This is a genomic window from Mesorhizobium kamtschaticum, from assembly GCF_056174585.1.
The window spans coordinates 7,063,676-7,255,188 of record NZ_CM149691.1 but is presented as its reverse complement, the minus strand read 5'-3'; the positions used below and the strand labels follow the sequence as shown (position 1 = coordinate 7,255,188).

The 191,513-nt window shown below is 62.5% G+C and carries 161 protein-coding genes, 3 tRNA genes, 11 pseudogenes and 1 riboswitch (1 of these 176 cut by a window edge); of the genes and pseudogenes, 92 read left to right on the top strand and 83 right to left on the bottom strand.

Annotation, left to right across the window (positions count from 1 at the left end; genetic code table 11):
- Positions 1-856: 856 nt before the first annotated feature.
- The 4 genes and pseudogenes from rpsT to AC0V7N_RS35595 form a co-directional block, all read right to left on the bottom strand.
- Complete coding sequence (gene rpsT / locus AC0V7N_RS35610) at positions 857-1,123, bottom strand: 30S ribosomal protein S20 (protein ID WP_475453619.1); 267 nt, start codon at positions 1,121-1,123, stop codon at positions 857-859.
- 180 nt (positions 1,124-1,303) lie between these two features.
- Positions 1,304-2,076: pseudogene (locus tag AC0V7N_RS35605) on the bottom strand (enoyl-CoA hydratase).
- Positions 2,077-2,170: 94 nt separating this feature from the next.
- A complete protein-coding gene (mutM, locus tag AC0V7N_RS35600) occupies positions 2,171-3,061 on the bottom strand; it encodes a bifunctional DNA-formamidopyrimidine glycosylase/DNA-(apurinic or apyrimidinic site) lyase (protein WP_475453615.1) in 891 nt (296 codons plus the stop codon).
- Entirely contained in the window at positions 3,054-4,295 is a 1,242-nt protein-coding gene (locus tag AC0V7N_RS35595) for a phosphopentomutase (protein WP_475453614.1), read from the bottom strand. The genes mutM and AC0V7N_RS35595 overlap by 8 nt, the downstream gene beginning before the upstream one ends.
- A gap of 130 nt (positions 4,296-4,425) precedes the next feature.
- Here AC0V7N_RS35595 and AC0V7N_RS35590 point away from each other — a divergent pair, with 130 nt between their 5' ends.
- Positions 4,426-5,349 carry a phosphate/phosphite/phosphonate ABC transporter substrate-binding protein gene (locus tag AC0V7N_RS35590; RefSeq protein WP_475453612.1) on the top strand — a complete coding sequence of 308 codons (924 nt, stop codon included), beginning with the start codon at positions 4,426-4,428 and terminating at the stop codon, positions 5,347-5,349.
- Positions 5,350-5,354: 5 nt separating this feature from the next.
- On the opposite strand, the gene AC0V7N_RS35585 is transcribed toward AC0V7N_RS35590, so the two are convergent.
- From AC0V7N_RS35585 to AC0V7N_RS35575, 3 genes are all read right to left on the bottom strand, one after another.
- Positions 5,355-5,978, bottom strand: a complete 624-nt coding sequence (locus AC0V7N_RS35585; protein WP_475453610.1) for a TadE/TadG family type IV pilus assembly protein — start codon at positions 5,976-5,978, stop codon at positions 5,355-5,357.
- 34 nt (positions 5,979-6,012) lie between these two features.
- Complete coding sequence (locus AC0V7N_RS35580; RefSeq protein ID WP_475460671.1) at positions 6,013-6,603, bottom strand: TadE/TadG family type IV pilus assembly protein; 591 nt, start codon at positions 6,601-6,603, stop codon at positions 6,013-6,015.
- A gap of 139 nt (positions 6,604-6,742) precedes the next feature.
- Positions 6,743-7,165: a pilus assembly protein N-terminal domain-containing protein gene (locus AC0V7N_RS35575; RefSeq protein ID WP_027043513.1), complete on the bottom strand. Its 423-nt coding sequence runs from the start codon at positions 7,163-7,165 to the stop codon at positions 6,743-6,745.
- A gap of 355 nt (positions 7,166-7,520) precedes the next feature.
- Between AC0V7N_RS35575 and AC0V7N_RS35570 the strand changes: the two genes are divergently transcribed.
- The 9 genes from AC0V7N_RS35570 to AC0V7N_RS35530 all read left to right on the top strand — a co-directional run bounded on the left by AC0V7N_RS35570 (position 7,521) and on the right by AC0V7N_RS35530 (position 16,641).
- Positions 7,521-7,697, top strand: coding sequence for a Flp family type IVb pilin (locus AC0V7N_RS35570; protein WP_027043512.1), 177 nt, complete (start codon positions 7,521-7,523; stop codon positions 7,695-7,697).
- A gap of 183 nt (positions 7,698-7,880) precedes the next feature.
- Positions 7,881-8,399 (top strand): A24 family peptidase, encoded by a 519-nt coding sequence (locus AC0V7N_RS35565; protein ID WP_475453607.1) that lies wholly within the window; start codon positions 7,881-7,883, stop codon positions 8,397-8,399.
- A 217-nt stretch (positions 8,400-8,616) separates the two neighbouring features.
- Positions 8,617-9,429: a Flp pilus assembly protein CpaB gene (gene cpaB / locus AC0V7N_RS35560; protein ID WP_475453606.1), complete on the top strand. Its 813-nt coding sequence runs from the start codon at positions 8,617-8,619 to the stop codon at positions 9,427-9,429.
- Complete coding sequence (locus tag AC0V7N_RS35555) at positions 9,426-10,952, top strand: type II and III secretion system protein family protein (protein WP_475453604.1); 1,527 nt, start codon at positions 9,426-9,428, stop codon at positions 10,950-10,952. The genes cpaB and AC0V7N_RS35555 overlap by 4 nt, the downstream gene beginning before the upstream one ends.
- 14 nt (positions 10,953-10,966) lie before the next feature.
- Positions 10,967-11,704 (top strand): CpaD family pilus assembly protein, encoded by a 738-nt coding sequence (locus AC0V7N_RS35550; protein WP_475453602.1) that lies wholly within the window; start codon positions 10,967-10,969, stop codon positions 11,702-11,704.
- 37 nt (positions 11,705-11,741) lie between these two features.
- A complete protein-coding gene (locus tag AC0V7N_RS35545) occupies positions 11,742-13,031 on the top strand; it encodes a CpaE/TadZ family protein (RefSeq protein WP_475453600.1) in 1,290 nt (429 codons plus the stop codon).
- Positions 13,032-13,054: 23 nt separating this feature from the next.
- Complete coding sequence (locus AC0V7N_RS35540) at positions 13,055-14,563, top strand: TadA family conjugal transfer-associated ATPase (protein WP_475453598.1); 1,509 nt, start codon at positions 13,055-13,057, stop codon at positions 14,561-14,563.
- A gap of 29 nt (positions 14,564-14,592) precedes the next feature.
- Entirely contained in the window at positions 14,593-15,606 is a 1,014-nt protein-coding gene (locus AC0V7N_RS35535) for a type II secretion system F family protein (RefSeq protein ID WP_475453596.1), read from the top strand.
- 9 nt (positions 15,607-15,615) lie between these two features.
- Positions 15,616-16,641 (top strand): type II secretion system F family protein, encoded by a 1,026-nt coding sequence (locus tag AC0V7N_RS35530; protein WP_475453594.1) that lies wholly within the window; start codon positions 15,616-15,618, stop codon positions 16,639-16,641.
- A gap of 79 nt (positions 16,642-16,720) precedes the next feature.
- Here the strand turns inward: AC0V7N_RS35530 and AC0V7N_RS35525 are convergent, their stop codons facing one another.
- Positions 16,721-17,542 carry a tetratricopeptide repeat protein gene (locus tag AC0V7N_RS35525; RefSeq protein ID WP_475453592.1) on the bottom strand — a complete coding sequence of 274 codons (822 nt, stop codon included), beginning with the start codon at positions 17,540-17,542 and terminating at the stop codon, positions 16,721-16,723.
- Positions 17,543-17,672: 130 nt separating this feature from the next.
- Between AC0V7N_RS35525 and AC0V7N_RS35520 the strand changes: the two genes are divergently transcribed.
- The 5 genes from AC0V7N_RS35520 to pdeM all read left to right on the top strand — a co-directional run bounded on the left by AC0V7N_RS35520 (position 17,673) and on the right by pdeM (position 23,897).
- The gene (locus AC0V7N_RS35520; protein ID WP_475453590.1) at positions 17,673-19,037 is read left to right on the top strand and encodes a leucyl aminopeptidase family protein; all 1,365 of its coding nucleotides are present in this window, start codon (positions 17,673-17,675) and stop codon (positions 19,035-19,037) included.
- Between the two features lie 77 nt (positions 19,038-19,114).
- Complete coding sequence (locus tag AC0V7N_RS35515) at positions 19,115-19,465, top strand: MarR family winged helix-turn-helix transcriptional regulator (protein WP_010913361.1); 351 nt, start codon at positions 19,115-19,117, stop codon at positions 19,463-19,465.
- A 29-nt stretch (positions 19,466-19,494) separates the two neighbouring features.
- Entirely contained in the window at positions 19,495-20,355 is an 861-nt protein-coding gene (locus AC0V7N_RS35510; RefSeq protein WP_475453588.1) for a C40 family peptidase, read from the top strand.
- 279 nt (positions 20,356-20,634) lie between these two features.
- On the top strand, positions 20,635-23,184 hold the full coding sequence (locus tag AC0V7N_RS35505) for a ligase-associated DNA damage response DEXH box helicase (protein WP_475453586.1): 2,550 nt from the start codon (positions 20,635-20,637) through the stop codon (positions 23,182-23,184).
- Positions 23,181-23,897, top strand: a complete 717-nt coding sequence (gene pdeM, locus AC0V7N_RS35500; protein ID WP_475453584.1) for a ligase-associated DNA damage response endonuclease PdeM — start codon at positions 23,181-23,183, stop codon at positions 23,895-23,897. Before AC0V7N_RS35505 ends, pdeM begins: the two co-directional genes overlap by 4 nt.
- 7 nt (positions 23,898-23,904) lie before the next feature.
- Here pdeM and AC0V7N_RS35495 read toward each other — a convergent pair.
- From AC0V7N_RS35495 to AC0V7N_RS35485, 3 genes and pseudogenes are all read right to left on the bottom strand, one after another.
- Positions 23,905-24,839: pseudogene (locus AC0V7N_RS35495) on the bottom strand (dimethyl sulfoxide reductase anchor subunit family protein).
- Between the two features lie 3 nt (positions 24,840-24,842).
- Positions 24,843-25,577: a 4Fe-4S dicluster domain-containing protein gene (locus tag AC0V7N_RS35490; protein ID WP_475453580.1), complete on the bottom strand. Its 735-nt coding sequence runs from the start codon at positions 25,575-25,577 to the stop codon at positions 24,843-24,845.
- Positions 25,574-28,504, bottom strand: coding sequence for a molybdopterin oxidoreductase family protein (locus tag AC0V7N_RS35485; protein ID WP_475453579.1), 2,931 nt, complete (start codon positions 28,502-28,504; stop codon positions 25,574-25,576). Before AC0V7N_RS35485 ends, AC0V7N_RS35490 begins: the two co-directional genes overlap by 4 nt.
- Positions 28,505-28,782: 278 nt before the next feature.
- Here AC0V7N_RS35485 and AC0V7N_RS35480 point away from each other — a divergent pair, with 278 nt between their 5' ends.
- Positions 28,783-29,685 carry a LysR substrate-binding domain-containing protein gene (locus AC0V7N_RS35480; RefSeq protein ID WP_475453577.1) on the top strand — a complete coding sequence of 301 codons (903 nt, stop codon included), beginning with the start codon at positions 28,783-28,785 and terminating at the stop codon, positions 29,683-29,685.
- On the opposite strand, the gene AC0V7N_RS35475 is transcribed toward AC0V7N_RS35480, so the two are convergent.
- From AC0V7N_RS35475 to AC0V7N_RS35460, 4 genes are all read right to left on the bottom strand, one after another.
- On the bottom strand, positions 29,686-30,942 hold the full coding sequence (locus AC0V7N_RS35475) for an Hsp70 family protein (RefSeq protein WP_475453575.1): 1,257 nt from the start codon (positions 30,940-30,942) through the stop codon (positions 29,686-29,688).
- Positions 30,943-31,114: 172 nt separating this feature from the next.
- Positions 31,115-31,906: a TIGR02186 family protein gene (locus AC0V7N_RS35470; protein WP_475453573.1), complete on the bottom strand. Its 792-nt coding sequence runs from the start codon at positions 31,904-31,906 to the stop codon at positions 31,115-31,117.
- Positions 31,906-32,829 carry a sulfite exporter TauE/SafE family protein gene (locus tag AC0V7N_RS35465; RefSeq protein WP_027060984.1) on the bottom strand — a complete coding sequence of 308 codons (924 nt, stop codon included), beginning with the start codon at positions 32,827-32,829 and terminating at the stop codon, positions 31,906-31,908. The genes AC0V7N_RS35470 and AC0V7N_RS35465 overlap by 1 nt, the downstream gene beginning before the upstream one ends.
- 193 nt (positions 32,830-33,022) lie before the next feature.
- Positions 33,023-37,141 carry a peptidoglycan-binding protein gene (locus AC0V7N_RS35460; RefSeq protein ID WP_475453571.1) on the bottom strand — a complete coding sequence of 1,373 codons (4,119 nt, stop codon included), beginning with the start codon at positions 37,139-37,141 and terminating at the stop codon, positions 33,023-33,025.
- Positions 37,142-37,599: 458 nt separating this feature from the next.
- Between AC0V7N_RS35460 and AC0V7N_RS35455 the strand changes: the two genes are divergently transcribed.
- The gene (locus AC0V7N_RS35455; RefSeq protein ID WP_172234990.1) at positions 37,600-38,061 is read left to right on the top strand and encodes a MerR family transcriptional regulator; all 462 of its coding nucleotides are present in this window, start codon (positions 37,600-37,602) and stop codon (positions 38,059-38,061) included.
- Between the two features lie 92 nt (positions 38,062-38,153).
- Here AC0V7N_RS35455 and AC0V7N_RS35450 read toward each other — a convergent pair whose 3' ends face one another.
- Positions 38,154-38,705 carry a hypothetical protein gene (locus AC0V7N_RS35450; protein ID WP_496627631.1) on the bottom strand — a complete coding sequence of 184 codons (552 nt, stop codon included), beginning with the start codon at positions 38,703-38,705 and terminating at the stop codon, positions 38,154-38,156.
- Between the two features lie 202 nt (positions 38,706-38,907).
- Here AC0V7N_RS35450 and AC0V7N_RS35445 point away from each other — a divergent pair, with 202 nt between their 5' ends.
- The 8 genes from AC0V7N_RS35445 (at position 38,908) to AC0V7N_RS35410 (ending at position 48,019) form a co-directional block, all read left to right on the top strand.
- Positions 38,908-40,698, top strand: a complete 1,791-nt coding sequence (locus AC0V7N_RS35445) for an acyl-CoA dehydrogenase C-terminal domain-containing protein (protein ID WP_496627630.1) — start codon at positions 38,908-38,910, stop codon at positions 40,696-40,698.
- A gap of 51 nt (positions 40,699-40,749) precedes the next feature.
- Positions 40,750-41,922, top strand: a complete 1,173-nt coding sequence (locus AC0V7N_RS35440; RefSeq protein WP_475453565.1) for an acyl-CoA dehydrogenase family protein — start codon at positions 40,750-40,752, stop codon at positions 41,920-41,922.
- Positions 41,923-41,953: 31 nt separating this feature from the next.
- Entirely contained in the window at positions 41,954-43,162 is a 1,209-nt protein-coding gene (locus tag AC0V7N_RS35435; RefSeq protein ID WP_475453563.1) for an acetyl-CoA C-acetyltransferase, read from the top strand.
- 14 nt (positions 43,163-43,176) lie between these two features.
- The gene (locus AC0V7N_RS35430; protein ID WP_475453562.1) at positions 43,177-45,396 is read left to right on the top strand and encodes a 3-hydroxyacyl-CoA dehydrogenase NAD-binding domain-containing protein; all 2,220 of its coding nucleotides are present in this window, start codon (positions 43,177-43,179) and stop codon (positions 45,394-45,396) included.
- Between the two features lie 9 nt (positions 45,397-45,405).
- Positions 45,406-45,951: a thioesterase family protein gene (locus AC0V7N_RS35425; protein ID WP_475453560.1), complete on the top strand. Its 546-nt coding sequence runs from the start codon at positions 45,406-45,408 to the stop codon at positions 45,949-45,951.
- A 98-nt stretch (positions 45,952-46,049) separates the two neighbouring features.
- Positions 46,050-46,355 carry a hypothetical protein gene (locus AC0V7N_RS35420; RefSeq protein WP_475453558.1) on the top strand — a complete coding sequence of 102 codons (306 nt, stop codon included), beginning with the start codon at positions 46,050-46,052 and terminating at the stop codon, positions 46,353-46,355.
- Positions 46,356-46,522: 167 nt separating this feature from the next.
- Positions 46,523-47,161, top strand: coding sequence for a S24 family peptidase (locus AC0V7N_RS35415; protein WP_475453556.1), 639 nt, complete (start codon positions 46,523-46,525; stop codon positions 47,159-47,161).
- Positions 47,162-48,019, top strand: coding sequence for a thermonuclease family protein (locus AC0V7N_RS35410; protein ID WP_475453554.1), 858 nt, complete (start codon positions 47,162-47,164; stop codon positions 48,017-48,019).
- On the opposite strand, the gene AC0V7N_RS35405 is transcribed toward AC0V7N_RS35410, so the two are convergent.
- The gene (locus AC0V7N_RS35405) at positions 47,985-49,631 is read right to left on the bottom strand and encodes a lysine--tRNA ligase (protein ID WP_475453552.1); all 1,647 of its coding nucleotides are present in this window, start codon (positions 49,629-49,631) and stop codon (positions 47,985-47,987) included. The two genes, AC0V7N_RS35410 and AC0V7N_RS35405, sit on opposite strands and share 35 nt — an antisense overlap.
- A 169-nt stretch (positions 49,632-49,800) precedes the next feature.
- Between AC0V7N_RS35405 and AC0V7N_RS35400 the strand changes: the two genes are divergently transcribed.
- Positions 49,801-50,214, top strand: a complete 414-nt coding sequence (locus AC0V7N_RS35400; RefSeq protein WP_475453550.1) for a tellurite resistance TerB family protein — start codon at positions 49,801-49,803, stop codon at positions 50,212-50,214.
- A gap of 21 nt (positions 50,215-50,235) precedes the next feature.
- Here AC0V7N_RS35400 and AC0V7N_RS35395 read toward each other — a convergent pair whose 3' ends face one another.
- Positions 50,236-51,084 (bottom strand): ABC transporter substrate-binding protein, encoded by an 849-nt coding sequence (locus AC0V7N_RS35395; protein WP_475453548.1) that lies wholly within the window; start codon positions 51,082-51,084, stop codon positions 50,236-50,238.
- Positions 51,085-51,344: 260 nt separating this feature from the next.
- Between AC0V7N_RS35395 and AC0V7N_RS35390 the strand changes: the two genes are divergently transcribed.
- From AC0V7N_RS35390 to AC0V7N_RS35380, 3 genes are all read left to right on the top strand, one after another.
- Entirely contained in the window at positions 51,345-52,076 is a 732-nt protein-coding gene (locus AC0V7N_RS35390) for a helix-turn-helix transcriptional regulator (protein ID WP_475453546.1), read from the top strand.
- A gap of 98 nt (positions 52,077-52,174) precedes the next feature.
- A complete protein-coding gene (locus tag AC0V7N_RS35385; RefSeq protein WP_027043478.1) occupies positions 52,175-52,813 on the top strand; it encodes an acyl-homoserine-lactone synthase in 639 nt (212 codons plus the stop codon).
- A gap of 8 nt (positions 52,814-52,821) precedes the next feature.
- Positions 52,822-53,568, top strand: coding sequence for an enoyl-CoA hydratase-related protein (locus tag AC0V7N_RS35380; RefSeq protein ID WP_475460668.1), 747 nt, complete (start codon positions 52,822-52,824; stop codon positions 53,566-53,568).
- A gap of 53 nt (positions 53,569-53,621) precedes the next feature.
- Here the strand turns inward: AC0V7N_RS35380 and ppk2 are convergent.
- Positions 53,622-54,531 (bottom strand): annotated as a pseudogene (gene ppk2, locus AC0V7N_RS35375) (polyphosphate kinase 2).
- 223 nt (positions 54,532-54,754) lie between these two features.
- Between ppk2 and AC0V7N_RS35370 the strand changes: the two are divergent.
- From AC0V7N_RS35370 to AC0V7N_RS35360, 3 genes are all read left to right on the top strand, one after another.
- Positions 54,755-56,020, top strand: coding sequence for an ATP-binding protein (locus AC0V7N_RS35370; protein ID WP_475453542.1), 1,266 nt, complete (start codon positions 54,755-54,757; stop codon positions 56,018-56,020).
- A 113-nt stretch (positions 56,021-56,133) separates the two neighbouring features.
- Positions 56,134-56,859, top strand: a complete 726-nt coding sequence (gene phoU / locus AC0V7N_RS35365) for a phosphate signaling complex protein PhoU (RefSeq protein ID WP_475453541.1) — start codon at positions 56,134-56,136, stop codon at positions 56,857-56,859.
- Between the two features lie 94 nt (positions 56,860-56,953).
- Complete coding sequence (locus tag AC0V7N_RS35360) at positions 56,954-57,961, top strand: magnesium and cobalt transport protein CorA (RefSeq protein ID WP_475453539.1); 1,008 nt, start codon at positions 56,954-56,956, stop codon at positions 57,959-57,961.
- Between the two features lie 112 nt (positions 57,962-58,073).
- On the opposite strand, the gene AC0V7N_RS35355 is transcribed toward AC0V7N_RS35360, so the two are convergent.
- A complete protein-coding gene (locus AC0V7N_RS35355; RefSeq protein WP_027043472.1) occupies positions 58,074-58,595 on the bottom strand; it encodes a GcrA family cell cycle regulator in 522 nt (173 codons plus the stop codon).
- A gap of 356 nt (positions 58,596-58,951) precedes the next feature.
- Here AC0V7N_RS35355 and AC0V7N_RS35350 point away from each other — a divergent pair, with 356 nt between their 5' ends.
- The 3 genes from AC0V7N_RS35350 to AC0V7N_RS35340 all read left to right on the top strand — a co-directional run bounded on the left by AC0V7N_RS35350 (position 58,952) and on the right by AC0V7N_RS35340 (position 62,257).
- Entirely contained in the window at positions 58,952-60,151 is a 1,200-nt protein-coding gene (locus tag AC0V7N_RS35350; protein WP_475453537.1) for an aspartate aminotransferase family protein, read from the top strand.
- Positions 60,152-60,167: 16 nt separating this feature from the next.
- A complete protein-coding gene (gene argF, locus AC0V7N_RS35345) occupies positions 60,168-61,079 on the top strand; it encodes an ornithine carbamoyltransferase (protein ID WP_475453535.1) in 912 nt (303 codons plus the stop codon).
- Positions 61,080-61,225: 146 nt separating this feature from the next.
- A complete protein-coding gene (locus tag AC0V7N_RS35340) occupies positions 61,226-62,257 on the top strand; it encodes an Hsp33 family molecular chaperone (RefSeq protein WP_475453533.1) in 1,032 nt (343 codons plus the stop codon).
- 282 nt (positions 62,258-62,539) lie between these two features.
- On the opposite strand, the gene apaG is transcribed toward AC0V7N_RS35340, so the two are convergent.
- Positions 62,540-62,932 carry a Co2+/Mg2+ efflux facilitator ApaG/CorD gene (gene apaG, locus AC0V7N_RS35335; protein ID WP_475453531.1) on the bottom strand — a complete coding sequence of 131 codons (393 nt, stop codon included), beginning with the start codon at positions 62,930-62,932 and terminating at the stop codon, positions 62,540-62,542.
- Positions 62,933-63,153: 221 nt separating this feature from the next.
- Between apaG and AC0V7N_RS35330 the strand changes: the two genes are divergently transcribed.
- The gene (locus tag AC0V7N_RS35330; protein WP_475453529.1) at positions 63,154-64,305 is read left to right on the top strand and encodes a ceramide glucosyltransferase; all 1,152 of its coding nucleotides are present in this window, start codon (positions 63,154-63,156) and stop codon (positions 64,303-64,305) included.
- Between the two features lie 32 nt (positions 64,306-64,337).
- Here the strand turns inward: AC0V7N_RS35330 and AC0V7N_RS35325 are convergent, their stop codons facing one another.
- Positions 64,338-65,528, bottom strand: a complete 1,191-nt coding sequence (locus tag AC0V7N_RS35325) for an O-succinylhomoserine sulfhydrylase (protein WP_475453527.1) — start codon at positions 65,526-65,528, stop codon at positions 64,338-64,340.
- Positions 65,529-65,583: 55 nt separating this feature from the next.
- Positions 65,584-65,661: riboswitch (SAM riboswitch) on the bottom strand.
- Between the two features lie 78 nt (positions 65,662-65,739).
- Here AC0V7N_RS35325 and AC0V7N_RS35320 point away from each other — a divergent pair.
- Together AC0V7N_RS35320 and AC0V7N_RS35315 are read left to right on the top strand one after the other, a co-directional pair.
- Positions 65,740-66,834, top strand: coding sequence for a 2'-deoxycytidine 5'-triphosphate deaminase (locus tag AC0V7N_RS35320; protein WP_475453525.1), 1,095 nt, complete (start codon positions 65,740-65,742; stop codon positions 66,832-66,834).
- A gap of 66 nt (positions 66,835-66,900) precedes the next feature.
- Positions 66,901-67,104, top strand: a complete 204-nt coding sequence (locus tag AC0V7N_RS35315) for a hypothetical protein (RefSeq protein ID WP_496627629.1) — start codon at positions 66,901-66,903, stop codon at positions 67,102-67,104.
- Positions 67,105-67,338: 234 nt separating this feature from the next.
- On the opposite strand, the gene araD1 is transcribed toward AC0V7N_RS35315, so the two are convergent.
- From araD1 to chvE, 4 genes and pseudogenes are all read right to left on the bottom strand, one after another.
- Positions 67,339-68,331 (bottom strand): AraD1 family protein, encoded by a 993-nt coding sequence (gene araD1 / locus AC0V7N_RS35310; protein WP_475453521.1) that lies wholly within the window; start codon positions 68,329-68,331, stop codon positions 67,339-67,341.
- A 287-nt stretch (positions 68,332-68,618) separates the two neighbouring features.
- Complete coding sequence (gene mmsB, locus AC0V7N_RS35305) at positions 68,619-69,905, bottom strand: multiple monosaccharide ABC transporter permease (RefSeq protein WP_475453520.1); 1,287 nt, start codon at positions 69,903-69,905, stop codon at positions 68,619-68,621.
- Complete coding sequence (gene mmsA, locus AC0V7N_RS35300; protein ID WP_475460666.1) at positions 69,902-71,434, bottom strand: multiple monosaccharide ABC transporter ATP-binding protein; 1,533 nt, start codon at positions 71,432-71,434, stop codon at positions 69,902-69,904. Before mmsA ends, mmsB begins: the two co-directional genes overlap by 4 nt.
- Before the next feature lie 97 nt (positions 71,435-71,531).
- Positions 71,532-72,601, bottom strand: a pseudogene (gene chvE, locus AC0V7N_RS35295) (multiple monosaccharide ABC transporter substrate-binding protein).
- A gap of 314 nt (positions 72,602-72,915) precedes the next feature.
- Between chvE and AC0V7N_RS35290 the strand changes: the two are divergent.
- Positions 72,916-73,905 (top strand): LysR family transcriptional regulator, encoded by a 990-nt coding sequence (locus tag AC0V7N_RS35290; protein ID WP_475453516.1) that lies wholly within the window; start codon positions 72,916-72,918, stop codon positions 73,903-73,905.
- A gap of 85 nt (positions 73,906-73,990) precedes the next feature.
- Here the strand turns inward: AC0V7N_RS35290 and AC0V7N_RS35285 are convergent, their stop codons facing one another.
- Positions 73,991-74,245, bottom strand: a complete 255-nt coding sequence (locus tag AC0V7N_RS35285; protein ID WP_475453515.1) for a hypothetical protein — start codon at positions 74,243-74,245, stop codon at positions 73,991-73,993.
- Positions 74,246-74,647: 402 nt separating this feature from the next.
- Between AC0V7N_RS35285 and AC0V7N_RS35280 the strand changes: the two genes are divergently transcribed.
- Positions 74,648-75,409 (top strand): Stf0 family sulfotransferase, encoded by a 762-nt coding sequence (locus AC0V7N_RS35280; protein ID WP_475453513.1) that lies wholly within the window; start codon positions 74,648-74,650, stop codon positions 75,407-75,409.
- 125 nt (positions 75,410-75,534) lie between these two features.
- On the opposite strand, the gene AC0V7N_RS35275 is transcribed toward AC0V7N_RS35280, so the two are convergent.
- The 9 genes and pseudogenes from AC0V7N_RS35275 to AC0V7N_RS35235 all read right to left on the bottom strand — a co-directional run bounded on the left by AC0V7N_RS35275 (position 75,535) and on the right by AC0V7N_RS35235 (position 84,283).
- Positions 75,535-75,608: transfer RNA gene (locus AC0V7N_RS35275), tRNA-Gly, on the bottom strand.
- Positions 75,609-75,705: 97 nt separating this feature from the next.
- A complete protein-coding gene (locus AC0V7N_RS35270; RefSeq protein ID WP_475453511.1) occupies positions 75,706-77,592 on the bottom strand; it encodes an acyltransferase family protein in 1,887 nt (628 codons plus the stop codon).
- A gap of 205 nt (positions 77,593-77,797) precedes the next feature.
- Positions 77,798-79,287, bottom strand: a pseudogene (locus AC0V7N_RS35265) (hypothetical protein).
- Positions 79,284-79,739, bottom strand: coding sequence for a GtrA family protein (locus AC0V7N_RS35260; RefSeq protein WP_475453508.1), 456 nt, complete (start codon positions 79,737-79,739; stop codon positions 79,284-79,286). Before AC0V7N_RS35260 ends, AC0V7N_RS35265 begins: the two are co-directional and overlap by 4 nt.
- Before the next feature lie 32 nt (positions 79,740-79,771).
- Positions 79,772-80,797, bottom strand: a complete 1,026-nt coding sequence (locus AC0V7N_RS35255) for a glycosyltransferase family 2 protein (protein WP_475453506.1) — start codon at positions 80,795-80,797, stop codon at positions 79,772-79,774.
- 110 nt (positions 80,798-80,907) lie between these two features.
- A complete protein-coding gene (locus tag AC0V7N_RS35250; protein ID WP_475453505.1) occupies positions 80,908-82,335 on the bottom strand; it encodes a sensor histidine kinase in 1,428 nt (475 codons plus the stop codon).
- Positions 82,332-83,006: a response regulator transcription factor gene (locus AC0V7N_RS35245; protein WP_475453503.1), complete on the bottom strand. Its 675-nt coding sequence runs from the start codon at positions 83,004-83,006 to the stop codon at positions 82,332-82,334. The genes AC0V7N_RS35250 and AC0V7N_RS35245 overlap by 4 nt, the downstream gene beginning before the upstream one ends.
- A gap of 48 nt (positions 83,007-83,054) precedes the next feature.
- Positions 83,055-83,474: a hypothetical protein gene (locus tag AC0V7N_RS35240; RefSeq protein WP_496627628.1), complete on the bottom strand. Its 420-nt coding sequence runs from the start codon at positions 83,472-83,474 to the stop codon at positions 83,055-83,057.
- 191 nt (positions 83,475-83,665) lie between these two features.
- On the bottom strand, positions 83,666-84,283 hold the full coding sequence (locus tag AC0V7N_RS35235) for an outer membrane protein (protein ID WP_475453500.1): 618 nt from the start codon (positions 84,281-84,283) through the stop codon (positions 83,666-83,668).
- Positions 84,284-84,745: 462 nt separating this feature from the next.
- On the opposite strand from AC0V7N_RS35235, the gene AC0V7N_RS35230 reads away from it, so the two are divergent.
- The 4 genes from AC0V7N_RS35230 to AC0V7N_RS35215 all read left to right on the top strand — a co-directional run bounded on the left by AC0V7N_RS35230 (position 84,746) and on the right by AC0V7N_RS35215 (position 88,826).
- Entirely contained in the window at positions 84,746-85,684 is a 939-nt protein-coding gene (locus AC0V7N_RS35230; protein WP_475453498.1) for a hypothetical protein, read from the top strand.
- A gap of 5 nt (positions 85,685-85,689) precedes the next feature.
- Complete coding sequence (locus AC0V7N_RS35225) at positions 85,690-86,523, top strand: hypothetical protein (RefSeq protein WP_475453496.1); 834 nt, start codon at positions 85,690-85,692, stop codon at positions 86,521-86,523.
- Between the two features lie 117 nt (positions 86,524-86,640).
- A complete protein-coding gene (locus tag AC0V7N_RS35220; RefSeq protein WP_172234501.1) occupies positions 86,641-86,904 on the top strand; it encodes a DUF6460 domain-containing protein in 264 nt (87 codons plus the stop codon).
- Positions 86,905-87,395: 491 nt separating this feature from the next.
- Positions 87,396-88,826: a Dyp-type peroxidase gene (locus AC0V7N_RS35215; protein ID WP_496627627.1), complete on the top strand. Its 1,431-nt coding sequence runs from the start codon at positions 87,396-87,398 to the stop codon at positions 88,824-88,826.
- A 29-nt stretch (positions 88,827-88,855) separates the two neighbouring features.
- Here the strand turns inward: AC0V7N_RS35215 and AC0V7N_RS35210 are convergent, their stop codons facing one another.
- A complete protein-coding gene (locus tag AC0V7N_RS35210) occupies positions 88,856-89,758 on the bottom strand; it encodes a histone deacetylase family protein (RefSeq protein WP_475453493.1) in 903 nt (300 codons plus the stop codon).
- A 131-nt stretch (positions 89,759-89,889) separates the two neighbouring features.
- Here AC0V7N_RS35210 and AC0V7N_RS35205 point away from each other — a divergent pair, with 131 nt between their 5' ends.
- On the top strand, positions 89,890-91,227 hold the full coding sequence (locus AC0V7N_RS35205; RefSeq protein ID WP_475453491.1) for an MATE family efflux transporter: 1,338 nt from the start codon (positions 89,890-89,892) through the stop codon (positions 91,225-91,227).
- Between the two features lie 682 nt (positions 91,228-91,909).
- On the opposite strand, the gene AC0V7N_RS35200 is transcribed toward AC0V7N_RS35205, so the two are convergent.
- Both AC0V7N_RS35200 and AC0V7N_RS35195 read right to left on the bottom strand, forming a co-directional pair.
- On the bottom strand, positions 91,910-92,986 hold the full coding sequence (locus AC0V7N_RS35200) for a quinone-dependent dihydroorotate dehydrogenase (protein ID WP_475453489.1): 1,077 nt from the start codon (positions 92,984-92,986) through the stop codon (positions 91,910-91,912).
- Positions 92,983-93,333, bottom strand: coding sequence for a DUF952 domain-containing protein (locus AC0V7N_RS35195; RefSeq protein ID WP_475453488.1), 351 nt, complete (start codon positions 93,331-93,333; stop codon positions 92,983-92,985). The genes AC0V7N_RS35200 and AC0V7N_RS35195 overlap by 4 nt, the downstream gene beginning before the upstream one ends.
- Positions 93,334-93,440: 107 nt before the next feature.
- On the opposite strand from AC0V7N_RS35195, the gene AC0V7N_RS35190 reads away from it, so the two are divergent.
- Both AC0V7N_RS35190 and AC0V7N_RS35185 read left to right on the top strand, forming a co-directional pair.
- Complete coding sequence (locus AC0V7N_RS35190; protein ID WP_475453486.1) at positions 93,441-93,875, top strand: hypothetical protein; 435 nt, start codon at positions 93,441-93,443, stop codon at positions 93,873-93,875.
- 126 nt (positions 93,876-94,001) lie between these two features.
- Positions 94,002-94,661 carry a response regulator transcription factor gene (locus AC0V7N_RS35185; RefSeq protein ID WP_475453484.1) on the top strand — a complete coding sequence of 220 codons (660 nt, stop codon included), beginning with the start codon at positions 94,002-94,004 and terminating at the stop codon, positions 94,659-94,661.
- A gap of 16 nt (positions 94,662-94,677) precedes the next feature.
- Here the strand turns inward: AC0V7N_RS35185 and AC0V7N_RS35180 are convergent.
- Positions 94,678-96,188 (bottom strand): annotated as a pseudogene (locus AC0V7N_RS35180) (MFS transporter).
- Positions 96,189-96,333: 145 nt separating this feature from the next.
- Between AC0V7N_RS35180 and AC0V7N_RS35175 the strand changes: the two are divergent.
- Positions 96,334-97,242, top strand: a complete 909-nt coding sequence (locus AC0V7N_RS35175) for a LysR family transcriptional regulator (RefSeq protein WP_475453483.1) — start codon at positions 96,334-96,336, stop codon at positions 97,240-97,242.
- A gap of 42 nt (positions 97,243-97,284) precedes the next feature.
- On the opposite strand, the gene AC0V7N_RS35170 is transcribed toward AC0V7N_RS35175, so the two are convergent.
- Both AC0V7N_RS35170 and AC0V7N_RS35165 read right to left on the bottom strand, forming a co-directional pair.
- Positions 97,285-98,553, bottom strand: coding sequence for an MFS transporter (locus AC0V7N_RS35170; protein WP_496627626.1), 1,269 nt, complete (start codon positions 98,551-98,553; stop codon positions 97,285-97,287).
- A 106-nt stretch (positions 98,554-98,659) separates the two neighbouring features.
- Positions 98,660-99,316 (bottom strand): O-methyltransferase, encoded by a 657-nt coding sequence (locus AC0V7N_RS35165; protein ID WP_475453479.1) that lies wholly within the window; start codon positions 99,314-99,316, stop codon positions 98,660-98,662.
- Between the two features lie 94 nt (positions 99,317-99,410).
- On the opposite strand from AC0V7N_RS35165, the gene AC0V7N_RS35160 reads away from it, so the two are divergent.
- The gene (locus tag AC0V7N_RS35160; RefSeq protein ID WP_475460664.1) at positions 99,411-100,043 is read left to right on the top strand and encodes a TetR/AcrR family transcriptional regulator; all 633 of its coding nucleotides are present in this window, start codon (positions 99,411-99,413) and stop codon (positions 100,041-100,043) included.
- A gap of 19 nt (positions 100,044-100,062) precedes the next feature.
- Here AC0V7N_RS35160 and AC0V7N_RS35155 read toward each other — a convergent pair whose 3' ends face one another.
- On the bottom strand, positions 100,063-103,551 hold the full coding sequence (locus tag AC0V7N_RS35155; RefSeq protein WP_475453478.1) for a PAS domain-containing hybrid sensor histidine kinase/response regulator: 3,489 nt from the start codon (positions 103,549-103,551) through the stop codon (positions 100,063-100,065).
- Positions 103,552-103,817: 266 nt separating this feature from the next.
- Between AC0V7N_RS35155 and mscL the strand changes: the two genes are divergently transcribed.
- The gene (gene mscL, locus AC0V7N_RS35150) at positions 103,818-104,240 is read left to right on the top strand and encodes a large conductance mechanosensitive channel protein MscL (protein ID WP_475453476.1); all 423 of its coding nucleotides are present in this window, start codon (positions 103,818-103,820) and stop codon (positions 104,238-104,240) included.
- Between the two features lie 105 nt (positions 104,241-104,345).
- Complete coding sequence (locus AC0V7N_RS35145) at positions 104,346-105,512, top strand: pyridoxal phosphate-dependent aminotransferase (RefSeq protein ID WP_475453474.1); 1,167 nt, start codon at positions 104,346-104,348, stop codon at positions 105,510-105,512.
- Positions 105,513-105,754: 242 nt separating this feature from the next.
- Here the strand turns inward: AC0V7N_RS35145 and AC0V7N_RS35140 are convergent, their stop codons facing one another.
- The gene (locus tag AC0V7N_RS35140) at positions 105,755-106,705 is read right to left on the bottom strand and encodes an IS481 family transposase (protein ID WP_475457272.1); all 951 of its coding nucleotides are present in this window, start codon (positions 106,703-106,705) and stop codon (positions 105,755-105,757) included.
- Between the two features lie 149 nt (positions 106,706-106,854).
- A complete protein-coding gene (gene hemA, locus AC0V7N_RS35135; protein WP_496627625.1) occupies positions 106,855-108,132 on the bottom strand; it encodes a 5-aminolevulinate synthase in 1,278 nt (425 codons plus the stop codon).
- Between the two features lie 278 nt (positions 108,133-108,410).
- Between hemA and galE the strand changes: the two genes are divergently transcribed.
- The 3 genes and pseudogenes from galE to AC0V7N_RS35120 all read left to right on the top strand — a co-directional run bounded on the left by galE (position 108,411) and on the right by AC0V7N_RS35120 (position 112,950).
- A complete protein-coding gene (gene galE / locus AC0V7N_RS35130; RefSeq protein WP_475453471.1) occupies positions 108,411-109,406 on the top strand; it encodes a UDP-glucose 4-epimerase GalE in 996 nt (331 codons plus the stop codon).
- A 105-nt stretch (positions 109,407-109,511) separates the two neighbouring features.
- Positions 109,512-110,761: pseudogene (locus tag AC0V7N_RS35125) on the top strand (D-amino acid dehydrogenase).
- 362 nt (positions 110,762-111,123) lie between these two features.
- A complete protein-coding gene (locus AC0V7N_RS35120) occupies positions 111,124-112,950 on the top strand; it encodes an alanine racemase (RefSeq protein WP_496627624.1) in 1,827 nt (608 codons plus the stop codon).
- Here AC0V7N_RS35120 and AC0V7N_RS35115 read toward each other — a convergent pair.
- The 7 genes and pseudogenes from AC0V7N_RS35115 to AC0V7N_RS35085 all read right to left on the bottom strand — a co-directional run bounded on the left by AC0V7N_RS35115 (position 112,951) and on the right by AC0V7N_RS35085 (position 120,086).
- A pseudogene (locus tag AC0V7N_RS35115) lies at positions 112,951-114,326 on the bottom strand (FGGY-family carbohydrate kinase). It abuts the gene before it with no gap.
- Positions 114,323-114,640: an L-rhamnose mutarotase gene (gene rhaM / locus AC0V7N_RS35110; protein ID WP_475453465.1), complete on the bottom strand. Its 318-nt coding sequence runs from the start codon at positions 114,638-114,640 to the stop codon at positions 114,323-114,325. The pseudogene AC0V7N_RS35115 and the gene rhaM overlap by 4 nt, the downstream one beginning before the upstream one ends.
- Positions 114,640-115,635: an ABC transporter permease gene (locus tag AC0V7N_RS35105; RefSeq protein ID WP_475453463.1), complete on the bottom strand. Its 996-nt coding sequence runs from the start codon at positions 115,633-115,635 to the stop codon at positions 114,640-114,642. The genes rhaM and AC0V7N_RS35105 overlap by 1 nt, the downstream gene beginning before the upstream one ends.
- Positions 115,632-116,609: an ABC transporter permease gene (locus AC0V7N_RS35100; RefSeq protein ID WP_475453461.1), complete on the bottom strand. Its 978-nt coding sequence runs from the start codon at positions 116,607-116,609 to the stop codon at positions 115,632-115,634. Before AC0V7N_RS35100 ends, AC0V7N_RS35105 begins: the two co-directional genes overlap by 4 nt.
- Positions 116,606-118,146, bottom strand: a pseudogene (locus tag AC0V7N_RS35095) (sugar ABC transporter ATP-binding protein). Before AC0V7N_RS35095 ends, AC0V7N_RS35100 begins: the two are co-directional and overlap by 4 nt.
- An 85-nt stretch (positions 118,147-118,231) precedes the next feature.
- Entirely contained in the window at positions 118,232-119,227 is a 996-nt protein-coding gene (gene rhaS, locus AC0V7N_RS35090) for a rhamnose ABC transporter substrate-binding protein (protein WP_183456234.1), read from the bottom strand.
- 55 nt (positions 119,228-119,282) lie between these two features.
- Positions 119,283-120,086 carry a DeoR family transcriptional regulator gene (locus AC0V7N_RS35085; protein WP_496627623.1) on the bottom strand — a complete coding sequence of 268 codons (804 nt, stop codon included), beginning with the start codon at positions 120,084-120,086 and terminating at the stop codon, positions 119,283-119,285.
- Between the two features lie 184 nt (positions 120,087-120,270).
- On the opposite strand from AC0V7N_RS35085, the gene AC0V7N_RS35080 reads away from it, so the two are divergent.
- From AC0V7N_RS35080 to ggt, 3 genes are all read left to right on the top strand, one after another.
- Complete coding sequence (locus AC0V7N_RS35080) at positions 120,271-122,373, top strand: bifunctional rhamnulose-1-phosphate aldolase/short-chain dehydrogenase (protein ID WP_475453458.1); 2,103 nt, start codon at positions 120,271-120,273, stop codon at positions 122,371-122,373.
- 93 nt (positions 122,374-122,466) lie between these two features.
- Positions 122,467-123,759 carry an L-rhamnose catabolism isomerase gene (rhaI, locus tag AC0V7N_RS35075; RefSeq protein ID WP_475453456.1) on the top strand — a complete coding sequence of 431 codons (1,293 nt, stop codon included), beginning with the start codon at positions 122,467-122,469 and terminating at the stop codon, positions 123,757-123,759.
- A gap of 236 nt (positions 123,760-123,995) precedes the next feature.
- Positions 123,996-125,735, top strand: coding sequence for a gamma-glutamyltransferase (gene ggt / locus AC0V7N_RS35070; protein ID WP_475453455.1), 1,740 nt, complete (start codon positions 123,996-123,998; stop codon positions 125,733-125,735).
- A 51-nt stretch (positions 125,736-125,786) separates the two neighbouring features.
- Here the strand turns inward: ggt and AC0V7N_RS35065 are convergent, their stop codons facing one another.
- Positions 125,787-126,128, bottom strand: a complete 342-nt coding sequence (locus AC0V7N_RS35065; RefSeq protein ID WP_475453453.1) for a hypothetical protein — start codon at positions 126,126-126,128, stop codon at positions 125,787-125,789.
- Between the two features lie 397 nt (positions 126,129-126,525).
- Here AC0V7N_RS35065 and AC0V7N_RS35060 point away from each other — a divergent pair, with 397 nt between their 5' ends.
- The 4 genes from AC0V7N_RS35060 to AC0V7N_RS35045 all read left to right on the top strand — a co-directional run bounded on the left by AC0V7N_RS35060 (position 126,526) and on the right by AC0V7N_RS35045 (position 130,413).
- Positions 126,526-127,017 carry an ABC transporter substrate-binding protein gene (locus AC0V7N_RS35060; RefSeq protein WP_475453451.1) on the top strand — a complete coding sequence of 164 codons (492 nt, stop codon included), beginning with the start codon at positions 126,526-126,528 and terminating at the stop codon, positions 127,015-127,017.
- Positions 127,014-127,454, top strand: a complete 441-nt coding sequence (locus AC0V7N_RS35055) for a TroA family protein (protein WP_475460662.1) — start codon at positions 127,014-127,016, stop codon at positions 127,452-127,454. The genes AC0V7N_RS35060 and AC0V7N_RS35055 overlap by 4 nt, the downstream gene beginning before the upstream one ends.
- 79 nt (positions 127,455-127,533) lie before the next feature.
- The gene (gene fhuB, locus AC0V7N_RS35050) at positions 127,534-129,495 is read left to right on the top strand and encodes a Fe(3+)-hydroxamate ABC transporter permease FhuB (RefSeq protein ID WP_475453450.1); all 1,962 of its coding nucleotides are present in this window, start codon (positions 127,534-127,536) and stop codon (positions 129,493-129,495) included.
- Between the two features lie 21 nt (positions 129,496-129,516).
- Positions 129,517-130,413 carry an alpha/beta hydrolase-fold protein gene (locus tag AC0V7N_RS35045; RefSeq protein ID WP_496627622.1) on the top strand — a complete coding sequence of 299 codons (897 nt, stop codon included), beginning with the start codon at positions 129,517-129,519 and terminating at the stop codon, positions 130,411-130,413.
- On the opposite strand, the gene AC0V7N_RS35040 is transcribed toward AC0V7N_RS35045, so the two are convergent.
- Positions 130,394-131,518 carry a DUF4432 family protein gene (locus tag AC0V7N_RS35040; protein ID WP_496627621.1) on the bottom strand — a complete coding sequence of 375 codons (1,125 nt, stop codon included), beginning with the start codon at positions 131,516-131,518 and terminating at the stop codon, positions 130,394-130,396. The two genes, AC0V7N_RS35045 and AC0V7N_RS35040, sit on opposite strands and share 20 nt — an antisense overlap.
- Before the next feature lie 288 nt (positions 131,519-131,806).
- On the opposite strand from AC0V7N_RS35040, the gene AC0V7N_RS35035 reads away from it, so the two are divergent.
- Positions 131,807-132,550 (top strand): sulfotransferase family protein, encoded by a 744-nt coding sequence (locus AC0V7N_RS35035; RefSeq protein ID WP_475453446.1) that lies wholly within the window; start codon positions 131,807-131,809, stop codon positions 132,548-132,550.
- Positions 132,551-132,569: 19 nt separating this feature from the next.
- Here AC0V7N_RS35035 and AC0V7N_RS35030 read toward each other — a convergent pair whose 3' ends face one another.
- The 6 genes from AC0V7N_RS35030 to AC0V7N_RS35005 all read right to left on the bottom strand — a co-directional run bounded on the left by AC0V7N_RS35030 (position 132,570) and on the right by AC0V7N_RS35005 (position 135,787).
- Entirely contained in the window at positions 132,570-133,082 is a 513-nt protein-coding gene (locus AC0V7N_RS35030) for a hypothetical protein (protein ID WP_475453445.1), read from the bottom strand.
- 277 nt (positions 133,083-133,359) lie between these two features.
- Complete coding sequence (locus tag AC0V7N_RS35025; RefSeq protein ID WP_475453443.1) at positions 133,360-133,800, bottom strand: hypothetical protein; 441 nt, start codon at positions 133,798-133,800, stop codon at positions 133,360-133,362.
- 181 nt (positions 133,801-133,981) lie between these two features.
- Positions 133,982-134,155 (bottom strand): hypothetical protein, encoded by a 174-nt coding sequence (locus AC0V7N_RS35020; protein ID WP_475453441.1) that lies wholly within the window; start codon positions 134,153-134,155, stop codon positions 133,982-133,984.
- On the bottom strand, positions 134,152-134,370 hold the full coding sequence (locus AC0V7N_RS35015; protein ID WP_475453440.1) for a hypothetical protein: 219 nt from the start codon (positions 134,368-134,370) through the stop codon (positions 134,152-134,154). The genes AC0V7N_RS35020 and AC0V7N_RS35015 overlap by 4 nt, the downstream gene beginning before the upstream one ends.
- A 142-nt stretch (positions 134,371-134,512) precedes the next feature.
- Positions 134,513-134,588: transfer RNA gene (locus tag AC0V7N_RS35010), tRNA-Phe, on the bottom strand.
- Between the two features lie 326 nt (positions 134,589-134,914).
- Positions 134,915-135,787: a helix-turn-helix domain-containing protein gene (locus AC0V7N_RS35005; RefSeq protein ID WP_027043409.1), complete on the bottom strand. Its 873-nt coding sequence runs from the start codon at positions 135,785-135,787 to the stop codon at positions 134,915-134,917.
- Positions 135,788-135,891: 104 nt separating this feature from the next.
- Here AC0V7N_RS35005 and AC0V7N_RS35000 point away from each other — a divergent pair, with 104 nt between their 5' ends.
- The 5 genes from AC0V7N_RS35000 (at position 135,892) to AC0V7N_RS34980 (ending at position 142,139) form a co-directional block, all read left to right on the top strand.
- A complete protein-coding gene (locus AC0V7N_RS35000) occupies positions 135,892-137,160 on the top strand; it encodes an ABC transporter substrate-binding protein (protein WP_475453438.1) in 1,269 nt (422 codons plus the stop codon).
- Between the two features lie 133 nt (positions 137,161-137,293).
- Positions 137,294-138,154, top strand: a complete 861-nt coding sequence (locus tag AC0V7N_RS34995; protein ID WP_475453436.1) for a carbohydrate ABC transporter permease — start codon at positions 137,294-137,296, stop codon at positions 138,152-138,154.
- Positions 138,151-138,987 (top strand): carbohydrate ABC transporter permease, encoded by an 837-nt coding sequence (locus tag AC0V7N_RS34990; protein WP_172233994.1) that lies wholly within the window; start codon positions 138,151-138,153, stop codon positions 138,985-138,987. Before AC0V7N_RS34995 ends, AC0V7N_RS34990 begins: the two co-directional genes overlap by 4 nt.
- An 8-nt stretch (positions 138,988-138,995) precedes the next feature.
- Positions 138,996-140,075 carry an ABC transporter ATP-binding protein gene (locus AC0V7N_RS34985; protein ID WP_475453435.1) on the top strand — a complete coding sequence of 360 codons (1,080 nt, stop codon included), beginning with the start codon at positions 138,996-138,998 and terminating at the stop codon, positions 140,073-140,075.
- A gap of 36 nt (positions 140,076-140,111) precedes the next feature.
- Positions 140,112-142,139, top strand: coding sequence for an aldo/keto reductase (locus AC0V7N_RS34980; protein ID WP_475453433.1), 2,028 nt, complete (start codon positions 140,112-140,114; stop codon positions 142,137-142,139).
- 22 nt (positions 142,140-142,161) lie between these two features.
- Here the strand turns inward: AC0V7N_RS34980 and AC0V7N_RS34975 are convergent, their stop codons facing one another.
- On the bottom strand, positions 142,162-143,217 hold the full coding sequence (locus AC0V7N_RS34975; protein ID WP_475453431.1) for an AraC family ligand binding domain-containing protein: 1,056 nt from the start codon (positions 143,215-143,217) through the stop codon (positions 142,162-142,164).
- A 66-nt stretch (positions 143,218-143,283) separates the two neighbouring features.
- On the opposite strand from AC0V7N_RS34975, the gene AC0V7N_RS34970 reads away from it, so the two are divergent.
- From AC0V7N_RS34970 to AC0V7N_RS34945, 6 genes are all read left to right on the top strand, one after another.
- Positions 143,284-144,750, top strand: a complete 1,467-nt coding sequence (locus tag AC0V7N_RS34970) for an alpha-galactosidase (protein WP_496627620.1) — start codon at positions 143,284-143,286, stop codon at positions 144,748-144,750.
- Positions 144,751-144,852: 102 nt separating this feature from the next.
- Positions 144,853-146,934: an ABC transporter substrate-binding protein gene (locus AC0V7N_RS34965; protein WP_496627619.1), complete on the top strand. Its 2,082-nt coding sequence runs from the start codon at positions 144,853-144,855 to the stop codon at positions 146,932-146,934.
- 114 nt (positions 146,935-147,048) lie between these two features.
- The gene (locus AC0V7N_RS34960; protein ID WP_475453428.1) at positions 147,049-148,056 is read left to right on the top strand and encodes an ABC transporter permease; all 1,008 of its coding nucleotides are present in this window, start codon (positions 147,049-147,051) and stop codon (positions 148,054-148,056) included.
- Positions 148,057-149,196, top strand: a complete 1,140-nt coding sequence (locus tag AC0V7N_RS34955) for an ABC transporter permease (protein WP_475453426.1) — start codon at positions 148,057-148,059, stop codon at positions 149,194-149,196. It begins immediately after the preceding gene.
- 10 nt (positions 149,197-149,206) lie between these two features.
- A complete protein-coding gene (locus AC0V7N_RS34950; RefSeq protein WP_496627618.1) occupies positions 149,207-150,874 on the top strand; it encodes a dipeptide ABC transporter ATP-binding protein in 1,668 nt (555 codons plus the stop codon).
- Between the two features lie 19 nt (positions 150,875-150,893).
- Positions 150,894-152,264 (top strand): alpha-glucosidase/alpha-galactosidase, encoded by a 1,371-nt coding sequence (locus tag AC0V7N_RS34945; RefSeq protein WP_475453423.1) that lies wholly within the window; start codon positions 150,894-150,896, stop codon positions 152,262-152,264.
- Positions 152,265-152,286: 22 nt separating this feature from the next.
- Here the strand turns inward: AC0V7N_RS34945 and AC0V7N_RS34940 are convergent, their stop codons facing one another.
- The 4 genes from AC0V7N_RS34940 to AC0V7N_RS34925 all read right to left on the bottom strand — a co-directional run bounded on the left by AC0V7N_RS34940 (position 152,287) and on the right by AC0V7N_RS34925 (position 156,330).
- Positions 152,287-153,288: an ABC transporter permease gene (locus AC0V7N_RS34940; protein WP_475453422.1), complete on the bottom strand. Its 1,002-nt coding sequence runs from the start codon at positions 153,286-153,288 to the stop codon at positions 152,287-152,289.
- A gap of 19 nt (positions 153,289-153,307) precedes the next feature.
- Entirely contained in the window at positions 153,308-154,096 is a 789-nt protein-coding gene (locus AC0V7N_RS34935; RefSeq protein WP_475453420.1) for an ATP-binding cassette domain-containing protein, read from the bottom strand.
- Positions 154,096-155,049, bottom strand: coding sequence for a sugar ABC transporter substrate-binding protein (locus AC0V7N_RS34930; protein ID WP_475453418.1), 954 nt, complete (start codon positions 155,047-155,049; stop codon positions 154,096-154,098). The genes AC0V7N_RS34935 and AC0V7N_RS34930 overlap by 1 nt, the downstream gene beginning before the upstream one ends.
- A gap of 111 nt (positions 155,050-155,160) precedes the next feature.
- Positions 155,161-156,330 carry a GDSL-type esterase/lipase family protein gene (locus tag AC0V7N_RS34925; protein ID WP_496627617.1) on the bottom strand — a complete coding sequence of 390 codons (1,170 nt, stop codon included), beginning with the start codon at positions 156,328-156,330 and terminating at the stop codon, positions 155,161-155,163.
- A 72-nt stretch (positions 156,331-156,402) separates the two neighbouring features.
- Between AC0V7N_RS34925 and AC0V7N_RS34920 the strand changes: the two genes are divergently transcribed.
- The gene (locus AC0V7N_RS34920) at positions 156,403-157,707 is read left to right on the top strand and encodes an ROK family protein (RefSeq protein WP_496627616.1); all 1,305 of its coding nucleotides are present in this window, start codon (positions 156,403-156,405) and stop codon (positions 157,705-157,707) included.
- Between the two features lie 10 nt (positions 157,708-157,717).
- On the opposite strand, the gene yacG is transcribed toward AC0V7N_RS34920, so the two are convergent.
- From yacG to AC0V7N_RS34875, 9 genes and pseudogenes are all read right to left on the bottom strand, one after another.
- Entirely contained in the window at positions 157,718-157,915 is a 198-nt protein-coding gene (yacG, locus tag AC0V7N_RS34915; RefSeq protein ID WP_475453413.1) for a DNA gyrase inhibitor YacG, read from the bottom strand.
- On the bottom strand, positions 157,912-158,538 hold the full coding sequence (locus tag AC0V7N_RS34910; protein WP_475453412.1) for a Maf-like protein: 627 nt from the start codon (positions 158,536-158,538) through the stop codon (positions 157,912-157,914). The genes yacG and AC0V7N_RS34910 overlap by 4 nt, the downstream gene beginning before the upstream one ends.
- 23 nt (positions 158,539-158,561) lie before the next feature.
- Positions 158,562-158,780, bottom strand: coding sequence for a translation initiation factor IF-1 (gene infA, locus AC0V7N_RS34905; RefSeq protein ID WP_006200926.1), 219 nt, complete (start codon positions 158,778-158,780; stop codon positions 158,562-158,564).
- Between the two features lie 86 nt (positions 158,781-158,866).
- Positions 158,867-159,277: an arsenate-mycothiol transferase ArsC gene (locus AC0V7N_RS34900; protein WP_475453410.1), complete on the bottom strand. Its 411-nt coding sequence runs from the start codon at positions 159,275-159,277 to the stop codon at positions 158,867-158,869.
- Positions 159,278-159,318: 41 nt separating this feature from the next.
- On the bottom strand, positions 159,319-159,804 hold the full coding sequence (locus AC0V7N_RS34895) for a UPF0262 family protein (protein WP_172233972.1): 486 nt from the start codon (positions 159,802-159,804) through the stop codon (positions 159,319-159,321).
- A gap of 6 nt (positions 159,805-159,810) precedes the next feature.
- Positions 159,811-161,103 (bottom strand): histidinol dehydrogenase, encoded by a 1,293-nt coding sequence (hisD, locus tag AC0V7N_RS34890; protein ID WP_475453408.1) that lies wholly within the window; start codon positions 161,101-161,103, stop codon positions 159,811-159,813.
- Positions 161,104-161,110: 7 nt separating this feature from the next.
- Positions 161,111-161,542 (bottom strand): DUF2948 family protein, encoded by a 432-nt coding sequence (locus AC0V7N_RS34885; RefSeq protein ID WP_095198254.1) that lies wholly within the window; start codon positions 161,540-161,542, stop codon positions 161,111-161,113.
- 275 nt (positions 161,543-161,817) lie between these two features.
- Positions 161,818-163,109, bottom strand: a pseudogene (gene murA / locus AC0V7N_RS34880) (UDP-N-acetylglucosamine 1-carboxyvinyltransferase).
- Positions 163,110-163,237: 128 nt separating this feature from the next.
- The gene (locus AC0V7N_RS34875) at positions 163,238-163,414 is read right to left on the bottom strand and encodes a hypothetical protein (RefSeq protein WP_475453404.1); all 177 of its coding nucleotides are present in this window, start codon (positions 163,412-163,414) and stop codon (positions 163,238-163,240) included.
- 160 nt (positions 163,415-163,574) lie between these two features.
- Between AC0V7N_RS34875 and AC0V7N_RS34870 the strand changes: the two genes are divergently transcribed.
- From AC0V7N_RS34870 to AC0V7N_RS34825, 10 genes and pseudogenes are all read left to right on the top strand, one after another.
- Positions 163,575-163,649, top strand: a tRNA-Thr gene (locus AC0V7N_RS34870).
- Between the two features lie 83 nt (positions 163,650-163,732).
- Complete coding sequence (locus AC0V7N_RS34865; protein ID WP_496627615.1) at positions 163,733-165,076, top strand: DUF6538 domain-containing protein; 1,344 nt, start codon at positions 163,733-163,735, stop codon at positions 165,074-165,076.
- 473 nt (positions 165,077-165,549) lie between these two features.
- Positions 165,550-165,981: an XRE family transcriptional regulator gene (locus AC0V7N_RS34860; protein ID WP_475453400.1), complete on the top strand. Its 432-nt coding sequence runs from the start codon at positions 165,550-165,552 to the stop codon at positions 165,979-165,981.
- Positions 165,982-166,540: 559 nt separating this feature from the next.
- Complete coding sequence (locus tag AC0V7N_RS34855; protein ID WP_496627614.1) at positions 166,541-167,452, top strand: LysR substrate-binding domain-containing protein; 912 nt, start codon at positions 166,541-166,543, stop codon at positions 167,450-167,452.
- 191 nt (positions 167,453-167,643) lie between these two features.
- Positions 167,644-169,098 carry a purine-cytosine permease family protein gene (locus tag AC0V7N_RS34850; protein ID WP_475453396.1) on the top strand — a complete coding sequence of 485 codons (1,455 nt, stop codon included), beginning with the start codon at positions 167,644-167,646 and terminating at the stop codon, positions 169,096-169,098.
- Between the two features lie 118 nt (positions 169,099-169,216).
- The gene (locus tag AC0V7N_RS34845; protein ID WP_496627613.1) at positions 169,217-170,137 is read left to right on the top strand and encodes an amidohydrolase family protein; all 921 of its coding nucleotides are present in this window, start codon (positions 169,217-169,219) and stop codon (positions 170,135-170,137) included.
- A complete protein-coding gene (locus AC0V7N_RS34840) occupies positions 170,134-170,592 on the top strand; it encodes an amidohydrolase family protein (protein ID WP_496627612.1) in 459 nt (152 codons plus the stop codon). The genes AC0V7N_RS34845 and AC0V7N_RS34840 overlap by 4 nt, the downstream gene beginning before the upstream one ends.
- A 1-nt stretch (position 170,593) precedes the next feature.
- Positions 170,594-171,373, top strand: coding sequence for an aspartate/glutamate racemase family protein (locus AC0V7N_RS34835; protein WP_475453393.1), 780 nt, complete (start codon positions 170,594-170,596; stop codon positions 171,371-171,373).
- Positions 171,370-172,170, top strand: a pseudogene (gene alc / locus AC0V7N_RS34830) (allantoicase); the annotation flags it as partial. The gene AC0V7N_RS34835 and the pseudogene alc, both read left to right, overlap by 4 nt.
- The gene (locus tag AC0V7N_RS34825; protein ID WP_496628044.1) at positions 172,080-172,709 is read left to right on the top strand and encodes a hypothetical protein; all 630 of its coding nucleotides are present in this window, start codon (positions 172,080-172,082) and stop codon (positions 172,707-172,709) included. The pseudogene alc and the gene AC0V7N_RS34825, both read left to right, overlap by 91 nt.
- Before the next feature lie 1,434 nt (positions 172,710-174,143).
- Here AC0V7N_RS34825 and AC0V7N_RS34820 read toward each other — a convergent pair.
- From AC0V7N_RS34820 to mgtE, 8 genes are all read right to left on the bottom strand, one after another.
- Positions 174,144-174,536 (bottom strand): hypothetical protein, encoded by a 393-nt coding sequence (locus tag AC0V7N_RS34820; protein WP_496627611.1) that lies wholly within the window; start codon positions 174,534-174,536, stop codon positions 174,144-174,146.
- Between the two features lie 108 nt (positions 174,537-174,644).
- Complete coding sequence (gene dmeF / locus AC0V7N_RS34815; RefSeq protein WP_475453387.1) at positions 174,645-175,871, bottom strand: CDF family Co(II)/Ni(II) efflux transporter DmeF; 1,227 nt, start codon at positions 175,869-175,871, stop codon at positions 174,645-174,647.
- Positions 175,872-175,879: 8 nt separating this feature from the next.
- The gene (locus AC0V7N_RS34810) at positions 175,880-176,158 is read right to left on the bottom strand and encodes a metal/formaldehyde-sensitive transcriptional repressor (protein WP_475453385.1); all 279 of its coding nucleotides are present in this window, start codon (positions 176,156-176,158) and stop codon (positions 175,880-175,882) included.
- 352 nt (positions 176,159-176,510) lie between these two features.
- On the bottom strand, positions 176,511-177,830 hold the full coding sequence (locus tag AC0V7N_RS34805; protein ID WP_475453383.1) for an ABC transporter ATP-binding protein: 1,320 nt from the start codon (positions 177,828-177,830) through the stop codon (positions 176,511-176,513).
- A gap of 41 nt (positions 177,831-177,871) precedes the next feature.
- The gene (locus AC0V7N_RS34800) at positions 177,872-179,626 is read right to left on the bottom strand and encodes an ABC transporter permease (RefSeq protein ID WP_475453381.1); all 1,755 of its coding nucleotides are present in this window, start codon (positions 179,624-179,626) and stop codon (positions 177,872-177,874) included.
- 633 nt (positions 179,627-180,259) lie between these two features.
- Positions 180,260-180,889 (bottom strand): response regulator transcription factor, encoded by a 630-nt coding sequence (locus tag AC0V7N_RS34795; protein WP_475453380.1) that lies wholly within the window; start codon positions 180,887-180,889, stop codon positions 180,260-180,262.
- 81 nt (positions 180,890-180,970) lie between these two features.
- A complete protein-coding gene (locus tag AC0V7N_RS34790; protein WP_475453378.1) occupies positions 180,971-181,999 on the bottom strand; it encodes a sensor histidine kinase in 1,029 nt (342 codons plus the stop codon).
- 95 nt (positions 182,000-182,094) lie between these two features.
- Entirely contained in the window at positions 182,095-183,465 is a 1,371-nt protein-coding gene (mgtE, locus tag AC0V7N_RS34785; RefSeq protein WP_475453376.1) for a magnesium transporter, read from the bottom strand.
- Positions 183,466-183,811: 346 nt separating this feature from the next.
- Between mgtE and AC0V7N_RS34780 the strand changes: the two genes are divergently transcribed.
- The 5 genes from AC0V7N_RS34780 (at position 183,812) to AC0V7N_RS34760 (ending at position 187,644) form a co-directional block, all read left to right on the top strand.
- On the top strand, positions 183,812-185,101 hold the full coding sequence (locus AC0V7N_RS34780; protein WP_475453374.1) for an Nramp family divalent metal transporter: 1,290 nt from the start codon (positions 183,812-183,814) through the stop codon (positions 185,099-185,101).
- Positions 185,102-185,387: 286 nt separating this feature from the next.
- Positions 185,388-185,879, top strand: coding sequence for an HNH endonuclease family protein (locus AC0V7N_RS34775; protein WP_475453372.1), 492 nt, complete (start codon positions 185,388-185,390; stop codon positions 185,877-185,879).
- A gap of 779 nt (positions 185,880-186,658) precedes the next feature.
- Positions 186,659-186,820, top strand: a complete 162-nt coding sequence (locus tag AC0V7N_RS34770; protein WP_475453370.1) for a hypothetical protein — start codon at positions 186,659-186,661, stop codon at positions 186,818-186,820.
- A 148-nt stretch (positions 186,821-186,968) separates the two neighbouring features.
- On the top strand, positions 186,969-187,148 hold the full coding sequence (locus AC0V7N_RS34765) for a hypothetical protein (protein ID WP_475453368.1): 180 nt from the start codon (positions 186,969-186,971) through the stop codon (positions 187,146-187,148).
- The gene (locus tag AC0V7N_RS34760) at positions 187,117-187,644 is read left to right on the top strand and encodes a hypothetical protein (RefSeq protein WP_475453366.1); all 528 of its coding nucleotides are present in this window, start codon (positions 187,117-187,119) and stop codon (positions 187,642-187,644) included. Before AC0V7N_RS34765 ends, AC0V7N_RS34760 begins: the two co-directional genes overlap by 32 nt.
- Before the next feature lie 164 nt (positions 187,645-187,808).
- Here AC0V7N_RS34760 and AC0V7N_RS34755 read toward each other — a convergent pair whose 3' ends face one another.
- Positions 187,809-188,246: a hypothetical protein gene (locus AC0V7N_RS34755; RefSeq protein ID WP_475453364.1), complete on the bottom strand. Its 438-nt coding sequence runs from the start codon at positions 188,244-188,246 to the stop codon at positions 187,809-187,811.
- Between the two features lie 478 nt (positions 188,247-188,724).
- On the opposite strand from AC0V7N_RS34755, the gene AC0V7N_RS34750 reads away from it, so the two are divergent.
- The 3 genes from AC0V7N_RS34750 to AC0V7N_RS34740 all read left to right on the top strand — a co-directional run.
- The gene (locus AC0V7N_RS34750) at positions 188,725-189,465 is read left to right on the top strand and encodes a reverse transcriptase domain-containing protein (protein WP_475453362.1); all 741 of its coding nucleotides are present in this window, start codon (positions 188,725-188,727) and stop codon (positions 189,463-189,465) included.
- Positions 189,466-189,504: 39 nt separating this feature from the next.
- Positions 189,505-190,293 carry a hypothetical protein gene (locus AC0V7N_RS34745; protein WP_475453360.1) on the top strand — a complete coding sequence of 263 codons (789 nt, stop codon included), beginning with the start codon at positions 189,505-189,507 and terminating at the stop codon, positions 190,291-190,293.
- Between the two features lie 347 nt (positions 190,294-190,640).
- Positions 190,641-191,513: the 5' portion of a chloride channel protein gene (locus AC0V7N_RS34740; RefSeq protein WP_475453358.1), read on the top strand. 471 nt of this gene lie beyond the right edge of the window; only the first 873 of its 1,344 coding nucleotides appear in the window; its start codon is at positions 190,641-190,643; its stop codon lies off the right edge, out of view.

Genomic DNA, 191,513 nt, shown 5'->3' with positions numbered 1-191,513 from the left:
GATCGAGTTCCTTGCTTTTCTGTACCTGTTTTCCGCTGGGGATGCGCCTCCTGCATCCGTTTTCCAGCGACTGTGTCTTCGCTACGATGCCCGTTGCCGCCGCCGGCAATGAACGTCGCCCACTATTCGAGGGGAACCGGTGCCGGCCCATGGAAGCCAGTCCGCGTTGGGTATGTCAGGGCAATACAACACCGTCCGGCGAAAGAGCGCCGGCACGCCGTCTACCTGCCATGTCTAGTTACGCCAGTCCCCTACCGTATCGAAAAAGAGCAAACCGTACCCGTTCACGGACTTGATCCGCGTCGCAAATCCCGCCAATTTAAGCTGGCCGCGTCAGGCTGGGTTAAGGGCCAGAGCCCGTCCCTTTCGATGGATCGACATTACCGAAATCGCTGTGGATAGGGCAAGGCCACGTCTAACGGATTTTTAAGGAATCTGGTTACCTCGGGCGCGCCGGAGCGCCATGCCGCAACGGCATATTTTGACAAAGCCATTGTGATTCAAACCCTTTTCCGGCGAATATGAAAAAGCCGGGCCGGCGCGAAATATTCTGAAATAATTCGCTTGACAGCCAGTTGTCCTCCCGTCCCTTTGGGGTGCTGTGGACAAGCTGTGGACGACCATGGCTAAGTATCTGAAAAATATAGCTTATTTTTGATAGCTAAGAATTTTAAAGCCGCCATTTTTCAAGCATGTCAACCATCAGCAGGCAGGCATGTGCCGGCAAAGCATTTCGAAGACTGGAATCCACTTTGGGGGCCGTTTCAGAGCAATCTTTTTAAGTACTTGCCGGCAAACGAAAAAAACCCGGCACGATCGGCCGGGTTTTAAAGAAGCTTAGTCTGTAAAGGCGATGTCAGGCCGACAGCACCTTGAGGCGCGCGGCCAGACGCGACACCTTGCGGGACGCGGTATTCTTGTGGATCACGCCCTTGGTCGCGGCACGCATCAATTCCGGCTCGGCGACCTTGAAGGCGGCCTGTGCGGCAACCTTGTCACCGGAGGCGAGTGCCTCCTCGACCTGGCGGACGTAGGTGCGCACGCGCGAGCGGCGGTTCTTGTTGATCGCCGCGCGACGGACGATCTTGCGCGTTGCCTTTTTGGCCGAGGATGTGTTGGCCATGATGCCTCTCTTCTGATCTGGTCGGCGCACGCGGCATGCCGCAGGGCGCAAAAACAAACGGGCAGCCACAGGGCCGCCTCGGTTGGTGCGGCTTATAGTTCAGCTTTTCCGGCGCGTCAACGCTGCTTGGCGTTCTTTTTGGCCGACGCCACAGGGTTTCGATAGCGGGCCGGCAACGCTCTACCGATTGGTGAAATTCGGCTTCCGCTTTTCGGCGAAGGCCGCCATGCCTTCCTTCTGGTCTTCGAGCGCGAAAAGCGAGTGGAATAGGCGGCGTTCGAACCGCAATCCCTCGGCCAGCGTCGTCTCATAGGAACGGTTGACGGCTTCCTTCGCCATCATCACCGACGGCAGCGAGAAATCGGCGATCTTGGCCGCCGCCTTGACTGCCTCCTCGACAAGCTCGGCCGCGGGCACCACCCGCGACACCAGGCCTGAGCGCTCGGCTTCCGCTGCATCCATCATCCGTCCGGTCAGGCACATGTCCATCGCCTTCGACTTGCCGACGAACCGGGTCAGGCGTTGCGACCCGCCCATGCCAGGAATGACGCCGAGCGTGATTTCGGGCTGGCCGAATTTGGCGGTGTCGGCGGCAATGATGAAGTCGCACATCATTGCCAGCTCGCATCCGCCGCCGAGCGCATAGCCGGCCACTGCCGCAATGATCGGCTTTCGCGTCCGGGTGAACTCTTCCCAGCCGACGAAGAAGTCCTGGCTGTAGGCGTCCACATAGGAGATCGCCTGCATCTCCTTGATGTCGGCACCAGCGGCAAAGGCCTTGTCGGAACCGGTAAGACCATGGCGCCGATGCCGGGATCGGCGCCGAAACCGTTCAAGGCTGCGACGAGTTCAGCAAGGATCTGGGAATTCAGCGCATTGAGCGCCTTTGGCCGGTTCAATGTGATCAGTGCGACCTTGCCGCGCGTCTCGGTGAGGATCGTTTCGTAGGCCATGGTTGCTTCTCCTCGCTAGACCCCGGTCCATCTTTTTGTTCTGACGCAATTCCGGACGGAAAACCGTTCACACTTTTCCTGGAATTGCTCTAACTCAGCTCTGACACGTCCGGCAATAGAAGGTCGAGCGTCCGCTCTGCACGATGCGCTCGATGTGGCCGCCGCAGCCGGGCTTCGGGCAAGGCTCACCCTCGCGGTCGTAGACGGCGAAGGAATGCTGGAAATAGCCCAGCGACCCGTCGGTGTGCACATAATCGCGCAACGACGACCCGCCGGCGGCGATGGCATCCGATATGACCGAGCGGATCGCCTCGGCCAGGCGTTCGCTTTGTTCCCTGGCCTTCTTGCCCGGCTTGGCGATGGTGCCCGCCTCGCGCAAGGGCGACAGTCCGGCACGCCAGAGCGCCTCCGAGACGTAAATATTGCCAAGTCCGGCGATCAGCTTCTGGTCGAGAAGCGCTGCCTTCAGCGGCGATCTGCGGCCTTTCAGCAACGAGGCGAGCAGCACGCCGTCCAGCGCATTGCCCGTCGGCTCGACGCCCAGTCCGGCCAGCATCGGATGCGTCTCCGGCGGTCCTTCCGCAAACAGCATGAAACCGAAGCGGCGCGGGTCGTTGAAGATCACGCGGGACCGGGCGCCGTTGGCGGCGACGACATCGAACACGACATGGTCGTGCGCCGTGCCTTTCGAGCGTTCGTGGTGGAACACGCCGGGTGTCTCGCCGTCGTCGTCGGTCTCGATGCGAAAGGAGCCCGACATGCCGAGATGGCAGATCAGCACCGGGCCGTCCTGCACATGCATGGTCAGATATTTGGCCCGGCGACCGAGCGCCGTGATGGTCCGGCCGGTCAGCCTTTCCGAAAACCGTTCGGGAAAGGGAAAGCGCAGATCCGGCCGTCGCGCCTCGACCTTGGTCAGACGGGCACCTTCCAGGACCGGCTGCAGGCCACGCCGGACTGTTTCGACTTCGGGCAATTCAGGCATGGCCGCCAATCATCGCATGGAAAGAAGTGCCGTGGCGGCCGGGCGCCAGCCCGAGGTGTTCGGCGACGGTCTCGCCGATATCGGCGAATGTCGTTCTCAGTCCGATGTCGCCACCGCTCAAACCGGACGCCACGCCGATCACCGGGATGCGTTCACGCGTATGATCTGTCCCTCGCCAGGTCGGGTCATTGCCATGGTCGGCCGTCAGGATGAGAAGGTCGCCCTGCCGCAGCTTTGCGAGTGCTTCCGGCAGCCGCCGGTCGAAGGCCTCGAGCGCGGCGGCATAGCCGGCGACATCGCGGCGATGGCCGAATTCGGTGTCGAAATCGACGAAATTGGCGAAAACGAGATCGCCGTCACCGGCATCATCCATCGCACCGAGCGCCTTGTCGAACATCGCCATGTTGCCGGCGGCCTTGCGCACTTCCGAAATGCCGCGGTGAGCGAAGATGTCGCCGATCTTGCCGACGGCGATAACGCGGCTTCCCCGCGCCGTCAGCCGGTCGAGCAAGGTCGGTTCCGGCGGCGGCACGGCGTAGTCATGGCGGTTGTAGGTCCGCTGGAAGGTGGCGGCGGTCTCGCCGACGAATGGCCGCGCGATCACGCGTCCGATCCTGAGCGGATCGACCAGCCGGCGCACCACCTGGCAGAATTCATAAAGCCGCTCCAAGCCGAAATGGACTTCATGCGCGGCGATCTGCAGGACCGAGTCGACGGAGGTGTAACAGATCGGCTTGCCGGTGCGGATGTGTTCTTCACCCAACCGTTCGATTATCTCTGTGCCCGGCGCATGGCAGTTGCCGAGAATGCCCGAAACCTCGCCCTCGCGGATCATCGCCGCGGTCAGATCAGCCGGAAAGGCGGGCACCGTATCCGGGAAATAACCCCAGTCGAACCGCACCGGCAGGGCCGCGATCTCCCAGTGTCCGGAGGGTGTGTCCTTTCCGCTCGAAACTTCCTGCGCCGCGCCATGGAAGGCATTGGCGATCAGATCCGTCCCGAAATGGGCAAAACCCAATCCTGTCGCCGTCTCGGCCGCCTTGCCAAGCCCGAGCGATGCCATGTGCGGGACAAACAGCGGCCCTTGTCGAAGCCCCTCGCGATCCGCGCGCCCTTCGGCGCAAGCTTCGGCGATGTGCGCGAGCGTGTTGGCGCCGGCGTCGCCATAGCGTTCGGCGTCGGCCGCGCCGCCGATGCCGAAGGAATCCAGGACAAAGAGAAAAGCACGCGCCATCGGGTCATTGTTGCCAGTGTGGACGCTCAGACATAGGGTTCCACGGCGGCATTGGCAATTCGGAAACCAAACGGCAACGGCTTGGCGCGATAGTGGGCATGGATCGAAGAAAACGCAGGACCGTCTTGCCATGAACGCTGCGCTGAAGGCGTGCACCGCTCTCATGGTCGTGCATGGCGCGCTCTGGTGTGGTCCGGCGTGGGCCGACTGGCGCGATGATATCGGCACATTTCGCATCGGCATCGTCGCCGAGCCTGGCGCCGGCAACGCCGTTCCGGGGCTGGCGCTGTTGACGCAATCCTTTACCAACGCGCTGGGCATGAAGGTGGAGTTCGTCGTTGCGCGCGATTATGCGGCACTGATCGAGGCGCAGGCCAACGCCCGGATCGAGTACGCCATCTATTCGGCGACGGCTTACGCCACGGCACTGCAGCGTTGTGAATGCATCGAGCCGCTTGTGGCGCCGGTCGATTCCGACGGTGCGGCGGGCATCCGCTCGGTGCTGCTGACCAGGGACGGCAAGCTGTCCGACCTGGCGGCGATGGTGAAGCACCGGATCGCCATGCCGCCGCCGGACAGCGTGGGGGGTTCGCTCTTGCCGCTGGCGGAACTGGCCGCCGAACACGTCAAGATCACCCAGGATGCCCCGTTTCTGATCCATGCCGATTCGACGTCCGCGGCGGAAACCATGCTTGTCGACGGCCGGGCCGACGCCTCGTTCGGCTGGGTGAGGGCGGCAGCCGACGGCCAGCCGCTGCTATCCGATGGCACGCAGGCAAGGCTCGAAGCAGCCGGCCTTTCGCCGTCGGCTCTCCAGGTCGTGTGGATGTCGGGCCTGCTGAGGTACGGTCCGCATGCCGTACGCACTGATCTCGACCCGGAAGCCAAGCGTCGGCTGACCGTGTTCCTGACCAACCTCAAATCGACGACGCCGGATGTTTACGATCTCCTGGAATCGAAACACTCCGGCGGCTTTCTGACCGTGGCCCCAAAGGATTATTCGACGGCGGAAGCCATCGTGCGCCTGGTGTCAACAGGTGGTGGGCAGCAGTAAACTCTTCAGCAGTCGCCGCAGGGGATCGTCAGGCTTCTGCGCGGGCGCAGATAGTAGGTCTCGCCCATCGGGATCGTTGTGGTGAGGGATTGTGTCAATCCGAGCTTTTGCTGGGTGTCCGACTGCCAGTTGATAATCGGCGAATAGCTCAGATTGCTTTCGACACGAATGAGGAAGGTGCCGGCGACCTTGAGCGTTGCCGGAACCGTGGTGGTCGCCGGCAGGGCGGTGGCGATACTGTAGACGCCATTGGCCACCTTGCGCGACCACACCACGTTCACCTTGGGCGGCGTATCGGTGGTGACCTGTATTGCCGTGATGGTGATGTTCGGCGCCGAGCGGTTGTAGGGCTGAATGGTCGAGGTGCCGATTTTCATGATGGCGTCGAGATCCGCCTTGACGATGGTCGGCTGCTGCGTGACGAGGTCGGCAACCATGCTGCCGATGCGGCTGACCTTCTTGCTGGTCTCGATGGCCTGCGAAGCCTCCATGGTCATGAAGTACATGACCAGCAGGATAGGAACGATAAGAGCGAACTCGACCGCCGCCACCCCACGGCGATTGGAGCAGAATCCGACTGCCTTGCTCCAGAGTCCTGCCATTCCCGGATGTGCCCCCGCACGCATCATGCCATTGCCTTTTTTCTTGTTGGTGCTTCCGTACTCAATTGTCGAACGGCTCGTTCTGCCAGGTCACCGACGCAAAATGCAGCGTCCTGCCACCATTTAGATTGGCCATCGACTTGGCCATCAGATCGGTCACGACAGGCCATTTGTAGAAGACCCGCAGCATGTTCTTCGATTCCGCCAGGCCAGGGGTGTTTGCGAAAGCCTGTGAGTTCGTGCCTTGCATCAGAACGACATCGCCGTTCTGGATCTTGAAGCCCGCGGTGGCCGCGTCCGCGAAAGTCGGATACTCGCGAAGGTCCACGAGCAGCTGATCGGGACAATCCGTCGAGACGATGATCTGCAGCCTGCCGCAAATCAGGGTCGTCAATTTGGTCCCGGCGACATCGGCCGGTCTCAACTGGCCCGTGCGCAACTGGCGCGCAATATCGTCGGTGATGTTGGCCATCACTTCCTGGCCGGCAAAAGAGATGCAGCTTTCAAGGATGCCAAAGACAAGAAGCGCGAACGGCAATGCAAGAATTGCGAATTCGATGGCCGTGCTGCCACGGCGGTTGCGAACGAAGCGCTTCAAAAACCCGGCGCGCTCCACCTTGTGCTGACCTGTCGAGCCGAATTCGTTGCCCATACCTTGTTCCTGCCACCCCTGGACGGTTCCGACAGGTGTATTAGCGCAAACCAATTGAGGTCCGGTTTGAATGATCGTTAAAGTCGGCGCGAGTGTCTTAACCGGCCGGTAACCTGGGCGCATGCCGCGGCCGCGCAGCCTATCTGCTGACGTTCATCTCGGCTTCGGAGGATTTTTCAGCCTCGCTCTTGTAAGAACTTTCGCAATAAGGCGTGCAAGACATGGTCTGGACCTCGGCCCGCCGGTAAATGCGAACCGACGAGGCTGCCTGCCGCACGACGGTAACCTGTGCGTCGACGATCGGGCTGCCCTCCTGGTCGAGAACGACGAGATTGGTGACACCGAAGCCCTTGCCGGTGAGCACGATCGTCGAGGCGTCCTGGACCGAGGCATCTGCGATTGCCGGGTTGCCGACGACGATCGTGTCGGCGGGGCGCGACAGTTTCACGATCTTGGCCTGATTCATGGTGACTTCTATATCGGCAGCGGCTCTGGCGGGCGTGATCAAGCTCGTGGCGGCAAGAAGCACGGCAATCAGGATTGAGGATCTCTGCACGGCCATCGAGGCGCTCCACAAGCAAACTGTTCAACGGAACATGAACGAGATTGGTGAACCAACGGTTAAGTCGGCTTGCTGGTGCCGGATGTGGCGATCGGCATGGTTGCTCGCACGGCCAGATCCACGCCGGGTTGCAAGCTTCCTCAAGCCCTTGCCTTTTGCGGCGTTGGCCCGGGAAACGGCACTTTAGCCGGCGCTTAGCATGGAGTTAACCACGCACTCCGTTCGAGCCGGGAAAGGAATCGGTAAGGCTGTTTATTAAGCCGATCGAAAGAGCTTCTCCCTAGATTGGCAGCATCCGATCAACCATCACAGAAGTTGACGGAAGTGCTGTAACACGTGGAGTAGGAGCTCTCAAATGTCTAACCTTTTTGCACGTTTCGTGAAGGACGAATCCGGCGCGACCGCTATTGAATATGGTCTGATCGCCGCTCTCATCGCGCTTGCCATCATCACCGGTGCCGGCGCCCTCGGCAATGCAATCAACGCCAAGTTCACCTCGATCGGCACCACGCTGAACTCCAGCGGCAGCTGATCTGCCGTACTGCTGACAATCAGCTTGTTTCTTACAGCAAGGGCCGCCCACTGGCGGCCCTTGCTTCGTTTTACCTGGTTTACAGTCAGCTCTGGTTCCGATTTTTAGGGAACCGCCTCATCAATCGTTAATCGAAAATACCTAGGCTTGGCTCACTGCAATTGAACCTTAGGCGCGACACCGATGCTTGAAGCCCTGATCTTCGTCGTCTTTCCGTTCTGCATGCTGTTTGCCGCGATCTCCGACATGCTGTCGATGACGATTGCCAACCGCGTATCGGTGTTGCTTGTCGTCGTCTTCGCGCTGGTTGCGCCGCTGACGGGTATGGAATGGGCAGCCTATGGTTGGCATTTCGCCGCCGGCGCCCTGGTCCTTGCCGTGACGTTCGGCCTGTTCGCGATGGGTGGCATGGGTGGAGGCGACGCCAAGCTGCTGGCCGCGACGGCCGTGTGGATGGGGTTGAACATCCATCTCGTCGAATACCTTGTTGTCTCGACAATGATCGGCGGCCTGCTGACGCTCGCCATCCTGCTTTACCGGAAGTCGCCGCTGGCGGTTATTACCGGCCGCAATGCATTCCTGCGTCATTTCGCGGATGACACGACCGGGGTCCCCTATGGGATCGCGCTCGGCCTTGGCGGCCTGTTGACCTATCCGGATTCGCCCTTGATGGTGTGGGCGCTGGCAAGGCTTGCAAGCTGAACACCATCTGATTTCCGTTACCCCGGACCGCGTTGCCCGACCCCTTTGAAAAAGAGCCGTGGCCGGGTTCTTTGCAGTCGTGGCGGGGCGATCCAGCTAATTTATGTAAACCTTAAATTAATCACGATCGTAAGCATTACATTAACCTTGTTTTGACGATTGCCGCTGCAAAGTCCGGCTTGGCTACGTGGTTTGCCAAGGGCGAGGATTCGGACAGATGCCAGCATCCCGACTGATTATTCTGAGCGTGGCGGTGGCCGCGGCGGGCGGTGCTGGCTATGTCGCAAAAAACATGGTCGTGCCGCCGCCCCCGGTCGTCGTCGATTCCGGCCCCCAGCCTCCCGCCGTATCCCTGCAGGACGTGCTTGTGCTCTCGGGCGATGTCGCGATGGGCAACGCGCTTGAGAACAACATCAGCTGGCAATCCTGGCCGGCCGACGGCGTCAACGCGAATTTCATCACCAAGGGCACCGCTCCCGACGCGCTGGAGAAATTGAAAGGGTCGATTGCCCGTGTGCCGATGTATGCGGGTGAGCCCGTGCGCCGTTCCAAGCTGATCGGCGAGGGGCAAAGCTTCATGTCGTCCATCCTGCCTTCCGGGATGCGGGCTGTCGCCACAACCATATCGGCCGACACGTCGGCCGGCGGCTTCATCCTTCCAAACGATTTTGTCGACGTCATCATGACCCGCAGGGCCGATGCCAGCAGCGGCGGCACCGGTTTCAACACCGAGACCATCCTCAAGAACATCCGCGTGCTGGCAATCGACCAGACGATCCAGGAGGACGAACAGGGCAAGAAGACCAGGGTGGGCCAGACCGCCACGCTGGAGCTCACGCCCAAGCAGGCGGAGATCATCACCGTCGCCCAGCAGATGGCCGATCGCCTGACACTGGCTCTGCGGTCGATCACGGACACCCAGGAAAAGAATGTGGACGAGGCCGACTATCTCGTTTCCGGCAATGGCCGCAAGGGAACGGTGAGACTGATCAAGTCGGGTGAAGTTTCCGAAATAGGGGCAAGGAAATGAGGCTAAGCGGTAAACTGCCGGCAATCGCAGCCGCGGCATTCGGCCTGCTGCTCGTTGGAACGAATGTGCAGGGCGTTGTCGAGGCGAAGAGCACGCAGGTGACGGCTACGACCGCCACCCAGCGCGTCAAGCTTGGCCTCAACAAATCGGTGGTCATAGACCTGCCGAGCGATGCCTACGACATTCTTGTCGCCAACCCGACCGTTGCCGATGCGGTGACCCGCACCGCAAGGCGTATCTACCTGTTCGGCAAGGCGGTCGGCGAGACCAATATTTTCGTCTTCGGTCCGAACGGCGAACAGATCGCCAGCCTGGACCTGGCCGTCGAACGCGACGTCGCCGGCCTGGAGGATTACATCAAGCGCTTTATTCCGACCTCGGACGTCAAGGTGGAACTGCTGAACGACAACGTCGTCTTGACCGGCATGGTCGATACGCCGCTGGACGCCAAACGCGCGGTCGACCTTGCGACGATCTTCGTCTCGGGCGGTGAGGCGACGACCGGACAATATTCGCAGACCGCGGCCGGCGGCTCGGCCCAGAGCGGTGTCGACATCAACAACCCCGACACGCAGCGCCGCGTCTCCAAGATCGTCAACCTGCTGCAGATCGTCGGTGACGACCAGGTCACGCTGAAGGTGACGGTCGCCGAAGTCAGCCGCTCCGTGATGAAGCAGCTCGGTGTCAACATGGTCACGAGTGGCAGCAGCAATGGTATCAGCTGGAACGCGCTGACCTCTCCAGCCTACGGCTTGGGCAAACCCCTGTCGCAGAACTCAGGCTTCGCCTTGGGCAATGCCAATTCACCTTTTCAGGCATACATCAACGCGATGGAGCAGTCCGGTGTCATGAAGACCCTGGCCGAACCGACGCTCACCGCAGTGTCGGGCGAAAAGGCCACGTTCAAGGTCGGCGGCGAGTTCAATCTCATCACCTCGCGTACGAACAATGTCTCAACCGACAACCAAACGGGTCAAGTCACATACACCAACGAAAAGATCGAATATGGCATTGGTCTCGAGTTCCAGCCTGTAGTGCTGTCGGCTGGTCGGATCAGCCTCAAGGTGAGGACTTCCGTGTCTGAGCCGACCACGGAAGGCGCCACCACCTTGGAGGGGGGAGGCAATTTGCCTGGAACCACCTTGTTGTCGATCCGCAAGCGCCTGGCAGACACCACGGTCGAATTGCCTTCCGGCGGCTCCATGATGATCGCTGGCCTCGTGCGCGACGACGTTCGTCAAGCCGTCGCCGGATTGCCGGGGCTGGCCAAGATCCCGGTGCTTGGGACGTTGTTCCGGAGCAGGGACTTCGTGCGCAACGAGTCGGAACTGGTCATTTTTATCACGCCCTATCTGGCGAAGCCGGTGGCACGCAACGATCTCGCCAAGCCGGACGACAATTTCAACCCTGCCAGCGATGGTGCCGCCATGTTCCTGGGCAAGGTCAATCGCGTCTACGGCACCATGCAGACCGACAAGCCCAACGGCCGATACCACGGCGTTGTCGGCTATATCTACAAGTGAATGGGGAAGCGGACATGTCTCAGTCAGCGTCGAAGACAAGGACCATCGCCACGACGATGCGCACCAGCCGTTCGCGAGCCGGCCTGCGGGCGCTGCCGGTCCTCGCTGTGGCGGTGACGGCTTTGCTGGCCGGCTGCGCCCAGCGCGACAGCATTACCGTTGGCGCCATTCCGGACGACTATCGCACCAACCATCCGATCGTCATCGCCGAGAAGAACCAGAAGATCGACCTGCCTGTCGGCGCCGGCGACCGCGGCATGACCGGTTCGCAGCGCGACACGCTCATGGGTTTCCTCGACGGCTATGACAAGAGTGCCGCTCCGACATTGACGATCCAGATTCCCAGCGGATCGGCCAATGAGGTCGCGGCGACGGCGGCCGGCCGTGATTTCGCTAGGCTCGCGGTGGCCAGCGGCATCAAGCGCAACCGCATTGTCGTGGTCTCCTACCAGGCCGGCTCGAGCGAGACATCCGCCCCGATTCGCGTCTCCTATATCGCGGTGAGAGCCCAGACCGACAAATGTGGACGCTGGCCCGACGATCTGGTCGAGACCTCGGAAAACAAGCACTATGCCGACTTCGGCTGCTCCTATCAGAACAATCTCGCGGCCCAGATGGCAAACCCGGCCGACCTGCTCGGGCCGCGCAAGCAGACCACCATCGACGCGGAAAATCGTGGTGCGGTGATCGATGTCTACCGCAGCAGGGGTATTTCGAATGAATTCCTCGGCAATTCAGAAGTGACGTACTGAGCCGAGCCCTCGAGGAAAGAGAAGCCACGGAAAGAGCATGACCATGAGCAACCTTGCCTATGACGCCACCGTGGACGGCGGTGATACATCGCCGCAGGACATCGCAGCGATGCAGGCGTTGCGCCCGGTTCCGCGCATCTCGATCCAGGCATTCTGCGAGACCGAAGGCGTTGCCAATCCGGTCGAGCGCGCCGGCGAGGACCGCCGCATGACCAAGGCGCATCTCAAGGTCCATATGGGCGGCGTTCCCACGGCCATCGAGTTCTATCAGTCGGCGCCGACGCCGAACCTGATCCTGCTGGAGTCACGCAGCGAACCCAAGCAATTGCTGGAGCAGCTCGCCCACCTCTCGGAATACTGCGATCCATCCTCGAAAGTGGTGGTGATCGGCCACTACAATGATGTCGGTCTCTATCGCGAGCTCATCCGCTCCGGCATCTCCGAATATGTCATCGCGCCGGTGTCGATGGCCGACATCGTCAGTGTCGTGTCGTCGATTTTCGTCGATCCGGAGGCCGAACCCCTCGGCCGTTCGGTCGCCTTCGTTGGCGCCAAGGGCGGCGTCGGCTCTTCCACCATCGCCCACAATGTAGCCTGGGCAATGTCCACCCTGTTCAAGTCCGAGGTCGTCGTTGCCGACCTCGACCTCGCCTTCGGCACGGCCAACATCAATTTCGACCAGGATCCGGCACAAGGCATCGCTGAAGCGGTGTTCTCGCCTGAACGCGTCGACGAAGTCTATCTCGACCGGCTGCTGACCCAATGCGCCGAGCACCTGTCGTTGCTCGCGGCGCCCTCGACGCTGGAACGCGTCTACGACTTCGATCCCGATGCCTTTGCGCAACTTGTCGATACCGCGCAGCGCAGCGTGCCGCTTCTGGTGCTGGACGTTCCCCATATCTGGACGGGCTGGGCCAAGAACACGCTGGTCAAGGCCGACGAGATCGTCATCACGGCGACGCCGGAACTGGCCAATCTGCGCAACACCAAGAACCTGGTCGACATGCTGAAGCGGCTTCGCCCCAACGACCCGCCGCCGAAGCTGATCATCAATCAGGCCGGCATTCCAAAGCGGCCGGAAATTTCACCATCCGATTTCGCCGAGCCGCTCGGCCTGACGCCGATGTCGGTCATCGGCTTCGATCCGTTGCTGTTCGGCAATGCCGCCAACAACGGTCGTATGCTCGGCGAGATGGATGCCAAGAATCCGATCGTGGCCATGATCAATGAGATTGCTCATGTGCTGACCGGGCGCAGCGAAATCCGGGCGAAAAAGAAGGCTGGCCTGGGCAGTCTGCTCGGCAAGCTCTCGCGCAACAAGAAGTGACGCAGTGGGGTCGGTAGTCGATCATGTTCGGTAAAAGAGGCAACGACGACGGCAACCGGTTCACGCCGGAATTCCGTCAGCCAGCACCGGCGCCAGTCGCCCCGCCGCCCGCGGGTTCGGCGGACACGGCGGTTCTGGCCGCCCGGCCCGCGGCACCGCCGCAGCCAAGCGCACCTGTCGCGCCGCCCGTGCGCCGCGCGGTCGAGGCGCCGCCCATCGCGCCGGAGGCGAGGCGGGGCCGCGAAAAGAGCGAAACCTACTACGACACCAAGAGCCAGGTTTTCTCGGCGCTCATCGACACGATCGACCTGTCGCAGCTCGCCAAGCTCGAACCCGAAAGCGCGCGCGAGGAAATCCGCGACATCGTCAACGACATCATCGCGATCAAGAACTTCGCGATGTCGATTGCCGAGCAGGAGGAACTGCTCGACGACATCTGCAACGATGTGCTTGGTTATGGGCCGCTCGAGCCATTGCTCGCCCGCGACGACATCGCCGACATCATGGTCAACGGGTCGAAGAACGTCTACATCGAAGTCAACGGCAAGGTCGAGCAGACCGGCATTCGCTTTCGCGACAACCAGCAGCTTCTCAACATCTGCCAGCGCATCGTCAGCCAGGTCGGCCGCCGTGTCGATGAATCCAGCCCGATCTGCGACGCACGCCTTCCCGACGGTTCCCGCGTCAACGTCATCGCCCCTCCGCTCTCCATCGATGGAGCCGCGCTTACCATCCGAAAATTCAAGAAGGACAAGCTGACGCTCGATCAGCTGGTCAAGTTCGGCGCCATTTCCCCGCAGGGAGCCGAGGTCCTCAAGATCATCAGCCGCGTTCGCTGCAACATCGTCATCTCGGGCGGCACCGGCTCGGGCAAGACGACACTGCTCAATTGTCTGACCAACTACATCGACCGCGAGGAGCGCGTCATCACCTGCGAGGACTCGGCCGAACTGCAACTGCAGCAGCCGCATGTCGTGCGCCTGGAAACCCGCCCGCCCAACCTCGAAGGCGAAGGCGAAGTGACAATGCGCGACCTGGTCAAGAACTGCCTGCGCATGCGGCCCGAGCGCATCATCGTCGGCGAAGTACGCGGACCCGAAGTGTTCGATCTTCTGCAGGCGATGAACACCGGCCATGACGGCTCGATGGGAACGATTCACTCGAACAGTCCGCGCGAATGCCTGAACCGTATCGAATCCATGATCGCCATGGGCGGCTATTCGCTGCCGCAGAAAACCGTGCGCGAAATCGTCGTCGGCTCCATCGACGTGATCATCCAGGCGGCGCGTCTGCGCGACGGATCGCGCCGCATCACCCACATCACCGAGGTCATCGGGATGGAAGGCGACGTCGTTATCACCCAGGATCTCGTCCTCTACAACATCAAGGGCGAGGACGCTAACGGCAGGCTGCTGGGCGAACACGTTTCGACCGGTATCGGCCGCCCGCATTTCTGGGACCGGGCTCGCTACTACGGCGAGGAACAGCGCCTCGCCACCGCGCTCGAGGCGATGGAGAAACGTGCTGACTGAGATATCCGCTGGCGTGAAGGTTCTGGTCGATGTTTGGAATTGACGGCACCGTATTGGCGTTTGTCGTGCTCGCCGGCTTCAGCGCCGGCGCGGTCGCCTATGCATTCCTGTTCACCCAGATCAGCAATGAGAAACAGGCAGGCAAGCGGCTTGAAACGATCAAGGCCGCGGAGACGGACCGTTCCATCGTCAAGGCCACGCGCGACCGTGCCGCGGACGCGGCCAAGCGCCGTAAATCGGTGCAGGATTCGCTGAAGGAACTCGACGAGAAGCAGAGAACCAAGGACACCGCCATCAAGAAACCGCCGCTGAAGGCGCAGCTCAGGCAGGCCGGCATGAAGGTTTCGATCGAGCGCTTCTACATTTATTCCGCCATATGCGGCCTCGCGCTGGCGATGGTCGCCTTCGTGGCCGGGGCGCCGCTGCTTGTCGTGCCCGGCGTGCTGTTGGCCGGCGCGCTCGGCCTGCCGCGCTGGTTCGTCTCGTTTCGGCGCACGCGCCGGGTCAAGGCATTCCTCAACGAATTTCCAAACGCCCTCGACATCATCGTGCGCGCGGTCAAGTCCGGCCTGCCGCTGAACGATGCCATACGCCTGATCGCCAACGAATCCCCCGAGCCGGTGAAGACCGAGTTTCGCCGCATCGTCGATTCGCAGCAGATGGGCCTGTCGATCCCCGATGCGACCTTGCGCATGCCCGAAACCATGCCGTGCACCGAGGCGAGTTTCTTCGGCATCGTCATCCAGATCCAGTCGCAGGCCGGCGGCAATCTGTCCGAGGCGCTGGGCAACCTTTCACGCGTGCTTCGTGATCGCAAGAAGATGAAAGCCAAGGTCCAGGCGCTGTCCATGGAGGCGAAGGCGTCCGCCGCCATCATCGGTGCGTTGCCCTTCATCGTCGCTTTTCTCGTCTATCTCTCGAGCCCGAATTACATGTTGCCGCTGTTCAACACGAGTGTCGGCAATCTCATTCTCGGTTGCGCTGGCGTTTGGATGTCGATCGGCATTCTTGTGATGCGCAAGATGATGAACTTCGAAGTCTAGGACCACGGCATGACCGAACAAGTCATCAAATCGCTGACTGATCCGACGCTGCTGATCGCACTGCTGGTCGGCATTGCCGTGTTCGCGACCGTCTTTACGCTGCTGCCGGCGCTTGGCGGCAACCAGCTCAAGGCGCGCATGAAATCGGTCGCGCTGGAGCGCGATGAGCTTCGCGCCAAGCAGCGCGCGCGGCTTGCGACCGAGGCCGATCGCCGCCGCAAGGGTCTGCGCGAGCAACAGTCGGTCGGCATGCGCAACATCGTCGACCGGCTCGACCTGCGGCGCGCCCTGGCCGACGAGAGCACCTTGCAGAAGCTCAAGGTCGCCGGCTTCCGCGGGCAGAACCCGCTGACGCGGTTTCTCTTCTTCCGTCTGGTGCTGCCTTTTGTCGGCTTCGCACTGGCTCTGGTCTACATATTCGTGCTCGGCGGGTTGCCGGACAAACCATTGGTCATCCGGCTGTTCGTCTGCGTCCTCGTTGCCTATGGCGGCTTCTACGCACCGGTCATTTATGTCAACAACCGCGCCACCAAGCGCAAGCAGTCGATCCAGATGGCCTGGCCGGATGCGCTCGACCTGATGCTGATCTGCGTGGAGTCGGGCATGTCGGTGGAGGCAGCACTGCGCAAGGTCGCCGACGAGATCGGCGCGCAGTCGGTGGCTCTGGCGGAAGAATTCATCCTGACCAACGCCGAGCTCTCCTATCTGCAGGAACGCAAGCAGGCCTATGAGAATCTTGCAAGCCGTACCGGTCTGGAATCGGTCAAATCGGTGTCGCAGGCGCTCGTCCAGGCCGAACGCTACGGCACGCCCGTGGCGCACGCTCTGCGCGTGCTCGCCGCCGAAAGCCGCGACATGCGCATGAACGCCGCCGAAAAGAAGGCCGCCGCCTTGCCGCCCAAGCTCACCGTGCCGATGATCCTGTTCTTCCTGCCGGTGCTTTTCGCCATCATCCTCGGCCCTGCCGGCATCCAGGTCAGCCAGCGCGGCATCTTCGGCGATCACTCTGGGGCGGCTGCGCCGTCCAGCCAGTAAGAGACACCGCAATCCTTGCACAAATGCGAAAGCCGCGCTGCATGCAGCGCGGCTTTCTTCTGTTGGCGAAATCGCCGTGTCAGTTGGTTGCCGGCTTCGGCTTGTCCTGATCCTTGAGCTGGCTCCAGGCATTCTGCTGGGCCAGCATCTGCCTGAGATAGGCGACATTGGCCTGTGCCTGTTCAGGCGAGAGTTCCTGCGAGGCGATCTTCTCGGCCTCGTCGAAGCGTCCCTGCAGGCCGACCACCAATGCCAGGTTCTGGCGCACACGGCTGTCAGCGCCGGGCTGCTGGGCGGCCGAACGCATATAGGTCTCGGCGGTGCGCAGATCCCCCTCCAGCACATAGGACATGCCGAGATTGGAGAGCACCGAGGGCTCGTTCGGCTTGAGTTCGAGGGCCTTGCGGTAGAGCTGGCGCGCTTGGTCCTTCTGGCCGATCTGATCAAGGATGGCCGCTTCCGCCGACACCAGCTTCCAGTCGGGATATTCCGGCGTCTGTGCGCGGCGCACGGCGTCGAGGGCCGCCTCGAACTGGCCATTGGCGGCCAGCGCCTTGCCATAGGCGGCGAGCACGTCGCGGTCCTTGGGGTAGGCGATCGCCAGCTTGCGCATCACGGCAAGCGACTGGTCGGCATCGCCGTCCATCTGCAGCGCGGCCGCGAAGTTGGTCGCTATACGCTTGTCGTTGGGGTTCTTGGAATAGGACTGGCCAAGAGCGGCCGTGGCATTGTGCAGTTCTCCCGCCGACATGGTCTCCAGCGGCTTGCCGCCGGTGCGGCCGATCGAGCCGGTGGTCATTCTGCTGGTTCCGCAACCGGCGACGCCCGCCGCCAGCGCCAGCATGAGGGCCGTGGTGACGAGCCGTTTTCCCCTGGAATTCAGTGTCCGGTTGGTCGGCATCACACCCTAAGCCTCCATTCATGCGCGCGGCCATTGCGTGGCCATCTTCCCTCCCGCAGAAATATTCTGTTAACCCTAACGGACGGTTAAGAAACGCCGACTCGGCTTGGGGTCGGCAGGAGAACATCGAATGCCTGTCGAACTCGTCGAGAAGAAATTGCAAGGCGCTCTGCCGGTGCATCTGGTGGCCCGGGACGGTCTGGAGGCCGCGGGCCTTGCACCATCTGTCGTCACCTGGGCCAGGGCCAACGGGTTTTCCGGCGAGGCAGGCAGGACGCTGGCCGTGCCCGGCGAAAACGGTGCGCTTGCCGGCGCACTGTTCGGTATTGGCGACGGTGAGGGCGCGCTTGCTCTCGGCGCATTGTCGAAAACCCTGCCGGAAGGCGATTGGCATTTCGCCTCGACGCCTGCCGAGCCGGAACTCGCGGCAATCGCGTTGGCGCTCGGCGGCTATGTCTTTACCCGTTACGGCAAGAAGTCAGGCAAGGCGCTGCGCTTCGAACTGCCGGCCGGTGTCGACGCGGTGCGCATTCGCCGCATCGCCGATGGCATCTTCCTGACACGCGACCTGGTCAACACGCCGACCAGCGACATGGGACCGGATGATCTGGAGAAGGCGGTGCGGACTTTGGCCGCGGCTCACAAGGCCGAAATCTCCGTCATCAAGGGCGACGATCTGCTCACGCAGAATTTCCCGATGATCCATGCCGTCGGCCGTGCCTCATCAGGCGCGCCGCGGCTGATCGACATGATCTGGGGGCAACCGGGCGCGCCGAAGGTGACGCTGGTCGGCAAGGGCGTCTGCTTCGACACCGGCGGTCTCGACATCAAGCCATCGTCCGGCATGCTGTTGATGAAGAAGGACATGGGCGGCGCGGCCAATGTGCTTGGCCTGGCCTCGATGATCATGGCTGCGGGACTAAACGTGCGGCTGCGCGTGCTGATCCCCGCGGTCGAGAATTCGATTGCCGGCAATGCCTTCAGGCCGGGTGACGTGCTGGCGAGCCGCAAGGGCATCACTGTCGAGATCGGCAACACGGACGCCGAAGGGAGGCTCGTGCTCGGCGACGCGCTGGCGCTGGCCGATGACGAAGAACCGCAGCTGCTCGTCGACATGGCGACGCTGACCGGAGCCGCCCGTGTCGCGCTTGGCCCCGATCTGCCGCCCTTCTACACCGGTGACGAGGCGCTGGCCTCGGAGCTGGCGGCGGCATCGCTGGCGGTCGAGGATCCACTGTGGCGCATGCCGCTGTGGCGGCCCTACGATGCGAAACTGTCGTCGAAGATCGCCGACATCAACAATGTCACCACGGACGGCTTCGCCGGTTCGATCACGGCGGCGCTGTTCCTCAGGCGTTTTGTCGAAAAGACGATGAGCTGGGCGCATTTCGACATTTTCGCCTGGAATCCCGCTGATCGCCCGTACGGTCCTTCCGGTGGCGAGGCGCAAGGCATTCGGGCGTTGGAGCGGATCATCTCCACGCGCTATGGCTGATGTGACGGCCGCAAGCAGAGCCGGCAAATCGCTGAAACTGAAACGGAACCGAAACAATTTGCCGTCATGCTGGCCTGATGTCGATTGCGATGCGCCCGAGCCAGGCCTTGCGACTGTGGCAGCAAGTGATGCTGTCGCAGGTGCGCGACGACGCGCCCGACCTGACCATGCGCCAGACGGCCATCCTGTTCACCATCTATCTCGATCCGCCGCCGCATACGGTGCGCGGCCTCGCTGCCCGCCTCAACGTCACCAAGCCGGTCATCACGCGCGCGCTCGACACGATGGGCGCGCTGAAACTGGTGTCGCGCCATCGCGACGAGCTCGACAAGCGCAACGTGCTGATCAAGCGCACGGTCGAGGGCGCGCTCTTTGTCGAGCGCTTCGGCGATGGTATCATCGCCAGGGCGCACGAACTGCCCATCTGACCAATTAGCCATTAGACCGAGTTAGTGATTTGACCGCCAGGGATGCCCGCCTTCACGCCTTTCGTTCCGACCTTGCCGATGCAAGGCTGAAGGGCGAGGTTACCGCCGACCGGTTTGTCAGCGGCCGTTCGGCGCGGATCGCTGCGTCGGTCGCCGATGTCCGCAAGGCACCGCGGCCTGATGCCGGCGTCAACACGCAGCTCCTGTTCGGCGATGATGTCCTCGTTTTCGAGGTCACCGAAGGCTGGGCCTGGATCCAGGCCGAACGCGACGGCTATGTCGGCTATGTCGCCGACACCATACTGGGCGGGCGGGACCATGCGCCCACCCATATCGTCTCCGTCGCGCGCACCTTCCTCTATCCCGCTCCCGACCTGCGCTTTCCAGTCGCGGGGCAACTGTCGATGGGATCGGCCGTGACGGTGACGGGCGCCGCCGAGACACGCGGCACGCACTATGCCGTCCTGCCGTCAGGCGAAGCGATCATCGCTGGTCACCTCAGGCCAATCGGCGAAGTTGCCGCTGACTATGTCGCGGTTGCCGAGACATTTCTTGGCACACCTTATCTGTGGGGTGGCGCTTCCGGCTTCGGCATCGATTGCTCGGGTCTGGTGCAACTGGCGATGCGCATGGCCGGCAGGGACGTGCTGCGCGATTCCGACATGCAGGCGGCGACGCTCGGCGAGCCGCTTGAGCCTGGCCCGGACTATGCCGGATTGCGCCGGGGCGACCTTGTGTTCTGGAAGGGCCATGTCGCGGTCATGACCGACGCCGAGACCATGATCCACGCCAATGGCCACACGATGCTGGTCTCGCGCGAAGGGCTGAAGGAAGCGGTGGCTCGCATCGGCTATCTCTATGGCGGGCCGACGGGGTTTCGGCGGCCGTGATCTTCTTCCACCTCCCCGTTTCACGGGGAGGTGAGGAGTGGTCCGCGCAGCGGGCGAAAAGCCAATTGCTTGGCTTTTCGAACGACGAACGCCCGAAGGGCGGATGAGGGACAGCGCGAACCTGCGAGTGATCGCGCCAACACCCAATTTGTGATCGTCAGCGCTGCCCCTCACCTGCCTGCCGGCATCCTCTCCCCGTAAACGGGGCGAGGAACGCTGCGATCCCCTTTTGTTCCGATTTTCCTTGGCGATTGCCCGTAGCCGCGCTACCTCTGGCGCGTGACAGTTGAGCCGCGCCTTGCCGAGCAGAATGCCGCCATTGCATTGCCCGAGCCATTCCTCAGATGGTTTGGCGAGAAAGGCTGGTCGCCGCGCGCCCATCAGATCGAATTGTTGGCGAAGGCACAAAGCGGCCAATCGGTGCTGCTGATTGCGCCAACCGGGGCCGGCAAGACGCTGGCCGGCTTCCTGCCTTCGCTGACCGAACTGGCGGTCAGGCCGAGGCGAAAGCCAGGGCAGGTGCATCGCGGCATCCATACGCTCTATATCTCGCCGCTCAAGGCATTGGCCGTCGACATCGAGCGCAATCTCGCCAAGCCGGTGGAAGAGATCGGTCTGCCCGTGACCATCGAGACGCGCACGGGCGACACCCCCGCCCACAAACGCCAACGGCAGAAATTGGTACCGCCCGATATCCTGCTCACCACGCCCGAGCAACTTGCGCTGCTGATCGCGGCTGGCGATGCCAGGCGCTTCTTCGAAGACCTGCGCTATGTCGTGCTCGACGAATTGCATTCGCTGGTGACGTCGAAACGCGGCCACCTGCTGGCGCTCGGGCTGGCGCGGCTGCGCAGTTTTGTCCCCGACCTGCAGACAATCGGCCTGTCGGCGACGGTGGCCGAACCGGACGAATTGCGGCGCTGGCTGGTCAGCCAGAATCCGCCCAAAGGCGCAACAAGCCCTGATATGTCCGAGCTGATCGTCGTCACAGGAGGCGCGAAACCCGAAATCTCCATCCTCGATTCCGAAGAGCGCGTGCCGTGGGCGGGCCATTCGGCGCGCTACGCCACGCCGGAGATCTATCGCGAGATCAAGCGCCACAAGACGACCCTGCTGTTCGTCAACACCCGCAGCCAGGCGGAGCTGTTGTTCCAGGAATTGTGGCGAGTCAACGAGGACACCTTGCCGATCGCGCTGCATCATGGCTCGCTCGATGTCGGTCAGCGCCGCCGAGTCGAGAAGGCGATGGGTGAGAATGCACTGCGTGCCATCGTCGCGACATCGACGCTCGATCTCGGCATAGACTGGGGCGATGTCGACCTCGTCGTGCATGTCGGCGCGCCGAAGGGCGCCAGCCGGCTGGCGCAGCGCATCGGCCGCGCCAATCACCGCATGGACGAGCCGTCCAAGGCGATCCTCATCCCGGCCAACCGGTTCGAAGTGCTGGAATGCCGGGCCGCGCTCGACGCCAACTATCTCGGTGCGCAGGATACGCCGCCGCTGGTCAATGGCGGCCTCGATGTGCTGGCGCAACATGTGCTCGGCTGTGCCTGCGGAGCACCATTCCGCGCCGATGATCTGTTCGAGGAGGTGCGAACGGCGGCACCCTATGCCAGCCTCGATCGGCCGACCTTCGACCGCGTCATCGATTTCGTCGCCACCGGCGGCTACGCGCTGAAGAACTACGAGCGCTACGCCCGCATCCGCTTGAACAAGGACGGGTTGTGGCGCGTCTCCAATCCGCGCGTTGCCCAGCAATACAGACTGAATGTCGGCACCATCATCGAAGTGCCGGCGCTCAACGTCCGTTACGTCAAAGCCGGCAGCAAAGGCTCGGCCACGCGCGGCGGCGCCGTTCTCGGCAAAATCGAGGAGGCCTTCCTCGAAACGCTGACGCATGGCGACACCTTCATGTTTGCCGGCAAGGTGCTGCGCTTCGAAGGCATTCGCGAGAATGAATGCTTCGTGTCGAATGCCCCCGGCAGCGATGCCAAGGTGCCTTACTATGGCGGCGGCAAGTTCCCGCTTTCGACCTACCTTGCCGAGCAGGTCCGCATCATGCTGGACGACCCACAGCGCTGGAAGAAGCTGCCGGAGCAAGTGGCCGACTGGCTGCGATTCCAAGCCGACAAATCGGTATTGCCCAAGCGCGATGATCTGCTGATCGAGACCTTTCCACGCGGCAACCGCTATTATCTGGTCGCCTATCCCTTCGAAGGCAGGCTGGCGCACCAGACGCTGGGCATGCTGCTCACCCGCCGTCTCGACAGGGCGGGCGCCAGGCCGCTCGGCTTCGTCGCCACCGACTATGCGCTGGCCATATGGTCGTTGGGCGACATGGGTGCGATGTTCAAGGCCCGGAAGCCGTCGCTCGGCGCGCTGTTCGACGAGGACATGCTGGGCGACGACCTCGAAGCCTGGCTGGCCGACAGCTGGCTTCTCAAGCGGACCTTCCGCAATTGTGCGCTAATTTCGGGACTGATCGAGAAGCGTCATCCGGGCCAGGAGAAGAGCGGTCGCCAGGTCACCGTGTCGACCGACCTTATCTACGACGTGCTGCGCAGCCATGAGCCGGACCATATTCTGCTGCAGGCGACGCGTGCCGATGCGGCGGCCGGTCTGCTTGATGTCAGCAGACTTGCCGACATGCTCTCGCGCATCCAAGGTCGAATCATGCATAAGAATCTCGAACAGATCTCGCCGCTTGCCGTGCCGATCATGCTCGAGATCGGCAAGATGCCGGTGAACGGCGAAGCCGATGAAACACTGCTGATGGATGCGGCGACACTGGTCGAGGAGGCCATGGGGCCGGGAATGGTTGAGGAATGAATTTTTCGCTGGCGCGCACATCGCTGATTGGCGAGGCCGACCTTGTCGGCATCGCCGGCGAACGTGCGGTCTGCGATCCGCGCGGCGTGCTCTATTTTCCGGAGCTCAGGCTTCTGGCCGTGTCCGACCTGCATCTGGAAAAAGGCTCGTCGCTGGCAAGGCGCGGCACGCTGATCCCGCCCTACGACACCGGCGCGACCTTGCTGCGGCTGCAGGCGGTGATCGCGGACTATCAGCCATCGATCGTCATCAGCCTCGGCGACAGCTTCCACGACGGCGGCGGCGCCGAGCGCATGCATGCGAGTTTTCGCGAGCGGCTGGAAGCGCTGATGGCAGGCCGCGACTGGTTCTGGGTCGCCGGCAATCATGATCCGGAAGCGCCGGCCGATCTGCCCGGCGAAACCGTGCGGGAGCTCGCCATTGGTTCGCTGCTGTTCCGGCACGAGCCATCCAGGATGCGCATCGAGGGCGAGATATCAGGCCATCTCCATCCCTGCGCCCGCATCGTGCAGCGCGGCCGTTCTGTGCGGCGGCGGTGCTTCGCGGGCGATGGCGGCCGCATGATCATGCCGGCCTTCGGCGCCTATACCGGTTCGCTCAACGTCCTCGACCGCGCCTATGCCGGGCTGTTCCGCCTGGAATCGCTGATGGCCTATATGCTTGGCGCAGACCGCATCTTCGCCATCTCCCGCTCGATGCTGCGGCCCGGCTAGAGCAGCCCTATCTGCCGTAATACAGGGTAACCGTGTGCTTCGCCTCGGCGAAGAAAAGCCAGCGCTCGACAAGCATCCCGGCGAACTGGACGATCGCGGCGAGCACCGACGGCACCGCCGCAAAGGGCCAGGGCAAGGCAAAGGTGGCGGCGAGAAGCAGGACGGGCAGGGCGAAGGCCAGAGCCTGCGTGATCCGGCGCAGGCGCGCACTGTGCTTGCGTGCGATGCGAAGGCCCATTTCCTTGAGCAGATAGTTTTCCTCGGTGTGCGGCCATTCCAGCGACCGGACGGTGCCGCCGGCCAGCCCTGTCGCGGTGTTGGCGGTCGTTGGGATTTCCAAGTGGTCGTTGTAGCGCCACGTCGCCAGTTTCCAGCCCCAGCCGAGCAAGGTCAGCAGCACGCAAACCACCAGCAGCATATTGGAGTCGAGTGCAAAACCCTGCAGCAGCGCGTTCAACAGCACGCTACCGGTCATCGCCGAGAAGATGAGGTAGCCGGGCAAGGTGAAGCGGCTGTGCCACTGGGCGATTGGCCTCAGTGACGCGTAGATCATGCCGGTGGTGCAGACAGTGATGATCGCGCCGATGGCGGCCAGCAATCCCGTAATGGCCACCCAGCCGTCTGTGCGGCCGAAAACACCCAGCCGATGCCGAACAGTCCCGCCGGGATGAAGGTAGCGACAGAAGCAACGCCTTCACGCGACAGCCACGAGCTGCGCCACTGCGAGAAAGCCCGCCATGCGCGTTCCGGTCTGCCGAGATGGCCGGTTGAAGACAACAGGCCTGCCGCGATCAGGCCGAGCGCCAGCCCCAGGCCGATGAGGCCAAGCCAGAAATCGGGCGGAATGATCTGGAACCCGCCGAGCACGCCAAGCAGCGCCAGCAGCCCATAACCGGCACCGGTGGCGGTGGTGAAGAAGACGACGGAGAAGGCGGGATGCATGGGCTAGTTCGAAAGCATGCGGTCGACCCAGCCGAGGAAGCCGCCTTCGGCCCGCACCGGCTCCAGCGCCTTGGCCGGCACCGATGCGGCGCGTTGGGTGTGGGCGCGCGGCGGCAGATATTTGTTGGTCGGGTGGTAGCCGAGTTCCGGCATCAGGTCGACGCCGCCGCGTTCCGCCACCAGTTGCGAGACAGCCGACTGGGGGTCGCCGAGATCACCGAAATGCCGCGCGCTGGTCGGGCAAGCGGCCACGCAGGCCGGCACGCGGTCTTCTTCTGCCAGATTGTCATTGTAAATGCGGTCGACGCACAGCGTGCATTTCTTCATCACACCGACATCACTGTCGAATTCGCGCGCCCCATAGGGGCAGGCCCAACTGCACAATTTGCAGCCGATGCATTTGTCCTCGTCGATCAGCACGATGCCGTCCGAGGCCCGCTTGTAGGAGGCCCCCGTCGGACAAACGGTGACGCAGGCCGGCGTCTCGCAATGCAGGCAAGAGCGCGGGAAGTTGACGGTGCGCCCGCCCATCTCGGTGGTGTGCTCATAGCTGTGCACGCGGTTGAACCAGACGCCGTCGACGTTGCCGCCATAGGGGTCGATGTCGGTCAGCGGCGCCATGTGGCCGCCGGTGTTCCATTCCTTGCAAGCGGTGACGCAGGCCTGGCAGCCGACGCAGGTGTCGAGATCGATGACCAGGCCGAGTTTTTTGCCGGTTTGACTTGGCAGGCAGGTCATTCGGCCGCCTCTCTTGCTCGCCGAAACTCGGCACCGAAACGGAGCGTGTCGGGCGATGGTTCGAAATGCGGCGGCTGGTGGAAACGCTCGAATTGCGGCTCGGTAAAACCAGCTTCCTCATCAGCGCATTTGACGATGCGCACGCGTAGGTCGAACCATGCCGCCTGGCCGGTCACCGGATCGGAATTCGAATAGCGTTTGCCCCGCGCGTCGGCCGAGGTCTGGTCGCCGATGATGTGGTTGAGCAGGAAGCCGCGATTGCTCTCGGCGGCATCGTCCTTCAGGCCCCAGCTGCCGCGCCGCTTGCCGATCGCGTTCCAGGTCCAGACCGTGCTTTCGTTCACCCCGTCGATCAGCTTGATCTGCCCCTTCACTCTGCCATTGATGCTTTCGATCCAGACCCAGTCGTCGTCTACCAGACCGAGGCCGGCGCCGGTCCGGTGATGCACGAACAGCCGGTTCTGGCTGGTGATCTGCCGCAGCCACGCATTCTGCGAACCCCAGGAATGGTACATGTGCATCGGTCGCTGTGTCAGCGCATGCAGCGGATATTTTTCGAGGTCGACCACCGCTTCCTCGAACGGCACGTACCAGAACGGCAGCGGGTCCATATAGGTCTCGATGCGCTGGCGTTCGCTCTCGGGCGGCACGATCCGGCCATGACCACGCGCAGCCAGCCGAAAGCGCTGCAATGGCTCGGAATAAAGCTGGAAGACGATCGGTTCCGCCTTGGGGATGAAGCCCATGCTCTCGGCGAAGTCGAGATAGGAGCGGTTGGCCATCTTGTAGTAGCGCTGGTCTTCCGCAAAATCGTGATGCCAGAAGCCGCCATTGTCGATGTAGCGCTGCAACTGGTTTGGGTTGGGTTCGCCCTTGCCGACCGCCGTCCCATCCTTGCCGCGCCAACCGGCCAGCGGGCCGATGCCCGGCGTGCGCTCATGATTGACGATGTAGTCGGCATAGTCGCTGTATTTGGCCGAACCGTCCTCATCGACGAAGCCGGGCAGGCCAAGCCGCGCGCCGAGTTCGATCAGCACCGACTGGAACGGCCTGACGTCGCGGTCCGGCTCGACGACGGGATGGCGGATGGCGTCGCCCGGCCCGTCGGCGTGGCTGATCGGCCGGTCGAGCAGGCTGATGCAGTCGTGACGCTCGAGATAAGTCGTGTCCGGCAGCACGAGATCGGCGAACGGCACGGTCTCGGAATAATAGGCGTCGGAATAGATGATGAAGGGGATCTTGTAATTGCCCGCCTCGTCATGGTCGGTCAGCATCGCGATGGTCTCGACGGTGTTCATCGAGGAATTCCACGCCATGTTCGACATGTACATCATCAGCGTGTCGATCTTATAGGGATCGCCGGCCCAGGCATTGCGGATGACGGTGTGCATCAGGCCATGGGCGGCCAGCGGCGCGTCCCAGGAATAGGCCTTGTCGATGCGGGTCGGCGTTCCGGCTTCATTGACCAGCAAATCGTCCGGCCCGCAGACGAAGCCGAGCGGCATGCCGTCCAGCGGCGTCATCGGCTTAACGGTCTTGCCACTGGGTTTCGGGCCCGGCGGCGCGGACCTGGGATAGGGCGGCTTGAAGCGGAAGCCGCCGGGAACATCCACCGTGCCCAGAAGCACTTGCAGCAGATGGATGGCGCGGCAGGTGTGAAAGCCGTTCGAATGGGCTGAGATGCCGCGCATGGCGTGCATCGAAACCGGCCGGCCCTTGATCGTCTCGTGCCGGCGCCCGGCCCAGTCGGTCCAGGCGATAGGCAGCTCGATCGTCTGTTCGAAGGCGACATGGGCAAGTTCAGCGGCGATCCGGCGGATCGTATCGGCGGCAATGCCGCAGCGCTCGGCGACCGCATCCGGCGCGTAGCTGTCATCGAGGTAGCGGTCGGCGATCAGCTGGAACACCGGCGTGCAACGGCGCTTGCCGACTTCAAAGCTGCCGGTCAGGGCCGGCTTTGCGTCCGGATCGGCTGCGTTGACGGAGGTTTTTGCCACCCTGTCCCAGGCCAGCGGATTGCCGTCGGCGTCGCGCACGAGCAGCCCATCGTCGGACGCGCCGGGCTCCTGCACGACGAGGACATGGGCGTTGGTGTAGCGGAGCAAATAATCGAGATCGACGCGCCCGGCCTTCAGCAGTTCGTGGATGAGCGCGAAGACGAACAGGCCGTCGGTGCCGGGCCGGATGCCGATCCAGTCGTCGGCAATGGCGTTGTAGCCGGTGCGGCACGGATTGATCGACACCACCTTGGCGCTGCGCGCCTTGAGCTTGCCCAGCCCAATCTTGATCGGGTTGGAATCGTGGTCCTCGGCAACGCCGAACAGCATGAAATATCTTGTGTTGTCCCAGTCGGGCTCGCCGAACTCCCAGAACGAACCGCCGATCGAGTAGAGCCCGCCCGCCGCCATGTTGACCGAACAGAAGCCGCCATGGGCGGCGAAATTCGGCGTGCCGAACTGGCTCGCCCACCAGCCGGTGAGAGACTGCGACTGGTCGCGCCCGGTGAAGAAGGCGAGTTTCTTGGGATCGGTCCGGCGGATGGCCGAAAGCCGTTCGGTGGCGATCGCAAACGCTTCTTCCCACTCGATCTCGCGGAATTCGCCAGAGCCGCGCGGGCCGCTGCGCAGCAATGGCTTCTTCAGCCGGGCCGGGCTGTAGTGGTGCATGATGCCGGAACTGCCCTTGCCGCAGATTACGCCGCGATTGACCGGATGGTCCTTGTTGCCGTTGATGTAGCGGACCTTGCCGTCCTTGATGTGCACGTCGATGCCGCAGCGGCAGGCGCACATGTAGCAGGTCGTCTTGGCGATGCTGTCGGAAACATCAGGCGAGGTGTCGACGCCGTCGCCTTCATCAGGTGCGCGCGTGTCGGCAAGCGGGCGTTGCGATGGTGCCGAATTTGCGCCGCGGCGCGGTCCGTGAATCATGGGCTGGTTGTGCCCGCGCGGCCGGCGGACTTGGCCCGGGTCTTCGGCCCGGGGCCGCGCATGTAATGCTCTTCAGGGTGATAGCGATCGCCGGCCAGCCGCCGTCTTATGCCACGGGCCCAATGGGCAAGCAGGGATCTGAACCGCCCGATCATTTTATGCGCTGCGACCTGAAGGCCAATTTTTTCTAACTTCAGCTAAAAAAGTAGAATAAAGCTATCGATCCGTCTAATCAGTTGTTCTTGTAAATTCGATCGATATTGGTTCTTAATGCTGATATGACCCTGGATCAGTTGCGCATTTTCGTCGCCGTCGCCGAACGCGGCCACATGACCAAGGCGGCGGAGCTTCTGGGCATTTCCCAGTCGGCGGCATCGGCCGCCATCCGCGCGCTTGAAGAGCAGCACGGCGTCCATTTGTTCAACCGCGTCGGCCGCAACATCGAGCTTGCCCAGACCGGCCACCGGTTCCTGCCGGAGGCTAAGGCTGTGCTCGAGCGAGCCGCCGCCGCCCGCAACGTGCTGGAACACGTCTCCCAGACGGTCGCCGGCAGCCTGTCGATCGCCGCCAGCCTGACCATCGCCAGCTACTGGCTGCCGCGCCGGCTGGCGTCCTTCCATGAGGCCTACCCTGCGGTGAGGTTGAGCGTCAGCATCGGCAACACAAGGCAGGTCGAGGCCAGCGTGCTGGATGGAACCGCCGATCTCGGCCTGGTCGAGGGGCGCACCGAGTCCGACATATTGCGCCGCGCCAAGGTCGATACCGACCGGTTGCTGCTGGTCGTCGCCAGTTCCCATCCCGAGATCACCGAAACCGCCCCGGGCCGGCCCGATATCAAGGGCCTGCGCTGGATCATCCGCGAAGGCGGTTCGGGCACGCGCGAGGTGCTGGAGGATCTGGCTCGACGTGAGGGGATTTCGCTTGCCGACCTGCAGGTGTTCCTGGTGCTGCCGAGCAACGAGGCGGTTCGCCAGGCGGTCGAGGCAGGCGCCGGCGCCACCATCATTTCGGAACTCGTCGTCGGACGCGCCGTGGCCGAAGGCAGCCTGCGGTCCGTGCCGATCGAACTGCCGAAGCGCGACTTCGCCATGATCGCACACCGCGACCGGCAAGCAAGCCTGGCCCAGATGGCGCTCAAGGCGCATCTGGGTACCGAATCCGCTGGGAGCGGCTCAGCGTAGTTAGGCGAACTTCCGCTGGGCATCCAGCGCCAGGCCAAGCCCGACCGAGCCGAACATGTCGCCGTCGATGACGGAAGCCTGCGGCACCAGCGACAGGATTTTTTCTCTCGCCAGCGGAATCGCGGTCGACCCGCCGGTCAGAAACACCGCGGTGATGTCGGACGGCTTGACCTCTGCGTCGCGGATGGTCTGCCCGACCGTTTGGGTGACCCGTTCGATGTCCCTGGCGATGGTGGCGTCCAACCCGTCGCGCGTGATCCCGGCGGCGAACGCGGCGCCAGGCAGCTTCACCGCAACCTCGGCCGATGAATTGTCGGTCAGCTCGATCTTGGCCTTTTCGACCAATGCCGCCAGCGCGTGCCCATAGCGGTGCTCGACGATGTGGATGAAGCGGTCGACCAGATCGGCGCGCGCGGCCTCGTAGCGGATCTGGCGCAGATGCGTCATCGCCTTGGCGGTGTAGACGAGGTTGATCCGCTGCCATGTCGCCAGATCGATGAAGTAGCTGGCCGGCAGATTGCGCTTGCCGTCCTTGGTCGGGGTCAGATAGCCGAGCTGCGGCATGACATGGGCAATGCTGAGCAGCCGATCGAAATCGGTGCCGCCGATATGGACACCCCGGCTGGCCAGAATGTCGTCCTTGCGGTCCGGGGATCGGGCACGCTCCGGCGAGACGCGCACCACCGAAAAGTCAGACGTGCCGCCGCCCATGTCGATGATCAGCGCCAGCTCCTCGCGCGTCACCCTCTGCTCGTAGTCGAGTGCCGCGGCGATCGGCTCGAACTGGAAGGCGATGTGCTTGAAGCCCTGGGCGTGTGCTGCTTTTTCCAGGTCGCTCTCTGCGTTCGCGTCGGCTTGCGCATCGTCATCGACGAACTGCACCGGGCGGCCAAGCACCACGGTCTCGACCAGATCGCCGCCATCCTCCTCCAGCCTTTTCCTGAGATGCCCAAGGAACAGGCCGATGATCTCCATGAAGCCGATCGAACGCGCCTTGATGCGCGTCTTTTCATGCGCCAGCGAACTGCCGAGCACACTCTTCAGCGAACGCATCAGCCGGCCTTCCACGCTGTCGGTGTAATTGGCGATGGCCTGGCGGCCAAAACAGATGCGGCCGTCCTCAAAGTTGAAGAATACCGCACTGGGCAGCGTGACCTGGCCGTCTTCAAGCGCGACGAGGTGGGGTTGCCCGTTGCGGACCACGCCGACCGTGGAGTTCGAAGTGCCGAAGTCGATACCGGCGAATGCTGGTCGCAAAGCAGCCTCCTCATTGGCGCCAGGCAGCGGATCGGCGCTCGCGGAAGAAGCGTGCGCTGCGGTTTCGGGCGACCGGACCGCTCTGCCGAATTGAATTGTGCGTGCTTGCCCGTTGGGCGGGGAGGTGCGGTCTATAGCATGACGTGGAAAAGGGAAACCCCTTGTGGGCGCCTCAGTCCTTGCGGAAGATCAGCCTGCCGAGCCAGCCCGTCAGCATGGCCAGCGATATGGCGAAGACGCCATAGAGGAAGGAGTAATTGTGGGCGACCCGGAAGATCGACTGTTCGAAACCGGATTTGCGGATTTCGAGCTGCGCCGAACTCTCCTTGATGAACAGGCCGCTCTTGAACAGGAACGCGCGGGCTTTATGGGTTCCAACGGGCACATTCGGCGCCAGCCTGACAGTGGCGCGGAACAGGTTCTGTGACAGGAACTGCACGCCGCCGACATTCTCGCTGTAGAGGCCGGTGGCGGCCTTGCGTTCGCGCAAGGCGGTGGTGAACTCCTCGATCGTCGCCGGGCTGTCGCCGGCGTCAGCCGGCTGCATGTAGAGGTTGGAGGCGCCGAGCGACAGCTGCTTGTAGCTGTTCGGTTCGGTGATGTCCTGCAGCGGCCGCGTCGTCGCCACCGAATAGGACATCGGCACGTTTTCGAAGGTTTCGGAGTCCAGATTGACCCACACGCCGAGCACCCGGTCCTTGCGTCGCACCACCACCGGTCGTGGCGGGCCTTCGAGCACGACGATGACATCGTAACGGTTTTGGCGGGCAACCAGCGGGTCGGGATTTTCCAGCGAGCCGAAAATCGTCAGGTCGGCGCCGGAAAAGCCGGCGGTGATCGACACATTGTCGGTGGAGAGCCCGATCTGGATGCCTTCCGGCAGCGGCGACTGCGCCTTTGCCGGCACGATGGTCGCAAGCAGTAACAGGAAAATGGCGGTTGCGAACGCTTTGCGGCCCGTCATCAGTTGAGGCCTAAGGCGGACAGCGAATAGAGATTGGGCGGGGTGACGAAAAGATCGATGGCAAGCCTGATCGCTACAGCCAGCACCAGCAAGGCCAGCAATGCCCTGAGCTGCTCGCCGCGCAGCCTCTGGCCGGCCTTGGCGCCGTACTGCGCGCCGGCGACGCCGCCCGCCATCAATATGAAGGCCAGCACGACATCGACCGTCTGGTTGGTGGTGGCGTGGACCAGTGTGGTGTAGGCGGACGTGAAGATGATCTGGAACAGCGAGGTGCCGATAACGACATTGGTCGGCACCTTGAGCAGATAGATCAGCGCCGGCACCATGATGAAGCCGCCGCCGACGCCCATGATCGACGACAGGAAGCCGATGCCGGCGCCAAGGCCAAGCACCGGGATGACGCTGACGAACAGTTTTGACGCCCTGAAGCGCATCTTCAGCGGCAAGCGATGGATCCAGTTGTGCTGGCCGGATTTCTTCAGCACCGGCGCCGCGCCGCTGCGCGTGGCACGCAGCGCATTGATGCTTTCGACCAGCATCAGCCCGCCGACCGTGCCGAGCAGCACCACATAAAGCAGCGAGATGAACAGATCGAGCTGGCCAAGCCTGCGCAGGAAGGCAAAGACGTAGATGCCGCCGGTCGAGCCGATGATGCCGCCGGCCAGAAGCACACCGCCGAGCTTGAAGTCGAGCGTGCCACGCTTCATGTGCGAAAGGACGCCGGAGACGGAAGAGGCGATGACCTGATTGGCGCCGGTGGCGACCGCGATCGCCGGGGGGATGTTGTAGAAGATCAGGAGCGGCGTGATGAGGAAGCCGCCGCCAACGCCGAACATGCCCGACAGGAAGCCCACCGCCGCACCCATGGCCAGCAGCACGAAGACGTTGACGGAAATTTCCGCAATCGGGAGATAGATGCCCACCCGTCAGTCTCGATCAGTTTGCCTGTCGGCGAATACAGCCTTTGTCGGCAGTCTCGCACCGAAAAGCCAATTTTTTCTTGCGCAGGAGGCGCAGCGCGGTCAAACCGCGCCGCGCCGCCGAAACAAAAAATATCTCAATCAGTTAACAGGCAAATGTGTGGCAGGAGCGTCGTGGAAACGACGCTTCTTCTTCTTATTTGCGCGCCAGCAGCGCCTTGACCAGTTTTTCATCGACGGCGCCGGTTGCCGGCAGCTTGTTGTCGGTCTGGAAAGCGATGATCGCGTTCTTGGTCTTCTCGCCCATGACGCCATCGGCGCCGCCGGCATCATAGCCGTTCTTGTTGAGGATGAGCTGGATGTTCTTGACCGCCTTCTTCATGTCGATGCCGGCGGTCGTCTGCGGCGTGCCTTCCTGCCAGGATTCGGGAATGTCGGCCGAATTGGTCGCCGCATTGAGCGGCTTGGCCTTCCACAATTCGGTCGCGGCACGAGCCCGCTCGAGCTGCTCGGGCCGCAGCGCGTTGGCGATCTCGTCGCGCTTGGCGGCCGCATCCTTGTCGCCGGTCTTGGCGACGAGCGCGAACCATTTGTAGGATTCCTCGAGGTTCTGCTTCATGCCGACGCCCTTGGCGGCGAGGATGCCGAGATTGAACTGGCTGTCCTTGACGCCGAGGTCGGCGGCCTCCTGGAACCAGTGCGCGGCCGATTCATTGTCGGTCACGCCGTCGGCGGCCATGGCGAACAGCACGGCCAGATTGTGCATGGCGCTGGCGTTGCCCTGCTCGGCGGCGAGCTGGTACCAGGTCTTCGACTTCTTGATGTCGCGCGCGACGCCGATGCCCTTCTCATAGAAATTGCCGATGCGGTATTCGGCCGGCGCAAAGCCGAGTTCCGCCGATTTCTCGTACCATTTGGCGGCTGCCGCCATGTCTTCCTTGACGCCGCGCGACTCGGCGTAGCGCGAGCCGATCTCGAACAGCGCCTTGGCATCGCCACCGGCGGCGGCATCGCGCAGCGCGGCCGGGCCGGCATCGGCCGGAATGTCGAACTTGGCCGTGGCTGCTGTCGCAGGAGCATCCGTCGGCGCAACCGCACCGGTTGTGTCCTTGGCGGTGGCCTCGTTTGCCGCCGTTGGCGCGGCCACGGCCGGCTTGGCATCCGCATCCGTCGCTTGCGCACCGCTGGCGACAGCGGCCGGCTCTGAAGCCGTCGCATCCATCGGGGTCGTAGCAATGGGCACAGCTGGCGCCGGAGCGACCGAAGCCATCGCTTCAGTGCTCGGACCGGAAGAGGCGGCCGAAGCCGTGGGCCCTGCAACCGGCGCCGCATTCGCCATTGCATCCGTGTCCGACGGCATCACCACGGCGTTCTGCGCCACCATCTCGTCCTTGCTTGCCGGCACCGACGGTTCGGCCTGCCTGACGGCACGGGCCGGTGCGCTGTCCGTCGCTGCCGGCTGAGTTTCCGCCTTCGGCGGGCTAGCCGTGTCGACGGATGCCGTTTGCACCGGCTGTGCGGCAACGATTGGTGCCGCGTCGTTGCTGGCCACCTGGGCCGGATCCGAGAGAAACGCCTTGCCGAGCTGCAGGCCGGCAAGCGCCAGCATGATCGCCGCCGCCGCCATCAGGATCGGCTTGCGCCGCGCCTTGAGCAGGTCGCCGATCCTGAGCGCTTTCACCGGCCCTTTCACCGTCGACTGGCGCTTCAAGGCGTCGGCCTCCGCGGCGGCAGCCTGCGCCGCGCGCCGCGCGGCAGCGATGAAATCCGATTTCGCGGCGTCGCTTTCGCTGAGTTTGGCCGGCTGACCACGCTCGTCGCGCACCCGCTTCATGATCGCATTGAGGTCGGGTGCGCCCGAGCCGGGTTCCAGCGGTCGGTTGGCCACTTTCGGATCGAGCGGCTCGTCGAGATCGACACTCGGTATGTCGACGCTCGGCGCCGAGCCGGCCAGCGGCGGAACATCCGCCGCCTTCTTGCCCTTGAAGGCACGTGCCAGCCCGCCGAACATCGATTTGCGGCCTGCCGGCTGATCTTTCTCGGCGATGGTGTCCGAGCCGAGTGCGGCCATGGCAGCGGCAGCGGCGGCTTCCGCCGGCGAGCGCGTACCCAGGTCGCTACGCGTACCCAGGTCGCCACGCGTAGCCAGGTCGCTACGCGTACCAAGCTCACTGCGTGCGCCCTGTTCGTTGCGCATTATGGCGGCGACCCGGCCGTCGAGATCGGCCATGTCGCCGGTCAGCGGCATCGGCTCGTCGATATCCAGGGACGGCGCCTCGACAGCCATCTTGGCGGTCCGTGTACGGCGCTTGCCGACGGCCTCGTCCTGGCGCGTGTCCAACAGCTCGCTTACCGCCTCGGACGGTTCGCTGGTCTCCAGCGAACCCAGCCTGTCGACGATCTTGAGCAGTGTGTCGTGGATGGCTTCGAAAGTTCGCGAATTGCGCTCGTCGGAACGCCGCGTCAGCGTTTCCAGCGTCTTCAGGTCCTGGGCGAGCCCGGAAACTGCCGACGCGTTGGCGTTCGACCCAGCCAGCGAACGCACCGCGTTCTCCGCCGCCTCGCGTGCCGCGCCGAGGATGGAATCGCGGGTCCCGGCCAGTGTCTTCTCGATATCGTTGAGGCGCGGGCTGATGTCTTCGAATTCCGGCAGTGGCGTGCTCGGCCTGGAAAGATGGGCGGACAGGCCGGCGACCTGCGCCTCCAGGCTGCGGATCAGCGCCGGATCGATGCCGGCCACCTGGGCCGCCGATGCGTCGAGCCGGCTGGAAATGTCCTCAAGCCGGCTTTCCAGGCCGCGGATCGCCGCTTCGCCGGCAGGATCGGGAGCGCGCGTCTCCATGCGCGTGGCGAGAGCGGTGAAGCGGGCATCGATGGCTTCCATGATGCCGGCGCTGTCGACTTGCGGCGCGATGCGCTGGTCGAGCCGGTCGGCAACTTCGTCCAGGCGGCGCTCGAGATCGCGAAACAGCATGTTGCCCTGTTCGATGGCGTCGCCCTGGCGGCGTTCCATCATGCTGGACAGCACGTCGAAGCGCTGCTCAAGCCCCTGGAAGATATAGTCGGCATCAGGCATGGCCGGCGCCTGGTCGATCTTGTCGGCGATCAGGGTGATCTGCTTGGCCAGCCGTTCCATCGCCTGTTCGGGCAAATCGGCGCGGCCGGCGAGTTCGTCGACCCGGCTCGACAGCGTGCCCAGGCGATCCATGACCGCATTGCCGGGGTGGTCCTGCGCCACTTCCTCGATCTGCCGGGCGAGCGAGTCGATCCGCTTCTCGATGCGTTCAAAGGCTTCATGGTCGACCGAATTGGCCTGTGCCGCGACGGTCGACGCAACGATGGCGCGGGAAATCTCGTCCAGCCGCTCGTCGATCATGGCAAGCGTATCGCTGCCGCGATTGTCCTGCTGGCCCGCGAAGTGTTCGACGGCGCCGGCCAACGTACGGACCTTTTCCTCGAGCGAACGCAGCGACAGCGATTCCGGCAGATTGTTGACGGCGTTGCTGATCTGCTCCAGCCGGTCGGTCAGGGCCGCAAGGGCGGGATCGTCGGAACGTTTGCGCTGGTCGGCGTCGACGCGGTCCTCGAAAGCCGTCCAGCGGCGGTCGAAGTCGTCCCAACGACGGTCGACCTTCTGCACGCTCTCCTCGCGCGCCAGCGTGTCGAGCGCGGCCTTGACCTGCTCAAGCTCCAGCCGCAGCAGGTTGACGCTTCTGTCGTCGCTCTTCTCCGACAGCGTTTTGATGGCGCCGGAAAGCCGCTCGAATTCGACGCCGAGTTCGGCGCTGCCCTTGCCTGCCGCGCCGGGCTTGGCGTTCGCCTGGAAGGCGCGATCGATATCCTTGCGCAGCGCATCGAATTCGCGCTGCAGGCCTGCCGTCATCTGGTGGCGCAGCTCCTCGCGCATGCCGCGCAGTTCGCCGGCGATCTTGCCAACCATGGCGACGCTGTCTTCCTGGCCGCGTACGCGATCGATGTCGCGGGCGATGGCCTGGTAGTTCTGGTCGAAGGCGGGAGCCGGTGCTGGGTTCTGCGGGCGCGTCGCCGGCTGCGGATCCTCGTACCAGCGCTGCTGGGCGGTTGGCTGGGCGGCGGGATAACGCGGCTCCGCGGCGGGAGCGCGCGGATCGGTGGCTGGATAGCGCGGGTCGGCGCCGTATTGGCGTGGAGCCGGACGTGCGGTCACCTCCTCGCGCGTCTGCCCCAGTCGCTGTTCCAGCGTCTCCAGCGAGCGGTTCAGTTGCTCGAGCGTGGTTTGCGGCCTGCGCTGCCTGCCGGCGTTGAGTGTGTCGAGATAGGACCGCTTGCTGTTCATCGGTGCGTCCGTCTTTCAGATTGGCCGGCTTGCGACCAGCTCCCCAAGTCCCTGCCGGAACGAAGGCGACCGCGCTTCCATGCCACGGTGGAAGACAAGCTTCCCGGGGTTTCACCCGCGCTCCGAAAAACCGTGAAAAATTCGATACAGGATAAACACGGGTAGCCGACGCGCCCACATTTCCCCCAACGTGGTAAACAACGCGTTAACCAAGCTTAAGAAGTTGCAAGGAAGTTGGCTTCGCCGTCCGCGCTGCGGCATAAAGCACCTTCTCAGAACGCCCCTTGCGTCATGAGGCGGCTATCGGTATAGAATTGACGTAAACGTAAAAGGCGCATTTGAGTGTGCTGTTTGCGATTTTGTTTGTCGAAACCACGGCCGGAAGCACGCCCCCGCTTCCAGTCAGGCGACGCATGGTCCAGGACCGCGACGCCACCAGACGGGGAAAGCCAGTGACCATGAAGCTTATCTCGGCCGGCGAGACCGCGGCCAATACCAATAATGCATCTATCGAAGCCGGTGAGGATCTCGTCCGCATCGGCGAAATGGCCAAGAAATACGGCGTGACGCTGCGCACGCTGCGTTTCTACGAAGACAAGGGCCTGCTCAACCCGCAGCGCGACGGTTCGACCCGTCTCTACACGCGCCGCGACAAGGCACGGCTGAAGCTGATCCTGCTCGGCCGCAAGGTCGGGTTCTCGCTGCGCGACGTCAAGCAGATGATGGATCTCTACGATCCGACCGGTTCCAACACCAAGCAGCTGCGGCTGGCGCTGGACAAGTCGGAGAAGCAGCTTGCCCGCCTGCAGAAGCAGCGGGCGCTGATCGACGACGCCATCAACGAGCTCTCCGGCTCGATGTCGGCCGTGCGCCAGATGTTGACCGAGCGCACGGCGCCGCAGGCGAGCGTCGCGAGCTAAAACCGATCTGTCGATTTCTGACGATCAAAGCCGCGTGGCCATTGCCGCGCGGCTTTTCCTATTGATCAGGGCGAGCGCAGTGGGCCCTCGTTTCAGGACGATGCCTGCGCCTGCGAGGTGCTGATCCGCAAGCCGGCCGTGCCCGAAGCCTCAAGAAGCCCAAGCAAACTCCAGAATGCGTCGGGAGAGGCTGTTCCGAAGTCCACGCTCAGCGCCCTGGGCCGGATGGAAAGGGAATGGATGATGTTGCCGAGCTCGGCGCCCTCCACGTAACGCTCATCGTCGGGGTCGAACCAGTGCTGGAACCAGGCACCTATCTCGTCGAGTGGAGACGTCGCGAGCGTGTGATGGATCACGGCGTCATTCCATTGCAACTGCTCTATCAGGAGTTCGGCGCGACCAAGCCGACCCGATATCGGCTCGAACGTGATGAAATCCGGCTGAAGCTCCGCAGGTTCGACCTTTCCGTCATTCTTGATAAAGTCGACGCAACACAGCCCCCGAAAGAGCCCGCTGTCCTCACCGATCTGGAATTTTACTTCCGCTGACCCCTGAACGCAGTTCTGCCGTTGCGTTTCGACGAACATCCGGAACTGATCCAAATAGTGGCTCTGGATGCTGATTATGAATGCGGCAGGGTTCATTCCGTGAAATTGCCTCGTTGCGAACGGGCGGACAAGCGGCCTCTGCAAAATTCCGATCGGATCAGAAGCTGTCAAAATTTTTTCCGACACAAAAAATTGACGTTTACGCAAACGTCAATATTTGCTATTGCGGCTTCGACATTGGCCCGCTTGCCGCGCACGGCTTGATTTCGGGGCCTAATCCGCATGGTGGAGGAAAAGCATGCCGATCTACAGGGCCCCGGTCCAGGACACGCTGTTCGTGCTCAACGAGGTGCTGGGCTATCAGCGCTATTCGAACCTTCCCGGATTTGCCGACGCCACGCCCGACGTGCTGGAAGCGATCCTCGCCGAAGGCGCCAAGCTCGCCGAAAACGTCATGCATCCTTTGAACCGTGTCGGCGACATGGAAGGCTGCGTGCGCCATGAGGACGGCTCGGTGACGACGCCCAAGGGCTTCAAGGAAGCCTTCGACCAGTATCGCGAGGGCGGCTGGATGGGGCTTGCAGCACCCGTCGAGTTCGGCGGCCAGGGCCTGCCCTATGCCGTGCACACCGCCGTCGCCGAATACATGGTGTCGGCCAACATGTCGCTGATGATGTATCCGGGCCTGACGCAGGGCGCGATCGCGGCGATCATCACCCACGGCACTGACGAGCAGAAGGCCAAATGGCTGCCGAAGATGGTCGAGGGTTCCTGGACCGGCACCATGAACCTGACCGAGCCGCATTGCGGCACCGATCTCGGCCTGCTGCGTACCAAGGCGGTGCCGAACGGCGACGGCACCTACAGGATTTCAGGCCAGAAGATCTTCATCTCGGCTGGCGAGCACGACATGGCGGACAACATCGTCCATCTGGTGCTGGCCCGCATCGAGGGCGCGCCGGAAGGCGTCAAGGGTATCTCGCTGTTCATCGTGCCGAAGCTCAAGCTCGATGCATCGGGCAATCCTGGGACAAGAAACACGCTCTCCTGCGGCTCGATCGAGGAGAAGATGGGCATCCACGGCAATTCGACCTGCGTTATGAATTATGACGAGGCCGAAGGTACGCTGCTCGGCGAGGCCAATGGTGGCCTCAAGGCGATGTTCACGATGATGAACGAGGCGCGGCTCGGCGTCGGCCTGCAGGGGCTTTCTCTGTCGGAGATCGCCTACCAGAACGCCGTCGCCTACGCCAAGGACCGCTTGCAGGGCCGTTCGCTGTCGGGCGCCAAGGCGCCGGACAAGAAGGCCGATCCGATCATCGTCCATCCCGATATCCGCCGTTCGCTGATGACCATGAAGGCCTTCAACGAGGCCGGCCGCGCGCTGGCGCTGTGGACGGCGATCAAGTCCGACATTGCCCACCGCTCCGCCGACGACAAGGACCGTCAGGCGGCCGACGACTACACCGGGCTGATGACGCCGGTGGTCAAGGGCGTACTGACCGACAAGGGCTTCGACCATGCCGTGATGGCGCAGCAGGTGTTCGGCGGTCACGGCTACATCGAAGAGCACGGCATGAGCCAGTTCGTGCGCGATGCCCGCATCGCCATGATCTATGAAGGCGCCAACGGCATCCAAGCGCTCGACCTCGTCGGCCGCAAGCTCGGTCTGAATGGCGGCCGCGCCATCCAGGCCTTCTTCAAGGAGGTCGGCGAATTGTGCGAGGAAAACCGCGCCGACGAAAAGATGGCGCCCTTCACCAAGGGGTTGAAGAAGGGCCTCAACGATCTGCAGGCGGCGACCATGTGGCTGGTGCAGAACGGCATGGCCAAGCCCGACAATGCCGGTGCCGCATCGACCGACTACATGCATCTCTTCGGCCTTGTGGCGCTGGGCTACATGTGGGCGCAGATGGCCAAGGCGGCGCAGGGCAAGACCGGCGCCAACGGCTCCCAGTCCTTCTATGACAACAAGGTGGTGACGGCGCGCTTCTTCATGGAGCGGATCATGCCGGAGACCTCGGCGCACCTCGCCCGTATTTCGAGTGGTGCGGACACGCTAATGGCGCTGCCTGCTGAAGCGTTCTAGGTTCGGCGGGCCGGCAGCGCCGGCCCACAATGTCGGAACGCGGAGGAAATCGTGGCGACAAATCCAGCCGAAGTGCTCTCTTTGCCGAAGCCCGCCTGGGCGGCGGACGAGGTCGGCATGCTCTACGACATGGCAACCCGCTTCATGTCGGAGGAGATCGCGCCGCGCTACGACGAGTTCGAGAAGAACGAGATGGTCGACCGCGAAAGCTGGCTGAAGGCAGGTGCCGCCGGCCTGCTCTGCGCTTCGATGCCGGAGGAATATGGCGGCTCGGGCGGCACCTTCGCGCATGAGAGCGCCATCATCGAAGCCATTGGCCATGTCGGTGTCGACGGTTTTGGCATCGGTCTGCACAATTCGATCGTCGCACCTTACGTCCTCCACTACGGCTCCGAGGAACAGAAGAAGAAGTGGCTGCCGAAGCTCGCCACCGGCGAGCTGATCGGCGCCATCGCCATGACCGAGCCGGGTGCCGGCTCCGACCTGCAGGGCGTCAAGACGCGGGCGCAGAAGGATGGCAACCAGTACAAGATCAACGGCTCCAAGACCTTCATCACCAACGGCCAGCTGGCGAATCTCATCATCGTCGTCACCAAGACCGATCCGGAAAAGGGCGCCAAGGGCACCTCGCTGATCGTCGTCGAGACCGACGAGGTTGAGGGTTTCGAGCGCGGCCGCAACCTCGACAAGATCGGCTTGAAGGCCAATGACACCTCGGAACTGTTCTTCAACGACGTGCGCGTGCCGACCTCCAACCTGCTCGGCCACGAAGAAGGGCAGGGCTTCATCCAGCTGATGCAGCAACTGCCGCAGGAGCGGCTGCAGATCGGCACCGGGGCGATCGCCATGATCGAGCGGGCGCTGGCGCTGACCATCGACTACGTCAAGGAACGCAAGGCGTTCGGCAAGGCGATCATCGATTTCCAGAACACCCAGTTCAAGCTGGCCGAGCTGAAGACAGAGGCCACCATCGGCCGCGTCTTCTACAATGATTGCGTCACTCGCCACATCAATGGCGGCCTCGATCCGGTGACGGCGTCGATGGCGAAATACTGGCTCAGCGACCTGCAGGGAAAGGTCGTCGACGAGTGCCTTCAATTGCATGGCGGCTATGGCTACATGAATGAATATCCGATCGCCCGCATGTTCCGCGACGCTCGCGTCCAGCGCATCTACGGCGGCACCAACGAGATCATGAAATTGCTGATCGGACGCTCGCTTTGAGCTGCGTTCGATAAACCCAAGGAGCAAGAAAATGGCTGACGCTTATGTCTACGACGCCGTGCGCACACCGCGCGGCAAGGGCAAGAAAGACGGATCGCTGCACGAAGTGCCGGCGGTACGGCTTGCCGCCAAGACGCTCGAGGCGCTGCGCGACCGCAATGGGCTGGATACTGGCACTGTCGACGACATCATCTTCGGCTGCGTCGATCCGGTCGGCGAAGCCGGTTCGGTGATCCCTCGCGCCGCCGCCTTCGAGGCCGGCTACGACACCAAGGCGCCCGGCATGCAGATCTCGCGCTTCTGCGCCTCCGGTCTCGACGCCATCAATCTCGGCGCCGCCAAGATCGCGCAGGGCGCTGATGAGATCGTCATCGCCGGTGGCGTCGAATCCATGTCGCGCGTCGGCATGGGCGCCTCCGGCGGCGCCTGGTTCATGGATCCTTCGGTCGGCCTGCCCGGCTGGTTCGTGCCGCAAGGCATCTCGGCGGACCTGATCGCCACCAAATACGGTTTCTCCCGTGACGATGTCGACGCCTACGCGGTCGAGAGCCAGAAGCGCGCCGCCAAGTCGTGGGCCGATGGCCGCTTCAAGAAGTCGGTCATTCCGATCAAGGATCAGAATGGGCTGACCATTCTCGATCATGACGAGCACATGCGGCCGTCGACCGACATGCAGTCGCTAGCCTCGCTCAACCCGTCCTTCATCATGCCTGGCGAAATGGGCGGCTTCGATGCCGTCGCGGTGCAGAAGCACCCCGAGGTGGAAGAGGTCAACCACGTTCACCACGCCGGCAATTCGTCCGGCATCGTCGATGGCGCCGCGGCCGTGCTGCTCGGCTCGAAAAAGGCCGGCAAGGCGATGGGCCTCAAGCCGCGCGCGCGCATCCGTACCTTCGCCAATATCGGCTCCGAGCCGGTGCTGATGTTGACCGGTCCGGTCGACGTCACCGAGAAGCTCCTGAAGCGCGCCAAGATGAAGCTGTCGGACATCGACCTGTTCGAGCTCAACGAGGCCTTCGCCTCGGTGGTGCTGCGCTACATGCAAGCCTTCGACATCGATCACGACAAGATCAACGTCAATGGCGGCGCCATTGCCATGGGCCATCCGCTCGGCGCCACCGGCGCGATGATCTTCGGCACGGTGCTGGACGAACTTGAGCGCCGCGACCTCAACACCGCGCTGGTCACGCTCTGCATCGGCGCCGGCATGGGCACCGCAACGATCATCGAACGCGTCTGACGGGGAGAGAAACCATGAGCTACACCAATTTCACCCTCGACACCGACGCCGACGGCATTGCGCTGGTCACCTGGAACATGCCCGACCGCTCGATGAACGTCTTCACCGAAGAGGTGATGAACGAACTCGACAAGATCATCGACCAGGTGGTGGCCGACGCCAGCATCAAGGGTGCGGTGATCACCTCGGGCAAGGACAGCTTCTCCGGTGGCGCCGATCTCACCATGCTGCAGAAGATGCTGGCGGTCTTTGCCAAGGAGAAAGGCAAGGACCCGGAGAAGGCGGCAAAGCTGCTGTTCGACAATGCCGGCCGCATGGGTGGCCTGTGGCGCAAGCTCGAAACATCGGGCAAGCCCTGGGTGTCGGCGATCAACGGCACCTGCATGGGTGGTGCTTTTGAATTGTCGCTGGCCTGCCATGGTCGTGTGGCCGCTGATTCAGACAAGGTCAAGATGGCCTTGCCGGAAGTCAAGGTCGGCATCTTCCCCGGCGCCGGCGGCACCCAGCGCGTGCCGCGGCTGACCGACCAGCAGCAGGCGCTGCAGATGCTGACCTCGGGCCAGAATCTGTCGCCGCAGAAGGCGAAGGCCATGGGCCTTATCCACGAGATTGCTGAACCAGCCAAGCTGATCGAGACCGCCAAGGCGATGATCAGGAACGGTCTGAAAGCCGTCCAGCCCTGGGACGAGAAGGGCTTCAAGCTGCCTGGCGGCCAGATCTATACGCCTGCCGGCTTCAATCTGTGGCCGCCGGCCATCGCCATCCTGCGTCGCGAGACCTATGGCAACTATCCGGCCGCCGCCGCGATCCTGAAATGTGTCTATGAAGGCCTGCTGGTGCCGTTCGATACCGGCCTCAGGATCGAGCAGCGCTATTTCACCGAGATCATGCAGACCAAGGAAGCGGCGGCGATGATCCGCTCGCTGTTCGTATCGCTGCAGGAGCTGAACAAGGGCGCCCGCCGTCCGGCCGGCGTGCCGGAAACCAAGTTCAAGAAGATCGGCATTCTTGGCGCCGGCTTCATGGGTGCCGGCATAGCCTATGTCACGGCCAAGGCCGGTATCCTGGTGGTTCTGCTTGACCGCGATATCGAGTCCGCCACAAAGGGCAAGGCGCATTCCGACAGCCTGGTCTCGGATCAGGTCAAGAAGGGCCGCGCCAAGCCAGAGGAGCGGGACAAGCTCCTGTCGCTGATCACGCCGACGGCAGACTATGGTGACCTTGCCGGCTGCGACCTCGTCGTCGAGGCGGTGTTTGAGGATTCGGCCGTCAAGAAGGCCGCCACCGAGCAGGCTGAAGCCGTGCTGAAGTCGTCGGCGATCTTTGCGTCGAACACCTCAACCATCCCGATCACCGGCCTGGCCAAGAATTCGACGCGGCCGAAGAACTTCATCGGTATCCACTTCTTCTCGCCGGTCGACAAGATGATGCTGGTCGAGATCATCCTTGGCAAGAAGACGGGCGACAAAGCGCTGGCGACCGCAATCGACTTCGTCCGCGCCATCAAGAAGACGCCGATCGTCGTCAACGACACGCGCGGCTTCTACGTCAACCGCTGCGTGCTGCGCTACATGTCGGAAGCCTACAAGATGCTGATCGAGGGTGTCCCGGCGCCGATGATCGAGAATGCGGCCAAGGCCGCCGGCATGCCGGTCGGTCCGCTGGCGCTCACCGACGAGACGGCCATCGACCTTGCCCAGAAGATCATGAAGCAGACCATCAAAGACCTCGGCGACAAGGCCGTCGACCCCAAACAGATGGCGCTGATCAACACCATGGTCGACGACCATGGCCGCTTCGGCCGCAAGAACGGCAAGGGCTTTTATGACTATCCGGCCAAGCCGGCCAAGAAGAAGCTGTGGCCGGGGTTGAAGGACCTCTATCCGCAGCTCGCGGCCGAGAAGGTTGATTATGAGGAACTGCAGCAGCGCCTGCTGGTCACCATCGCGCTGGAAGCGGCCCGCGTGATGGAGGAAGGCATCGTTACCGACCCGCGCGAGGCCGATGTCGGCTCGATCCTGGCGTTCGGCTTCGCGCCCTACACTGGCGGCGCGCTGTCCTATATCGACGGCATCGGTGCCAAGCGCTTCGTCAAGATCGCCAAGGATCTGCAGAAGAAGTACGGCGCCGAGTTCAAGGCGCCCAGGCTGCTGCTCGACATGGCCGAGAAGGGCGAAACCTTCTACCAGCGCTTCGACCCCTACGCGAAGGGCGACGTGAAGCAGGCCGCCTGACGCAAGGTTATGTATGTCTGGGCGCGCATGGCGCGCATGCTGGCCACGGCGCGAAGCCGTGGCCCCTATATGATGGGCGGTGAAAGCCGGCTGGCCTTTCGCTGCCTGCCGACCGACATCGATTTCAACATCCATCTCAACAATGCGCGCTACATGATGTTGGCCGACCTCGGCCGCATCGACCTGTTCGTCCGCGCCGGCCTGATCACGCTGGCGCGGAAGAACGGCTGGGCGCCGATGATGGGCGGGCTGCAGGCGGTCTATGCGCGTGAGATCAGGCTGTGGCGCCGCTTCGAAGTGGTGTCCTCGATCGAAACCTGGGAAGGCAGCCAGGTCATCGGCAAGCACCGCTTCGTCCTCGACAATGGCGAGACGGCCGCTTTGATCCTGACGACGGCCGGCGTCTACGACCGCAAGGCGCGCCGCTTCCTCGATATCGATGAGGTGGTCATGGCTCTCGGCCGCTCAGTCCGGCCGCGTCCGCCGACCGAGGCCGAGCGGTTGTTCATGGAATCGCACCAGGCCTTGCGCCGCCAGGCCAAAGGACCCGCCTGATCAACCTTTCCGGAGCACGGGTCGCCGCCGCTTCCTCATATGGCTCGCCAATGTTAAGTTAGAAATTGCTAATGTAATGTAGTGGAGGGATTTTCGTCATGCGCATGATGCTGAGAGTTTCCATTCCGACCGAAGAAGGCAACAAGGCGATCAAGAATGGCAGCATGGATAAGTTCATCGAGCACACCCTGTCCGATCTCAAGCCGGAGGCGGCCTATTTCACCGCCGAAAACGGTCGCCGCACGGCGTATCTGTTTGTCGAAATGAAGGACAGTTCGGATATGCCCTATTTTGGTGAGCGGTTCTTCTTCGCCTTCAATGCCAGCGTCGACGGCATCCCGGTGATGAACGTCGAAGAGCTCAAGCTGGGCTTGCCGAGGGCGATGGCAGCGATGGGCAAATAGCCTCGTCTCCGGCCATTGATGTCCAGCGCTGAAGCGCGCCCTGGGGCGCGCTGCGCTGTCCTTGCGGCACAGTTTTGTTCATGATCCGCCGGCTGCGCGATGGACATCCCGGCGGTTGCGGGTTAGACAGGAAAGGCATTTTTTCCTGTCTCGAAGGAGAGCGTGACATGCTCTCGCACGACCGCGTCTGGGCCGCCATCGATGCTCTTGCCGAGCGTTATTCGCTTTCGGCGTCAGGTCTGGCAAGGCGCGCGGGGCTCGATTCGACCGCATTCAACAAATCGAAACGCCTGTCCTCGGACGGGCGGCCGCGCTGGCCTTCGACCGAATCGCTGGCCAAGATCATCGAGGCCACGGGTGCGTCACTCGACGAATTCACCGGGCTGATCGAAGGCCGCATGGGCGCCGCACCCGCCCAAAGGCGATCTGTGCCACTGCTTGGCTTTGCCCAGGCCGGCGCTGGCGGCTTTTTCGACGATGCCGGCTTTCCGGCGGGGCAGGGTTGGGATCTGGTCGAACTGCCGGCGCAATCGACCGAGAGTTCCTATGCGCTGCAGGTACAAGGCGATTCCATGCTGCCGCTCTATCGCAATGGCGACGTCCTCATCGTCGAGCCCGGCGCGGTCACCCGCAAGGGCGATCGCGTCGTCGTCAAGACCACGTCAGGCGAAGTGATGGCAAAGGTGCTCGAGCGCCAGACCGTCAAGTCGATCGCGCTGGTCTCGCTCAACCCCGATCATCCCGACCGTGACATCGCCATGCGCGATGTCGAATGGGTTGCGCGGATTGTCTGGGCAAGCCAGTAGATGAGGCTTCTTCATCTTGTCCTGGCGGTTTTGATGATCCCGGCGATGGCGGCTTTGGTCGTCGCCGGCGGCCGCACGCTGAAAGGAAGCGAAAGCACTGTTGCGGTGGATCAGATCGATCCCGGCGCGGACACGATCTCACAGGCAGGCGCCGATGCCGAGCCTGACGAGCCGGCCACGTCAGCCATTCCCGCGCCGGCCGCTGCGCAGCCAAAGCCGGCGGTGCATTCGCGGGCGATCGATCCGGATGTCGTCGCGCCGCCGGAACTGCCTGCCGGGGAGCTCGAGCGGGTCGAACCGCGTGAGCCATTGAGCAAGCTGGCGCTGGCCATGCCGCCCAAGCCGAAGATGCCCGACGACTGGAATGGTACGAAGCTGTTCCAGCCGGTCGCGACGGCTGCCGGCCTGATCGAGGCGAAAGGCTATTCGGTCGCGGTTTCCGGCATCGATGTCGTCGGGCAGGACGAGACCTGCACCACAGACGGCAAAGCCTGGCCGTGCGGCATCCGTGCGCGCACGGCGTTCCGTGCCTTCCTGCGTGGCCGCGCGGTGGTCTGCACGGTGCCGCCCGAAGGCGGACGCGATCGGATCGCTGCGGAATGCCGGATCGGCAAGCAGGATGTCGGTCAATGGCTGGTCGACAATGGCTGGGCGCGGGCCGCCAAGGGTGGGCCCTATGTCGAGGCCGGCGAAAAGGCACAAAGCGCCAAGAAGGGCATTTTCGGATCGGCGCCGAACCTTGCCGGCATCTCGGCGATGCCGGCTGCGCCCGCCCCGGCGCCTGAGGCGCCGGGCTCGATCCTGGAAGAGGTCGACGGCGCCCTCAAACCAGCTGACCAGCCAGCGCCTGCTGAATGAGTGCGCGGGTCTCGGCGACGCCGTAGAGCGCGGCGAACGAGCCGAAGCGCGGGCCGCGCTCCTGGCCGATGAGCACCTGGTAGATCATCTGGAAGAAGGCGCCCGAAACGCCCGGGCCGCCTTCCGGGCTCTGCTTGGAATGATCCTGATAGCGTTCGATCTTGCGCGCCACGTTGAGCGAAGCGTTCTGGATCGCTTCGCCGCCGGCGTCCGCCGGCAGCGAGCCAAGTGCTGCGTCCAGGGCCTCGAGCGCCTCGCGCTCGACCGCGTCGGCCGGGCGGAAGGTTTTCGTCGGCCGCACGAAATCGTCGAAATAGCGGATCGCATGGCCGACCAGCTGGTCGAGCTCCGGGTGGGTCTCTGGCGTCACATTAGTTGCGGGGCGCGAGATGAAGCCCCACAGCACGTCTTTGTTCTGCGCATTGGAGGCGCTGACCAGGTTGAGCAGCAACGAGAACGGCACCGGCATGTCGATGGCGGGCGGGTTGCCGTCATGCATATGCCAGACCGGATTGCCCAGCCGCTCCTTCCAGTCCTGCCGCGGATAAGCTGCGAGGAAGGTGTAATATTCGTCCACCGCCCTCGGAATGACGTCGAAATAGAGCTTCTTGGCCTGCCGCGGCCGCTGGTACATGTAGAGCCCGAGGCTTTCGGTTGGCGCATAGGTCAGCCACTCGTCGATGGTCAGGCCGTTGCCCTTCGACTTCGAGATCTTCTGGCCGTTTTCGTCGAGGAACAGCTCATAGACGAAATGCTCCGGCGCGCGTCCGCCCAGAATGTTGCAGATGCGGTCATAGACCACCGCATTGGTCTGGTGGTCCTTGCCGAACATTTCGAAATCGACGCCAAGCGCCGCCCAGCGCATGCCGAAATCCGGCTTCCACTGCAGCTTCACCCGGCCGCCGGTGATCGAAAGCGTGGTCTCGGTGCCTTCGTCGTCGAAGGTGATGGTGCCGGCCTTGGCGTCGACATGCTTCATCGGCACGTAAAGCACGCGGCCGCTCTTCGGGGAAATCGGCAGGAACGGGCTGTAGGTCGCCTGCCGCTCCGGTCCGAGCGTCGGCAGCATCACCGCCATGATCTTGTCATAGCGTTCGGCGGCGCGCAGCAGCATCGCGTCGAAGCGGCCTGACTTGTAGTACTGCGTCGCGCTGGCGAATTCGTAGTCGAAGCCGAACGTGTCGAGGAAGCGGCAGAGCATCGCGTTGTTGTGGTCGGCGAAGCTCGCATAGTCGCCGCCGAACGGATTGGGCACCGAAGACAGCGGCTTGTGCAGATGCGGCTCCAGTGCTGCGCGATCCGGGACACTGTCGGGGATCTTGCGCATGCCGTCCATGTCGTCGGAAAAGCAGAGCAGCTTGGTCGCGACCTTGTCCTGTGTCAGCACGCGGAACGCATGGCGCACCATCGAGGTGCGCGCCACCTCGCCGAACGTGCCGATATGCGGCAGGCCGGACGGACCGTAGCCGGTCTCGAACAGGATGGTTTCGGGAAAGTCAGCGCCCTTGTAGCGCTCGATGATCTTTTTGGCTTCCTCGAACGGCCACGCCTTGCTCTCGGTCGCGGCCGCCAGCAGTTCGGGGTTGAGATCGATGATGTTTGATCCCGCCATGGTCCTGTTTTCCAATTATTCGCCGGCCAAATTCGCCTGATATGGCCGCAGTGTCGATTTTCAACCGGTCTCTAGGCGTGCGTGGCCGGAGCGTCAACGAGCGCAGCGCTTTTTCCTTGCGGCCCTTGGCCCTCGTTCCTACCTTCGAGGCCCGTTCAAGGAGTAAAGAATGCCGTCGCCGACCCCGCATGAAGCCCTGATCTACCTGATGGTCATCACTTCGGCCTCCGACCGCGACATGACCGATGTCGAACTGGCGCGGATCGGCGACGTTGTCCGTTCATGGCCGGTGTTCGAGGATTTCAAGCAGGATCGGCTGGTTCCCGTCGCCCAGGCTTGTCAGAAGCTGTTGCATGAAAAGGATGACCTGGAGGGTGTCCTGGCGCAAGTTGCCGAAGCCCTGCCGGAGCGCCTGCGCGACACCGCCTATGCCGCCGCCTTCGAAGTGGCCGCCGTCGATCTCGAAATGCGCCTGGAAGAGGTCCGGGTGCTGCAGCTGATCCGTCGTGAGCTCGATCTCGACACACTGACCGTCGCCGCCATCGGCCGCGCGGCCAAGGCGCGGCTGCGCACTTTGACCTGAAAATCTTGGCCAGGACAGCCCCTAGAAAAAACTGACCGGGAAATAGCGCAGGTAGAATTCGGCGAAGGTGCCTTTCATCGAAATCTCCTGCAGCGCGTAATCGATCGCGGCGGCCAGCGCCGGATTGTCCGCCCGTGTGGCGATGGCCATGCCCGTGCCCAGATATTCGGGCGCCAGATAGGGACCGCCGGCAAAGCGGCAGCAGCCGCCCGCATCCGAGCCGCCCAACCAGAAGGCGAAGCGCATGCCGTCACCGAACGCCGCGTCGATCTTGCCCGCCTTGAGATCGCTGTAGAGGGCTTCGGGTCCGTCGAAGGAGACGATCTGGACCGTGTTGAAATAGTCGCGCAGCATGCGCTCATGCGCCGAGCCGGCGAGCACGCCGACGCGCTTGCTGCGCAGCTTGTCGAAAATCGGTTCTGCAAACGCCTTGCTCTTCGGCATGATGAAGCGCGCCGGAAACTGCAGATAGGAGCGCGAAAAGGCGTATGTCTGGCGCGATTGCGGCGTAGCGGCGATGCCGGCGATGATGGCTTCGCCTTCGCCCTTTTCGAGTGCCCCTTCGAGCTCGCCCCAGGGCAATGCCTGGATCTGGCATTTGTCGACGATGCCGAGTTCGGCGCAGATGGCGCGTGCCAGGTCGATGTGGAAACCGGACAGTTTTCCCGCGCCGTCGAGGAAATTGAACGGCGGAAAATCCGTGGTCGTCAGGAAGCGCAGGCGTGGCAGTGCCGAAAGATCGGGCTTCGGCAACCGTTCCTTGGCGTCCCACAACACCGGCACCTGCGGTTCCGCCGCGCGCCCGCCAGCCAATGGCAGCGCCGCGATCAGCAGCGACGCCAGCACCAGGGACCTCCATTGGAACGCCACGATAGAACTCCGCCGCACTCGTATTCGCACAGGTTTTGGTACGAAAATGGTACAGGCACAATGGTTTTTGATTTCAACGCGCCGATTTCAGGGTATGCTTTAGCGCGTTTGCAAACAGCGGTGGCTACTCTGGTTGGGGGACCAGGGTCGAGAACCACAACCGGAAATGAGCGCGTTGCAATCCGCGGTCGGTGGCAAAGTGCGGACAATGCATGGACCATTGATCTCAATGCATAAGGCAACATGGGGTTGATGTTGCGATGGGTCAGTTCGATCGTACGCTGGAATACATAGACCAACTGCAGCACGCCGGAACGGCGGCGGCGGTTTGCGATAAGCTGTTGGGCATAACGTCGGATTTCGGTCTGACCGCGCTGATGGCCGGAACCGTTCCGCAGCCGGGCACGCCGACCGGGCAGCAAAAGCAGCATGTGCTGCTGTGCGACTGGCCTGTCGAATGGCTGGAGCGCTACGTGGCGCGCAACTATGTCGATCACGACCCCGTGGTCAGCCACATGAAGCAGTTGCAGGCGCCATTCCAGTGGCGCGAAGCCGCGCAGGGCATTCGCATCGACAAGAGCAGCGGCGAAGTGATGGGCGACGCCGGCGCGTTCAAGCTGCGCGACGGGCTGGCCTTTCCGCTGATAACGCTCGATGGCCAGATCGTCATGGTGTCGCTGGGTGGCGAGGCCGTGGAACTGTCGGCCGCCGAGTTCGGCCTGGTGTCGCTGGTCTCGACCTATGCCGTCGGCCGCGCCATGCAACTCCACACCATGGCGACCAAGACCATCGACCATATCGAATTGACGCCGCGCGAACGCGAATGCCTGCAATGGGCCGCCGTCGGCAAGTCGGAATGGGAGATTTCTCAAATCCTCGGAATCTCCGAACACACGTCGGAGAAACATCTCCTTAACGCCAAAAGCAAACTCGGTGCCGTCAACCGGGTTCAGGCTGTCGCCGAAGCGATAAGGCGCGGCTACATTAGTTAGGTCGGCCGTGCCGACCTAGAATTTCTTGCCTACGTGATCACGCAATTTTCTCAAGAAAGCACGGCCGTATCTTCCTCTTAAACCCAGGAGACGACGGAATGCTTTTTTGTCTTACAACTCAAGAATTGATGGAACGTCCCGACCTTTGGGAGGCCGTCCATCGTCTGCGCTACCAGATATTTGTCGAGGAGATGGGGTGGGAGGACCTGCGGCGCCCGGACGGATTTGAAGTCGATCAGTTCGACCATGACGAGGCCGTGCATCAGATCGTCATCAGAGGTAACGAGGTCGCCGGCTATCAACGGATGTTGCCGACCACGCGGCCCCATCTTTTGACCGAGGTTTTGACCGACCTTTCCGAAGGGACGCCGCCATCGGGCCCAAACATCTGGGAATTGACCCGCTATGCGGTGGCTGCCGGTTTTCGCGACGGCCGTCGCGGCGTTTCGACCGTCGGCACCGAATTGATCGCCGGCTTCGTCGAGTGGGGGCTGAAGCGCGGCGTCGACAAGGTGATCATCGAGTTCGAGCCGATGTGGGTGTTGCGCGCCTTGCAGCTGCATTTCCTGGCGACGCCGCTGGGCTATCAGCGCACCTACGGCAATCAGCAGGTCGTGGCGACGCTGCTCTCCTTCAACGAGCACACGCTGGACGTGGTGCGTTCGCGCCGCAATCACCATGCTCCCGTTCTGGCCAGGGGATATCCCGACATGTTCGGCCAAAGGAGGGCGTCATGAGATCGCCGATGGGCGCGCACCCGCAACCCGAACTGCGCAACCACACGCTGATCGTCACCGTGTCGTCAAATGACGGCCGGCCGGTGCTCGACAGAAGGGCCTATGAAAGCCTTGCCAGGACGTTCCATGAAGCCGCCGACAATGATGAGGTTCGTGTCGTCGTGCTGCGTGGCCTGGCGGGCTGCTTCTGCCTTGGCGGCGACTTTTCCGAATTTCTCGACGCCACCAAGCATCAGAAGCTGATCGCCGCCGTCACCGACCTGTTCCGCACGCTGGCGACATTCCCCAAGCCCATCCTCGCCTGCGTCGATGGCGATGCCGTCGGCGTCGGCTGCACCATCCTGTTCCACTGCGACATGGTGATCGCTTCGAATGAAAGCACGTTCCGGGTGCCGTTCGTCGATTTCGGCCTTGTGCCGGACGCGGCGACCAGCATCCTGGCACCGCAGAAGCTCGGCTATGCCGGCGCCTTCCGCTTCTTCTGCCTCGGCGACACGCTCCATGCCGAGGACGCCAGGGCGCTCGGTCTCGTCGCCGAGATCGTGGATGACGGTGTGGAGGAGGCGACGCTCGGCCGGGCCAGGCAGCTCGTCAAGAAGCCGGTCGCCGCCTTGCTGCAGACCCGCGGCCTGCTCAAGGGCAACACCGGCGCGCTGTGCGACCGCATCGACCAGGAGATATCGCTGTTCCAGCAGGCGTTGCAGGACGACGCCACGCTGCGCCGCCTGCAGCGGATCGCCCGGCTCGCGGCCTGAGCGATTAAGAAGATACCGCGCCGCGCTGCCCATGGCCGCGCGGCGCGGAAACATCAACCTTCCTTGCCGAGGAATGACGGCCCTTCGCCGATGATCTTCTTGTCTTCCTTGCCGACGATATCGAGATCGCGTCCCTCATAGGGCAGCGACAACAGGATGCGCCGCATCACCGCCAGCCGGGCACGGCGCTTGTCATTGGCCCGCACGATGATCCATGGCGCGAACTCCTTGTGGGTACGCTCGAACATGGTGTCGCGAACCTTGGTGTAATCGTCCCATTTGGTGATGCCGGCGACGTCGATCGGCGAGAATTTCCAGCTCTTCAGCGGGCTGTAGCGGCGATCGTGAAAGCGCTCGAGCTGGGTTTCCTGGCCGATGTTCAGCCAGAATTTGAAGAAGTGGATGTCGTCGTTGACGATCATCCGCTCGAAATGCGGCGTCTCGTCGAGAAACTTCTCATGCTGTTCGGGTGTGCAAAAACCCATCACCGGTTCGACGCCGGCGCGGTTGTACCAGGAACGGTCGAAGGTGACGAACTCGCCCGACGTCGGGAACTGGTCGACATAGCGCTGATAGTACCATTGTCCCTGCTCGGTGGGGGGTCGGCTTGGTCAGCGCCACGTTGCGGGCTGTGCGCGGGTTGAGGTACTGGCGCAGCACGAAGATCGTACCGCCCTTGCCGGCGGCGTCACGGCCCTCGAACAGCGCCATCACCCGTTTGCCGGTCGCCTGCAGCCATGCCTGCGCCTTGACCAGCTCGATCTGCAATTTCTCGAGCGTTTCGTCATACTCGTCGGTTTTCATCTTCTTGTCGTAGGGGTAGCCGCCCGCGGTCAGCTTGTTGTCCTCGACCCAGTCCGGAAGCTCGGGATTCTCGATGTCGAATTCCCGTTCCTTGCCGTCGATCCTGATCTTCAGCGGACCCGAAGCCGGCGCGGCGGAACTTTCCTTGGCTTTTTTCATCGAGACGAACCCTTTCCAGCTTGCGGACTCATGCTATCGGGAGCCACTACAGCGCCGCGCGTCCGTTTGGACGCGCAAAGGACGCTGTAGCACTTTTGATTTTGCGCGTGATCCTTTCTGAAAATCGATTCCCGATTTTCGGGATCATGCGCGGAGCGGTCCAGCGGAAGTTTCCGCAGCCGTACGACCGGTGGGACGGCATGGGGCGCGGGCGCGCGAGCGAATGACTGACCTGGATGCAGAGCAGAAAGGCGTGGCGCAGACCTTGGCCATCAGGCTGTGGCACATCCGCTGGCTGCTTGCGGCCGGGGTCGTCGCGGTTCTGATCGCTTTTGCCTTTGCGGGTATTTCCGCCTACGTGCTGGTGCCGGCGCTGCTCCTGTTGCTTGCAGCGGCGATGCTGCCGACCACGGGCTTGCGCCAATCCGCGGAGAGTGCCGCCGCGATCGAGGCGATCGGCCTGCAGCGGCTGTCGGGCGAATATCTGGCGGCGGCTGTTGCCGACCCGCTGATCATCTTCGACCATGCCGCCACCATCGTTCACGCCAACGCCGCCGCCTTTGCCGCCTTTGGCGGGATCGCACCGGGCCTGTCGCTGCCGCTGAAATTCCGGGCGCCGGAAATGCAGACCCTGCTCGACAGCGTGCTGTCCGGCATGATCGCCTCGGATGTCGTCGACTATACCGAGAAGCTGCCGGTCGAACGGGCTTACCGGGTCAGCGCGTCCTCCGTCGGGCACGGCACCGACCTCTATGTGCTGGTGTTCAAGGACCAGAGCGAGACGCGGCGCATCGATCGCATGCGCGCCGACTTCATCGCCAATGCCAGCCATGAATTGCGCACCCCGCTCGCCTCGATCGCCGGTTTCATCGAAACACTGCGGGGACCGGCCCGCAACGATCCGGCGGCGCGCGAGCAATTCCTGCAGATCATGCAAAACCAGACCGGCCGCATGGCGCGCCTGATCGACGATCTGCTGTCGCTGTCGCGGCTGGAGATGAAGCCCTATCTGAAGCCTGGGACAGAGGTCGATCTGCGCCAGACCGTCGACAGCGTCATCGACTCGCTGGCCCCGCTTGCCCGCGAAAACAGCGTTGCCATCGAGCGCGATTTCGCCAAGGGGCCTCTGAATGTGCCTGGCGATCGCGACGAGCTGTTCCAGGTTTTCGAGAACCTTCTGGAAAACGCCTGCAAATACGGCCAGTCGGGCGGCCGCGTACTGGTGTCGATCGCGCACGCCGATAACGGTTCCGAACCCGGCATCGACGTGACCATCAGGGATTTCGGCCCCGGCATTCCGGAGGAGCATATTCCGCGCATCACCGAGCGCTTCTATCGCATCGACGTCGAAACCAGCCGGACCCAGAAAGGTACCGGCCTTGGCCTGTCGATCGTCAAGCACATCCTGACGCGTCACAATGCCAGGCTGACGATCAAGTCGGAGGTCGGCAAGGGCGCCGCCTTCTCGGTTCATTTGCCGACGCACTGATATCGCCCTAGTTTTCCACGGGACCGTTTCTTTTTTCTGTCATCCGGCTAGCGTATCAGCGGGGATTCGAGGAAACGACTCAAGATCAAGAAACCGTGGGAAGGCATTCATCCATGCAGTCCGTGCACATAATGAGCGCCTATGACGAGGAGCTGAAGTATCTGTCCAAGCGCATCGCCGCGATGGGCGGTCATGCAGAGCGCATGGTCGAGCAGGCGGTCGCTGCTCTCGTCAATGCGGATCCGGGACTGGCCCAGAAGGTCATCCGCGACGACGCCGTGCTCGATGAAGGGCAGCGCGAGATCGACGACAAGGCGATCATCATCATTGCCAAGCGCCAGCCGATGGCGACGGATCTGCGCGAGATCGTCGGCGCCATCCGTATTTCCGCCGACCTCGAACGGGTCGGCGACCTCGGCAAGAACGTCGCCAAGCGGGTGGTCGCGGTCACCGACGGCCGCCAGCCGACCAGCCTGTTCCGCGGCCTGGAGGCCCTGGCCAATCTGGCGCTGACCCAGCTCAAGGAAGTTCTCGACGTCTACGCGTCGCGCTCGGTCGACAGGATAGGCTTCGTGCGCGACCGCGACGACCAGATCGATGCCATGTACACGTCGCTGTTTCGCGAATTGCTGACCTACATGATGGAAGATCCGCGCAACATCACGCCCTGCACGCATCTTCTGTTCTGCGCCAAGAACATCGAGCGCATCGGCGATCATGCCACCAACATCGCCGAAACCATCTATTACATCGTCACCGGCGACCAGATGCCGGCCGATCGGCCGAAAGGCGACAAGACGGACAAAATCAGCGTGTCAGCGACGCTGACGGCGAAATGAACGTTCCTCTCGAACGCCAGATCATATTGCGCTAAACTATCCCGGCGTTAAGCTTCTCAGGCCTTGATAAAGGCCCTGCTTTCCGGAGGCTACGATGGAATATGTCCGAGAGTTCAAGCCCGCGGCGCCGACATCAGGCATCATTGCCTCCAGTGTCTACACGGCCGGTAAGCGTATCGCCGACATTCCGATCGAGGAAGCCGGCGAATGGGCCAAGAAATCGGGACACGTCGTCTGGATCGGGCTGCTCGAACCTGACCGCGAGCTCCTGCTGCGCGTCAAGGCGCAGTTCCATCTGCATGAGCTGGCGATCGAGGACGCCGAGCATCCGCACCAGCGGCCGAAGATCGAGCAATATGGCGACGCGCTGTTCATCGTCGCTCGCACCGCGCAGCTGATCGAAGGACGGGTGACTTTCGGCGAGACGCATCTGTTCGTCGGCTCGGGCTACATCGTCAGCGTCAGGCACGGCCCGTCGACCTCCTACGCCGCCGTGCGTCAGCATTGGGAAAGCTGCCCGCATTCGCTGGCCAAGGGCGAGGATTTCGTCCTCTACGCCATTCTCGACTTCATCGTCGACAATTACATGCCCGTGCTCGAACAGATCGAGGACGAGGTCGAGGCGATCGAGGACAAGGTCCTTTTGAAGCCGATGACCGGCCCCGACATCGAACGGCTCTATATGCTGCGCCGCGATCTCCTGCGCCTGCGCAATGCAGCGCTTCCGCTGGTGGAGGTCTGCCGCCGGTTGACCAGCGCCGACCTGCCGCAGATCCACACCGCCATGCATCCGCTGTTTCGTGATGTGACCGACCACATCCGCACCGTCCAGGAAAAGATCGACAGTTTGCGCGAAGTGCTGGCATTTGCCTTCGAGGCGAGCCTACTGGTCGGTCAGAGCCAGGAAACGGCGATCTCGAAGAAACTCGCCTCCTGGGCCGCCATTCTGGCCGTGCCGACGGCATTCGCCGGCATCTACGGCATGAACTTCACCGACATGCCCGAACTGAAGATGGAGTATGGCTACCCGATTGTGCTGACCACGATCGCGCTGATCTGCTCGTTTCTCTACTGGCGGTTCCGCAAGAATGGGTGGCTGTGAGGGTAGGGCAGTAGGGCAGTAGGGCAGTAGGGCAGTAGGGCAGTAGGTTAAGACAAGGCGCTCATCAGCCGTCTAAAACATATTGCCCTACTGCCTTACTGCCCTATTCCCCTCAGCGATTGCGCCTCCGCTCCGCTGCCGGCTGGAAGGCTACGCGGGCGTGGTATTTGCAATACGGACCGGTTTCGGCGGCCTCGTTGCCGCAGAAATTGAAGTCCTCCGACAGCGGATCGCCGTTCGGCCATTTGCAGGTGCGCTCGGTCAATTCGACTAGCTGCAGATGCCGTGAGATCGGTACCACCACATTTTCGACCGGACGGATATAATGATGGCGCGCGACTGGCTCGGCATCAAACTGGGTCTGCAGGGCCGTTGCACCGATCGAAGTCGTGACGTGGCGTGCCGTGCTTGCGGCGCGCGCCACCGATTTCTGAACGGTCGATCCCTGAGCCGTCTTCTTCTGGCGTGCCGGCGTCGCCGTTGCGCGGCCGCGGCCCGACAGCTTCAGCCGATGCACCTTGCCGATGACGGCATTGCGGCTCACCCCTCCAAGCTGGGCAGCAATCTGGCTTGCGCTCAGACCCTCCGACCACAGTTTCCTGAGAAGTTCAACCCGCTCGTCAGTCCAGTTCATGAGACCGCGCTCCTGCTAAGCGTGCGCAATCGGAATCCCTTCCCGACCCAGCAACCTTGCTGGGGCAGACACCACATATATCTGGTGATTAGGTCCGCCGCACGAAATCTAGTTATTTCTCGACTACAATTACCTTATGCGCTGACTCGGTGACAGAGTTCCAAGTGCAACACGAATCGGTTTTTTCGGTTTTCCCCAACTTGCCCGGTCGCTCATGAGCCGGCGTCGAGTTAGGGGGCTTATTGCGCGCCACTACGTGACGTTTTCGTTGACTTCATGGCCGAAAAACACGATAAGCCGCACAAGGCCGCCGCTTTGGCGGCTTTTTTGATTTTCCGGTACCGGAGACGCATATAATGAGCGGTTCGGCGCTTTACGAGACCTTTGCTCGCGCACCCCTGGCCTTCGACCACGGGGAAGGCACCTGGCTGGTTACCGACAAGGGCGAGCGATATCTCGATTTCGCCGGCGGTATCGCGGTCAATTCGCTCGGCCACAGCCATCCGCATCTGGTCGCGGCTCTCACCGAGCAGGCGGCAAAACTCTGGCACGTCTCCAATCTCTACGAGATTCCGGGGCAGAGCCGGCTTGGCGAGCGTCTGGCCGATGCCACCTTCGCCGACAAGGTGTTCTTCACCAATTCCGGCGCCGAAGCGCTGGAATGCGCGATCAAGACGGCGCGGCGCTACCACTTCGTCAAAGGCCATCCCGAGCGCTTCCGCGTCATCACCTTCGAAGGTGCCTTCCACGGCCGCACGCTGGCGACCATCGCGGCCGGTGGCCAATACAAATACCTCGAAGGCTTCGGCCCCAAGGTCGAAGGCTTCGACCAGGTCGGCTTCGACGACATCGATGCCGCCGAGAAGGCGATCACGCCGGAAACCGCCGCGATCCTGATCGAGCCGGTGCAGGGCGAGGGCGGCATCCGCCCGGTGCCGACACAGTCCCTGAAGCGGCTGCGCCAGCTCTGCGACCAGCACGGCCTGCTGTTGATCTTCGACGAGGTCCAGTGCGGCATCGGCCGCACCGGCAAGTTGTTTGCGCATGAGTGGACGGGTGTCACACCCGACATCATGGCGATCGCCAAGGGCATTGGCGGCGGCTTCCCGATGGGCGCCTGCCTGGCCACCGACGAGGCCGTGGTCGGCATGACGTCGGGCGTGCACGGCACCACCTTCGGCGGCAACCCGCTGGCGATGGCGGTCGGCAACGCCGTGCTCGATGTGGTGCTGGAAGACGGCTTCCTCGAAGACGTCCAGCGCAAGGCATTGCTGATGAAGCAAGGCCTGGCGGCGGTCGCCGACGAGTTTCCCGATGTCATCGAAGGCATCAGGGGCACCGGCCTGATGCTTGGCCTCAAATGCGCCATGCCCAACACCAAGGTGAACATGGCGCTGCGCGACCAGCATTTGCTGACGGTTCCGGCCGGCGACAACGTCATTCGACTGTTGCCGCCGCTCACCGTCACCGACGCCGAGATCCACGAAGCGCTCAACCGCATCCGCGCTGGTGCCAAAGGCCTGGCGGATGCCATCGCCGCGGCCGCCGCGAAGTAATTCCGGAATATTGCTGATGTCAGTTCGCCATTTTACCGATCTCTCCACCGTTTCCGAGGGCGACCTGCGCTTCATGCTGGACGACGCGGTGGTGCGAAAGGCACGCCTCAAGGCCGGCGAGCGCACCAGGCCGCTCGACGGCAAGGTGCTGGCGATGATCTTCGACAAGCCATCGACGCGCACACGCGTCTCCTTCGACGTCGGCATGCGCCAGCTTGGCGGCGAGACCATCATGCTGACCGGCACCGAAATGCAGCTCGGCCGCTCCGAAACCATCGCCGACACCGCCAAGGTGCTGTCGCGCTATGTCGATGCCATCATGATCCGCACCACCTCGCATGAGCGACTGCTGGAACTGACCGAGAATGCCACCGTTCCGGTGATCAACGGGCTGACGGACGACACCCATCCCTGCCAGCTGATGGCCGACATCATGACCTTCGAGGAGCATCGCGGTCCGGTGGCCGGCAAGACCATCGCCTGGACCGGCGACGGCAACAATGTGCTGCATTCGCTGCTCGAAGCCTCGGCGCGGTTCCGCTTCAACCTCAACGTCGCCGTGCCCGAAGGCAGCGAGCCGGCGCAGAAGCATATCGACTGGTCCAAGGCGCATGGCGGCAAGCTGCATTTCACCCGCTCGCCCGAGGAAGCCGTCGACCAGGCCGACTGCATCGTCACCGATTGCTGGGTGTCGATGGGCCAGGAGCATCGCGCCCGCGGTCACAACGTGTTTTCGCCTTACCAGGTCAATGCCAAGCTGATGGCGCATGCCAAGCCGGATGCGCTGTTCATGCACTGCCTGCCGGCGCATCGCGGCGAGGAAGTGACGGACGAAGTCATCGACGGCCCGCATTCGGTGGTCTTCGACGAGGCCGAGAACCGGCTCCACGCCCAGAAGGCGGTGCTTGCCTGGTGTCTTGGTGCTTGAGATGTCTTGGGGCTTGAGATGTCTTGGGGCTTGAGATGTCGGGGCGCTTGAAGTGTCTGGGCGCTTGATCTGCGGGCGCGCGATGCCTATCTGCGCCGCATCACGCAAATCAAGCGCGTTTGGACGCATGTGCCTCTCCGGGTCGCATGGCCGCGCCCTGGAGCTTTGTCATGTTGGAAACGCATCAAGTGACTGAACATCACCCCAAACTCGGCGAGTTCGGCTATGCTGGCGACGATCATGTCGTGCCGTTCGAGGTCGGCCCGCTCGACGTGCGCGGCCGCACCGTGCAGCTCGGGCCGATGCTCGACGCCATCCTCAGCCGCCACGACTATCCCGAGCCGGTTGCCCGTCTGCTGGCGGAAGCCTGTGTGCTGACGGTGCTGCTCGGCACCTCGCTCAAATTCGAGGGCAAGTTCATCCTGCAGACCCGCACCGACGGGCCGGTTGACATGCTGGTGGCGGATTTCTCCACGCCCTCGGCGTTGCGCGCCTATGCACGCTTTGACGCCGACCGGCTGGAGGCTTTGGTCTCGGCGGGCGAAACGTCCCAGCAGACGCTGCTCGGTAGCGGCGTGCTGGCGCTGACCATCGACCAGGGCGCCCATACGCAACGCTATCAGGGCATCGTCCAGCTCGACGGCGAAACGCTGGAGGACGCGGCGCGCACCTATTTCCGCCAGTCGGAACAGATCCCGACGGATATCCGGCTCTCGGTTGCCAAGCTGTTGACGCCGGGTCCTGGCGGCGCGCGCGAACAGTGGCGCGCCGGTGGCATCCTGGCGCAGTTCCTGCCGCAGTCACCCGAGCGCATGCGCGTTCCGGACCTGCCCGGCGGCGATGGCGATCCGCGCGAGGAGATCCACGATCCGGCCGACAATTCCTGGCAGGAGCTGCTGGCGCTGCTCGGCACCATCGAGCCGACCGAGCTGATCGATCCGACGATCGGCGCCGAGCGGCTGCTCTATCGCCTGTTTCACGAGCATGGCGTGCGCGTCTTCGGCGGCGTCCCCGTCGCCGACCAGTGCTCATGCTCGCGCGACAAGATCCGCGGTATCCTCGAGGGTTTTTCCGCGCAGGAGATCAAGGACAGCACCGAGGATGGCGGCATCCACGTCGCCTGCGAATTCTGCTCGACGCAGTACGACTTCGATCCGGCGGAATTCGCGGCGCAATGACGAAGCTTCCTCTCCCCGTTCACGGGGAGGTGAGGAGTGGTCCGCACGGCGGATGAAAAGCCAATTGCTTGGCTTTTCAAACGACGAACGCCCGAAGGGTGGATGAGGGGCAGCGCGAACTTTGGCGAATAGCCGTGCGTGGACCACTCAGACGTTGTCGTGCATGGGAGATAATCTTCTGGGCTCGGCGCCGCCCCTCATTGCCCTGCCGGGCATTTCTCCCCGTATAGCGACGGGGAGAAAGACGCTGTCGGGGAGGACTTCGCTAATCGCCAGACTATTTCAATTCACCGTCCGCCTCGTCCCCGGCAGATCCAGCGAAAACGCCGGGATGGCGATATCGAAAGTCTCGCCCCGCTTGTTGCGCATCGTATAGCGCCCGACCATGATGCCTGACGGCGTCGAGAGCGGACAGCCGGACGTGTATTGATAGCTGTCGCCGGGATTGAGTTCGGGCTGGTCGCCGACGACGCCGGGGCCGCGCACTTCCTCGACCCGGCCGGCACCGTCGGTGATGTGCCAATAACGCGACATAAGCTGCACGAATTCGTCCGACTGGTTGTCGATCGTTATCTGATAGCCCCAGACATAGCGGTTCTCGGAAGGATCAGAGCGGTCCTCGAGGTAAAACGGCCTGACCTGCACTTCGATGTTGCGCGTGACGGCGCGGTACATAAGCGGCTCCAAAACAATCCGATACCTTTCGGCGCTCCTGGCGAGCAGGTCAACGTGCGCGTCTTGTCGCGCCTGGTCTTGAAAGGCAGGTGCCGGCAAAGAATGTCATTTAAGTGACACACGACAATGGTGGTGTACACGCACCGGGCGACTCGGCGCTCTGTCGAACTGTTGAAAACGGCCACGATGCGAGCCGTCTCTTCTGGAGTGACCAGATCTCGATGGAACTCACTCTCATAGCCGCCTCGCTTTCGACTGCTCTTATCCTTTCAAACGCTGCAAGCATCCTGCTCGCCGCTTCACAGCTGAAAAGGCGCACCACGATCGCACGGCTGGCCGGCAAATCGCCGCCGGTGTCGATTATCGTACCGTCGCGCGGCGTCGAGCCGTTCACGCAGGAGACGCTGGAACGCGCCTTCTCGCTCGACTGGCCGCGCTACGAGTTGATCTTCTGCGTTGCCCAAGCCGACGACCCCGTGGTCAGGTTGATCCGTGCCGCCATTGGCTGCTTTCCAAAAGTGCCGGCCCGGCTGTTGATCGGCGACGATCGCGTCAGTGCCAATCCCAAGCTCAACAATTGCGTCAAGGGCTGGGAGGCCGCGCGGCACAACTGGGTCGTCCTGGCCGACTCCAACGTGCTGATGCCGAGAGACTACATCCAGCATCTGATGGCGGCGTGGCGGACGGATACCGGCCTTGTCTGCTCGACACCGATCGGTTCGCGGCCGGATGGCTTCTGGGCCGAGGTCGAATGCGCCTTCCTCAACACGCTGCAGGCCCGGTGGCAGTATGCCGGCGAAGCGCTCGGCCTCGGCTTTGCCCAGGGCAAGAGCATGTTGTGGAACAAGCCGATGCTGGATGCCAATGGCGGCATCCGTGCGCTGGCCGCCGAAATCGCCGAGGACGCCGCCGCGACCAAGCTGGTGAACAGCCTCGGCCTGCGCGTCAATCTCGTCGCCGCGCCCTTCGAGCAGCCGCTCGGCCGGCGCAGGCTTGGCGTGATCTGGTCGCGCCAGGCCCGCTGGGCGCGCCTGCGCCGCGTTACCTTCCCGCTGTTCTTCGCGCCCGAAATCCTGACCGGCGCTGTGGTGCCGCTGGTGCTTGCACTGGTTGCGGCGGCAAGTGCCGGCGTCAGCCTGCCGCTGACGGCCATCGCCGTGCTGGCGGCCTTCTACCTTCCGGAATGCGCCCTGGCCTGGTCCAAGGGCTGGCACCTGTCGCCGCGCACGGTCGCGGCGATGATGGCGCGGGACTTGATGATTCCAGCCATGTGGGCCCGCGGCTGGCTCGGTGGCGCTGTCGACTGGCGCGGCAACGCGATGACCATCGGCACCAAGGCCGCCGAACTGGAAGAGACGCCGTCGCGCGCCTAGCTTCAGCGCGGGCGACGCTGCTTCGACTGGTTCTATTTCGCGGCCTTCAGCGCCTGTGCGATATCCTCCAGAAGATCGTCGGTGTCCTCCAGACCGACCGACAGCCTGAGCGTGCCAGGCCCGATGCCGAGTTCGGCGCGGGCCTCGTCGCTCAAATTCTTGTGCGTCGTCGTCGCCGGATGGGTGATCAGGCTCTTGGCATCGCCGAGATTGTTCGAGATAAGCACGATGTCGAGCGCGTTCTGCAAGGCGAAGGCCGCCTGCTTGCCGCCCTTGACGTCGAGGCAGATCAGCGTCGAACCACCCGACATCTGCTTCTTGACGATATCGGCCTGCGGGTGGTCGGCGCGGCCGGGATAGATGACGCGGGCGATCTGCGGCTGCTCGGCGAGGAAGTCGGCGATCTTGCCGGCGCTTTCCGTCTGCTGGCGCACGCGCAGCGGCAGCGTTTCCAGGCCCTTCAGCAATGTCCAGGCGTTGAATGGCGACAGGCTGGGGCCGGTGTGGCGGAAATAGTCGTGCAAATTCTCGTCGATCCACTTCTTGTCGGACAGGATGACGCCGCCGAGACAGCGGCCCTGGCCATCGATGTGCTTGGTCGCCGAATAGACGACGATATGCGCGCCAAGCTGCAAAGGCTTCTGCTGCAGAGGCGTGGCGAAGACATTGTCGACGACAAGCCGCGCGCCGATCGAGTTGGCCAGCGAGGCGACGGCGGCGATGTCGACCACTTCCAGCGTCGGGTTGGTCGGGCTTTCCAGGAAGAACAGCTTGGTGTTGGGCCTCACCGCCTTTTCCCAGTTGGCGATGTCGGTGCCGTCGACCAGCGTCGCCTCGATGCCGTAGCGGGGCGCCAGCGTCTCGACCACCCAGCGGCAGGAGCCGAACAGCGCGCGCGCCGCCACGATATGGTCACCGGCCTTGACGCTGCACAGCATGGCCGCCGTCACCGCGGCCATGCCGGATGCCGTGGCGCGCGCGTCCTCGGCGCCTTCGAGCGCGCACATGCGCTTTTCGAACATGTCGACGGTCGGATTGGCGTAGCGCGAATAGATGAAGCCGGGCTCCTCGCCCTTGAAACGGGCTTCCGCGGCCTGTGCCGTTTCGTAGACGTAGCCCTGGGTCAGGTACATCGCTTCGGAGGTCTCGCCGAATTGGGAACGCAGGGTTCCGCCATGCACGAGGGCTGTCTGAGGCTTCCAGTTGCGCTTCTTGCTGCTCATTGCTTTGTTCCAGACACAAAAAAACCGGCCGCGAAAGTCGCAACCGGTCCATACGGCCTCGCGGCCAACGGTCCTTTAGCGACTTGTTTAACGTGGCTGCAAGCCGACCGGCCAAATCACCACGGGATAACGACCCTTTAGACCCGCGCCGCGCTTGCGTCAATTGCCGGCTTCATTAAGAGGTTTGTACCAGCGACTAAGGAGCGTAGCCTTGCGGCAGACAGGCATTCTTCCCGATCAGGACATTTCGGCGCTGTTCCAGTCCGGTGCGCTGAAGTCGGCGCGCGCGCTCGATACCGACCAGATCCAGCCGGCAAGCCTGGATCTGAGGCTCGGCGACAAGGCCTGGCGGGTGCGGGCCTCCTTCCTGCCCGGCCCCAACCACAAGGTTTCGGAAAAGCTCGATCGGCTGAAGCTGCACGAGATCAATCTTGCCGAAGGCGCGGTGCTGGAAACCGGCTGCGTCTACATCGTGCCGCTGCTCGAAAGCCTGGCATTGCCGGCCGAGATTTCGGCCTCCGCCAATCCGAAGAGCTCGACCGGACGGCTCGACATCTTCACCCGCGTCATGACCGATCGCGGCCACGAGTTCGACAAGATCGCCGCCGGCTACAACGGTCCGCTCTACCTGGAAGTCAGCCCGCGCACCTTCCCGATCGTCGTGCGCACCGGCTCGCGCCTGTCGCAGATACGCTTCCGCACCGGCAACGCGCTGCTGTCAGAGGCGGAGTTGCATGACCTGCACCGCGCCGAGATGCTGGTCGCCACCGAGCCGCCGAATATTTCGGGCGGCGGCATCGCGCTGTCGATCGACCTCAATGGCGACAGTGACGGGCTGGTCGGCTATCGCGGCAAGCATCACACCGGCCTCGTCGATGTCGACAAGCGTGCGGCACAAGAGGTCGTCGATTTCTGGGAACCGATCCACAAGAGCGGCGCCGGCGAGCTGGTGCTCGATCCCGACGAATTCTACATCCTCGTCAGCCAGGAAGCGGTGCATGTGCCGCCGCTCTATGCGGCCGAGATGACGCCCTTCGATCCGCTGGTCGGCGAGTTCCGCGTCCACTATGCCGGGTTTTTCGATCCGGGCTTCGGCCATTCGGCGTCCGGCGGCACCGGCAGCCGAGCGGTGCTCGAAGTGCGCAGCCACGAAGTGCCGTTCATCCTCGACCATGGCCAGATCGTCGGCCGGCTGGTCTACGAGCATATGCTGAAGCGGCCGCAGGCGCTCTACGGCACCGATCTCGGCTCCAATTACCAGGCCCAGGGTCTTAAGCTCTCCAAGCATTTCCGCGCCGCGCGCTGAGGCCGCTATCCGGATGTTCCCGCGATCAGTCGCGAAAGAAGATTCTCTCGCGGCGCCAAGGCAGCCATGGAACTCACCGATAAAGAGGAGTTCGCGTACGGTCAGGCGCTTCCTGCCCCAAAATCCTTTGGTTTGTTTCTCGTCGTCGAGCGACGCGCTTGTGCGGGACTTCACGGGGAACAATTGCTTGTCGAGGCATCCGAGAACATAGGCTTTAGCGGAGTCGATGCCGCAGGCCTTGGCATTCCCGTCGAGTTTGTCGGCGCGTAGCGCGGAAGTCATGCGATCCGCATTGCTCATCAGAAAGTTCACTTGCGTCTTCGAGTAACCGGCGGCCAGAAGCCGGCTCGTCATTGCCGATCGGGCGTCATGATAGGATTTCGGACTGCAGCGCTCCGCGCCGTAGGCCATCAAGGAGGAACAGGCAAAGGCAAGCGCCAAGCCAGTGAACACGATACTAAGCCGTATCCGGTTCATTTCCTTCCCCCGAATTCTAGCCCTTTGTCACAGCGCCTTGACCGCCACCTTTACCGGTTGCTCAATCTCGAGCGGATTGCGCAGCGGCAGGCCGAAATCCCCGGCCTCGATCTCGAACACATCGCCGGCCTCGGTCTTGACGCCGTCGGCAAACGACAGTGTCGCCGTACCGAACATATGCACGTGCACGTCGCCCGGCTGGCGGAACGCCGAATATTTGAAGTGATGATGTTCGAGATTGGCGATGGTGTGCGACATGTTCGCTTCGCCCGACAGGAACGGCTTTTCCCACAGCGTGTTGCCGTCACGCACGATGCGCGACGTGCCGCGGATGTCGGGAGGCAGGTCGCCGATCAGGATCTCCGGTCCGAACGAGGCATTGCGCAGCTTGGAATGGGCGAGGAAGAGATAATTCACGCGCTCGGTCACATGGTCGGAAAATTCGTTCGACAGCGTGAAGCCGACACGGAAGGGGGCGCCGTCATCGCCGATGACATAGATGCCGGCGACCTCGGGTTCCTCGCCGGCGTCCTTGGCGAAGGCCGGTGACAGGAGTGCGGCACCCGGCGCCACGGCCATCGTGCCGTTGCCCTTGTAGAACCATTCCGGCTGTACGCCGACCTGGCCTTTGGCGGGTTTGCCGCCTTCCAGGCCCATGCGGAACATCTTCATGGAATCGGTGAGTTGCTCCTCGCCATCGGCGCTGAGCTTCTTGTGCATGGAATCGCGCGTCGCCGCCGAGCCGAGATGCGTCAGCCCGGTGCCTGTGAGATGCAGATGCGCCGGATCGGGATGGTTGATCGGCGACAACAGCCGCCCCTTCTTGTAGGCGGCGTCGAGATCGACCGTCTCGCCAAGTCCCTTGCGCTCGATCAGCGCGATGAGGCCGACGCCGGTGCGGGCAGCCTCCATCGCCAGCGAGTAGACGCTGCGGGCGCCATTGATGATCCGGGTCTTGCCGCCGCTGCGGGCAACGACACGGATGGTCTCTGCGTCGTCGAGAATCTGCGAGATCAGCATGATCAATCCTCTCTCATGTGTCTTGGCCTGGTTGCCTCTTGGCAAACCCCAACCTGCGCGGCTCGGACCTCGCCGCGCCACGGGTGAAATTCTTCGTCCGGATTGCGCTCGCGGGCTTGATCCCCGGGGGGACTTCTTGATGCCGACTATTTGCCGGCAGCATCGCGATCTAGACCCGTATGCCTTCCTCGTTGCCTCGCCGGAGCGGTTCGACCCGCTCCAAGTATTTTGTTTCTACGCAATTCTTGTGGGAAAACCGCGATGCACTTTTCCTGGAATTGCTCCTGTCAGGCCTTGTTCTTGTTGTAGACGTCGAAGATGACGGCGCCGAGCAGAACCAGGCCTTTGACCACCTGCTGCCAGTCGACATTGACGCCCATGATCGACATGCCGTTGTTCATCACGCCCATGATGAAGCCGCCGACCACCGCGCCGATGACCTGGCCGACGCCGCCCATCGCCGAGGCGCCGCCGATGAAGACGGCAGCGATGACATCGAGCTCCGAGCCCAGGCCCGCCGCCGGCACGGCCTGGCCGAGACGAGCCGCGATGATCAGGCCGCCGAGCGCCGACAGCACGCCCATGTTGACGAACACCATCAACGTCAGCCGCTCGGTGTTGATGCCCGACAGCTGTGCCGCCTTGGGATTGCCGCCCATCGCGTAGATGCGGCGGCCGATGGTCATGCGCTTGGTGACGAAGACGAACAGTGAGATCAGCACGCCCATAACGAGCAGCACCACCGGCAGGCCCCGGTAGCTGGCGAACTCATAGACCAGGAACAGCGCCAGCGCGCTGGCGACCAGCGTCTTGACGATGAACAGCGGGAAGGGCTCGGCCTCATAGCCGTGGCGTTCGCGCTTGCGTCGCGTCCTCACTCCGAAATAGGCATAGGCCACCACGGCGATCAGGCCGAGCACGATCGTGGTCATGTGCAGCGTCAGGCCGCTGCCCATGATGGTCTTGCCGGCCGCATTCACCGTCGGCGGGATCAGTGTCAGCGGGCCGATCACGTCAGGGATGAAGCCGGAGCTGAGCATTTTGAAGTCGTCGGGAAGCGGACCGACCGAGGAGCCGCCGCCCAGCAGCGCCTGACAGATGCCGCGGAAGATCAGCATGCCGGCCAGCGTGACGATGAAGCTCGGTATTCGGTGATAGGCGATCCAATAGCCTTGTGCCGCGCCGATCAGGCCACCCACGACCAGGCAGACGATCGAAACCACCAGCGGATTGCTGAGCGGTCCGAGCTGCCAGATGACCATCATGTTCGCCGCCAGCGCGCCGATGAAACCGGCGACCGATCCGACGCTGAGATCGATATAGCCGGAAACGATGACCAGCAGCATGCCCAGCGCCATCACGATGATGAAGGAGTTCTGCTGCACCAGATTGCTGAGGTTCACCGGCTTGAACAGCGTTCCCGACGTGGTGAACTGGAAGAACAGCATGATGACGATCAGCGCGATGATCAGACCGTATTCGCGCAGGTTCGTTGTCAGCGCCGAGACGGCGATGCGTGGACGCTGCTCTTCGGCGACATTGCCCTGCGGGGCGGGGGCGCTCTCGGTGCTCATGCTGCTTTTCCTTCTCCCCGAACGATGGCGCGCATTATTTTTTCCTGGCTTGCGTCCGCCGCCGGCATTTCGCCGACGATGCGGCCTTCGTTCATGACGTAGATGCGGTCGGTGATGCCGAGCAATTCCGGCATTTCCGACGAGATGACCACGATCGCCTTACCCTCCGAGGCAAGACGCGCGATGATCGTGTAGATTTCGTACTTGGCGCCGACATCGATGCCGCGCGTCGGCTCGTCGAGGATCAGCACGTCCGGGTCGGCGAACAGCCACTTCGACAGCACCACCTTCTGCTGGTTGCCGCCGGAAAGATTGCCGGTCAACTGATAGACGCTGGAAGCGCGGATATTGGTCCTCTTGCGATAGTCGTTGGCAACGGCAAGCTCGCGCATGTCGTCGATGACACTGTGGCGCGAGACGCCGCCGAGATTGGCGAGCGTGATGTTGTGCTTGATATGGTCGATGAGGTTGAGGCCGTAGGTCTTGCGATCCTCGGTCACGTAGGCGATGCCGTGTTGGACCGCCTTGCTCACCGAGGAGACATCGACGGGCTTGCCCTTGAGCAGCACCTCGCCGGTGATGCGGCGGCCGTAGGAGCGGCCAAACAGGCTCATGGCGAATTCGGTGCGTCCGGCGCCCATCAGCCCGGCAATGCCGACCACCTCGCCCTTGCGCACATTGATGTCGATGCCTTTGATCACCTGCCGCTCGGCGTGGATCGGGTGATGGACCGACCAGTTCTTCACCTCGAACACGACCTCGCCGATGTGAGGCTCGCGCGGCGGATAGCGGTCGTCCAGTGAGCGGCCGACCATCGAGGTGATGATGCGGTCTTCCGAGATGTCCTTCTTGGCCAGCGTCTCGATGGTGCGCCCGTCACGAATGACGGTGACCTTGTCGGCGACCCGGTTGATCTCGTTGAGCTTGTGCGAGATCAGGATCGAGGTCATGCCTTGGCGCTTGAATTCGAGCAGCAGGTCGAGCAGCGCCTGGCTGTCCTTTTCGCTGAGCGACGCCGTCGGCTCGTCGAGGATCAGCAGCTTGACTTCCTTGCTGAGCGCCTTGGCGATCTCGACCAGCTGCTGCTTGCCGACGCCGATATTGGTGATCAGCGTCTTGGGGTCTTCCTTGAGGCCCACCTTTTTCAACAGCGCGCTGGTGCGCTGCTCGTTGGCGTCCCAGTCGATGACGCCGTATTTGGCGTGCTCGTTGCCGAGGAAGATATTTTCGGCGATCGACAGCATCGGCACCAGCGCAAGTTCCTGGTGGATGATGACAATGCCCTTGTGTTCGCTGTCCTGGATGCCTTTGAACTGGCACTCCTGGCCCTGAAAAATGATCTGGCCGTCATAGGTGCCGGAGGGATAGACGCCCGACAGCACCTTCATCAGCGTCGATTTGCCGGCGCCGTTCTCGCCGACCACGGCGTGGATCTCGCCTTCCTCGACGCTGAGGTTGACGTTCGACAGCGCCTTCACGCCGGGGAACGTCTTGGTGATGTCGCGCATCTCCAAAATCGTCGTCATCAGGGCAAGCTCCTCCGAGGCCGGCAGAAACAATACCGGGGTCGCTCGTGAACGGAAAGGGGCCCTGCATTGCGCAGGACCCCTGTCTTTGTAACCGAGATTACTTCAGGTCTTCGGCCTTGATGTAGCCGGAGTCGACGACCAGCTTCTGGTAGTTCGACTTGTCGACCTCGTGCGGCGTCAGCAGGATCGAGGGAACGACCTTGACGTCGTTGTTGTAGGTCTTGGTGTCGAGGCCGTCGGGCTTGCCGCCCGACAGCACCTTGTCAACCAGACCGACGGTAGCCTTGGCCAGGTCGCGGGTGTCCTTGAACACGGTCGAGTACTGCTCGCCCGTGATGATCAGCTTGACCGAGGCGGTCTCGGCGTCCTGGCCGGTCACGATCGGCCAGGGCTGAGCGGCCGTGCCGTAGCCAACGGCGCGCAGCGAGGCGGTGATACCACGCGACAGGCCGTCATAGGGCGACAGAACGCCGTCGACGCGGCTGCCGTCCGAGTAGTTGGCGGAGAGCAGGTTGTCCATGCGGGCCTGGGCGGTTGCCGCCAGCCAGCGCAGCGTGCCGACCTTGTCCATGCCCATCTGGCCGGACTTGATCTTGATCGAGCCGTCGTCGATCAGCGGCTGCAGGACGGAGATCGCACCATTGTAGAAGAAGAAGGCGTTGTTGTCGTCGGGCGAGCCGCCGAACAGTTCGACGTTCCACGGCTTGGTGTTCGGGAAGCGCTCCTTGAGGCCCTTGACCAGCGAATTCGCCTGGATCACGCCGACGCCGAAATTGTCGAAGGTGGTGTAGTAGTCGACATTGGCGGTCTTCTTGATCAGGCGGTCATAGGCGACGACGACGACGCCGGCGTCAGCGGCCTTCTGCAGCGCATCCGAGAGCGTGGTGCCGTCGATCGAGGCGATGATCAGCGCCTTCGGCCCTTGGTGATTTCGTTTTCCAGCTGGCTGAGCTGGTTGGGGATGTCGTCCTGCGCATACTGCAGGTCAACGGTGTAGCCGAGAGCCTCGAGCTGGGACTTGACGGCATCGCCGTCGTTGATCCAGCGCTGCGAAGTCTTGGTCGGCATCAGCACGCCGACAAGACCCTTGTCGGCTGCGTGCGCCGAATAGGTCATGGCAGCGATGCCAAGCGCCGCGACTGCGGCCAGTGTCTTGATGATTTTCACATAACTCTCCCTGGTTGATGGACGCGGCACCCCGGGGGTCGCGGGCCGCGCAATCGTGCAGAAGCGCCAAGGCACTGCTGCCGTCATATCGATCTCCGGTATCCTCCCATGGCCCCGAGGCGCTGATTTCAATCGATACGATTTTTTGTCGTCGGCGACCGTCACGTCTCGAAGCGCCGTAAAGTTGCGACCCTTTTGCCATAACTGTCAAATGCGATCTTTGATGGTTGCTATACCGCAAGTGGTATATGTTATGAGCCGTGGCGACTTGCTGGCAAATGCCAGAGGGTCGCGAGCTGAGGCGGGGAAAAACCATGGCGGCGTTACGGAATCCGACTGGGGTTTCAAATGGTTACGATGAGACTCCGGGCGATGGCGAAACCCTGCTGCGCAGTGGTCTCAGCCTGCGTCACATGCGCATGATCGTCGCGCTCGACGACCACGGCCGGGTGAGCGCGGCGGCGCAGGTCATGAACATTTCGCAGCCGGCGGCATCGCGCATGATCGCCGAGATGGAGGCGGTGCTCGAGGTCAAGCTGTGCGAGCGGCTGCCGCGCGGCATCACGCTGACGCCCTACGGCAAGGCGCTGGCCAGGCGTGCACGCTCGATCCTGCTGGAGATGCGCGAGGTCGACCGCGAGATTTCCGAGCTCAAGGCAGGCAAGGGCGGTTCCGTGTTTCTCGGCGCCGTGACGGCGCCGGCGATCGAGCTGGCGGTGCCGGCGATTCGCGAAATCCGCCGCATCTATCCGCGCATCGAGATCACCATGCAGGTCGAGACCTCCAATGTGCTGGCGCGCGAACTGATCGCCACACGCCATGATTTCATCATTGCGCGCATCCCCGACGACCTCAATCCGCGGCTGTTCGAATCACGTGTGATCGGCGTCGAGAAGGCCTGCCTGATCGTGCGCCGTGGCCACCCGCTCACCAGGGGCCGTGTGGTGCGGCTGGAAGACACCGCAGCCTATGACTGGGTCTTCCAGTCGGGTGGCTCCCCCCTGCGCCAGGCGATGGAGAGCAATTTCCTCAACCGCAACATCGCGCTGCCGGACCGCATCCTCAACACCTCTTCGCTGCTGCTCACGTTGGTCATGGTCGCGCAATCCGACGCCATCGCGCCGGTTTCGGTGCAGGTGGCGAAATTCATCCAGAATCCCGACGGGCTCGCCGGCGCCATCGATGTCGTCCAGACAGAATTCGACATCGAGGTCAGGCCCTACAGCCTGATCACGGTCAGGAACCGCGCGCTGTCGCCGGCCGCCAAGATGCTGCACGATTTCATCCTGCGCGAAGTGGGGTGATGGAACAAGAAGTGCAGTCGCGCGTTCAGGCCAATCGGCATGCTCGCTGGAGCCCGTTTTGGGCGAGGGAACGAGGTACCGATGGTCAACAACTCGGGAGGTTTTGATGGAACGTCGGTTGTTTCTCACTGGACTGCTGGGCGTTGCGGGGGCCGTGGCGTTTGCTGGAGTTGTCGGACCCGGCCGCGCGGTTGCCGGTATTCCCCAAGGCAACGGAATTCTGGATCAACTGGACAAGCCGGATGCGGCTGTCTTCGAAGGCGATGACGCGGTCGAAGTGGAGCAGGTCTCCCATCGTCGCTGGCATCACGGCCATCATGGCCACTGGCGTCGTCGCCATGGCGGACGGCGCCGCGGCTGGAGACGAGTTTGCCGCAGCTACTGGCGCCATGGGCGCCGCCATGTCCGTTGCTGGCGCGAGCGCGTATGGCTCGGCGTCTGGCTGTGACGGACCATTGACGAAAGGCCGGCCACCGCAGCGTGGCCGGTGTCGTCTCTGCACAGATGCGCAGGGTCCAAGGCTTGCGTGTTGCAATCGGTGCGCGGCTTGGCACCGATCACCCAACCGTGACGGAATCGTCCGTGCCGCTTGGCCTAAGATTGAATTGACCGAATCATATTAGACCTTACTAATTCAATTGCCGTCAGATAGAGGTGTGACCGTGCCGAGCGGCCAGCAAGGAGCAGAACCATATCCCGTAACACCGGTTGCACGTCTACAGACCAGGAGCAATCGGCACGCATGAAAGGCGTGGCGATACTGACCGAAGCCCGCAGTGGCTCCGAATGGCTTGGCAGCCTGGCAAACAGCACCGGAATATTGGGTCAATCGGCAGAATGGCTCGATACGGACACGCTGGGGTCCAAGCCGAAATCCTTGAACGAACTCCTGTCCGCGGTGATCGATCGTGGCGGGACCGTAAATGGCAGGTTCGCTGTAAAGCTGTTTCCACGGCACCTTCACTGGTCGCAGGCGAAATATGGAGCTGACTTCCTCGCGGAATGCGTCCGGCGCCACGACATGGGTCTGGTCCTGCTGGAGCGGCGGGACCGTCTTCGCCAGGCGATCTCCTATTGCCGGGCAAAGACGTCGGGCCGTTGGCGAAGCACGATGGACGGCGCGGATCTGGTTCCGCAATACGACTTCGCCGGTATCTGCCAGGCCTATTTCCTGATCGAGCAGAGCTATGCCTTCTGGGAGGCCTACTTGCGTCTGGCCGACCTGCCCTACGACCATTTCTTCTATGAAGATCTGCTGGACGACCCCCAACCTTACGTCGCATCGGTTGCCCGGCAGTTGTCGGTTGAAATGCCCAGCGGGAAGCTTGCGACGAATTTGCGGTTACAGCGAGACAGCCGCACCGAAGAGTGGGCCGAGCGGTTTCGGAACGACGCCAGGTCCGGGGATCTGCTGGCGCATCTCCCCAAGAAGGTGGCGCCGCGAAACATCAGCAACCTCGCCCGGTTCCTCCTCAAGAAGCAGATGCGCGTTGGCCAGGCTTAGCTTCGCTGCATCGGCAGGATTCGGCTCAGTGAGGCCGTAAAGAGAACATGGGCTGTAAAAGCCGCCTGTAAAACTGTCAGTTTCAGGCGGGCTCTAAATCAGGCGCAGTCCCTTGCGGCATATGCTGGAGCGGGTAGCGGGAATCGAACCCGCGCGTTCAGCTTGGGAAGCTGACAGGCTACCATTACATCATACCCGCGCGCGCCCTCGTTACCATGAGGTTCGGCCTTCGGGCAATCGCAAAGCGATCCCTGAACAGACGCTTTCGCGGTTCCCCCAGCGCTGGTCCGCGATTTCTATTTCGCCTTCGCGACTTTGTTGCTGGCGGCAAAGCTTGGCCAGTATTTCGAGATGGCGAGCGTCGCGCCTGCTGACGAGAAATGACCGTAGTCGAAGTAGAGAAATTGCCGGGTGCCAGCGTCGGCGTAGGAACAGCCGGCCGTGTCGCAGAGATAGGCCAGCGGGTCGATGAAGGTGGCCCCTTTGGTAAACGGCAGCACCTGCTTGTTGATGTCCGGATCCATGGCCATTGGCCAGGATGTGTTGGCGACATGATCCCGTCTCGCGAAGAAGGCGATTTTCTGGACGTCGGCGATGAATTCCGGAGACTGGCCGATGACATAGACCTTGATGCCCATGTCACGCAGCCGGTCGATCGTCTTCTGCAGGCCCTCAAAACCCCTGGCCTGGTAGTCGGTCCATCGGCCGCTCAGGATCACGGCCTGGATGTTGGCTTCGCGGATGATCGACAGCGCCCGTTCGTTGAAGCGGGTGCAGGCCGGCCGGGCGTAGGAAAAGTAGCTCAGGTTGGGTGGGCAGCCGGCATAGGTGTACTGGATGACATTGGCCTGGATCTTCTCAGCGTTGGCCTCCAGCCCCGACACATAGTGCGCGGCGAAGGAGTCGCCCCACAGCAGCACGTTGGTGGCAAAGCCATGCGTACGGGTGCAGTCGGCGAGGTTCCAGTCCTCGATCCGGTTCGCGCCCTCGTTGAAACAGACGCCGTTGCGCCAGTCACCCACCACGACCCGTTCCGTCGAGAAGTCCGGGAACCGTTGCGGAAAACCCTTGCCCAGCACACCGGCCACGCCGCCGACGCACAGCAGGACGATCGCCGTCGCCGAGAAGGCGAATATGGGCAGCGGGGCGGTGAAGGCCCCTTTCCGGCGGAAGGGTTGCTCGACATATTTCCACGAGAATGTTGCCAGCGCGACGCTCGCCACCGTCATCGCCATGATCGTCGGCACACCGATGGCTTTCAGCGAGAGATAGTGGACGAACGAATTGATCGGCCAGTGAACGAGATAGAGCGAATAGGAGATGAGCCCCACCCAGACCAGCGGAGTGAACTGAAGCACGCGCGTCGCAACAGGCACCGGTCTGTCGGCATGCGCCTGGCCCGCATAGATGAGCAGCGCCGTTCCGATGCAGGGGAACAGGGCATTGTAGCCCGGAAACGGGTCGCTCTCCGAAATCGTCAGAAAGCCGAAGGCGATCAGACCAAAACCGGCGAGGCCGATCAGTTCCGTCAGCGGACGGCTGGCCAGCGCCGGCGGTTTTTTCAGCATCAGAATGGCGCCCAGCGCCAGTTCCCAGATGCGCGTCGGCAGGAGGTAGAAGCCGGCGGTCGGCGCCAGCGTGGTTGCCATGACCGCCAGGGCAAAACTGCCGATGGCGATCGGCAGCAATATCGTCAGCCAGCGCTTCGAGGCGTACCGGTAGATCAGATACACCAGGATCGGCGCGAAAATATAATACTGCTCCTCGACCGAAAGCGACCATGTGTGCAGCAGTGGCCGCAGTTCCGCGTCGATGGAGAAATAGTTGGTCGTCTTCCAGAAATAGATGTTCGACCAGAAGGTCGAGGCCGCGATCACGCTGAGGCTGTATTCGTGGAGGTCCGACGGCAGGAGAATGAACCAGGCGGCGATGCTGGCCAGCAGGATGACGAAGGTCAGCGCCGGCAGGATGCGCCGCGCACGGCGCCAGTAGAAGCGGCCGATCGAGAACTGGCCGCGCTCGAGATCGTCGAGCAGGCTGCCGCTGATCAGATAGCCCGATATGACGAAAAAGATGTCAACGCCCGTGAAGCCGCCGGGAATGGCGGACACGCCGAAATGGAAGAGCACGACGGGCAGCACCGCAACGGCCCGCAGGCCATCGATATCGCGTCTGTAATTCATTCGGCCGGTCCGTACGCCGTGGCCCGTGGCAGTCGTGCGGCGGAACCTGACATGCTGCTCATACGGCGATCCCCGTCGTAGTCGTGGCTCGTGGGGCTCACGGACTGTGCTCTGCAGCAGAAGTTTGCTGCACTGCAACATGCATGTCAAGGCAGATACCGCCCTTTGAAAGCTGGCGAAGCCGGTTTCACAGGAGCGCGGTAGATCAGGCGCCGGGCAGGTAGATCACGGCGTCGTCGTCGGCATAGGCCCGCTTCCAGCCCAACTCCGTGAAGAAGGGGATGCGGGTGTCGTCGGCCGTCAGGAGTGCCCAGCCTATGGCGTATTTCTTCAACAGGGCCTCGAGCAACGGTTTCCCGTCGCTGTGCCCCGTCGCCTCGTCGGTTTTCGTGAACCCGCCCAGGAACAACTGGTCGGTCCTGCCGTCGATATAGGTCTTGATGCCGTGGAAGATCAGCGTGCCGCCGAAATTGTAGGAATTCAGCACGTTGCCCGTGAGGTGGTGATCCCTGGCGAATGCGAGGGCGCCGCTGGCCGATGTCTTTGGGCTCGGCGCCACCTGATAGGCATTGCCGAGGACCAAGACCGAGCCGAACAACAAGACAGCCATCGCGCCGCAGATCGCGTAGAACCGGCTGGCGAAGAGTTTTTCCAGCCCGTCACGCTTTTCCGCCAGCCAGGTCGTGGTTGAGAGCGAAGGATATTGCAGTGCGACCTCGACCGCGATCACCAAGGGTATCAACAGGAAGGGCAGATATACAAATCGCAGATGGGCGAGATAGACATGCAAGGCGAAGACGATGAACAACGCCTTGGCCCAGCCGATCCGCAGCCTCGATACCAAAAGCCCGAAAAGCGCCAGCAGCATCGCCGCTTCCTGGAAGAGCTGCTCCTGGGCATTGAACGGTCGCCATTCCAGGATGAGCGGCACCGCCTCGTTGCCATAGGCCACGGTGAACGTCGCCAGGATGGCTTTCACGCCATAGGGATGCAGCAAGCTGACCAGCGGGCAGAGCAGGCCGAAAGCGACCCATTTTGCCAGCAGGACGGGTTTCGACAGGCCCGAGCGCGCCAACAGAGCGAGCCCGGCAAAGGCGGCGATGACGAAGCTCAGGGTGAACGTGGCATGCAGGTTGGCCCACAAGACGACAAGCACGAGCAGCCACAGGGGTGGGGCCTTCTCTTCTTGCGCGGCACGAACAGCATTGCCGTCCAGACGACGATGATCGGCAAGGTGAAAACGTGGGGGCGCGCCGTATAGATCGGGGCGACCAGGAAAGCCGCGGCGAAGGCCAGCGCTATCGCCAGTATAGGCTTCAGCCATGCGCTGAGGAACCATCCCATCAGGAAGACGGTCAGGCCGACCATGGCGATGATCAGGGTGACGACGCCATTCCAGCCGCCCGCACGGTAGGCAAGGGCCAGAAAGACCTGCCCCAGCCATTCCTTGGCGATCCAGGGTTGGCCGGCGAAAGTATAGGAATAGGGATCGACGGCCGGAAACGTCCGGTTTTCCAGGAAGTCCAGCCCGACCTTCACTTGCCACCAATTGTCGGGATCCTGCAGGATCGCACCGGCAAAGGCGGTGAGCACGAAGGCCACGATGCAGGCGCCGAGAAGGCAGAATATCAGCCTGATGCGTTGCGCGTCCCCGAGCGACGGCGTCGCCGTCGCGATTGCAGCGGCCTGGTTCATGTCGCAGCTCCGGGCCATTTTGCGTTCGTTGCGGCCACGGGATCATCCGCGCCGCCGACAAAGACGAACCGGGCCGAGCCAAGATAGAAGATGATCGAGTAAAGGCAGTTTCCCGCCAGATGGACGAACGGGTTCTCGATGAAGCCGGCAGACATGGCGGTGATCACGACGCCCAGATTGGCGCCATAGGCGACGACGAAGGTGATCGCGTATCGAGTGACCGCACCGGGGCGAAAGCCGCCGGCACGTCCGAATGTCCATTGGCGATTGAGAAAGAAGCCGAGCGTGAGGCCCGCGGCATAGCCTGCCGCATTGGAAAGGATATCGCCGAGGCCCAACGCCAGCCCGGCCAGGATCAGCGTATATCCAAGCGCCGTGTTGAGAAGCCCGACGGCGCCGAAGCGCAGCAGCCGCGAGACATCAGACGGAAGAGCCGACCGCATCCTGCCCATGCCGTTCCCGTTGCATCTGGTCGACCTTCGCCTCAGCCACGCGCGGCTCTTTTCGCCATCTCCTGCAGGCGATGGACGGGCAGGTTGCTGTCCTTGGCCGACCGGTCGCGCGCAACGATTTCGTTGACGAAGTAGAGCGGCCGCCGCTTCGTCTCCATGTACATGCGGCCGAGATACTCGCCGAAGATGCCGAGCACCAGAAGCTGGACACTGCCCATGATCAGCATGATCGCGGCAAGGCTCGTCCAGCCGGGCACCACGTTGCCCCTGGACCACTCGAACAGCGTATAGCCGAGCACGACCAGTCCGAGCAGACCGAACATCATCCCCAGCAGCGAGGCAAACCGCAACGGCACGATCGAAAAGCTGGTCATCGCGTCGACCGCCAGAAGAACCATCTTCTTCAACGGGTAGTGAGTGGTGCCGGCAAAGCGCCGGTGCCTTTCATAGGGGAAGGCGACCTGTCTGAGTCCGATCCAGCTCACCATGCCGCGAATGAACCTGTAGCGTTCGGGCATCGCGTTCAGATGATCGAGCGCACGGCGGCTCATCAGTCGGAAGTCTCCGGAGTCCGGTGCGATCTCGACATCGACCATCCGGCCGAGCAAGCGGTAGAATATCGAGGCGGAAGCTCGCTTGAACCAGCTTTCGCCGTCGCGCTTCACCCTCTGGCCGTAGACGACGTCGAAGCCTTCGTCCATCTTCGCCATCATCGCGCTGAGCAGCTCGGGCGGATCCTGGAGGTCGGCGTCGAGAATGAGAATGCGCTCGCCGCGGCAGAACTCCAGCCCCGCGCTAAGCGCGATCTGGTGGCCGTAATTGCGGGCGAGGTCGATGGCGACGACATGATCGTCCTTTTCGGCCAATTCGAAGATAGCCTCGCGGGTGCCGTCGGTCGCTCCGTCGATGACAAGCACGATCTCGTAGGAAGGGCTTTGCTCGAGGCAGACGGCGCTGACGCGTCGGTGAAGCTCGGCCACGCCGTCGCGCTCATTGTAGCATGGCACCACGACCGACAGGGCGATTGCGCGGTGCGCGCCGATTTTTCCCGTTCCCACCAAAGCCTGGCTCCCGCTCCTGGAATGGCAATAGCGGCAATTGGTTAGAAAACAGATAAGCCAGGGACCGACTTGGGGTCTCGCCGGCCGATGCTATGGGCTCGGCACCGTCACGAACGCACGGGCAGTTCCATGCGGATGCGGGCGCCGCGCCATGAGCCTGTCAGGATGCGGATCGTGCCGTCATGCAACAGCGCGATCTGTCGGACGAGATTCAGTCCAAGCCCCGCCCCGCGCGACTGCGGCTGCAAGCGGTAAAAGGGCTCGAAGACGTTCTCGTGCTCTTCCGCGGGAATGCCCGGGCCTTCGTCGCGCACCTCGACGCCGCCGGTCCCGTCGATGGCGATCGTGATCGTGCCGCTGCCGCCGCCATGCTCGATGGCATTGCGCACGAGGTTGGCCAGCGCGCGCTCGATCTGCAGGACATTGACCTCCACCTGGGCCTTGCCAGGTGGCGGCTCGAAGGCGAGGTCGTAACCGGCCTCGATGGCCAATGGGGCGAAGTCGGCGGCGACCCGGCTGACGAGATCGTCGAGATCGATGATCTGGCGCTGGTCCGACGGCCGATCGAGCAACTGATGGTCGAGCAGTTGCTGGGCAAGATGCGACAGGCGCTCGATGTCATGCAGCAGGCGCACGCTCTGTGGCTCCTGCTTCAGCAATTCGGCGCGCGTGCGCAGGATGGCGATCGGCGTGCGCAGTTCATGCGCCGCGTCGGTGAGGAAGCGGTTATGGCGGTCGTAGCCTTGGGCGAGGCGGGCGAGCGCTTCGTTGAAGGCATGCACCAGCGGCGCGATTTCCTGTGGCACCTGCTTGACCGGTAGTTGCATGGCACGGGTGCCGATGTCGATGCGCGTGGCCTGGCGGACCGTTTCGACAAGGCCGGCGAAGGAGCGGCGCACCACGGCTGGCGTCGTCACCAGCGTCGTGGTTCCCATGACCAGGACGATCCGCAACAACAGGATGAGGATGATGACCGCAAGCGCGGGGAGTGCCTTCTCCCAGTTCCTGCTGCCGTCGGGATTCCTGGCGACGTCTATAGTGGCCGAAATGCTGAGCTCAAGGCCGTCGGTTTCTCGCGACGGCCGCGTCCCGGCGATGATCTGTACCGTGCCAGCCTTGGTCGCGGCCTTTTCGAGATAGGCCTCCGGCCTCAAATCATCCTCGGAAAATCCGATGGTGGCGTGATCGGCCTCGCCCAGCAGGTCGCCAAAATTCCTGGCGTAGACGTCAGGCACAGTGCCGAAGCGCACGCTCTGGCCGCTGCCGTCACGAACGATGTACCAGACATTGGGGAAGCCCTCGCGAAAGCTGGCAAGCTCCTCGGTCTCATGGACGATCAGTCTGCCGTTGCCGTCACGGCCAACCGCTTCCTTGACGGCCGCGACGGCTGCCTCGTTGTCGATCAGCAGGCGCGGATTGGCGATCCAAAGTGCTGCCGCGCAGAGCACGATGAAGATCAGCAGCGTCGCCGCCTGCAGCAGGATCAGCCGCCGGACCAGGATCCATTGCAGGGAGCGCGTGCGGACTTTCTTCACGAGGCCGCCCGCAAGAGGTAGCCAAGGTTGCGGATCGCCCGGATCTCGATGCCGGCGGCGACATCGTCGAGCTTGCGGCGCAGCCGCGAAATATGCGCATCGAGCGCATTGGAGCCGATCTCGTCGTCCAGCGCGTAGACGGCCTCCTCCAGCGCGCTGCGCATGATGGTCCGCCCCGGCCGGCGGATCAGCGTTTCGAGCACCAGCCTTTCGCGCCGCGGCAGGTCGAGCGCCTGGTCCTCGACCAGCGCTTCGCGATGGCGGAAATCATAGGTGAGGCGGCCGACCATCGTCTGGTTGGCGCGCGATGTGAACGAGCGCCGGTGCAAGGCATGAAGCCGCGCGACGAGTTCCACCGTGGCGAAGGGCTTGACCATGTAATCGTCGGCGCCGGCATCGAGCCCGGCGACGCGGTCGTCCAACCCGCTCATCGCCGTCAGCGCGATGACAGGCACATCCAGGTGCAAGGCACGCAGCCGCGGTATGAGGCTGAGGCCGTCGCCATCCGGCAGCCGGCGGTCCAGCACCACCGCGTCGTGATAGCCCAGGCGGGCCATCGCCTCGGCATCGGCCAATGTCGCGGCATGGTCGACGATGATGTCCAGACGCTCGAGAGCGGCCTTCAACACGGAGGCCATTTCCGGTTCGTCCTCGATCAACAGGACGCGCATAGATATTCTCCTTTATCCGCGGCCGGTCGGGTCTGCGGCCGCGGCAATTCATTCGCATTCCAGCTTGGGCTGGCGGAAATTGGTGATGAACCAGCGGCCGCCGGAAGCGCGGGCGTAGAATGTGTAGAATGTGTAGAATGTGTAGAATGTGTAGAAGCATTCCTGACGCTCGATATAGCCGGGCGTCTCGGTCTCTTCATAGACGGTTCCGTGTTTTGTGTGGCGAACCTCGCCGCTCGATGTCCCGGAAACCGCTGACGTCGATACCTTGCGCCACTGATAGGCGCGTTCGCCCTGGCCGAGATCGACGACAGCGGTTGGCGGGCCGTAATCCAGAATGACCGATTCGACCGGCTGTCCGACATAGTTCTTCATGATGTCGGAGGCACAGCCCGCGAGCGCGAGCGCGACTGCGACGAACACTATCTTCGGGCCCCGTATGAGGAGGCCGGCGCCATATGTGGACATATCGGAACAGATTCCCATCATGAAAATTCACGTGCGGGGACCTAGATCGCGAAGATTGCATCGACATTGCGAAGAGCCCGGGGACCGGGTCCGTTACGGAAAAAGCCGACCGCCGCCTCGGGCATCGGCGCATACCGGAACGCAGGATTGCGCGATGCCGGCGGGCATCGCGCAATCCAATCGACCTGTTTCTAGAACCGGTAGTTGATGCCGGCCTTCAGCTCATGGCTGGCGATCGTCGTCTTGGACGTGCCAAGGGCCGATGTCGTCTCGACGCCAGGGGTGCGGACATAGTCGTACTCGACCTTGGCGGACAGCCCGCCGGCAAAGCCCTGCTCGATGCCGGCGCCCAGCAGATAGCCGACCTTCCATCCGTCAGTGCTGCTGACATTGTCGCCCTTGTCGAACTTGGTCAGGGCAACGCCGCCGGTTCCAAACAGCAGCGTCTGGTCGAAGCTCACGCCTGCCTTGGCCTTGGCGGCGCCACGCCATTTCTCCTTGATCTTGCCGCCATGGACGTCATGTTCGGCGCCGCCCAGATAGGAGCCTTCGATCTCGGCGCCGAGGACCGCCGGACCCATCTGCTGGTTGTAGCCGGCCTGAACGCCGCCGCTGAAGCCATTTCGATCGGCGAACGGATTGGGCATCCTTGTGAACGCCGTGCCGCCATGGACGCCGACATAGGCGCCGCTCCACTGGAAGGCGGGCGGATCATTGTAGGTCGGTGAAAGGTCGGCGGCCATCGCCGGCCCGAGAAGGCAGATGCCGAGGACACCGGCCGTCAGGACGATCTTTGCTTGAGAGGACACGAGCATTACTCCAACACAAACGCGCATCCGACAAATCGATACGCAGGTTAATTCCCGGGGAGCCTGATCGTTGGGGTGGTCCGGCTCCGATTTGGTGTCTTTCAGGGATGGCTGCACGGTCCTGAAGCTGGCGTTCGCCAGCTGTAGTAGGGGGTCAGAGCGCCGCGCGGGTCCATCACCTGAAAGACGCCGACTGTCTCGCAGGTGAAAATTGCACGCACATTGCGCAAAATTCGAAAATGACGATTTTGTGCTTTATTTTCAATAAATTAAAGTGATCTTGTTTACCCATATTTAAGAATTGCGGACCTTCGCAAGCCCAGAATTTCGATCACTTGTTCGAGATGAACAATCCCTCCAGTTGCTCGACTCCCATGCGGCAGCGTACACAATCCGTGGGCAACTGGCCTCCGGCCGGAGGCTTCGGTTCGCTGTGCCCAGGGCAATTCGGGGGAATTTGCTTTGCGGATCATCTATTTCCATTCGGATACGCATCCGTATGACAAGGCGATCTACCCGGGTGTGGGTCCGGCCTTCGCCAGACCGTTGTCGTGGGAGGCCCGGCCGATCAGCCAGATCGGCCAGGGCGATTGCGAGGTCGCCGTCGTCGACAATCGTCTAGAACCCGGCGATGTCGAGGTGCTCAAAAAGCATCTGGCGGTTCCGGCGAGCCGCCGGCCGCTGCTCTTCTTCCGGGTCAGCGATCCGGACATGCCGGAGGCAGCCAATCTCTGTGTCAGGTTCATCTTTGATTGCGCCGACCATCCCGGCGTCCACTATGCCACGACCTACGATCCCGAGGGACCTTTCCTGGCCTTCGTGACGACGCTGAAAGTCTCTCGCGTCGTCCACTTGCCGTATCCCTACGATTCCTCACGAGAGGTCGAGGTCCCCCTGGTTGGCCGCCGCCGCAAGATCTTCCTGTCAGGCAGCAATTCCAAAACCCTGTATCCGCTGCGCTACGCGCTTCGCCGCAGACGCTCCCGACTGCCCTGGTTGAAATTGTTCATCTTCGACCTCAAGCATCCCGGCTATCCGGAAGACAGCAAGCCGCCGCGTCACGACATCACGCACGCGCGCTTTGTCAGCCTTGCCTCGCAATTCACCCATTTCTTCCTCTGCGGGACGCTCCACAATGTCGAACTGATGAAATATGTCGAATGCGCCTATGCCGGCTGTGTGCCGGTTGGCGTGCCCGCAACCTCGTTGAATGCAACGGCTGGACCGTATTTTCGACCATACACCGCGCGCGGGCTCGACCTTGCCAGGGATGTTTTCCAGGCAATGCCGGTGCTTGAGCAGCGGGCGGCCGGCTACAGGGCCGCGATGCGTGAACTGAGGTCGCCAGCCAGGATCATTCGGGAATTCACAGCCGAGGTCGGGAGTATCGAGCGCGAGTGACCGCCATGGATAGCGAACGCCCCCAGCCAAGGCCGGACGGCGCCATCGAGCCAGTCGTCAACGCCGTCTGGATCGGCCCATCGCTGGACAATCTGCATGCCGCCTGCTTGCGTTCCTTCGTGCTGGCGGGTCACCGCGTGCGTCTTCATTGCTACGACATCCCAGGCAATGTACCGCCCGGCGTCGAGACGGTCGACGCCTCGAAACTGATGTCGAGGGAGCGGATCGTCTACTACAAGTCGAACGGAAGCCCATCGCTGTTTTCCAATCTTTTCCGTTTGAAGATCCTGGAGGCCGGGCTCGGTCTGTACGTCGATTGCGATGTGTTCTGTGTCAGAACAATACCGAAGCAGGACTATATTTTCGGCTATCAGACGAATGACGAACTCAATGGTGCAGTGCTGAAATTGCCGGTCGGCTGCAAAACACTGTCCGAGATGCTGAAGATCGCGGAAGATCCCTATTACATCGCGCCGTGGCTCAAACGCTCAAGGCTGCGGCGGCACAGGTTTCGCAAGTTCATCGGCCTGCCGATCCATATCTCCAACTACGGCTGGGGCAAGCTGGGTCCGGAGGCAATCACCTATTTCGCCCGCGAAACCGGTACCATTCATCACGCGGCACCGATCGACGTCTTCTACCCGGTCAGCCATCATCAGGTCGCCTTGCTGGTCGATCCGCTTCTCTCGCTTGCCGATATCGGAACGCCGCGCACCCTGTGCATCCATCTGTTCGATCATACGCTCAGCCTGTGGATGAAGGGCCGCGCCATTCCGGCGGGCTCGCCGCTTGGCCAGATGCTGGAGCGGTGTGGATTTTCCGCGGCGGTCAGAAGCTAGCAACCGGCTCGGCGCCCCCGGTTTCGCGCACAGACCGCGCCGGCTTGATGGATGGCCGCCAAGCACGTATCTCTGGGTCGTGCCCATGAGTCCGGGCATCTCAATCGGGAGACGGCCTTGTCCGCACTGACGCGCTTTCTCGGCGACTCGCCATTCAGGGTGATCCTGAAGCTGCTGGTGGTGTCGTTCCTCGTCGGCCTTGTCATGAATGCCTTCGGCTGGTCGCCGATGGATGTGTTCTACGGCATCCAGAAATTCTTCATGGACCTGTGGAACCTGGGCTTCCACGCCATCGACCGCTTCCTCGGTTACATCCTGCTGGGTGCCGCGATCGTGGTGCCGGCCTTCATCCTGCTCAGGATCGCCAACTACCGGAAGTAGCGCTGTCAAGCGCGCGTTCTATCCATCCTCAAAGCTGACAGCCCGCTAAGGGCACCGTACGCCGCCCGGGCCAAGACCCGTCATGGCCCGCAACGGGTTGGTGCGGCACATCGCAATCGCCGTAGGCGCCTTCCAGATCGCGGGCTCAAAAGTGATCGCATCGGTTCAGATTATAACTATTTGTCCTGATGAGGAAAATCAGAAGATTCCAAGAGGATATCTAATAATTCTGATAAGATACTTGAATAGAATGCGTAATTATTTGATGTACTATTGTGTTTTCAGGCCGAGGGGAGCATCATGAAAGACCGGGTGGGTAAGGCCTATAGAGATGGAGTAGGCTTTAATCGGGGTATTTTCAGAAAATTGGAGACAATTGTTTCCCATCAGACTCGCGGAATGCGCAGAATGAATTTGATGGATGGCGATCGGCTACAGGACAAGTCTTGCTTTTCGCCACGTTTTTTCAACTCGGGTGGAGGGAAGAAACCATGGCAATAGATCTTACGAAGCCGCTCTCCTGGAAGAGCGCCAGCCACGACGAGCAGCGGATGCTTGCTGCGCTGCAGGGTAATATCCTGAAAGGCCATGGTCGGCCCGCCACCGTGAATATCTTTTTCAAGATAACGGCTGCCAGGAAGCGCGAGATGCGAGCTGCCCTGCGTGAGATCGCCAACTACCACGCCACCAGCGCCTACCAGCAGTTGCTCGAAGCCGATAATTTTCACGCAACCGGCAAGTCGGGTAGGCCGTTTGTCTCGGTTTTCCTTTCTGCCACTGGCTATTCCGCGCTTGGAGTGGCCTCCGGCGCCATTCCAGCCGACCCGGGTTTCAGAACAGGCATGAAAGCGGCCATATTGGGCGATCCGCCTGTTGCTTCCTGGGAGACGCCGTTCCGAGGCAAGATCGATGGAATGGTTCTTGTGGGCAGCGAAAACGATACGGCTTTGCGCCTGAAACGCGATGCGATCGCGACGCTCTTGACGGGCGCCGGAGCCACAATCGTCAAGGAGCAGCACGGCAGAGCCATTTTCAACAAGGCCAATGATGGCATTGAGCATTTCGGCTATGTGGATGGCCGGAGCCAGCCTTTGATGCTTGTGGAAGACAGCGCCAAGGAAGCGCGCGACGCAGGCATCGCCGAATGGGATCCTGAGGCCCCTCTCGACGTTGCCCTTGTCCCGGACCCAGGTTCCGCCGACGGAATAAGTTTTGGAAGTTACTTTATTTTCCGCAAGCTGGATCAGAACGTGCGCATGTTCAAACGCAGAGAGCAGGAATTGGCAACCGCACTCGGCTTCTCCGGTGAAGATCGTGAATTGGCCGGAGCAATGGTGGTGGGGCGGTTCGAAGACGGCACCCCGGTGACACTCTCGGACGAAGCAAAGGCGGTCAATCCGCCCAACGACTTCAACTATAACAACGACAAAGGCGCACGGTGTCCGTTCCAGGCTCATATCCGCAAAGTCAATCCGCGCGGCACCGGCGGCTTTGAAACGCCGGAGAATGAACGCAAGCATCTGATGCCGCGCCGCGGTATCCCCTATGAGGATGTTCCCCGGCAGGTTCACCCTTCGGATATTCCTGACAGCAAGTCGCTAGCGGAGTTTGATGCGAAGGTAGGTCCGCTGCTGCCGACCGGCGAGGTAGGCCTTCTCTTCATGGCCTACAATCGCGAACTGGCCACGCAGTTCGAATTCACGCAGCAGACTTGGGCCAACAACCCTACCTTTCCCGCGAGCGGGCAACCGTCGAAACTCGACCCCATCATTGGCCAAGGCCCTGTCGCTGGGCAACATTGGCAAAAAGAGTGGGACAACCTGGCTGCTGGAGACGCAACGCTGTCTTTTCAGGGTTTCGTCAAGATGCAGGGAGGCGAGTACTTTTTTGCTCCCAGTCTGACATTCCTGAGAAGCTTGTAGCTACGTCTTCGGCTCTCGAGCTTCAGGTATCAAGCCATGCCGGAAGCCACCTCGAACAGGATGGCGTGCCGCGCGGCAAGTGTCGGCACGTCCGTGGAATAGCCGCCACCGATGACACCGCAGACGGGAATACCGATCGCGCGGAAACGATCGATCACCATCGTATCGCGGGCGCGTAGCCCGTGATTGGAAAGCGCCAGCCTGCCAAGCCGATCCTCGGCATGGACGTCGACGCCGGCATTGTAGAAAACGATGTCCCAATGCGTCCGGGCCGACAGCGCCGGCAGGATTGCGGCCAGCCTCTCCAGATAGACGGCATCGCCCGTGCCGTCAGGCAGCGCAATGTCGAGATCGGAAGCGATCTTGCGCACGGGGTAGTTGCGCTCGCCATGCATGGAGAAGGTGAACACGCGTGGCTCATCGCCCAGAATGTCCGCAGTGCCATCGCCCTGATGCACGTCGAGATCGACGACCAGGATGTTTTGTGCGGCACTCTCGGCGAGCAGCACCAGCGAGGCGACGGCGACGTCGTTGAAGGTGCAAAAGCCGGCTCCTTGCGCGCGCCGCGCATGATGACTGCCGCCGGCGGTGTTGCAGGCAATGCCGTGGCGCAAGGCAAGCCGCGCCGCCAATATCGTGCCACCGGCGGCAAGCTGCGCGCGCAGCGAAACGCGAGGACCGACCGGAAAGCCGATCTCGCGTTCGATTTTTTCCGGCACCGAACAGCTGATGACCTGGTCGACATAGTCGGCCGCATGGGCAAGTTTCAGCCATGACGCCGGCGCGGGTTCCGCTGTGTTGAGCGCGTCTGGACTGGCCAGACCGCGTGCGCGCAAGGCCTCCATCAGCAACGGATACTTGCTCATCGGGAAGCGATGGCTGGTGGCAAAGCCGGCGTCGTAGTCGGGGTGGTGGACGATCTGCAGGGGCATGACGGGATCCGGCGGACTCGCGCCAGACCGGGATTTCGGTTGGCCATCGCGGCAAGAATGATTGCGCGGTGGCCGGAAAATGGGGCACATCGGCTCTTCGATCAAGCCGCAATCAGCAAGGCAGCAATCCCTTGGACAAGGGTGCAATCCCAGCCGACGCCAGATCTTTTGTCGTCACCAACCGTTCCGTGCTCGCCATTGCGGTGCCGATGACGCTTGCCTATCTGACCACGCCGATGCTCGGCCTGGTCGACACGGCTGTTGTCGGGCAGTTCGGCGACGCGGCCCTTCTCGGCGGCCTGGCCGCGGGATCACTGGTGTTCAGCGTCGTCTTCACCACCTTCAATTTCCTGCGCTCCGGCACCACCGGTCTCGTAGCTCAGGCTTTCGGGCGTGGCGACGCGCTCGAGGAACAGGCGGTGTTCTGGCGCGCCGTGCTGATCGCGGTCTTTGCCGGCATCGCCCTGGCGGCGCTTTCGCCGCTGATCGCTGTCGGCGGCCAGTGGTTCATGGGCGCCGAACCGCGCGTCAGCGAGGCGATGGGCGTCTACATCAGGATCAGGCTGCTTGCCGCACCCTTCTCGCTGATCAACTATGCCATCCTCGGCTATGTTCTGGGGCGCGGCGAGGGCGGGCTTGGCCTCGTGCTGCAGCTGGTGCTCAACGGCATCAACATCGCGCTCTGCTTCCTGCTTGGCCTGAAGCTGGGCTGGGGCGTTGCCGGCGTCGCCTGGGCGACCGTCACGGGCGAATTCCTGGCCATGCTGCTGGGTCTCGCCATCGTCGTGCTGCGCTTCCGCTCGACCCCGTCCTTGCCGCGCCATCGCCTGCTCGACATGAGCGCCTTCCTGCGCATGCTGTCGCTCAACCGCGACATCATGATCCGCTCGTTTTCGCTGCTCGCCGCCTTCGCGCTGTTCACCCGCCAGGGCGCGCAGTTCGGCACGGTGACGCTCGCCGCCAATGCGGTGCTGATGAACTTCTTCCTCGTCGCCGGCTATTTCCTCGACGGCTTTGCCACCGCCGCCGAACAGCTCGCGGGCCGTGCCGTCGGCGCGCGTGCCGAGCAGCCCTTCCGGCAGGCGGTGCGGTTGACCCTGTTCTGGGGTTTCGGGCTGGCCGGCGCCGCCACCCTGGTGCTGCTCTTGGCCGGTGCCAATCTGGTCGCCGTCGTCACGACGTCGCAGGAGGTGCGCTCGGTGGCCGACATCTATTTGCCCTGGGCGGCATTCACCGCGCTGAGTGGCGTGCTGGCGTTCCAGATGGACGGCGTCTTCATCGGCGCGACCTGGTCGCGTGACATGCGCAACATGATGCTGCTGTCATTCCTCGTCTTCGCCGTCGCGTTGCTTACGCTGGCGCCGGCCTTCGGCAATCACGGCCTGTGGGCGGCGCTGCACGTGTTCCTGGTGGTGCGCGGCCTCAGTCTGCTGGCGATTCTGCGGCTTAGGGTGCGGACGGCGTTCTAGTGTCTGATTTTTCAGTAAGGTGGAAAATGGACCTAGACTGTTTTACCCTTCAGGAATTGAGGGCGACTGACATATCGGGGCAATGGAGACATGGTCGAACCGGTCGAGCCAAGGATCATAGGAGGATCACGAGGTAAAACATTCCTGTTGCTTCTAGCATGCCCGCTTGTCTTCTTGGCAGGAATTGGGACGGTGCGGAGCCCAGCTGGCGTGCACGCAGTCGGATGGATCGGGATATTTTTCTCTGGGTTGAGCGTGCCATTCCTGATCCGGTCGCTCATCCGCCCTCACACTTTGACCTTGGACGATAGCGGCTTCATGATAGATGCTGGTCCGAAGAAAGCATGGCGAGATATAAAGGGGTTCCACGTCTGGAGGCCGCGTAACCGCAGCAAGCTGATCGGTTACAACTTCGAACCTGGCGCCAGGAAGGAGACCTCGCTCATGCGAATTAACAGAGGTCTTGGAGCCGAGGGCTGCCTTCCCGGAGGATGGCAATTTTCACCCGACAAGATGGTAGAGATTCTCAATGCTTACCGGGTGCAAGCCTTGGCACGACAAGCCGAACACGCTCGGTTGAATGGACTTGGATGATTGGTCGGAACGCGGAGTTGAGATAGTCTCAGGAAGGTCGCGAGCCGACGGATTCAAACCAAGGCCGGTCACCTTCCGAGCAAACGCTTTAGAGCGGCCTCATTACCCATTGATCGAGATGGCTGTCGCGCAATTCGCGAATGGATTTGAGCTGTGACGTCTCGACGAAGCGTGCCATCCCGGCAATGATCCTGCCGGGCAGCGCAGGCCCGGCATAGATCATGCTGGTGTAGAGCTGGACGAGATCTGCACCCGCGCGGATCTTCTCCAGCGCGGTCTCGGCGGAATCGACACCGCCCACGCCGATGATGGCTATGCCCGGGCCAAGCAGCTTGCGCATCTTCGCCAGCACGATGGTCGAGCGTTCGAACAGCGGTTTCCCCGAAAGCCCGCCGGCCTCACGCGCGGTGTCGCCGCTGCGCAGCGGCGGCCGCGAAATGGTGGTGTTGGAGACGATGACGCCGTCGATCTGTTTTTCAATAACCTCGGCGGCGATGTCCTCCAGCTCGGCCTCGACCAGATCAGGCGCGATCTTGAGGAAGATGGGCGGCTGGGCCGCGGCTGATGCACGCGCGGCCATGACGCGGGACAGCAATTCGCCGAGCTGCTCGCGCGCCTGCATGTTGCGCAGGCCGGGCGTGTTGGGCGAGGAGATGTTGACCGTCAGATAGCTGGCATAGGAAGCAAAGCGCGCGACGCCGCGCTCATAGTCACTGACGCGGTCGGTGCTGTCCTTGTTGGCACCGATGTTGACGCCGACAATGCCGCTACGCCCCTTGCGCGCGGCAAGGCGTCTTTCGGCCGCCGCATGGCCTTCATTGTTGAAACCCAGCCGGTTGATCACCGCTTCGTCCGCGGTCAGCCGGAAGATGCGCGGTTTCGGATTGCCGGCCTGCGGCAGCGGCGTGACCGTGCCGACTTCGGCAAAGCCGAAACCGAGGCCAAGCAGCGCGTCCGGCACCTCGGCGTTCTTGTCGTAGCCGGCCGCCATGCCGAGCGGGTTGGGGAAATCGAGACCGCAAAGGCTGACCTTCAGCCTGGTGTCGTGTACCGTCCGCGCACCGACCGGCAGGCCGCAGCGCAGCGCCGCGATCGACATGCCATGCGCTGTTTCCGGATCGAATGTGAACAGCAGTTTTTGGCCAAGCCGGTCGAACAGACTCATTCGGCCTCCAGTGCCGGGAAGTGGTGGGTGCCATCGGCGCCGAGCGGCAGCGGTCGCACCCATGTGACGGCTTTCAGTTCCAGCACGCCGTAAAGGTGCGGAAACAGCGCGCCGCCGCGCGAAACCTCGTATTTCAGCGCGTCGCCCAGGCTGGCGCCTTCGATGGCGACCAGCAGAAGGTCTGTCTGGCCGGAAAACTGTTTTGCCGCGGTTTCCCGAACCTGCGCTGCCGTGGAGAAATGGATGAAGCCGTCGGCGACGTCGATCGGCGCACCGGTGAAGCGGCCACTGGCTTCGGCCTCGCGCCAAGGCGCTTGCGGGGTTATCTTGTAGATAAACTGAGACATGGTTGCGCTATAGTCCGAAGCAGCCACGCGGGAAAGGCCACGCCAAGGGTCTTCCCCATTTGCGGCGCAAACATGCGATATTTCAGGCCTTGGCCATGGAGGACAACATGCGTCTGCAACACATCTTGATCCCTGCCGCGCTCGTTTCACTGGTCGCGGCCTCCGCCTCTTCGGAAGAAACCGACCGCTACCGGCTGGAAAAATCCGCCAACGGCTATGTCCGCATGGACACGCAGACCGGTGCGATGTCGATCTGCGAGGAACGCTCCGGTCAGCTCGTCTGCAAGGTGGCGGCCGACGAACGCGCCGCTTTCCAGGACGAGATCGACCGCCTGCAAACCTCGATGAAGGCAATGGACGAGCGCGTCACCAAGCTCGAGAATTCGCTGTCCGCCCAGCTGGAATCGAAACTGCCGAGCGAGGAGGATTTCAACAAGACGATGAGCTACATGGAGCGCTTCCTGAAGGGCTTCATGGGCATCGTCAAGGATATGGACAAGGACAACGGTGGCGGCGCCCAGCTGAATTCGCAGAAGACCTGAGCGCTGTAGACAAGGGAAAACGCGGCGCGCTGGTTTTGCCGCTTGAAAACAGCGCGCAGCCTCTCATAATCGTCCGACTGGTCCCGAAAAGCTTAAAAATCACCGACGGGATCCGGGGAGGGACATTTGCCGTCAGGCTATTCTTTCGTCATCGCCGACGATCATCCGCTGTTTCGCGGTGCGCTACGTGAGGCGCTTGCCGGTATCGGCAATGTCGCCGCGATCCACGAGGCCGGTGATTTCGAAAGCGCCAAGGCGCTGGTCGTGGCCAATGAGGATGTCGATCTGGTGCTGCTCGACCTGTCGATGCCGGGCGCCAGCGGCCTCTCCGGCCTGATTTCGCTGCGCGGCATCCATCCGGCGGTGCCGCTTATCGTGGTTTCCGCGCATGACGATCCGGCGACCATCAGGCGCGCGCTCGACCTTGGCGCCTCCGGCTTCATCTCCAAGTCGGCGAGCATGGAGGAGATCCGCAACGCCGTGCAATCGGTGCTCGCCGGCGACATCGCGGCGCCCGTCGGTGTCGATCTCGGTGTCGAGCGCGATCCCGAAATATCGGACCTGATCAAAAGGCTGCAGGCGCTGACGCCGCAGCAGACCCGCGTGCTCGGCATGCTGGCCGAAGGCTTGCTCAACAAGCAGATCGCCTATGAGCTCGGCGTCTCCGAGGCCACCATCAAGGCGCATGTTTCGGCCGTTCTGCAGAAGCTTGGCGTCGACAGCCGCACCCAGGCGGTGATCCTTTTGTCCAAGATCGGCAGTGATCCGTTGCAGCCAGCGAACTGAGCGCCAGAGCGCTGTTTTAGTCGGAGCACTCAACCTCCGCCTGCCGAGCCCTTCGGGCGTTGAAGTTCACGAAGCTGATGGCGGCCATGATCCAGACGCCGATGCCGCCATAGAGCATCACCCAGCCAAAGCCGTTTCGAAGTGTGTCGTGGACGACGTCATCGGCAAGACCGGGGTTGGGATTTCCGGCTGAGATCCCCTCGGCGAAAAGACGCAACTGGCTGCCGTCGAGGTCTGGCAGCGCTTCGCTGAGATGCGCCAGCACGCCGCTCACCAGGATGAAGCCCATCACCGCTATGTTCACCGCCTGCGAAACCATGCGGGCGCTCATGTCGATGCCCGAGGCCATGCCAGCGCGGTCGCTTGAAACGGAGCCCGTCGTCGTGTTGGTGACGGGCGTGTTGGTGATCCCGAGGCCGGTTCCGGCGATCAGGCAGCCGGGCAGCATCGTCAACCAGTCCGGCCGCGCGGCGGCGCTGCCGAACTTCATCAGGATGAAGCCGACGCCGATGATGGCGAGCCCGGCCGGAATGATGACGCCGGGCCGGTAGCGCAGCGAAAGCCGCTCAGCCAAGGGCGGCATGACGAGCGTCGGCAGCGTATAGGCGAGCAGGGCAACGCCGGTCGAGATGCTGTCATAGCCGAGACCGGCATGGAACCAGATCGGCAGATAGATCATGAAAGGCCAATAGGAGAGGTTCATCGCGGCCGAGCCGACGATGGCGCCGGAAAGGGCCGGATCCGGAAGACCGAGAAGTCGAACATGGGTCGCTTGCTGACCTTCTCGGCGATGAGGAACGCGATGAAGCTCGCGATCGAGATGCCGAGAATCGTCAGTGCTGCCGGACTGGCGAAACCGAGATCCGGTCCTTGCGTGATGTAGAAGACGAGACAGAAGACCGATGGCGACAGCGTCACTATGCCCGCCAGGTCGAGCTTGCCCGCCTGCGGGTCCTTCGATTCATGGACGCCGGTCAAAGCCAGCACGAACGCCACGATCGCTGCCGGCATATGGACAAGGAACACCCATTCCCAGCTCGAGGCCGCGACGATGCCGCCGCCGATGATGGGTCCGAAGCCGAGGCCGACACCGAAGATGACGCCCCACCAACCCCAGGCGACGGCGCGTTCGCGCCCTTCCCGGAATTCGTGCGACAACACTGCGAGCTGGCAGATCAGCATCGCGCCACCGCTCAAACCCTGCAGGAACCGGGCAGCGATCAAGGTCGACACATCATCCGCCAGGCCGCAGATCAGCGACGTCAGGCCGAAGGCGGCGATGGAAACCAGGAAGACGCGTTTGCGTCCGTAGCGGTCCGCGATGGTGCCGACCGCCATCAGCACGGTCGTGACCGCGATCGTGTAAGCGTTCATCACCCATTGCAATTGCTTGAAGTCGGCGTGCAGCTCTTGCTCCAATGTCGGCAGGATGGTGGGAACGCTTGAAATCTCCAGCCCGAACATCAGGCACGCCAGGCATGCGGCGGACAGAACGACGATGCCTCGACGAGTCAGGGCAGTGGGCATGATTCAACCTTTCGAGCTGTGGACGGCTACCGGCAGGTTCGCAAGGGCGGCTCGCTGGTGCTGATGTGGCCAAGGTAGGCGAGGCTTGATCATTTTGGAATTGCATGATTGGCTATTTCAGTGACAACAAAATGAGATTGCTGACATGACGCTGGACGTAGATGCGGTGAAAGCTTTCGTCGCCGTCGCCGAGTTGCGCAGTTTCACACGCGCGGCCGAGGCGCTTGGCAGCACGCAAGGCGCAATCAGCGTCAAGCTGAAGCGGCTGGAGGATCGGGTGGGGCAGAAGCTGATCGAGCGGACGCCGCGACTGGTGCGCCTTTCAGCGCGTGGTGCGGTGTTCCTCGAACCGGCGCGCGATCTGCTCGCCGCGCACGACCGTGCCGTCGCCAGTCTCGCCGCTGTTCGCCGCCACTTTCGGCTGGGCATTGCCACCCATGTCGGCGGTGCCGAAGTGCCGACCTTGCTGGCGCGCCTCAATGCGCATGATCCGGCCTTGACCATCGAGGTGCGGCTCGACGATACGCGCGAGTTGATCGCCGCGTTCGATCGTGGCGACCTCGATGCCGCGATCGTCCGGCGCGAGGACGACCGCCGCGACGGCGAGGTACTGGCGCCAGAGCATTTCGGCTGGTACGCCACGCCGGATTTCGTCTACCGCGCCGGCGAGCCGCTACGGCTGGCTGCCTCCGCCCCATCTTGCAGCATCCGCGACGTCATCACCGGCACGCTCGATGCGGTTGGAATACCGTGGACGCAGGTTTTCCTGGGCTGCGGTTCCTTCGCCGTTGCCGAGGCCGTTTCCGCCGGCCTCGCCGCCGGAGCCTTCTCGTCTCGCCTGGTTCCGCCCGGCACCATCGAGGTCAGCCGTAAGTTCGGCCTGCCGCCGCTGCCGGCGTCGGAGATCGTGCTGCTGTCCACGCTGTCAGACCCCCAATCGCGCGATGCGTTGCGCACCCTTGCCATGGCGTTTCGCGAGCATCGTCCGTCGCCGGCGGCCAACGGCGCGAAGCCCAGGTTCCGCAATTCGCAGATGGTGGGCAGCCCCTTCTGAGGCTGTCGACCCGCGTCTGTGCGATGACGCCGAACGGATATCTCAGCGATAGTTTTCGACGGCTGAGCCCAGTTGCTGCGTGGCATCATCCTCGGTCTGCCGCGAAGGGCGCCGCGCCCGGCCGATTGCCGCGCCAAGGCCGAGCGATGCGATCGCCACCAGCGGTATGCCGGCGATCCAGGGCAGGCGCGGTGCCAGCGCGTAAAGCGCCGTGCCGATCGAAGGCCCGAGCGAATCCTCGAGGTCGACCGCCACCGACGAAGCCGCCATGTAGGAGGCGCGTCGTGCCGGAGGCGCCAGCGCATTGACGGCGGTCGGCACCAGCGGTCCGACCAGCATCTGCGCGATCGAACACAGGCTGACCGCGCCGATCAGCGTCAACATCGCAGGCGAGGCGGCCAGCAGCGCAAAGGCGAGTATCGTCGCAAGGCCGGCACCGACCGTCAGCCAGAGAGCGGACCGTGCCTCGACCATGCGGCTGACCAGCATCTGCAGGCCGACCGTCAGCGCGGCGGCGTAGGCAAACAGCGCGCCGACGCCTGATGCTGTCAGCGTCCCGGAATCATGCGCATAAAGCGGGATCACCGCCTCGATCCAGTTGCCGGCGACCTCGAACAGCACGACCCAAAGCAGCAGCTTAGCCAACCGGCCATCGCGGAACGCCGGCAGCAGCGCGGACAGGCCTTCCTCTTCTTCATCGTGGCGATCGTCGCCGGCGGCGCGGCCGATGCCGATCGTCTCGCTAAGGGCGAAGAGCATCACGATTCCGCCCAGCACAAGCATCGTACCGCCGGCAAGAAACACGCTGCGCAGCGACACGAGCGCCAGCAGGGCACCGCAAGCTGGTCCCAGAATCTGCCCGGCGCTTGAACTCACGCGCGCCAGGCCGAACCAGCGGGGATGGGTGGATGGCGACGTCACATCGGCGATCGCGGTCAGGATCGTCGGGTGAAGCACGGATTCGCACATGCCGGTCAACAGCAGCACGATGGCGGCAACAACCACACCATGCACGAAGAACAGGGCCAGGAAGCCGGCCCCGACGCCAATAGACGAGACGATCAGCACCGGCCGCCGGCCGACGCGGTCGGCGATGCCGCCGATCAGTGGCGCCGCCAGGAGCTCGCCGCCGGCATAGCAGCCGAACAGCAGGCCGATCGCGCCGACAGGAATGCCGGCCTCGCTGCTCGCCCAGAGCGGAAAGAAAGGCATCAACGCGCCATCGGCGAAACCGGCACAGAAGAAGAGCAGAAGTCCCAACAGGGCTGGACGCGGGGCAGCGCGCCAGGAGGAAAAGAGTGTTTTGATCATGACGCCACCTGCGCATGGAGGCCCGACTGTCGTCGACGGCCCGGAAGATTGCGCGTTGGTTGACGTAAACGCCTACGGCCGCCCTGGAGCGGCGATGGGACCGGCTTCAGCCGAGCCGCACGGACAGTTCGACGTCCTCGCCGAAGGGCGTGGAGATGTGGCCCGATGCCGGCGAGCGCACCCGTTCCAGATATTCGGGAGAGAAGTCGGCGTTGTCGGCGATGATCAGTGCGCCTGGCTTCAAGCGGCTCTCGACTAGGCTGAGGATCTCCGGATAGATCGCCTTGGCGCCGTCGAGCAGCAACAGGTCGATTGTCTCCGGCAGGTCGGCGCCCAGCGTCTCAAGCGCATCGCCCTCGCGGATCTCCACCAGGTCGATGAGGCCGCCCTCGGTCAAATTGGCCTTGGCGCGCATCACCTTGGACGGTTCGAATTCGGTGGTGATCAGGCGGCCACCGCCATTGTCCCTGAGTGCTGCGGCAAGATAGAGCGTCGAGATGCCGAACGAGGTGCCGAATTCGATGATGATGCGCGCGCCGCTGCTGCGCGCCAGCATGTAGAGCAGCGTGCCGGTCTCCGGCGAGATCGCCAGCCAGAGATCCTTCAGCCGTCCGTAGAAATCGACATATTCGGTCTTGCTGTTGAGCAGGCGCGTCCGCTCCTGGTGCGAGAGCGCAGCCACGGCCGGACTGGTTGCGGCATTGGCTTCCTTGAACAGGCGCTCCAGCAAAGGTGCCAGCGGGGCGTTGGTCAGCGTCGTCATGAAAGTCTCCGATCGAAAAGGACTGCGTTCTTGTGTTGCGCTGAAAAATACGAATAATCCTTCAGGTTTCCAATTCGCATTGCCGAGCCGAGACATGACCGGACGCTCAAGCCCTTCGATTTCCTCACGAAAACAGCCCAAACAGGCACGTGCCACGGACCTTGTCGCGGCGATTTTGGAGGCTGCTGTTCAGGTTTTGGCGAGCGAAGGCGCGCAGCGTTTCACCACCACGCGCGTGGCGGAAAAGGCCGGCGTCAGCGTCGGCTCGCTCTATCAGTATTTCCCCAACAAGGCGGCACTCCTGTTCAGGTTGCAGAGCGATGAATGGCGGCAGACGGGCGGCCTGCTGCGCACCATCCTTGAGGACGGTCAGAAACCGCCTCTCGAACGGCTGCGTGGCCTTGTCCACGCCTTCATCCGCTCGGAGTGCGAAGAGGCCGCGGTGCGCGTCGCGCTCAACGACGCCGCCCCTCTCTATCGCGACGCACCCGAGGCGCATCAGGCGAGAACCTCGGGAGAGCGCACTGTCCAGATATTCCTGCGGGAGGCGCTGCCAGAGGCTCCGGAAGCCGCCCGTGCCCTGGCGGGCGAGCTGATCATCACCACACTCAGCGCAGTGGGAAAGGACTTTTCAGGAAGTCCGCGAACACCGGTCGAGATCGAAACCTATGCCGACGCGATGGCTGACATGTTCTGCGCTTACTTCGAAAGTCTAGGACATCGCTGAGACAGAACCGGGCTTGGGCTTATTCGGCGGCCGAGGCCAGCGGCCTGACCCTGGCCATCATCGAGCGCAGCACCGCCGGTTTCAGCGGCTTGTTGATCACGGGAATTTCGAGCCCACCTGCCGCCGCCCGGACCTCGTTGGACCGGTCTGCGGTGACCAGCACGGCTGGCAGGTCGTCACCATGGATCGCACGCAGCCGGGCGATGATGTCGAGACCGGTTTCGCCGTCGAGATGGTAGTCGGCAAGCACGATGTCCGGGCGGTGTATCGCGGCACTCTGCAGATCCCGTGAGCCGGACACCGTATCGACGTTGCATCCCCAGCCTTCGAGCAGCAGCCGCATGCCTTCAAGGATGCGGGCGTCGTTGTCGATACAGAGCACATGCAGCCCGGCCAGCGAAGCCGCAGCACGGGCGGGCGCCCTGGTTTCGACCTCGCGTCGCGGTTCTTGCACCGCCGCCACCGGCAGGATCACCGAGAAGCGCGTGCCCTTGCCCGGATTGGAGAAGATGCGGATTTCGAGCCTGAGCACCCGAGCGATGCGGTCGACGATGGACAGGCCGAGGCCGAGGCCCTCGGCTTCCCGCGCGCCTTCATCCAGCCGGGTGAATTCATGGAAGACCGTGTTCAGCTTGTCGCCGGCAATGCCGATGCCAGTATCGATCACCTGGATTTCCGCCAGTTCACCGCGCCGCCGCACGCCGACCAGGATGCGGCCGTGCCGAGTGTATTTGATGGCGTTGGAGACCAAGTTCTGGATCAGGCGGCGCAACAAATTGCGGTCGGTCACCACCGTCAGCGACGACGGCATGATCGTCAGGCCGAGCTTTTTCTCCGCTGCCATTGGCCGAAAGTCATTGCCGATCTGGCGCAGCAATCCGTCGAGGTTGAAGGCGGCATCGTCCGGCTTCATCGCGCCGGCATCGAGGCGCGAGATGTCGAGCACGGCGCCCAAAATCGTCTCGACCGATTCCAGCGAAGATTCGATGTTGACCGCCGCCTTGCCGGCCGGACCCTTGCCGGCCTTCTCGATCAGCGACGAGCAATAGAGCCGGGCGGCGTTCAAGGGCTGCAGGATGTCGTGGCCGGCGGCGGCGAGGAAGCGCGTCTTGCCGAGATTGGCCTCCTCGGCCAGCATCTGCGCCTGCGCCAGTTCCTCGTTCACGCGGGTGAGCTCGATGGTGCGGGTCTTGACGCGTTGTTCCAGCGATTCATTGGCGCGCTTCAGCGCCAGATCCTGCTCGACGCGCCCGGAAATGTCGGCATAGGTGGCGACGATGCCGCCATCCGGCATCGGGTTGGAGCGCAGTTCCAGGATGCGGCCGCTGGTCTTCAGCTCCATCTGCCAGGGGCTGACGAAACTGGTCAGCCGGTTGAGCATCGCCACGCGCTGGTCGGCCGGGATGTCGCCGCGCTCGGCGAGATGGCGCAGGATCTGGTCGAGCGAGACACCGACCTGGCCCATCTCGTCGGGCAGGTCGAACAGCGCCCGGTACTGGCGGTTCCAGCAGATCAGGCGGAAATCGCGGTCGAAGACGGTGATGCCTTGCTCCATCTGGTCGAGCGCGATCTGCAGGAGGTCGCGGTTGTGCTGCAGCGCCTCGGTGGCGTCGTCGAGCAAGCGGAAGGCGTCCCGGGATTCGCGGTCATGGCGCCGAAACAGCAGCGACAGGATCAGCCGCGCCGAGGAGGAGCCGACGGCACTGGCCAAAAGCTGCTCGGAGAAGCGGATGACGTCCATGCTCGCTTGCTCCTTGCCGTGCAGCGAGGTGCCGTTGGTCTTCTCGAACGACTGGAAGGAGCGCTCGGTGCGCTCGACGCCGAGGTAGCGCCCGATTGTGTCCTTGAGGTCGTTGACGGTGATGGCGGTGCGGAAGCGGCGCAGGCTCGGCATCGGGCCGGCATCCCTTGGCACGAAAATCGACGCCTGGATGCGCTCCAGCGGCACCGAAGCCCGCGACAGCGAGCCAAGGACGAAAAACAGCGTGTTGATCGACAGGCTCCAAAGCACGCCGTGGTTCAGCGGTTCGGCCACGGTGCCGAACAGCGCCTGCGGCCGCAACGCCTCGAAGCCGAACAGCCCATGCAAGAGGATATCGGTATCGGGCGCGACAAGTGACGGCAAAAGCAGCGTGTAGCCCCAGACGAGGATGCCGGCGACCATGCCGAGCGCTGCCCCCCGGCCATTGGCGCCGCGCCAGATCAGCCCGCCGACCAGCGCCGGCGCGAACTGTGCAATGGCCGCGAACGACATCAGGCCGATCGACGACAGCCGCGCGCTGTTGGTGCTCTCGCGGTAGTAGAGAAAGGCGATGAACAACAGGATGAAGATCGCCCCGCGCCGCACATTGAGGATCAGCGTCGACCAGTCCTCATTCTCCGAGGTCGAGGTCTTGAGCAGGCGGCGCACGAACAGCGGAATGACGAGGTCGTTGGAGATCATGATCGACAGCGCCACGCTTTCGACGATCACCATGGCCGTTGCCGCCGACAGCCCGCCGATGAAGGCGGCCATGGCGAGCACATCATGGCCGCTGAACAGGGGCAGCGACAGCACGTAGAGATCGCTGCTGGTGCCGGTGCCAACCAGCGACAGGCCGGCAAAGGCGATCGGCAGCACGAACAGGTTGATCGCCACGAGGTAGAGCGGAAACACCCAGGTCGCGGTGCGCAGCTCGGCCTCGCCGCGATTTTCGACGATGGTGACGTAGAACTGCCGCGGCAGCATGATGATGGCGCAGCCGCTGAGGCCGGTCAGCACCAGCCAGGTGGCGAGCGACGTGTTGTAGCCCATCGCCTGCCGCACCTGTGTATTCTGCGCCAGCTTGGCGAACATGTCGCCTGGGCCGCCAAAGATCAGGAAAGTGACCATCAGGCCGATCGCCAGAAAGGCGGCGAGCTTGACCACGGTCTCGACCGCCACCGCCAGCACCAGCCCGTCCTGATGCTCGGTGGCGTCGGCATGGCGGGTGCCGAACAGCACGGCAAAAAGCGCCAGCAGCATGGCGACGACCAGTGAGATGTCGCTGACGAACGGATCGAAGGAAGGCGGCGATCCCGTATAATGCTCGACCATCAGGCTGACCGAACCGGAGATCGCCTTCAGCTGCAGGGCGATATAGGGCACCGCGCCGATGGTGGCGATCAGCGTCGCGATGGCCGCGACGGTAAAACTTTTGCCGTAGCGCGCGCCGAGGAAGTCGGCGATCGAAGTGATCTTCTCGGTCTTGGCCAGCCGCACGATGCGGTTGAGCAGCGGAAAACCGAACACGAACACCAGCACCGGGCCGGTATAGATGCCGAGGAATTCGAGGCCGCGTTCCGAGGACAGCCCGACCGAGCCGAAGAAGGTCCACGAGGTGCAGTAGATGGCCAGGCTGAGCGCGTAGATGAAAGGCCGCGCCCGGCTCGGCCCTGAAATCGCCGAGCGGCGGTCGCCCAGGCTGGCGATGGCGAACAGCAGCGTCACATAGGCGATCGCGATGATGACGATGAACAAGCCCTGCACGCCTGGAATTTCCTCCTTTGCCGTCTTTTTATCCGGCTTGTCTGAACGCAATCACAGCTTGGCGCTGGAGTCCATTGCGGCTTTGGCAGCATGATCGCGGCCACGGAGCGAGCCTGGGTGCCGCCTAAGGTGCCGAAACGGAAGGAGAAAGCGGTTGTTTTCCCTTTTTTGCCGATGTTGCAACCGCAGGTTTTTGTTATGTTGCCTTCAGGTCGATGCCGCAAGGACGGAGCGGCAGCGGGGCCTGTCATGACAAGGAGGGTCGAATGCTGAAAGAATTCCAGGAATTCATTTCCAAAGGCAATGTGATGGACCTTGCGGTCGGCGTCATCATCGGCGCTTCCTTTGGCACTATCGTCAAGTCGCTGGTCGACGACGTCATCATGCCAATTGTCGGTGCGATTTTCGGCGGACTGGATTTCAACAATTATTTCCTGCCCCTGTCATTGGACAACAAGGCCGCGACGCTTGTCGACGCCAAGGCGCATGGCGCCGTCCTCGCCTATGGCAGCTTCCTCACCGCGGTGCTGAACTTCCTCATCCTCGCCTTCATCATCTTCCTCATGGTCAAGGCCGTGAACAATCTGCGTAAGAAGCTCGAGCGCGAGAAGCCTGCGGCCCCCGCCGCACCGCCGCCGGCCGATATCGCGCTGCTCACCGAAATCCGCGATCTGCTCGCGAAGCGATAATTCAGGCAGGCATTGCTGGACCAAAACCCCGGTCGTTCGCGGCCGGGGTTTTCTGTTCTCGCATCTGGTAAAGAGCGGCAACACCAAGGGAAAACGGATTTGTCCATGAGCCTGATCGACAGCTTTCGCGCCGAAGCCCGTGCCGCACCGGAAAGCGGCATTGTCGCCGTCGTCAATTACGGCCGCCTGCGCGAGGGTCTGATCCCGCTCTGGGCTGGCGAGGGCGACCTGCCGACACCCGCCTTCATCACCGATGCCGCGTCTAAGGCGCTGGCCGGCGGCGAGACGTTCTACACCTGGCAGAGGGGTATTCCCGATCTCAGGCAGGCGCTGTCACGCTACTATGCCAGGCATTTCGGCAAGACGTTCCCCGAGGAGCAATTCATCGTCACTGGGTCGGGCATGCATGCGATCCAGATGTCGCTGACCGCTCTCGCCGGTGCTGGCGACGAGGTGATCTATCTCTCACCGGCCTGGCCGAATTTCGATGCCGCCGCAGCCCTGTCGGGAGCCGTTCCGGTGGCGGTCACGCTCGACCATTCCGGCAATGGCTGGTCTTGCGACGTCGAGAAGATCGCCGCGGCGATCACGCCGCGCACCAAGGCGCTGTTTATCAACACACCGTCGAACCCGACCGGCTGGACCGCCGATCACGAGACCTTGCAGGCGATCCTCGATCTCGCGCGCGCCAGGAATGTCTGGATCATCGCCGACGAGATCTATTCGCTGTTCCACTATGGCCACGGGCGCGCGCCGTCCTTCCTCGACATCGCCACGGCGGAAGACCGCATCCTGTTCGTCAACTCCTTTTCCAAGAACTGGTCGATGACCGGCTGGCGTGTCGGCTGGATCAAGACGCATCCGAGCCTGCAGCAGGTGTTCGAGAACCTGATCCAGTATTCGAATTCCGGCGTCGCCCAGTTCATGCAGCGCGGTGCGGTCGCAGCCCTTGACGAGGGCGATGGCTTCGTGGCCGAACAGGTGGAGCGGGCGAGGAAAGCGCGCGACCTGGTCTGCGGCATTCTTGGCGCCACCGGCCGCGCAAGGTTTACCGTGCCGCAGGGCGCCTTCTATCTGTTCTTCACCGTCGACGGCATCACCGATTCCCGCACGGCGGCCTTCGACATCGTCGACAAGGCCAATGTCGGCTTGGCGCCAGGCACCGCCTTCGGTCCCGGCGGCGAAGCCTTCCTCAGGCTGTGCTTCCACCGCCGCCTCGATCAGGTCGAGGAAGCCGCGCACCGGCTGGCAAAGTGGATGAAGACTGTTTGAGCCGCGCGCAGTTGGATGGGAAGTGTTTGTTTAAAAACCCTTTTTCTGCACCGCTTCGTTCTTCGGCAAATGTGACGGCATGGATCCTAGGGTCTGCGCCGCGTCGCTTCGCTCCTTGCTCCGCCCTAGGATGACGACGGACGGACTGCCTCGGACAATCTTCAACGTTTGTGATTATCGGCTGACAAAATGGACTTCGTCATCCTAGGGCGGAGCAGTCGCGAAGCGACGTCGCGGAGACCCTAGGTGTTTAGTCCTGGCGTTTGATGGGTTGGGTCGAGTCGGAAGCGTTTGGGCTCTTTTTTCCAGATTTTGCAGATGAACTCATAAGGTGTGAGCCCTTTGAGGGTCTTGAGCCTGCGGGCGAAGTTATAGGCTGTTAGGAAGTCGGCGAGGTGCCGGCGCAGTTGATCGTGATCGTCATAGTGGAAGCGCGTGACGGTGGCCTCCTTGATGGTGCGGTTCATCCGCTCGACCTGGCCGTTTGTCCAGGGGTGATTGATCTTGGTAAGCCGGTGCTCGATGCCATGATCGGCGCAAACGTCGTCGAAGACATGCTGGGGGGCATGGCGGTCGCAACTGCGATTGGTGAACTGGATGCCGTTGTCGGTCAAAATGGTATGGATGACATAGGGCACGGCTGCGATCAGATCCCGAAGGAACTGGACCATCGTGATCTTTTCGGCGGTCGCATGCAGCTGGGCATAGGCGAACTTGGACGTCCGGTCGACGGCAACGAACAGACGCAACTTGCCCTCGGCGGTCTGCACCTCGGCGATATCGATATGGAAATAGCCGATCGGATAAGCCTCGAACTTCTTCTTGCTCGGCTTGTCGGCGCCCGTCTGCGGTAACCGCGAAATGCCATGGCGCTGAAGGCAGCGATGCAATGACGAGCGCGTCAGGTGTGGGATCGTCGGCTGAAGGGCATATAGACAATCATCGAGCGGCAGCAACGTATGTTTGCGAAAGGCGACGATGGCGGCTTCCTCTTCGAGCGACAGCACTGTCGAGCGCGGCTCTCTGGGACCGGTCGGCAGATCGGCGGTCGAGGTTCGGTGCCGCCACTTCGCGACCGTCTTCGGATCGATGCCATAGCGCTTGGCGAGCTTCTTCAGGCTCTCTTGACTATTTTGTATTGCTCGACGGGTTGCCTCTGTCGTCGTGGCCCGGCCGTGTAGAACCTGTCCCATAGTGCCTCCTTCCATTCGGAAGAAAATATCACACCATTAAAGCCAGGGATCAAACACCTAGGATCCATTCCGTGACCTTGGAGCCCTGCAGCGCTGGAGAATGAGAAACAGCGATAGACGGAGCGCGGCCCGCGCCCCGACGCCCGCAATTAGCCGCCCGACTTGGGCACCAGCAGCGGAACGATCCGATCGCTCTTGGCGACAGTGGGCCGGCCGGCGGAGCCGTAAGGAATGCCGAGCGCATCCCAGGTCTCGACCAGCGCGTCCTGCAGTCCCGCGATCAGCGTGTCGGAATGGAAAGGCGTCGGCGTGATGCGTAGCCGCTCGGTGCCGCGTGGCACGGTCGGGTAGTTGATCGGCTGGATGTAGATGCCGTGCACGCCAAGCAGGCGATCGCTGGCCATCTTGCAGAGTTCCGGTTCGCCGACCAGCAGCGGCACGATATGGGTTGGCGATTCCATTACCGGCAGGCCGGCCGCCGACAGGATCTGCTTGGTTCGGCTCGCTTGCCGTTGCTGCGCGTCGCGCTCAGCCTGCGAGCGCTTCAAATGGCGGATCGATGTCGTGGCCGCGGCGGCGATCGCCGGCGGCAATGCCGTGGTGAAGATGAAGCCCGGCGCATAGGAGCGCACCGCGTCGATGACCGCACTGGTGCCGGTGATGTAGCCGCCCAGCGTGCCGAACGCTTTGGCGAGCGTCCCTTCGATGATGTCGATGCGGTCGGCCAGGCCCTCGCGCTCGGTGATGCCGCCGCCGCGCGGCCCGTACATGCCGACGGCATGGACCTCGTCGATATAGGTCATGGCGTTGTAACGCTCGGCGAGTTCGACGATCTGCCTGATCGGCGCGATGTCGCCATCCATCGAATAGACGCTTTCGAAGACGATCAGCTTGGCGCGCTCGCGCCCCGCCGCCTGCAACAGGCTTTCCAGATGCGCGACGTCATTGTGGCGGAAGATTTTCTTCTCGGCGCCCGAGCGCCGCACGCCTTCGATCATCGAGGCGTGGTTCAGCTCGTCCGAGATGATCAGGCAATTGGGCAAAAGCCGCGCAATGGTCGAAATCGACGCTTCGTTGGAGACGAAGCCGGAGGTGAAAACCAACGCCGCGTCCTTGCCGTGCAGGTCGGCAAGCTCATGCTCGAGCTCGACCAGTGGGTTCGAGGTGCCGGAAATGTTGCGGGTGCCGCCGGCGCCCGAACCCATCTTGCCGGCCGCTTCCTGGAACGCGGCGATGACATCGGGATGCTGGCCCATGCCGAGATAGTCGTTGGAACACCAGACGGTGATTTCCTCGGCACGGCCATTGGAGCGCCATATGGCGCGCGGAAACTTGCCCGCGATACGCTCGAGGTCGGCGAAGACACGATAGCGACGCTCCGCGTGGAGCTGATCGATCGCTTCTTCGAAGAACCGCTGGTAGTTCATGTCGGCTTCCCAATTTTGCGCGGGATCATAATCATTGCCCTATTGGTCGTCCACCGGGCCATTTTGGTCAAAATGCCACGCCCCGCACCTGTTCCTAACGCTGGCGGATCGTGGCCTATTCCCACTCCACGACACGCTCTGTGGATCACTTTTGTTTCAGCACGATGCCACATTTGGTGAACACCGGTTACCAAGGGTTCTAATGGCCATGCGCCAGGCTTTCCAGTAGAGCGGTGTTTGAGACAGTTTCCGATAAATCTTGAGATGCGAGGATGCGGATGACGGTTTTGGTGACAGGCGGTGCCGGCTATATCGGCAGCCACATGGTCTGGGAATTGCTGGATGCCGGCGAAAGCGTGGTCGTTCTCGACCGGCTTTCCACCGGTTTCGAATGGGCGGTGGCACCGGAGGCAAAGCTCGTCGTCGGCGATGTCGCCGACAAGGAATTGGTCGGATCGATCATCCGGGACAATCATGTCGACGCCATCATCCATTTCGCCGGTTCGATCGTGGTCCCGGAATCGGTCGCCGACCCGCTTGCCTATTACGAGAACAACACTTCGAAGACGCGCACGCTGATCGAAACCGCTGTGCGCGAGGGTGTGCCCAATTTCATCTTTTCTTCGACCGCCGCTGTGTATGGCGGCGCCGGGCTGGAGCCGGTGCGCGAGGATGCCCGTCTGGCGCCGGAATCGCCTTACGGCCTGTCCAAGCTGATGAGCGAATGGATGCTGCGCGACGCGGCGACAGCGCATCCCATACGTTACACCGCGCTGCGCTATTTCAACGTCGCCGGCGCCGACCCGAAGGGCCGCACCGGCCAGTCGACGCCGGGCGCCACCCATCTGATCAAGGTCGCCTGCGAGACGGCGCTCGGCAAGCGCCCGTTCATGCAGGTGTTCGGCACCGACTATCCGACGCCGGACGGCACCTGCATGCGCGACTATATCCATGTCAGCGACCTGGCGGCGGCGCATCGCCTGGCCCTGCAGCGGCTGCGCGCCGGGGGACAAAGCCTCGTCGCCAATTGCGGTTACAGCCATGGCTATTCCGTGCTCGAGGTCATTGAAAGCGTGCGGCGCGCCTTTGGCCATGATTTCGAGGTGAAGATGGGCGACCGGCGTCCCGGCGACGCGGCGGCCGTGGTCGCCAATTCGGACCTCGCCCGGGCGGAACTCGGCTGGACGCCGCAACGCGACGACCTCGACCAGATCGTCGCCGACGCGCTCGCCTGGGAGCGCATCCTGACCAGCAAGAACTCCGCGCGCGGCTGAGCCAGACCTTCCCGAGGGCTCGCAAGGCGCGCGGTGACGCGCGCTATGGAAGCAGTCGCGACACGGCGTGGAGGCGCCGTGCCGCGAACAGCTTTGGGGGATGGCATGAAGATAGTGGTGCTTGGAGCCGGCGTTGTCGGTACGGCGGCCGCTTATTATCTGGCCGCCGATGGCCACGAGGTCACCGTGATCGAGCGCCATCCGGCGCCGGCGCGCGGCACCAGCCAGTCCAATGCCGGCCTGGTGTCACCGGGCGATGCCACCGCCTGGGCCTCACCGGCGGCGCTGAAGACATTTTTGCGCGCGCTCTACAACCATGATCTCGGCATCAAGGTCAGGCTGCGCTTCGATCCCTATTTTCTGGCCTGGAGCCTGCGCTTCCTGCGCCAGTGCACGGTGGCCCGCCTGCGCGCCAACAGCCAGGTCAAGCTGCGCCTGGCGCTCTATTCGCGCGACTGCATCAACGCCATCTCGGCCGACACCGGCATCCATTATGACGAGCGTAAGAAGGGCATCCTCTATTTCTTCCGCTCGCAGCACAGCCTCGACACCGGCACCGACAACTACCGCTATCTGGCCGAGCATGGCCTGCCGATCGAGATCGTCGGCCGCGACCGGCTGGTCGAGCTGGAACCAGGGCTTGCCGGGTGAAGGAGAAGATCGCCGGCGGCGTCTATTCGCCGATCGACCAGACCGGCGATTCCAGAATGTTCGTCGACAATCTCGCCGCTTATGCGCGCGAAAAGCTCGGCGTCAAATTCCTGTTCGACACCACGGTCGAAGGCCTCGATATCGACGGCGACCGCGTGCGTGCGGTGATGACCTCGGCCGGGCCGGTCACAGGTGACGCCGTGGTCATCTCGATGGGGCCGGAAAGCGGCCTGCTCGGCCGCCGCTATGGCATCGACCTGCCTGTCTATCCAGTGAAGGGCTATACAGCGACCATTCCGCTGGAGGACGAGAGCAAGGGGCCGACCATGGGCGGCGCCGACGAGGACCAACTGATGGCCTATTCGCGCCTTGGCAATCGGCTGCGGTTGGCGTCGACCGCCGAATTCACCGGCTTCGACCGCACCCACAAACCCAGCGACTTTGCCACCATGTTCCGGACCGGCAAGGATCTGTTCCCTGGTGCCTTCGACGAGAAGAAGGCGGAGCTGTGGGCGGGCCTGCGGCCAATGATGCCGAACTCCGTGCCGGTCATCGGCCAGGCGAAATACCGCAACCTTTACCTCGACACCGGCCACGGTCATGTCGGCTGGACCATGGCCTGCGGCTCCGGCAAATTCCTGGCCGACCTCGTTGCCGGCCGCAAGCCCGAGATCGATCCGCAGGGATTGGTCTACGTCAACTGAGGGAGCACTAATCGTCGTGCTGGCATCGAGTCCATTCTCCCTGCACCCATTCAGCAAGCCATCCGCGCTCAAGCTGGCCAATCTGTGCCAGATTGTCCTGTCTTGCGGTCAAATGGCCGAAACCGACGACTTCGAAATCTCCGCAGTCCGCGGGGTGATCATGTTCGCCGCACGTCAGTTGCCACTCACCATCGGAATGATGAACGACCAGTGTTACCGGCCTCTCCGATCGAAAGACGTGCCCACACACAATTGCTCTGGTTTCCAACATTGAGACCGTCACCGCGCCAAGTTTGCCAAGTTTTGACGACGATCTGGACGATGCATCTGACTGACAGATTCTACAAACCCTGAGTGAAAAAATGTCGGGACCGCAAGTCGCCATCGACCTCGGCCGCATCGAGCGCAACGCCCGCACCATCGTCGATCGCTGTGCACTTTCGGGCATCAAGGTGTTCGGCGTCACCAAGGGCACCTGCGGCATGCCGCAAGTGGCGCGCGCCATGCTGCGCGGCGGCGTCGCCGGCATTGCCGAATCGCGTTTCGAAAACATTCGCAGGCTGCGCGACAGCGGCATCAACGCGCCGATCATGCTGCTGCGCAGCCCGCCCATGGCACGCGTCGAGGAGGTGGTGCGCACCGTCGACGTCAGCCTGCAATCGGAACTCGCCACCATTCGCGAGATTTCGCGCATCGCCGAGCGCATGGGCCGCGTCCACGACATCATGCTGATGATCGACCTCGGCGATCTCCGCGAAGGCATCTGGCCGAGCGACCTGATCCCCACCGTCGAGCGCATCCTCGAGTTCAAGGGCGTGCGGATCGCCGGCATCGGCACCAATCTCGGCTGTTTCGGCGCCATCATGCCGACACCGGAGAATCTCGGACAACTCGTCGCCCATGCCTACAAGACCGAGCGCCTGTCGGGCAAAAGCCTCGACTGGATATCGGGCGGCGCCTCCTCGTCGCTGACGTTGCTGCTCGAGGGCACACTGCCGGCCGGCATCAACAATCTCAGGGTCGGCGAGGCGATCCTGCAAGGCGGCGTCGAAACCTTCCGCGATATGCCGTGGCCGCAACTCGAGCCCGACGCCTGCCGCCTGACCAGCGACATCATCGAGGTCAAGCTCAAGCCGTCGCGGCCGATCGGCGAGTCCGGTTACGACGCTTTCGGCAACCAGCCTGTTTTCCCGGACGAGGGCGACCGGCTGCGTGCGATCGCCAATATCGGCCGCGAGGACGTGCTGGTCGAAGGGCTGACGCCGATCGCAAAAGGGATACGCGTGCTCGGTGCGTCCAGCGACCATCTGCTGCTCGATGTGCAGGACGCCGATCCGCGGCCCACCGTCGGCGACCGCGTCGCCTTCCGCATGAGCTATGGCGCCATGCTGCTGGCGATGACCTCGGAATATGTCGAGAAGGCGCCGATGCATGACGTCGCCGACTTTTCCGGTCGCAAGATGGTGTCGATCTCGGCCGAACCGGAAGCCACCGGCATCCTCGCTCGTGAGGGAACCGGCGCACGGCTGGAGGCGATGAATTTCGACGTCGTCGAACTGGCTGATGTCGAGCGGCCGCCTTCCGGGTTGATCCGGCTCGCCGCTGGCGCCGATCGCCGCGTCGCCCACAAGGCGCTGACCGCGACGGCGCGCGCGACCCATTCTTTCGGCCTGATCTGGATCGATTCCATCGCCGCCCTGATGCCGGAGGAAGAGGACGGCATCGACCTGCCGGAAGCGTCGGTGCTGGCCCGGACCCTCGGCCTCGATCACAAGGCCGGCGCGCTGCAGCCGCAGCTGTCGCCGGAAAATGTCGTCATCGTCGGCCTGCGCCATGCCGACCCGGCCGAGGCGCGGGTGCTGAAGGATTCGCGGGTGTCCGCCTTCACCATGACCGACATCGACGCCATGGGTATGCGCGACCTGATGCATGAGGCGATCCGCATCGCTACCTCGGGTACGCAAGGTTTTCATGTCAGCTACTCGCCGACAGCAACCGAGTTCGCCGGCTGGGCGGCCGGCTCCGGCGGCCTGACGGTGCGCGAGACGCATCAGGCGATGGAGGCGATAGCGCTCTCCGGCGGCCTGCTGTCGATGGATGTTTCTGACATGACCGCGGATCTGGAGCCGCGGATCGGCACCGACACGGTGAACTTCGTCATGTCGGCCTTCGGCAAGCGGATCCTGTGATCAGCCCCGTGCGTCGACCGCCGCGCGCCAGGCGCTGACGTATTCGGCCCAGACCGGCTCGGTTGGCGGCTCTATTCTTTCGCCCTTGCCGTGCGTCGTTACCTGATCCGATGCCAGCAGTGCTGCGCCGATGCTGGTGCCGGTGGCGGCCTCCGATGCGACGACGCTGCGTGCGGTCGCTGCCGCCAGCATGCCGACAAACAGCCGGTTGCGGGCAAACGGGCCTTCGACAGTGGTTGGGCCGTCGGCGCCGATCAGATCGAGACAGGTCGCCGTCATCAGCGCCAGATAGAACGAGATAGCAGCAAAACGCTGGCCGATGTCGATGCCGTCGGCATCGAGCCACGTCGCGGTATGGTGCGGGAACGGCCCTGACCCTTGCTGGGTCGACGGCAGCAGCAACGTCTTTCGCGCCAGCACGGCGCCGATATCGTCTTCGGTCCAGGTCTCCGGCGGCCCTTCCGTCAGCACGGAAAATTCGCGACCGCCCATGAAGCGGGCCGAGGGGACGGGTCGCCCAGCGCATTGACATTGACCAGCGTATCGCGCGCCGGGTCTAGCTTGACCGTCCTGCCACCCACCGCCATCGATACCACCCATGTGCCGGTCGAGACGACCGAGAAGGGCGGCGTGTCGGACAGGAGATGCGGCAGCAGCGAGGCGTTGGAATCGTGCAGGCCGCAGAACACCGGGGTTTGCGGATCAAGGCCGATTCGCGCGGCAAGCGCCGGCAGGATTGGCCCGAGTCGCTCCCTGGCCGGCCGCACCGGTGCCATCAGGCCGCGCCAATCCAACCGATCGACCAGCGACGAAAAATCCGCTGTCCACGGGTTCCACAGATCGGTGTGGCAACCGAGCGAGGTCACTTCGTTGGCAGCGACGCCAGTCAGGCGCAAGGCCCAGTATTGCGGGTACATCAGCAGCGCGGTGGCCTTGGCGAACTCAACCGGGAAGTTTTTCTGTTGCCAGAAGAACTGCGCGCCGAGATTGAGGCCGAGCGGCAGGCGTGGCGTCCCGGTTTCAGTGAAGGGCGGGCGGATCGCCTCATAGTCCGCCGTCAGCCTATCCGGGCCATCGAACTCGTAGTCGAGCACAGGCAGCATCAGTTCGCCCGAAGCATCGACCAGCGCGCCGGTTGCGCCATGGGTAGTGATCGAAATGGCGTCGATGCGCTGTTGGCGGTTGAGGCTGGCCAGGCTGTCGAGGATGAACGTCCACAGCGCCTCGACATCGTGATGCGGGTAGGGCGCCTGCCGCACCGGCGCATTCGCCATGCGGCGCAGCGCCACCTCGCTCAGCGTAACGAGATCGACCAGCGCCACCTTGGCGTTGGTCTTGCCGATGTCGATGACGGCGATATGGCGCAGAGCACTCATGCCATATGGAACATTGTTTCCAGGGGCACGGCCAGCGGCTCGTTGTCCGGTTTAGTTTCCATGATGTCGGCCATATCAGCCCACCAGCGCTGCATCACCGGATGCTTCGGCAGGTCGTCCATGCCATGGTCGTCGCGCCGCCACAGCACGCCGAACAGGATGTTGGTTTCCTCATCGAGATGGATCGAATAATCTGACAGGCCGGCCTGCTTCAGCAGCGCGACCAGTGATGGCCATATCTCGTCGTGGCGCCTCCTGTACTCGGCCTTCATGCCAGGCTTGAGCTTCATCTTGAACGCATATTTCTCAGCCATCAGCGTCCCCCGCGCAGACGCCGCCAGACGATCGGCAGCGCGATGACGATGATCAGGAGCAGGCCGATGAAGATCGACATGACGATGCCGGGCACGTTGAGCAGACCGAGCCCGAATGTCACCAGCCCCATGATGAAAGCGGCAAGCACGACGCCGACAATACTGCCGGCGCCGCCCAGAATGCTGACGCCGCCGAGCACCACCATGGTGATGACTTCGAGCTCATAACCTTGCGCGATCGACGGCCTTGTCGAGCCGAGGCGCGAGGTGATCAGCACCGAGGCGATGCCCGACATCAGTCCGGTCAGGCAAAACAGGATGAATTTGATACGGCCGACGCGCACGCCGGAAAATTGCGCCGCGACCGGGTTGTTGCCGATGGCAAACACGCGGCGGCCGAAACTCGTGCGGTGCAGGAGGAACCAGTAAACGACGGCCGCGATGAGGAAGAGCACCAGTTCGAACGACACAACCCACCAGACGTAACCCTGGCCGAAGAAGGCGAAGCTTTCCGGATAGCCCTTGTAAGCCTGGTCGCCGAGGATGATGAAGGCGATACCGCGGAACAGGCTCATCGTGCCGATGGTGACGACGATGGAGGGCAGGCCGAGCCTTGTCACCAGCAGCCCGTTGAAGGCACCGCAACCGAGCCCGACGACGATGCCGATCAGCACCAGCACCGGCGTGCCGGCGCCGGCCTGCACCGCCAAGCCCATCATGGTCGAGGCGAGCGCGATGATGGCGGCGACCGAGAGGTCGATCTCGCCCGAAATGATCAGCAGCGCCATGGCAAAGGCGATCAGACCCTTCTCGGTGAAATTGAAGGTCAGGTCCGACAGCGAATAGGGGTCGAGGAAATAGGGCGAGGCAAAGCTGTTGATGGCGAAGATGGCGACGGCCACCACGACCAGTAGCGCTTCCCAGGAAAAGATCGCTGACGAGAGCGGCTTGTCGAGCCGGTCGGGGATGTGGCGCGGGGCAGGGATGTCGGTCATGCCGCCTCCACTTTTCGCAGGATGATGCGGCCTTGCTGGCGTTCGCCACGTGCATTCAGCACGACGGCCAGGATGATGGCGCTGCCCGAAATCGCCATCTGCCAGAAGGGCGAGATGTTGATGACCGGCAGCGCGTTGGAGATGATGCCGAGGAACAGCGCGCCAAGCACCGCGCCGCCGACCGAGCCGATGCCGCCGGCGATCGAAATGCCGCCGATGACACAGGCGGCGATGATGTTGAGCTCATAGCCGTTGGCGACTTCCACCGAGGCGATCACGTAGCGCGATATCCAGAGGTAACCGGCAAGGCCGCCGATCATGCCGGAGATGCAGAAGACGATGAATTTCGTCCGGCCGACATCGATGCCGGTATAGACCGATGCCGTCGGGTTGACGCCGATGGCATGGATCGAGCGGCCGAGCGCCGAGCGCGTCATCAGCACGAAGAACAGCGCGATGACCAGGATGGCGATCCAGGACAGCACAGGAATGCCGAGAAAGGCGGCGCGCTGGAAGCCGATGAACTCCGGGCTCATCTTGTCGGCATTGACCCAGGCGCCACCGGACAGGACGAAGGTGGCGCCGCGATAGATGGTCAGCGTGCCCAATGTCACCACGATCGAGGGGATGTTCAGCCGCCACACCAAAAGGCCATTGATGGCGCCGAGCACCAGCCCGACGGCGAGCGCAATGACGATCAGCAGCGGGATCGGGATCGCCGGGTGCGCGGCGTTCAGCATCGCCACCACCATGCCGGTGAAGCAGAGGTTGGAGGCCATCGAAAGGTCGATCGAGCGGGTCAGGATGACGACCATCTGGCCAAGCGCCAGGATCATCAGGATCGAGGTGTCGTTGAACACCTGGCGCAGATTGCCGGGGTCGGCAAAGGCCGGAAAGCGCGTCGAGATCAGCCCGATCAAAACGATGATGGCCGCGGCCAGCCAGATTTCGCGATACTTCAGAAGAGCCTTCATGCCGCGATCCCCGCTGCGGTCCGGACCAGAGTTTCGGCGTCGAGCCCCTTATTGTCGTAGACCGCCGCGACAAGGCCTTCGCGCATGACGACGACGCGGTCGGACATGCCGAGAATTTCGGGTAGTTCCGACGACACCATGATCACCGACAGGCCTTGTGCGACGAGCTCGGCCATGAAGCCGTGCACGGCGGCCTTGGAGCCGATGTCGATGCCTTTTGTCGGCTCGTCCAGGATGATCACCTTGGGTGCGGTTGCCAGCCATTTGGCGATGACGATCTTCTGCTGGTTGCCGCCCGACAGCGTGCCGACATCCTGGCTAAGTGAGGAGGCGCGCAAGTCCAGCCGCTCGGTGTAGGAGCGGGCGAGCGAAAACTCCTCCGACAGCCGCAGCAGGCCGGATTTCGAAGTCCGCTTGAGCGAAGGCAGCGAGACATTCTGGAAGATCGGCAGGCCGATCACCACGCCTTGCTTGCCGCGCTCTTCAGGCACGTAGACGATGCCGGCTTCGATCGAATCCGCCGCCGATTTCGGCGCGATCACCTTGCCTTCCAGCGTGATCGTACCGCCTGAGGTGCGGGTGATGCCCGATATCGCCTGCATCACCTCGCTGCGGCCTGCGCCGACCAGGCCGTAGAAGCCGAGGATCTCGCCCTTGTGCAGTTCGAAGCCGATGTCGTTGAATTCGGTCGGGTGCGACAGGCCAGAGATGGAGAGCACCGGCGCGCCGATCTCGGCCTTGCGCTGCGGAAAGATGTGGTCGACCGAGCGGCCGACCATCATGCGCACGATCTGGCTCTGGCCGGCATCCTTGATCAGGCCTTCGCCAACCATCTCGCCGTCGCGGAACACCGTGTAGCGGTCGGCGATGCGGTAGATCTCGTCGAACTTGTGGCTGATGAACAGGATCGCCTTGCCTTCGCCCTTGAGGAATTCGATGAGCAGGAAAAGCTCCCCGATCTCCTTCATCGAAAGGGCTGCCGTAGGCTCGTCCATGATGACGATCTGCGCGTCGATCGACATGGCGCGTGCCACCGCGACGAGATGCTTGTTGGCGATGCCGAGATCCTTCAGCCGCGCATCGGCGTCGATATGGCCGGCATGCATGGTGTCGAGCACTTCGCGCGCATTTTTGCGCATCGTGCGCCAGTCGATGGTGCCAAAGCGCGAGCGCGGCGCATGGCCGAGAAGATGTTTTCGGCGACGCTCAGATCGTCGAACAGCACGGTTTCCTGATGGATGGCGGTGACGCCATGGCCGAAGGCGGCATGCGCGCTGGGCAGAGTGACGGCCTGTCCGTCGATGCTGATCGTACCCGCGTCGGGCTGGTGGATGCCGGTCATGATCTTGACCAGCGTCGACTTACCGGCGCCGTTTTCGCCGATCAACGCCGTCACTTGGCCGGGATAGAGCGACAGGCTGACATTGTGCAGCGCGCGCACGCCGGGAAAGCTTTTTGAAATGCCGGACAGCGTCAGGCGTGGCGTGGAGGTCGCAGGCCCCTCCTTCACCGTGCCGTGCTGGGCTGTCGTGTCCATGGTCGTATCAAGCCCTGAAACTAAGGTCCGTTTAAAGTCGCGGCGGGACGTGAGCCCCGCCGCGACAGTTTGAGAGGGGTCCAGATCAATAAATCTTGGAGAACTTCTCGATGTTGGTCTTGTCGAACTGGAAGGGCGGAGCCATCGCAGCCGAATTGCTGTCGTCGAGCGTGACCTTGCCGACGCGGCCGATCGACAGCGTCGCGCCGGGCTTGGCCTCTTCCTTCTTCACCGCCAGATCATGGGCGAGGTAGACGGCCGAGTAGCCGAGGTCGATCGGGTTCCAAAGAGCCACGGCCTGTGAAGCACCGTTGTCGATGAACTTCTTGAACTCGGACGGCAGCGCCAGGCCGGTGACATTGACCTTGCCGATCAGGTTCTCGTCGGTGACGACCTGGGCGGCGGCGACGACGCCGACGGTGGTCGGCGCGATGATCGCCTTGAGGTTCGGATAGGACTTCAGCAGGCCCTTGGCTTCGTCGGTGCTCTTGGCCGAATCGTCATCGCCATAGACGGTGGCGACGAGTTTGATCTTGGGGAACTTCTCCGGCAGGATTTTCTTGGCCGCGTCGATCCAGGCGTTTTGGTTGGTCGCGGTCGAGGAAGCCGACAGGATGGCGACGTCGCCGCCTTCCGGCAAATAGTCGGCGGCAAGCTTGATGATGGTCTCGCCGATCAGGCCGGTGTCGGACGGGTTGAGGTGAAGCTGGCGGCCTTCCTTGGCAACGCCCGAATCCCAGGAGATGACGGTGATGCCGCGCTCCATGGCCTTCTTCAGCACCGGCACCAGCGCGTCGGCGTCATTGGCGGAAATGGCGATGGCGTTGACCTTCTGGGCAATCAGCGAATTGACCACTTCGATCTGCGCTTCGGCGGTCGCCTTGGTCGGGCCGGTGTAGATGATGTCGACATCGCCGAGTTCCTTGGCCGCCTCTTCGGCGCCCTTGTTGGCGGCGTCGAAGAAGCCGTTGCCGAGCGACTTCACCACCAGCGCGATCTTGACGTTTTCGGCATAGGCGGCATTCACGAACATGGCGGCGGAAAACGCCGCCGTAACCATCAATTTCTTCAGAAAGCTCATCGAATATCCTCCCTTGAGCGTTGCATTCCATCGTCGCTGCGGGCGTGAGGGTGTCTCAGGCCTGCAGTGGAGATTCTTCCTTTGCCGACTTGCGGGCGACGATCAGCGTCACGCCTGCGGTCTCCAACATCTTGGCTTCGCGATCCTCGATGCCATCATCGGTGATGACGGTGGCGATGCGCGACAGGCCGCACAGGATCAGGCTGGAGCGCTTGCGGAATTTCGAGGAATCGACCAGCACCACCAGCTCGTCGGCCTGGTCGATCAATTTCTGCTCAGCCTGGATCAGCAGCGGGTCGCCTTCCATCAGGCCGAGCGGCCCCAGCCCTTGAGCGCCCATGAACATGCGGCGCGCATAGAAATTGCGCGTCACATCATTGTCGAAGGGCGACAGGATAATGTTCTGCTCACGATAGATCGTGCCGCCCGACAGCATCACCGTGTTCTTGGAGTGCTTGAGCAAGTGCTCGGCGATCGGGAACGAATTGGTGAAGATCGGCATGCGGCGGCCGGTCAGGAAATGCACCATCTGGAAGGTGGTGGTGCCGCCATTGATGATGATCGGCTCGCCATCCCCGCACAATTCGACAGCCTCGCGGGCAATCGCCCGCTTCTGCGAAGCGTTGATCGTTTCGTTGACGGAAAAGGGCCGACCGGCCAGGCCGATGAATTGCGGTGGGGAGATCGCCTCGGCGCCGCCGCGCACCCGGCGCAGGCGCTTTTGCACGTGAAGAGCCGCGATATCGCGCCGGATCGTCGCCTCGGACGACTCCGTCAGGTCGACCATCTCCTGCACCGTCACCACAGGTTTTTCCTGGACGGCGGACAGAATGATCCTGTGGCGCTCTTTTTCGTGCATGGTTCCTCCCTGCCTGGCCATCTAGGCACTCAAAACGAGCAGTGTCAATCATTTCCGATCATATAATTTCATTGTGCAGTGCAATATGATCGATCTTGATCGTTTGTGATTGACAATCGGCCTGCTTGCGTAGACATTCCCGGCAAAATGGACTGCGGCTTTTTGCGTCCCAGGGAGGATACCTATGCTCGACAAGCGCTCCGGCTCGCGCCTCACCAACCTTTGGGATGATGCGAAAGCCAAGGGGATGAGCGACCCCGAGCTGTTGGTCTATCGCTCGAACACCCTCGGCTCCGACAAGCGCGTCACCAACTATGGTGGCGGCAACACCTCTTCGAAGATCTGGCAGAAAGACCCGCTGACCGGCGAGACTGTCGAGGTGCTTTGGGTCAAGGGCTCGGGTGGCGACAGCGCCTCGATCAAGCTCGATGGCTTTGCCGCGCTCTACATGGACAAGTTGCGTGCGCTCAAAGGCCTCTATCGCGGCGTTGAGCACGAGGATGAGATGGTCGGCTTCCTGCCGCACTGCACGTTCAATTTGAACCCCCGCGCGGCCTCGATCGACACGCCGCTGCACGCCTATGTGCCGAAGCCTTTTGTCGACCACATGCATCCCGATGCCATCATCGCCATTGCCGCGGCGAAGGATTCCAGGGCGCTGACCAAGGAGATCTTCGGCGATGCCATCGGCTGGCTGCCGTGGAAGCGGCCGGGCTTCGAACTCGGCCTGTGGCTGGAGAAATTCTGCCTCGAACATCCCGCCGCCAAGGGCGTCATCCTCGAAAGCCACGGCCTGTTCACCTGGGGCGACACGCCCAAGGAATGCTACGAGACGACGATCTCGGTGATCAACCAGGCGATCGAGTGGTTCGAGCGCCGCTCCGAGGGGCTCGCCATATTCGGTGGCGAAGTGGTCAAGTCGCTCGACGCCACCGAGCGCCGCGCCATCGCGGCAAAACTGATGCCTAGGATTCGTGGCCTGATCTCGGAAAAGAGCCACAAGCTCGGCCATTTCGACGATTCCGCCGCCGTCCTCGAATTCGTCAACTCCAGGGATTTGCGATCGCTGGCGGCACTTGGCACCTCCTGCCCGGACCATTTCCTGCGCACCAAGATCCGGCCTCTGGTCATCGAATTCGATCCGGCCAAGCCTGATGTCGATGCGGTGATTGCGCGCCTCGCCGACGATGTCGCCGCCTACCGTGTCGGCTACCAGGCCTATTACGACAGCTGCAAGCATCCGGATTCACCGGCCATCCGCGATCCCAACGCTGTCGTCTACCTGATGCCCGGCGTCGGCATGTTCACCTTCGCCGGCGACAAGGCGACGGCGCGCATCTCGGGCGAGTTCTACGTCAACGCCATCAATGTCATGCGCGGCGCCTCGACCGTGTCGTCCTATGTCGGCCTACCCGCGCAGGAGGCTTTCGACATCGAGTACTGGCTGCTCGAAGATCTGAAGCTGCAGCGCATGCCGAAGCCGAAGTCGCTCGCCGGCCAGATCGCCCTGGTCACCGGTGGCGCCGGCGGCATCGGCCGCGCGACAGCCAGCCGCCTGCTGCGCGAAGGTGCCTGCGTGGTGCTCGCCGACATTGACGAGACAGCTCTCGCCAGCGCCAATGAGGAACTGGCCAAGGCCTATGGCAAGGATTTCGTCCGGCCGGTGGTCATCAACGTCACCTCGGAGGATCAGGTGGTTTCCGGCTTTGCCGAGACGGCGGTCGAGTTCGGCGGCATCGACATTCTGGTGTCGAATGCGGGCCTCGCTTCCTCGGCACCGATCGAGGAGACGTCGCTGGCGCTGTGGAACAAGAACATGGACATCCTGTCGACCGGCTATTTCCTGGTCTCGCGGGAAGCGTTCCGGTTGTTCAGGGTGCAAAAGATTGGCGGCAACGTCGTCTTCGTTGCTTCCAAGAACGGACTTGCCGCATCGCCCAATGCCGCCGCCTATTGCACCGCCAAGGCCGCCGAGATCCATCTGGCGCGATGCCTTGCGCTTGAGGGTGCGGAAGCCCAGATCCGGGTCAACGTCGTCAATCCGGACGCGGTGCTGCGCGGCTCGAAGATCTGGACCGGCGAGTGGAAGGAACAGCGCGCCGCCGCCTACAAGATGTCGACCGACGACCTCGAAGAGCACTATCGCTCGCGCTCGATGCTGAAGCGCTCGGTTTTTCCGGAAGACATCGCCGAAGCGATCTACTTCTTCGCTTCCGACATGTCGGCCAAGTCGACCGGCAACATCATCAACGTCGACGCCGGCAACGCGCAGAGCTTTACGCGCTAGGCCTCCCTTCTCTCCGCTTTACAGGGAGAAGGTGGCCCGAAGGGCCGGATGAGGGGCAGCGCTGACGCAACGCATTTTGGGAGGAATAGCAGTTTGTCCGAAACCATCATCTCGGCCGACCTCGTCGCCAGCCACAACGCCACCCGCAAACCCAACCTCGATCGTGACTACGCCTCGCTCGGCGAACGCCTCGACCGCCGCGGCATCGCCATCGACGCTATCCGCGACAAGGTGGAAAAATTCGCGGTTGCCATCCCGTCCTGGGGCGTCGGCACCGGCGGCACCCGCTTTGCCCGCTTTCCCGGCGCCGGCGAGCCGCGCGACATCTTTGACAAGATCGAGGATTGCGCCGTCATCAGCCAATTAACGCAGGCGACGCCGACTGTTTCGCTTCACATTCCGTGGGACAAGGCCGACCCGAACCGGCTGAAGCAGGCCGCCTCGCGCTTCGGTCTCGGCTTCGACGCCATGAATTCCAACACCTTCTCGGATGCCAGGGACCAGAAACTCTCCTACAAATTCGGCTCGCTGTCGCATGCCGATGCTGGTACGCGCCGTCAGGCGGTCGAGCACAATCTCGAATGCATCGAGATCGGCAAGACTCTTGGGTCGAAGGCGTTGACCGTGTGGATCGGCGACGGTTCGAATTTTCCCGGCCAGGTCAATTTCGCCAAGGCCTTCGAGCGCTATCTCGACGCCATGAAGCAAGTCTATGCCGGACTGCCGGCGGACTGGAAGCTGTTCACCGAGCACAAGATGTATGAGCCGGCTTTCTACTCCACCGTCGTGCAGGATTGGGGCACCAACTACCTCATCGCCAAGGAACTCGGCGACAAGGCCTTCTGCCTCGTCGACCTCGGCCACCATGCACCCAACGTCAACATCGAGATGATTGTCTCGCGGCTGATCCAGTTCAAAAAACTCGGTGGCTTCCACTTCAACGATTCCAAATATGGCGACGACGATCTCGATGCCGGCTCGATCGATCCCTACCGGCTGTTCCTGGTCTTCAACGAACTGGTCGATGCCGAACTGTCCGGCGCCGAGGGTTTCGATCCCGCCCACATGCTCGACCAGAGCCACAACGTCACCGATCCGATCGAAAGCCTGATGCTGTCGGCGGTCGAGGTGCAGCGCGCCTATGCTCAGGCGCTGCTGGTTGATCGCAAGGCGCTCGAAGGCTTTCAGGACGGCAATGACGCACTGATGGCAACGCAGACGCTGAAGGCGGCCTACCGCACCGATGTCGAGCCGATTCTCGCCATGGCGCGGCTGAACACCGGTGGCGCCATCGATCCCGTTGCCGCCTACCGGGCGGCGGGCTACCGCGCCAAGGTCGCGGCCGAGCGTCCGGCTGTCGCCGGCGGCTCGGGCGGAATTGTCTAAGGCCCAGCCAGCCCCCTCATCCGGCCGCTTCGCGGCCACCTTCTCCCCGAGGGGAGAGCGGGCGCCGGCGCTGACAAACTCCTCTCCCCTTGGGGAGAGGTCGGATTGCCCCGAATTGCCCTTCGCAATTCGGTTGGCAATCCGGGTGAGGGGGCTCTTTCTCTCGCTCCTCCAATTGTTAGTGGACTCGATCAGTCCAACAGGCTCTTCTGGGCGTCCCGCCAGGAGAACCCGCAATGCATCTCACCCGTCGGACACTGACCGCCGCCAGTCTTTCCATCGCCTTTGTCCTGACGCCTTTGACGAGCGTCTTCGCCGCGTCACCCGCACCGGCCAAGGGCGAACACGGCATGGTGGTAACGGCCCAGCATCTGGCGTCGGAAGTCGGCATCGAGGTGTTGAAGAAGGGCGGCAATGCCGTCGATGCGGCTGTGGCCGTCGGCTATGCTCTGGCTGTGGTCTACCCCAATGCCGGCAACATCGGCGGCGGCGGCTTCATGACCATCCGTTTCGCCGATGGCAAATCGACCTTCCTCGACTTTCGCGAACGCGCGCCGCTGGCGGCGACCAAGACCATGTATCTCGACAAGGACGGCAACCCGGTGAAGGGCGCCAGCCTCGACGGTTATCTCGCCATCGGCGTGCCGGGCTCGGTGGCCGGTTTTGAGATGGCGCGCGAAAAATACGGCACGCTGTCCAGGCAGGATCTGATGGCGCCGGCTGTTCGCTATGCCAAGGATGGCTTCATCCTCAATCAGGGCGATGCCGCTTCTTTTGCCGGCAGCGCGGATCGGCTGGCGAAGGATCCGGCGGCGGCGGCAGCCTTCTTGAAACCGGACGACAAGCCCTATGGCATCGGCGAGCGGCTCACCCAGCGCGACCTTGCCGCCTCGCTCTCGGCCATCTCTGAAAAAGGCCCCGATGCCTTCTACAAAGGCGCCATCGCTGACGCCATCGTCCAGGCGAGCGGCGCCAAGGGCGGCATCCTGGCCAAACAGGATTTCGAACAATATGCGGTGCGCGAACTGAAACCCGTGACCTGCACCTATCGCGGCTACGAGATCACCTCCTCGCCACCGCCAAGCTCAGGCGGTGTCATCATCTGCGAAATCCTCAACGTGCTGGAGGGCTATCCCTTGTCCTATCTCGGCGCCGGGTCGGCCGAGGCGGTGCATGTCATGGTCGAGGCGATGCGCTATGCCTATGTCGATCGCAATTCGGCACTCGGCGATCCCGACTTCATTGATAACCCGGTCTCGAAGCTGCTGGACAAAGGCTACGCCAAGGACATCCGCGACAAGATCGATCCGTTCCGGGCCGGCGTCTCGCAGGACCTGATGCCGAAGGGCTTTGGCGAGTCGAAGGAGACGACGCACTATTCGATCATCGACAAGGACGGCAACGCGGTCGCCGTCACCTACACGCTCAACGGCTCCTTTGGCGCGGGTGTCGTTGCCGACGGCACCGGCATCCTGCTCAACAACGAGATGGACGATTTCACCCAGAAGCCCGGCGTGCCCAACCTCTACGGTCTGGTTCAGGGCGAAGCCAACGCCATTCAGCCGAAGAAGACGCCGTTGTCATCGATGAGCCCGACCATCGTCGCCAGGGACGGCAAGCCGTTCATGGTCATCGGCAGCCCGGGCGGCTCGCGCATCATCACCATCACGCTGGAAGCGATCGTCAATGTCATCGACCATGGCATGAACATCCAGGAGGCGATCGACGCGCCGCGCATCCACCATCAATGGCTGCCCGATACGGTCTATGTCGAGCCGTTCGGCCTGTCGCCGGACACCGAAAGACTGCTGGCCGGCATGGGCTACCACCTTGATCTGAGTGACCAGACCTGGGGCCAGGCGGCCGGCATCCTCGTCGGCGGCAAGAGCCTGGCGGAAATCGAGAAGGGCGGCGGCGCGCGCTACAATGGCGCCATCGACAGCCGAGCGGCATCGGGCGAAGCGCTCGGATATTGATATCGGTTTGAACTCTCGGAGAGGTTCTGGTTCACGGCCCGGCAAGGGCCGTCAGGTCACCAGCGTGACGGTCGATGCAATCAGCATCAGGGCGGCGATGCCGACGAACAGCGCGTAGATGCGCGGCCGGTCGAGCAGGAGCGCGTTTCCGGAGATCCAGGCCGATGTGGCGCCGCCAAGTGCGAAGAGGAACCCGTTGCGATGGCCGAAGGTCATCGATGCGGCCATCAGGCCGCCAATGATCAGGGCGCCGAACACGATGATCACGGCGACAGCGTATTTCTCGAAATCATTGTTGCCGATCCCCGGCCCGATCGCGTTCAGATTGGGCAGGTCGTCCGGATCGAAGGGGTTCGCCGACCCATATTCGTCTTGACCGATGGATTCTCGCATCACTCGTTCTCCGCTGACCGGCAACAAACCATCAACACTTGCCGAGCGCAACCCGATCGCACGTTCCTCTATGTGTTGACGTTCATCTTCAACACATTCCGGCCGCGCTTGTCACCGATTTTTAGGGCGCCTGGCTCGGATGCAACACGCGTCCGCACTCGGATGACACGCCACCATATCATTCCATATGGACCGAGTTCGCGGGGAAAAGATGATGCCGCCGATCAATTCGGCGTCGGCATGCGCTGCACGGCTGCGGCGGGGAGTCGCAGCGCCCGACATGCGACCGCTGGATTGTTCACTCCTGGTGGCATCTTTAATGTTGACTATGAAAGTCATGTTTCATAGTCAACCGGCACAGGCCGCTCGAGGCCAAAGTTCCAGACAGGCACGCCAGATGGAAACAGACCAGGAAACCCGGCCCGGCAGGACAGCCAATCGCGCACGCGGCTGGATAACCCGGCGCGGCGCGGTCGCGCTGTTTGGATTGCCCTTGGCCGCACTCATGCCATGGGCGGCCGAGGCGAAGCCGCCACTGCGTATCGTCTGCCTGGATGACGGGCTGGCGGAGACCTTGCTCACGCTCGGCGTTACGCCAATCGCCGTCGCCGATCGCGAAATCTGGGAGAAGTGGGTGGTCGAGCCGCCACTGCCGCCGCAGGTTGCCGATATCGGCACAATCCTGGAGCCAAATCTCGAATTCCTGCAGCAGCTTCGCCCCGACATCATCCTCTCCACTCCCTATCTCGACGGCATCAAGCCGCTGCTCGAACGCGTGGCGCCGGTGACGACGATCGGCATCTACACGCCGGATGGCCAGCCTTATCGGCGCGCGATCGCGGCGACCCGGCAACTCTTGTCGGCAAGGAAAGCGAAGGAGAAGCACTGATCGCGGCGACGGAGGCTTATTTCTCTGATGTCAGGCAGCGGCTGGAACCGCTTTCGGCGCGGCCGATCTACGTCGTCAACTTCCTTGATCCGCGCAATGTGCGCATCTATGGCGAAAAGAGCCTGTTTCAGGCGGTGTTCGACCGCATCGGCATCCGCAACGCCTGGACTGGCGAGACAAATTACTGGGGATTTGCAACCGTTGGCATCGACGGCCTGGCGACGTCAAGCGATGCGCGCCTTGCCTATCTCGAACCCTTGCCCGAGGGGGCTGTGGGCACGCTGACCGAAAGCCCGGTCTGGAGCGCCATGCCTTTCGTGCGCAACCGCTCGATCATGCGCCTTGCCCCAGCGCTGATGTTCGGCGCGCTGCCTTCGGCGAGCCGCTTTGCCCGGCTGCTGGCCGCGGCGCTGACGGCGGAGCACGCCGGTGGCTGAGCAGCAAGCAATCTTGTCCGCCGACGCCAGCCTCGTCTCCGCTCGTGCGTCGTCGTCTCGCATATCGGACAGATATCCCTTGGGCGGGATTCTGCTTTGCGTCGTGCTTCTTGGCACGGCCGCTGTCGCGACCCTCTCCAACCTCGTCGTGCAATTGCCGCCGGCGTTCTGGCTCGATGCGCTGGCAAGCCCCGATATCGACGATATGCGGCAGGTGCTCGTCCACTACGCCTTCCTGCCCAGGCTCGCCGTCAGCCTTCTCTGCGGCGCGGCCCTCGGATTGGCCGGGACGGTGCTGCAACAGGTCCTGCGCAACCCGCTCGCCTCGCCCGAAACCGTCGGCGTCTCGGCCGGCGCCCATCTGGCGCTGGCGCTGGCGACGCTGCTTGCGCCGTCCCTGCTTGCCTACGGCCGCGAATGGGTGGCGCTTGCCGGCGCCTTCACGGCTCTCGCCGCGGTCTTCGCGCTGTCCTGGCATAAGGGCCTGTCGCCGCTCTCGGTGGTGCTCGCCGGGCTCGTCGTCAGCCTCTATGCCGGCGCCATCGGTGCGGCCCTGGTGGTGTTGCGGCACGAATGGCTGGCCAGCCTGTTCATCTGGGGCGCCGGTTCGCTCGGCCAGCAGGACTGGTCGACGACGCTGTGGCTCTTGCCGCGCCTGGGCGCCGCCGCGCTGCTGATCGGCCTGATGGTGCGGCCGCTGACCTTGCTTGGCCTCGACGATGAAGGCGCGCGCAGCCTGGGCGTCCCGCTCGGCGCCTATCGTTTTGCCGGACTGGCGGCGGCGGTCGCGCTGATCGCCTTCGTCGTCGCTGCCGTTGGTGTCATCGGCTTCGTCGGCCTTGCCGCCGCGACGCTCGCCCGCATCGGCGGCGCCCGCCGGCTCGGCCAGCAACTGCTGATGGCGCCGCTCATCGGCGGCGCCTTGCTGTGGGCCGCCGATCAGGGCGTGCAGGTCGCGACCGGACCGCAGGGCGATCTGCTGCCGACCGGCGCGATGACAGCGCTTCTCGGCGCGCCGCTGCTGCTGTGGCTGCTGCCGCGCCTTTCGCTCGGCCTGGAAACGCCGGCACTCGGGTCGCAGCACCTGCCGCGCGCCCGTCATACCGGCCTCCTGCTGGCGGCGATCGGAGGCCTGCTGCTTCTGCTGATTGGGCTGGCCTTGCTTTACGCGCCGGGGCCACATGGCTGGACATTCGCATCCGGCGATCAGCTGCAGCCCTTGTTGTCCTGGCGCCTGCCCCGCGTGTCCGCCGCGCTGGCCGCCGGCGCCATGCTGGCGCTGGCCGGCCTGATGATGCAGCGTCTGACCGGCAATCCGATGGCCAGCCCCGAAGTGCTCGGCATCAGCGCCGGCGCCGCGCTCGGCATGATGGTGGCGCTGTTTTCGCTGTCAGATGCCGGCCGCCCAGTGCAGACCGCCGCCGCCACCATCGGTGCCTTCGCCGCTTTGCTGGTGACGCTGGCGATCGGCCGCCGTGCCGCCTATGCGCCGGAGCGGTTGCTGCTGGCGGGCGTCGCTCTGACGGCCCTGTTCGACGCGCTGATCCTGGTGCTCACCGCCACCGGTGACCCACGCGCCATGCTGCTGCTCAACTGGCTCACCGGCTCCACCTACGGCGTCGACGCGGGTTCGGCGTTTTTCACCTCGTCCATCGCCTTCTGCCTGTTCCTGCTTGCCCCGCTCTTCATGCGCTGGCTGGACATGCTGCCGCTCGGATCCGCCGCGGTGCAGAGCCTCGGCGTCAACCTGCGGGCAACGCGGCTTCTGGTGCTGTTGATGGTCGCAGCACTCACCGCCGCCTCGACGCTTGTGGTCGGGCCGCTGACCTTCATCGGCCTGATGGCGCCGCACCTTGCCCGTCGGCTCGGCCTGTCACGCGCGCTGCCGCAAGCCGTCGGCGCAGTGCTCGTGGGCGCGCTGCTCATGGTCTGCGCCGACTGGATCGGCCGCACCGCCATCTTCCCGCGCCAGATCCCGGCCGGCCTCGTCGCCACGCTGATCGGCGGCCCGGTGCTGATGTGGCTCTTGCGCCGCCGCTGAATTTTGTTCCCGGAGAGTGCCATGACCGCCCCGCCAGAGGCATCACCCGCCTTGATCGCCGACACCACCGTCCACGATCTTGCTTCGAATGCAGGCGGCGACCCTTGGCGGGTCTTCATCCATGTGCCGTCAGGGCCAGCGCCCGAGGCCGGCTGGCCGGTGCTCTATATGACCGACGGCAATGCCGTCATCGGCACGACGGTCGATGCCATGCGCGCACAGGCCTTCTATCCCCTTGGCACCAATGTCGGCTGGGGTGTCATCGTCGCCATCGGCTATCCCGTCGCGGGCGCCTATGACCCGCTGCGCCGTTCATGGGACCTCGGCCCGCCGCCGGGCAAGACCTATCCGCCCTTCTACGAGGGCACATCAGAAGTCAGGACCGGTGGGGCAGGGGATTTTCTGGCCTTCATCGAGGAAGAACTGAAGCCCTGGGTCGCCAGCCGGACCAGGATCGATGAGCAGCGCCAAGCGCTTTACGGCCATTCCTTCGGCGGCCTGTTCGCACGCTACGCCTTGTTCACCCGCCCGCTCTCGTTCCGCACCTTCATCGCCGCCAGCCCCGCCATCCATTGGGAAGATCGCGCCATCGACCGTTTTCTCGAAACTTTCGAGGCGGCTGTCCCCGATGACCTGAAGGCCGATGTGATCCTGTCGGCAGGCGAGTACGAGACCGAGAAGCTTGCACCGTTCCAGATCGGAGCGGAGGACGAGGAAAAACGCCTGCAGCAGAAGAAGCTGACGCGCACCGACGAATTCGCCCGGGCGATTGCCGAGCGCCTCGGCGCTCTGCCTAGCGTGCGCGCGAGCTTCGAGCTGCATGCCGGCGAAAACCACATGTCGATCCTGCCGGTGACAGTCAACCGCGCGGTGCAGGCGGCGTTTGCGGTGAAGCCGCCTAGGCGCCCGCAGCCTTGACCCTTGAAATCATGCCTTCCTGTTTTGCGGCCATGTCCGCGTCCATCGCGCCAAAGCGAAGGGTGCAGCGGAATACTCCTTCCGGAGCGACGCAAACCAGGCGGCCTCTTTCCTTGGCCGCAAGATAGCCGTCGGGCTCGGCGGTCGCCGGCAGCACGAGGCCAAGCGCATCCTGGTCGGGGCCGCGCGTGATCCAGCGAACGGCGTAGTTGAGCTCGGATGGACGAAAGCTGACGAAGTCCGCCGTCTGGTCCGGATGGACCTGCAAGGCGTGCGCCCAGCCTTCGGCGTCCGCCTTGGCTTTCATCGTCAGCACGAGTTCGGGGTCGATCGGCTCGTTCTTGGTCAGCGTGCGATGGCGCGGGGGATCGGCGACAATGGCGTCGCGATAGGCAAGGTAGCTTTCGCTTGGCGTAAAAAAGGGTGGCAGCACTTGGCGCACGACGATGTCCGCGTAATCATCGACGACGCTGTCGACCAGACGGCCGTCATCCGCCGGCCTGAAATTGATGTGCGCCAAATACATCAGCTCCATGGCTGAGCGTTTCAGATTGGTGATGGCGATGTCGACGGCAACGCCGGTGGCGTCGCGCTGCAGTCGCACGGTCGGTTGCATCACATAGTCGTGGCTGAAGGCCACGGTCTGGCGGCAGCGCCCTGTCAGAGCCATGAATGGCCCTTCTGAATTGTCCCCGACAATCAGCTGGACATCCCCATAGGGTGCGTTCGGCAGGTCGCCATGCAGCGGATGGTGGTCGTCCGGACCCGGGTTTTCCATTGCCGTGGCGCCGCAGTGAAGGAAAAACGCGCCATAGTTGGAGAGATAGTCCCGGGTCGCAACCGGCTCGTCGAACATCGAACGCATGGTCAGCGAGCGGTTGAGGAACGTTGCGTCCCAAATCTGCTGCCCCTGGAACGGCAGCATGACGATTTCGCCCTTCGCATTGCTGATGCGAAGACCGGCAACGCCGGATCGATAGCGAAAGGCGGTGGCGACAAGCCCGCGATATCGCGCCACGGTGGAGTCCAGCGGACCAAACTGCTCGGGCACGAGGTCGACGAAGACATGATCGGAATAGTCGTAATGCATTGATTCGACCTTCATCTGGCGCAAGCGCACATGCCGATAGTCGCAGGAAGCGTCTGGAAATCAACGGCTTGGAGCCTCGGATGCTCCGCCAAGCCGGCTGACGTTCTCGACAGGGCGGACCGGCGGTTTGGAGATCGCGCCGGACAGCTTCTTCGAACGTTGGAGCGTTGGCCCGAGCTTGGCGAATTCCACCGGACAATGGTCCTAAATGTCGGGAGGTACCCGTCAAAGTCGGTAGACTTCTCCGAGTTCGCCAGCTAGCTACATCGATATCAAAAGAGGGCAGACTCGGGGATCATCCAAGTGAAAATCAGATACGTCGCCGGCATAAGCTGGCCACGCAGTGGACATCACCTGATGCATCGGCTTGCCCTGAGCTATTTCGGCAACGATTTCAATTACTGCCTGTTTTACCCCACTGATAATCCCGATTGTTGCCGCACCTTCCCGTGCATCCGGCCGGGGGTCAAATTCTCGAAGAACCATGATTTCGATCTATCGGGGCGGATCCTGCCGGATGTTCCTTATCTGGTCCAGCATCGGTCGTTCATGCCTGGAACCGTCTCGGACTTTGAACTGTATCTCCTCGACGGCGGGCAGGACACGAAGGAAAGCTTTAAGGAGTTCGCACTCATCCGAAGTGATGGATGGGCTGCCTTCATGGCAAAGTGGGTGGATAGCCGGATTAAATTCGAGCGTCTGTTGGTGGGATACGAGGATTTTGTGTCCGACGCGCAAGGGACCATGAGACGCGTCATCCCGTTCTTTGCGCCAGGAGAGAAGCCTGATGAAGAGCGTCTGGCGCGCATCGTGAAGAACGAAACGCACGTCGCCGTCACCAAGCAAGGCGGCGAGGAGTGGACCGCCAATGCCGGTGTCAAGGCGTTCCGAAAAGTCGAGGCCTTTCGGTTCTATGACGCTGGATTGTTCCGGGAACTGGAATCCATCGCGCAGGAGAAGCGCCGCGGGATTGCCAGAGAAGCCGCACCGCGCCCTTCGAGTGGCCGCTTCAGGCTGCCGCTGATGAAAGCCATCTTCGGGCGGTAGATCAACAGGCCTCGCGCCATCATTCCTGTGAAGGAGGGGCGCTCAATCGACGATAAGGGACGCCATCGAAGCTTGCCGTCACAAAATCCGTGACGGACATCTTTCGCTTGTGCCCGTCGCTGCAGGCGTAAACCGGCCAACCGGCATCGCTGCATTCGCTGGCGGCGCAGATTCGCGCCAGGCAGTTACCGATAGTCAACCGGAAGCCGCCCTTGCCGGCGAAACCTTGCAACAAGCTGCCGTCCGCCGAGCGCCATGTCCGCGCACGGAATTCCGCCCGCAAAAGCGATGGTTCGAGAGGGACCGCAAGATTGGTTTCGCCGGGACGCCCTGTGAGCTGCAGACGCAAGCGCGCCATTGCGGTCGTGTACGCGGTCACAAGATCCGATTCGCGAAAATAGGCGATCGGCAGGTTGGAGCGGTCAAGCAGATGAGACATGCGCTCGCTTGCCTCAACCGGCGTCAGCAAGCCAACAAAGGCCGGCGTCAGCAAGCCAACAAAGGTAAGAAAGGCGAAGCAAGCTCGCGACATTTTCCAGCAGCCATATCGATCTCGGCCTGCCGGTTTGGCCCCGGTTGCCCCCAATAACATCCCGCCAATCGTCGCCCTGCGCAAGCCGCTTGCTGAGGCAGTCCAAAGCGGCCGAGTGTGCAATTCGCAAGGCCACCGGGTTAAAGCGCCTGGAGCCCCATCGGTTAAAGCGCCTGGAGCCGAAGAGGTAACCCGCACCGACGAATTTGCGCGGGCGATGGCGAGGTACATCAGGCGTTTACGGCAAGGAGGAACCCCTCTCGCCAGCCCGGGTTCCTTAGCTGGCGCGCGCCGGCGGCAGTTCGAACAGGTTGGCGCCATTCTCCTGGCCGCTTTCGACATAGCCGATAATGCCGAACCATCTGGCGACGTCAGGGCCTTGCAGCCAGCTGCGCGAGTGGATGGGAAGATTGCCGGCGAGCGCCTGGATGTGCCTGATGTGCCGCTTGCAGAAGCGCACCGTCGAGGCCCGGAAGAAATCCTCCTGGGCGGCAAACAGCGTATCGGCGGCGTCGCTGTTCTCATGCCAGGCGATGATCGCCACGGCCTTCTCGCCCTCGACAAGCGCGTGCGCCCGGCCTTCCTTCAAATTCATCATCAGATTGTCATAGGCAATCTTGCTGTCCTTGCCGGCCGCCGCGTATTCGTCCGACATCCGCTTGGACAGGCCGTGAAAGACATCCTCGAGATCCCCGAGCGTCGCTGCACGTGCTCTCATTTCACCTCCTGCAGCCCCACGGGAAGTTTGCCCTACGATGGAGGGGGCGCCAAGCAAATTGAATCCCGATGCGGCCCGGTGAGAGCAAAGTTGTTTCGTCAGACTACAGGCGGTGGTTCGGAGGGATCGGCAAACATTGGCAATCGGGTGCTAGGGGAGAAGGCTGACAGTCGGGACGCCGCTAATGCCGCTCGGCTATATTTGCCTCAGCCAGCTTTGCCAGCGCTTGCTCGACTTTCTGCGCCGAAGCGTCGGTGCGCTCGATGTGGCGCATCATCTGCCTGGCCAAATGCTCCAGCCTGGCGGCGCGATATACTTCGCCGTGCCTGGCGATCTCCGAGTGGGTCGCGATCATCGTGTAGAAGCCTTCTGGGCCGGCGGATCGATCTTCACCATCCGCCGTTTGGCCTCGCTCACCCGACGTTGAGCGGACCGTATCCGGCCGCACAACGCCAAGCTGATGCCGACACCGCACTCGTCTTCGAGCAACTCTTCGGCGCGTTCGAGATCGAGCTTTGCCCGGCCGACACTCTGACGAGCCTTGGCCAGTTCCATATCCAGCAGGTCCATTGTCCCGCTCCCATTGGTTGCGGTCCCTTCGCTTCGTTAACCGCTGACGATCGCGTTGGTTCCGACGACGGTTGATCACGAATGGCGCGGAGGGCGCCGATCACATATTCGAGGCAAGCGTTCGAATGTGTACGGGAGGGGATGGTGCCCAGAGGCGGATTCGAACCACCGACACGCGGATTTTCAGTCCGCTGCTCTACCAACTGAGCTATCTGGGCCTGTTCCGGCAAACGAAAACGCGTGAACCGGATTTCATCAAGGCGCCGTGGGGCACCCCTTGAAAGCGCGTGGGTTATAGCACGGGAATTCGGCCTGTCCAGCGCCTAGGTGGCGATTTCCGGCAGGAAAGAGAGGCTGTGGAAAGGGTGGCTTCATCAGGCGCTTTCATCGCCACAATGGCGCGCGGCCTGGCCCCTTTCGGCCCTTTGGCCTCCGTCTCGGCGCAGCCATGGCGCAGGGCAACTCCCGGGATCCGTCCTTAGCCGACGATCAGGATGCTGCAATGCATTCGCATCGACAGGCCAGCGGCAACGGGCTGTCGCCTCTACCTGGCGCTTGGCAGACCCTTGCGAAAATCGGAGGGGGTCATGCCGGCCAGCTTGCGGAAGGATTTGTTGAAGGCGCTGAGCGAGCCGAAGCCGGAGTCCATGGCGACGCGCAGCACATTGGCGTCCTGGTGCATCAACAGCGCCTGTGCGTAGCTTAGCCTCAGAAGGTTGACGTACTCGTTGAGCGTCATGCCGGTCGATTTCTTGAACAGGCTCATGGCGTATTTGGGATGGATGTCGGCGGCGGCCGCGATGTTCACGCAGTCGATGTCGTAGAGGAAATTCTCGGCGATGAAATCGCACATGCGCCCGACATTGCGTGACGATTGCTGGTCGAAGGGGCTGCCGGCTTCCTGCCCGGCCGCGGTTTCGGGCACCAGCCGGTAAGGCTCGAACCGCACCCGCTCCAGCCGCAGCAGGAGTTCGTTGACGGCGTGCTCAGCCTTGGCCGGATCGCCCGAGCGGGCATAGCGGTTCCAGCGGGCGAAATTGTCGTTGTCGGATTGATCGGTGGCGCCGGTCACCAGGGTCGCACCGGTCATCAGCCGGTGGCGCACATCGGCCGGCAGGTGCAGCCGGAAGAAATGCACCAGCGGCAGATGCGCGCCGGCATAGATGGCGTCGTCGCTGAGATCGTCCATCTGGTGCGGCAGGCCGCCCCAGAAGAAGCACATCTCGCCGGCCGAAAGGGAAATTTCGTGCTCGTTCATGCGGTAGTGCACGCTGCCGCGCACGATGAAATTCACCTCGACCTGGGCATGCCAATGCGGCTTGAGCATTACCAGCGGCGCGGTGTGAAACATCTGCAGGAGCAGTGGCAGGCCTTCCACGCTGCTGGCGCCTGGCTGGTAAAACGGCCGTTCCGGCATCTTACTTTCCGCCAATTCCGTATTCCCTTTGTCGGCGACAAGCCTTCCGCGCTGCATAGTCTAGCCACGCTCGCAGAGAGAGCAAATGAAATGGGAGGATTTCAATGCGCATCACACTGACATGCGCCGCGCTAGCGCTTGCCCTGGGCTCAGCCCCGGCCTTTGCGCAGTCCGGCGAAATCACCATCTGGAGCTGGAATGTCGCCGCATCGTCGCTGAAGGCGACGGTTGCCGGCTTCAACAAACTGCATCCCGACATCAAGGTCACCGTCCAGGATCTCGGCAACCAGCCGACCTACGACAAGTCGATCGCCGGCTGTGCCGCCGGCGGCGTCGGCCTGCCCGACATCGTCACCATCGAGAATGGCGAGGCCGAGAATTACTGGAGCCAGTTCCCTGACTGCTTCGTCGACCTGCACACGCTGGGCTACACGGCGGAAGACCAGAAGAAATTCCCCGATTTCAAACGCACCGAGCTCGAGGTCGGCGACAAGGCCTATGCCATGCCGTGGGATTCAGGCCCGGTCGCCGCCTTCTATCGCCGCGACTTCTACGAGAAGGCCGGCGTCGACCCGGCATCGATCAAGACCTGGGACGATTTCATCGCCGCCGGCAAGAAGATCCAGGCCGCCAATCCAGGCGTCTCGATGACCAATGCCGATTTCAACGGCGACAGCGAATTCTTCCGCATGATCTCCAACGAACAGGGCTGCGCCTATTTCGCCGAGGACGGCCAGTCGATAACGGTCAACCAGCCCAAATGCGTCGACGCCATGACCAAGGTCAAGGAAATGAAGGACGCCGGCATCGTCTCGTCCGCCGACTGGGGCACCAAGATCACCAACAACACAGCCGGCACCGTCGCCACCCAGGTCTATGGCGGCTGGTATGAAGGCACGATCCGCACCGAATCGGCCGGCGAAAACGGCAAATGGGGCGTTTATCTGATGCCGAGCCTCACCGCTGACGGCCCGCGTGCGGCCAATCTCGGCGGCTCGTCGCTGGCCATCACTTCGGCGTCGAAGAACAAGGAAGCGGCCTACGAGTACCTGAAATACACGCTCGGAACCAATGAAGGCCAGATCACCATGCTGAAGGAGTTCGGCCTCGTTCCCTCGCTGGTCTCGGCGCTGAACGATCCCTACGTCAGCCAAGGCCTGCCCTATTGGGGTGGCCAGGCGGTGTGGAAGGATATTCTGGGCACCTTGCCCAAGGTCGTCCCCAGCCGCGGCACGCAGTTCCAGAGCGATGCCGAAATCATCGTGCGCGCGGTGCAGACCAAGTACCTGGGCGGCGGCTATCCCGACGCCAAGGCAGCACTCGACGACGCCGCAAAACAGATCGCCGCAGCGACTGGATTGCCGGTGAAGTGAACCATTAGCTGCCTTCTCCCCGTTCACGGGGAGAAGGTGCCGGTAGGCGGATGAGGGGCGGCAGTGGCATCGACAATTGACGCCAGCTGCTAACAGGCGCGACACAATCAGGCACCAGAGAAGGAGGAGGAAGATGCGCAACCGCAACGCCACGGCCTATCGTTTCCTGGCGCCTTATCTGCTTATCTTTTCCGTCTTCTGGGTGTGGCCGATCATCTCCTCGTTCATGATCTCGTTCCAGGCGACACGCACCGTGCCCTGGCGCTTCGCGCCCGGCTTCAACTGGGGCCGGCTGATCGGCGATCCGGCCTTTTTCAACGCGCTGAAGAACACGTTGCTCATCCTCGTCATCCAGGTGCCGGTGATGATCGCACTGGCCATGGTGATGGCGGTGCTTCTGAACTCGCCGCTGCTGAAGGCGAGGGGTCTCTACCGCTTCGCCTTCTTCGCCCCGGTCGTGGTCGGCGAGGTCGCCTATTCGGCGGTGTTCCGGCTGATGTTCAGCCTCGATTTCGGCATCGTCAACAAGCTGTTGAATAGCGTCGGGCTGCCCAAGATCGACTGGTTTTCCAATGTCACGCCGGCCATGGCGCTGATCATGATCGCGGTCACCTGGCGCTGGGCCGGCTACAACGCCATCATCCTGCTGGCCGGGATGCAATCCATCCCAGAAGATGTCTACGAGGCGGCGACGCTGGACCGCGTCAGCAAGCTGAAGCAGTTCTTCTACATCACGCTGCCGCTGTTGAAGCCGGTCATCGTGTTTTGCCTGGTGCTGTCGATCATCGGCACCATGCAATTGTTCACCGAGCCCTTCCTGATCACCGAGCGCGGCGGACCGGGCGGCGGCACCGAGACGCTCGGCCTGCTGCTCTACCGCCAGGGGTTCCGGTCGCTCAATTTCGGTTATGCCTCGGCCGTCGCCTACACCATGGCGGGGTTGGCGATTGCCATCACGCTGATCCAGCTGTGGCTGACGAGGGAAAAGCAATGAGTTCGCTCTCCTCTGCCAGGCTGAGACGCAGCATCGCCCTGCATCTTTTCCTCACCCCGCTGGCGCTGATCTGGCTGTTCCCGCTGTGGATGATGGTGGTGTTCTCGACGATGCCCGACAACGGCATTTTCAGCCCTGGCATCGAACTCCTGCCGCACGGCAATTTCGTCGACAATTTCAACAATCTGCAGCGCGATACCAACTTTGTCGGCGCCATCGGCATCTCCGTTTCCGTGGCGGTGACCTACACCGTCCTCTCGGTGCTGCTGACGTCGATGGCCGGCTGGGCGCTGGCACGCTACCAGTTCTTCGGCAAAGGCGTGGTCGTCGGCATCATCTTCGGCACCATCACGCTGCCCTATGCCGTGGTGCTGATCCCGCAATTCATCATGGTGGCGCGCGATTTCCAGCTCGCCAACACCTGGGTGGCGCTGATCGTGCCACCGCTGTTCAATTCGCTCGGCGTGCTGTTCATGCGGCAAAGTTTTTCGATGATGCCGGACGATCTGTTCGACGCCGCGCGCGTCGAAGGCGTGAAGGAATGGCGCATCTTCCTCTTCGTCGCGCTGCCTTTGGCGCGGCCGATGCTGGCCGCACTCGCCATCATCCTGTTCCTCGCCTCCTGGAACAATTATCTCTGGCCGCTTTTGATCAACAGCCAGCCCGGCTCGATGACGGCACCGGTGGCGCTCGGCACGCTGATCGGCCTCACCAAGGTTTCCTGGGGCGGCATCATGGCGGGCGCCGTGATGCTGACCGTGCCGATGCTCATCGTCTTCGTGCTCCTGCAGCGCCATTTCATCGCCGGCATCGCCGCCGGCGCAGTCAAGTAAGAGGCAGCATGGCGACCGTCACACTCAACAATGTCGTCAAGCGTTTCGGCGCTTTCGAAGTCGTCCATGGCGCCAACATCGACATCAAGGATGGCGAGTTCGTCGTCTTCGTCGGCCCGTCCGGCTGCGGCAAGTCCACCTTGCTCAGGATGATCGCCGGGCTCGAGGACATCAGCGGTGGCGAGATCGCCATCGGCGGCAAGCTGGTCAACGATGTCGAGCCGGCCGACCGCGGCATCGCCATGGTCTTCCAGTCCTACGCGCTCTATCCGCATATGAGCGTCGAACAGAACCTCTCCTTCGGGCTGCGCATGACCGGCAATCCCAAGGCCGACACCGACCGGCGGGTGAAGCGCGCGGCCGAGATCCTGCGCATCAGCGAATTGATGGACCGGCGCCCGAAGAAACTTTCCGGCGGCCAGCGCCAGCGCGTCGCCATCGGCCGCGCCATCGTGCGCGAGCCGCAAGTATTCCTGTTCGACGAGCCGCTCTCCAATCTCGACGCCGAACTGCGCGTCCAGATGCGGGTCGAGATTTCGCGCCTGCATAAGGAACTTGGCGCCACGATGATCTACGTCACGCACGACCAGACCGAGGCAATGACGCTCGCCGACCGCATAGTCGTGCTGCGCGCCGGCCACATCGAGCAGATCGGTCGGCCGCTCGATCTCTATGACGATCCCGACAATCTGTTCGTGGCCGGTTTTGTCGGCTCGCCGAAGATGAACTTCATCAAGGCGCAAATCGTCGGGCACGATGCGCGTGGTGTCGTGGTCGAGTTGGCGGGCCAGGAGAAGACCCGTATCACCCAGCCGCTGACCGCCGCTGCGCCAGAGCCGGGCAGCAAGGTCATCGTCGGTGTGCGGCCCGAGCATTTCGGCGGTGCCGGGGAGGGCGACACCGACCTTGTCGTGACCATCGACGTGGTCGAGCACCTCGGCGGCACGAGCTTTCTCTACGCCCGGACGGCCCATGGCGAAGACGTGGTGATCCAGCGCGACGCGGCGAAGGTTCCCACCACCTCCGAGGTCACCGTTTCCATCCGCAAATCCTACCTGTTCGACGAAAAGGGGCTGCGGCTGCGCTGACCGGGCCGTCCCCATCCAGACTTCAAGGAGAATGACATGACTGCAACCACGCCCATTCGCTGGGGGATTCTCGGCCCGGGCAGTATCGCCCAGGCCTTCGCCGGCGGCGTGGCCGCTTCGCGCACCGGAAAATTGGTGGCCATCGGCGCGCGCAATCCCGCCAAGCCGGGCCTCGCCGAGAAATTTCCCGGAGCCCGCATCGTCGACGGTTATGAAGCGCTGCTTGCCGATCCCGACATCGATGCCGTCTACATCGCGGTTCCGCATCCCGGCCACGCGCAATGGGCGATCCGGGCGGCGGAAGCGGGCAAGCATGTGCTGTGCGAAAAGCCGCTGGCGCTGACCGCCTTCGAGGCCGACGCCATGATCCATGCCGCGCGCAAGGCCGGCACCTTTCTGGGCGAAGCCTTCATGTACCGGCTGCACCCGCAGACGCTGAAGCTGGTGGAGCTGATCAAGTCGGGCGTCATCGGCGAGATCCGCATGATCAAATCGAGCTTCGGCTTCGCCATGCCGCGCTTCATGCCGGAGCACCGGCTCTACGCCAACGATTTCGCCGGCGGCGGCATCCTCGATGTCGGCGGCTATACCGTCTCCATGGTGCGGCTGATTGCCGGGGCGGCATCGGGAAAACCCTTCGCCGAACCGGACAAGGTGGTCGGCACCGCCCATCTTGGCCAGTCCGGCGTCGACGAGTGGGCCTCAGCACTGCTGCATTTTCCCGGCGGCATCGTCGCCGAGGTCTCCTGCAGCATCTCGCTCAACCAGGACAATGTCCTGCGCATCTTCGGCACCAAGGGCCGCATCGAAGTGCCGGACTTCTGGTTTGCCGGGGGAAATCGCGATGTCGGCCTCGGCCGGATCGACGTGATCGGCGCCGATGGCTCGCGCGAGACGATCAGCGTCGACGAAAAGCGCCATGTCTATTCCTTCGAGGTCGACGGCGCCGGCGAGGCCATCCTTGCCGGTGGCCAAGAATTCGCCTGGCCGGGTATGGGCTGGGCCGACAGTCTCGGCACCTTGCGCGTGCTGGACAGATGGCGCGCCGCGGTCGGGCTGGAATACGAGATCGAAAAGACCTCGCTGCGCACCAACACCATCTCCGGCCGACCACTGCGGTCGGGCGGCACGGCGATAGGCAAGCGCGTCATTCCGGGCCTGGCGAAACCAGCGTCCGTCGTGGCGCTCGGCTTCGAGGATTTCCGTACGTTCTCCTCGGGTTCGATCCTGCTCGATGCCTTCTTCGAGGCCGGCGGCAACCTCTTCGACACCGGCTATGTCTACGGCGCCGGCTACACCGAAAAGCTGCTTGGCGAATGGCTGAAAAACCGTGGCGTGCGCGAGCAGTCGGTGATCATCGCCAAGGGTGCGCATTCGCCGCTCTGCTATCCCGACGTGATTGGCAAGCAGCTTGCCCAGTCGCTCGACCGGCTGCAGACCGACCATGTCGATATCTATTTCATGCACCGCGACAATCCGGACGTGCCGGTCGGCGAATTCGTCGATGCCATGGATCGTGAGGCGAGGGCTGGCCGCATCCGTGGCCCGTTCGGTGGCTCGAACTGGACGATGCAGCGCATGGACGAGGCGATTGCCTATGCGCAGCGCACCGGCAAGCAGAAGCCCGGCGCGCTCTCCAACAACTTTTCGCTGGCCGAAATGCTGGAGCCGATCTGGGCGGGTTGTGTCACCTCGTCCACCGACGACTGGAAAGTCTGGCTTACCGCGCGGCAAATGCCGAATTTTGCCTGGTCGAGCCAGGGACGCGGCTTCTTCACCGACCGCGCCGGGCGCGACAGGCGCGACAGCGAGGAACTGGTGCGGGTCTGGTATTCCGAGCGCAATTTCGGCCGCCGCGACCGCGCGATCGAGCTCGCCGCCAGACTGCGCAAGAGCCCGATCCACATTGCGCTGGCCTATGTGCTCAACCAGCCTTTCCCGTCGGTTCCATTGATCGGGCCACGCACGCTGGGTGAGCTCGACGACAGCCTGCGTGCCCTCGACATCAAGCTTTCACCGGCCGATCTCGAATGGCTGGACGGCGGCAGCCTGCACGCGGCCTGACAAGCAAGGCCTCAAGGCGGCGTCAGGTCTCGTTATCAGGCATCCTGACGCCGCGCCTGGCCGGGGTCCGCAGATTGGCATACATGCCGGTAGTGCGGAATTGGCTGGGCGTCGTGCCATAGAGACGTCGGAACACCTTCGAAAAATAGTTCGCATCCTCGAAGCCGCACAGGATGGCGACTTCCTTCACCGGCAGGAAGTCCGCCTTGGTCAACAGCTTCGCTGCCCGCTGCAGGCGCTGCTGCAGCACGAATTCGGCCGGCGGCAGGCCTTCGCTCTCGGCGAAGCAGCGCGAGAAATGGGCGCGGCTGAGCCCGCTGATCTGAACGAGGTCCGCCACCGGCAGCGGCTTGTCGAGATTGGCGTTGATATGGTCGATGACCGGGTGCATGGCGCTCTGTTTCTCGGCAAAGGCATGCGAGCCGAAGACATCGTCATAGAGCGCCATCGCCGCCTCGTAGGCGATTGCCGAAGCGGCACCCGGCGACGCCGCCCCCTTGACGAGACGCAGGCTGCAATCGGCAAGGTGATCGACCGTCGCCGGCTGCAGCCGGAACACCGGACCGGAGACGCTGAGGATCGATTTGTGGATGCGCAGCGCCTCCTCGCCATTCATCGAAATCCAGAAATATTCCCAGCGCTCGTCCCGGGCCAGCCAGTAGCGGTGGTTGTGCGGCACCAGCACCAGCAGCGTGTCGTTCGCTTGCAGGCGATAATTTCGGTTCTCGTAGCGCAACTGGCCGGTTCCGCTGATCGTGTGCTGGAGCACGGTGAACGGCGTCTGCCCGCGTTTGCGCCCGTCCCAGTCATAGATCTCGTCCTCGCGCACCTCATAGCCGGTGCTCGTCGGCATGGCATGCAGGCGCTGGCGGCCGCGCGGCAGCGAGATCGTCCGCATCGACTGTCCGTTGGCGATCAAATCCTGCAGCACAAAATTACCCTTGAAAGCATAATCCTTCTCTGGTCGCGCTCGTGAATAAGGGCATAATCCCCCTCGAAAAGCGAGAGAGATCCGCAGGCGAGGAGCGGACAGGGAGGTTGGCAGGCCGGAATCCGGCTTGTCGCGCACACATGTCATGGCATGTGGCTGCAACCCACCCCTGTCATTCCCGGCCTGTCATGAGAGTAAGATGAGGTGCGGTTGATGAGTTTCAAAATCGCTATCATCGGTGCGGGCAGCGTCGGATTCACCAAGAAACTGTTCACCGACATCCTGTGCGTGCCTGAATTCAAGGATATCGAATTCGCGCTGACCGACCTCAGCGAGCACAATCTTGGAATGATCAAGGCGATCCTCGACAGGATCGTCGAGGCGAACGGATTGCCGACAAAAGTGACGGCGACGACCGATCGCCGCAAGGCACTGGAAGGCGCGCGCTATGTCATCAGCTGCGTGCGGGTCGGCGGCCTCGAGGCCTATGCTGACGACATCCGCATTCCGCTGAAATATGGCATCGACCAATGTGTCGGCGACACGATCTGCGCCGGCGGCATCCTCTATGGCCAGCGCAACATCCCGGTCATCCTCGATTTCTGCAAGGATATCCGCGAGGTCGCCGCGACCGGCGCCAAATTCCTCAACTACGCCAACCCGATGGCGATGAACACCTGGGCGGCGATCGAATATGGCAAGGTCGACACGGTCGGGCTCTGCCACGGTGTCCAGCACGGCGCCGAGCAGATCGCCGAGGTGCTTGGTGCGAAGTCCAGGCACGAGCTCGACTATGTCTGTTCCGGCATCAATCACCAGACCTGGTTCATCGATTTGCGGCTGAACGGCCGCAAGATCGGCAAGGACGAGCTGATTGCCGCCTTCGAGGCGCATCCTGTCTATTCGCAGCAGGAGAAGCTGCGCATCGACGTCTTGAAGCGCTTCGGCGTCTATTCGACCGAAAGCAACGGCCATCTGTCCGAATATCTGCCCTGGTACCGCAAGCGGCCCGACGAGATCACACGCTGGATCGACATGTCGGACTGGATCCATGGTGAGACCGGCGGCTACCTCCGCTACTCCACCGAAACCCGCAACTGGTTCGAGACCGAGTATCCGCAATTCCTCGAAGCGGCGTCGAAGCCGATCGATCCGGCAAAGCGCTCCAACGAGCATGCCAGCCATATATTGGAGGCGCTGGAGACCAACCGCGTCTATCGCGGCCACTTCAACGTCAAGAACGATGGCGTGATCACCAATTTGCCGCAGGACGCCATCATCGAATCGCCCGGCTACGTCGACCGCTTCGGCATCAACATGGCTGCCGGCATCACGCTGCCGGAAGCCTGTGCCGCCACCTGCATCGCCTCGATCAACGTCCAGCGCATGTCGGTGCATGCCGCGATATCAGGTGACATTGATCTCTTGAAGCTCGCCGTGCTGCATGACCCGCTGGTCGGCGCGGTGTCGACGCCGGAGGAAGTCTGGCAGATGGTCGACGAAATGGTCGTCGCCCAGGCCGCCTGGCTGCCGCAATACGCGCATGCGGTTCCGGCCGCCAAGGAGCGGCTGTCGAAATCGCAGGTGAAGACCCGTGAATGGGCCGGTGCCGCGCGGCGAAACGTGCGCTCGATCGAGGAATTGCGCGCCGAAAAGGCCGCGTTGAAACAGGCCGGCTAAACCTCGGGCGCAGCGACGGACCTTGGGAGGCAGGTCCGCTGCAATCAGCCGTCCGGGCGGAAGAAGAGCAGCAGCAGATATCTGAACACGAGGGAGGAGATAATGAGGAATCTACGCAGCATTGGCATTGCCGTCGGACTGGCGCTGAGCGTCTCCGTTCCGGCACTCAACGCTTTCGCTTCCGAACCGACGGTCCCGCCGACGCCGGCGACATTTCCGGCCGAGGGCAAGATCAAGTTCGTGGCGCGCGACTCCATCCTGGAGTTCAAGGCGCTATCAGAATATCACGAGCCGGACTGGGTGACCGAAAAGTACGTCAAGACCGGCAAGCTGCCGCCGGTGAAGGACAGGCTGCCGAAGGAGCCGCTGGTCTTCAAGACGGCCAACATGCCTGATGGCATCGGCGTCTATGGCGACACGATGCGCAATGTCATCGGTGGACGGCCGGAAGGCTGGAACTATGGCGCCGGCCAGACGCAAGGCTGGGGCGGCATCGATATCGGCCTCTCCGAATGCCTGACGCGCACCGCGCCACTGTTCCAGGTCGAAGCCAAGGATACCGAGCCGCTGCCGAACCTGGCCAAAAGCTGGGACTGGTCGAAGGACGGCCACAAGCTGACCATGCATCTGATCGAGGGCGCCAAATGGTCTGATGGCGTTGCCTTCAACGCCGACGATGTCATGTTCTACTGGGATGACGAGGTCGTCGACCCGAATGTCTCGCCGCTCAACGGCGCGACGCAGGAAACCTTCGGCGTCGGCACGACGCTGAAGAAGATCGACGACTACACCGTCGAGTGGGCCTTCAAGGACGCCTTCCCGAAACAGTACCTCTACGCCATGGCCTACGGCACCTTCTGCCCTGGCCCCGCGCACATATTGAAGCCGCAACACCCGAAATATTCGAAGAACACCTACGACCAGTTCAAGAACGCCTTCCCGCCGGAATATATGAACATGCCGGTGATGGGCGCCTGGGTGCCGGTCGAGTATCGCGCGGACGACATCGTCGTCATGCGCCGCAACCCCTATTATTGGAAGGTCGACGAGAAGGGCAACCAGCTGCCTTATCTCAACGAGCTGCAGTACAAGCTGTCGACCTGGGCAGATCGCGACGTCCAGGCGGTGGCCGGCTCGGGCGACTTCTCCAATTTGGAGCAGCCGGAAAACTTCGTCGCCTCGCTGAAGCGTGCGGCGGAGGCGAACGCGCCGGCACGGCTCGCCTTCGGACCACGGCTCATCGGCTACAATCTGCGCCTGAACTATTCAGCCAATGGCTGGGGCAACCCGGACGAGCGCAGCCAGGCGGTCCGCGAGCTGAACCGCAACGAGGACTTCCGCAAGGCCGTCACCATGGCGCTTGACCGCAAGGCGCTGGGCGATTCCCTCGTCAAGGGCCCGTTCACCGCCATCTACCCCGGCGGCTTCTCCTCGGGCACCAGCTTCTATGACCGCAAGTCCACCGTCTACTATCCCTTCGACCTCGCGGGCGCCAAGGCGGAACTTGCCAAGGCCGGCCTCAAGGATACGGACGGCGATGGTTTCGTGAACTTCCCGGCCGGCACCGCCGGCGGCAAGAACGTCGAGATCGTCATGCTGGTCAACAACGACTACGGCACCGACAAGAGCCTCGGCGAGGGTGTCGTCGCCCAGATGGAAAAGCTCGGGCTGCGGGTCGTGCTCAACGGCCTCAACGGCACCCAGCGCGATGCTTCGCAATATTCCGGCCGCTTCGACTGGCTGATCCGGCGCAACGACCAGGAACTGACCTCGGTCGTGCAGAACACCGAACAGCTCGCGCCCGTCGGCCCGAAGACCAGTTGGAACCACCGCGCGCCGGAAAGCGGCGAGGTTGACTTGATGCCTTTCGAAAAAGACCTCGTCGACATCGTCAACAAGTTTGTCGCGTCGGAGGACAATGACAAACGCGCCAGCCTGATGAGAGACTTCCAGAAGATCTCGACCGAACATGTCTACAATGTCGGCCTGACCGAATATCCCGGTGCGCTGATCGTCAACAAGCGCTTCTCGAACATTCCGCAGGGCACGCCGATCTTCATGTTCAACTGGGCCGAGGATTCGATCATCCGCGAACGCGTCTTCGTCGCGGCCGACAAGCAGGCGAAATTCGAATTGTTCCCGCAGGAGCTTCCAGGCAAGCCTGGAGACAAGGGGCCGATGTAAGTTTACCTCCCCTGACCAAGAGACCCGGCCGCGCTGCTGGCGCGGCCGGGTGAAACCAACCCTCCGAACGGCCCTCAAAGGGAGCGTCCGGCGAAATGAGGAAGCGGACCGACCATGCTGCGATTCCTGGCTATGCGCATAGCGTCGGCAATACCGGTCCTCGCAATCCTGAGCCTCGTCACTTTCGCCATCATCCAGGCGCCGCCCGGCGACTATGCCGACTACATCCGCTCGCAGCTGATCAACCAGGGCGGCGCGTCCTTCGCCGAGGCCGATGCGCAGGCGCAGGCCTATCGGGTCGAGCACGGCCTCGATAAGCCGCTGCCCGTCCAGTATCTCAACTGGATCGGCGGCATCGTCACCCGCGGCGATTTCGGCTACAGCCTCTACTACAACAAGCCGGTGGCCGACGTCGTCGGCGAGCGCCTGCCGCGCACGCTGCTCCTGGCGCTGGTCTGCCATATCCTCGCCTCGGTGCTGGGCATCACCTTCGGCATATGGGCGGCGATCCGGCAGTACACCTGGATCGACACGACGCTGTCGGCCATCTCCTTCCTCGGCATGACGGTGCCGCGCTTCCTGATGGCGCTGATCATCGTCTATCTGCTGGTCTTCCAGTTCAACGTTTCGGAGATCGGCTCATTCTTCTCGCCGCAATATGGCGGCGCGCCATGGTCGTGGGCGAAGTTCGTCGACCTGGTCAAGCATGTCTGGCCGGTGGTGGCGATCGCCACCTTCGGCGGCCTCGCCTACAATATGCGCGTCATGCGCGGCAATCTGCTGGATACGCTCAACGCCCAATATGTCGAGACGGCGAGGGCCAAGGGTCTGACCGGCAGCGCCGTCGTCATGCGCCATGCCGTGCCCAATGCGCTGCATCCGCTCGTCATGTATCAGGGCGTGGTGCTACCCTACATGCTCACCGGCGAGATCGAGACGGCGATCATCTTCGCGCTGCCGACCGTCGGCCCGGCGGTTGTCGGCTCGATGGCGGTCGGCGATGTCTATGTCACCGCCACCTTCATGATGGTGCTGGCGGCGACGCTGATCGTCGGCAACATCATCGCCGACATGCTGCTCGTCCTGCTTGACCCGCGCATCCGCCAATACGGAGAGAGCTAGATGCTGGCGCGCGATCCATCACCGCCACCCTTGCCGGCAGAAGGCCCCATCGTCGTCAAACCGGCGCGCGGCAATGAGAGCTACATGGCGCTGGTCTGGCGCCGGCTGAAGCGCTCCTGGACCGGCATGGCCGGGCTCTGGCTCGTCGTGCTGCTGCTGGTGATGGCCGTGTTCGCCGAGTTCCTGGCACCGATGGACCCGAAGGCGACCGATGTCGGCTTCGCGCCGCCGCAATTGCCGTCCTTCCACGACAAGGACGGCAATTTCGTCGCGCGGCCGCGGGTCTATGCGCTGGCCGATTCGGCCGACCTCGATCCGGTCACCTTCCAGCCCGTCGTCGGCCCCGACTACGACCATCCGAGATTGCTCGGCTTCTTTGTCGAGGGCGCGCCCTACAAGCTCTTCGGGCTGATCCCGGCGGACCGGCATTTCTTCGCCTCGACGGATGGCCAGCCAGTGCATTTCCTCGGCACCGACAAGTTCGGCCGCGATGTGCTGTCGCGCGCCATTCACGGTTCGCGCGTCTCGCTGATGATCGCGCTGACGGTGGTCTTCATCATCACCGTCATCGGCACCACCGTCGGCATGGTCTCCGGCTATTTCGGCGGCAGTTTCGACGTCTGGATGCAGCGCTTCGTCGAACTGGTGCTCGCCTTCCCGCAACTGCCGCTCTATCTGGCGCTGACGACGCTGATCCCGGTCACCGCGCCGACGAATGTCTTCCTCGCCTTCGTCATCATCGTCATGTCGGCTCTGGGCTGGGCGCAAATGTCGCGTGAGGTGCGCGGCAAGACGCTGGCGCTGGCGCGCATCGAATATGTGCGCGCCGCCATGGCGGTCGGCGCCACGGACCGGCGCATCATCCTGCAGCACATCTTGCCCAATGTGATGAGCCACGTGATCGTCGCGGTCACCTTGGCAATCCCGACCGTGGTGCTGCTCGAATGCTTCCTCGGGTTCCTCGGCTTCGCGGTCAAGCCGCCGCTGATCTCCTGGGGCCTGATGCTGCAGGACACCGCAACCTATTCCGTCATCGGCACCTATCCTTGGATCCTGTCGCCGGTCGGTTTCGTCCTAGCCACCGTTTTTGCTTTCAACGCGCTGGGCGACGGCCTGCGCGATGCCGTCGATCCGTATTGAGGTGGCTGGGATGACCGTCGTACTCGCCGAGTCCTTCGCACCCACCGTTCGTCATGACCATGACGGGCGCCAGGACCAGCCCATCATCGATGCCCGCAACATCGAGGTCGCCTTCAAGGTCGAACACGGCGTCGTCGAAGCGGTCAAGGACATCTCGTTCCAGCTCTATCGCGGCGAGACGATCGCCATCGTCGGCGAGTCCGGTTCCGGCAAGTCGGTGACGGCGCGCGCCGTCATGGGGCTCTTGTCCAGGCGGGCCACCATGTCGCCGAGATCGAGCATCTGTTACGACAGCCAGAACATCCTGAAATTCCCCGAGAGCGAGCGGCGCAAGCTGCGCGGCAACCGTATCTCGATGATCTTCCAGGAGCCGATGAGCTCGCTCAACCCGATCTATACGGTCGGCAGTCAGATCGTCGAGGCGATCAGGGTGCACCGCAAGGTGAGCCGCAAGGCGGCCTGGGCACGGGCGCTCGACCTGCTGCGGCATGTGCAGATCCCCGAGCCTGAGGCGCGGCTCAAGCAATACCCGCACCAGCTCTCGGGCGGTCAGCGCCAGCGCGTGATGATCGCCATGGCGCTCGCCAACAATCCCGACGTCTTGATCGCCGACGAGCCGACCACCGCGCTCGACGTCACCGTCCAGGCGCAGATCCTCAACCTGATCCGCAATCTGCAGAAAGAGCTGCGGATGGCGGTGATCCTGATCACCCACGACCTCACCGTGGTGCGCAAATTCTCCGACTACGTCTATGTCATGCAGCATGGCGAGATGTGCGAGCACAACGTCACCGAACGGCTGTTCGCCGATCCGCAGCATCCCTACACCAGGCGGCTGCTTGCCTCTGAGCCGCGCGGCCGGCCGCAGCCACTGCCGGAGGGCAGCGGCACCATTCTCGAAGCGAGTGGCGTGCGCGTCTGCTTCATGCTGCGCCATGGCAGCTTCCTGAAGCCGGATTGGCGCGAGCTGGTCGCGGTCGACGATCTCGGCCTCAATCTTTGCCGCCACGAGACGCTGGGGCTGGTCGGCGAGTCCGGTTCCGGCAAGACCACCTTCGGCCAGGCGCTGCTGAGATTGACCGACGCCAAGCGCGGCGAGATCCGTTTCGACGGCAAGCCGATCCACGGCCTGTCGCGCAACGAGATGCGGCCGTTTCGCTCGCGCATGCAGATCGTCTTCCAGGATCCGTTCTCATCGCTCAACCCGCGCATGACGATCGGCCAGATCATCGAGGAAGGGCTGATCGTCAACAGCATCGGCGCGACGCGGGCCGAGCGGGTCGACCGGGTGCGCGAGGCGCTGGTCAGCGCCGGCATGCCTGGCGATATTCTGTCGCGCTTTCCCCACGAATTCTCCGGCGGCCAGCGGCAGCGCGTCGCCATCGCCCGCGCCATCGCGCTCGAACCCGAATTCATCCTGCTCGACGAGCCGACATCAGCGCTCGACCTGTCAGTTCAGGCGCAAATCATTGACTTGCTGCGCAAGCTGCAGGACGAGCGCGGTCTGAGCTACCTCTTCATTTCGCACGACCTTAAAGTGGTGCGCGCGCTGTGCCACCGCGTCATCGTCATGCAGCACGGCAAGATCGTCGAGCAGGGACCCGTCGACGAGGTCCTCACCAATCCCAAGACCGCCTACACCGAACGGCTCGTCCGAGCCGCTTTCGACGTGGCCTGAACATATGCCGGAGACCAGCATGGCAAGACATCCCAGGATCACTTTCATCGGCGCCGGCTCGACCGTGTTCATGAAGAACATTGTCGGCGACGTGCTGCAACGGCCAGCACTTTCGGGCGCGACGATCGCGCTGATGGATATCAACCCGCAGCGCCTCGAAGAGAGCGCCATCGTCGTCAACAAGCTGATCGCGACGCTTGGCGTCAAGGCAAAGGCCGAGACCTATTCCGACCAGCGCAAGGCACTGACAGGGGCGGATTTCGTCGTCGTTGCCTTCCAGATCGGCGGCTACGAGCCCTGCACGGTCACCGATTTCGAGGTGCCGAAGAAATACGGCCTGCGCCAGACGATCGCCGATACGCTCGGCGTCGGCGGCATCATGCGTGGCCTCAGAACCGTGCCGCATCTGTGGAAGATCTGCGAGGACATGCTCGCCGTCTGCCCCGAAGCGATCATGCTGCAATATGTCAACCCGATGGCGATCAACACCTGGGCGATATCGGAGAAATATCCCGAGATCAGGCAGGTCGGCCTCTGCCATTCGGTGCAGGGCACGGCAATGGAGCTGGCGCACGATCTCGACCTTCCCTACGACCAGATCCGCTATCGCTCGGCCGGCATCAACCACATGGCCTTTTATCTGAAATTCGAGCATCGCCAGCCGGACAGCTCCTACCGCGACCTCTATCCAGACCTCGTGCGTGCCTATCGCGAAGGGCGCGCGCCCAAGCCGGGCTGGAATCCGCGCTGCCCCAACAAGGTGCGCTACGAGATGCTGACAAGGCTCGGCTATTTCGTCACCGAAAGCTCGGAGCATTTCGCCGAATACACGCCCTATTTCATCAAGGAAGGTCGCCCCGATCTGATCGAGAAATACGGCATCCCGCTCGACGAATATCCCAAGCGCTGCATCGAACAGATCGAGCGTTGGAAAGACCAGGCACAGGCCTATCGTTCGGCCCAGCGCATCGAGGTCGAGGAGTCCCGGGAATATGCCTCCTCGATCATGAATTCGATCTGGACGGGCGAACCCTCGGTGATCTACGGCAATGTCCGCAACAATGGCTGCATCACCTCGCTGCCCCGCGACTGCGCCGCCGAGGTGCCGTGCCTGGTCGATGCCTCCGGCATCCAGCCGACCTATATTGGCGACCTGCCGCCGCAACTGACGGCGCTGATCCGCACCAACATCAACGTCCAGGAGCTGACGGTGCGGGCGCTGATGAGCGAGAACCGCGAGCACATCTACCATGCGGCGATGATGGACCCCCACACGGCAGCCGAGCTCGATCTCGACCAGATCTGGTCACTGGTCGACGACCTTCTCGCCGCCCACGGCGACTGGCTGCCGGCCTGGGCGCGTGTGAGCCGCAAGACCCACGCGGCCTGATCGGAGCAACTCCAGGAAAGCCTCACCGGCGGCGCTTGTACAGACGTTCCCTGCGCAGGTGATCGACCGCCACTGCGCAGATGAGGATCGCGCCGATGATGATGCTGTTGTACTGCGGCGGCACGCTGGCGACGATGAGGGCGTTGTCGATCGCCGATAGCAAGAGAGCTCCAACGGCAACGCCGGTGATTGTCCCCAAGCCTCCAAGCAAGCTTATCCCGCCAATAAGCACGGCCGTTACGACCGAGAGTGTGACCGAGGGCCCCCCCGCGGCAACCTGGCCACTTCCAACGCGCGCCGCGTAGATGACGCCGGCAAGGCCGGCGGTCGCGCCGGCGGTGACGTATAGGATCGTATCGAGCCTGTTGACCTTGAGACCGTTGGCGATGGCGGCTTTGCGATTGCCACCCAGCGCCCGTGTCTCGACACCGAACGGCGTCTGCTCGAGCAGGAACCAGAAGAGCAGCCCCAGCGCGATGGCATAGAGAACGATGTAAGGTATGCCGAGCATTGCCCCCTGACCCAGGGCCTGAAACGTTTCGGGCAGCGGGACAATGTCCTCTCCGCCAGTGAACTGGACACATAGCCCGCCGACGATGAAGAATGTGCCGAGCGTCGCTATGATCGGAGGCACGTGCAGCCGCTCGATGATCACGCTGTTGACGTATCCGACAGCGGCACCAGCCGCCACTCCCGCCAGGACGGCGAGTGGCCAAGGCGCGCCCCACACCAGCAACCACGCGCAGACGATGCCGCCAAGCGTAAAGACGGCACCCACGGAGAAATCGAGCCCGCCTCCGATCATGAGCAGTGAAGCACCGCAGCCCATGACGAAATAGATCACCGCCGCGCGGGCGATGTCGGTGAGATTTGCCGGGTTGAGGAATGCGGGGTTGCGAAGACTGGCAATGATTGCAACTACCACGATGACTGCCAGCAATGTCGTTTCCTGGCGCAACATCAGTGTCGACAGGACACTTTGCGAGGATGCCGAAGATTGGTGTTTTGCCTGCTCGCTGGCCACGGTTCTGGTTCCCCCTCGTTCAGGCAAAGGTTGGATCGGAGCTGGCAGTGTCGCCCTGGATCGCGCCTGTAATCAGTCCGATGATTTCGTCGCGGCTGGTGTCTTTGGTGCGGCGCGTCGCAACCGAGCGCCCCAACCGCATGACGGTGATGCTGTCGGTATTGCGGAACACGAAATCCATGTCGTGGCTGATGCAGATGACGGTCTTCCCCTGCTGCCGGAGTTCGCCGAGGATTTCTCCCACATGGGCCGTCTCCCGGACACCCAGTGCCGCGGTAGGCTCGTCGAGAAGCATGATCGGTAGATCCATCCGAACCGCGCGGGCGATGGCGACGATTTGACGTTCGCCTCCGGAGAGCAGTCCGATCTGCGTGCGCACCGACCCGACCCTTATCTTCAGCTCGTCAAGCACCTTGGCGGCTTCCGTCTCCATGCGGCGGCGGTCCAGCCGGAAGCGCCCTCTGCGCGGAATCGCTCCCAGAGCCATGTTCGTGGCGATGTCCAGGCATTCGACGAGCGCGAGGTCCTGATGGACAACCGATATGCCGAGGCGATGGGCCTCCGACGCGTCGCGCATCTCGATCGATTCGCCGCTCAGTTGCAGATGCCCCTGATCCGGACGGTAGATCCCGCACATGATCTTGAGCGTGGTCGACTTTCCCGCACCATTGTCGCCGACAATGGCATGAATCTCGGCGGCCCTGGCGGTGATGTCCACGTTCGACAACGCCTTGACGTTGCCGAACGACTTGCCCACCCCGCGCATCTGCAGCGCGGGTGCCGAAATGTCCGGCTGGGCGATGGCCATCACTGCCATCCCTTGGCGAGATAGTCCTTGTAGTCGCTCGCGTCGAACATCCGCACGCCAACGTCGACTTGCGGCTGAACCGTTTCGCCGTGGGCGATTGCCGCGACGGAATCGACCATTTTCGAACCCGCTGTACAAAGATCCTGCAGCATCAGCTTGTAGACGGTGCCGTCGGCAAGCCCTTGCTCGCCGCCACCTGCCGTCCCGTTGGCGACGAATACGACCTTGCCGGTCAGGCCCTTTGACTTGATGGCAGCTGTCCCGCCTTGCGTCGCGGTTCCCATATGCGAGGCGATGACGTTGACCTCGGGATGCGCCGTTAGAAGGGCATTGGCCTGGTCAAGCGCCTTGCTCGCGTCGTCATTGGTGTAGACGACCGCGGAAATGGTGACGTTCTGGGTCTTCGCGGCCGCCGCCGTGAAGCCGTCGACGAAGGCTTTGGCCGCGCCGCTTGGTCCTTGCGCCATCAGCCCGACATGCTGCGGGCCCTCGCGCTTTGCTATCGCTTCGACAAAAATCTCGCCGACGCGTGTGAAGTTTGCCCCGATGTTCACGTTCGAACCGGATTCCGTTCCGGAAGCGCCATAGAACGTGCCGACCGTGATACCAGCCTTGCCCGCCTGCTGAAGCACGGGAACAAATCCCGCCGTCGCCGGAAAGGTCAATATCGCTCCCGCCTTGTTGGCGATGCCTTGCTGAATCTGCTGAATCATGACGGTGGCGTCGAGATTGCCGGTGGTCGGGCCGGATTCGGTCGTGGGAATCTTCAACTCCTTCGCCCGATTGGCGACGCAGTCGCCGATCAGCCGCCACGCCGGATATTTGGGCAGCGGATTGACGAAAAGGATCGAGGAAAGGTCCGCCGCCCCGGCAGCCGCCGGTCCGAAGGTGGTGAAGGCACTTAACGCGCATGCCAGCGCGATGCGCGGCAACCGCAGACTGTTGGTTCGCATGAAATCCTCCCATTGACGCCTGCGGCCACGGCTCGCCAGCGTTCGAGGGAACTATGCATCAAACGTTAGTGAGTGTCAATAATAAGTCAGAATGACTTACTAACTATTGCATTACTCGAACAGGGTTAGATCGATGGCCTGCGCCATGGCCCTGTAGCCTGCGTCGCTCGGGTGGATGTGATCGCCGCAATCATAGGCCGGCAGAAGCCTGGTTGGCCGGCCGGGATCGCGAATGGCGGCATCAAAATCCACAAAGCCATGAACGCCCTCCGCCTTTCGGATCCATGCATTGACGGCGGCACGAACCTTCTCTTTCTCGGGCGTGTGGAAATCGCCGACCGGCGATTCCGATCTGGTTCCTTCGAAGGGGGTCAGGGTCCCCAGGATGACGCGAATGCCTGCTGTCTCGGCGCGCACGGCAAGCTGGCTGATCGCCGATATGATTTGGTTTGCCGTTACGACCTCTTCGGCGCCCGCAAGCGCGGTGTTGGGCCAGCCTATGTCGTTGACCCCCTCCAGAATGACGAGATGCGATACCCTTGGCAGGCTGAGGACATCGCGGTCGAACCGCTCCAAAGCCTTCGCGCCGCGGCGATTGCTCAGAAGCCGGTTGCCTCCGATCCCAAGGTTGAGCACGGCCAGGTCCTGTGTCGCGGGGCCGGCGCTGAGGCGGTCGCCGAGAATGTCCGGCCACCGCCTGTCGCCATCTATCTGCGAGCCGTAGCCGTCGGTAATGGAGTCGCCGAAGCAGGCAATCGCGCGCGATCCTTCCTTTGCGTCGACATAGACGGCTGAAGCGAGGTAGCGGCTGGTGGAGGTTTGCTGAAGCGGCAGGAGTTCGGAGGCGGCGAAATTCCCCGGGATGGATATGAATGCCGTCTGCTGCGCTTCGTAGTGATGGGTTTCCACCGGAAGATGGCCGCTCACATAGAAACTCAAGGCAAGCCGGGACAGTGCGGGGGTCGCCAATTCCACGGGATCGCTGAACAGCGGAGCGCCCGGCGCGATTGAAGCGGTCGCATCGCCGCCAAAGGTGAGGGGTCGGCTCGTCAGGGGCTGGATGGCTCCGTCCTCGCCCGCCAGTGCGACATGCGCCGCGTCGATGACGATCGGTGCGCTGCCAAACTCGTTCGACACCCGTACCCTTAACCGCTGGCCACCAACGCTGATGCGGGCAATCTCGCGAATCGTCTGGTTGTAGAACCCTGGGATCACCATGTCGGCGGCCCAGACGTTCATCGGGCTGGCAGTCCATGTTGCGATCCAGTCGCCGCGTACCATCTTCGCTTTCCTCGCCTTTAGGTCCATGTCAGCTACTTTCAGGTCGCGGATCAAGTCAATAGGTAATTTTGATTGACTTATTTACCTTGCTCCTGCAAATCGTTGCCAAAGGTCGTATCTGCGTCTGCCAACCTTGGGCTTGGCGGGCGCGTCCTTATTGGGGTATTCACGGTGACCGGACGTATAGGTGGCGGAAGCTCTGCGCGAACGAGCCCGAACGGTATCTATCCGGGTTACCGGGGCGCGAACCAGGTTGGCCTGCGGGCGTCGAATGAACGTCTTGCCCTGTCGCTGATCAGGATTCACGGTCAACTGTCCAAAGCGCAGATCGCCGAGATCACGGGGCTCACCAAGCAGACCGCGTCCGTCATCGTCCGCTCCCTCGAGGCGGAGGGACTGCTGGCGGCGGGAAGGCCCGTCAAAGGCAAGGTTGGACAGCCGTCGATCCCGATGTCGATCAATCCCGAGGGAGCGCTGTTTCTCGGCCTGCGCCTGGGGCTGCGCCATGCCGACATCGCACTGGTCGATTTTGTCGGCGGGGTTCTGGAGCAGCGAAGGCTGTCCTACGGCGCGGGCGAAATGGGTGAAATCGCGCTTATCGGATATGCGGCGATTGCCGAGATGCGCTCCCGCCTGACCTCAGCCCAGCACGCGCGGCTGCAGGACATCGGCATAGCGGTGGCTTCGGATATTCTTGCGGCGGTCGCCGTGGGCAAGGGCACGGACGGTCCGGAGAGCGCGTGGACCGAGTTTGAGGACCTGGCCCTGCAAATGGGCAAGGAAACGCGTCTTCGTATTTATCTCGATCGGGATGCGGTAGCGGCATGCAGCGCGGAGCTGGCTTACGGGCTGGCCGGAGGCGCGCCCGACTTCCTCTATATCTTCATCGGGCATTTGCTTGACGGAGGCATTGTCCAACATGGTCGCCTCGGCTTCTCGCGGCGCGACGCACGGCCTGGGATCGGGCGCATCCTGGTGCCCTCGGCGACCGGCGGTGTGGCGCCGCTCGGCAAATCGGTCTCGGTTGACGATGTCGGCCTGGCACCGGGATCTCGCGCCCCCGACCCGCAACTCAGGAAATGGATTGAGGCAACCTCATCCAGCATATCGCTGGCGGTCCATTCGGCCTCGGCGCTCGCCACATTCAGGGGCATCGTTCTGGACGGCCTCATGCCGCAATGGGTGAGAGCCGAGCTGGTGCGGGAGATCAGGGAAAAGCTCGCTGCCATCGGCGCCAGCGACCTCGCTTCTCTCTTCGTCAGGGAGGGTACGTCGGACCGGCAGGCGGCTGGCCTTGGGGCGGCCTGCATTCCTCTCCTCGACAGATTCTTTTTGCAATCGGACGCCAATGGCTCGGCGGGCTCAGGAGAAGCCTGACGGCCCGGCTCTATTTCGGCTCGTCGGCGTCCGTATCTTCCTCGTCGTCGCGGGCCTTGATGACGTAGGCGCCCTTCAGCCAGCGGTTGAGGTCGATGTCCTTGCAGCGCGTCGAGCAGAACGGAAAGGTGTCGCGCGCCGAGGCCTTGCCGCATTCGGGGCAGGGGCGCTTTGGGCGTAGCGGTGTGACTTTGGGATCGGAATTCATGGCCGCACGGTCAGCCAGCCTTGATGGAACTTGAAGCCCTCGCCGGAAAGCAGCGCCACCGTCTCATAGAGCGGCAGGCCGACGATGTTGGTGTAGGAGCCGACCAGCTTGACGACGAAGGCGCCGGCGAGACCCTGGACGGCGTAACCGCCGGCCTTGCCGCGCCACTCGCCCGAGGCGACATAGGCGTCGATCTCCTCGCGCGGCAGCCGCTTGAAACGCACCCGCGTCTCGACCAGCCGCTGGCGCAGCTTGCCGCCCGGCGTGATCAGGCAGATGCCGGAATAGACCCGGTGCGAACGGCCGGACAGCAGCCCGAGGCAGTTGGCGGCGTCGTCGAGCGTCTCGGCCTTGGGCAGGATGCGCCGCCCGACCGCGACCACCGTGTCGGCGGCCAGCACGAAGCTAGGCGCATAGTCAGTCTCGGTCTTCAGCGACGCGAACGCCTTCTCGGCCTTTTCCTTCGACAGCCGCTTGGCCAGCGAGCGCGGATGCTCGGCACGCAGCGGCGTTTCGTCGATATCGGCTGGCAGGATACGGTCCGGCTCTATGCCGGCCTGCTGCAAGAGTTCGATGCGGCGCGGCGAACCCGAGGCAAGCACCAGCTTCTGCAAAATGCTCATCGCGGACCAGTCGAGCCTTGATCTTACTTGAAGCGGTAGGTGATGCGGCCCTTGGTCAGGTCGTATGGCGTCATCTCGACCAGAACCTTGTCGCCGGTCAGCACGCGGATGCGGTTCTTGCGCATGCGGCCGGCCGTATGGGCGATGATCTCGTGTTCGTTTTCGAGCTTCACCCGGAACATCGCGTTCGGCAACAATTCCGTCACGACACCCGGAAACTCGAGGACTTCTTCCTTCGGCATTCGATACCTTTGCTTGGATGGTAGTTCCAGCGCCTGGCTGGAATTTCGGCGGAACCTATATGATAATCGTCCGCTTGTGAACACGCTTAATCCGTCGCGTTTTTTGCGTCTGGAAGCAAAAAACGTCGGCTTATGCGCAACTTCAACCGTTCGCGCACGTCGCGGTAACTAGCCATGATCTGCTCGCGCGTGCCGCTGGCGCCGGTCGGGTCCTGCGTTGGCCAGTATTCGACTTCGACGGCGAGCGAGCGGGTAAGCTCCAGCGCGGCATGGTGCGCCTCCGGCGCCAGCGTCACGATCAGGTCGAAATAGTCGTCCTCGAGGTCGTCCAGCGTCCTGGGGTGACGCTCGCCCAGCGTGAGACCCTCCTCGGCCAGCACGGCATCGACGAACGGGTCGCGCTCGCCAGCGCGCACACCGGCCGAGGCGACGAAGATGGTGGCGGGCAGCATCCGGCGTGCCAGCTGCTCGGCCATCGGCGAGCGTACGGCATTCATGCCGCACAGGAACAGGATCGAGCGGGGCAGGGGTGCCAGGACTAGCCCCGCCAGTGCAGCACGCAGACCAGCGTGAACAGCCGGCGCGCCGTGTCGAAGTCGATGTCGATCTTGCCGGAGAGCCGGTCCATCAGCGTCTGCGAACCTTCATTGTGCAAACCGCGCCGGCCCATATCGATCGCCTCGATATGGCTCGGCGTCGAGGAGCGGATCGCATCGTAATAGCTTTCGCAGATCATGTAGTAATCCTTGACGATGCGCCTGAGCGGCGTCAGCGACAGGATGTGGGTGACCACCGCGGTGCCGTCCTCGCGTGCCACGGCGAAGACCAGGCGCTGCTCGGCCAGCGACAGTTTCAGCCGATAGGGGCCGGCGCCGCTGTCGTTGACGGGCTGAAAACGGTTCTCCTCGATCAGGTCGAAGATCGCCACCGCCCGTTCATGCTCGACATCAGGCGTCGAACGGCCGATCGATTCATCGAGTTCGACATCGATCAGTTTTGCGCGGGTTTGATCGGAGCCCGTCATCTCAGCCTACATGTTCAGCCGTATGGCGACGGAGCGGCCATGCGCGTCGAGCCCTTCCGCCTTGGCGAGCGCGATCGCCGCCGGCGCCAGCATGCGCAACTGCTCCGGCCCGAGTTTCAGGACCGAGGTGCGCTTGACGAAGTCGAGCACCGACAGGCCCGATGAGAAGCGCGCCGAGCGTGCCGTCGGCAGCACGTGATTGGACCCGCCGACATAGTCGCCGATGGCTTCCGGCGTGTGGCGGCCGAGAAAGACGGCGCCGGCATTGCGCATCCGCGACAGGAAGCCTTCGGCATCATCGATGGCCAGTTCGACATGTTCGGCGGCGATGCGGTCGACCAGCGGCAGCGAGGCATCGATGGTCGGGACCAGGATCACCGCGCCGAAATCGCGCCAGCTCGCCGCGGCCGTCTCGCCGCGCGGCAGGCTCTGCAACTGGCGTTCGACCGCCTGTTCGACCGCTTTGCCGAAGGCCGGATCGTCGGTGATCAGGATCGATTGCGCCGACACATCGTGTTCGGCCTGGGCGAGCAGATCGGCGGCGATCCAGTCCGGATCATTGTTGCCATCGGCCACCACGAGCACTTCCGAGGGCCCGGCGATCATGTCGATGCCGACCGTGCCGAACACTTGCCGCTTGGCCGCCGCGACATAGGCATTGCCCGGGCCGACCACCTTGGCCACCGGCTTTATCGTTTCGGTGCCATAGGCAAGGGCGGCGATCGCCTGGGCGCCGCCGACGCGGTAGATCTCGGAAACGCCGGCAATATCGGCCGCCACCAGCACCAGCGGCGGGATGGCGCCGCCGGAGGCCGGAACACAAATTGCGATGCGGTCTACGCCGGCGACCTTGGCCGGTATGGCATTCATCAGCACCGAGCTCGGATAGCTTGCGGTACCGCCCGGCACGTAGAGCCCGACAGCCTCGATCGCCGTCCAGCGCCAGCCAAGCTCGACCCCGGCGGCATCCGTATAACGATTGTCCTTCGGCAGCTGCTGCTCATGATAGGCGCGGATGCGGTCGCGGGCGAATTCGAGCGCCTTGATTGTCTGTGCGTCGGCGCCGTCATGGGCGCGGGCGATTTCGGCCTTCGAGACGGCAATGCCGACGCTTTTGAGGTCGGCGCGGTCGAATCGGCTGGAATAATCGATCAGCGCCGCATCGCCCTCGGCGCGGACCCGCGCGATGATCGCGCGCACCGCGGCCTCGACATCGGCGGACACTTCCCGCTTGGTCAGCAGGAAGGCGGCGAAGCGTTGCTCGAAATCGGCGTCGGACTGGGTAAGCGTGATGGCCATGGGGCGCTCAAGCCTTGTGGACGGGACGCGACGTGGCTTCCCACGCGCCGCCTATGTCGGCAAGGCGGGCCTCGATGCACTCGACATCGAGCATGATGGTGCCGCCGCCCGAAAAGATCAGCTCGACGATGCCGGCAGGCTTGCTGATCTCGATGAAGCTGATCGCCAGCAGGGACAGCACCTCCGCCGGCTTGTTGCGGGCAATGCCGTTGGTCTTGGCGCCGAGCACCCGGTCGAAATGCAGCACGGCCTGCCGCCGCTCATTGTGCTGGCGGAACAGGCCCGACTTCGCCTCCCAGACGAAACGGTTCATCGTCAGCACGAAACGCTTGGCCGCGGGCAGGTATTCGAGATCGCTGACTTTCAGGACAGCGTCCTGGACATGAGCCGAAACGATGCTCAGATCCTGGTCGTCGAGCGCGATAAGCTTGAGGGCCATGCGGAATTTGCACCTAAGGTTGGTTTCAGCCTTCTGTTAGAGCATGATCCCGAAAAGTGGAAACCGGTTTTCGGAAAAGATCATGCTCAAACAAAAAAACTAGAGCCTGTTTTGTCCCGATCTCATCGAGATAAAACAGGCTCTAGGCGGTCTTTCCGGCCGGTGCAACCGCGACACGACTTCCGCCCGAGGCAATTGCCTCGGGTTTGCGGTATCGGCAGGGGGATGGAGGCCGTACGGTGCACTCTCCGTCCGAAGTTGCTGCCGTCCGATCGTCAGGCCGAAATCCGCTCGATCACCGCGCCGCAGTTGGACAGCTTTCTTCCAGCCGCTCGAAGCCGCGGTCGAGATGGTAGACGCGGTTGACCGTGGTCTCGCCTTCGGCCGCGAGGCCGGCAATGACCAGCGACACCGAAGCGCGAAGATCGGTGGCCATGACAGGCGCACCTTTCAGCTTCGCCACGCCGTCGACGATCGCCGTCTGGCCCGAAAGCGTGATGTGGGCGCCGAGCCGGGCCAGTTCCTGGACGTGCATGAAGCGATTTTCGAAGATCGTCTCGGTGATGCGCGACTTGCCCTTGGCCATGGTCATCAGGCCCATGAACTGCGCCTGCAGATCGGTGGGGAAGGCCGGGAAGGGCGCCGTCGTCACGTCGACCGGCGAAATGCCGGCGCCGTTGCGCTTTACGCGAATGCCGGAATTGGTCTGCGTGATCTCCGCACCCGTCTGCGAAATGACGTCCAGCGCGGTCTGCAGCAGCTCAGGCCGGGCACCTTCGAGCACGACGTCGCCGCCGGTCATGGCGACCGCCATGGCATAGGTGCCGGTCTCGATGCGGTCGGGGATGACGCGCACGCGCGCACCCGACAGCGATTCGACGCCATCGATGGTGATCGTCGGGGTGCCGGCGCCGGAAATCTTGGCGCCCATGGCATTGAGGCATTCGGCGAGGTTGACGATTTCGGGCTCGCAGGCGGCGTTTTCCAGCACCGTCTCGCCCTTGGCCAGCGAGGCCGCCATCATCAGCACATGGGTGGCGCCGACCGAGACCTTGGGGAACACAAAGCGGTTGCCGACCAGGCGGCCATTCTTGGTCTTGGCGATGACATAGCCGGTGTCGACGTCGAGATCGGCGCCGAGCGCCTGCAGGCCTTCGAGGAACAGGTCGACCGGGCGCGTGCCGATGGCACAGCCGCCGGGCAGCGACACCTTGGCCTCGCCCATGCGGGCCAGCAGCGGCCCGATCACCCAGAATGAGGCCCGCATCTTCGACACCAGCTCGTAAGGCGCCGTTGTATCGACGATGTTGCGGGCGGAGAAGTTGATGGTGCGCGAATAGCCCTCATTCTGCTTCTCGCGGCGGCCATTGACCGAATAATCGACGCCGTGATTGCCGAGGATGCGGATCAACTGCTCGACATCGGCCAGATGCGGCACGTTTTCCAGCGTCAGCGTGTCGTCGGTCAACAGCGAGGCGATCATCAACGGCAAAGCGGCATTTTTCGCGCCCGAGATCGGAATGCTTCCGGAGAGCTTGTTGCCCCCGACAATTCTGATGCGATCCATGGAAGAAAGTCCCTCTCGGCCAAAAAGGCCGGTTCAATCGTTTGAGTATCGGCCCGTCTAGACCATTGGCCGGCCTGGTTCAAGAAATAGGATTTCCCAGCATCCGGGCCAAGAGTGGCTGATTTGAGTTAATCTTTCTGCATTTCCTTGGCCGAACCGAGCCCGTCCGACCGCTGATCGGCTTCACCTGTACGGCGCGAGCGCGACTGCGCCTTGCGTTTCTGCAGATTGGCGCGCAATTGCTCGGCGAGCCGGTCCTTGCGGTCCGTACCGCCCTTTTTGGCTGGAATTGTCTTATCGCTCATCGTCCCGCCCCGGCTGGCGACCGGCCAACCTGCTGCTCAGGGATAGTCAACATTGTGGCGCCGCCATGTCATTGAAAGCTATCCGGCAAAGGCTTTCACAGAAGCGTTGTTCTTGGCCTTGCGCTTGCCGGTTCGATATGGCAGAAGCCCGCCATCGGCGGCTGCGGTAGCTCAGTGGTAGAGCACTCCCTTGGTAAGGGAGAGGTCGAGAGTTCAATCCTCTCTCGCAGCACCAGTCTATCCCATTGAAATCGCTGAAGTCATTGACACGCAACGGTTTCTGTCCATTCTGACGTTACAAATGCCGTAACAAATCGGATGGAACTGATGACAGGCCGCGTTCGAAATTTGCTGAATCGGGACGGCCGCTACTTTGCGCGCCTTGTCGTCCCGAAAGAGCTTCGGCCGTATATCGGGAAGGCCGAATTGCGAAAAGCGCTTGGTCCCGACTACCGGACAGCCCTGAAGATGCTGCCTGGTGCTGTCGCCGTCCTACAGCACGAGATTGCGCTTGGCGAGCGCCGCGCCGTTGCGGCTGGCGAACAGTCGATCACTGTCGGCCGCTATCCACTTCTTCCACCCCAAATAGCCAGCCGAGACTATCAAATGCGGCTGGCCGACGATGCGCTGATCCGGGCGCAACATTATCAATATGCGGGCTTTGAGGTCGACTATGAGGGGGCTCGGCGCTTTCGCGATGGCTACTCCGGAAAGCTATCCGATGATGAGCTTGAACGGCTCGTCGGCGAGCGCCTCGAAGAGTTCAAGTCTTCTGGCAATCACACGGCCACCAAAGGCAGCGTCGAATGGCGCCTTATCGCTCAGGCTCTTTGTGTCTCCGCCTATGAGGCCATGTCTCGGCAACACGAACGAAACGACGGTGACTTCAAGGGCGAGCCCTCGCACCCTTTGCTAACGGCCGCTCAGCCGGCCGAGGATGACCGCCAGCCAGTTTCCCTCAAGGACCTGCTCAACGACTACCTGGATGAGCGCGCCGCCGACGGGAAGGGCAGGGAGGCACGCAAGCGCTGGACGCCTGTTTTCGCTAACCTGTCTAAGTTCATTCACCACAACGACGCCCGAAAGCTCACCAAGCAGAATCTCCTCGATTGGAAAGATGCGAGCCTGAAAACTCTCGCCAGTAAGACCGTCGCTGACGTGTATTTGGCGTCCGTGCGGACGGTCCTGAAATGGGCAGTGAACAACGATCGGCTCGAAACCAACGTGGCGGAGAACGTGCGGATCAGAGTTTCGAAAAAGCAGCATTCGCGGGAACAAGGCTTCACTCTGATCGAGGCGGTTGAGGTTTTGAAGGTCGCTCGCGACCATCAACCGAAACATTCTGATAACCCACAGACGCGGGAAGCACCGCAGACGACCGCCGCAAAGCGTTGGTCGTCGATCTTATGCGCGCATACCGGGTCGCGAATTGCTGAGATCACCCAGCTGCGGAAGCAGGACTTTCGCTACGTTGAGGATGTGCCGGTAGTTCGGATTGCCCCCGACGCTGGTTCGGTAAAGGCGGGCAACTATCGCGATGTTCCCTTGCATCAGCAACTGATCGACCTGGGTTTTATGGATTTTGTGAATGGCTCTGCCGACGGTCCCCTCTTTATCCGGCGTCTAAGAAGAAGGGCGGGGCGTTTCCGGCGCGAACAGTAGCTGGCCGAATAAGTGTGTGGTTGCAGGCAAAGAAGGTCATCCCGGATGGCGTAAGCCCTAGCCATGGTTGGCGCCACAGGTTCAAGACGGTTGGTCGTGAGATCGGGGTTGCTGATCGGACGCTTGACGCCATCCAGGGCCATGCAGGACGAACCGCCGGCGATGACTATGGAGACGTGACGATCACTGCGAAGGCGGCTGCGATTGGACGATTGCCGTCTTATGAGTTTTGAATACTGAATGACTCACTGGACTTCTTCGTCCGGAAGCTGGTTAGGCGCAACTCTAACGACCGCGTCGCCCACCTCTGTGGCGGAGAGATTTCTTGGCGGGAAAAGATGCGACAATAGAATGAGGTTTTACTGGCAGAATAGTGACGGAATTTGTCAATAAGAATAACTTATACTGTGATAATTCCCATGCTTGTTTCGCTATAAGTTAGATAGATAGACTCTAGCGTAGCGAGAAATGAAATGAATAATACCTCAGGTCGTCCAAATGCGAATACGAAAATCGCGAAGTTCATAAATGGTCGCATCGATCAGCTAAAGGGCCGTAAAAGCCAGAAGGACGTCGCCGTCGAAGCTGGGTTCACCAACGTCAATGTCCTCTCGATGATGAAGTCGGGCGCCACCAAGATCCCTTTCGACCGCGTTCCCGGATTGGCGAAAGCGCTGGAATGCGACCCCGCACGACTTTTCCTTCTGGCGCTCGAACAATACTATGAGAGCAGCGCACTGGTGGCTATCAAGCAGATCTTCGGAACTGTCGTCAGCGACAACGAGGTGTCCTGGATCGAGGCGCTTCGCAAAGCGTCCGACCACAAAGATCCTCCGATAACGGCCAAGCGGGCAAAGATCCTGCGCGCGATTTTTGGTAAGATCGGACCATACCCGGGTCAATGACGGCTGCCGTATGAGCAATCTAACGACGCTTGGGTCGAAACCTCGCCCGCCGGCGGTCGCTCCCACACGGTTGGTCAATATTTAGGGAGAGCGGGATAAGTGTCCATGGCTATCGCATGCGAACAAATGCGAACCGTGGTGCCAATGGTCACAGGTGCCACGGGTCGAAACCCGATCACTGTAACCGACCGAGTTCCACCCCGTTGCGGCATTCAGCTGCGAGCGTTGCATGGCGCGATTTGACCCGTTGCGGACTTTCGGCGGCTAATCGGTCGATGCTCTTTGGGACTCATACCGAAATTTGCAGCATTGTCGGAGGAATGTCCGCTCCGGTTGCAAAGCGTGCCTTCTCGCCGGCCAAAGAACCGCGCATCACGAAGTGGCTACTTTGATCTTCGCATACGTTGCCGCCTACCAGTTGACGGCTTAGGCTAGTGCGGGCCTGATTGGCTTACTATTCTTTCGCTTCGGCGATGGCAAAGTATTGGCGTGCGTCGGTGGGTGAAAAGTTCCGCATTCAAGGAGGCAAGGCGTTGGGCGCAAGCAGGCGGATGTGACGATGCGGGACCTGCAGTTTGCCAGGAACCTCGACTGGAACCTCCTCAAATTCTTCCATGAGATCGCCAACGCCCGCAGCGTCACCAAGGCGGCGCAGGAGCTTAACCGCAAACAGCCGGCGCTCAGCCTCGCCTTGCGGCGGCTGGAGGAGCGTCTCGGCGTGACGCTCTGCCATCGCGGCCCGACCGGTTTCGAGCTGACCGAGGAGGGGCGCATCCTGGCCGAGCGTTGCCGGGATTTTACCGGCGCCATCCGCGAAATCCCGGCCAGGCTCTCCGACGTCAAGGCGGAGATCCGTGGTCATCTCAGGGTCATGCTGGTCAGCCATCTGGTCGCTCCGGCGCTCGACGAAGCCATCGCCGCGTTCCATGCCAAATACCCTGCCGTCGAGCTCATCGTCGAAGTGGCGGCGTGGACCGAGGTCGTCAATTCGCTGATCCAGCACAAGATCGATGTCGGCATCTCGCCATCGAGGGTCAAACGGGCCGAGCTTGCCTATCTGCACCTATTCACGGAGATCCATCGGCCCTATTGCGGGCGCCCGCATCCCTTGTTCGGCAAGACTGTGGCCGAGCCATCCGATCTTGCCGTCCAGGCCTTCGTGCTGACCGGCGCCGACGAGGGCGACGAGCTGACACAGTTCCGGCTCGAGCACGGGCTTGGCCGCAACATCGCCGGCATGTCCGATCATTTGGAGGAGGCCAAGCGCCTTGCCGTCCTCGGCGTTGGCCTGTGCTTCCTGCCCGAAGGCTATGCGCAGCCGGATGTCGATGCCGGCCGGCTGTGGCCGCTGCTTTCGGGAAGCAACGTGCCGCGCAACAACATGTTTGTCGTCACCGACCCGCAGAATCCTGGCCATACGGCGCGCGAACTGTTCATTGCCGAGATCGTCGAGCAGTCGCGGGAAGCGTGAATGAGTAGAGTGCTGGCGTCGCGCATTAATTCTATCAATGCAAGACGTTCGATCTTTGGGCGTTGATGGCGGATAGAGGCCCTTTCTATGGTTGAACATGGCGACATTGCATCGGTCTCGTTGATGCTGCCGTAAGGCAAGGCGCGAGCAGTGTGTCGACCAGGGGAACACCTCGCAAAGGGGAAGCTGACATGACCTTGCAAACTCCAACATCGCCGCGGCAGACGCTGCCTGACGAAACGCAGCCGGCAATCGCCGACGGCGTCGAAACCATACTGTCCGTCACCGAGGCGGACATTGCCGACTACACCGAATCCGTGGTGCCGCAGGCCAAGCGGCGCTCGAACTTCCGCATGCTGGCGCAATTCCTCTCGATGCAGGCGGTGTTCGGCACCGTGCTCGTCGGCTATGGGGCGCGCTTCCAGGGCCTGACGCTTTCCGAACTGACAATGGCGATGCTGATCGCCGCCGCCGTCATGAGCCTCTACTGCATCGGCTCGGCCAATGCCGGCGCCGTCACCGGTCAGACCCATTCGGTCATGGCGCGCAGCATCTTCGGCACCCTCGGCAGCGGCCTCGTCTCGCTGCTTCTCATCGTCAACGGCATGGCCTTCTACCTGTTCACGGTTAAGTTCATCATCGACATCGCCGGCGGCCTGATGACCTTGCCAGCGGTCGGCGCCATCACCGCGCTTCTGGCGATCGTCATGATCGTCAACACATATTTCGGCTTCGAGGGCGTGCAGCGCTTCGCCCAGTTCGTCGCCGTGCCGGTGATCCTGGTGTGGGGCATCTTCGCCACAATCCTGGCCTTCACCACCGTGTCGAGCAGCGTGCTCGCGGCGGTGCCGCATGTCGATAGCAAAACCGGGATGCTCATGGTCATCGGCTCAATGGTCGGCCTGTCGACCTGGGGCAACGAACCGGACTTCTTCCGCTATGCCAAGTCCGGCCGTGCCGCGTGGTGGAATATCCCGACCATCGTCATTTCCTACCTGGTCGGCGCGCTGCTGTTCCCGATCATGGGCTACATGATTGCCTCGCTATCCAATCAGCCGGATTTCGGTCCGAGCATCAGCTACTTCGTTAACTTCACCATGTTCGGCAGCGCGTTGCTCGGCATCGTCGTCATCGTCATCAACCAGTGGGCGGTGCAGGACGGCAATCTCTACATCGCCGTCAATGGGGCGCAGAACGTCCTGTCCGGCATCCGCGGCTGGAAGCGCCAGTATACGGTCGTCGGCCTCGGCCTGATCGCCGCCGTGCTGACCTTCTACCTGCCGAACCTGCAGGACACGTTCAACCTGACCACCAGCATCGGTTCGACCACGGTGCCGGTGGCCAGCACGATCATGGCGATCGACCTCTTTCTGCTGCCCTGGCTGTTCGGCATCAAGCGCCCGATGTTCCGGGTCGCCAACTGGAGCGAGCTTGGCATCGCCAACTGGCCGGGCGTCATTGCGTTGGCCGCCGGAACGCTGGTCGGCGTCTACACCGCTGGCCTGATCCCGATGCTCAACAGCAACTATATCGGCTTCCCGGCTCTGCAGGCCTGGCTGACCGGCGCGGTCGTCTATCTGATCGGCGTGACGCTTGTGCACAAGAGCGCCAATGTGAAGGCGCTGCTCGGCTTCTCCAGCATCTGACGGTCAGTCACCAAAACTCCGGGAGCCGCTGACGGCTCCCGGGCTTCAGTCCAGGCAACGCCGCTTCGTTCACTGCTTCTGTCGCGGCATCGCTGCCGCATGTCCGGGAGGAACCGCGATGACATCCTTCGATCTGCTCATCAGGGCGCCGCGCGCCGTCATGCCGGAAGGCAAGCGGGCCGTGTCGATCGGCGTTGCCGGCGGCAGGATCGCCTGGATCGGCGCCCTCGATGCACCAGCGAGCGCTCGGGAAAACATCACGCTCGACAGCGACACGGTTCTGCTCCCCGGCCTGGTCGACAGCCACGTCCATATCTGCGAACCCGGCAACACGGATTGGGAAGGGTTTTTGACAGCGACCCGCGCAGCCGCAGCCGGCGGCATCACCACATTGGTCGACATGCCGCTGGACAGCGTGCCGACGACGGTGACGCTGGAGGCGCTCGCCGCCAAGCGCGCTGCGGCCGATGGCCAGTGCCATGTCGATGTCGGCTTCTGGGGCGGGGCCATCCCGTCGAACCTCGCCGACCTGCCGAAACTGCACGCCGCCGGCGTGCTCGGCTTCAAGTCGTTCCTGTGTGACACCGGCACCGACGATTTCCCCGGCATTACGCCGCAGCACATGGAAAGCGTGATGCGGGTGGTGGCCGGGCTCGGCTCGATCTTCATCGTCCATGCCGAGAGCGCCGAGGCTTCGGCGCGGATGCAGAATGTCAGCACAAGGCGCTACGCCGACTATCTGGCGTCGCGGCCGAAGGGCATCGAGAACCTGTCGATTGCGCAAGTGATCGAGGCGGCTCGCACCACCGGCGCCCGGGCGCATATCTTGCATCTGTCGAGTGCCGACGCGCTACCGATGATCGCCTCGGCCATCGCCGACGGCGTGCGACTCAGCGTTGAGACCTGTCCGCACTATCTCACCCTTTCGGCGGAAGAGATCGGCGACGGCGAAACGGCCGCAAGGTCGGCCCGCCAATCCGCGAGGCTAAAAATCGCGAACGGCTGTGGGCCGGTATCTCCGATGGCATCCTCGACATGATCGTCTCAGACCATTCGCCGTGCACGCCCGAGATGAAGGTGCTGGATACAGGCGATTTCGACGCCGCCTGGGGCGGGATCTCCTCGTTGCAACTCGGCCTGCCGGTGGTGTGGAGCGAGGCGCGACGACGCGGCTATTCCCTGACGGACGTCGTGCGCTGGATGGCCGAGCGCCCGGCGGCACTTGCCGGCCTGCCGCACAAAGGCCGGCTTGCCGTCGGCGTCGCCGCCGACTTCGCAGTCTTCGCGCCCGATGAGGAGTTCGTCGTCGATCCGGCCCGGTTGCACCACCGCCATCCGGTGACGCCCTATGCCGGCAAGAAGCTCAGCGGCGTCGTCAGGGAGACCTTCCTGCGCGGTTGCCGCATCGAGCCGCTCGGCCGCCCGCGCGGCGCATTGATTACCCGGGATGGCGTTGCCACCGGCGAGACCCAAGACTTGAAAAGGAGTGCCTGAGATGAAGATCCTGGTCGTCAACGTCAACACCAGCCAGTCGATGTCGGATGTCATCGACGAGGCTGCAAAACGCGCCGCATCGGCCGGCACGGAGATCGTCACGGTGACGCCGTTCTTCGGCGCCGAGGCGGTGGACTGCAATTTCGAGAGCTACATCTCCGCCGTCGCCGTCATGGATCGCGTGCTCGCCTATGACGAGCCGTTTGACGCGGTGGTCATGGCCGGCTTCGGCGAGCATGGCCGCGACGGGCTGCAGGAGCTGATCGATCAGCCGGTGATCGAGATCTGCGAGGCCTCGGCTCATTTGGCGATGATGATCGGCCGCAGCTATTCCGTGGTCACCACGCTGCAACGCTCGGTGCCGCCGATCGAGGACCGGCTGCGGCTCTCCGGCCTGTCGGATCGCTGCGCCTCTGTGCGCGCCAACGGCATGAGCACGCTGGAGGTGGACCAGGATCCGGCCAGAGCCATGCGCTCCATTGTCGAGGAAGCGCGCAAGGCGGTCGAACAGGACCATGCCGAGGTGATCTGCCTCGGCTGCGCCGGTATGGCGGGGCTGGAAGACGCCATAACCTCGGAACTCGGCGTGCCCGTCATCGACGGCGTCGCCGCCGCCGTGCGGTTCGCCGAGGCCGTGGTTGGCTTGGGGCTGAAAACCAGCAAGGTCTCGACATATGCCAGGCCCGACGCCAAACGAATCATCGGTTGGCCATTGTCGGAGGCGCTCGGCCTCAGGCCACGCTCTGCGGGTCCCTCGCTGCGCGTGGGAGGCCGTCGATGAACATGATCGGCAAGACCAAAACAGCCGAGACAGCGGATGCCTATGCGATGCCCGGGCTGCAGGAGACTTTCGCCGCCGAGGTGGATCTCGCGTCGCGCTGGCTGGGCGGCAGCGTGCTGGCGGCCAGCGACGAATCGTTTGGCGAGAAGGAAAGCCTGCTGACACCGGCGCCGTCGGCCTTCGTGCCCGGCAATTACGGGCCGCGAGGCGAGATCGTCGACGGCTGGGAAACCAAGCGCCGGCGCGAGCCCGGTCATGACTGGGCGCTGATCCGGCTGGGTGCGGCCGGCATCATCACCGCTGTCGATGTCGACACCAGTTTCTTCACCGGCAATTTCCCGACCACCTGTCGCATCGAGGCCTGCGGCGTCGAGGGCTACCCCAGCCCGAAGGCACTGCAATCCACCGAGACCGAATGGATCGAGATCGTTGCGCGCTCGCCTCTCAAGGGCGACACCCACAACCGCTTCAAGGTCTCCGACCGGCGCCGTTTTACCCATATCCGACTTTCTGCGTTTCCGGATGGCGGCATTGCGCGGCTGCGCGTCTTCGGCCATGTCGTGCCGGATCCGCGCCCGCTCAACGGGCTGACCATCGACCTTGCCAGTCAGGATCACGGCGGCCAGGTGGTGACCAGCAGCGACGGCTTCTACACCTCGGCTGCGATGCTCAACCGGCCCGACAAAGCCCGCAACATGGGTGACGGCTGGGAGACCCGCCGCCGCCGCGACGACGGCAACGACCATGCCATTATCCGGCTGGCGTTGCGGGGCAGCATCCGGCTGGTAGAGATAGACACGGCGCATTTCAAATACAATGCCTCGGCAGAGATCGCGCTTTACGGCGCGGCCGGCGAAGGGATGCCTGGGCGGATTCGGATGCATGGCAGCCGCTACTGTCACGCCGGCCGCTGCAGCCGGACACGCGGCACGTCTTCACGCTGCCGGCCGGTGCGTCGGCGATCTCGTTCGTGCGGCTCGACGCCTTTCCCGATGGCGGCATTTCCCGCGTCAGGCTGTGGGGCGCAGTGGATCCGGCCGCCCGGCGCGAGGCGGGTTATCGCTGGCTCAATGCGCTGCCGGTCGGGCAGGCGACGCATGTGCTGCTTGAGCAAGGTGTTTCGGCCGATCTGGCTGAGAAGGTGACTGCGATGCGGCCACTGACCTCACAAGCCATCGGGTCGTTGGGCGATGCGGCCCTGCTAAAGGCGATGCTGGACGGAACGGCAAATGCGCCTGAGGGGGGCCTCGATCCTACAGCCATTGGGGAACAAAAACATGTGGACTGGCAAGCAAATGCTGACGGATATGCTGGCAGTTTGTCGTCCAACAGGTAAGAACTCCAGCTTTTCGCACTCGCAATGGCCTTTGGCTGTAATGCCGATTAAGGACCGGAACTGCTGCTACTTGCTCGTTCCCATCGACGAGACGAATTTCAACATGCCACCCATCTGAGCCATTGGCGGCAGCCAGCTGATTTTTGACCCTACTGCCCTTAGGCTCGAGCGTGGACCCGCGAGCATGGGGCGCATGTTCGGTCAGTCCGGCTAGTCCAGCGGGGTCGGCGCACGTCAGCGAGTGCACCGCCAAGGCAATCGCGTGCCGGTTCTGGATGCCATGAGAGGAAGCTGACGACACTCGCCTCGGTTTCCGGGAACCAATCGACTTTATTCGCGAGACTGGATGAACCCCACAGATGGAAGTCCTAGGTTTTCCATGGTGAGATCTAGGGGATGCTTTTTGTCGCCGGAGACAAAATATCACCAATGCACCGCTCCGGGTGGGATGAACAAGAGCCTACTCAAAGGGGCTCCGGTTTTGCACAGGCCGGTCCAGGGCTATTGCGACGCTCACAAATCAACCCATCCAGAACCGAGCCAGGTTGACAAACGTCAACTTAGCCGCACGATCACCCACTATCCGTCACCAATTCTGTCAACCAGATAACCGTGCGCTTTCTCGAGATTTAAGAACAGGCTTTCCCTTAAGTTTACCTCAAGTTGACACTTTCGAGCCCAAAAGCACTTTTTGGATAGGTGTCAACTACGGCGGGGATCCAGGACGAGTGCTGCACCGGGGCAGGCTGACTGTCGGGACCGAAGGTAAGATGCTCGGCCGCTACAAGGCCCGATACCCCAAGGAACCTATTTTATATCTTCCTCAATTCGAAGCCATCCGGCCCCGTAAGACGCTGAGACAACACACCTAAATAGACGAAATCGCACGGGCCGGGTGCTTATGTCGAGGATAGATACAAAGCCAGGCCTTAAGCATTTTTCGGCCGCTTTCGTAGCTCGAAGTCTTGGATGGTGCGTTCTGAGCCTCATGGGTTTCGGGTGAGATCATGATCCGTGTGACCGTTCATTCACGGCGCATCGTCTTTGAGGATCGGCGGAAGTCCATGAAGTAACCGATGTCTTGGAGATCAGCGAGGTGTCGCAAGACTGCATCGGTCGCAGGGCGCCGAATTCACTCACCACGCTGTCAGGGGCGGCCTCAGAGAGCGCCTCAGTGTGCAGCGCTCCTGGTTTAGCAGTCCGCGATCAAGCTCTCCAGCGAGCTCGCCAGGGACATGTCGCTCTTCGTGACCAGAACCTCAGGCGCCGTCCGCCGAGGCTATGTAGGCGAGAGTGCCCCCGGTGGATGGGATGGGGTTCGCTCGATCACCCGTCGCAGCGACGATTCTTCGACGTGACTTCGCCACTCGCATTCTGACGCGCGCGGCGGAGACACGCGGCGTCTCGACGACAAAAGGACGTTTGAGTGCAACTCTAACCGCGAAATTGACGATATTGGCGCAGATGCCAGCGCATGATGTTGGACGAGGCGCGGTTCAACCGTCCCGAGAGACGGACGAGACGACGCGCTCTCGGCTTCGACATGTTTCCCGCGGAAAGCTGCCGGAGCGTGAATTGAAGAAGGCGTGCACCACTCCACATCAGCATGCGCATGAGGAGTGTTGCTGCCCAGATTTGCACCATCTGCAGCGATGGTCTCAGAGCACGCAGGCTTGACCGAACCAAAGATCTTTGTTCATGGCGACGTGCGTTACGATGACGATGCTCAACGACGACCCTGTCCAGTTCCGCTTTCGCATGAAGGCGGAGTTGGTGGCGTGTGGCGATAAGATGCTTAAGGTCTTCGCTACGGTTGAGCATGGCCATTTTGCCTTGCAGCTTTGAGTAAATTCCATAGGTTGCATCTGACAGTTTACCAAACGCAACATCACGTCGTGAGTAATCCCGCTCAGAGTCCTGAGGGCAGGACAAAACTCAAGGTCGATGCAAAACCTCGACCGTAAGATGCGACAGCGACCGGAAGCGGGCGAGCCGGGTGCGGTAATAGTCAGCTTCTCGTGCTTTCGTCGTCATTACCGAAACAATCGCTCCCAGGTGCCCCGGACCCAAGCGCCAGAGATGAAGATCGGCCAGTTGGTCGCCGTCGCTCTCAACTGCTTGACGTAGATTGTTCGCCATCTGACGATCAGGGTTCATGTCGAGCAGGATCGCGCCCGTGTCCCGGATCAAGCCAAAGGACCAGCTAGCGATGACTAGGGAGCCAACGATACCCGCAAGCGGGTCCATCCAGAGCCAGCCAAAGGCACGGGCGAGCAGCAGACCCACGATCACCAGCACGGACACAGCGGCGTCGGCAATGACGTGAACTACGGCGGCCCGCATATTGTTGTCGCGATGCGCCGAACCGTGTGCATGTTCGTGCTCCTCGAAGACGACGGAATAAATCTGCTCTCCAATTTGGACATGAGCGGTAAAGGCGTGCGGCTCGGGAATCTCGTCGACCGATTCCAGATAACCCCCTTGGTCCTTCATCACGAAAAGCTGCCGCGCGCCATCGGGGCGCATGGTTTCAACCGACACCGCTTGAGCCGTCAGTGCCGGGCTTGTTTCGGCATGGAGTCGGAAGCGGGGCGGCACGCCGTCCTCGAAGACGTCGAGCACGACAGCTCCGGCGTGGGTCTCGACGCGATGGGATTCGTCATGATCTTCGTGTCCATGACTGTGGCCGTGGTGATGACCGCCGCTGCTCAGGAGCCACGCACTCGCGATGTTCACGGCCAAGCCGAGACAGGCGATCGGAATTGCCTGGGCAAAGTGGATCGGGACCGGCGCGAAGATTCGGCTGACGGATTCATAGCCGATTAGCAGTGCTATCATCGCCAGAATGATAGCGCTGGTGAACCCGGCGAGATCGCCGAGCTTGCCGGTGCCGAAGGTAAAGCGCGTATCATCGGCGTGTTTGCGGGCGTAAGTATAGGCGAGCGCCGCAAGCAGGAGCGCGCCGGCATGCGTGCTCATATGCAGGCCATCGGCGACGAGCGCGATCGAACCGAAGAGCAAGCCGCCGACGATTTCAGCGATCATCATGGCACCGCAGAGCCAGATGACTGCCCAGGTCTTCCGCTCGCTTTTCTCGTGTCCCTCGCCGAGGAACACGTGGCTATGGAAAGCCGAAGGTTCGGCGCTGTCGTCTTCTACCATGACGGTTCTCATTTCAGATAAGTGCGGATAACCTCGAGGAGTTGATCCGCTGCCTCCGCGTTCAGAGCACCTGGATGTTTCTCGGCGTCGACGAGATGCTCGCGGACATGATCCTCAACCACCTCCGCCATCAGACCGGCCAACGCCCCGCGAACGCCGGCGATGAGGTGCATGACCTGTTCGCAGCCGGACTCGGCATTGAGCGCGCGCTCGATAGCTTCGACCTGGCCTCGGATGCGGCGCACACGCGCCAGCAGCTTTTGCTTTTCACGAATGGTATGGGACATGCCACCTTATGCCATAGCCCCCTATCCTATACAAGAAATGATTAGCGTCCATTCGCCTCCCCTCATCAGTCCCTATCAGTGCGCCGATTGTGAAAACTGCGACGCAGCAGTCTGATGCCGGCGCGATCAAGGCGAGACGAGATCCACAAGGCACGCCGCAGACCCTGTCGGCCGACCATGCCGTGCCAATAACTTCTGGCCGCGGTGTGCAGGAGACTGTGGCTAAGCACGAAAAGGACCCGTGAAGCCTTCAGGCAGAGCCGCTCGTATAGCGCGAAATTCATACTGGACAGACCGATCATCATTGGCCTCCGTCATATGAGTTGGGACTGTTTTTCTGCCGGCGCCAATCTCACGTCGGGTTTTCGAGCGTGAACAGGTCGGCCTGCTCGTCATAGGCGAAAAGCTCGGCATAACGCGCCCAGCTTGTCACCGCGCGCACGGTCTGGTTGGCGTATTCATCCGACATGTGGTCTTCCAGCTCGTCTCGGAATCGCCGGGCCGGCGCCTTGTGGCCGGCGCGTTCGTCGAGCACGCGGCGGATATGGGCGGCCAGCGGCACGTAAGTGGCGAGTTGTTGGGCAAAGAGCCGCTTGCGCTCGTCGACGTCACTCTCCGCAAAACGCTTGCCTGCCGGCGTCAGGCGGATGTCGCCTTCGGCGAGTTCGGCAAAACGCAGCAGCTGCAGGGTTTCGGCGATCGGGAACAGATCGTCGATTTCCAGTTGCAGGCTGGCGGCGAGCGGCGGCAGGTCGGCCTGGCCGTTATAAGGCTCGTTGGACACCGCCTCGATCAGGCCGGCCATGAGGTTGGTGGAGACGCGGGGCAGCGTCATGGCGATGCCGGAACCGGGAAAGATGCCGTCGCGGGCCGGCGCGCCATCGCCTTTCTTCGCGGTCATGCGCGTGTAGATATCCTCGACCAGCGCGCGGAAGGCCGGGTCGAGGCGGTTGCGCGGCTGCGGCAGAGCGATCCTGATTTCGCTGACCACCCGTCCGGGATTGGAGGAGAAGATCAGCACCCGGTCGCACATTAGCACGGCTTCCTCGATGTTGTGGGTGACCATCAGGATCGCCTCGATCGGCATGCGCCCCTCGCACCACAGGTCAAGCAGGTCGGTGCGCAGCGTCTCGGCGGTCAGCACGTCGAGCGCCGAGAATGGCTCGTCCATCAGCAGAACTTTGGGATGCACGACAAGGGCGCGGGCGAGGCCGACACGCTGGCGCATGCCGCCGGAAAGCTCCTTCGGATAGGCGCTTTCGAAGCCGTCGAGGCCGATGAGGTCGATTGCAGCGAGCGCCCGTTTGCGCCGCTCCGCCGAGGCAATGCCGCGCGCCTCGAGACCGAGTTCGACATTCTGCAGGACAGTCAGCCAGGGAAACAGCGCAAAGCTCTGGAACACCATGGCGATGCCGTCCGGCGTTCCGGTGACGGGCTTGCCCTCGAAGGTGACCGTGCCCTTGCTCGGCGCGATCAGCCCGGCGATCGAGCGCAACAGCGTCGACTTGCCCGAACCTGAGCGGCCGAGCAGTCCGACGATCTCGGCCGTATGAAGGGTCAGCGCGACATCGTCGAGAACGACCAACTGGCCGGCAGTGCCCTTGTCATATGTCTGGCAGACGCCGCGCACATCGACGAGCGGGTTGCCCTTGGCGCTGACGAATTCGTTCATGATCAGTCTCCCCACATTGGGTGGCAAAGTTGAATGGTTGATCAGTCGAGGCGCAGGCGGCGCTCGGCAAAGACATAGAGCGGACGCCATAGGATGCGGTTGAAGAGGGTGACGAAGAGCGACATGACGGCGATGCCGAGCACGACACGCGGGAAATCGCCGGCTTCCGTCGCCTTTGCGATGTAGGAGCCGAGCCCGAAAGCCTCCAGCCTGGTGTTGCCCCAGCTAGCCAGTTCGGCAACGATGGAAGCGTTCCACGAGCCGCCCGAGGCGGTAAGAGCGCCGGTGACGTAGTAGGGAAAAATGCCTGGCAGGATGACATAGCGCCACCACGGCCACGACCGCAGCTTGAAGACGGCGGCGGCTTCCTTGAGATCGGCGGGGAACGCGCTCGCTCCGGCAATCACGTTGAACAGGATATACCATTGCGTGCCGAGCACCATCAGGGGCGATAGCCAGATGCTGGGATTTGCGCCGGTAGCGACGATCGCGATGACGGCAAAGGGAAACAGCACATTGGCGGGAAAGGCGGCCAGGAACTGTGCCAGCGGCTGAACCCGTTCGGCGACGGCCGGCCGCAATCCGATCCAGACGCCGATCGGCACCCAGATCAGGCTGGCGACGGCAATCAGGACGATGACACGGACGAGCGTCACCAGACCACCGCCGAACGCCTCGGTGACGTCGGTCCAGCCGAGCGTCTGGCGCATGTAGGAAACAGCCGTGAAGGCCCCCCATAGAGCGAGGACGAGCACGAAGCCAAGCCACAGGCGGTCGATCAGCCGCGACATCGCCTGTCCACCGACCGAGGCAGGTGGCGAGCGCCGGCTGCTCAACCGGACTAGCATCAGCCGCTGCCACGCCCAGGCGAAAGGTGCGACAAGGATTTTGACGAGGCGCGCGCCGCGCAGCACGTCATAGGCCCAAGAGCGCGGCTTTTCCTGGCTGGCGGTCTGTTCGAAGCGGAACTTGTCGGCCCAGGCGACGATCGGCCGGAACAGCAGCTGGTCATAGAGCAGGATCAGGATCGCCATCGCCAGAACGGCCCAGCCAATGGCTGCGAAATTTTTCTGGTCGATGGCAAGTGCCAGCCACGATCCGATGCCAGGAAGCTGAACCGTCGTGTCGCCGACGGTGATCGCCTCCGAAGCGACGACGAAGAACCAGCCACCGGACATCGACATCATCGTGTTCCAGACCAGGCCGGGCGCCGCGAAAGGCGCTTCGAGGCGCCAGAAGCGCTGCCAGGCCGAGAGGCCAAATCCTCGGCTCACCTCGTCGAGGTCACGCGGCACGGTGCGCAGCGACTGGTAGAACGAGAAGGCCATGTTCCAGGCCTGGGCGGTGAAGATAGCGAAGATCGACGCGCATTCGGCGCCGAGCTGACTTCCGGGAAACAGGCCCACAAAGAAGGTGACAGTGAAGGTCAGAAAGCCCAGCACCGGCACCGACTGGAGGATGTCGAGCGCAGGGACGATGACCATTTCGGCGCGGCGGCTCTTGGCGGCGAGCGTCGCAACCGTGAAGGTGAACAGCAGCGACGCGATGATCGCCGCGAACATGCGCAGCGTCGTGCGCAGCGCGTATTCCGGAAGGTTGGCGAGATCGAGCGTCACCGGCGTCGTCGAAAGCATTTCGGCCGGCGCCCGCATCGCGGTGGCGCCATGCGCCAAGAGCACGATCAGCGCCGCCATGATCGCCAGCGCGACGAGGTCATAGCTGTTGGGCATGATGCGGTTGCGCGTCAGCTGAGCGGCTTCGCGTTGCGAGGTGCGGTCGTGTGGCAGGAAAGTCATGGCAAGGCCTCAGTGTCCGAATGAGGGTTTCATCGTTGGCGCCCCGTCGCTTCTCGTAGGGCGGCGAGAGTCAATTGTGCGGCAAGCTGAAAGACGCCAACGTGACTGGCGCCTTCGTCAGGGGCGGGCTGTAGCTCACGTGCCCAGCGGCGTTCGAGGCGACCGGTGGAGCGGTTCTTCGACCAGCGCGCAATGAGTGCCGTGGGCTGTGCGGAACCGGACCGATATGTGGGCCAAATGCCGCGCACGGCAGTGCCTCTGACGCGGACGCTGGAAGGATGAGGGTCTTGGTCATTGTTCACCTCCTTCGATCGCTGGCGACCGAACCGGAGGTGGACGTGGACGGGCTAGGCCCGAACGGCGTTCACCCGGCAGGTTCTGCCGGCCGCAATCCAGATTCTGGGTTTCGCAGCCCCGGCAAACCGCAGACCGGTCGCCGGAACCCTACTAGGGTAGCCGTCCATTTTTCTCTCTATCGGGTTTGGGCAAGCGCCGAAGCGTCCGCTGTCGCCGCAGCTATGCCTGGCCGCATGGCTTGTCAACCTTGCGGCCGGCGAAGCAGCGCCACACGATACCAACGTATAGCCGGGATATACCGTTGCTGGAGGACCGCACGCAAAGGCCGGTGGAAACTTATGTCAAGCTGCGTGAGGAAACGCCGATCTTGTCGGCCATCCTGATCAGTTCCGCCAGCGACCGGGCCTGCATCTTGCGCATGAGGTGGCCTCTGCGGACCTTGACGGTGATTTCGCTGACGCCGAGTTCGCCGGCGGCCTGCTTGTTCAGCCGACCGTTGACGACAAGCGCCAGCACCTCGCGCTCGCCGGCGCTCAATGTGGCGAAGCGCTCCCGCAGCTGGGTGACGACTGCCAGATCCTGCCGCCGTCTCCGGTCCTTCTCGATGCCGATCTGGATGGCGTCGAGTAGTTCCTGGTCACGGAAGGGCTTGGTCAGGAACTCGATCGCGCCTGCCTTCATGGCCCGCACTGTCATCGGGACATCGCTATGGCCGGTGATGAAAACGATCGGTATCCCGTCTCCCGATTTGACCAGTTCGCTCTGGAAGTCGAGCCCGCTCTGCTCCGGCATCCTGATATCGAGCACCAGGCATGCCGGCGCATCAGATTTTGGCGCGGCGGCGAACTCTCTTGTCGATGCGAAGGCGCGCACCTCCAGCCCGACCGAGTCGAGAAGGTTGCCCAACGCCTGCCGAACGGAAGGGTCGTCGTCGACGACGTAGACGATGGGTCGCGCTTCTGTCACGTGGCAACACCCGTTCGACGGGATCAGGGCTTCCGGTTTGGTTCGTATGGGGAAAGCCCTTACGGTTTGCAACCTCTCCGCTCACCCAAGAGGCAAGGTAAAGCGAAAAACGGCGCCAGCCGGCTTGTCTGCCGCTGCCCAGATGCGCCCGCCATGCGCTTCGACGATCGAGCGGCTGATCGCCAGGCCCATGCCCATGCCTTCGGTCCTTGTGGTGTAGAACGGCTCGAACAGCCGCTCAGTGTCTTCCCGGGGGAGCCCGACGCCAGTGTCATGCACGCCAACGAGCACGGTGCCGGCGTCTTGCAGGGCCGTTTCGATCACCAGTTCCTTCGGCCCGGTCCCAGCGGCATGGATGGCTTCCACGGCGTTGGCGACAAGATTGAGGACGACCTGCTGCAGCTGGATCCTGTCGGCCGTCACGTCGGGCAGCTCGTCGGCAAGCTCCATGCGCAACGAGATGCCGTTCTTCTCGATCTCCGGTCGGGCCAGTGCGACTGCCTCCCGGACTGCCTCATTCAGGTCCAGCGGCGTCTTCACGGACGGCGCCCGCTTTACCAATGCCCGGATGCGGGCGACGACCTGGCTTGCGCGCATCGCGTCCTCGATGATGCGATCGAGCGTGCTTCGCACCCGCGTCAGGTTCGGCGGCTCAGCCGCCAGCCAGCGCATGCAGGCGTTGCCGTTGGAGACGATGGCGGCAAGCGGCTGGTTGATCTCGTGGGCGATCGAGGCCGTCAGCTCGCCCACCGTCGTCACCCGCGTGACATGGGCAAGCTCTGCCCGTGCATCGCGCGCCGCGGCTTCCGCCGCCGCGGTCCTCAGGCAGAGATAGGTGGTGATGCCGATCGCCGCGAGGCTGATGACACAATTGATGAGGCCGGGCCGCAACGATCCAGACTGCGTCAGAAAATAGCTGAGCAGCGTCAGCACAATACATGCCGAAGCCAGAAGCACGATTCCGCGCCCGTGCAGGAATCTGACCGAGACCAGCACCACCGCGACATAGAAGACCGCGACGGCGATCTCGAGGTCCGTCACCGTGTCGAGGATGAAGATTGCCGCCATGATGGCGCTAGCGGCAAGCGGGAAGGCCGATATCCGCTTCACTGGGAATCCTACTCCTGACCATGCGATGCGAAAACTGGCCAATACTAAGACCAATCAAGCAACGGGCAATCCAGACCCGAAGCCGGGGTCTGCGGTTAGAGCAGCGTCCCCCGCAGGAAGATCAGCGCCACCGTGAAATAGATCACCAGGCCGGTCACGTCGACGAGGGTGGCGACGAAGGGCGCCGAGGCGCTGGCCGGGTCGAAGCCGAGCCGTTTGAGGATGAAGGGCAGCATCGATCCGGTCAGCGAGCCGAAGGTGACGATGCCGACCAGGGCGGAGCCGATGGTCAGCGCCAGCAACAGCCAGTGCTCGCCATAGTCGTAGAACCCGAACTTCTGCCATATCGTGATGCGGATGACGGCAATGACGCCCAGAATGGCCCCAAGCGCCATGCCTGTCGGCAGTTCGCGCAAGGCAATTCGCCACCAGTCCCGCAAGCGTATTTCGCCAAGCGCGAGCGCCCGGATGATGAGCGAGGTGGCCTGGGAACCGGAATTGCCGCCCGAACTCATGATCAAGGGAATGAAAAGCGTCAGCACGATCGCCTTCTCCAGCTCCCCTTCGAAATATTGCATGGCATTGGCGGTCAGCATTTCGCCAAGGAACAGCACTGCCAGCCAGCCGCCGCGTTTCTTCAGCATCTCGAAGATGCCGATCTCCATGTAGGGCTGGTCGAGCGCTTCCATGCCGCCGAATTTCTGGGCGTCTTCGGTTCCCTCCTGAACGATCGCGTCGATGATGTCGTCGACGGTGACAATGCCGAGAACATGGTGTTTGGCGTCGACGACCGGAAGCGCCAGCAAGTCGTATTTGGAGATCAGGCGCGCCACTTCCTCGCGGTCCATCAGCGGGGTGACGTAGAGCGGCTTGCGCGGGGGAGCAACCGACGTGATGGGAGCAGCGGGCTCGCCGGTTATCAATCGCCGCAAGGTGACGGCAGTGAGCAGCGTCTTGGTTTTGGGATCGAGGACATAGATGGAATAAATCGTCTCGCGGGTGCGCTCGACCAGGCGGATATGCTGCAAGGTCTGGGCTATCGTCCAAGTCGCCGGCACGCTGACGAACTCCGTCGTCATGAGACTGCCGGCCGAATGCCTGGGATAGGCGAGAAGCTGAGTGATCGAGGCGCGCGTGTCGGCCTTAAGCGCCGACAGCAGGTCGTCACACTCGGAGGAGTCGAGACGCCGAAAGATGTCAGCCCTCTGATCAGCCGACATGTTTTCGAGGATCGCCGTGGCCAGCGGCCTCGGCATCATATGGATCAGCTCGGCCGGCTCATCGAGACCTGGCTGATCGAAAATATCTGTCGCACGATCGAGGGGCAGTAAGGCCAGCACCTCGACCGCCTCTTCGGGCGAACATAGATTGAGGATTTCGACGCTGTCGGCGACATGTTCATTGGGGAGACGCGCTGCAAGGGCCGCGGCGTCGAAGGGCTCGGTCAGTTTGAGGTTCGTATCCATGAGTCACCCAAAAATCGGCCACTGCCGGCTGAACATTGTGAAGAACCCGAAAGCCATTCTGTCACGACCGGCCCGGCGCGGCACCGCGAGTCGACAAGGACTGTCGCTTGGCACGGATAGGATTTCCCCGGCATTTCGCAGCAAAATGGACAACAGCAACTCGATGAGCGTTTTGCGTTGACGGGTCAATGCGACGGCGCTGAAAAAAGGAAGGGGGCGATCAACACTAGCGGAGCGGGATGACCACCGCCTGCCTCACCCTACAAGATTGTGTTGTTGAACCTGTCCAGCCCTGCAACCCGTCGAGGGTGAACAGAGTTGAGGTTCTTTGGGAGGCGATCACTCGATGGAACCGCCGAAAGCAACGCCTGCCGCCGCACCAACGCCTCGCAAACGCTTCAGCTTCTTCGGAAGCTTGGGCCCGGGCCTGATCACGGGCGCGGCCGATGACGATCCAAGCGGTATCGCCACCTATAGCCAGGTGGGTGCTCAATTCGGCTACTCGCTCGCCTGGACCATGCTGTTCAGCTATCCGCTGATGGCCATAATCCAGGGGATCAGCGCCGGGATAGGTGCGGTGACAGGCCAAGGTATCGCGCGCAATCTGCGCCGGCATTATTCGCCTTGGCTGCTGCGTTTCGCCGTCCTCCTGCTGCTCGTCGCCAACATCATCAATATCGGCGCCGACCTCGGCGCCATGGGAGCGGCGCTTGAATTGCTCATAGGTGGCCCGCATCACCTCTATGCGATCTTCTTTGCGCTGATTTGCGTCTTTCTGGAAATCTTCGTGAGCTATCGGCGTTACGTCACCGTGCTTAAATGGCTGACGCTGTCCCTCCTTGCCTACGTGGCGGTGGTTCTGTCAGTGCACGTGCCTTGGGGGACAGCGCTCTATGGTGTGCTGGTTCCCCAAATCGTTTTCGACGGCGATCACGCCATGGCACTGGTCGCGATCCTTGGCACGACAATCAGTCCTTACCTCTTTTTTTGGCAGGCCAGCGAGGAGGTTGAGGAGCAACATCGGCAGCACCAGCAACGGCTCAGGGTCCAGTCTGATGCCGCTGCCGGGCGGGAGCTTGCGCGCATTCGAGGCGACACTCTGTTTGGAATGGGCTTTTCCAACCTGGTGGCCATTGTCATTATCATTGCCACGGCGGCAACGCTCCATGCCAACGGGATTACGCAGATTCAGACCTCGTCCCAGGCGGCAGAGGCGCTCCGACCTGTCGCCGGCGACTTTGCATTCGCCATTTTCGCAGCCGGCATCATCGGCACCGGCATGCTTGCTGTGCCCGTGCTTGCGGGCTCCGCTGCCTATGCCGTTGCAGAGATGTTTCAGTGGCCAGAAGGACTGGACCGGCGCCCACAGGATGCCAAGGCCTTCTACGGCGCCATCGCGGTGGCGACGCTGGGTGGGGTGACCCTGACCTTCGTCGGACTGGACCCCATCAGGGCACTCTATTGGAGCGCTGTCGTCAATGGCATACTTGCTGCCCCGCTGATGGCAATCATGATGATGATCGCGATGAACCCCCGGGTCATGGGCCGACTTACGCTGCCGCGCTGGATGGTTTTCGGCGGCGTGCTTGCCACGTCAGTGATGGCTCTGGCATCGATTGGCTTTTTCGTGCTGTGACCGACAGCCCGGCCCGCGCCAGAAACACATCATGGCTGACTTTCGGCGTGGTTTGGCTTCTTTTGCATTTGGCCGTCGCGGTGCTCCGCTTGATGCAATTACTCTGCCGTTGGCAAGTGATCAGCGGACGGCAATCTGGCCCCTTCTTCTCCGCTGACAAGTATCTGGAACGATGCGCAGATTGGCTGACCGCGCGCACGCGCAGGTAGCTCCAACAACATGGTTCGACCTCTCAAGACGAGTGCCAGTGTTTCCGATCCTCTCCTGAACTCTAAAACATGGACGTATGCCCAACGGGAACATCGCAAGTTCTGGCGCATTGCTAAAGGACGCCATTTCAGGATACTCGATAGATGAGGTTCTTAAGGGAGTGGATTGGACTGAGTGCTATGAGGGTTGGACTGAAGAGTTGCGATACCTTTTGTTTCGCTATGATGAATATCTTACCACGAGAAATGGAGGACAGTTCAACAATACAGAGTGGAATAGGATCTGGCACTCTGATCCATCCAAGTCAATTGAACACATTGTGCCTCAAAGCTCCGGGCACAAGCTCGTCCACCATCTCGGTAATTTGACCATGCTGCCGCCTGGTGTGAACTCAACACTGCAGGATCGTGAGCCAAGCAAGAAAGTATCCTCATATCGAGAATGCGGACTTCGGGGAACCGTCGAAACGGCAGACCTAATAGACCGCGAGGGTGGCGTATGGGGAAAGGAGCAAATTTTGAATCGCGCCGCCCGCCTGGAAGCGTTTGTTCGGTCCGAGTGGGGATGAGTTCGCGAAGCTCTCTCTCCTCAGTCAGCCGTCCGCCACGAACGCTTCTAGCAAGCCTACAGCGTCTACACTGGTCTGCTCGCGCTCGACTTGCCGGCTGACTGGCGTGATCTTAGCGACGTGTCGACGCTTGAATGGTTTCACCACTCGCTGCGCCATCCCGGTCCCGTCCACGCCTTCACCTTGAACCTGTCTCCTGAAATCGACCGGTTAGCCCGCACGAAGTCGTCAGCAGTCAAATGGTTGCCCAGGGGATTGCACTTCGGCTTAAGCTCGCCCTCGGAAGGCCTATCGATTTCTGGTTCGCTGTAGAGCTCACACAGGAGGGGCAGCCGCGAAGGCTGCATTGTCACGGCGAGCTACAGATCGCGCCCAGTGACTCTGTATGCGCCCGCAAAGCCCTACGCATCGCTGGTGGCGAGTGGAACGTCGCCCGGCAATATCAGGCTCACGCCAGTCCGGCCCCGAATGTGGTTGGAGTCATTACGTTCGCGGGCTGTCTGTCTTGTCTGGCGTGGTTCCTTATCGAGGGCGGTTCAAGAACCTTGAAGCGTCCGATCAACGGCCACTGGTTTGCAGCGACAAACGCCGTGCGCAGCGGTGCCAGGTCGCTCTACGCCGGCCGGCGAGCGGCGGTTTTCTCACTTATGAAGAACCCTCCGGCAGCGCAAAAGTCATCTATGACTTATTAAGTAGTTGAAAACATTGCGTAATATTCGTTGACGCCCACGCCGATATGACTCATGTTGCGCTCGCAATCCCGCAACGGAGGACATCCCATGAATACCTACATCCCAAACGACACATACGACCGGCTCACCCTGGCGCTTGCCACGATCGAACCGTGTGCCATCACCGGGCGGCGTGAGCCCGACCAGATGGTCAAGGCGCTCATGGCGGCCGAGATGTGGCCGGTGAGCGTGAAGCCTCGGAAACGCTAAGCCATTGATCTAATTCAGGTTCATAAATAACCGCTTTAATTCACTTGTGATCCACGATCGCATGTGACTGATAGGTATTCCCCGCAGCAATGGCGATCTTGAACCGGAGCAACGCCCCGGCCGACGACCCGTTTTATTTGGACGAACAATGACTAAGAAATTTGAATACCCAACATCTGACCTGTCGAGCGCGGCCGTTTCCGAACTTCTCTCAAAAGGGTTCGACAATCCGTCGCATCTTATCGACGGCACGCTCACTGAAGCCTACATCAAGCGCGAACTCACGGAAGAGTTTCGTGAAATACAGGTCGTTAGGCGGCTGTCATGAGCCGCGTTCCGACAGCCGCGCAATTCGAAAAGATCGTGGCACCGCTGGCGACATGATGCATCCGGTCCACCGCGCCCTAACTGAAGGTGTGCCGCTGCTTAGCGGCCACGACGCCGCGCGGCGTTTTGTGCTCGCCCATGGCCGCACCTACGTTCCTGCGCCGCTGCCGCGTGAGATTCGGAGGCGCAAGCAGGGCACTTGCTTTAAGGCCGCAGGCAGCATCGTGCTACGGAAGCAGGATGCCGGCTTGCGCTACGTCGAGGGCTTCGCGATCAGCCCGGCGCATCCGTCGCCGGTCTGGCACGCATGGCTGACGACGGACGGGACCGCCATTGATCAAGTGTGGCCAAAGTCCGTTTCGATACAGTCTTTCTATTTCGGGGTCGAGTTCTCCAAGGCCACGCTAGCGGCAATGCTGTTCGCGCGCGGATACTACGGCTTGCTCGACCCTGTGGACGACAAGTTGATGGCGTCCTTCGAGCGTGAGACTGCTTAGTCGCCCAATCCTTTCGTCGAATAAAAGATCACGGGCGAGCACGTTTCCTGCTCACCCGTTTCTCTTGCGGGTATAGCGCGAACCGACGAAGGCACGGCTTTGTCGCCGCCCATCTCGCGACACTTCGACTCCACATGTTTGTCGTGACTAGTTTGGCGGAATAGTCACATGAAGAAGATATCGCTGGCACGATCCATTGGGTCTGCAAAGTGATTTGCCTCGGCAGGCGCTCCGGAATTCCGCGTAACCTGCTGGAAGAACTTTTTGTCGAACCGGTGCTGACAGAGCGCCATATACCGCATGGCACCAATCAACGCCGATCGATCCCAATCACCTCCACCATGACGCGCGTCGTAGATGCTTTCCAACTCATAAAAAGTGGGCGCGGTCCCTTGCCCGCCATCCCACGCTTTGTCGAGGCGCGCGCTAAGCTCGTCCATCATTTCCTTCGTCACGTCGAAGTCGTCTTCGAACGCCTGATGCCACGCCGCGCCGTCATGAAAGATTGGATAAACATTATTGTCCCAGGCATAGACGTAGGCATCATCAATGCGCCCGCCCATTTCTGGATGCAGCGCCATCGACAAGATGTTGAATTTCATTAGCGTGTATTCTTTGGAAGCCACTTTCCCCACCTATCAAATGTGTTACAGCCCCTGATACGTGGATGAAGCGGAAGACATATTCAATGGTGGCCGGTAGCCTTGCACCGCCTTTTGAAAGTCGTCGGGTGCCTTTTCCTTGGGGATTACGCCAGTCGCTCCATGACACCGATCTTGTATGTCGCCGGAAGAACGTTAGATTGCGTCATCCGCTTTGGCGATAACTAGCTTCTCACACTGGTGATGCTACGGGACTACCTTCTGGTATACCTTAGTAACACTTCGAGACCTCTCATGGGTTCTCTCAGTTGACGACTCCTTATGCGAGTCGCTGGTTGCCGGGGCGGGTAGATAAGGAGCAAGGGCATGAAGAAAACTTCACGTCTCAAGCGCCTTACTCACAAGTGGCAGCCATATGTTATCCCGGTGATAAACCTGATAACTGCGGTCGTCTATCTTGTGAGTAAGGTCGTCAACTATGCCGGTAAGGTTCGAGAACTTCGCATTTTCGTTTCTGATAAAGGGCAAACCTGTCTTCAAGCCGTCTGATCTTGGCAGGCGTATCGGAAAAGAAATAAAGACTAAGGTCGAGGCTGCCGTCGAATTTGACGACTTCTATAAGCACCTAAGCGCTGGTGGTCACGTCGGAGCGTTACACGCTCATAGGCCGCACAAATATTTCGCGCGTGTCGACATCGAGCGTTTTTTCTACTCCATTGCACGCAATCGTGTCGCGAGAGCGATCCAAGATTGCGGCATCGACCGTGGCGAGCACTATGCGAAATGGTCTTGTGTAAAAAATCCCTACGAAGATCCCAGCTACGCCCTGCCTTACGGCTTCGTCCAATCGCCGATATTAGCGACTCTAGTCCTAATGCGATCACCGGCAGGAACGTTTTTGAGGAACCTGCCACCTGGCCAGTTTGGACGATCGGTCTACATGGATGACATCTCACTGTCATCCGATAGCCTCGCAGCGCTCCGCGACGCTTATGACGAACTGATAAGCTGCCTCGCAGATTCTAACTTCGCCCCGAATGAAGCAAAGACCCGAGCGCCATCCGACGCCATAGACGTGTTTAACTGCGAGCTTCGGCAAGGGGTTTCAGCTGTAAAAGAAGCACGACAGGCCGAATTTTTTGCTACCGATCGAAGCTTAGCAAGCTCCGCTGCCTTCCAGGGCTATGTCCAAAAAGTTGCTGACGGAAACACCGAGTAGCCGCCCTCTATTGCGTCCGTCGCTAGGCTCATTATGTTTATGGCGATGCACCTTTACGATTTCATATCCGAGGATGAACTGTATGACCTGCCTGAAGATAATCAGCAGGCGTTTTCCTCATTCGTTCGGTCTGCGCGGCGGAATCTTTCGGAAGCATCCAGAGGATTGAACGATGGGGATGAGAATGATTGGCGCCAATTGCAAGAAATCCGTCATGGGTTCACCAATGTAGTTCTTGCGGCTGCTAAGCGCTACGGTATAGAGCCGTTCCTGTCTGCAAACGTGCCAAAAATTAAGCAGTTTGACAGCGATATTTACTTCCAGCTGATAGCCGATCTAGACCATTACATGACTCAACTCGCGATCGACACAAGTATCCGTCGTCGCTCTGAATCAACACGTCTTCCGGACGCTTCGAAAGACAAAATCCGGACTTACATTCATCATCTGAAGGAGGCGATACAAAATTCGTCCAGCTTCAACGATGCAAAGAAAGAGAGGCTTCTTGGTAAGGTCGCTGAATTCGAAGCCGCACTCGACAAAGGTCGACTGAGCTACGTAGCGGTCGCACGCCTCACACTCGAAATTCTCGCTATCCCTGCCACCATTTGGAGCGCCTACGACGTGGCTCACAAGCTCCTGTCAAATATCAACCAAGTTGTCGCGGAGGCGAAGGTTGAGGAAGATGAGCAGCGTAAGCTGCCGGCCCTTCCAAAGCCATTCGTTATGATCGCGCCGCGCGCTCCTGAAATTGAAGAGCGCAAGAAGGAGACGGACTTCGGTAGTGGTGGCCGCGACCGCAATCTAGACGATGAAATCCCTTTTTAGCAACGCCCTCGCAGGTTTATTGGCCATGGAAGAATCACAATTCTTCCGGCCATCGGGCATGATTGCCGTTACCTCCCACCCTTCATCATGGTCATCGTCCCCATAGCGTCCTCGGCGAAGGCCGGCGAGGCGGAAAGGCCGATGAGGCCGGCAATGACGGCAAGCTTTCTCGAGTTCATTCTGCATACTCCCATTTTGAAGAGGCATAGTTGCCCCTTTCAGGTTCGCGACCGCGTTTGGAAAAGTTGCATCAACACGAACACGTGATCCCTGCGGGTCGCATCCCGCGAGCAGTTGGCTCGAGAACCTTTTGACAATTCAACCGATGCCGGGTTTAGGGATTGAACATGGCCGGCACATCGCGAAAATACCCCATGCTGCGGAGGTCGCGAGTGATGTGGGGCTCGCGGCGCGTCTGGCAGCCGCGGCTGGTATTCTGGGCCGGTGCGGTCTCGATCGGTGTTATCAGCGTGCTGTTCGCGGTGCTGGCCGACAAGGCACAGGCGCTGTTCCACGTCATGATCGGCGATCATGGCGGCGGGCGCGTCTACCTGCCGCTCATCGTTACGCCGCTCGGCTTCGTGCTATGCGCTTGGCTCGCCCATGCATTCTTTCCCGGCTCGCAAGGTAGCGGCATTCCGCAGGCCATCGCCGCCCGCCACCTGCGTGATGACGACGACCGCAGCCACATCCTGTCGCTGCGGCTGGTGGTGGGCAAGATCGCACTCACCATCATCGGGCTGTTCTGCGGTGCCTCGATCGGCCGCGAAGGCCCGACCGTGCAGGTCGGCGCGTCGCTGATGCTGCAGGCGGCGCGCTGGGGTGGCATGGCGCAGGCGCGAGGCCTGATCCTGGCCGGTTCGGCGGCTGGCATCGCCGCCGCCTTCAACACGCCGTTGGCTGGTATCGTCTTCGCTATTGAGGAGATGGGCCGCACCTATGAGGCTCGCACCAACGGGCTGGTGCTGACGGCTGTGATCCTGGCCGGTCTCGCCTCGCTTGGGCTGCTCGGCAACTACACCTATTTCGGCGTCTCTAAGGAAACGATCTCGTTTGCCGCTGAGTGGCCGCTGGTGATTGCCTGTGGAGTGATTGGCGGCGGCTTCGGCGCGCTGTTCTCGCTGCTGGCGTTGAAGGTGACGCGGAGGATCCGGCGCTGGCACACGCAACAACCGCTGAGGCGCGCCCTGATCGTGGCGGCTATCTGCGGCCTGGCCGTG

Bases quoted from the DNA above. Each gene is read 5' to 3' on its own strand.
- rpsT (WP_475453619.1), bottom strand. From the start codon at position 1,123: ATGGCCAACACATCCTCGGCCAAAAAGGCAACGCGCAAGATCGTCCGT.
- mutM (WP_475453615.1), bottom strand. From the start codon at position 3,061: ATGCCTGAATTGCCCGAAGTCGAAACAGTCCGGCGTGGCCTGCAGCCG.
- AC0V7N_RS35595 (WP_475453614.1), bottom strand. From the start codon at position 4,295: ATGGCGCGTGCTTTTCTCTTTGTCCTGGATTCCTTCGGCATCGGCGGC.
- AC0V7N_RS35590 (WP_475453612.1), top strand. From the start codon at position 4,426: ATGAACGCTGCGCTGAAGGCGTGCACCGCTCTCATGGTCGTGCATGGC.
- AC0V7N_RS35585 (WP_475453610.1), bottom strand. From the start codon at position 5,978: ATGATGCGTGCGGGGGCACATCCGGGAATGGCAGGACTCTGGAGCAAG.
- AC0V7N_RS35580 (WP_475460671.1), bottom strand. From the start codon at position 6,603: ATGGGCAACGAATTCGGCTCGACAGGTCAGCACAAGGTGGAGCGCGCC.
- AC0V7N_RS35575 (WP_027043513.1), bottom strand. From the start codon at position 7,165: ATGGCCGTGCAGAGATCCTCAATCCTGATTGCCGTGCTTCTTGCCGCC.
- AC0V7N_RS35570 (WP_027043512.1), top strand. From the start codon at position 7,521: ATGTCTAACCTTTTTGCACGTTTCGTGAAGGACGAATCCGGCGCGACC.
- AC0V7N_RS35565 (WP_475453607.1), top strand. From the start codon at position 7,881: ATGCTTGAAGCCCTGATCTTCGTCGTCTTTCCGTTCTGCATGCTGTTT.
- cpaB (WP_475453606.1), top strand. From the start codon at position 8,617: ATGCCAGCATCCCGACTGATTATTCTGAGCGTGGCGGTGGCCGCGGCG.
- AC0V7N_RS35555 (WP_475453604.1), top strand. From the start codon at position 9,426: ATGAGGCTAAGCGGTAAACTGCCGGCAATCGCAGCCGCGGCATTCGGC.
- AC0V7N_RS35550 (WP_475453602.1), top strand. From the start codon at position 10,967: ATGTCTCAGTCAGCGTCGAAGACAAGGACCATCGCCACGACGATGCGC.
- AC0V7N_RS35545 (WP_475453600.1), top strand. From the start codon at position 11,742: ATGACCATGAGCAACCTTGCCTATGACGCCACCGTGGACGGCGGTGAT.
- AC0V7N_RS35540 (WP_475453598.1), top strand. From the start codon at position 13,055: ATGTTCGGTAAAAGAGGCAACGACGACGGCAACCGGTTCACGCCGGAA.
- AC0V7N_RS35535 (WP_475453596.1), top strand. From the start codon at position 14,593: ATGTTTGGAATTGACGGCACCGTATTGGCGTTTGTCGTGCTCGCCGGC.
- AC0V7N_RS35530 (WP_475453594.1), top strand. From the start codon at position 15,616: ATGACCGAACAAGTCATCAAATCGCTGACTGATCCGACGCTGCTGATC.
- AC0V7N_RS35525 (WP_475453592.1), bottom strand. From the start codon at position 17,542: ATGCCGACCAACCGGACACTGAATTCCAGGGGAAAACGGCTCGTCACC.
- AC0V7N_RS35520 (WP_475453590.1), top strand. From the start codon at position 17,673: ATGCCTGTCGAACTCGTCGAGAAGAAATTGCAAGGCGCTCTGCCGGTG.
- AC0V7N_RS35515 (WP_010913361.1), top strand. From the start codon at position 19,115: ATGTCGATTGCGATGCGCCCGAGCCAGGCCTTGCGACTGTGGCAGCAA.
- pdeM (WP_475453584.1), top strand. From the start codon at position 23,181: ATGAATTTTTCGCTGGCGCGCACATCGCTGATTGGCGAGGCCGACCTT.
- AC0V7N_RS35490 (WP_475453580.1), bottom strand. From the start codon at position 25,577: ATGACCTGCCTGCCAAGTCAAACCGGCAAAAAACTCGGCCTGGTCATC.
- AC0V7N_RS35485 (WP_475453579.1), bottom strand. From the start codon at position 28,504: ATGATTCACGGACCGCGCCGCGGCGCAAATTCGGCACCATCGCAACGC.
- AC0V7N_RS35480 (WP_475453577.1), top strand. From the start codon at position 28,783: ATGACCCTGGATCAGTTGCGCATTTTCGTCGCCGTCGCCGAACGCGGC.
- AC0V7N_RS35470 (WP_475453573.1), bottom strand. From the start codon at position 31,906: ATGACGGGCCGCAAAGCGTTCGCAACCGCCATTTTCCTGTTACTGCTT.
- AC0V7N_RS35460 (WP_475453571.1), bottom strand. From the start codon at position 37,141: ATGAACAGCAAGCGGTCCTATCTCGACACACTCAACGCCGGCAGGCAG.
- AC0V7N_RS35455 (WP_172234990.1), top strand. From the start codon at position 37,600: ATGAAGCTTATCTCGGCCGGCGAGACCGCGGCCAATACCAATAATGCA.
- AC0V7N_RS35450 (WP_496627631.1), bottom strand. From the start codon at position 38,705: ATGAACCCTGCCGCATTCATAATCAGCATCCAGAGCCACTATTTGGAT.
- AC0V7N_RS35445 (WP_496627630.1), top strand. From the start codon at position 38,908: ATGCCGATCTACAGGGCCCCGGTCCAGGACACGCTGTTCGTGCTCAAC.
- AC0V7N_RS35435 (WP_475453563.1), top strand. From the start codon at position 41,954: ATGGCTGACGCTTATGTCTACGACGCCGTGCGCACACCGCGCGGCAAG.
- AC0V7N_RS35430 (WP_475453562.1), top strand. From the start codon at position 43,177: ATGAGCTACACCAATTTCACCCTCGACACCGACGCCGACGGCATTGCG.
- AC0V7N_RS35425 (WP_475453560.1), top strand. From the start codon at position 45,406: ATGTATGTCTGGGCGCGCATGGCGCGCATGCTGGCCACGGCGCGAAGC.
- AC0V7N_RS35420 (WP_475453558.1), top strand. From the start codon at position 46,050: ATGCGCATGATGCTGAGAGTTTCCATTCCGACCGAAGAAGGCAACAAG.
- AC0V7N_RS35415 (WP_475453556.1), top strand. From the start codon at position 46,523: ATGCTCTCGCACGACCGCGTCTGGGCCGCCATCGATGCTCTTGCCGAG.
- AC0V7N_RS35410 (WP_475453554.1), top strand. From the start codon at position 47,162: ATGAGGCTTCTTCATCTTGTCCTGGCGGTTTTGATGATCCCGGCGATG.
- AC0V7N_RS35405 (WP_475453552.1), bottom strand. From the start codon at position 49,631: ATGGCGGGATCAAACATCATCGATCTCAACCCCGAACTGCTGGCGGCC.
- AC0V7N_RS35400 (WP_475453550.1), top strand. From the start codon at position 49,801: ATGCCGTCGCCGACCCCGCATGAAGCCCTGATCTACCTGATGGTCATC.
- AC0V7N_RS35390 (WP_475453546.1), top strand. From the start codon at position 51,345: ATGGGTCAGTTCGATCGTACGCTGGAATACATAGACCAACTGCAGCAC.
- AC0V7N_RS35385 (WP_027043478.1), top strand. From the start codon at position 52,175: ATGCTTTTTTGTCTTACAACTCAAGAATTGATGGAACGTCCCGACCTT.
- AC0V7N_RS35380 (WP_475460668.1), top strand. From the start codon at position 52,822: ATGGGCGCGCACCCGCAACCCGAACTGCGCAACCACACGCTGATCGTC.
- AC0V7N_RS35370 (WP_475453542.1), top strand. From the start codon at position 54,755: ATGACTGACCTGGATGCAGAGCAGAAAGGCGTGGCGCAGACCTTGGCC.
- phoU (WP_475453541.1), top strand. From the start codon at position 56,134: ATGCAGTCCGTGCACATAATGAGCGCCTATGACGAGGAGCTGAAGTAT.
- AC0V7N_RS35360 (WP_475453539.1), top strand. From the start codon at position 56,954: ATGGAATATGTCCGAGAGTTCAAGCCCGCGGCGCCGACATCAGGCATC.
- AC0V7N_RS35355 (WP_027043472.1), bottom strand. From the start codon at position 58,595: ATGAACTGGACTGACGAGCGGGTTGAACTTCTCAGGAAACTGTGGTCG.
- AC0V7N_RS35350 (WP_475453537.1), top strand. From the start codon at position 58,952: ATGAGCGGTTCGGCGCTTTACGAGACCTTTGCTCGCGCACCCCTGGCC.
- argF (WP_475453535.1), top strand. From the start codon at position 60,168: ATGTCAGTTCGCCATTTTACCGATCTCTCCACCGTTTCCGAGGGCGAC.
- AC0V7N_RS35340 (WP_475453533.1), top strand. From the start codon at position 61,226: ATGGCCGCGCCCTGGAGCTTTGTCATGTTGGAAACGCATCAAGTGACT.
- apaG (WP_475453531.1), bottom strand. From the start codon at position 62,932: ATGTACCGCGCCGTCACGCGCAACATCGAAGTGCAGGTCAGGCCGTTT.
- AC0V7N_RS35330 (WP_475453529.1), top strand. From the start codon at position 63,154: ATGGAACTCACTCTCATAGCCGCCTCGCTTTCGACTGCTCTTATCCTT.
- AC0V7N_RS35325 (WP_475453527.1), bottom strand. From the start codon at position 65,528: ATGAGCAGCAAGAAGCGCAACTGGAAGCCTCAGACAGCCCTCGTGCAT.
- AC0V7N_RS35315 (WP_496627629.1), top strand. From the start codon at position 66,901: ATGGAACTCACCGATAAAGAGGAGTTCGCGTACGGTCAGGCGCTTCCT.
- araD1 (WP_475453521.1), bottom strand. From the start codon at position 68,331: ATGCTGATCTCGCAGATTCTCGACGACGCAGAGACCATCCGTGTCGTT.
- mmsB (WP_475453520.1), bottom strand. From the start codon at position 69,905: ATGAGCACCGAGAGCGCCCCCGCCCCGCAGGGCAATGTCGCCGAAGAG.
- AC0V7N_RS35290 (WP_475453516.1), top strand. From the start codon at position 72,916: ATGGCGGCGTTACGGAATCCGACTGGGGTTTCAAATGGTTACGATGAG.
- AC0V7N_RS35285 (WP_475453515.1), bottom strand. From the start codon at position 74,245: ATGGCGACGACGCCAGTGGCCATGATGGCCGTGATGCCAGCGACGATG.
- AC0V7N_RS35280 (WP_475453513.1), top strand. From the start codon at position 74,648: ATGAAAGGCGTGGCGATACTGACCGAAGCCCGCAGTGGCTCCGAATGG.
- AC0V7N_RS35270 (WP_475453511.1), bottom strand. From the start codon at position 77,592: ATGAATTACAGACGCGATATCGATGGCCTGCGGGCCGTTGCGGTGCTG.
- AC0V7N_RS35260 (WP_475453508.1), bottom strand. From the start codon at position 79,739: ATGGGCAGGATGCGGTCGGCTCTTCCGTCTGATGTCTCGCGGCTGCTG.
- AC0V7N_RS35245 (WP_475453503.1), bottom strand. From the start codon at position 83,006: ATGCGCGTCCTGTTGATCGAGGACGAACCGGAAATGGCCTCCGTGTTG.
- AC0V7N_RS35240 (WP_496627628.1), bottom strand. From the start codon at position 83,474: ATGTCCACATATGGCGCCGGCCTCCTCATACGGGGCCCGAAGATAGTG.
- AC0V7N_RS35225 (WP_475453496.1), top strand. From the start codon at position 85,690: ATGGATAGCGAACGCCCCCAGCCAAGGCCGGACGGCGCCATCGAGCCA.
- AC0V7N_RS35215 (WP_496627627.1), top strand. From the start codon at position 87,396: ATGGCAATAGATCTTACGAAGCCGCTCTCCTGGAAGAGCGCCAGCCAC.
- AC0V7N_RS35210 (WP_475453493.1), bottom strand. From the start codon at position 89,758: ATGCCCCTGCAGATCGTCCACCACCCCGACTACGACGCCGGCTTTGCC.
- AC0V7N_RS35200 (WP_475453489.1), bottom strand. From the start codon at position 92,986: ATGAGTCTGTTCGACCGGCTTGGCCAAAAACTGCTGTTCACATTCGAT.
- AC0V7N_RS35195 (WP_475453488.1), bottom strand. From the start codon at position 93,333: ATGTCTCAGTTTATCTACAAGATAACCCCGCAAGCGCCTTGGCGCGAG.
- AC0V7N_RS35190 (WP_475453486.1), top strand. From the start codon at position 93,441: ATGCGTCTGCAACACATCTTGATCCCTGCCGCGCTCGTTTCACTGGTC.
- AC0V7N_RS35175 (WP_475453483.1), top strand. From the start codon at position 96,334: ATGACGCTGGACGTAGATGCGGTGAAAGCTTTCGTCGCCGTCGCCGAG.
- AC0V7N_RS35170 (WP_496627626.1), bottom strand. From the start codon at position 98,553: ATGATCAAAACACTCTTTTCCTCCTGGCGCGCTGCCCCGCGTCCAGCC.
- AC0V7N_RS35165 (WP_475453479.1), bottom strand. From the start codon at position 99,316: ATGACGACGCTGACCAACGCCCCGCTGGCACCTTTGCTGGAGCGCCTG.
- AC0V7N_RS35160 (WP_475460664.1), top strand. From the start codon at position 99,411: ATGACCGGACGCTCAAGCCCTTCGATTTCCTCACGAAAACAGCCCAAA.
- mscL (WP_475453476.1), top strand. From the start codon at position 103,818: ATGCTGAAAGAATTCCAGGAATTCATTTCCAAAGGCAATGTGATGGAC.
- AC0V7N_RS35145 (WP_475453474.1), top strand. From the start codon at position 104,346: ATGAGCCTGATCGACAGCTTTCGCGCCGAAGCCCGTGCCGCACCGGAA.
- AC0V7N_RS35140 (WP_475457272.1), bottom strand. From the start codon at position 106,705: ATGGGACAGGTTCTACACGGCCGGGCCACGACGACAGAGGCAACCCGT.
- hemA (WP_496627625.1), bottom strand. From the start codon at position 108,132: ATGAACTACCAGCGGTTCTTCGAAGAAGCGATCGATCAGCTCCACGCG.
- galE (WP_475453471.1), top strand. From the start codon at position 108,411: ATGACGGTTTTGGTGACAGGCGGTGCCGGCTATATCGGCAGCCACATG.
- AC0V7N_RS35120 (WP_496627624.1), top strand. From the start codon at position 111,124: ATGTCGGGACCGCAAGTCGCCATCGACCTCGGCCGCATCGAGCGCAAC.
- rhaM (WP_475453465.1), bottom strand. From the start codon at position 114,640: ATGGCTGAGAAATATGCGTTCAAGATGAAGCTCAAGCCTGGCATGAAG.
- AC0V7N_RS35105 (WP_475453463.1), bottom strand. From the start codon at position 115,635: ATGACCGACATCCCTGCCCCGCGCCACATCCCCGACCGGCTCGACAAG.
- AC0V7N_RS35100 (WP_475453461.1), bottom strand. From the start codon at position 116,609: ATGAAGGCTCTTCTGAAGTATCGCGAAATCTGGCTGGCCGCGGCCATC.
- rhaS (WP_183456234.1), bottom strand. From the start codon at position 119,227: ATGAGCTTTCTGAAGAAATTGATGGTTACGGCGGCGTTTTCCGCCGCC.
- AC0V7N_RS35085 (WP_496627623.1), bottom strand. From the start codon at position 120,086: ATGCACGAAAAAGAGCGCCACAGGATCATTCTGTCCGCCGTCCAGGAA.
- AC0V7N_RS35080 (WP_475453458.1), top strand. From the start codon at position 120,271: ATGCTCGACAAGCGCTCCGGCTCGCGCCTCACCAACCTTTGGGATGAT.
- ggt (WP_475453455.1), top strand. From the start codon at position 123,996: ATGCATCTCACCCGTCGGACACTGACCGCCGCCAGTCTTTCCATCGCC.
- AC0V7N_RS35065 (WP_475453453.1), bottom strand. From the start codon at position 126,128: ATGCGAGAATCCATCGGTCAAGACGAATATGGGTCGGCGAACCCCTTC.
- AC0V7N_RS35060 (WP_475453451.1), top strand. From the start codon at position 126,526: ATGGAAACAGACCAGGAAACCCGGCCCGGCAGGACAGCCAATCGCGCA.
- AC0V7N_RS35045 (WP_496627622.1), top strand. From the start codon at position 129,517: ATGACCGCCCCGCCAGAGGCATCACCCGCCTTGATCGCCGACACCACC.
- AC0V7N_RS35040 (WP_496627621.1), bottom strand. From the start codon at position 131,518: ATGAAGGTCGAATCAATGCATTACGACTATTCCGATCATGTCTTCGTC.
- AC0V7N_RS35030 (WP_475453445.1), bottom strand. From the start codon at position 133,082: ATGTCGCGAGCTTGCTTCGCCTTTCTTACCTTTGTTGGCTTGCTGACG.
- AC0V7N_RS35025 (WP_475453443.1), bottom strand. From the start codon at position 133,800: ATGAGAGCACGTGCAGCGACGCTCGGGGATCTCGAGGATGTCTTTCAC.
- AC0V7N_RS35020 (WP_475453441.1), bottom strand. From the start codon at position 134,155: ATGATCGCGACCCACTCGGAGATCGCCAGGCACGGCGAAGTATATCGC.
- AC0V7N_RS35015 (WP_475453440.1), bottom strand. From the start codon at position 134,370: ATGGACCTGCTGGATATGGAACTGGCCAAGGCTCGTCAGAGTGTCGGC.
- AC0V7N_RS35005 (WP_027043409.1), bottom strand. From the start codon at position 135,787: ATGCCGGAACGGCCGTTTTACCAGCCAGGCGCCAGCAGCGTGGAAGGC.
- AC0V7N_RS35000 (WP_475453438.1), top strand. From the start codon at position 135,892: ATGCGCATCACACTGACATGCGCCGCGCTAGCGCTTGCCCTGGGCTCA.
- AC0V7N_RS34995 (WP_475453436.1), top strand. From the start codon at position 137,294: ATGCGCAACCGCAACGCCACGGCCTATCGTTTCCTGGCGCCTTATCTG.
- AC0V7N_RS34990 (WP_172233994.1), top strand. From the start codon at position 138,151: ATGAGTTCGCTCTCCTCTGCCAGGCTGAGACGCAGCATCGCCCTGCAT.
- AC0V7N_RS34985 (WP_475453435.1), top strand. From the start codon at position 138,996: ATGGCGACCGTCACACTCAACAATGTCGTCAAGCGTTTCGGCGCTTTC.
- AC0V7N_RS34980 (WP_475453433.1), top strand. From the start codon at position 140,112: ATGACTGCAACCACGCCCATTCGCTGGGGGATTCTCGGCCCGGGCAGT.
- AC0V7N_RS34975 (WP_475453431.1), bottom strand. From the start codon at position 143,217: ATGACATGTGTGCGCGACAAGCCGGATTCCGGCCTGCCAACCTCCCTG.
- AC0V7N_RS34970 (WP_496627620.1), top strand. From the start codon at position 143,284: ATGAGTTTCAAAATCGCTATCATCGGTGCGGGCAGCGTCGGATTCACC.
- AC0V7N_RS34965 (WP_496627619.1), top strand. From the start codon at position 144,853: ATGAGGAATCTACGCAGCATTGGCATTGCCGTCGGACTGGCGCTGAGC.
- AC0V7N_RS34960 (WP_475453428.1), top strand. From the start codon at position 147,049: ATGCTGCGATTCCTGGCTATGCGCATAGCGTCGGCAATACCGGTCCTC.
- AC0V7N_RS34955 (WP_475453426.1), top strand. From the start codon at position 148,057: ATGCTGGCGCGCGATCCATCACCGCCACCCTTGCCGGCAGAAGGCCCC.
- AC0V7N_RS34950 (WP_496627618.1), top strand. From the start codon at position 149,207: ATGACCGTCGTACTCGCCGAGTCCTTCGCACCCACCGTTCGTCATGAC.
- AC0V7N_RS34945 (WP_475453423.1), top strand. From the start codon at position 150,894: ATGGCAAGACATCCCAGGATCACTTTCATCGGCGCCGGCTCGACCGTG.
- AC0V7N_RS34935 (WP_475453420.1), bottom strand. From the start codon at position 154,096: ATGGCCATCGCCCAGCCGGACATTTCGGCACCCGCGCTGCAGATGCGC.
- AC0V7N_RS34930 (WP_475453418.1), bottom strand. From the start codon at position 155,049: ATGCGAACCAACAGTCTGCGGTTGCCGCGCATCGCGCTGGCATGCGCG.
- AC0V7N_RS34925 (WP_496627617.1), bottom strand. From the start codon at position 156,330: ATGGTACGCGGCGACTGGATCGCAACATGGACTGCCAGCCCGATGAAC.
- yacG (WP_475453413.1), bottom strand. From the start codon at position 157,915: ATGAATTCCGATCCCAAAGTCACACCGCTACGCCCAAAGCGCCCCTGC.
- AC0V7N_RS34910 (WP_475453412.1), bottom strand. From the start codon at position 158,538: ATGAGCATTTTGCAGAAGCTGGTGCTTGCCTCGGGTTCGCCGCGCCGC.
- infA (WP_006200926.1), bottom strand. From the start codon at position 158,780: ATGCCGAAGGAAGAAGTCCTCGAGTTTCCGGGTGTCGTGACGGAATTG.
- AC0V7N_RS34900 (WP_475453410.1), bottom strand. From the start codon at position 159,277: ATGAATGCCGTACGCTCGCCGATGGCCGAGCAGCTGGCACGCCGGATG.
- AC0V7N_RS34895 (WP_172233972.1), bottom strand. From the start codon at position 159,804: ATGACGGGCTCCGATCAAACCCGCGCAAAACTGATCGATGTCGAACTC.
- hisD (WP_475453408.1), bottom strand. From the start codon at position 161,103: ATGGCCATCACGCTTACCCAGTCCGACGCCGATTTCGAGCAACGCTTC.
- AC0V7N_RS34885 (WP_095198254.1), bottom strand. From the start codon at position 161,542: ATGGCCCTCAAGCTTATCGCGCTCGACGACCAGGATCTGAGCATCGTT.
- AC0V7N_RS34875 (WP_475453404.1), bottom strand. From the start codon at position 163,414: ATGAGCGATAAGACAATTCCAGCCAAAAAGGGCGGTACGGACCGCAAG.
- AC0V7N_RS34865 (WP_496627615.1), top strand. From the start codon at position 163,733: ATGGAACTGATGACAGGCCGCGTTCGAAATTTGCTGAATCGGGACGGC.
- AC0V7N_RS34860 (WP_475453400.1), top strand. From the start codon at position 165,550: ATGAATAATACCTCAGGTCGTCCAAATGCGAATACGAAAATCGCGAAG.
- AC0V7N_RS34855 (WP_496627614.1), top strand. From the start codon at position 166,541: ATGCGGGACCTGCAGTTTGCCAGGAACCTCGACTGGAACCTCCTCAAA.
- AC0V7N_RS34850 (WP_475453396.1), top strand. From the start codon at position 167,644: ATGACCTTGCAAACTCCAACATCGCCGCGGCAGACGCTGCCTGACGAA.
- AC0V7N_RS34845 (WP_496627613.1), top strand. From the start codon at position 169,217: ATGACATCCTTCGATCTGCTCATCAGGGCGCCGCGCGCCGTCATGCCG.
- AC0V7N_RS34840 (WP_496627612.1), top strand. From the start codon at position 170,134: ATGATCGTCTCAGACCATTCGCCGTGCACGCCCGAGATGAAGGTGCTG.
- AC0V7N_RS34835 (WP_475453393.1), top strand. From the start codon at position 170,594: ATGAAGATCCTGGTCGTCAACGTCAACACCAGCCAGTCGATGTCGGAT.
- AC0V7N_RS34820 (WP_496627611.1), bottom strand. From the start codon at position 174,536: ATGGCCATGCTCAACCGTAGCGAAGACCTTAAGCATCTTATCGCCACA.
- dmeF (WP_475453387.1), bottom strand. From the start codon at position 175,871: ATGGTAGAAGACGACAGCGCCGAACCTTCGGCTTTCCATAGCCACGTG.
- AC0V7N_RS34810 (WP_475453385.1), bottom strand. From the start codon at position 176,158: ATGTCCCATACCATTCGTGAAAAGCAAAAGCTGCTGGCGCGTGTGCGC.
- AC0V7N_RS34805 (WP_475453383.1), bottom strand. From the start codon at position 177,830: ATGAACGAATTCGTCAGCGCCAAGGGCAACCCGCTCGTCGATGTGCGC.
- AC0V7N_RS34800 (WP_475453381.1), bottom strand. From the start codon at position 179,626: ATGACTTTCCTGCCACACGACCGCACCTCGCAACGCGAAGCCGCTCAG.
- mgtE (WP_475453376.1), bottom strand. From the start codon at position 183,465: ATGGATACGAACCTCAAACTGACCGAGCCCTTCGACGCCGCGGCCCTT.
- AC0V7N_RS34780 (WP_475453374.1), top strand. From the start codon at position 183,812: ATGGAACCGCCGAAAGCAACGCCTGCCGCCGCACCAACGCCTCGCAAA.
- AC0V7N_RS34775 (WP_475453372.1), top strand. From the start codon at position 185,388: ATGCCCAACGGGAACATCGCAAGTTCTGGCGCATTGCTAAAGGACGCC.
- AC0V7N_RS34770 (WP_475453370.1), top strand. From the start codon at position 186,659: ATGAATACCTACATCCCAAACGACACATACGACCGGCTCACCCTGGCG.
- AC0V7N_RS34765 (WP_475453368.1), top strand. From the start codon at position 186,969: ATGACTAAGAAATTTGAATACCCAACATCTGACCTGTCGAGCGCGGCC.
- AC0V7N_RS34755 (WP_475453364.1), bottom strand. From the start codon at position 188,246: ATGAAATTCAACATCTTGTCGATGGCGCTGCATCCAGAAATGGGCGGG.
- AC0V7N_RS34750 (WP_475453362.1), top strand. From the start codon at position 188,725: ATGCCGGTAAGGTTCGAGAACTTCGCATTTTCGTTTCTGATAAAGGGC.
- AC0V7N_RS34745 (WP_475453360.1), top strand. From the start codon at position 189,505: ATGGCGATGCACCTTTACGATTTCATATCCGAGGATGAACTGTATGAC.